The organism is Rhodococcus mengyinensis (assembly GCF_048381435.1).
GTDB lineage: Bacteria > Actinomycetota > Actinomycetes > Mycobacteriales > Mycobacteriaceae > Rhodococcus_F > Rhodococcus_F opacus_D.
The window spans coordinates 1-230686 of record NZ_JBLWIT010000161.1 but is presented as its reverse complement, the minus strand read 5'-3'; the positions used below and the strand labels follow the sequence as shown (position 1 = coordinate 230686).

At 67.9% G+C, this 230686-nt stretch carries 193 protein-coding genes and 2 pseudogenes (1 of these 195 cut by a window edge); 139 read left to right on the top strand and 56 right to left on the bottom strand.

Going from position 1 to position 230686, the window contains the following annotated elements; translation table 11 throughout:
• The 3 genes in view from ACNJ7E_RS43430 to ACNJ7E_RS43420 are tightly spaced (at most 50 nt apart) and all read right to left on the bottom strand, a layout consistent with a single transcriptional unit that may run on beyond the window.
• On the bottom strand, window positions 1-3082 hold the 5' portion of the coding sequence (locus tag ACNJ7E_RS43430; protein WP_418342672.1) for an ABC transporter ATP-binding protein. It extends 800 nt beyond the left edge of the window; 3082 of the gene's 3882 nt are visible here — the first part of the coding sequence; it begins with the start codon at window positions 3080-3082; the stop codon falls past the left edge of the window.
• A gap of 50 nt (window positions 3083-3132) precedes the next feature.
• Window positions 3133-3912: an ABC transporter permease gene (locus ACNJ7E_RS43425; protein ID WP_280783525.1), complete on the bottom strand. Its 780-nt coding sequence runs from the start codon at window positions 3910-3912 to the stop codon at window positions 3133-3135.
• Window positions 3909-5021 carry an ABC transporter ATP-binding protein gene (locus ACNJ7E_RS43420; RefSeq protein ID WP_280783526.1) on the bottom strand — a complete coding sequence of 371 codons (1113 nt, stop codon included), beginning with the start codon at window positions 5019-5021 and terminating at the stop codon, window positions 3909-3911. The genes ACNJ7E_RS43425 and ACNJ7E_RS43420 overlap by 4 nt, the downstream gene beginning before the upstream one ends.
• A 128-nt stretch (window positions 5022-5149) precedes the next feature.
• Between ACNJ7E_RS43420 and gad the strand changes: the two genes are divergently transcribed.
• Complete coding sequence (gene gad / locus ACNJ7E_RS43415) at window positions 5150-6532, top strand: glutamate decarboxylase (RefSeq protein ID WP_418342671.1); 1383 nt, start codon at window positions 5150-5152, stop codon at window positions 6530-6532.
• Window positions 6533-6548: 16 nt separating this feature from the next.
• On the opposite strand, the gene ACNJ7E_RS43410 is transcribed toward gad, so the two are convergent.
• The gene (locus ACNJ7E_RS43410) at window positions 6549-7235 is read right to left on the bottom strand and encodes a hypothetical protein (protein WP_280783528.1); all 687 of its coding nucleotides are present in this window, start codon (window positions 7233-7235) and stop codon (window positions 6549-6551) included.
• A 98-nt stretch (window positions 7236-7333) separates the two neighbouring features.
• Here ACNJ7E_RS43410 and ACNJ7E_RS43405 point away from each other — a divergent pair, with 98 nt between their 5' ends.
• Together ACNJ7E_RS43405 and ACNJ7E_RS43400 are read left to right on the top strand one after the other, a co-directional pair.
• On the top strand, window positions 7334-8188 hold the full coding sequence (locus tag ACNJ7E_RS43405; RefSeq protein WP_280783529.1) for an AraC family transcriptional regulator: 855 nt from the start codon (window positions 7334-7336) through the stop codon (window positions 8186-8188).
• 4 nt (window positions 8189-8192) lie between these two features.
• Window positions 8193-8588: a VOC family protein gene (locus ACNJ7E_RS43400; protein WP_280783531.1), complete on the top strand. Its 396-nt coding sequence runs from the start codon at window positions 8193-8195 to the stop codon at window positions 8586-8588.
• 10 nt (window positions 8589-8598) lie between these two features.
• Here ACNJ7E_RS43400 and ACNJ7E_RS43395 read toward each other — a convergent pair whose 3' ends face one another.
• Both ACNJ7E_RS43395 and ACNJ7E_RS43390 read right to left on the bottom strand, forming a co-directional pair.
• A complete protein-coding gene (locus tag ACNJ7E_RS43395; RefSeq protein WP_317567996.1) occupies window positions 8599-9636 on the bottom strand; it encodes a glutathione S-transferase family protein in 1038 nt (345 codons plus the stop codon).
• 30 nt (window positions 9637-9666) lie between these two features.
• Window positions 9667-10389, bottom strand: a complete 723-nt coding sequence (locus ACNJ7E_RS43390; RefSeq protein ID WP_418342670.1) for a GNAT family N-acetyltransferase — start codon at window positions 10387-10389, stop codon at window positions 9667-9669.
• 80 nt (window positions 10390-10469) lie between these two features.
• On the opposite strand from ACNJ7E_RS43390, the gene ACNJ7E_RS43385 reads away from it, so the two are divergent.
• Both ACNJ7E_RS43385 and ACNJ7E_RS43380 read left to right on the top strand, forming a co-directional pair.
• Window positions 10470-11084, top strand: coding sequence for a PadR family transcriptional regulator (locus ACNJ7E_RS43385; RefSeq protein ID WP_280783535.1), 615 nt, complete (start codon window positions 10470-10472; stop codon window positions 11082-11084).
• Between the two features lie 2 nt (window positions 11085-11086).
• Complete coding sequence (locus ACNJ7E_RS43380) at window positions 11087-12598, top strand: MFS transporter (protein ID WP_418342678.1); 1512 nt, start codon at window positions 11087-11089, stop codon at window positions 12596-12598.
• Here ACNJ7E_RS43380 and ACNJ7E_RS43375 read toward each other — a convergent pair.
• Window positions 12552-13916, bottom strand: a complete 1365-nt coding sequence (locus ACNJ7E_RS43375; protein WP_418342669.1) for an FAD-binding oxidoreductase — start codon at window positions 13914-13916, stop codon at window positions 12552-12554. The genes ACNJ7E_RS43380 and ACNJ7E_RS43375 overlap by 47 nt on opposite strands.
• 40 nt (window positions 13917-13956) lie before the next feature.
• Between ACNJ7E_RS43375 and ACNJ7E_RS43370 the strand changes: the two genes are divergently transcribed.
• The 3 genes from ACNJ7E_RS43370 to ACNJ7E_RS43360 all read left to right on the top strand — a co-directional run bounded on the left by ACNJ7E_RS43370 (window position 13957) and on the right by ACNJ7E_RS43360 (window position 17041).
• Entirely contained in the window at window positions 13957-14760 is an 804-nt protein-coding gene (locus tag ACNJ7E_RS43370) for an enoyl-CoA hydratase/isomerase family protein (protein ID WP_280783539.1), read from the top strand.
• Between the two features lie 92 nt (window positions 14761-14852).
• Entirely contained in the window at window positions 14853-16049 is a 1197-nt protein-coding gene (locus tag ACNJ7E_RS43365; RefSeq protein ID WP_280783540.1) for a class I adenylate-forming enzyme family protein, read from the top strand.
• A 26-nt stretch (window positions 16050-16075) separates the two neighbouring features.
• Window positions 16076-17041, top strand: a complete 966-nt coding sequence (locus tag ACNJ7E_RS43360) for an adenosine deaminase (protein ID WP_378471522.1) — start codon at window positions 16076-16078, stop codon at window positions 17039-17041.
• Between the two features lie 12 nt (window positions 17042-17053).
• Here the strand turns inward: ACNJ7E_RS43360 and ACNJ7E_RS43355 are convergent, their stop codons facing one another.
• Together ACNJ7E_RS43355 and ACNJ7E_RS43350 are read right to left on the bottom strand one after the other, a co-directional pair.
• A complete protein-coding gene (locus tag ACNJ7E_RS43355) occupies window positions 17054-18418 on the bottom strand; it encodes an amidase family protein (RefSeq protein ID WP_418342668.1) in 1365 nt (454 codons plus the stop codon).
• A 10-nt stretch (window positions 18419-18428) separates the two neighbouring features.
• A complete protein-coding gene (locus ACNJ7E_RS43350; protein WP_283354785.1) occupies window positions 18429-19745 on the bottom strand; it encodes a D-arabinono-1,4-lactone oxidase in 1317 nt (438 codons plus the stop codon).
• Window positions 19746-19846: 101 nt separating this feature from the next.
• Between ACNJ7E_RS43350 and ACNJ7E_RS43345 the strand changes: the two genes are divergently transcribed.
• Together ACNJ7E_RS43345 and ACNJ7E_RS43340 are read left to right on the top strand one after the other, a co-directional pair.
• Entirely contained in the window at window positions 19847-20491 is a 645-nt protein-coding gene (locus ACNJ7E_RS43345) for a TetR/AcrR family transcriptional regulator (RefSeq protein ID WP_105412733.1), read from the top strand.
• A gap of 61 nt (window positions 20492-20552) precedes the next feature.
• On the top strand, window positions 20553-21752 hold the full coding sequence (locus tag ACNJ7E_RS43340) for an amino acid deaminase/aldolase (protein ID WP_418342667.1): 1200 nt from the start codon (window positions 20553-20555) through the stop codon (window positions 21750-21752).
• Here ACNJ7E_RS43340 and ACNJ7E_RS43335 read toward each other — a convergent pair.
• On the bottom strand, window positions 21737-25204 hold the full coding sequence (locus ACNJ7E_RS43335; RefSeq protein ID WP_418342666.1) for a TM0106 family RecB-like putative nuclease: 3468 nt from the start codon (window positions 25202-25204) through the stop codon (window positions 21737-21739). The genes ACNJ7E_RS43340 and ACNJ7E_RS43335 overlap by 16 nt on opposite strands.
• Before the next feature lie 78 nt (window positions 25205-25282).
• Between ACNJ7E_RS43335 and ACNJ7E_RS43330 the strand changes: the two genes are divergently transcribed.
• Window positions 25283-25906 carry an alpha/beta hydrolase gene (locus ACNJ7E_RS43330; protein WP_280783548.1) on the top strand — a complete coding sequence of 208 codons (624 nt, stop codon included), beginning with the start codon at window positions 25283-25285 and terminating at the stop codon, window positions 25904-25906.
• Between the two features lie 51 nt (window positions 25907-25957).
• On the opposite strand, the gene ACNJ7E_RS43325 is transcribed toward ACNJ7E_RS43330, so the two are convergent.
• The 4 genes from ACNJ7E_RS43325 to ACNJ7E_RS43310 form a co-directional block, all read right to left on the bottom strand.
• Window positions 25958-27745, bottom strand: coding sequence for an AMP-dependent synthetase/ligase (locus tag ACNJ7E_RS43325; RefSeq protein WP_280783549.1), 1788 nt, complete (start codon window positions 27743-27745; stop codon window positions 25958-25960).
• Between the two features lie 140 nt (window positions 27746-27885).
• Window positions 27886-28590 (bottom strand): DUF8548 family protein, encoded by a 705-nt coding sequence (locus ACNJ7E_RS43320; protein ID WP_280783550.1) that lies wholly within the window; start codon window positions 28588-28590, stop codon window positions 27886-27888.
• 99 nt (window positions 28591-28689) lie between these two features.
• Window positions 28690-29319, bottom strand: coding sequence for a phosphoribosyltransferase (locus ACNJ7E_RS43315; RefSeq protein ID WP_418342665.1), 630 nt, complete (start codon window positions 29317-29319; stop codon window positions 28690-28692).
• 59 nt (window positions 29320-29378) lie between these two features.
• Window positions 29379-30176 carry a carbon-nitrogen hydrolase family protein gene (locus tag ACNJ7E_RS43310; protein ID WP_418342664.1) on the bottom strand — a complete coding sequence of 266 codons (798 nt, stop codon included), beginning with the start codon at window positions 30174-30176 and terminating at the stop codon, window positions 29379-29381.
• A 108-nt stretch (window positions 30177-30284) separates the two neighbouring features.
• Between ACNJ7E_RS43310 and ACNJ7E_RS43305 the strand changes: the two genes are divergently transcribed.
• A complete protein-coding gene (locus tag ACNJ7E_RS43305) occupies window positions 30285-32045 on the top strand; it encodes a DEAD/DEAH box helicase (RefSeq protein WP_025432210.1) in 1761 nt (586 codons plus the stop codon).
• 36 nt (window positions 32046-32081) lie between these two features.
• On the opposite strand, the gene ACNJ7E_RS43300 is transcribed toward ACNJ7E_RS43305, so the two are convergent.
• The 3 genes from ACNJ7E_RS43300 to ACNJ7E_RS43290 form a co-directional block, all read right to left on the bottom strand.
• Entirely contained in the window at window positions 32082-32714 is a 633-nt protein-coding gene (locus tag ACNJ7E_RS43300) for a hypothetical protein (protein ID WP_280783554.1), read from the bottom strand.
• An 87-nt stretch (window positions 32715-32801) separates the two neighbouring features.
• Window positions 32802-33353, bottom strand: a complete 552-nt coding sequence (locus ACNJ7E_RS43295) for a mycothiol transferase (protein WP_280783555.1) — start codon at window positions 33351-33353, stop codon at window positions 32802-32804.
• A gap of 59 nt (window positions 33354-33412) precedes the next feature.
• Complete coding sequence (locus ACNJ7E_RS43290) at window positions 33413-35779, bottom strand: arylsulfatase (RefSeq protein WP_418342663.1); 2367 nt, start codon at window positions 35777-35779, stop codon at window positions 33413-33415.
• Between the two features lie 240 nt (window positions 35780-36019).
• On the opposite strand from ACNJ7E_RS43290, the gene treS reads away from it, so the two are divergent.
• Window positions 36020-37876, top strand: coding sequence for a maltose alpha-D-glucosyltransferase (gene treS, locus ACNJ7E_RS43285; RefSeq protein ID WP_418342662.1), 1857 nt, complete (start codon window positions 36020-36022; stop codon window positions 37874-37876).
• The gene (locus tag ACNJ7E_RS43280) at window positions 37873-39276 is read left to right on the top strand and encodes a maltokinase N-terminal cap-like domain-containing protein (RefSeq protein WP_283332924.1); all 1404 of its coding nucleotides are present in this window, start codon (window positions 37873-37875) and stop codon (window positions 39274-39276) included. Before treS ends, ACNJ7E_RS43280 begins: the two co-directional genes overlap by 4 nt.
• Here the strand turns inward: ACNJ7E_RS43280 and ACNJ7E_RS43275 are convergent.
• The 5 genes from ACNJ7E_RS43275 to ACNJ7E_RS43255 all read right to left on the bottom strand — a co-directional run bounded on the left by ACNJ7E_RS43275 (window position 39257) and on the right by ACNJ7E_RS43255 (window position 44861).
• The gene (locus ACNJ7E_RS43275; RefSeq protein WP_283332925.1) at window positions 39257-41155 is read right to left on the bottom strand and encodes an ABC transporter ATP-binding protein; all 1899 of its coding nucleotides are present in this window, start codon (window positions 41153-41155) and stop codon (window positions 39257-39259) included. The two genes, ACNJ7E_RS43280 and ACNJ7E_RS43275, sit on opposite strands and share 20 nt — an antisense overlap.
• Window positions 41156-41256: 101 nt before the next feature.
• Window positions 41257-41859, bottom strand: coding sequence for an AMIN-like domain-containing (lipo)protein (locus ACNJ7E_RS43270; protein WP_280783560.1), 603 nt, complete (start codon window positions 41857-41859; stop codon window positions 41257-41259).
• A 24-nt stretch (window positions 41860-41883) separates the two neighbouring features.
• On the bottom strand, window positions 41884-42312 hold the full coding sequence (locus ACNJ7E_RS43265; RefSeq protein ID WP_280783561.1) for a YchJ family protein: 429 nt from the start codon (window positions 42310-42312) through the stop codon (window positions 41884-41886).
• Window positions 42309-43871 carry a long-chain-fatty-acid--CoA ligase gene (locus ACNJ7E_RS43260; protein ID WP_283332927.1) on the bottom strand — a complete coding sequence of 521 codons (1563 nt, stop codon included), beginning with the start codon at window positions 43869-43871 and terminating at the stop codon, window positions 42309-42311. The genes ACNJ7E_RS43265 and ACNJ7E_RS43260 overlap by 4 nt, the downstream gene beginning before the upstream one ends.
• Window positions 43872-43943: 72 nt before the next feature.
• Window positions 43944-44861 (bottom strand): DUF3159 domain-containing protein, encoded by a 918-nt coding sequence (locus ACNJ7E_RS43255; protein WP_418342661.1) that lies wholly within the window; start codon window positions 44859-44861, stop codon window positions 43944-43946.
• 143 nt (window positions 44862-45004) lie between these two features.
• Here ACNJ7E_RS43255 and ACNJ7E_RS43250 point away from each other — a divergent pair, with 143 nt between their 5' ends.
• From ACNJ7E_RS43250 to ACNJ7E_RS43235, 4 genes are all read left to right on the top strand, one after another.
• Window positions 45005-45778, top strand: coding sequence for an ABC transporter ATP-binding protein (locus ACNJ7E_RS43250; protein WP_280783564.1), 774 nt, complete (start codon window positions 45005-45007; stop codon window positions 45776-45778).
• A gap of 4 nt (window positions 45779-45782) precedes the next feature.
• Window positions 45783-48314, top strand: coding sequence for an ABC transporter permease (locus ACNJ7E_RS43245; protein WP_418342660.1), 2532 nt, complete (start codon window positions 45783-45785; stop codon window positions 48312-48314).
• Window positions 48315-48398: 84 nt separating this feature from the next.
• Window positions 48399-49628: an NAD(P)/FAD-dependent oxidoreductase gene (locus tag ACNJ7E_RS43240; protein ID WP_280783604.1), complete on the top strand. Its 1230-nt coding sequence runs from the start codon at window positions 48399-48401 to the stop codon at window positions 49626-49628.
• 32 nt (window positions 49629-49660) lie between these two features.
• A complete protein-coding gene (locus tag ACNJ7E_RS43235; protein ID WP_283332930.1) occupies window positions 49661-50434 on the top strand; it encodes a glutamate racemase in 774 nt (257 codons plus the stop codon).
• Here ACNJ7E_RS43235 and ACNJ7E_RS43230 read toward each other — a convergent pair.
• Together ACNJ7E_RS43230 and ACNJ7E_RS43225 are read right to left on the bottom strand one after the other, a co-directional pair.
• Entirely contained in the window at window positions 50422-51075 is a 654-nt protein-coding gene (locus ACNJ7E_RS43230; protein ID WP_418342659.1) for a TetR/AcrR family transcriptional regulator, read from the bottom strand. The genes ACNJ7E_RS43235 and ACNJ7E_RS43230 overlap by 13 nt on opposite strands.
• Before the next feature lie 86 nt (window positions 51076-51161).
• Window positions 51162-51527, bottom strand: coding sequence for an SPW repeat domain-containing protein (locus tag ACNJ7E_RS43225; protein WP_025432213.1), 366 nt, complete (start codon window positions 51525-51527; stop codon window positions 51162-51164).
• Between the two features lie 174 nt (window positions 51528-51701).
• Here ACNJ7E_RS43225 and ACNJ7E_RS43220 point away from each other — a divergent pair, with 174 nt between their 5' ends.
• Window positions 51702-52430 carry a DNA alkylation repair protein gene (locus ACNJ7E_RS43220; protein WP_418342658.1) on the top strand — a complete coding sequence of 243 codons (729 nt, stop codon included), beginning with the start codon at window positions 51702-51704 and terminating at the stop codon, window positions 52428-52430.
• A gap of 25 nt (window positions 52431-52455) precedes the next feature.
• Window positions 52456-53052: a CHAP domain-containing protein gene (locus tag ACNJ7E_RS43215; protein ID WP_418342657.1), complete on the top strand. Its 597-nt coding sequence runs from the start codon at window positions 52456-52458 to the stop codon at window positions 53050-53052.
• Window positions 53053-53058: 6 nt separating this feature from the next.
• Here ACNJ7E_RS43215 and ACNJ7E_RS43210 read toward each other — a convergent pair whose 3' ends face one another.
• The gene (locus tag ACNJ7E_RS43210; protein WP_105412712.1) at window positions 53059-54114 is read right to left on the bottom strand and encodes a ferredoxin--NADP reductase; all 1056 of its coding nucleotides are present in this window, start codon (window positions 54112-54114) and stop codon (window positions 53059-53061) included.
• A gap of 322 nt (window positions 54115-54436) precedes the next feature.
• On the opposite strand from ACNJ7E_RS43210, the gene mdo reads away from it, so the two are divergent.
• From mdo to ACNJ7E_RS43170, 8 genes are all read left to right on the top strand, one after another.
• Complete coding sequence (mdo, locus tag ACNJ7E_RS43205; protein ID WP_005239439.1) at window positions 54437-55708, top strand: NDMA-dependent methanol dehydrogenase; 1272 nt, start codon at window positions 54437-54439, stop codon at window positions 55706-55708.
• Window positions 55709-55815: 107 nt separating this feature from the next.
• Window positions 55816-56922 (top strand): MadB family AAA-type ATPase, encoded by a 1107-nt coding sequence (locus tag ACNJ7E_RS43200; protein ID WP_280783572.1) that lies wholly within the window; start codon window positions 55816-55818, stop codon window positions 56920-56922.
• 2 nt (window positions 56923-56924) lie between these two features.
• Complete coding sequence (gene madC / locus ACNJ7E_RS43195; protein WP_418342656.1) at window positions 56925-58463, top strand: MadC family VWA domain-containing protein; 1539 nt, start codon at window positions 56925-56927, stop codon at window positions 58461-58463.
• A gap of 139 nt (window positions 58464-58602) precedes the next feature.
• Window positions 58603-59790: an iron-containing alcohol dehydrogenase gene (locus tag ACNJ7E_RS43190; protein ID WP_348539663.1), complete on the top strand. Its 1188-nt coding sequence runs from the start codon at window positions 58603-58605 to the stop codon at window positions 59788-59790.
• A gap of 4 nt (window positions 59791-59794) precedes the next feature.
• Window positions 59795-61135, top strand: coding sequence for a MadS family sensor histidine kinase (locus tag ACNJ7E_RS43185; RefSeq protein WP_418342655.1), 1341 nt, complete (start codon window positions 59795-59797; stop codon window positions 61133-61135).
• Window positions 61132-61818, top strand: coding sequence for a MadR family response regulator transcription factor (locus ACNJ7E_RS43180; protein ID WP_105412707.1), 687 nt, complete (start codon window positions 61132-61134; stop codon window positions 61816-61818). The genes ACNJ7E_RS43185 and ACNJ7E_RS43180 overlap by 4 nt, the downstream gene beginning before the upstream one ends.
• 70 nt (window positions 61819-61888) lie before the next feature.
• The gene (locus tag ACNJ7E_RS43175; protein ID WP_280783576.1) at window positions 61889-62824 is read left to right on the top strand and encodes an ABC transporter ATP-binding protein; all 936 of its coding nucleotides are present in this window, start codon (window positions 61889-61891) and stop codon (window positions 62822-62824) included.
• Window positions 62821-64485: an ABC transporter permease gene (locus ACNJ7E_RS43170; protein ID WP_418342654.1), complete on the top strand. Its 1665-nt coding sequence runs from the start codon at window positions 62821-62823 to the stop codon at window positions 64483-64485. Before ACNJ7E_RS43175 ends, ACNJ7E_RS43170 begins: the two co-directional genes overlap by 4 nt.
• On the opposite strand, the gene ACNJ7E_RS43165 is transcribed toward ACNJ7E_RS43170, so the two are convergent.
• Window positions 64472-65044 carry a putative immunity protein gene (locus ACNJ7E_RS43165; protein WP_418342653.1) on the bottom strand — a complete coding sequence of 191 codons (573 nt, stop codon included), beginning with the start codon at window positions 65042-65044 and terminating at the stop codon, window positions 64472-64474. The two genes, ACNJ7E_RS43170 and ACNJ7E_RS43165, sit on opposite strands and share 14 nt — an antisense overlap.
• Window positions 65045-65086: 42 nt before the next feature.
• A complete protein-coding gene (locus ACNJ7E_RS43160; RefSeq protein WP_280783579.1) occupies window positions 65087-65389 on the bottom strand; it encodes a putative quinol monooxygenase in 303 nt (100 codons plus the stop codon).
• A 189-nt stretch (window positions 65390-65578) separates the two neighbouring features.
• Here ACNJ7E_RS43160 and ACNJ7E_RS43155 point away from each other — a divergent pair, with 189 nt between their 5' ends.
• Window positions 65579-66049, top strand: a complete 471-nt coding sequence (locus tag ACNJ7E_RS43155; protein WP_418342652.1) for a DinB family protein — start codon at window positions 65579-65581, stop codon at window positions 66047-66049.
• Between the two features lie 20 nt (window positions 66050-66069).
• On the opposite strand, the gene ACNJ7E_RS43150 is transcribed toward ACNJ7E_RS43155, so the two are convergent.
• Window positions 66070-66525 carry a hypothetical protein gene (locus ACNJ7E_RS43150; RefSeq protein WP_317569188.1) on the bottom strand — a complete coding sequence of 152 codons (456 nt, stop codon included), beginning with the start codon at window positions 66523-66525 and terminating at the stop codon, window positions 66070-66072.
• A 115-nt stretch (window positions 66526-66640) separates the two neighbouring features.
• Between ACNJ7E_RS43150 and ACNJ7E_RS43145 the strand changes: the two genes are divergently transcribed.
• Window positions 66641-67030, top strand: a complete 390-nt coding sequence (locus tag ACNJ7E_RS43145; protein ID WP_418342651.1) for a DUF6226 family protein — start codon at window positions 66641-66643, stop codon at window positions 67028-67030.
• A gap of 93 nt (window positions 67031-67123) precedes the next feature.
• The gene (locus ACNJ7E_RS43140; RefSeq protein WP_418342650.1) at window positions 67124-68413 is read left to right on the top strand and encodes an HNH endonuclease; all 1290 of its coding nucleotides are present in this window, start codon (window positions 67124-67126) and stop codon (window positions 68411-68413) included.
• Between the two features lie 5 nt (window positions 68414-68418).
• Here ACNJ7E_RS43140 and mftM read toward each other — a convergent pair whose 3' ends face one another.
• Window positions 68419-69243 (bottom strand): mycofactocin oligosaccharide methyltransferase MftM, encoded by an 825-nt coding sequence (gene mftM, locus ACNJ7E_RS43135; RefSeq protein ID WP_280783583.1) that lies wholly within the window; start codon window positions 69241-69243, stop codon window positions 68419-68421.
• A gap of 38 nt (window positions 69244-69281) precedes the next feature.
• Entirely contained in the window at window positions 69282-69905 is a 624-nt protein-coding gene (gene mftR / locus ACNJ7E_RS43130; RefSeq protein WP_005239471.1) for a mycofactocin system transcriptional regulator MftR, read from the bottom strand.
• A 133-nt stretch (window positions 69906-70038) separates the two neighbouring features.
• Between mftR and mftA the strand changes: the two genes are divergently transcribed.
• From mftA to ACNJ7E_RS43035, 19 genes are all read left to right on the top strand, one after another.
• The gene (mftA, locus tag ACNJ7E_RS43125) at window positions 70039-70134 is read left to right on the top strand and encodes a mycofactocin precursor MftA (RefSeq protein ID WP_005573048.1); all 96 of its coding nucleotides are present in this window, start codon (window positions 70039-70041) and stop codon (window positions 70132-70134) included.
• 2 nt (window positions 70135-70136) lie between these two features.
• The gene (gene mftB / locus ACNJ7E_RS43120) at window positions 70137-70439 is read left to right on the top strand and encodes a mycofactocin biosynthesis chaperone MftB (protein WP_080578158.1); all 303 of its coding nucleotides are present in this window, start codon (window positions 70137-70139) and stop codon (window positions 70437-70439) included.
• A gap of 35 nt (window positions 70440-70474) precedes the next feature.
• Entirely contained in the window at window positions 70475-71692 is a 1218-nt protein-coding gene (gene mftC, locus ACNJ7E_RS43115; RefSeq protein ID WP_418342649.1) for a mycofactocin radical SAM maturase, read from the top strand.
• Between the two features lie 29 nt (window positions 71693-71721).
• Window positions 71722-72903, top strand: a complete 1182-nt coding sequence (gene mftD / locus ACNJ7E_RS43110; RefSeq protein ID WP_418342648.1) for a pre-mycofactocin synthase MftD — start codon at window positions 71722-71724, stop codon at window positions 72901-72903.
• A 16-nt stretch (window positions 72904-72919) separates the two neighbouring features.
• Complete coding sequence (locus tag ACNJ7E_RS43105) at window positions 72920-74884, top strand: mycofactocin system FadH/OYE family oxidoreductase 1 (protein ID WP_418342647.1); 1965 nt, start codon at window positions 72920-72922, stop codon at window positions 74882-74884.
• Between the two features lie 8 nt (window positions 74885-74892).
• Window positions 74893-75705 carry a mycofactocin-coupled SDR family oxidoreductase gene (locus tag ACNJ7E_RS43100; protein WP_105412697.1) on the top strand — a complete coding sequence of 271 codons (813 nt, stop codon included), beginning with the start codon at window positions 74893-74895 and terminating at the stop codon, window positions 75703-75705.
• Window positions 75702-77663: a mycofactocin system FadH/OYE family oxidoreductase 2 gene (locus ACNJ7E_RS43095; protein ID WP_418342646.1), complete on the top strand. Its 1962-nt coding sequence runs from the start codon at window positions 75702-75704 to the stop codon at window positions 77661-77663. Before ACNJ7E_RS43100 ends, ACNJ7E_RS43095 begins: the two co-directional genes overlap by 4 nt.
• A 40-nt stretch (window positions 77664-77703) precedes the next feature.
• The gene (mftE, locus tag ACNJ7E_RS43090; protein ID WP_418342645.1) at window positions 77704-78426 is read left to right on the top strand and encodes a mycofactocin biosynthesis peptidyl-dipeptidase MftE; all 723 of its coding nucleotides are present in this window, start codon (window positions 77704-77706) and stop codon (window positions 78424-78426) included.
• A 106-nt stretch (window positions 78427-78532) separates the two neighbouring features.
• Window positions 78533-79933: a mycofactocin biosynthesis glycosyltransferase MftF gene (gene mftF / locus ACNJ7E_RS43085; protein WP_280783591.1), complete on the top strand. Its 1401-nt coding sequence runs from the start codon at window positions 78533-78535 to the stop codon at window positions 79931-79933.
• A complete protein-coding gene (mftG, locus tag ACNJ7E_RS43080; protein WP_418342644.1) occupies window positions 79933-81405 on the top strand; it encodes a mycofactocin dehydrogenase MftG in 1473 nt (490 codons plus the stop codon). Before mftF ends, mftG begins: the two co-directional genes overlap by 1 nt.
• A 66-nt stretch (window positions 81406-81471) precedes the next feature.
• On the top strand, window positions 81472-82788 hold the full coding sequence (locus tag ACNJ7E_RS43075) for a helix-turn-helix domain-containing protein (RefSeq protein ID WP_280783593.1): 1317 nt from the start codon (window positions 81472-81474) through the stop codon (window positions 82786-82788).
• 75 nt (window positions 82789-82863) lie between these two features.
• A complete protein-coding gene (gene adh / locus ACNJ7E_RS43070) occupies window positions 82864-84387 on the top strand; it encodes an aldehyde dehydrogenase (protein WP_009479319.1) in 1524 nt (507 codons plus the stop codon).
• Window positions 84387-84929 carry a DUF779 domain-containing protein gene (locus tag ACNJ7E_RS43065; RefSeq protein WP_280783594.1) on the top strand — a complete coding sequence of 181 codons (543 nt, stop codon included), beginning with the start codon at window positions 84387-84389 and terminating at the stop codon, window positions 84927-84929. The genes adh and ACNJ7E_RS43065 overlap by 1 nt, the downstream gene beginning before the upstream one ends.
• 154 nt (window positions 84930-85083) lie before the next feature.
• On the top strand, window positions 85084-86538 hold the full coding sequence (eat, locus tag ACNJ7E_RS43060; protein ID WP_005572051.1) for an ethanolamine permease: 1455 nt from the start codon (window positions 85084-85086) through the stop codon (window positions 86536-86538).
• Entirely contained in the window at window positions 86535-87947 is a 1413-nt protein-coding gene (locus tag ACNJ7E_RS43055; protein WP_280783595.1) for an ethanolamine ammonia-lyase subunit EutB, read from the top strand. The genes eat and ACNJ7E_RS43055 overlap by 4 nt, the downstream gene beginning before the upstream one ends.
• Entirely contained in the window at window positions 87944-88711 is a 768-nt protein-coding gene (gene eutC / locus ACNJ7E_RS43050) for an ethanolamine ammonia-lyase subunit EutC (protein ID WP_054245398.1), read from the top strand. Before ACNJ7E_RS43055 ends, eutC begins: the two co-directional genes overlap by 4 nt.
• A 78-nt stretch (window positions 88712-88789) precedes the next feature.
• Window positions 88790-89335 (top strand): hypothetical protein, encoded by a 546-nt coding sequence (locus ACNJ7E_RS43045; protein WP_105412686.1) that lies wholly within the window; start codon window positions 88790-88792, stop codon window positions 89333-89335.
• Between the two features lie 121 nt (window positions 89336-89456).
• Window positions 89457-90797 (top strand): MFS transporter, encoded by a 1341-nt coding sequence (locus ACNJ7E_RS43040; RefSeq protein ID WP_418342643.1) that lies wholly within the window; start codon window positions 89457-89459, stop codon window positions 90795-90797.
• Window positions 90798-90958: 161 nt separating this feature from the next.
• Window positions 90959-92596: an AMP-binding protein gene (locus tag ACNJ7E_RS43035; RefSeq protein WP_280783598.1), complete on the top strand. Its 1638-nt coding sequence runs from the start codon at window positions 90959-90961 to the stop codon at window positions 92594-92596.
• An 85-nt stretch (window positions 92597-92681) separates the two neighbouring features.
• Here the strand turns inward: ACNJ7E_RS43035 and ACNJ7E_RS43030 are convergent, their stop codons facing one another.
• A complete protein-coding gene (locus ACNJ7E_RS43030; RefSeq protein WP_280783599.1) occupies window positions 92682-93266 on the bottom strand; it encodes a GlcG/HbpS family heme-binding protein in 585 nt (194 codons plus the stop codon).
• A 163-nt stretch (window positions 93267-93429) separates the two neighbouring features.
• On the opposite strand from ACNJ7E_RS43030, the gene ACNJ7E_RS43025 reads away from it, so the two are divergent.
• From ACNJ7E_RS43025 to ACNJ7E_RS43015, 3 genes are all read left to right on the top strand, one after another.
• On the top strand, window positions 93430-94632 hold the full coding sequence (locus ACNJ7E_RS43025; protein WP_418342642.1) for a sensor histidine kinase: 1203 nt from the start codon (window positions 93430-93432) through the stop codon (window positions 94630-94632).
• Entirely contained in the window at window positions 94629-95255 is a 627-nt protein-coding gene (locus ACNJ7E_RS43020) for a response regulator (protein ID WP_418342641.1), read from the top strand. Before ACNJ7E_RS43025 ends, ACNJ7E_RS43020 begins: the two co-directional genes overlap by 4 nt.
• Window positions 95256-95403: 148 nt before the next feature.
• Entirely contained in the window at window positions 95404-95673 is a 270-nt protein-coding gene (locus ACNJ7E_RS43015; protein ID WP_105412681.1) for a GlsB/YeaQ/YmgE family stress response membrane protein, read from the top strand.
• A gap of 109 nt (window positions 95674-95782) precedes the next feature.
• Here ACNJ7E_RS43015 and ACNJ7E_RS43010 read toward each other — a convergent pair whose 3' ends face one another.
• A complete protein-coding gene (locus tag ACNJ7E_RS43010; protein ID WP_029539478.1) occupies window positions 95783-96388 on the bottom strand; it encodes an SACE_7040 family transcriptional regulator in 606 nt (201 codons plus the stop codon).
• 116 nt (window positions 96389-96504) lie between these two features.
• On the opposite strand from ACNJ7E_RS43010, the gene ACNJ7E_RS43005 reads away from it, so the two are divergent.
• The 7 genes from ACNJ7E_RS43005 to ACNJ7E_RS42975 all read left to right on the top strand — a co-directional run bounded on the left by ACNJ7E_RS43005 (window position 96505) and on the right by ACNJ7E_RS42975 (window position 139644).
• Entirely contained in the window at window positions 96505-98094 is a 1590-nt protein-coding gene (locus ACNJ7E_RS43005; protein WP_280783602.1) for a carboxyl transferase domain-containing protein, read from the top strand.
• A 14-nt stretch (window positions 98095-98108) separates the two neighbouring features.
• Window positions 98109-100118: an acetyl/propionyl/methylcrotonyl-CoA carboxylase subunit alpha gene (locus ACNJ7E_RS43000; RefSeq protein ID WP_418342677.1), complete on the top strand. Its 2010-nt coding sequence runs from the start codon at window positions 98109-98111 to the stop codon at window positions 100116-100118.
• On the top strand, window positions 100115-101275 hold the full coding sequence (locus ACNJ7E_RS42995) for an acyl-CoA dehydrogenase family protein (RefSeq protein ID WP_105412678.1): 1161 nt from the start codon (window positions 100115-100117) through the stop codon (window positions 101273-101275). Before ACNJ7E_RS43000 ends, ACNJ7E_RS42995 begins: the two co-directional genes overlap by 4 nt.
• Entirely contained in the window at window positions 101272-101757 is a 486-nt protein-coding gene (locus ACNJ7E_RS42990; protein WP_105412677.1) for a MaoC family dehydratase, read from the top strand. The genes ACNJ7E_RS42995 and ACNJ7E_RS42990 overlap by 4 nt, the downstream gene beginning before the upstream one ends.
• Window positions 101754-102599, top strand: coding sequence for an HpcH/HpaI aldolase/citrate lyase family protein (locus ACNJ7E_RS42985; protein WP_418342640.1), 846 nt, complete (start codon window positions 101754-101756; stop codon window positions 102597-102599). Before ACNJ7E_RS42990 ends, ACNJ7E_RS42985 begins: the two co-directional genes overlap by 4 nt.
• A 48-nt stretch (window positions 102600-102647) precedes the next feature.
• Entirely contained in the window at window positions 102648-104591 is a 1944-nt protein-coding gene (locus ACNJ7E_RS42980; protein WP_418342639.1) for an acetoacetate--CoA ligase, read from the top strand.
• A 1324-nt stretch (window positions 104592-105915) separates the two neighbouring features.
• Window positions 105916-139644, top strand: coding sequence for a non-ribosomal peptide synthase/polyketide synthase (locus ACNJ7E_RS42975; RefSeq protein ID WP_418342638.1), 33729 nt, complete (start codon window positions 105916-105918; stop codon window positions 139642-139644).
• Between the two features lie 73 nt (window positions 139645-139717).
• On the opposite strand, the gene ACNJ7E_RS42970 is transcribed toward ACNJ7E_RS42975, so the two are convergent.
• Genes ACNJ7E_RS42970 through ACNJ7E_RS42955 form a run of 4 tightly spaced genes read right to left on the bottom strand, consistent with a single transcriptional unit; the run spans window position 139718 to window position 144112 of the window.
• Window positions 139718-140677: an AurF N-oxygenase family protein gene (locus tag ACNJ7E_RS42970; RefSeq protein WP_283332961.1), complete on the bottom strand. Its 960-nt coding sequence runs from the start codon at window positions 140675-140677 to the stop codon at window positions 139718-139720.
• Window positions 140674-141606, bottom strand: a complete 933-nt coding sequence (locus ACNJ7E_RS42965) for a prephenate dehydrogenase/arogenate dehydrogenase family protein (RefSeq protein ID WP_418342637.1) — start codon at window positions 141604-141606, stop codon at window positions 140674-140676. The genes ACNJ7E_RS42970 and ACNJ7E_RS42965 overlap by 4 nt, the downstream gene beginning before the upstream one ends.
• Entirely contained in the window at window positions 141603-143675 is a 2073-nt protein-coding gene (gene pabB / locus ACNJ7E_RS42960; protein WP_418342636.1) for an aminodeoxychorismate synthase component I, read from the bottom strand. The genes ACNJ7E_RS42965 and pabB overlap by 4 nt, the downstream gene beginning before the upstream one ends.
• Window positions 143675-144112 carry a chorismate mutase family protein gene (locus ACNJ7E_RS42955; RefSeq protein WP_317569268.1) on the bottom strand — a complete coding sequence of 146 codons (438 nt, stop codon included), beginning with the start codon at window positions 144110-144112 and terminating at the stop codon, window positions 143675-143677. Before ACNJ7E_RS42955 ends, pabB begins: the two co-directional genes overlap by 1 nt.
• A 230-nt stretch (window positions 144113-144342) precedes the next feature.
• Between ACNJ7E_RS42955 and ACNJ7E_RS42950 the strand changes: the two genes are divergently transcribed.
• Window positions 144343-145278, top strand: a complete 936-nt coding sequence (locus ACNJ7E_RS42950) for an esterase/lipase family protein (RefSeq protein ID WP_418342634.1) — start codon at window positions 144343-144345, stop codon at window positions 145276-145278.
• A gap of 27 nt (window positions 145279-145305) precedes the next feature.
• Here ACNJ7E_RS42950 and ACNJ7E_RS42945 read toward each other — a convergent pair whose 3' ends face one another.
• On the bottom strand, window positions 145306-146001 hold the full coding sequence (locus ACNJ7E_RS42945) for a GntR family transcriptional regulator (RefSeq protein WP_418342633.1): 696 nt from the start codon (window positions 145999-146001) through the stop codon (window positions 145306-145308).
• Between the two features lie 47 nt (window positions 146002-146048).
• Window positions 146049-147191, bottom strand: coding sequence for an acyl-CoA dehydrogenase family protein (locus ACNJ7E_RS42940; protein ID WP_054245384.1), 1143 nt, complete (start codon window positions 147189-147191; stop codon window positions 146049-146051).
• 156 nt (window positions 147192-147347) lie between these two features.
• On the opposite strand from ACNJ7E_RS42940, the gene ACNJ7E_RS42935 reads away from it, so the two are divergent.
• Both ACNJ7E_RS42935 and ACNJ7E_RS42930 read left to right on the top strand, forming a co-directional pair.
• A complete protein-coding gene (locus tag ACNJ7E_RS42935) occupies window positions 147348-148880 on the top strand; it encodes an aldehyde dehydrogenase family protein (protein ID WP_418342632.1) in 1533 nt (510 codons plus the stop codon).
• A gap of 23 nt (window positions 148881-148903) precedes the next feature.
• The gene (locus ACNJ7E_RS42930) at window positions 148904-149836 is read left to right on the top strand and encodes an oxygenase MpaB family protein (protein ID WP_283332969.1); all 933 of its coding nucleotides are present in this window, start codon (window positions 148904-148906) and stop codon (window positions 149834-149836) included.
• A 38-nt stretch (window positions 149837-149874) separates the two neighbouring features.
• On the opposite strand, the gene ACNJ7E_RS42925 is transcribed toward ACNJ7E_RS42930, so the two are convergent.
• Window positions 149875-151113, bottom strand: coding sequence for a TetR/AcrR family transcriptional regulator (locus ACNJ7E_RS42925; protein WP_283332970.1), 1239 nt, complete (start codon window positions 151111-151113; stop codon window positions 149875-149877).
• 439 nt (window positions 151114-151552) lie between these two features.
• Between ACNJ7E_RS42925 and ACNJ7E_RS42920 the strand changes: the two are divergent.
• From ACNJ7E_RS42920 to ACNJ7E_RS42860, 13 genes and pseudogenes are all read left to right on the top strand, one after another.
• Window positions 151553-151978, top strand: a pseudogene (locus ACNJ7E_RS42920) (3-hydroxyacyl-CoA dehydrogenase); the annotation flags it as partial.
• 1 nt (window position 151979) lies between these two features.
• Complete coding sequence (locus ACNJ7E_RS42915) at window positions 151980-152969, top strand: NAD(P)H-dependent flavin oxidoreductase (RefSeq protein ID WP_317569209.1); 990 nt, start codon at window positions 151980-151982, stop codon at window positions 152967-152969.
• On the top strand, window positions 152966-153757 hold the full coding sequence (locus tag ACNJ7E_RS42910) for an enoyl-CoA hydratase (RefSeq protein WP_283332972.1): 792 nt from the start codon (window positions 152966-152968) through the stop codon (window positions 153755-153757). Before ACNJ7E_RS42915 ends, ACNJ7E_RS42910 begins: the two co-directional genes overlap by 4 nt.
• Window positions 153758-153883: 126 nt before the next feature.
• Window positions 153884-155476 (top strand): fatty-acid--CoA ligase FadD5, encoded by a 1593-nt coding sequence (gene fadD5, locus ACNJ7E_RS42905; RefSeq protein WP_280782624.1) that lies wholly within the window; start codon window positions 153884-153886, stop codon window positions 155474-155476.
• Window positions 155477-155540: 64 nt separating this feature from the next.
• The gene (locus tag ACNJ7E_RS42900) at window positions 155541-156350 is read left to right on the top strand and encodes an MlaE family ABC transporter permease (RefSeq protein WP_105412661.1); all 810 of its coding nucleotides are present in this window, start codon (window positions 155541-155543) and stop codon (window positions 156348-156350) included.
• A complete protein-coding gene (locus ACNJ7E_RS42895; RefSeq protein WP_009479359.1) occupies window positions 156350-157210 on the top strand; it encodes an MlaE family ABC transporter permease in 861 nt (286 codons plus the stop codon). Before ACNJ7E_RS42900 ends, ACNJ7E_RS42895 begins: the two co-directional genes overlap by 1 nt.
• The gene (locus tag ACNJ7E_RS42890) at window positions 157210-158262 is read left to right on the top strand and encodes an MCE family protein (RefSeq protein ID WP_418342631.1); all 1053 of its coding nucleotides are present in this window, start codon (window positions 157210-157212) and stop codon (window positions 158260-158262) included. The genes ACNJ7E_RS42895 and ACNJ7E_RS42890 overlap by 1 nt, the downstream gene beginning before the upstream one ends.
• Complete coding sequence (locus ACNJ7E_RS42885) at window positions 158259-159275, top strand: MCE family protein (protein ID WP_280782626.1); 1017 nt, start codon at window positions 158259-158261, stop codon at window positions 159273-159275. Before ACNJ7E_RS42890 ends, ACNJ7E_RS42885 begins: the two co-directional genes overlap by 4 nt.
• Window positions 159272-160312 (top strand): MCE family protein, encoded by a 1041-nt coding sequence (locus ACNJ7E_RS42880; protein ID WP_418342630.1) that lies wholly within the window; start codon window positions 159272-159274, stop codon window positions 160310-160312. Before ACNJ7E_RS42885 ends, ACNJ7E_RS42880 begins: the two co-directional genes overlap by 4 nt.
• Window positions 160309-161400, top strand: coding sequence for an MCE family protein (locus ACNJ7E_RS42875; protein ID WP_317569216.1), 1092 nt, complete (start codon window positions 160309-160311; stop codon window positions 161398-161400). Before ACNJ7E_RS42880 ends, ACNJ7E_RS42875 begins: the two co-directional genes overlap by 4 nt.
• Entirely contained in the window at window positions 161397-162446 is a 1050-nt protein-coding gene (locus ACNJ7E_RS42870; protein ID WP_280782629.1) for an MCE family protein, read from the top strand. The genes ACNJ7E_RS42875 and ACNJ7E_RS42870 overlap by 4 nt, the downstream gene beginning before the upstream one ends.
• Entirely contained in the window at window positions 162443-163630 is a 1188-nt protein-coding gene (locus tag ACNJ7E_RS42865; RefSeq protein ID WP_418342629.1) for an MlaD family protein, read from the top strand. Before ACNJ7E_RS42870 ends, ACNJ7E_RS42865 begins: the two co-directional genes overlap by 4 nt.
• A gap of 30 nt (window positions 163631-163660) precedes the next feature.
• On the top strand, window positions 163661-164035 hold the full coding sequence (locus ACNJ7E_RS42860; RefSeq protein WP_283332979.1) for a hypothetical protein: 375 nt from the start codon (window positions 163661-163663) through the stop codon (window positions 164033-164035).
• Window positions 164036-164053: 18 nt separating this feature from the next.
• On the opposite strand, the gene ACNJ7E_RS42855 is transcribed toward ACNJ7E_RS42860, so the two are convergent.
• From ACNJ7E_RS42855 to ACNJ7E_RS42840, 4 genes are all read right to left on the bottom strand, one after another.
• Window positions 164054-164902 carry an ABC transporter permease gene (locus ACNJ7E_RS42855; RefSeq protein WP_105412652.1) on the bottom strand — a complete coding sequence of 283 codons (849 nt, stop codon included), beginning with the start codon at window positions 164900-164902 and terminating at the stop codon, window positions 164054-164056.
• Window positions 164899-165714, bottom strand: coding sequence for an ABC transporter permease (locus tag ACNJ7E_RS42850; protein ID WP_105412651.1), 816 nt, complete (start codon window positions 165712-165714; stop codon window positions 164899-164901). The genes ACNJ7E_RS42855 and ACNJ7E_RS42850 overlap by 4 nt, the downstream gene beginning before the upstream one ends.
• Window positions 165711-166679: an ATP-binding cassette domain-containing protein gene (locus tag ACNJ7E_RS42845; protein ID WP_105412650.1), complete on the bottom strand. Its 969-nt coding sequence runs from the start codon at window positions 166677-166679 to the stop codon at window positions 165711-165713. The genes ACNJ7E_RS42850 and ACNJ7E_RS42845 overlap by 4 nt, the downstream gene beginning before the upstream one ends.
• Window positions 166680-166966: 287 nt before the next feature.
• A complete protein-coding gene (locus tag ACNJ7E_RS42840; protein ID WP_418342628.1) occupies window positions 166967-167443 on the bottom strand; it encodes a hotdog fold domain-containing protein in 477 nt (158 codons plus the stop codon).
• A gap of 466 nt (window positions 167444-167909) precedes the next feature.
• Between ACNJ7E_RS42840 and rpsJ the strand changes: the two genes are divergently transcribed.
• The 24 genes from rpsJ to map all read left to right on the top strand — a co-directional run bounded on the left by rpsJ (window position 167910) and on the right by map (window position 180478).
• On the top strand, window positions 167910-168215 hold the full coding sequence (rpsJ, locus tag ACNJ7E_RS42835; protein WP_003938093.1) for a 30S ribosomal protein S10: 306 nt from the start codon (window positions 167910-167912) through the stop codon (window positions 168213-168215).
• 20 nt (window positions 168216-168235) lie between these two features.
• The gene (gene rplC / locus ACNJ7E_RS42830) at window positions 168236-168892 is read left to right on the top strand and encodes a 50S ribosomal protein L3 (protein ID WP_005239628.1); all 657 of its coding nucleotides are present in this window, start codon (window positions 168236-168238) and stop codon (window positions 168890-168892) included.
• A complete protein-coding gene (gene rplD, locus ACNJ7E_RS42825) occupies window positions 168889-169578 on the top strand; it encodes a 50S ribosomal protein L4 (RefSeq protein WP_105412648.1) in 690 nt (229 codons plus the stop codon). Before rplC ends, rplD begins: the two co-directional genes overlap by 4 nt.
• Complete coding sequence (gene rplW, locus ACNJ7E_RS42820) at window positions 169575-169880, top strand: 50S ribosomal protein L23 (protein WP_005239632.1); 306 nt, start codon at window positions 169575-169577, stop codon at window positions 169878-169880. The genes rplD and rplW overlap by 4 nt, the downstream gene beginning before the upstream one ends.
• Before the next feature lie 40 nt (window positions 169881-169920).
• On the top strand, window positions 169921-170757 hold the full coding sequence (gene rplB, locus ACNJ7E_RS42815; RefSeq protein WP_280782635.1) for a 50S ribosomal protein L2: 837 nt from the start codon (window positions 169921-169923) through the stop codon (window positions 170755-170757).
• Between the two features lie 13 nt (window positions 170758-170770).
• The gene (gene rpsS, locus ACNJ7E_RS42810) at window positions 170771-171052 is read left to right on the top strand and encodes a 30S ribosomal protein S19 (protein WP_003940820.1); all 282 of its coding nucleotides are present in this window, start codon (window positions 170771-170773) and stop codon (window positions 171050-171052) included.
• Complete coding sequence (gene rplV / locus ACNJ7E_RS42805) at window positions 171049-171453, top strand: 50S ribosomal protein L22 (RefSeq protein WP_005239634.1); 405 nt, start codon at window positions 171049-171051, stop codon at window positions 171451-171453. Before rpsS ends, rplV begins: the two co-directional genes overlap by 4 nt.
• A complete protein-coding gene (gene rpsC, locus ACNJ7E_RS42800) occupies window positions 171453-172259 on the top strand; it encodes a 30S ribosomal protein S3 (RefSeq protein WP_005239635.1) in 807 nt (268 codons plus the stop codon). The genes rplV and rpsC overlap by 1 nt, the downstream gene beginning before the upstream one ends.
• Window positions 172260-172262: 3 nt before the next feature.
• Window positions 172263-172679 carry a 50S ribosomal protein L16 gene (rplP, locus tag ACNJ7E_RS42795; protein WP_005239636.1) on the top strand — a complete coding sequence of 139 codons (417 nt, stop codon included), beginning with the start codon at window positions 172263-172265 and terminating at the stop codon, window positions 172677-172679.
• Window positions 172679-172915 (top strand): 50S ribosomal protein L29, encoded by a 237-nt coding sequence (gene rpmC, locus ACNJ7E_RS42790; protein ID WP_005239637.1) that lies wholly within the window; start codon window positions 172679-172681, stop codon window positions 172913-172915. The genes rplP and rpmC overlap by 1 nt, the downstream gene beginning before the upstream one ends.
• On the top strand, window positions 172912-173193 hold the full coding sequence (gene rpsQ / locus ACNJ7E_RS42785) for a 30S ribosomal protein S17 (protein WP_005239638.1): 282 nt from the start codon (window positions 172912-172914) through the stop codon (window positions 173191-173193). The genes rpmC and rpsQ overlap by 4 nt, the downstream gene beginning before the upstream one ends.
• Before the next feature lie 170 nt (window positions 173194-173363).
• Window positions 173364-173732, top strand: a complete 369-nt coding sequence (gene rplN / locus ACNJ7E_RS42780) for a 50S ribosomal protein L14 (protein ID WP_005239639.1) — start codon at window positions 173364-173366, stop codon at window positions 173730-173732.
• A complete protein-coding gene (rplX, locus tag ACNJ7E_RS42775; RefSeq protein ID WP_005239640.1) occupies window positions 173732-174049 on the top strand; it encodes a 50S ribosomal protein L24 in 318 nt (105 codons plus the stop codon). Before rplN ends, rplX begins: the two co-directional genes overlap by 1 nt.
• A gap of 1 nt (window position 174050) precedes the next feature.
• The gene (gene rplE / locus ACNJ7E_RS42770) at window positions 174051-174617 is read left to right on the top strand and encodes a 50S ribosomal protein L5 (RefSeq protein WP_005239642.1); all 567 of its coding nucleotides are present in this window, start codon (window positions 174051-174053) and stop codon (window positions 174615-174617) included.
• 4 nt (window positions 174618-174621) lie between these two features.
• On the top strand, window positions 174622-174807 hold the full coding sequence (locus ACNJ7E_RS42765) for a type Z 30S ribosomal protein S14 (protein WP_005239644.1): 186 nt from the start codon (window positions 174622-174624) through the stop codon (window positions 174805-174807).
• 148 nt (window positions 174808-174955) lie between these two features.
• A complete protein-coding gene (gene rpsH / locus ACNJ7E_RS42760; RefSeq protein WP_005239657.1) occupies window positions 174956-175354 on the top strand; it encodes a 30S ribosomal protein S8 in 399 nt (132 codons plus the stop codon).
• 14 nt (window positions 175355-175368) lie between these two features.
• Window positions 175369-175908, top strand: coding sequence for a 50S ribosomal protein L6 (gene rplF / locus ACNJ7E_RS42755; protein WP_005239658.1), 540 nt, complete (start codon window positions 175369-175371; stop codon window positions 175906-175908).
• A 1-nt stretch (window position 175909) separates the two neighbouring features.
• On the top strand, window positions 175910-176317 hold the full coding sequence (rplR, locus tag ACNJ7E_RS42750) for a 50S ribosomal protein L18 (RefSeq protein WP_005239660.1): 408 nt from the start codon (window positions 175910-175912) through the stop codon (window positions 176315-176317).
• A 37-nt stretch (window positions 176318-176354) separates the two neighbouring features.
• Window positions 176355-177011 (top strand): 30S ribosomal protein S5, encoded by a 657-nt coding sequence (rpsE, locus tag ACNJ7E_RS42745; protein ID WP_280782636.1) that lies wholly within the window; start codon window positions 176355-176357, stop codon window positions 177009-177011.
• Window positions 177011-177190 carry a 50S ribosomal protein L30 gene (gene rpmD / locus ACNJ7E_RS42740; protein WP_005239665.1) on the top strand — a complete coding sequence of 60 codons (180 nt, stop codon included), beginning with the start codon at window positions 177011-177013 and terminating at the stop codon, window positions 177188-177190. Before rpsE ends, rpmD begins: the two co-directional genes overlap by 1 nt.
• A 2-nt stretch (window positions 177191-177192) precedes the next feature.
• Window positions 177193-177636, top strand: coding sequence for a 50S ribosomal protein L15 (gene rplO, locus ACNJ7E_RS42735; protein WP_280782637.1), 444 nt, complete (start codon window positions 177193-177195; stop codon window positions 177634-177636).
• A gap of 189 nt (window positions 177637-177825) precedes the next feature.
• A complete protein-coding gene (gene secY, locus ACNJ7E_RS42730; RefSeq protein ID WP_005239668.1) occupies window positions 177826-179139 on the top strand; it encodes a preprotein translocase subunit SecY in 1314 nt (437 codons plus the stop codon).
• Window positions 179136-179681, top strand: a complete 546-nt coding sequence (locus ACNJ7E_RS42725; RefSeq protein ID WP_009479373.1) for an adenylate kinase — start codon at window positions 179136-179138, stop codon at window positions 179679-179681. The genes secY and ACNJ7E_RS42725 overlap by 4 nt, the downstream gene beginning before the upstream one ends.
• Window positions 179681-180478: a type I methionyl aminopeptidase gene (gene map / locus ACNJ7E_RS42720; protein ID WP_280782638.1), complete on the top strand. Its 798-nt coding sequence runs from the start codon at window positions 179681-179683 to the stop codon at window positions 180476-180478. Before ACNJ7E_RS42725 ends, map begins: the two co-directional genes overlap by 1 nt.
• A 21-nt stretch (window positions 180479-180499) precedes the next feature.
• On the opposite strand, the gene dtd is transcribed toward map, so the two are convergent.
• Window positions 180500-180937, bottom strand: a complete 438-nt coding sequence (gene dtd / locus ACNJ7E_RS42715) for a D-aminoacyl-tRNA deacylase (protein ID WP_280782639.1) — start codon at window positions 180935-180937, stop codon at window positions 180500-180502.
• Between the two features lie 264 nt (window positions 180938-181201).
• On the opposite strand from dtd, the gene infA reads away from it, so the two are divergent.
• The 9 genes from infA to ACNJ7E_RS42670 all read left to right on the top strand — a co-directional run bounded on the left by infA (window position 181202) and on the right by ACNJ7E_RS42670 (window position 186583).
• On the top strand, window positions 181202-181423 hold the full coding sequence (gene infA / locus ACNJ7E_RS42710) for a translation initiation factor IF-1 (protein ID WP_003418601.1): 222 nt from the start codon (window positions 181202-181204) through the stop codon (window positions 181421-181423).
• An 86-nt stretch (window positions 181424-181509) separates the two neighbouring features.
• On the top strand, window positions 181510-181623 hold the full coding sequence (gene rpmJ, locus ACNJ7E_RS42705; RefSeq protein WP_003938068.1) for a 50S ribosomal protein L36: 114 nt from the start codon (window positions 181510-181512) through the stop codon (window positions 181621-181623).
• Between the two features lie 221 nt (window positions 181624-181844).
• Complete coding sequence (gene rpsM / locus ACNJ7E_RS42700) at window positions 181845-182219, top strand: 30S ribosomal protein S13 (protein ID WP_005239677.1); 375 nt, start codon at window positions 181845-181847, stop codon at window positions 182217-182219.
• Window positions 182219-182632 (top strand): 30S ribosomal protein S11, encoded by a 414-nt coding sequence (gene rpsK / locus ACNJ7E_RS42695; protein WP_005239680.1) that lies wholly within the window; start codon window positions 182219-182221, stop codon window positions 182630-182632. The genes rpsM and rpsK overlap by 1 nt, the downstream gene beginning before the upstream one ends.
• A 22-nt stretch (window positions 182633-182654) precedes the next feature.
• Window positions 182655-183260, top strand: coding sequence for a 30S ribosomal protein S4 (gene rpsD / locus ACNJ7E_RS42690; protein WP_005239683.1), 606 nt, complete (start codon window positions 182655-182657; stop codon window positions 183258-183260).
• A 116-nt stretch (window positions 183261-183376) separates the two neighbouring features.
• Window positions 183377-184438: a DNA-directed RNA polymerase subunit alpha gene (locus tag ACNJ7E_RS42685; protein WP_005239684.1), complete on the top strand. Its 1062-nt coding sequence runs from the start codon at window positions 183377-183379 to the stop codon at window positions 184436-184438.
• A 27-nt stretch (window positions 184439-184465) separates the two neighbouring features.
• Entirely contained in the window at window positions 184466-185035 is a 570-nt protein-coding gene (rplQ, locus tag ACNJ7E_RS42680; RefSeq protein ID WP_418342627.1) for a 50S ribosomal protein L17, read from the top strand.
• 86 nt (window positions 185036-185121) lie between these two features.
• The gene (gene truA / locus ACNJ7E_RS42675; RefSeq protein WP_280782640.1) at window positions 185122-185934 is read left to right on the top strand and encodes a tRNA pseudouridine(38-40) synthase TruA; all 813 of its coding nucleotides are present in this window, start codon (window positions 185122-185124) and stop codon (window positions 185932-185934) included.
• Window positions 185935-186016: 82 nt separating this feature from the next.
• On the top strand, window positions 186017-186583 hold the full coding sequence (locus ACNJ7E_RS42670) for an NADPH-dependent FMN reductase (protein ID WP_418342626.1): 567 nt from the start codon (window positions 186017-186019) through the stop codon (window positions 186581-186583).
• A 216-nt stretch (window positions 186584-186799) separates the two neighbouring features.
• Here the strand turns inward: ACNJ7E_RS42670 and ACNJ7E_RS42665 are convergent, their stop codons facing one another.
• Window positions 186800-187972 carry an epoxide hydrolase family protein gene (locus ACNJ7E_RS42665; protein WP_283332980.1) on the bottom strand — a complete coding sequence of 391 codons (1173 nt, stop codon included), beginning with the start codon at window positions 187970-187972 and terminating at the stop codon, window positions 186800-186802.
• A gap of 102 nt (window positions 187973-188074) precedes the next feature.
• On the opposite strand from ACNJ7E_RS42665, the gene ACNJ7E_RS42660 reads away from it, so the two are divergent.
• Window positions 188075-188662: a CGNR zinc finger domain-containing protein gene (locus tag ACNJ7E_RS42660; protein ID WP_418342625.1), complete on the top strand. Its 588-nt coding sequence runs from the start codon at window positions 188075-188077 to the stop codon at window positions 188660-188662.
• Window positions 188663-188714: 52 nt separating this feature from the next.
• Here the strand turns inward: ACNJ7E_RS42660 and eccE are convergent, their stop codons facing one another.
• Window positions 188715-190364 (bottom strand): type VII secretion protein EccE, encoded by a 1650-nt coding sequence (gene eccE / locus ACNJ7E_RS42655; protein WP_418342624.1) that lies wholly within the window; start codon window positions 190362-190364, stop codon window positions 188715-188717.
• 112 nt (window positions 190365-190476) lie between these two features.
• Here eccE and eccB point away from each other — a divergent pair, with 112 nt between their 5' ends.
• Window positions 190477-191955, top strand: a complete 1479-nt coding sequence (eccB, locus tag ACNJ7E_RS42650) for a type VII secretion protein EccB (protein WP_418342623.1) — start codon at window positions 190477-190479, stop codon at window positions 191953-191955.
• A 10-nt stretch (window positions 191956-191965) separates the two neighbouring features.
• Here the strand turns inward: eccB and mycP are convergent, their stop codons facing one another.
• Window positions 191966-193357, bottom strand: a complete 1392-nt coding sequence (mycP, locus tag ACNJ7E_RS42645) for a type VII secretion-associated serine protease mycosin (protein WP_418342622.1) — start codon at window positions 193355-193357, stop codon at window positions 191966-191968.
• A complete protein-coding gene (gene eccD / locus ACNJ7E_RS42640; RefSeq protein WP_418342621.1) occupies window positions 193354-194826 on the bottom strand; it encodes a type VII secretion integral membrane protein EccD in 1473 nt (490 codons plus the stop codon). Before eccD ends, mycP begins: the two co-directional genes overlap by 4 nt.
• A gap of 283 nt (window positions 194827-195109) precedes the next feature.
• On the opposite strand from eccD, the gene eccCa reads away from it, so the two are divergent.
• The 4 genes from eccCa (at window position 195110) to ACNJ7E_RS42620 (ending at window position 201285) form a co-directional block, all read left to right on the top strand.
• Window positions 195110-199111: a type VII secretion protein EccCa gene (gene eccCa, locus ACNJ7E_RS42635; RefSeq protein ID WP_418342620.1), complete on the top strand. Its 4002-nt coding sequence runs from the start codon at window positions 195110-195112 to the stop codon at window positions 199109-199111.
• A gap of 56 nt (window positions 199112-199167) precedes the next feature.
• Window positions 199168-200505, top strand: coding sequence for a type VII secretion-associated protein (locus tag ACNJ7E_RS42630; RefSeq protein ID WP_418342619.1), 1338 nt, complete (start codon window positions 199168-199170; stop codon window positions 200503-200505).
• A gap of 131 nt (window positions 200506-200636) precedes the next feature.
• On the top strand, window positions 200637-200954 hold the full coding sequence (locus ACNJ7E_RS42625; RefSeq protein WP_144286073.1) for a WXG100 family type VII secretion target: 318 nt from the start codon (window positions 200637-200639) through the stop codon (window positions 200952-200954).
• Between the two features lie 43 nt (window positions 200955-200997).
• Window positions 200998-201285 carry a WXG100 family type VII secretion target gene (locus ACNJ7E_RS42620; protein ID WP_283332988.1) on the top strand — a complete coding sequence of 96 codons (288 nt, stop codon included), beginning with the start codon at window positions 200998-201000 and terminating at the stop codon, window positions 201283-201285.
• 69 nt (window positions 201286-201354) lie between these two features.
• Here the strand turns inward: ACNJ7E_RS42620 and ACNJ7E_RS42615 are convergent, their stop codons facing one another.
• Window positions 201355-201807, bottom strand: a complete 453-nt coding sequence (locus tag ACNJ7E_RS42615) for an Lrp/AsnC family transcriptional regulator (protein ID WP_005239716.1) — start codon at window positions 201805-201807, stop codon at window positions 201355-201357.
• Between the two features lie 81 nt (window positions 201808-201888).
• On the opposite strand from ACNJ7E_RS42615, the gene ddaH reads away from it, so the two are divergent.
• The 8 genes from ddaH (at window position 201889) to ACNJ7E_RS42575 (ending at window position 209387) form a co-directional block, all read left to right on the top strand.
• Window positions 201889-202806, top strand: coding sequence for a dimethylargininase (ddaH, locus tag ACNJ7E_RS42610; RefSeq protein ID WP_418342618.1), 918 nt, complete (start codon window positions 201889-201891; stop codon window positions 202804-202806).
• A gap of 6 nt (window positions 202807-202812) precedes the next feature.
• Window positions 202813-204039 (top strand): ornithine--oxo-acid transaminase, encoded by a 1227-nt coding sequence (gene rocD / locus ACNJ7E_RS42605; protein WP_418342617.1) that lies wholly within the window; start codon window positions 202813-202815, stop codon window positions 204037-204039.
• 168 nt (window positions 204040-204207) lie between these two features.
• Entirely contained in the window at window positions 204208-204651 is a 444-nt protein-coding gene (gene rplM, locus ACNJ7E_RS42600) for a 50S ribosomal protein L13 (protein WP_005239728.1), read from the top strand.
• Entirely contained in the window at window positions 204648-205184 is a 537-nt protein-coding gene (gene rpsI, locus ACNJ7E_RS42595; RefSeq protein WP_005239729.1) for a 30S ribosomal protein S9, read from the top strand. The genes rplM and rpsI overlap by 4 nt, the downstream gene beginning before the upstream one ends.
• A gap of 138 nt (window positions 205185-205322) precedes the next feature.
• Window positions 205323-206660 carry a phosphoglucosamine mutase gene (glmM, locus tag ACNJ7E_RS42590; protein ID WP_283353384.1) on the top strand — a complete coding sequence of 446 codons (1338 nt, stop codon included), beginning with the start codon at window positions 205323-205325 and terminating at the stop codon, window positions 206658-206660.
• Window positions 206661-206746: 86 nt separating this feature from the next.
• Window positions 206747-207055 (top strand): hypothetical protein, encoded by a 309-nt coding sequence (locus ACNJ7E_RS42585; RefSeq protein WP_280782651.1) that lies wholly within the window; start codon window positions 206747-206749, stop codon window positions 207053-207055.
• Window positions 207052-209166, top strand: a complete 2115-nt coding sequence (locus tag ACNJ7E_RS42580; protein ID WP_418342616.1) for an ICP22 family protein — start codon at window positions 207052-207054, stop codon at window positions 209164-209166. The genes ACNJ7E_RS42585 and ACNJ7E_RS42580 overlap by 4 nt, the downstream gene beginning before the upstream one ends.
• Window positions 209163-209387 (top strand): hypothetical protein, encoded by a 225-nt coding sequence (locus tag ACNJ7E_RS42575; protein ID WP_418342615.1) that lies wholly within the window; start codon window positions 209163-209165, stop codon window positions 209385-209387. The genes ACNJ7E_RS42580 and ACNJ7E_RS42575 overlap by 4 nt, the downstream gene beginning before the upstream one ends.
• Before the next feature lie 9 nt (window positions 209388-209396).
• On the opposite strand, the gene ACNJ7E_RS42570 is transcribed toward ACNJ7E_RS42575, so the two are convergent.
• Window positions 209397-210233 carry a dienelactone hydrolase family protein gene (locus ACNJ7E_RS42570; RefSeq protein WP_037245016.1) on the bottom strand — a complete coding sequence of 279 codons (837 nt, stop codon included), beginning with the start codon at window positions 210231-210233 and terminating at the stop codon, window positions 209397-209399.
• 97 nt (window positions 210234-210330) lie between these two features.
• Between ACNJ7E_RS42570 and glmS the strand changes: the two genes are divergently transcribed.
• The gene (gene glmS / locus ACNJ7E_RS42565; RefSeq protein WP_105412631.1) at window positions 210331-212193 is read left to right on the top strand and encodes a glutamine--fructose-6-phosphate transaminase (isomerizing); all 1863 of its coding nucleotides are present in this window, start codon (window positions 210331-210333) and stop codon (window positions 212191-212193) included.
• Window positions 212194-212229: 36 nt separating this feature from the next.
• On the opposite strand, the gene ACNJ7E_RS42560 is transcribed toward glmS, so the two are convergent.
• On the bottom strand, window positions 212230-212604 hold the full coding sequence (locus ACNJ7E_RS42560; RefSeq protein WP_280782654.1) for a cupredoxin domain-containing protein: 375 nt from the start codon (window positions 212602-212604) through the stop codon (window positions 212230-212232).
• A gap of 52 nt (window positions 212605-212656) precedes the next feature.
• Between ACNJ7E_RS42560 and ACNJ7E_RS42555 the strand changes: the two genes are divergently transcribed.
• Genes ACNJ7E_RS42555 through tsaD form a run of 7 tightly spaced genes read left to right on the top strand, consistent with a single transcriptional unit; the run spans window position 212657 to window position 219124 of the window.
• On the top strand, window positions 212657-214138 hold the full coding sequence (locus tag ACNJ7E_RS42555; protein WP_418342614.1) for an NAD(P)H-hydrate dehydratase: 1482 nt from the start codon (window positions 212657-212659) through the stop codon (window positions 214136-214138).
• 17 nt (window positions 214139-214155) lie between these two features.
• Entirely contained in the window at window positions 214156-215358 is a 1203-nt protein-coding gene (gene alr / locus ACNJ7E_RS42550; RefSeq protein WP_418342613.1) for an alanine racemase, read from the top strand.
• A gap of 3 nt (window positions 215359-215361) precedes the next feature.
• Complete coding sequence (locus ACNJ7E_RS42545) at window positions 215362-216426, top strand: alpha/beta fold hydrolase (protein ID WP_418342612.1); 1065 nt, start codon at window positions 215362-215364, stop codon at window positions 216424-216426.
• On the top strand, window positions 216416-216904 hold the full coding sequence (gene tsaE / locus ACNJ7E_RS42540) for a tRNA (adenosine(37)-N6)-threonylcarbamoyltransferase complex ATPase subunit type 1 TsaE (protein ID WP_011598171.1): 489 nt from the start codon (window positions 216416-216418) through the stop codon (window positions 216902-216904). Before ACNJ7E_RS42545 ends, tsaE begins: the two co-directional genes overlap by 11 nt.
• A gap of 50 nt (window positions 216905-216954) precedes the next feature.
• Complete coding sequence (gene tsaB / locus ACNJ7E_RS42535) at window positions 216955-217614, top strand: tRNA (adenosine(37)-N6)-threonylcarbamoyltransferase complex dimerization subunit type 1 TsaB (protein WP_418342611.1); 660 nt, start codon at window positions 216955-216957, stop codon at window positions 217612-217614.
• Window positions 217611-218090, top strand: a complete 480-nt coding sequence (rimI, locus tag ACNJ7E_RS42530) for a ribosomal protein S18-alanine N-acetyltransferase (protein WP_283353389.1) — start codon at window positions 217611-217613, stop codon at window positions 218088-218090. The genes tsaB and rimI overlap by 4 nt, the downstream gene beginning before the upstream one ends.
• Window positions 218087-219124 carry a tRNA (adenosine(37)-N6)-threonylcarbamoyltransferase complex transferase subunit TsaD gene (gene tsaD / locus ACNJ7E_RS42525; protein ID WP_418342610.1) on the top strand — a complete coding sequence of 346 codons (1038 nt, stop codon included), beginning with the start codon at window positions 218087-218089 and terminating at the stop codon, window positions 219122-219124. Before rimI ends, tsaD begins: the two co-directional genes overlap by 4 nt.
• Here tsaD and ACNJ7E_RS42520 read toward each other — a convergent pair.
• Window positions 219117-220739, bottom strand: coding sequence for a DUF7159 family protein (locus tag ACNJ7E_RS42520; RefSeq protein WP_418342609.1), 1623 nt, complete (start codon window positions 220737-220739; stop codon window positions 219117-219119). The genes tsaD and ACNJ7E_RS42520 overlap by 8 nt on opposite strands.
• A 205-nt stretch (window positions 220740-220944) precedes the next feature.
• Between ACNJ7E_RS42520 and ACNJ7E_RS42515 the strand changes: the two genes are divergently transcribed.
• Complete coding sequence (locus tag ACNJ7E_RS42515) at window positions 220945-221481, top strand: potassium channel family protein (RefSeq protein ID WP_418342608.1); 537 nt, start codon at window positions 220945-220947, stop codon at window positions 221479-221481.
• Here the strand turns inward: ACNJ7E_RS42515 and ACNJ7E_RS42510 are convergent.
• Window positions 221478-223196 (bottom strand): TIGR03767 family metallophosphoesterase, encoded by a 1719-nt coding sequence (locus ACNJ7E_RS42510; protein WP_418342607.1) that lies wholly within the window; start codon window positions 223194-223196, stop codon window positions 221478-221480. The genes ACNJ7E_RS42515 and ACNJ7E_RS42510 overlap by 4 nt on opposite strands.
• Window positions 223197-223424: 228 nt before the next feature.
• Here ACNJ7E_RS42510 and groES point away from each other — a divergent pair, with 228 nt between their 5' ends.
• Window positions 223425-223724: a co-chaperone GroES gene (gene groES / locus ACNJ7E_RS42505; protein WP_003940763.1), complete on the top strand. Its 300-nt coding sequence runs from the start codon at window positions 223425-223427 to the stop codon at window positions 223722-223724.
• 92 nt (window positions 223725-223816) lie between these two features.
• Window positions 223817-225430, top strand: coding sequence for a chaperonin GroEL (gene groL / locus ACNJ7E_RS42500; RefSeq protein WP_418342606.1), 1614 nt, complete (start codon window positions 223817-223819; stop codon window positions 225428-225430).
• A 96-nt stretch (window positions 225431-225526) separates the two neighbouring features.
• On the opposite strand, the gene ACNJ7E_RS42495 is transcribed toward groL, so the two are convergent.
• From ACNJ7E_RS42495 to ACNJ7E_RS42485, 3 genes are all read right to left on the bottom strand, one after another.
• Window positions 225527-226246 carry an anti-sigma factor gene (locus ACNJ7E_RS42495; RefSeq protein ID WP_283333003.1) on the bottom strand — a complete coding sequence of 240 codons (720 nt, stop codon included), beginning with the start codon at window positions 226244-226246 and terminating at the stop codon, window positions 225527-225529.
• A gap of 1 nt (window position 226247) precedes the next feature.
• Window positions 226248-226922, bottom strand: a complete 675-nt coding sequence (locus tag ACNJ7E_RS42490) for a sigma-70 family RNA polymerase sigma factor (RefSeq protein WP_280782666.1) — start codon at window positions 226920-226922, stop codon at window positions 226248-226250.
• A gap of 115 nt (window positions 226923-227037) precedes the next feature.
• The gene (locus tag ACNJ7E_RS42485) at window positions 227038-227331 is read right to left on the bottom strand and encodes a WhiB family transcriptional regulator (RefSeq protein WP_005239766.1); all 294 of its coding nucleotides are present in this window, start codon (window positions 227329-227331) and stop codon (window positions 227038-227040) included.
• 196 nt (window positions 227332-227527) lie between these two features.
• On the opposite strand from ACNJ7E_RS42485, the pseudogene ACNJ7E_RS42480 reads away from it, so the two are divergent.
• From ACNJ7E_RS42480 to ACNJ7E_RS42460, 5 genes and pseudogenes are all read left to right on the top strand, one after another.
• Window positions 227528-227827: pseudogene (locus tag ACNJ7E_RS42480) on the top strand (MerR family transcriptional regulator); the annotation flags it as partial.
• Window positions 227828-228025: 198 nt separating this feature from the next.
• Window positions 228026-228595, top strand: coding sequence for a transcriptional regulator (locus tag ACNJ7E_RS42475; RefSeq protein WP_418342676.1), 570 nt, complete (start codon window positions 228026-228028; stop codon window positions 228593-228595).
• A 34-nt stretch (window positions 228596-228629) separates the two neighbouring features.
• On the top strand, window positions 228630-229463 hold the full coding sequence (locus ACNJ7E_RS42470) for a hypothetical protein (protein ID WP_418342605.1): 834 nt from the start codon (window positions 228630-228632) through the stop codon (window positions 229461-229463).
• Window positions 229464-229623: 160 nt separating this feature from the next.
• Window positions 229624-230202 carry a sigma-70 family RNA polymerase sigma factor gene (locus tag ACNJ7E_RS42465; protein WP_005239770.1) on the top strand — a complete coding sequence of 193 codons (579 nt, stop codon included), beginning with the start codon at window positions 229624-229626 and terminating at the stop codon, window positions 230200-230202.
• The coding region (locus ACNJ7E_RS42460; protein ID WP_418339527.1) for an anti-sigma-D factor RsdA at window positions 230186-230686 on the top strand (501 nt) is incomplete at its 3' end. The genes ACNJ7E_RS42465 and ACNJ7E_RS42460, both read left to right, overlap by 17 nt.

The following is a 230686-nucleotide window of genomic DNA, read 5'->3' as shown; positions in this document are numbered from 1 at the left end:
CGATCGGCTGGAGGTTCTCCCGTGACGTCGCCCGCTCGATGGAACTGGGAGTGCGGAGCAGGTCCCCGATCCGGAGCAGACCGACACTGGCCTGCTGGTACCCGTCGAACACCTGTGACAGCTGCTGGATGGGCCCGAACAGCAGCCCGAGGTACAGCACGAAGGCGACGAGTGTTCCGGTCGTCGTGTCGCCTGCCGCGACCTGCCGCGCGCCGACGAACACCACGGCGGCCATGGCGAGATCCGAGAGGAACGCGATGAACGGGAAGTACAGCGAGATCGCCCGCTGCGACCGCATCCGGCTGCGCCGGTAACTGTCGGCCCGCTCCGCGAACCGGCGGGCGGCGAACCCTTCGCGGCGGTACGCCTGGGCCGCGCGGAGCCCGGCGATGTTCTCCTGGAAGTCGGCGTTGACGAGCGAGATCCGCTCACGCGAGACCGTGTACGCCACCGAGGAGATCCGGCGGAAGATCAGCGTCGCGACGACGAGCGGCGGGATGACGGCGAGCGCCACCAGCGCGAGCGTGACGTCGGTGGCGACGAGGGCGACGGAGATGCCGAGGACGGTCAGGACGCTCACCACGGCGGTGGACATCCCGGTCTGGATGAACGACGACAGCGCGTCGACGTCGGTGGTCATCCGGGTCATGATGCGGCCGGACAGTTCGCGCTCGTAGTAGTCGAGCCCGAGCCGCTGCAGGTGGGCGTAGCTGCGCACCCGCAGCCCGAACAGCACACGTTCCCCCGCCCGGGCGGTGAGGACCGTCATCAGCGCGACGACGAGCCAGCCGGCGACCACGAGGGCGACGCCCACCCCGGCCGCCGTCCAGAGGGTCGCGGAGTCCTGCGGGACGACACCGCGGTCGATCGCGAACCGGACGATCGACGGGAACGCGATCCCCGCGAGCGAGTCGAGCGCGAGGCAGACGACGACGGCGACGAGCAGGGCACGGACCGGCCGCAGGATCCGCGACAGCCGGAAGTCGGGCTCGGGCAGGCGCAGGTTCCGGGTGTCGATGCCCGGGCTCTCGACGGCGGGCGGAAGCGCGTTCACGGCCTGCCGAAGTTCCGGGGTCGCGGCCACGTTGCCCAGCGCTCCCGCCATCGGTCCGCCGGCGGTGCGGCCGCCGCCGGGGCCCGCGCCAGACGCCGGGGTGCGGCCGGACGAGGCGGACGAGCCGGGCACGTCCCACTCCTCGACGTCCTCCGGCCACAACTCGGTCTCGGACGGCATGCGCTGATACGGCATCGGCTCGCTCGGGGCGGGGAGGCTGACGTCGATGGGGCCCGCGTTGTCGGGGGAGGCGAACAGTGCGCGGAAGAGCGGGCACCGTTCGTCGAGTTCGGCCACCGTGCCGGAATCGATGATCCGTCCGCCGTCGAGCACGGCGACGCGGTCGGCGAGCGACAGGGTCGAACGGCGATGCGCCAGGATCAGCGCTGTCCGCCCGCGATTCGCCCGCAGCGCCGCGAAGATCGACGCCTCGGTGGTGGCGTCGACGGCGGAGGTCGCGTCGTCGAGGATCAGCACCCTCGGGTCGGTGAGGAGGGCGCGTGCCAGCGCGATCCGCTGCCGCTGCCCGCCGGAGAGGGTGAGACCGCGTTCGCCGACCACGGTGTCGTACCCGTCCGGCAACGCGGAGACGAACTCGTCGGCGGCGGCCATGTCGGCGGCGGCGCGGATCTCCTCGGCGCTGGCGTCGGGCCTGCCGAGGGCGATGTTGGCCGCGATGGTGTCGGAGAAGAGGAACGGCTCGTCGAACACGAGGCCGACGGCTTCGCGCAACTGCTCGGCGCTCAGCTGCGAGACGTCGAACGACTCGCCCGCCGACGTGAGGGACACGGAACCCGCGGATGGTGCGTAGTAGCGGGGGAGCAGCAGCGACAGGGCGGTCTTGCCGGAGCCGGCCATACCGACCACCGCGACCGTCTCGCCGGGCGCGATGCGCAGGTCGAGTCCGCGGAGGATGTGCCGATCCGGTTCGAATCCGAACGTGACCGCCCGCAGGTCCACACCCAGCGGTCCGCCGGGCAGTGCGGTGGGGTGCGGCGGATCCGCGACCTCCGGTTCGGCGTCGATCACCTCGTATACGCGCTCGACGGCGGCCCGGGACAGCTGGGCCATGATCACGACCGACGACAGCGTGCGGGTGACGGCGGTCATCGTGGCGACGTATGTGGCGAAGGCGAGGAACGTGCCGATCGTGATGGAACCGTGCAGGGCGAGGTAGCCGCCGACCGCGATGACGCCGACGAGACCGAGCTGGGGCAGTGCCGCCATCGTCGGAGCGAAGCGCGCATTGATCCGGGCGGCTCGCAGGCGTTCGGCGTACAGCGTCCGGCTGTGGTCTTCGAGTTGGTCGACGGCCCGGCGCTCCTGGCCGAACCCCTTGACGACGCGGACGCCGGTGACGGTCTCCTCGACGTGCTGCGCGAGGTCGGCTGCCCGTTGCTGCGCCGACCAGGTGGCCGCGAACAGTTTCGGGCGCATTACGTAGACGACGAGGCACACGGCGGGGACGATCACCAGCGCGACGACGGTCAGCAGCGGTGACAGCCAGGCCATGATGCCGAGCGCGAGGACGAATTGGAGCAACGCGCCCGCCGACAACGGGACCATGGCGAGCAGGCCCTGCACCAGCTGGAGGTCGGTGATGGACCGCGAGACCACCTGTCCGGTGCGGATCTGATCCTGCCCCCGCCCGTCGAGGCGTTGCAGCGCGCCCAGCAGGCCCAGCCGCAGATCGTGCTGGACGTCGAGCGACAGCTTGCCTGCGAGCATCCGGCGGCCGTACTGGCAGCCGAAGCGGACGCACGCGAGCAGTGCGATGAGCAGGGCGGCGATGCCGATCACCTGAGTGGCGCTACCCGAGCCCGCGGCATCGACCGCGTACTTGGTGAGGAGGGGGAACGAGATGTCGATCCCGGCGGCGACGACCGTCACGGACAGGGCGCCGAGTGCGACACGGCGGTGCGCCCAGCACTCACCGCTCAGCCGTCGAATCCAACCCGGCCGTGCCTGATCCTGCTCCAGCGTCTGCTCCCGTTCGATCACCGAACCGGACGCACTCTCACTTGCCACTGGATCCACGTTAGCGCCGGGTACCGACAGGGGCGGCACCCGGTGCGGCGTCAGGTGATGTCGCGCTGCCGGGTGAGCGCCCAACCGCCGCCGACGAAGACCGCGGTCCACACGAGCAGGGCGAGGGGCGCGGTGGGCCAGAGCGTCAGCCAGTCGATCTCGTTGCCGGCGGCCGCGTTCGCGACCGTTCCGAGGGTGGCCGACACGGGGAGGACACTTCCGGCGGATCCGATGCCGATCCCGCTGAGGATCGACCGGAGGATCATCTCGCCGAGGGTGTACCAGACCACGAGGGCGATGCAGCTGCCGACGGACGAGCCGGTGAGCATCGACACGCCGCCGCCGATGAGCGCCCACAACGCCCCGCAGATCAAGGCCGCCCCGAGCATGGCGAACAGGGATCCGCGCAGTTCGAAGGTGTCCCCGCCGAACGTCAGCAGCAGGGCGACGCTGACCACCTCCACCACGAGGCAGTAGAAGAAGCCGAAGGCCGCGGTGACGGCGAGCTTGGTGCCGATCACCCCGTCCCGGCCGCGGGCGGTGAGGAACGTGGTGGTGAGCGTCTTGTACCGGAATTCCGTGCCCACGTTCACCGCCCCGAAGACCGCGGCGAACAGGACGACGAGGGCGACGGCGACCGCCAGGCCGAACAGGGTGGCGGCGAGGTTGGCCTCGTTCGGATCGGCCTCGAACGCGTCGGTGAACGCGCGCATCACGGGCAGGGTGATCGCGCTCGAGAACATCCCGACGATCAGTGGTGCCAGACCGAGCATCCACCAGAACCGCAGTGTGGTGACCTTGCGGAATTCCGCGGTGAGCAGCGCTGTCATCGCGGACCTCCGGACATCGGACCGTGCTGGGGGTGTGCGGGTGGCGGACCGTAGCCCGGTTGCGGGCCGTACCCGGGTGGCGGACCGTAACCCGGTTGCGGGGCGTACCCGGGAGGTGCGTACCCGGGCTGGGGCGCGTACGTCGGCGGCTGGCCGTACCCCGAGGGCGCGGCGGCACTCGCTCCGGCCACGTACTGGCCTGCGGTCATCGACAGGAAGAGTTGCTCCAGGTCGATGTGATCGCCGACGGCGCCGAAGATCGTCACCCCGGCGTCCGCGGCGACGGACTCGACGAGTTCGAGGGCCGCGCCGACGACGGCGAGGCGTCCGTCGGCGAGCGAGCGGGCATCGACGATGCCCCTGGCGGCGAGGGCGGTGGCCAGGGCGGGCGGGCTCGAGGACGCGACCAGCAGCCTGCTCTGTTGCGACTTGCGCAGCTCCTCCATGCGTCCCTGATAGACGAGGGCGCCGCGGCTGACGATCACCAGATTGTCGACGGTCTGTTCCACTTCGCGGAGGATGTGGCTCGAGATCAGCACGGTCCGGCCGGATGCGGCGAAGCCCTTGAGGAACTCGCGCAGCCAGGCGATGCCCTCGGGGTCGAGTCCGTTGGCCGGTTCGTCGAGGATCAGGATTCGCGGATCACCCAGCAGCGCCGTCGCCAGCGACAGCCGCTGGCGCATGCCGAGGGAGAAGCCGCCCGCCTTGCGCCCGGCGACGTCCTCCAGTCCGACGAGCGCGAGCACCTGCAGTGCGCGTCCGTCCGGTACCCCGATCGCGGACGCGTACACCTTCAGGTGGTCGAGCGCCGTGCGGTTGGGGTGCAGGCTCTGCGAGTCCAGGACGGCGCCGACCGTGCGCGCGGGGTCGACGAGCGATTTGATCGGCACACCGGCGACCGTGGAGGCGCCCGACGTCGGCTTCACGAGACCGAGGATCATCCTCAGTGTCGTGGTCTTGCCGGACCCGTTGGGCCCGAGGAATCCGGTGATCGATCCCTGCGGCACGGTGAAGCTGAGGTCCGTGACGGCGTCGACGTTCTTGAAGCGCTTGGACAGCCCCCGCACCTCGATCGGCGCCGCGAAACTTCCCGGGATTGCTGTGGTCAACCCGTCCTCCCCTGCCACAATCGAATGGAACTGTTTCGACCCTACTGGGCTGCCGTGCCGAGATTCACCAACTGACGTACAGGGCGTCTGCGACGGCGCATGCTGAAACCAATCGATTGGGGACGTACATGAGCAAGCACCACCATCACCATCGCGACGTCATTTCTCCCGCCTACACGGGGCGCCTCTCGATCGATCCGTTTCCGGCGCTGCGGCTGCCGGACGAGGAAACCGATCCCGAGGCCGCGTACCGGTTCATCCACGACGAGTTGATGCTCGACGGCAGTTCGCGGCTGAACCTCGCCACGTTCGTCACCACATGGATGGATCCCGAGGCCGACAAGCTGATGGCCGAGACGTTCGACAAGAACATGATCGACAAGGACGAGTACCCCGCGACCGCGGCGATCGAGTCCCGGTGCGTGTCGATGGTGGCCGATCTGTTCCACGCTCCCGACCTGTCGACCACCGACCCGGCCAGCGCCACCGGCGTCTCGACGATCGGTTCGAGCGAGGCGGTCATGCTCGGTGGTCTCGCGCTCAAGTGGCTGTGGCGGGCGAAGCGGGAGGCGGCCGGGAAGGACACTGCGCGCCCGAATCTGGTGCTCGGCAGCAACGTGCAGGTGGTGTGGGAGAAGTTCTGCCGGTACTTCGACGTCGAGCCGAAGTACCTGCCGATGGAGAAGGGCCGCTACGTCATCACGCCGGAGCAGGTTCGGGACGCGGTCGACGAGAACACGATCGGAGCGGTCGTGATCGTGGGCACCACCTATACGGGGGAGCTCGAGCCGGTGGCCGCGATCGCGGACGCTCTCGACGAACTTGCTGCGTCCGGTGGCCCGGACGTCCCGATCCACGTGGACGCGGCGAGCGGTGGCTTCGTCGTTCCCTTCCTGCAACCGAATTTGTTGTGGGACTTCCGGGTTCCGCGCGTGGCCTCGATCAACGTGAGTGGCCACAAGTACGGTCTGACGTATCCGGGGATCGGGTTCGTGGTGTGGCGCGACAAAGAACACCTTCCCGAGGGGCTGGTGTTCCGGGTCAACTACCTGGGCGGCGACATGCCGACGTTCACCCTGAACTTCTCGCGGCCCGGCAATCAGGTGGTGGGGCAGTACTACAACTTCCTGCGACTGGGCCGGGCCGGCTACCGGTCGATCATGCAGACGTTGCGCGACACCGCAGTTCGCGTGGGCAAACGCATCGCCGAGATCGACGGCTTCACCCTGATCACGGACGGCACCGACATTCCGGTGGTGGCGTTCGAACTCGTCGGTGACCCCGGGTTCACGGTCTTCGACGTGTCACACGAGTTACGGGCGCGGGGGTGGCAGGTGCCCGCCTACACGATGCCCGCCGACGCGGAGGACGTGGCAGTCCTGCGCATCGTCGTGCGCGAGGGCTTCAGCGCCGACCTCGGATCCCTCGTCGCCGAGGCGATCGAGGAAGTGTGCGCCGAACTCCGCGAGAAGGGTGGCGGGCGTTCGACGGAACAGCACTTCGCCCACTAACGGCTCGCCCGGCGGTTCACGCTTGGATTGCGCGGAGTTCGTCCGGCCAGCGGGTCGGGGCGGGCCCGAACGCTTCACGCGCGTTCTTGACGACACCCTTGCCGATGGCCCGGTTGCCCGCGCCGCCGATGGCCGCGCCGATGCCTGCGGGCACGAGCTTGCCGAGGACCAGCGCGCTGCGGCGGGCGGCGTACTTGGTGATGAACTTGCGCACCAGCCTGCTGTTCATCCCCTTCATGGTGGGGCCGGGTATGCGGCTGGTGATGGCGCTCGCCCAGTTCTTCGCCGTCACGCCCGTCGCCTTCTGGACGATTTCCATGCCCGATTCGCCGAGCGCCACCGACAGGACGAGTGCGCGCCGCTGCTGGTGGTCGGCGGCGGAGATGCCGTGCACCGATGCGACCGCGAGAGTGAGCAGCGCCGCCGCTTCGAGGAAGAACGCCGATTCGGCGCCCACCGCCGCGATGGACGCGATGGTGCCGACCCCGGGAATCGCGGCGGTGGCGCCGACTGCGCTGCCGCTGCCCGTCACGGCCAGCAGGAACATCTTCTCCATCCGCTCGACGATCTGCGCGGGCGACTCACCGGGGTGCGAGCGCCGGACCCATTCGACGTACTTCGCCACCGCGGGAGCCTGGAGACGGCTTCCGTTGTCGAGGACCGAGACCAGTACCTTCTCCACCGGTCCACCATTGCCAGCCATCGGGGCTCCCGTCTCGCCTGTGCTTCGAGTGTGCTGGCACCGACTGTAGGTGAGTTGACGCTGTGGCCGGTGTCGGCACCGTTGCCTAGGCTGGTTTCGTGAGCGTCGCCGACAGCGATACCGCGGTGTCGTCCGGGGCCTTCCGGCGCCCGGCGGAACCGTTGCGCGCGCTGGTCACGGGGTACGACGGGTATCGGCTGGCCGGTTTCGAGCCCGGCATCCACCTCGGTCTGCCGTCGCCCTGCCTCACGGTGATCGTGACGATCGACGAGCCGCTCGACATCGCCGCCCAGGCGACGCCCGAGCAGGCGCCCGGTCGTTTCGACACTCTGGCCAGCGGCATCGCCACGGCACCGGTGACGATCCGGCACGACGGCAACCAGCACGGCGTCCAGTTGGCCCTCAGTCCTCTCGGCGCCCGGGCGCTGCTGGGGGTCCCCACGGCAGCGCTCGGCGCCTGGGTCGTCGGGCTCGAGGACCTGCTCGGTCCCGACGCGGGGGAACTGACCGAACGGCTGTCGCTCGAAACCGGCTGGGACGAGCGGTTCGCGATCCTCGACGAGGTCCTGACGCGCCGCGCGGCGCCGGCAGAGATCGACCCGCACCTCACCCGCGCCTGGCAGCTGCTCGTCGCCGGCGACGGCGCCCGGGTCGGTGACGTCGCGCACGACGTCGGCTGGAGCCGAAGACATCTGGTGAACAAGTTCGTCGCGGAATACGGCGTGACACCCAAGGACGTGGTGCGGTTGTCCCGTTTCCACCGTTCGCACCGGATGCTCAAGGGTGCCGCCGGGGCGACACTCGCGGACGTGTCCGCGTCGTGCGGGTATTACGACCAGGCGCACATGGCGCGGGACTGGCGCGACCTCGCGGGCGTCGCGCCGTCGCGGTGGCGCGAGATCGACCCGTTCTCATTCGTCCAAGACCCCTACCACGACGACGGCGCAGAGTGATGACATGACTACTTCGACGCACACCACATATGTGTGGCCCACCCTCGTCTACCGCGACGCGCGGGCCGCGATCCGCTTCCTCGTCGACGCCTTCGGGTTCGCCGAGAACGCGGTGTACGGCGAGGGCGACCGGGTCGATCACGCCGAACTCGGCTGGCCCAAGGGCGGCGGGATCATGCTCGGCTCGCCCAGTGAGGACTCGGTCATCAGCGACCTGCCGCCGGGGACGGGCTCGGTGTACCTCGTCGTCGACGACCCCGACGCGCTCCACGAGCGCGCCGTGGCCGCCGGCGCCACGATCGTCCGCGGACTGCGGGACGAGGACTACGGATCGCGCGGCTTCACCTGCCGCGACCCCGAGGGCGTGTTCTGGAGTTTCGGCACCTACACCGGCTCGTAGATCCGTCCGATCACGCCCGGTGCCCGGCCGGGACCTCCTCGCCGGGCTTCGGCGGAGGTGGCGGCGTGCCGTCCCCGAACGGCCTGCCGCCGAGTTGTTCACGCCCGTGTGGCTCGAGCCAGCCGGACAGGTCTGGCCCCTTCGGCACGATCCGGGTGGGATTGATGTCGGTGTGCACGATGTAGTAGTGCTGCTTGATCTGGGTGAAGTCGATGGTGTCGCCGAACCCGGGTGTCTGGAAGAGATCGCGGGCATAACTCCACAGCACGGGCATCTCGTCGAGTTTGTTCCGATTGCACTTGAAATGGCCGTGATAGACCGCGTCGAACCGGGCCAGGGTGGTGAACAGGCGCACGTCGGCCTCGGTGATCGTGTCGCCGACGAGGAACCTGCGGTCGGTCAGACGGTCCTCGAGCCAGTCGAGGCGGGCGAACAGGCGGTCGTACGCGGATTCGTACGCCTCCTGGGAGCCGGCGAAACCGCACCGGTACACCCCGTTGTTGACGTCGCGGAACACGAGATCGGCGACCTCGTCGATCTCGTCGCGCAGCGGCTCGGGGTACAGGTCGGGCGCGCCCTCGCGGTGGTACTGCGTCCATTCCGAGGACAGATCCAGGGTGATCTGCGGGTAGTCGTTGGTGACCACCTGCCCGGTGGGGACGTCGACGATCGCGGGCACGGTGATGCCGCGGGGGTAGTCCGGGAAACGTGCGAAGTACGCGTCCTGCAGGCGCGGGATCTTCAGCACGGGGTCGAGCCCGTCCGGATCGAGATCGAAAGTCCAGCTGCGCTTGTCGTGGGTGGGGCCGCACAGTCCCATGGACAACGCGTCCTCGAGTCCGAGAAGTCGCCGGACGATGATCGCGCGGTTGGCCCACGGGCACGCCCGAGCGGCGACGAGGCGGTAGCGGCCCGGTTCGACCGGATAGCCGTCGCGGCCGTCGGCCGTGATGCGGGTGGGGATGTAGTGGGTGTCGCGCGTGAACTCGGCGCCGGATTCGACGTAGGCGCCTTCCGTGCTGTGCGGTTCTGCCGTTCGTTCTGTCATGGTCGACTCGTCCCCGTCCTTCGATGTCTCTCAGAGCGTACTTCGGGAGATCGTGACCGCGGCATACGTTCCCAGTTCCCGGTACCCGGCGCGAGCGGCGAGCGCGCGCGCGGCCAGATTGTCGCGGGGTGAACGACATTGGGCGATCAGGCCGCTGTCGAGCGCGTCGTCGGTGGCGATCCCGGCGACCGTGGCGCCCAGTCCCCGCCGCCGGAACGCCGGCGCCGTCAGCACACCGACATCGGCGAGGAAACCCTGGAACTCGGCGTACCCGGCGGAACTGACCGGTTGCTGCGCGTCGTCGAGAATCGTGAACCATCGGTCGCGGTCACCCAGGCGGGCCTCGGTGACGTCGTCCGGGGGACACGCCTCCTCGACCTGCCGGACGTGGTCGTGTTCGTGGGAGACGAGCGGTGGCCGCCCGGTCGCCGGGTCCTGGTAGTCGGTGCCGAACGCGAGCGCCACGGGACCGGCGCACCGTCCGGACCGATCCTGGGTGAGGGCGAGCAGGGTTGCGGATTCGGTCAGTTCCTCCGACGTGTGCCCGTCGGCGCGCTCGATCGCCCACCGCGGTCCGACGAGCGCGCACGTCTCGCCCAGGCGCAGGAAGCGGATCGTGTCCGTGTCGTCGTCGACCCGGACCGCGCGGTCGTCGGCGCCCGGCCGGGTGGACAGAGCGTCATCGGGTAATCCCAGTTCGCGTGTCCAGGCGAGTCGAATGATGTCGAGGTGATGGGAGTCCACCGGACCCACGGTAACCGCTTGTTCCCCATCCGCCCGGACGGTATATTCCACGTGGAGTAATTCGCCGTGGAGTAGTGGAGGTGGTGACAATGGCACTCACGCCGCTCGGTGTCACCATCCTCGGTCTGCTGTGTGAGCGGACGATGCATCCGTACGAGATGTACCAACTCGCCGCCGCCCGGCGTGGACGCGTCGTGAAGATCCGGCCGGGGTCGCTGTATCACACCGTGAGCAGGCTCGAAGGCGAAGGGCTGGTGCGCACCACCGGTACCGACCGGGCGGGAAACCGGCCCGAACGCACCATGTACGAGGTCACCGAGGCGGGCCGGGAAGCGCTCGTCCACCGGGTCAGCGACATGCTCGCCACCCCGGTGCACGAGTACCCGCAGTTCCCGCTCGCACTGGCGGAGGCGCACAACGTCGCCGCCCCCACCGTGGTGGAACTGCTCCGGGAACGGCTCGATCACCTCACCCGCGAAATCGACGAACTCGAGACCGCTGCCGCGCTCGCCTGTTCCACCGAGACTCCCAGGATCTTCCTCCTCGGCAACGAATTTCTCGTCACCGTTGCCCGCGCGGAGCACGAATGGCTCAGCGCCCTGGTGGCCGACATCGACTCCGGAGCCCTCCCGTGGCTTTCGCCGGAACTTCTCGAACGACTGACACACTCACGCCGGATCCCATCCGGTTCAGTAAAGGATTGATGATGGACACCGAGCGCACCGCACCACCCACGTCGCCACCCGAGCATCGAAATCCGTGGCCGGCCCTGTGGGCCCTCGTCATCGGCTTCTTCATGATCCTCGTCGACAGCACCATCGTCGCGGTGGCCAACCCGGCGATCATGAACGACCTGCACACCGACATCAACAAGGTCGTCTGGGTCACCAGCGCGTACCTGCTGGCGTATGCGGTGCCGCTGCTGGTCACCGGTCGACTCGGTGATCGGTTCGGTCCCAAGAACATCTACCTGAACGGGCTCGTCCTGTTCACCGGTGCGTCGCTGTGGTGCGGCCTCTCCGGCACCATCACCATGCTCATCGTCGCCCGGGTCTTCCAGGGACTGGGCGCGGCACTGATGACGCCGCAGACGATGGCCGTCATCACCCGCACGTTCCCGCCGGACCGCCGCGGCACCGCGATGGGTCTGTGGGGCGCCGTCGCGGGTGTCGCCACCCTGGTGGGACCGCTGGCGGGCGGCGTCCTCGTGGACAACCTCGGCTGGGAGTGGATCTTCATCGTCAACGTGCCCGTGGGCGTGATCGCGTTCGTGCTGGCCTGGCGACTGGTGCCGTCGCTCGAGACCCATGAGCACAAGTTCGACATCCCCGGTGTCGTGCTCAGCGCGCTCGGCATGTTCTTCCTCGTGTTCGGAATCCAGGAAGGCAGCTCCTACGACTGGTCGGCGACCGTGCTGGCGTCGATCGGCGCCGGCCTCGTCCTCCTCGGCGTCTTCGTCTGGTACCAGTCCTGGAACAAGAACGAGCCGCTCCTGCCCCTGGGCCTGTTCAAGGACCGCAACTTCTCGCTCGCCAACGTGGCGATCACCTCGATGGGATTCGCGATCACCGCGATGGTCCTGCCGCTGATGTTCTACACGCAGGCGGTGCGGGGTCTGTCGCCCACACGGTCGGCCCTGCTGCTCGTGCCCATGGCCGTCCTCACCGGCGTGTTCGCCCCGTTCATCGGCAAGCTCGTGGACCGCACCCACCCGCGGTACATCGCGGGCGCCGGATTCCTGCTGTTCTCGATCGCACTCGCCTGGCTGTCCATGGTCATGTCACCCGACGTGGCGATCTGGGAACTGCTGCTGCCCATCGGACTGATCGGCCTCGCCAACGCGTGTATCTGGTCGCCGCTCGCCGCCACGGCCACGCACAACCTTCCGCCCCATCAGGCGGGCGCCGGAGCAGGCGTGTACAACACGACCCGCCAGGTCGGCGCCGTCCTCGGCAGCGCCGCGATCGGCGCACTCATCACGGCCCGCCTGTCCGCTCAGGGGCTGAACGCCGACAGCCAGGAGGCCGGCGTGGGGGAGATGCCGGAATTCGTGAAGGAACCGTTCGCGACGGCGATGTCGCAGTCGATCTGGTTGCCCGCGGCCGTCCTGCTGATCGGTTTCCTCGCCTCGGTGTGCTTCGCGCGACCGTTGCGCGAGAAGATGCCCGGAGTCAGTGCGGGCGACGCAGCCAGTCGGGAAACATCACTGCAGGGTTGAGGTAGTCCGCGGGATCGAACGCCTGCTTGATCGTCCACATCGCGGTGATGTCCTCGCGGCTGAGGGAGAGGTCCAGGTAGTTGCGCTTGTGTGCGCCGACGCCGTGCTCGGACGCGATGTTGCCGCCGTGATCGCGGATCAGTTCCGTGACCGGCAGGTACAGCACGGACTCGTCGGGGCAGCGCAGCACGTTGAGGTGGACGTTGCCGTCGGCGACGTGCCCGAAGAGCACCGGGATCGCGTCAGGTGCCCGGCTCGTCACCATTGCGACCGCGTCGGCGACGAACGCGGCGAGGGTGTCCAGTGGGAGGGCGGCGTCGAACTTGAGCGGGGGCCCGAACAGTCCGACCACGTCCGCGAACGCATCCCGCGCCGCCCACACGCGGGCGCGGCCTGCGGGATCGATCCCGACAGCGGGTTCGTCGTCGGGATCGCACTGCTCCAGGGCCTCGGCCAGGTCGTCGGTGAGGTCGCGCCCGCCGGCCAGTTCCACGAGGAGGTACCACGGCAGAACCGTGGGGACCGCGAAACCCAGCCGCGAGGAGGCCAATTCGAGCCCACGGCCGTCGAGCATCTCCACGGCGTCCACCCCCTCGAGCCGCCGGACGACGCGAGCGGCGTCGATCAAGCTGGATAGTTGCGCGAAGCCCGCGAGGGCGGTCACACGGAACTCGGGCACGGGGTGGAGTGCGAGATCGACGGTCGTGACCACACCGAGCGTGCCCTCGCTGCCGACCCACAGCGCGGGCAGGTCGTATCCGCAGTTCTCGGCGCCCACCCGCATGCTGCGCCGCACGATCGCCCCGTCGGGCAGCACCACTTCCAGGCCCAGCACCTGGGCCGACATATGGCCGTACCGCACGGTGTGCAGCCCACCGGCATTCGTCGACACCATGCCGCCGATCGTCGCGGAATCGCGGGACGCGATGTCGACGCCGAACAGCAGTCCGGCGTCGGACGCGGTGTGCCGGAGTGTCGAGAGGGTGACCCCGGCGCCGACGGTGACGCGCAGGTTCTCGCGGTCGACGGCGCCGACCGCGGTCAGCCGTTCCGTCGACAGCAGTACGTCATCGTGCTCGGGAACCGTTCCTGCTTCGAGGCCGGTGCGGCCACCCTGCACGGTGACCTTCACCCCGGCTCGGCGGCAGATGTCCAGCACGGCCGAGACTTCCGCGGCATCTGCGGGCCGGACGAGTGCGCTCGCCCGCCCGCTGTAGCGCCCCGTGTGGTCGGTGGCGCGGGCGGCGAGCACGTCCGCGTCCACGGTCACGAACCGTTCACCGACGGCGTCGGCCAGCGCCGCGCGCAGCGAGTCCACACCCCGATCGTAGGCGGAACACGTGTGGCAGTCTGGCGGCATGACTGAGCCTGCAGCCGCGCATCCCACCCGACTCGAGCGTGTCCGTACCGACGCCGGCGCCGAGATCGCGATCCTGACGTTCGCCCACGGCGCACTGAACCTCTTCGATCAGGCGATGTTCGACGCCGTGCAGGCCGACGTCGCGGCGCTCGCCGAGGATCCGCCGCGCGCGGTGCTGCTGCGCGCCGAGGGCAAGGTGGTCTCCGCAGGGGTGGACGTCCACGTGTTCGACGGGCTCACCGCGGAACAGGGCGCGGACCTGTGGCAGGAGTTGTTCGCCGAGATCTGCCATCCGCTCGAGGCGCTGCCGTGCCCCGTCGTGTATTCGGCGCACGGACTGACGCTGACCGCGGCCTTCGAGATCGCGCTCGCCTGCGACATCATCCTCGCCGCACCGAAGGCGAAGTTCGGACTGGTCGAGACGGTGGTGGGGCTGACTCCGTCGATGGGCGGTCCGCAGCGGCTGGCCGAGCGGGCGGGGTCCGGCCGCGCCCGGGAACTGGTGATGACCGGTGACCTGTACGACGCCGCGACACTGCGCGACTGGGGTGTGGTCAACGCCGTCCACGAGGACGTCGACGCGGAGGCCCGCGCCCTCGTCGCACGCCTGGCGGACGGGCCGACGCGCGCACACGACGCCACGAAGCAGATCATCTCCGCGTGGCGGTCGGGTGGAGTCGCGCACGCCGACTCGATCACACCCGACGTGTCGGGTGCCCTGTTCGAGACCGACGACCTCGAGGGTGCGGTACGCAGCTTCCTCGACGTCGGACCGGGCAAGGCGACGTACCGCGGACGGTAGGCGTCGGCGATCCGCTCCCCGCAACTGTGACGGGCGTCATATAGTCGTGGCAACGTCCCGGTCGCGCAGCAGTGTCGTCAGCGGAGGTGCAGATGCCGTCGTCCCTCGTCGAGTACCCGAGTAGTGGTCCCTTCTTCCACGACGACCGGGTGGTCCGTGGCCGCGACGGCCTGCTCCGGTACGGCGGGCTCAACCCGTCGCTCACCGAGCTGCTCGACATCTCCGTGCACCGCTACGCGGGCCGGGTCGCCGTCGAGGAGGACGGTGGCCGGTCTCTCACGTTCTCGCAACTGTGGACGTCCGCGGCGCGGGTGGCCGGCGGGCTGAAGTCGAAGGGCGTCGAGATCGGCGACCGCGTCGCCGTCCGGCAGCCCGTGGGGGTTCGCTGGGTCGAGGCGTTCCTCGGGGTGTTGCTCGCCGGCGGCGTGCCGGTCGGGGTGAGCCCGGCACTCGACGACGCGCAGACCGGTGAGGTGCTCGCCGACAGCGAGTCGGTGCTGATCCTCGACGGCGAACTGCCGGAGGGCATCTCGTTCATCGACGACGGCGCGAGCCCCGACGAGCTGGTGCTGCTGTCGTACACGCCCGGCCCGTCGGAGTCCCCGACGGGTGTGGAGCTGAGCAACGAGAACGTCCTCTCGACCATCGAATCCGTGCTCCATGCGCGCGGGTTCAGCTCCGAGGGACTCCGGAATCTCCTCGTCGAACCCGAACTGCACACCGTCGGATCGCTCGTCGAACTTCTCTCGACGCTGGTGGTGGGCGGAACGGTCCTGCTGACCGGGAGCACCGACGCCGCGTCGTGGCGCGGCACCGGCGCCGACGTGCTCACCGCGGCGCCCGCCGTCCTCCTGCGGGCCGTGGAGAACTCGCGGGTGACGAGTTTCGGCCGCCGCGCGGTGCGCTGGATCGACTACAGCGGCTCCGGCCTGTCCCTGGAGCAGTCGCAGCTGCTCCGGCGGACGTTCCCTGCGGCCAGGCACTTCCTCGGATGGGGAATGACCGAGACGTGCGGCGCCGGGCTGGCGCTGCCCGACGAGTGCGCTCTGACACATGCGGGCAGCGTCGGTGTAGCGTTCGGCGGGATGGAGGTGGCCCTCCTCGGACCCGACGCCGGCCGCGGTGTCGGCGAATTGCTCTGCCGCGGTCCGGGAGTCAGCCGCGGCTACTGGAACCGGCCCGAGGTCACCGCGAGAACCTTTACGGGTGGCTGGTTTCACACCGGCGACACCGCGAATATCGACGGCGACGGCTTCGTCCGTATCGTCGACCGCGACACCGCTGCCTAGGTGGTGCGAAAGGCAGGTATCCACCCGTGAGCTCTCCCGTCGCCGAGCTGCACATGCACATCGAGGGTTCCCTCGAACCCGAGCTGATCTTCGCGCTGGCCGAACGGAATTCCGTGCAGCTGCCGTACACGGACCTCGACGATCTCCGGTCGCGGTACGAGTTCACCGATCTGCAGTCGTTCCTCGACCTGTACTTCGCCAACATGCAGGTGCTGCGGACGGCGCAGGACTTCGCGGACCTCACCCGCGCCTATTTCGCGCGGGCGTCGGCGGGCGGCGTCGCGCACGTGGAGTTCTTCTTCAACCCGCAGGCCCACGTCAATCGTGGTGTGCCGCTGCACGAGGTGCTCGACGGAATCATGGACGCGGTGGGCACCAGCGAGCGGGAGTTCGGCCTCAGCAGCGCTGCGATCGCCGCGATCCTGCGGGACCGTCCCGTGCACGAGGCGGAGGAAGTGTTCTCGGAGATCATCCGGTTGCAGACACCGATCGTCGGGCTCGGGCTGGACTCGGCCGAGGTGGGAAACCCGCCGTCGCTGTTCGAGGACGTGTTCGCCCGCGCCCGGTCGGAGGGGCTGCACGTGGTCGCCCACGCAGGCGAGGAAGGCCCGCCGGAGTACATCTGGCAGGCGCTCGACCTCCTCGGCGCCGAGCGCATCGACCACGGGGTGCGGGCGCTCGAGGACCCGGCGCTCGTGGCGCGTCTGGTGGACGAGGAGGTGCCGCTGACCGTGTGCCCGCTGTCGAACGTGCGACTGTGCGTCGTCGACTCGCTGTCCGAGCACCCGTTGCGGACCATGCTGGAGGCGGGTCTGCTCGTCACCGTGAACTCCGACGACCCCGCGTACTTCGGCGGGTACGTCGACGACAACTTCGCCCAGCTGCGGGATCAGCTCGGCCTCACCGATGCCGAGCGGGAAACTTTGGCGCGCAACTCGATCAAAGCGTCGTTCGCGAGCGACGCGCGCAAGGCGCAACTGCTCCGCGGCTGACGGTCCCCGCCGTCAGTCGATCAGCCCCGAGCCGCCGAGACCGGCGACGACGGCCAGGACGTCCCGGTCGCGACCGTGCGGGCCGACCAGGCAGAGGCCGACGGGAACTCCGTCGTCGGTGCGCAACGGCACGGTCGCGTTGGGCAGTCCGGAGATGGTCGCGAGGCACGTGAGCATGCCGGTGGCGCGCATCGTGTTCCGGAACCGGTCACCGCTGGGGTAGCTCGTCCGCTCGGGGGCCGTGGAGGAGGTCGCCGGCAGCAGGAGCAGGCTGTCGCCCACATACGCGGTGATCGTCTGCGACGCCTCGCCGAGCTTGATCAGCTTCCGGCCGTACGTGGATTCCCAGATGCGGCTCGCATCGGCGAAATTACGGCCGGGTTCGTCGCCGAGCGACGTCATCGCCCCGCTCACCCAGTCGCCGTGCAGCCGCCACGCCTCGTAGCCCTGCACGGCGACGACGGCGTCGTACCAGTCGGGAAGCCGGCCGATGTCCGTGTCGGTCCACGTCAGCCGGGGGAGGGAACTCTTTTCCCACGCGGTGAGGGCGCACCGCACCGCACCGAGCGCCCCCGCCTCGGCGACGGCGTTGATGCCGTCCGAGGTGAGCGCGCTACGGAACGGGGACTCCGCCGTGAGCGGGAGAAGCGCGCCGGAGACCGCGACGAGGGTGTCGAGGTCGCCACAGACCCACGCCGGGGTATCGAAGGTGGGGGACAGCGGAAACAGCCCGTCGGTGGAGACGGCGCCCCGGGACGGTGCGAAGCCGTACAGGCCCTGATACGAGGCGGGGATGCGGACGGAACCGGTGGTGTCGATACCCAATCCGATGTCGGCGGCGCCCTGCGCGACCGCACTCGCGGCGCCCGACGTCGCACCGCCGGGCAGGCGGTCCTCGGCGCGGGCGTTGGGCGGCGTGCCGAATTGCTGGTTGATGCCCGAATGCCCGTAACCGAGGTCGTCGGTCTGCGCCAGACCGACGACCCGGGCGCCCTGACCGAGGAGGCGCGCCACCACTGCGGCGGTACCCGTCTCGACAGGAGCCTCGGCGAGCCGCCGTCCGCTGCCCGCGCCGATCTGCTGTCCCGCAACGGCGTACAGGTCGGTGACCGCGAGTCGCATGCCGGCGAGGGGCCCGTCACCAGTTGGCGCGACCAGCGGATCGCCCTGCACGCGCCACGTCGCCTTGTCGACCGGCGCGAACTCGGACACCGCTCCGCCGCCCGGAACGGACAAGCCGTCGGGAAGCGGCGGAACCTCCGGGTCGTGCAGGCGTTCCCCGCACGCGCCGAGCATCACGGCGCCGATCGCCGCTGCACCGGACGCACCCGCGACGCGAAGGAAGTCGCGACGGTCGAAAGCTCGACTGGGGGTCACCTAGCTCACGTTAGCGACCCAGGACCTGCTGGAGGTACGCGTTGCCGAACATTCGCTCGGGGTCGTACTTGTCGCGCACGGCGACGAACTCGTCGAAGTTCGGATACGCGGGCCGCAAGTCGTCGGCGGTGCGGCCGTGCATCTTGCCCCAGTGCGGTCGCCCGTCCACTTCCCGGGCGATGGCCTCGACCGCGGCGAAGTACGGCTCGTGATCTCGGCGATGGTACTGGTGCACCGCGATGTACGCCGTGTCCCGGCCGTTCGCCGTCGACAGCCACACGTCGTCGCCCGCGGCGAACCGGACCTCGACGGGGAACGCGACCGTGAAACCGGACTTCTCCATCCACGCATCGATCGCCGCGAGAGTGTCGGGGAGGGCCTCGGTGGGAACCGCGTATTCCATCTCCCGGAACTTGACCCGGCGCTCCGACGCGAAGACGCGGTAACTGCGGTCGGTGAACTCGCGCGCGCTCAGCATGCGCGACGACAGCCGGTTGATCTTCGGGATCGTCGTCGGGGCAAGGCCTGCGACCCTGTTGATGCCCTCGAACAGGACATTCGCGAGCAGTTCGTCGTCGACGTAGGCCCGGACCGGGTGGAGGGGAGAAACCGGGGTGTCACCGGGTAGCCGGGTGTTGCGTTTCGTCAGCACGCGGCGGGTGTGGGGAAACCAGTAGAACTCGAAGTGGTCGATCGTGGTGCGGTCATGGTCGAGCCGGTCGAGGATGGCGTCCAACGACTCGGGCTTCTCGACGGCGTGCATCACGTAGTGCGGCACGCACTGGATCGTGACCTTCGAGATGATGCCCACGGCGCCGAGTCCCAGCCGTGCCGCCTCGAACAGTTCGGGATTGTCGGTGGGGGAGCAGTCGGCCACCGAGCCGTCCGCCAGCACCACCTGCAGGGCGCGGACCTGGGTGGCGAGACCTCCGAAACGCGCGCCGGTGCCGTGGGTTCCGGTGGACAGCGCACCTGCGACGGACTGCACGTCGATGTCGCCCAGGTTGATCATCGCCAGGCCACGGTGCCAGAGTTGCTCGCTCAGGTCGTGCAGCCGCGTGCCGGCGAGGACGGTGACGAGGGCGCCCGCCGGTTCGTCGAGGGTGACGGATTCGATCCCGGTGAGGGCGTCGAGGCTGACGAGGATCCCGTCGGTGACGGCGACCCCGGTGAAGGAGTGACCCGACCCGACGGCCTTGACCCGCTCTCCGTGCTCCGCGGCACCGGAGACGAGCGCGCTGAGTTCCTCCACCGAGCGCGGAGTCGCGAAGCGCAGCGGGTTCGCCGTCTCGGTGCCCGCCCAGTTGCGCCATGTGTCCTGTGCCATTCGCCCATCATGAACCTGGACGCTCGTCCAGGCAAATGGCGGGTTGGTCGGGCGTCCGTGTTGGTCGCGGGCGGGCCCCCCGCAGGTTCTACGATCAGAGGATGCTGAACAGGCTCCCTGCGGACGAACGTCGTGCCCAACTCGTCGAGTCGGCGCTGGCCATCGCGGAGCAGCGCGGCGTCGCGTCGGTCACGGTGCGTGCCGTGGCGGAGGAGGCGGGCGTCTCGCTCGGTGTGGTGCACTACTGCTTCGAGAGCAAGGAGGAGCTCCTCGCGGCGATGGGTGAGAGCCTGATTCTGCAGCTCAGCGCGTCGATGCGACTGGCGTTCGGTCAGGTGCGGCACGCGCCGGACCTGCGCGGGATCGACGGTCTGCGCGAACTCCTCCACATCGGGATCAGCGGAATGTGGCCGATCATCGAGGCCACCCCGGACCGTCAATTGCTGACGTACGAGATCACCGCGCAGGCCCTGCGGCACCGCGCGTCCGGGAGTGAGCGTGCCGGCGACATCGCCGGTCAGCAGTATCGGACCATGGACGAGGAGGCGATCGAGTTCCTCGCCGAGTGCGCCCGCATCGCCGAAGTCGGCTGGGCCACCCCGGTCGAGGCGATCGCGCGGTTCGGTCTGGCCATCCTGGACGGGCTCGTGCTGCGGTGGCTCGTGGACCGCGACAGCGAGGCGATGATCGCGGCGCTGGACGACATGGTGCACGTGATCGCGTCGAAGGCGGTCGAGCGGGCCTGAGCGGGTCCGATGTCGATCTGGACAATCGTCCAACTCGGTGGTTGACTGGCGTCGCAGACCGATGGACAAGATTGGACGAACTGTGACGCCCACGCTCGACCGTCTCATCGCCTCGACCACCGAGGTCGACCCGCCGCTGGCCGCGCTCGACCTGACCACGCTGCGCGCCAACGCCGCCGACCTGGTGCTGCGCGCGGGCGGCACCCCCGTCCGCGTCGCCAGCAAATCCGTTCGCTGCCGCGCGGTACTCCAGGTCGCACTGGGGGAGAAGCTCACCGGGGCCGGCGGGTTCCGCGGGATCATGGCGTATTCACTGCGCGAGGCGATCTGGCTCGCCCGCCGCGGCGCGGACGACATCCTCATGGGCTACCCGACGGCCGACCGCGGCGCCCTCGCCGAACTCGCAGCCGACCCCGAACTGCTGAACCGGATCACGTTGATGGTCGACAGCGACGACCACCTCGACTTCGTTCTCGCCGCGGCCGGCGCCACCTCCCTCCGGGCCCGGCTGTGCATCGACGTGGACGCCTCGCTGCGGCTCGGCCCCCTCCACATCGGGGTCCGCCGTTCCCCGCTCCGCGAACCGTCCGCCGTCGCCGCCTTCGCGAAGCGCGCCGCGGGGCGGGGGTTCGCCGTCGTCGGCGTCATGTTCTACGAAGCGCAGATCGCGGGTCTGCCCGATTCCAGTCCACCGATCGGCTGGATGAAGCGGGCGTCCGCGAACGAACTCGCGACCCGGCGCGGTGCCGTGGTGAACGCCGTGCAGTCGGAGGTCGGGGTGCTCGAAATCGTCAACAGCGGGGGCACCGGCTCGCTCGAGGTGAGCTCCGCGGACCAGGTCGTGACGGAGGTGACGGCCGGTTCCGGCCTGTACGTCCCGACGCTCTTCGACAGGTACCGCGCGTTCCGTCCGCACCCGTCGCTGTACTTCGCCCTGTCGGCGGTCCGGCGGCCGACCCCCGGCATCGCGACGCTGTTCGGCGGCGGCTACATCGCCTCCGGTCCCGCCGGGGGCAGTCGCGTGCCCACGCCGGTGTGGCCGCCGCGGCTGAAGCTACTGCGCAACGAGGGCGCCGGCGAGGTCCAGACCCCGGTGACCGGAAAGGCGGCAGCGGATCTCGCCATCGGCGACCGGGTGTGGTTCCGGCACGCGAAGGCCGGCGAGCTGTGCGAGCGGTTCACCGAGGTGCACCTCGTCGAGTCGGACGGCTCCCGCACCGTGGTGCCCACCTACCGCGGCGAAGGTCAGTGCTTCGGCTGACCGGTGAGCCGCATGAAGGCACCCAGCTCGGTCAGACCTTCCGGGGTGCTCGGCATGTACTGCGTCAACGATTCCGACCGGATGATGATCGCCGCCCACTTGCCGCGGGACACCGCCACGTTCATCCGGTTCCGCGACAGCAGGAACGACATGCCGCGCGGCACGTCCTCGATCGCCGACGCGGTCATCGACACGATGGCGACGGCAGCCTCCCGCCCCTGGAACTTGTCGACCGTGCCCACCTCGACCTTGTCGAGACCGACCGCGGCCAGATCACGTTCGATCAACCCGACCTGCGCGTTGTACGGCGCCACCACCAGGATGTCGGACTCGTCGAGTGGGCGGGTGCCCTCGAACTCGCTGGGATCGGTCCACCCGGAACCGAGCAGCTTCGTGATCCGGTTGACCACCTCCCGCGATTCCTCCGGGGATTGGGTGGCGTTGCCCTGGTGGTCGACGAAGACGGTGTGCACACCCGGCTCCAAGCCGTCGAGTCGCCGTGCGGCACCGGCCGATTCCTGCGAACGCAGCTTGCCATCGTAGGACAGCGTCGACACGGGTGCGCACAGTTCCGGGTGCATCCGCCACGTGCGTTCGAGGAAATAGCCCCGACTCGCGGGCAGAGCCCCGTGCCCCTCGGCGAGCCACCCCAGGGCCGACGCGTCCACCGGTTCCGGATGGGTGCCCTGGCTGACCTGCGGAAGTTGCTGGGGGTCGCCGAGAAGCAGGAGGTTGCGGGCCGCGCCGCCGACCGCGATTGTGTTGGCGAGAGCGAACTGCCCGGCCTCGTCGATGACCAGCAGATCGAGGCTGCCGGGCGGAACGCGGTCGGTGTTCGCGAAATCCCAGGCGGTCCCGCCGATCACGCAGCCCGTTTCCTCGGCCTGGTCGATGAAACCGGGGTAGTCGTTGGAGCTGATGTCGGTCCACGTCGCGGCGCGATGCCGCCCGTCCTTCTTCGCGACGAGTTCGGCGGGGAGCCCGGCCTTCACGACGCCGCCGAGCATGTTCTCGATCACCGAATGCGACTGTGCGACCACGCCGATCCGCCAGTGGTGCTGCTCGACGAGCGCCTTGATCACCCGGGCCCCGGTGTACGTCTTGCCGGTGCCGGGAGGCCCCTGCACCGCGACGTACGAGTCTTCGAGGTCGAGTAGTGCCGCGGTGATCGCGCCCGCGTAGTCCGTGCCGTCGACGGGCGGGAGCGGGTTCCCGCTCCGGGTGCGCGGGTCGGACCGCCGCAGAATGTCCACCGGCGCGCACAGCGGAAGCTCCGGCAGCGGGGAGCACATGTCGTCCGCGGCCACCGCAATGGACGATTCGATGCGGTCGGTCGTGATCGGGGGACCGGGGGTGATCGCCGTCGGAAGTTGCACGTACTCCTCGCCGTTCAGGAGTTCCTCGACGATCACCACGTCGCGGCGCCTGCCGTCCTTCCCGACGTCGAGTACGTTGACCGTGCACGTTCCCCGCTGCTGCGGATTGTCGCCCGCGACCGCCTCGGGTGCGGGAATGTCGTACAGCGCGTACATCGTGGTCTTGGGCCCCACCGTGCTCCCGGTCCCGAAACGGCCGGTGAGCTGCAGGCGCCGGCGCAGCTTGCGCTGCCGCGGACTGCTCTTGTGCCAGTTCTCCTCGACGACCGCGGACGACACCACCAGAACGTCCCGGATGTCCGACAGTTCGTCGTGCGGCACGACCAGCCGGTCGAAGTGCGCCCACCAGAACGGTTTCCGCTCGCGGCGGTGGTAGCCGACCGCAGCAGCCATGAGCGCGGCCGCCTGCTGGTCGTGCCCCCGATGCTCGCTCGGTCCGTGCCCGGCGAACTCGCGCAACGCCGCCTCCGCGGGGGTGCAGTCCTCGGTCACCGGGGTGGGCCCGTCGCCGGGCGGCCGGAGAGCCACGCCGTGCGTCTCCGCCTGCCCGATCAGCCAGTCGCGCAGCCGCAGCGTGGAATCGCAGTCGTACTCGTTGTAGTCGGCGATGCCCTGCAGCAGCGCGCGTGCCTCGTCCTCCCGGCCGTTGTCGCGGTGATCGCAGTAGTCGGCGTACGCGACCACCGACGCGGCGGCATTGGTGACGTCGCCGTCGCGCGGCTGCTCCGGCATGTACAGCGGTTCGAGTTTCTTGATGCTGTAGGACCGTTCACCGATGCGCAGGCACCCGCGCACCACCGGATACAGGTCGACGAGGACGTTGTCGCGCAGCAGGGTGTCGACGGTCTCCTCGCCGACGCCGTGCCGTCCCGCCAGCCGCAGCAGCGCCGACTTCTCGTACGCGGCGTAGTGGTAGATGTGCATGTTCGGGTACTGCTGACGGCGCGCGGTGACGTAGTCGAGGAAGTCGACGAGCGCCTGCCGCTCCTCGGCGCGGTCGTGTGCCCAGAACGGCCGGAACACGGCGGCGTCGGCGGGACCCTCAACCACGCCGAAGAGGTATTCGAGACCCCAGTCCGTGGATCCGTTCTCGGCCCAGAGCGGGTCTCCCTCGAAGTCGAAGAAGATGTCGCCGTCGTCCGGTTCGGGTAGCCCGCCCAGAGCCTGCGGGGCGTACACCTGGAACTCGGGGGTGCCCGAGGACTCCTGCCGCAACTGCAGGGCCGCCTGCGCGCGCAGCGATTCGAGGGTGCGCTCGGGGAGGCCCTCGACGCTGCCCGCATGCGCGGCGAGGGCGTCGAGTGTGCCGATCCCGGCCGCGATCAGCCGGCTCCGCTGCGTCGTGCGCATTCCGGCCACCAGCAGGAGGTCGCGGTGCTGCTCCACCTCCGGGGTGCACGTGTCGCACCGGCCGCACGCCGTGTACCGGGGGTCGCCCCACTCCGCGAGCGACTGCTCGTCGCGGTGCTCGTCGAGAATTCGTTCGAGCGAGGACCGTCGCGCGGAGTACACGGGAACGATGTCGCCGAGCGAGTGCGCCGAGTCGCTGTCGTCGCCGAGCAGCAGGTGGACGTCGGGGGACGTCGGGATCCCGTTGTCGGCCAGCGCTTCCGCGTACGCGGCGAGCTGCAGCAGGGCCGACACTTTCGCGTGTCGTGACAGTTTGGTGTCGTAGACGGCATACGTGTCGCCGTCGCGGACGAGGAAATCGCAGAAACCCAGGAAGCGGCCGTCGAAGAACGTCCCCTGGTACACGACATCGGCGCCGCCGCGGATCGCCTCCACGGTGGCCAGGTTCGCGTCGAACAGACCCAGCGCGGTGTATTCGGGACGGTCCATCGCGACCACCCCGTCGCCGTACTCGGCGCGGAACTGCTCGAGCCGGCGATGTTCGTGCGCATCGCCGAGGCTCGACGTCCGTCGCAGCATCGGATCGTCGTCGACGGACGGGGCGGCGGAACCGGCGCCGGCGAGCCCGAGCGTGGCGTCCAACCGGCGCAGCAACGCGAACTCGCAGGTGGCGGCCGCGGAGAGGTCGCTGGCGCTGTAGACGATGGTGTCGTCGAGGAGGAACACAGCTACGTCCCCAGTTCTGCCGGTGAGTTCACCCGGCCGATTGTGCCATCGGGGTGCGACAGGCCCAGAATGGCAGCCATGCCCTTCTTCGACGGCCACTCCGGACGAGTCCACTACCGGCACTGGAGCGCGGTGGGAGGACCTGTCGCCCAGTTGGTGTTTCTCCACGGCATGGGGCAGCACACGGGTCACTACCACCGGTTCGCGCGCGGACTGACGCCTGCCGGAATCGGGGTGTGGGGAATCGACCAGGCCGGTCACGGATTGTCCGAAGGCGACCATCCGGGATCGGTGGCGGACCTGGCGGAGGACGCCGCGCTTCTCACCGGCCTCGCCGGCAGGCACGCGCCGGATGTTCCGCTCGTGCTCATGGGGCATTCGCTCGGTGCCGCGGTCTCGATGGAACTTCTCGCGTCCGGTGACTCCGGTTTCCGGGGCGCGATTCTGTGCGGGACACCGAAGACCGCCGCCGTGCAGCAGACGGCGGACGCGCTCGGGTCACTCGGGATACCGCTGCTCGCGGTGCACGGCGTGGACGACCGCATCGCACCGATCGACCCCGTCCGGGACTGGGCGGCGGGGATCGCATGCCTCGAATTCCGGGAGTTCGACGACGCCGGCCACGACCTGCTTCACGAGAAGGTCCACACATCCGTGACCGCGGTGGTCCGCGACTTCATTCTCGGCGCTGCGCACCCGTGAGTGCGCGAGGAGTCTCTGCACTCCTCGAGCACTCACGGGCGGCGGAGCCGCCTACGCGTAGATGGCCTCGATGGCCGCGCCGTGCTCCTTGTGGATGACGTTCCGCTTGAGCTTCAGCGTGGGCGTGAGCTCACCGGTCTCCTGCGTGAAGTCGACCTCGAGGATGCGGTACTTCTTGATCCGCTCCGGGTTGGACACCTTCTTGTTGCCCTCGGCCACGGCCTCGTCGATCTCGGCGACCAGGTCGGGGTTCTTCACCAGTTCGGACACCAGGGTGTCGGCGGCCAGCCCGTGGCGTTCCTTCCAGCCCGGGAGGGTTTCGGAATCGAGGGTGATCAGCGCGCCGATGAACGGCTTGCCGTCGCCGACGACGAGGCACTGGCTGATCAGCGGGTGCGCGCGGAGCGCGTCCTCGAGGACCGCGGGCGCGACGTTCTTGCCGCCCGCGGTGACGATGATTTCCTTCTTACGGCCGGTGATCGAGATGTAGCCCTCTTCGTCGATCGAGCCGAGGTCGCCGGTGTGGAACCAGCCGTCCCGGATCGAATCCGCGGTGGCCTGCTCGTTGTGCCAGTACCCGCCGAAGACGACGGGACCCTTCAGGAGCAGTTCGCCGTCCTCGCCGATCTTCGCGGCGTGACCGTCGATCGGCTTGCCGACGGTGCCGACCTTCTGCGCGCGGGTGGTGTTCACGGAGATGGCGGCGCTCGTCTCCGTGAGGCCGTAGCCCTCGTATACGGGGACGCCGATGCCGCGGAAGAAGTGACCGAGGCGTGCACCGAGCGCGGCGCCACCGGAGACGGCGCGGTCGCACTCGCCGCCGAGGGCGGTGCGCAGCTTCGAGTAGACGAGCTTGTCGAACAGGGCGTGCTTGAGCTTGAGACCGAGCCCGGCGCCGCCGTTGTCCTGCGCCTCGCTGTACGCGATGGCGGTGGCGGACGCCTTCTCGAAGATGCTGCCCTTGCCGCCGTCGTACGCCTTCTGCTTGGCGGAGTTGTAGACCTTCTCGAACACGCGCGGCACCGACAGGATGAAGTGCGGCTTGAACGCGGCGAACTGGTCGAGCAGCGTGGTGAGGTCGGCGGTGTGCGCGACCGTGACCTTGGCGTCGAACGCACCGAAGGAGATGGCGCGAGCGAAGACGTGCGCGAGGGGCAGGAACATCAGGGTGCGCCTGCCGGCGTACATCGCGTCGCTGAGCGCCAGCTTCACGGCAGCGGACTCCGCGTAGAAGTTGGAGTGGGTCAACTGCACGCCCTTGGGGCGGCCCGTGGTGCCCGACGTGTAGATGAGGGTCGCGGGGGAGGACGCGCGCACCTGGTGACGACGCTCGTGCAGCTGCTCGTCGGTGACGACTTCGCCGCGCTTCGACAGCTCGTCGATCGCGCCGCCCTCGATCTGCAGGACCTCACGCAGGTCCGGCGCTGCGTCGGTGACGACCTTCAGCGCGTCGGCCTGCTTGGCGTTCTCGACGACCAGCAGCGATGTGCCGGAGTCTTCGAGGATCCACTTCGCCTGATCGGGTGCGGACGTTTCGTAGATGGCGACGGTGCACCCGCCTGCCGTCCAGATCGCGTAGTCGATGACGACCCACTCGTACCGGGTCGCCGACAGGATCGCGACGCGGTCGCCGAGCTCGACGCCGGAAGCGATGAGGCCCTTCGCGACGGCGGACACCTGCTCCGCGAACTCGGCGGCGGTGACGTCTACCCACCCGCCGTTGCCGGGGCGCTTGAACGGAACGAACTTCGGGTCTTCCTCGGCATGACGGAAGACCGTGTCCGCCATGGAGGCGTCCTCCGGAATTGAGAACGACTGCGGTACCGAGAATTCACGCACTATGACCCCTCCACTGAAACGACATGACGGATGTGCATTCGATCACATTTGTCCCAGTTTCGCACCAGGGTCGATGTCCGTTATGTGTATTTCTTACCTGGACCAGCGGAGATAAGTGTAACTCGGCGTAAACTGATAACTCAGGCGGCCTCTTCGAGACGCCGCGAGTTCGCCGACAGCCAGCGCCGGATCGCATAGTTCAACTGGTCCGGATCGACACCGAGTTCGGTCGCCGTCGCGTCGAGGATCTCCTCGGCCAGGCCGTCGTCGGTGGCTTCCGAAATTCCGAGCGCGCCGCTGATGAACACATCCGCCACCCGATTCGGCCGGACACCCGGGATCCCGGCGAGCATCAGGAAGTGCGCCCACGTGACGTCGCTGCTCTCCCCGCACACCTCGATCCACGCGTCGTGGATCTGCTCCAGGGCGGCTTCGTCCCGGGCGGCTTCGAGGAGGTCGTCGATGCTGTTGATCCGGAGCTGGTGTAGTCGCTCCGCCGCCAGCTGGATGTGACGCGCCTCGATCGGCACACCGGTCGCGGAGTACCGCCGTTTGTACGAGCCGACCTTGCCCGCCCACTGATCCGAGCTGCCCGCCTCCTCGAACGTGCGGAGAAGGTCGCGGGCGCCGTCGGTGAGGGGCTGATCGGGGTGCGCCCGCCGGTACGCCAGGTAGCGGTCGACGACGGCGACCTCGCTGTGCCCGGCGCTCGACTGCACCGATTCGATGATGCAGAGGGCGAGGCTGTGCCGGTAGGCATCGGAGGTGACCCAGCCGGACGGGTCGCCCAATCGGTCGCGGCAGGCGGTGACGACGGTTTCGACGGTATCGGCAGAGACGGTCACGAGATCCTCCAAAGGCAGTCTGTTCTGTGCTCTGTCCGGTGTATCGACAGGGCCTCCGGGAACGTTGCACTGGCGCTGAAGATTCCTCGAGAACCACCGTCAGTGGTGGGTCAGCAGGTCTGTGACCTCGGTGTCCGAGAGTTGATGGAAATCGTCGTACGCGTTGCCGACGCCGCCGAGATCGGCCGGAACGTACGGGCAGACCACCTCGTCGGCGGTCACGCGCAGACGTCCGACGGCCTCGGGCGCCGCCACCGGAACCGCGACGATCACGCGCGCCGCGCCCAGTTTCCTCACCGATTGGCAGGCCACCGCCGCGGTCGCGCCCGTGGCCATGCCGTCGTCGACGAGGACGGCCGTGCGGCCCTTCAGTGATGCTCGCGGCTTGCCGCCGCGCAGCACCCGCGCCCGCCGTTCGAGTTCGCGGCGCTCCTTCGCCTCGACCATGGCGAGTGCGGTCTTGCTGATCCGGGCGATGCGGAGGACGTCGTCGTTGATCACCCGGGATTCGCCCTCGCCGATGGCACCCATGGCGAGTTCCGGCTGCCACGGGACACCCAGTTTGCGGACGAGGACCACGTCGAGGGGCGCCGACAGGGCGGCAGCGATTTCGAACGCGACGGGGACGCCGCCGCGCGGCAGGCCGAGCACCACCAGATCGGTGCCGCGCAGGTGCTCCAGTCCGGCGGCCAGTCTGCGGCCGGCGTCGGCGCGACTGGTGTACAACATCGAACGCTCCGTGATCGGGGAGAACTGTTCGTCTCCGACGCTACTCCCGATCCCGCCGTTCAGATCTCGCTGACGGTGAATCGGCGCAGCGCGAGGGCGGGGTTTTTCTCCCGCACCTCGGTGATCCGCTCCGCGCTGACCTCCGCGACCGCGGTGCCCACCCGCTCACCGAGTGACGCGAGGGTCACGCCCATCGGATCGACGATCATGCTGTTCCCGGCCCCGGTGCGCGCGCTCTGGTCGGCGGCGGCGACGTACACGGTGTTCTCGATGGCGCGCGCCCGCACGAGGGTGGACCAGTGGTCCTCCTTCAACGGCCCGGGCACCCACTGCGCGGGCAGCAGCAGCACGTCGGCTCCCGCGTCGACGATGCGGCGGGTGACCTCGGGGAACCGGAGGTCGTAGCAGGTCTGCATGCCGAACGTGAGGCCGTCGACGGCGAACGTCTCCGGGGCGCCGATCTCCCCGGCGCGGATGACGTCGGACTCCTTGTAGCCGAACGCGTCGTACAGGTGGAGTTTGCGGTAGGTGGCGACGATGTCGCCGCCCGGTCCGAGCGCGACGAGGGTGTTGGAGATGTGATCGTCCCCGGGCAACTGCTCGTTGACCCCCGCCACCAGGTGGACGTCGAGTTCCTTCGCGGTCGCGGCCAGCCCGCTGACGAACTCGCCGTCCAGGCCCTCGGCCGACTCGACGATCCGCTCGTCGGTTCTCGGCGCCGTGAACATCGCGTACTCCGGCGCCACCACCACCTTCGCGCCGCGGCCCGCGGCCTCGGCGGCGAGCGTGCGGAGGGTGCGCAGGTTCTCCTGCTTGTCCTGACTGGGAGCGAACTGAATGACAGCGACATCGACCATGCCGTCCACGCTAGGCGACGAGGTGCGGCAGGTGTCTCCCGTCCCGGTCGCCGCGTATTTCCGCGGCGTGGCGATGCACTGTGGACTCGTGCACTAAACTGCTGGTCAATGAGTGATATCGAGCGTGACCCCGAACCCCCCACTTTTGCCGACCTCGACATCGATGATCGGGTCTTGAAGGCACTGTCCGATGTGGGCTACGAGTCGCCCTCGCCGATCCAGGCAGCCACCATTCCGCCCCTCCTCGCCGGCAACGACGTCGTCGGCCTGGCGCAGACCGGCACCGGCAAGACCGCTGCGTTCGCGGTACCGATCCTCTCGAAGATCGACCTGACGCAGAAGTCGCCGCAGGCGTTGGTCCTCGCTCCGACGAGGGAACTGGCGCTGCAGGTCGCGGAGGCGTTCGGCAAGTACTCCGCCCATATTCCGGGCCTGCACGTCCTGCCCATCTACGGTGGTCAGAGTTACGGCGTCCAGTTGTCGGGGCTGCGGCGCGGCGCACACGTCGTGGTGGGCACGCCCGGTCGAGTGATCGACCACCTGGAGAAGGGCACGCTCGACCTGTCCAAGCTCTCCTACCTCGTCCTGGACGAGGCCGACGAGATGCTGAAGATGGGTTTCCAGGAGGACGTCGAGCGCATCCTCGCCGACACTCCGGAGTACAAGCAGGTGGCGCTGTTCTCGGCGACGATGCCGGGGGCCATCCGCAAGATCTCGAAGCAGTACATGCACGATCCCGTCGAGATCACGATGAAGTCGAAGACGTCGACGGCCTCCAACATCTCGCAGCGGTACGTCCAGGTGGCGCACCAGCGCAAGCTCGACGCCCTGACGCGTGTCCTCGAGGTCGAGGACTTCGAGGCGATGATCATCTTCGTGCGCACCAAGCAGGCCACCGAAGACCTCGCGGAACGACTGCGCTCGCGCGGATTCTCCGCGTCGGCGATCAACGGCGACATCGTGCAGGCGCAGCGTGAACGGACCATCGGCCAGCTCAAGAGCGGCGCCCTCGACATCCTCGTGGCCACCGATGTGGCCGCGCGTGGCCTGGACGTGGACCGCATCTCCCACGTCGTCAACTACGACATCCCGCACGACACGGAGTCGTACGTCCACCGGATCGGACGTACCGGTCGCGCCGGGCGCGCCGGCGAGGCGTTGCTGTTCGTGGCACCGCGCGAGCGGCACCTGCTCAAGGCCATCGAGAAGGCGACCCGTCAGCCGCTGGCCGAGATGCAGCTGCCCAGCGTCGACGACGTCAACGCGCAACGTGTGTCCAAGTTCGGCGACTCGATCACCGAGAGCCTCACGTCCGACAATCTGGCGTTGTTCCGCAAGATGATCGAGGACTACGAGCAGGAACACGACGTGCCGCTCGCCGACATCGCCGCCGCGCTCGCGGTGCAGTCGCGCGACGGTGAGGCGTTCCTCATGGCGCCCGAACCGCCGCCCGCGCCCCGCCGTGAGCGCGAGCCCCGCGAACGCCCGGCGCGCCGGTTCGACGACGGCCCCCCGACGCGGTCGCGTGGACCGGAGGGCCAGGAGCTCGCGACGTACCGCATCGCGGTCGGCAAGCGGCACCGTGTGGTGCCGGGTGCGATCGTCGGTGCCATCGCGAACGAGGGTGGGCTGCGGCGCAGCGACTTCGGGCACATCAGCATCCGCCCGGACCACAGCCTGGTGGAGTTGCCCGCCGACCTGTCCAGCGAGACCCTCGAGGCTTTGCGTCGTACCCGGATCTCCGGAGTGCTGATTCAGCTGCAGCCCGATTCGGGTCCGCCGTCGGGCCGACCGCGCGGTGGCCGCGACGATCGGGCAGGCGGAAAGTTCCAGCGCGACCGGGACAGCCGGAAAAGGCCGCGCGAGTAGTTCTCACGCGGCCCTCCCGAAGGGGATCCCCGGCGGTTACGCCGGGGGAGCGGGAGCCGGGGCGGGCTGTGCCGCCTCGGCGGGCAGCGGGCCCTCCTCTGGAACGAAGAACGAACCGACGGTCGGCAGCACGTAGCAGGTCGCGTTGGTGTAGCCGACGGTGCCGAAGATCGATGCCACGACGGTGCCCGCGCCCGTCGCCACGACTTTGTTCAGCGCCGGGTAGCCGCCTTCGGTGACGCCGTCGAGGGGCAGGATTCCGCTGGCGCCGGTCTTGGTGTTGATCCACGCGACGTTGAGTCCCGAGGACTTCACGACACCGGGGTACGCGGAGAGGGCCTGGAAGCTGATCTCGTTGGCCTTCACCTCGGCGGTGGGCCCGGTGGTGCCCGACGCCAGCGTCAGGGTGACCGGTGCGACGGTGCCGCAACCCACGGTCGGTGCGGTGTAGAGGAACGGGGTGTACGCGCCCGCGACGTCATGCAGCACCGTCGACGTGGCCAGCGCCTCGACCGCGGCCTTCGCCTCGGGCTTGTCGGCCTGGGTGCGCAGTTCGGCGATGCCGGGGACGTCGGGGGTGGCCGGTTCGGCCGCTGCCGTGCCCGACAGGCCGAAAGTCGCCGCGATACCGACCGTTGCCGCCGCGATCGTGCGTCGCATCACGCTCATACCGTCCACCTGAACTCCTCGTTGTCTCGTCCGGGCGGCTCTGCAGCGCCGCCCGAGCGGAGAATTTACCCGAGAGAGCGGAAACAGTCAGGACCAGCTGCCACCGCCGGCCAGCGTATCGGCGCGCGCGCCGTCGAGGGATTGCCGGATGATGTCGGCGTGACCGGCGTGCCGGGCGAGTTCCTCGATCTGGTGCAGCAGCATGTACCGGACCGTGAAGACGACTCCCGACGCCATCCACTGCGCCACGTCGGCGGGCAGGTCGACGTCGCGATCCAGATCGGTTTCGGCGGCGACGGCGGCCTCGGTAGCGCGCTGGGCGTCGTCGAAGCGGGCGAGCAGGGCGTCGACGGTCTCGTCCTCGGTGACGTTCCATGCGGCCATCCACGCTGCCACCGGGTCGTCGCCGACATCGCGCGGAGCCCCGGTGATGCGGGAGGTCATCGCCTCTTCGCCGTCGATCACGTGCTTGAGGAGGGACGCCAGGCTCATCTCGCTGGCGCTGGGCACACTGCGGGCCTGCTCCTCCGTCAGCCCGGACATCGCGTTGCGGAAGGCGGTGCGCTGGTTGTCCAGCATGAGGAGAAGGAGTCCGCGCTCGTCGGAGATGGGATTCTGGGTGCTGGGTGTCTCGGTCATGCATTCAGTGTTGCGCGGATAGCGGACACCTATCGTCCTCGATCAGCGTCCTTTCGAGCTCATTGGCGGGACGTCGCGACCCTCGCCACCTCCGCCGGGTCGATCAGATGGGAGTGGTCGTCGTCGCCGACGTCGATCTGCACTACGTCGATTCGCCCGTTGAACTTCGTTTCTCCCACGTAGTGGGCGCTGACCGGCATCCCGTAGTCGTCGCCGATGTCGGTCGTCTCGTCCGCGGAGAAGATCATCGGCTGCGTCTGTTCGACGCGCCCGGAGCCGACGCTGCGGCCGTCGTAATAGAGGGTGACGTCGCCGCCCTTCGCGAGACCGCCGCCGTCGTAGGCGAACTCCGCTCGAATCTGACGACCGCCTGCGGGCAGGTCTTCGGTGGCCTCGGTCGTGAACTCCTTCATGCCGAGGAGGTTGTAGACGAACGCGGCCCGCCCCTCCTTGACGTAGAGGGCCCATCCGCCGAAGCGGCCGCCCTGCGCGATGACGACACCGTTGGTGGTGGCGTTCTTCGCCGTCTCCACGGCCGCGGTCACCGAGAACGACCGGTTCTTGATGTCGATGACGCTGTGCTCGCTGAGCCGCTTCATCCCGGGAAACAGCACCTGCCTGCTGCCGGACACCAGTTGGGGACGGCCGGCGATCGTCGGGTTGAGGCGTTCGAACCGGCGGTCGTCGATGGGCAGCACGTTGTATTTCACTGCTTCGATCAGCCACAGGCGCTGCAACGCCGCGAGTTTCTCGGGCATCTCCGCGGCCAGGTCGTGGGCCTGCGTCCAGTCGGTGGTTCCGTCGTAGAGTTCCCACACGTCGTCGTCGAGCGCGGGCAGCACCTCGTTCGGTAGCCACGGGGTGCTGTGCCGGGTGACGGCGCTCCAGCCCTTGAAATAGATGCCGCGGTTGCCTGCCATCTCGAAGTACTGCAGGTCGTGGCGTTCCGGGGCGTCCGCCTCGTCGAAGCTGTACACCATGCTGGTGCCCTCGATCGGTGCCTGTTGCACCCCGTTCACGAACGTGGGCTCCGGCAGTCCGGCGGCCTCGAGCACCGTCGCCGCGACGTCGATGACGTGGGTGAACTGGGACCGGGTCTCGCCTCTACTGCTGATGCCGGCGGGCCAGTGCACGATCGTGCCGTTGCGGGTGCCGCCCCAGTGCGAGGCAACCTGCTTGGTCCACTGGAACGGCGCGCACATCGCCCACGCCCAGCCCACCGAGTAGTGGTTGTAGGCGTCCGTGGTCCCGAGTTTGTCCTTCACCTCCGCCATGAACTCCGGCGTCTCGATCGCGGCGAGGCCGTTGAAGTTCGCCATTTCGTTGAATGCACCGTTGAGCGTTCCTTCGGCGGAGGCACCGTTGTCGCCGATGATGTAATAGACGAGCGTGTTGTCGAGAGCGTCGATCGCGTCGATCGCATCGATCACGCGGCCGACGTGGAAATCGGTGTGCTCGAGGAAACCCGCATACACCTCCATCTGACGTTCCAGCACCGGCTTCAGCGCATCGTCCATCTCGTCCCACGCCGGGATCGCATCCGGGCGCGCGGTCAGCTCGGCGTCGGCGGGCACCACCCCGCGCTGCTTCTGCTGTTCGAGGATCGACTCACGCTGCGCGTCCCAGCCGCCTGCGAACCGGCCGGCGTACTTGTCCGCCCACTCCGGCGGCACGTGGTGCGGTGCGTGAGTGGCGCCGGGGGCGAAGTAGACGAAGAACGGCTTGTCCGGTGCGAGCGCCTTCTGGGTGCGCACCCAGTCGACGGCGTGGTCGGCGAGGTCCTCGGTGAGGTGGTAGCCCTCCTCGGGTGTCTTGTCGGGCTCGACTGGGGCGAAGCCCTCGTAGAGCGCCGGGTAGTACTGGTTGTTCTCGCCCCCGATGAACCCGTAGAAGTACTCGAACCCGCCGCCGCCGGACGGCCACGCGTCGAACGGTCCGACCGGCGAGGTCTGCCACGGTGGCACCTCGTGGCACTTGCCGAACTGGGCCGTCGAATAGCCGTTGAGTTTCAATGTCATCGGCAACGCAGCCTTGGTGTTCGGACGGAGCCCGGACGAACCGGGCGCCGACGTCGCCGTCTCGGTGATCATGCCCATTCCGACCGAGTGATGATTGCGGCCACTGAGCAGAGCCGCACGGGTCGGTGCGCACAAGGCGGTGGTGTGGAACCGGGTGTACGTGAGCCCCCCGCCCTGCAGTCGCTCGGCGGTCGGTGTCTGCGCGGGCCCGCCGAACGCGCTGCTGGCGCCGAATCCCACGTCGTCCAGGAGGACCACGAGCACATTCGGGGCGCCCTCGGGTGGCAGCAGCGGCTCGATGGGCGGGAACGAGGTGTCCGGATCCTTCGCGTCGTAGGTAGTCAGACCGAGATGCTGCCGATCGGGAATCGGAAGAACCTCGCGACGCTCGCCCGTTCGATCCACCATGGCTACTCATTCCGTTGTCTCACATCGGAACGCCCGACGGCGCCTGCCGAAATTCAGAATAGTCGCAGGCTGCAGCGCCCCGAGTGCGTTTGGACCGGACGGACATGACTTGGCCCTGCTCACCGGAACCGGGGGAGGCTGCGCGCGTCCCCAGCGGTTCGGGCAGGACCGACCTACGATCGAGGCACGTGTCCGGGGAACGCCCCTGTTCCTGTGATCGAGTCGCGAACCGAGGTGCTTATGGCCCTGGAAGATTCGTCGTCGGCCTTCGCCGACCCGTCCCGGGAGGGCGCGGCCTCACCGGAGCACGACCTCGAAGGCCACATCATCGAGGCCCGGTCCGAAGACTTCTTCCACGCCAGAGAACTGCAAGTGGACAACGAGTGGTTCAAGACCGCGGTGTTCTACGAGGTGCTGGTCCGCGCGTTCGTCGATTCCTCCGGCGACGGAACGGGCGATCTCCAGGGGCTGACGTCCAAGCTCGACTACCTGTCCTGGCTCGGCGTCGACTGCCTGTGGCTGCCGCCGTTCTACGACTCACCGCTACGCGACGGCGGTTACGACATTCGCGACTTCCGCGCCGTGCTCCCGGAGTTCGGGACGGTCGAGGATTTCGTCCAGCTCTTCGATCAGGCGCACCGCCGCGGGATCAGAGTCATCACGGACCTGGTGATGAACCACACGTCCGACACGCACGCATGGTTCCAGGAGTCGCGCACCGACCCCGAGGGCCCGTACGGCGACTTCTACGTGTGGTCGGACCGTGACGAAGGGTATCCGGACGCGCGCATCATCTTCGTCGACACCGAGACGTCCAATTGGACGTGGGATCCGGTGCGCAAGCAGTACTACTGGCATCGCTTCTTCTCCCATCAGCCGGACCTGAACTACGACAATCCCGACGTCCAGGACGCGATGATCGACGTGCTGCGATTCTGGCTGGACCTCGGAATCGACGGCTTCCGGCTGGACGCCGTGCCCTATCTGTTCGAGCGGGAGGGCACCAACTGCGAGAACCTCCCCGAGACGCATGCGTTTCTCAAGAAGTGCCGGGCCGTCATGGACGCCGAGTACCCGGGGCGGGCGCTGCTCGCCGAAGCCAACCAGTGGCCGTCGGACGTCGTGGAGTACTTCGGGGAGCCGGACGTGGGCGACGAGTGCCACATGGCGTTCCACTTCCCGTTGATGCCCCGCATCTTCATGGCCGTGCGCCGGCAGAACCGGTTCCCGATCTCCGAGATCCTCGCGCAGACCCCGCCGATTCCGAGTTCGTGCCAATGGGGAATCTTTCTCCGGAACCACGACGAGCTGACCCTCGAAATGGTGTCGGACGAGGAGCGTGACTACATGTATTCCGAATACGCGCAAGATCCGCGGATGAAGGCGAACATCGGCATCCGGCGACGTCTCGCGCCGTTGCTCGAGAACGACCGCAACCAGCTCGAGCTGTTCACCGCGCTGCTGCTGAGCCTGCCGGGTTCGCCCGTCCTCTACTACGGCGACGAGATCGGCATGGGCGACAACATCTGGCTCGGCGATCGGGACTCGGTGCGGACTCCCATGCAGTGGACGCCCGACCGCAACGCCGGATTCTCCCGTGCCGACCCGGCTCGAATGTATTTGCCGGTCATCATGGATCCCACGTACGGCTACCAGTCGGTGAACGTCGAGGCGCAGATGAACTCGACCAACTCGTTGCTGCACTGGACCCGCCGCCTGATCCAGGTTCGCAAACAGCATCCGGCGTTCGGAACGGCGTCGTTCACCGAACTCGGCAGCGCGAACCCGGCCGTCCTGTCGTATGTGCGGGAGACGCCGCCGAGTCGGGACCGCCCGTACAGCGACGTCATTCTGTGCGTCAACAACCTGTCCAGGTTCCCGCAGGCAGTGATCCTGGACCTCACCCAGTTCGCCGGCCGAATCCCCGTGGAGCTCACCGGTTCCGTTCCCTTCCCCGCGATCGGGGACGACGGATACATGATCACCCTTCCCGGTCACGGATTCTTCTGGTTTGCGCTGCAACCGGATCCGAAGTCCGGCGGCGCGGTGAGCGGACACCCGGTCAGCAGCGAAGCGGAACAGGCGGTGCAGCAGTGAACGAACCCACCAGTGAACGCATTCCCGACGAGACCCTCGAGCGGCAACTCGTGCGGTGGTTGCCGGACCGGCGGTGGTTCGCCGCCAAGGGCACCACCATCGCGGCGGTGCGGATCCTGCTGCGGCACGAACTGACATCGGCGTTCGGGTTCTCCGCCGAGCATCTCCTGGTGTCGGTGGAGTTCGAGGCGGGGCCGCCGCAGGTGTACCAGATACCGCTGGGGTTCCGCAGTCATCTGCCCGAGGACCTCGAGCCGTGGGCGCTGCCGGACGGCGACGGGAACGTCATGATCGCGTACGACGGCCTGCACGATGCCGAGATCATCACCCTGTACGCCGACCTGCTGTCGGAAGCGGAGGGATCCGGGCCGGTGCAGTTGAAAACGGTGCCGGGCACGGTGATCGAACCGGGGCTCCGTGGGCGGACACTCGGCGCGGAGCAGTCGAACACGTCGGTGGTGCTGGGGGAGAAGCTCCTGATGAAGATCTTCCGTCTGGTCACGCCGGGCGTGAACCCGGACGTCGAACTCCACCTCGCGCTCGCCGAAGCGGGCAGCGAATACGTGGCGACGCTGCGAGCGTGGATGGAGACGGACGTGGCCGGGATTCTGACGACCCTCGCGATGGTCCAGGATTTCGAGGCCAACTCGGCGGACGGGTGGAGCATGGCGCTCGGCAGCGTCCGCGACCTCCTGATCGAAGCGGATCTCCACGCCGCGGAGTTGGGGACGGACTTCGCCGGTGAGTCCTACCGGATGGGCGCCGCCGTCGCCGAGGTGCACGCCACCCTGGCGCGTGCGCTCGGTGCGGAGGAACGACAGGTGGCGTCGACGACCGTGGAGGCGATGACGCGCAGGCTGGACGCCGCCACCTCGATCGTTCCCGAACTGGGGGAGGTGGCGGCGGCGGTGCGGGGCAAGTTCGCCGAGGCGGAAGCTCTGGGCGCTACCACCGTCCAGCGGATCCACGGCGACCTCCACCTCGGTCAGGTGCTGCGGACACCGGAGCGCTGGCTGCTCATCGACTTCGAGGGGGAGCCCGCCAAGACGCTCGACGAGCGCCGGGAACGGGACAGCCCGTTGCGGGATGTCGCGGGAATGCTGCGGTCGTTCGACTACGCCGCTCACCACCTGCTGGCAGATTCGGTGCCGATGGGAGCGATGGGGGCGGCGTCGCAGCGGGACTTCCGCGCGAGGGAGTGGGCGCAGCGCAACGCCGACGCCTTCTGTGAGGGCTATGCCTCTGTGTCGGGCACCGACCCGCGTGAGGCGGCGGCGTTGCTGCGGGCCTACGAACTCGACAAGGCGGTGTACGAGACCGTGTACGAGGCGAGGAACCGTCCCAATTGGATCGGCCTGCCCCTCTCCGCCATTCGTAGACTCACCTCAGCACCTCGGTGAGCGTCGGGGACGACACCGTGCCCGGGTCGAACTGAGTGCGGTACAGCTCCTCGTATCGGCCGCCCGCGGCGAGCAGCTCGGAGTGGGTGCCGCGTTCGACGATGCGCCCGGCCTCGACCACGAGGATCAGATCAGCCGCGCGGACGGTCGACAGCCGGTGCGCGATCACCACCGCGGTCCGTCCGGCGAGGGCCTCGCCCAGCGCCTCCTGGACGGCGGCCTCGGACGTGGAGTCGAGGTGCGCCGTCGCCTCGTCGAGGATGACCACCCGCGGATGCGCGAGCAGCAGGCGCGCGATGGTCAGCCGCTGGCGTTCGCCTCCCGACAGCCGGTAGCCGCGTTCGCCGACCACCGTGTCGAGGCCGTCGGGCAGGGCCGCGACGAGGTCGGTGAGCCGCGCCCGTTCGAGCACCTCCGCGAGTTCGGCCGGCGTGGCACCCGGCCGGGCGAGCAGGAGATTGGCCCGCACGCTGTCGTGGAAGAGGTGCCCGTCCTGAGTCACCATGCCGACGGTGGCCCGCACGGAGTCGGCGGTCAGGTCGCGCACGTCCACCCCGCCGAGTTTCACCGAGCCCGCGTCCGCGTCGTAGAGCCGGGGAACCAGTTGGGCGATGGTGGACTTGCCGGCTCCGGACGATCCCACCAGCGCGACCATCTGCCCGGGTTCGGCGCGGAACGACAGCCGGTGCAGCACCTCGACGCCGCCGCGGGTGTCGAGGGTCGCGACCTCCTCGAGCGATGCCAGCGACACCTTGTCGGCCGAGGGATACGCGAATTCCACGGAGTCGAACTCCACCGACACCGGGCCGTCGGGCACCGCGACCGCGTCGGGCTTCTCCGCGATCAACGGCTTCAGGTCGAGGACCTCGAAGACGCGCTCGAAGCTCACCAGCGCGCTCATCACGTCCATGCGTGCGCTGGCCAGTGCGGTGAGGGGCGAGTACAACCGGGTCAGCAGCATCGCCATCGCGACGACGGCTCCCGCGTCGAGTTGTCCGCGCAGCGCGTAGAACCCGCCCAGTCCGTAGACGAGCGCCAGCGCGAGAGCGGACACGAGCGTGAGCGCGGTGACGAACACCGACTGCAGCATCGCCGTGCGGACACCGATGTTCCGTACCCGCCGGGCACGGACCGCGAACTCGGCGGACTCCTCCGACGGACGGCCGAACAGCTTCACGAGGGTGGCACCCGGCGCCGAGAACCGCTCCGTCATCTGAGTGCTCATCACCGAATTGTGGTTGGCTGCCTCACGATTGAGTTGAGCCAGCCGCGCGCCCATCCTGCGGGCGGGCAGGACGAAGATCGGCAACAGCAGCAGTGCGCACAGCGTGATCTGCCAGGAGATCCCGATCATCACGATGAGCGTGATGCCGAGCGTGACGAGGTTGGACACCACGCCCGACAGCGTGTCGCTGAACGCGCGCTGCGCACCGATCACGTCGTTGTTGAGGCGGCTGACCAGCGCGCCGGTGCGAGTGCGGGTGAAGAAGGCGATCGGCATCCGCTGCACGTGGTCGAACACGGCGGTCCGCAGGTCGAGGATCAGGTTCTCGCCGATGCTCGCGGACAGCCACCGCGTCCACAGGGCGAGAGCGGATTCGAGTACGGCGATGACCGCGATGAGCGCCGCGAGGCGCACGATCACGGACACCGCGTCGCCGCCGACAATGGCGTTGACGACCCGGCCCGCCAGCACCGGGGTGGCCACCGCCAGCGCGGCCGTGACGACGCTGAGCAGTAGATACCACCCGAGGCTGCGACGGTGGGGCAGAGCGAACCGGGCTATCCGCCGCAGCGTCGTGCGGGAGAAGGGTCGACGATCCTCTTGGGCGTGCATCGCGTTGTACATCGCGTTCCACGCCGTGACTTCCATGCTCATGCCAGCGGCCTCCTGTCGCTATCCCCCCACGGTAGAGCCGGGGTATGACACGACGGTAGAACCTCAACGTTACTCGAGGTCAAGCGGCGAGCGCGGAAGCGCTACTTCGCGACGTCCACGACCACCCGCGTCGGGTCGGACAGAGTCGACACCGTGAAGGGCCGGCCCGGTTGCGTCACGCCGATGAACGACTGCGTGACGCCTTCGAACACGAGCGCACCGTTGACCTCCGTCACCGTGCCGCCGGGAACACCGGGCACCGGGTTGGGGCCCGAGTATCCCTCCACATCACTGTCGAACGGGTACGCCGAGCCGTCGATCTGCACCTGCAGGATGCCGTTGCCCGACACCGGAATCGTCTTGCCGCTTCCGTCCTGCACCGCCTCGTCCACATACGCGACCCGCCAGCCCGGTGTGCCCTTGCCGCCGAGTTCGTACACCACACGGTCGAATCCCTCGTGCTCGCCGACGCGGACGTCGGTGACCGTGAGCTTCGCTGACCCGGACGCCGCGGACGATTTCGGCGACGCATCGGTCGGGATCGGCGCCGACTCGGATTCGAGGGCGCTGCTGGTGGTGGCGGCCGCGGCCGGTGACGTCGCCGCCACACTGCTGGGGGAGTTCGACTCCGAGCATCCGGTGAGCGTCAGGGCCAGGGCGCAGGCGGCGAACGCGGCGAAGGGACCGATCCGGTGGTTGATCATGATCCGATCGTAAGCCGGGGCCGATCAGAGAAGGGGAAGCCCCTGGCGTGGCGTCGCGATCGCGTCCAGATACAGCCAATTGCCGTTCTCACGGACGAATCGGCTGTTCTCGTGCAGCGATTCGCGGCGGCCGTCCAGCACGTAGTGCGCGCGGAACTCTACGGTGCCGGTGGTGTCGAGCAGTCCGCCGCCGCTCGTGCCCAGGATGTCGAGGCGGGTCCAGCGCTGCTCCGGATCGAGGTCCAGGGTCCCGGGCCGCGTGCTCGGATGCCACGTCGCGAGGAGGTAGTCGACATCCAGGACGGCGAACGCGCTGAACCGTGATCGCATGAGGCGCTCGGCCGTGGGCGCCGTCGCCTCGCCGCGGTGATACCTCCCGCAGCACTCGTCGTACGGTTCACCGAGCAGGCAGGGGCATCGAACGGTCACCGTCCCAGTATGGACGGCGGTCACACGAGCTTGTGGGTGCGGTCCTTCCAGTACGGCGCGCGCAGTTCCCGCTTGAGGATCTTGCCGGTGGGGTTGCGGGGCAGCAGGTCGACGACGTCGACCGTCGTCGGGCACTTGAACTTCGCCAGACGCTGGCGGGTGTAATGGATCAGCTCGTCCGGTTCGATACTGGTTCCGGTCACCGGCACGACGACGGCCTTGACCGTCTCACCCCAGTGGTCGTCGGGCACGCCGATCACCGCCACCTCCGCCACCGCCGGGTGTTCGACGAGCACCCGTTCGATCTCGGGGGAGTACACGTTCTCACCACCGGTGATGATCATGTCCTTCAGCCGGTCCTCGATGAACACGAAGCCGTCGGCGTCCGCCCGCCCCATGTCGCCGCTGCGCAACCACCCGTCGGCGGTGATCGCCTCCGCGGTCGCCTCGGGCTTGCCGAGATAGCCCGGCGTGCGTTGTTCCGAACGCCACCACAGTTCCCCGGTCTCGCCGGAGGCGACGTCCTCGGCGGTGGCCGGGTCCACGATGCGCATCTCCACACCGGGAATGGGCTGTCCTGCCGACGCCATCCTCGCCTCCTGTGCCGCATCGCGATGCACCTCGGGCAGCAGAGCGGTGACGACACCCGCGCACTCGGTCATTCCGTAGACCTGGACGAACTCCGCCTCCGGCCAGGCGGCGAGCGCGCTGCGCAGCAACGGCAGCGGCATCGGCGCCGCGCCGTACGTGATGCGATGCAGCGCACCGAACGCGGCCACGGCCTGCTCGCCTGCGGCGAGCACTCCGGCGATCACGGGCGGCACCAGGAACGCGATGTTTGCACCCGCAGCGAGCGCGCCGAACAGGGACGGGGCGTCGGCCTCCCGGGTGAAGTGGCACCGGGCGCCGGCGTGCACGCCCATGATCGCGTAACAACTTCCGCCGACGTGGAACAGCGGCATGGCGACGAGCAGGCAGTCGTCGTGCCGCGCGGGCAGGATCTCGAGCACCGCGGCGCTGTGGGCGATCAGATTGCGGTGGGTCAGCTGAACGCCCTTCGGCCTGCCGGTGGTTCCCGAGCTGTACAGGATCAGCGCGGTGGCATCCGCTCCCACCTCCGGCCTCGACGACAGCACCGACGCCTCGGCCAGCCACGGCTCGAACTCGTCGTGCTCCCCGCCGACGGTGATGATCTGCTCGATGCCGGTCAACCGGTCGCGCAGTGCCATGACCTGTTGGAGGAACTCGTTGCCCACGAACAGGATCCGCGCCCCGGAATCGTTGATCACGTAGTCGAGTTCCTCGCCGGCCAGCCGCCAGTTGGGAACCGCGGCGGCCGCGCCGAGGAGCGACGCGGCGTAGGTGACCTCGAGGCAGGACAGATGGTTCTTGTCGACGAACGCGACCGTGTCACCGGCCCGGATTCCGCCCTCCGCCAAGGCTCCCGCGATGTGCAGGATCCGGTCGTGCCAACCGGACCACGTGTATTCGGTGCCCTGGAACTGCACGGCGACGTCGTCCGGTCGGACCTGCGCCCAGTGCGCGAGGCGGTCGAAGATGATCTCGTTGTCGGCGTCCGACATGCGCCCACCTCTCGTCTGTGACGTCAGTCACATCAGGCTAGTAGCCGGTGATCCGATCAGTGACGTTTTGCCTCACGCGGCCGAACTGCTTCGGCTCTGTGCGTCCGCGCGTCGCAGCGCGGCGGTGCCGATGGCGCCGACCACGATCAGGGTGATGCCCAGCCAGTCGGGGTCGTTGTCGGTGACGAGCATCGCGATCCCCACGCCGATCACGAACGGCGGCAGGAAGTCGAACAGTTTGACGAGGGGTGGTGCCACCTCTTCCTGTTCCCCGGGCTCCCGCGGCGCCTGCGCGCTCGCCACGTCCGGATACCACTCGGTGAAGGACAGTGCGAACAGCAACGCCCCGATCGGGATGATCCAGCCCGTCCAGAAATTGTCCGGTTGGTCGAGGACGAGGTCGCCATACAGTCCGGCCGCCGCCGACACCGTGAAGGACAGCCCCCACACCAGCGTGATGAGCTGATTGACCTTGAGGAACAGCGGCGAGTTCCAATACTCCTCGGGTGTGGTTTCTTTCGCGTACGGCAGGGTGAACGGATTGCGCAGTAGCAGCGAGCCGAACGCGAACGCGACCAGCGCCAGGCTCGACATCTCGCCCGACCACTTCTCCAGCCAGGTGATCAGGTCGTCGGACGCGAACAGTCCGATCGCGGCGAGGCACCCGAAGTAGAGGATGTCGAACACTTCGAGGGGTTTGAGGGTTCCGTCGCGGCGGTGGCTGAGGAACAGGAACAGGATCGACAACCCGAGTGCGGTGGCGACCGATTCCTCGAACCGCCCGGGGCCGGACAGCAGCGACATCACGATCCACGGCGCCAGGCCGGCGAACGGTGATTGCAGGAACGCGTCGAGGAACCGCGATCCGGCCCGAGGTTTGGGGGATTCGATGGCCATGAGGCTCTCCTTCGCACCGGCGATACCGGAATTCTCCCAGGTCGGTACTTCCGTTGTGGGCTTTTCCGCGGGGGTCTCCGTGTCCGAGATCACGGCCGCGGCGACCGAAGATCAGGGTGGTCCCTGATGGCGGGCCGCAGCGGGTGTCGACAAGATGGAGGAGTGCGCCGCGCGTGCACCGTCCCGGCCCGTCACCACGGGGCCGGACCGCCACAAGAGGAATACGAAAGGCGATCATGAGCACGCATGCCCCCGCTGTCGCTGCCCGTGCTGTCGAGCTGTCCAAGACGTACGGCACCGGCGACACCCAGGTCCACGCGCTCAGCGCGGTATCCGCGGAGTTCGCCCGTGGTGAGTTCACCGCGATCATGGGACCGTCCGGTTCCGGTAAGTCGACGCTGATGCACTGCCTGGCCGGTCTCGACGCGGCCAGTTCGGGTTCGGTCCTCATCGGCGACACCGAGTTGACGACGCTGACGGACAAGCAGATGACGCAGCTGCGACGCGACCGGATCGGCTTCGTGTTCCAGGCGTTCAACCTGGTGCCGACGCTGACGGCACTGGAGAACATCACCCTTCCGCTGGACATCGCGGGCCGCAAGCCGGACGCCGCATGGCTCGAGAACGTGCTCACCAAGCTCGGACTGCGGGACCGTCTCGAGCACCGCCCGGGCGAGTTGTCCGGTGGTCAGCAGCAGCGCGTCGCGTGCGCGCGCGCTTTGGCCGGGCAGCCGGAGATCATCTTCGGCGACGAGCCCACCGGCAACCTCGACTCCAAGTCCTCCGGCGAGGTGCTGTCGATCCTGCGGGCCGCGGTGGACGAGTTCCACCAGACCGTCGTCATCGTCACGCACGATCCCCGGGCGGCGGCCTACGCCGACCGGGTGGTCTTCCTCGCCGACGGCAAGATCGTCGACGAACTGCGTGACCCGACGGCCGATTCGGTCCTCGACACCATGAAGCGACTCGACGAGCCCGCTCACGCCCTCGCGTCCGACGCGGCGGTCTGACCGCATGGCGTCCACATCCAGCGCCCCGATGCGCAAGGTGTCGCTGCGCAACCTGGCGGCACATAAGGTCCGGCTGGCGCTGACGGTGCTGTCCGTGGTGCTCGGCACCGCGTTCGTCGCCGGCTCCTTCGTCTTCACCGACACACTCCAGAAGACGTTCGACTCGATCTTCGAGAACACCGCGCAAGGGGTCGACGTCCGGGTGTCGAGCGAGGAGCGCAACTCCAGCGGGGTGCCCCTCGCCGACCTCGACACCATCACCGCGCTGGACGGAGTGCGCGCGGTGGCACCTGCCGTCAGCGGGCAGATCGTCCTTATCGACTCCGACGGCGCCGCCGTCCAGACGGGTGGTGCGCCGAGCATCGGCGAGTCGTACCTGCCGCCGGGCCAGGCGCTCGGTGAACCCGACGAGTACGTCCAGGGCGGCCCGCCGGCTCAGGTGGGCCAGATGGCCGTCAACGCCAGCGCCGCCGAACGCGCGCAACTGGCGGTCGGCGACACCACCAAGGTTCTCGTGCCCGCTCGCGGCATGGTCGACGTCACCGTCTCCGGCATCTATGACACCGGCAACGAGACCGGTGGATTCATCGGCGCGACGTTCGTCGACTCGCAGGCCCGCGAACTGTTCACCGACGGCAAGCACGTCGAGTACATCGACGTCGCCGGGACGGGTGTGTCCCAGACCGAACTGCGCGACGAGATCGCCGCGGCCCTTCCCGACGCGAAGGTCCAGACCGGCGACGAGGTGCGCGAGGAGACCAAGGCGCAGGTGACCGAGGCGCTGAGCTTCATCAACTACTTCCTCCTCGCATTCGGTGCGATCGCCCTGCTCGTCGGCACGTTCATCATCTACAACACGTTCTCGATGATCGTGGCCCAGCGTCTGCGCGAACTGGCGCTGCTCCGCGCGATCGGCGCCAGCCGCAAGCAGGTGGGTCGTTCCGTGGTCTTCGAGGCCCTCGTGGTCGGCGTGATCGGCAGCGCGATCGGGATCGCCGCCGGCGTCGGCCTGGCCTACGGTCTGCGGGCACTGCTGAACGCGTTCGACGTCGGTTTGCCCGAAGGTCCCCTGCAGGTGGGGCCGCGCACGATTCTCATCGCCCTCGTGGTCGGGGTGCTCGTGACGACCGTCAGCGCGTACGCACCCGCCCGGCGCGCGTCCAAGGTGCCGCCGGTCGCGGCGATGCGGGAGGAATTCGCGTCCACCGGTGACTCACTGCACGCGCGCACCATCGCCGGTGCCGTCCTCGGTGTCCTCGGTGTCGTGGGACTCGTGATCGGTTCGCGGGGCACGGGTGGTGGCGCGGCCGCCGTCGTCGGTGCCGGAGCGCTCGGTCTGATCCTCGCCGTGCTGTTCGCCGCCCCGGCGTTGTCCCGCCCGATCGTCGGGGCCCTCGGAGCGGTGCTGGCCAAGCCGTTCGGCCCGGTCGGGCGCCTGGCCCGCACCAACGCCGTGCGGAATCCGCGCCGCACGGCCGCCACCGCGTTCGCGCTGACACTGGGTCTGATGCTCGTGTCCGTCATCGGCGTGTTCGGCGCGTCCGCGAAGGCCAGCGTCAACCAGCTTGTCGACTCGGGGGTGTCCGCCGACTACGTACTCACCGGACCCAACCAGATCGGTGTGCCCAGCGGCGCGGCGAGGGCCGTGCGCAACCTCGACGACGTCCAGAGTGCCGCCGCCCTGCATCCGGTGTCCGTGAAGGTCGACGACGAGCAGGAGCAGGGCGCGTCGCTGGACGGCCCGCTCGAGGGCGTCCTCGACTACAAGCTCGTCGAGGGCGGCGCCGATCTGACGGGCAACCACCTCGTCGTGTCCCAGACGACGGCCGCGCAGAAGGGCTGGACGCTGGGGACGACCGTCCCGATGACGAGCGCCGACGGGAAGGTCGTCGACGCCGAGGTGACAGGCGTCTTCGAGGACAACCAGCTGGTCGGCGACTGGCTCGTCTCGGACGACGTGTACCGCCAGGTGATGCCCGCCGCGACCATTCCCGATCTGGCTGTCCTCATCGACGCGAAACCGGGTGCGGATCTGACGCAGCTGCGCGCCGACCTCGAATCCGCGACCAAGCAGTTCGTCGTGGTTCAGGTGCAGGACCGGGAACAGTTCAAGGGAACCCAGGGGCAGCAGATCGACACTCTTCTCGCGATCCTCTACGGACTCCTCGCACTCGCCGTCGTGATCGCGATCCTCGGCATCATCAACACGCTCGCGCTGTCGGTGGTCGAGCGCAGGCGGGAGATCGGCATGCTCCGCGCGGTCGGAATGCAGCGGTCGCAGATGCGTCGCACGATCTACCTGGAGTCGATGCTCATCGCGGTGTTCGGTGCGGCCGTCGGCGTGCTGCTCGGCATCGCATTCGGGTGGGGCTTCGTGAGCACCCTGAAGGACCAGGGTCTCGACCAGGTGACGGTGCCGTGGGGACAGGTGATCGCGATGCTCCTCGGATCCGGTGTGGTCGGTGTGCTCGCAGCGCTGTGGCCGGCGAGCCGCGCCGCCCGCACCCGGCCCCTCGAGGCCATCGCCGACCTCTGACCCGTGAGTACTTATTAACCGCCCGCGGTTGACAAGTACTCACGGGCGCGGAGCGCGTTTGATATGACTTGTGCCAGAGATGTGATGGCGGTCATGTCCGTCGCAGGGGCAGATTGGGCGGGTACGGGGACAGTGCAGAGAATTGTGATCGTCGGAGCGGGCCTGGCAGGTCTGCGCACCGCCGAGGAGCTCCGGCGGGCCGGATACGAGGGTGACCTGGTTCTTCTCGGCGGTGAACCGCACCTTCCCTACGACCGTCCACCGCTGTCGAAGGAAGTGATGCGCGGGGAGACGAGCGACACCACGCTCAAGCCGCGCGAGTTCTTCGACGAGAAGAACATCCAGTTGCGTCTGGGTGTCGAGGCGGTCGCGGTGGACACCGGATCCCGCATCCTGAGACTCGCCGACGGCAGCGAACTCGGCTACGACGAACTGGTGATCGCCACCGGCCTCGTACCCCGGCGGATACCGGGTCTCCCGGACCTCGCGGGCGTCCACGTTCTCCGTTCCATCGACGAGAGCCTGGCGTTGCGCGCGGACCTCGCCGAGGGCAAGCGCGCACTGATCGTCGGGGCGGGGTTCATAGGCTGCGAGCTGGCGGCGAGCATGCGGGCCGGTGGTCTCGACGTGGTGCTGGTGGAGCCGCAGCCGACGCCGCTCGCGTCCGTGCTCGGCGAGAAGATCGGCGGACTCGTCGCCCGGCTGCACACCGGCGAGGGGGTCGACCTGCGGGCCGGTGTCGGGCTCACGTCGCTGGTGGGCACCGACCGGGTCACCGGAGCCGTCCTCGGCGACGGAACCGAGGTGGAGGTCGACGTCGTGGCGATCGGTGTCGGTTCGGTGCCGGTCACCGCGTGGCTCGACGGCTCCGGCGTCGAACTGGACAACGGTGTGGTGTGCGACGGCGTCGGACGCACGGCGGTCCCGCACGTGTGGGCGGTCGGCGACGTGGCCGCGTGGCAGCTGCGGGTGGGCGGTCGCAAACGCGTCGAGCACTGGAGCAATGCCGGTGAGCAGGCCAAGATCCTCGCCGGGGCGATGACCGGGACCGGCGACGAGAACGCCGCCGCTCAGGTGCCGTACTTCTGGAGCGACCAGTACGACATCAAGATCCAGGCACTGGGCACGGTGGCGGCCACCGACGAGGTGCACGTGATCAAGGACGACGGCCGCAAGTTCCTCGCCTACTACGAGCGGGACGGCATCCTGGCCGGTGTCGTCGGCGGTGGAATGGCGGGGGGCGTCATGAAGATGCGGGGCAAGATCGCGGCGGGAACTCCGATCGGCGAGGTCCTCGAGGCCGCGTCGGCGTAGGCGGCCGGGCGGGGGCGCGATAGATTCTCCGGGTGATTGTTGCGCTCATCGACTCGGGTCTCGGCATGCTGCCGACGTCGGCGTGGCTGCGCAAGTTGCGACCCGACCTGGATCTGATCCTCGCTCTGGATCCGGACGGGGCTCCGTGGGGTCCCAAGCCGGAGCAGTGGGTGATCGACCGCGTTCTCGCGACCGCGCAGCGCTGCCTCGACCGCGGAGCCGAGGTGATCGTGCTGCCGTGCAACACGGCGAGCGTCACCGCGCTCGACCACGTCCGGGAGTTCGTCGGACCGGCAGTTCCTGTCGTCGGCACGGTTCCGGCGATCAAACCGGCGGCTGCCGCGTGTGAGTCGGTGGCCGTCTGGGCGACCGCGGCAACGACGGCGAGCCGGTATCAGGCGGATCTGATCGCGAAGTTCGGAAACGGCAGTTCCGTCGTGGGTGTCGCGTGCCACGGCCTCGCCGAGGCGATCGACCGCGGCGAGCGGGACGCGGCCTTCGCTGCCATCGCCTCGGCCGTGGAGCGCACACCCGACGATGTGGGCGGGGTGGTGCTGGGCTGCACGCACTATCCGTTGATGGCCGACGAGATCGCGGCGCAGCTCCCCGCCGGGGTGCGGTTGTTCGACAGCGCAGAGGCGGTGGCGACGCAGACTCTCCGTCGCATCGATGCGTTGAACCGCCCGAGCGCGGGGGAGGGCACCGTCGAGGTCTTCCTCAGCGGCAGGCCCGGGCGGCTGCCCGCGAGCGCCGAGGCGTTCCCCGCCGGTCAGCTGTTGGCGGCGGGGCGTTCTCAGCCGAGCTGAACCATCCCGGCCGCCACGACGCGTGCGACGTTGCCGAGTTCCTCGCCGTGCCGTCGCGGCAGGTCGTCGAGGTCGTGGAGGCGGTCGCTGCCGGCCACGGAGAACATCGCGGCCACCCACGCCGTCGCGCAGGCCCGGAGAGTTCCGGGTTGCACGGGGTAGGGCGAACTGGCCTGCAGGAGACGCTCGGTGATGTCGCTGAGGTAGTCGCGGAACCGTCGCAGGTGCGCACGGACGTCCGGGTGGGTCTCGGCCTCGCGCCAGATGATCACGCGCATCACCGATGAGTGGTGGTCGCGCAGATTCAGCGCGTTGTCGAGGTTGACGAGGCTGGCGGCGGGGTCACCCGGGGTCACCAGGGGGCCCACGTCGCCGAAGGGTTCGGTCGGCAGCCTTTCGGACAGCAGCGCCAGAAGGATGTCGGTCTTGGAGGGGAAGTAGTAGAACACCAGTCCTTTCGGGACGTGCGCGGCAGCGGCGATCGATGCGGTGGACGTGGCATCGAATCCGTGTACGGCGATGAGGGATTCGGCAGCGTCGAGAATCAGTTCCCGGGCGTCGCCGTCGATCTTCGCGCTGCGCCGCCGCCGGCCTTTCCGCGGTTGGGGGCCACCGTGCTTACCGAGATGGGGTGTTGGCATGGGCCTTTCCGGACGTGAACGGCGGGGCACAGGCCGTAAGCCTGTGCCCCGCCCCAATCGATGTTCTCGGTGCTGTGGTCGACGGATCAGTGATGTGTCGCCAGCCCTCCGTGTCCGTGCATCCGGGAACTCATCATCGGCAACCCGGTGACAGCCACGACGACTGCCAGGACACCGACGACCCATGCGGTCCACGACGCGCCCGTGAATGCGTCGAAGTTCATCACCCACGGGGAGAGGAACAACAGCACTCCGAAGACGGCCATCGCGTACTCGGCCACAGTCATCTCCGGGCGGCTCATATGGACGAGACCGGAGAGGGCCACGAGTACACCGAGCACGATGAGTGACCACATCGCGGCGTTGTTGGTGTCGAGCCACAACGGCGAGAGCGCCGCGAAGGCTCCGATCACGATCGCCACCACATCTTGCATACGACTCCACGATCTCATGTCCAGCCTCCTCGAAAATGGATTGTGTCCACCTCGAGTACACGCCTGATTGACCGACCGATCAATACCTGGATCATTGCAGTCGGATAACGCAAACCGCAGGTCAGAGTATGTTTCGTGATCTTCGCCCGCACTGTCGCGGCGACTGTCGGTCACCTGTGGGACAGTGCCTTCGTGACTTCCACCGCGGACGACGTGAAGCGCGCACTCGACGAGTTGTCGGACGAGGCAGACGCCGTCAATCTGGCACGGTTCTTCAAGACCGGTCCGGGGGAATACGGGGAGGGCGACGTCTTCATCGGTGTGCGGGTTCCCGGGACGCGCAGCGTGGTTCGTGCTCACGCCGATCTGGACCTTCCGGAGGTGACGGTGCTCCTCGACAGTCCGGTGCACGAGCATCGACTGGCGGGGCTGCTGGTGCTCGCGACGCAGTTCGACCGGGCGGCGAAGGCAGGCGACGACGCCCTGCGCGAGAAGATCGCGTCCTTCTACGTCGACCTGGTGCTGCGGGGGCGGGTGAACAACTGGGATCTGGTGGATTCGTCCGCCGACCGGATCCTGGGCGCGTGGCTGTACGACCGGCCGCGGGACCCGGTGTTCGCGCTGGCCGCGGACGACGACCTCTGGCGGCGCCGCGTGGCGCTGCTCAGTACGTTCGGTTTCATCCGCCGGGGTGACGCCTCCACGACGCTGGAGGTCGCAGAGCGTGTTCTCGGTGATCGCCGCGACCTCACGCAGAAGGCGACGGGCTGGATGCTGCGCGAGGTCGGTAAGCGGGTCGACCGCGACCTGCTCACCGGTTTCCTCGACCGGCACGCCGCGGCGATGGGCCGCACCGCGCTGACGTACGCGTGCGAGCATCTGACCGCCGAGGAGCGCGCGGGCTACCGCGCGATACGGTGACCGGGCACCCGCTACATTCGGTGGCATGACTGCTCCCGCGCCCACTCGCCGCCGCCGACGTGCCGGGGTGATTCTCGGCGCCGTCGTCGCTGCGATGGTCGTCGTGGCGGGAGGCGTGTTGTGGCTGGCGCCGGACCGCTACCTGCCCTGGGACACCGCGCAATTCCCGGCCGTCGACACGACCGCGTTGTCGCCGCAGCAGGCACGGATCGTCGGGTTGCTCGAGGCCGAACACGACAGGCAGCGGCCGGGCACCTTCTACTCCGAAGGGGTCGAAGAGCCCTGGTGCGCGGACTTCGTCAGCTGGATCATGCGGGAAGCCGGCCGGCCACTGTCGAATCCGAATTCCGGGCACTGGCGGATTCCCGGGGTCTACACGTTGCAGGAGTACTACGAGTCGCAGTCGCGGTTCGAGGACGTCGGTGGCGGATATCGCCCGACCGTCGGGGACGTGGTGCTCTACGACAACAGCAGCTGGGTCGGCCAGCACACCAACGTCGTCGTCGCCGTCGACGGGGACACCGCTACGACGGTCGGCGGCAACGAGTTCGGCCGTATCCGCGTCCACACCGTGGACTGGACGAGCGACTCCGCCGTCGTCGGCTTCGGCCGGCTCGGGTGAGCGGCGTCAGAATTCGATCTTGAGGTGATCGGTGACCGGCCGGGCCTGGCAACCCAGGATGTAGCCGCTCTCGATGTCCTCGGGGTCGAGGATTTCGCTGTTCTCCATCTCGACCTTGCCCTCGAGCACGGTGCACGCACAGGACCCGCACTCGCCCTCCTGGCAGGAGTAGGGCACGTCGATTCCCTTGGCCAGCATGATGTCGACGAGGGTCTGCTTGCGGGGCCAGCTGAGGTTGTGGATCTCGCCGTCGAGTTCCACCTCCACGGTGGCGGCGTCGGCGGCCTCGTCCTCGGTGACCTCCACGACGTCGGCGTCACGGAACGGGTCGCCGGCCAGGGAGTTGAACACTTCGGCGTGCACCTGGCTGCGCGGCATCCCGGCGTCGGCAAGGGCCTTGTGGATGGTGTCCATGAACGGCGCCGGTCCGCACATGAACGCTTCGTGCCCGAGGTAGGGCGCGACGGCGGAGGCGAGCTGATCGACGCCGGGCAGTCCCTGGACCGTCTCTAGCCAGTGGATGGACACGAGCCGTGACGGGTACCGGCTCGCGAGTGTGCGGAGTTCCTCGGCGAAGATGACCGACTTCTCGTCGCGGTTGGCGTAGAAGAGCACGACCTTGCCGGAACCCTCGGTGAGCGCGGACTTGAGGATCGAGATCACCGGGGTGATGCCGCTGCCTGCCGCGAACAGCAGGAAGTCGTGGTCCAGTGACTTGGGGGTGAACACACCCGACGGGGGGAGGACCTCGAGGGTGTCGCCGACGGCGACGTTGTCGCAGAGCCAGTTGGACCCGTAGCCCTCGGCGGTCCGCTTGACGGTCACCTTGGGGGCGTCGTCGGTGAACGGTGAGCTGGCCAGCGAGTAGCACCGGGCGACCGATCCCGTGCGGTCGCTGGGGATGCGCAGGGTGAGGAACTGGCCCGGCTTGTAGGCGAACTTGTCGGCGAGATCTGCCGGAACGTCGAAGACCAGTGACAGGGAGTCGGGGGTTTCCTCGACCACGCCCGACACGGTGAGCACCACCGATCGTGAGCTGTGCGGCACCTCGACAGTCGTCATCGTGTGTGCAGTCCTTCCGTACTCCGCAGCGCCGGAACGCTCGCTTGCCTGCTCCAAATATAGAACAGGTTCTAGTTTTTGCCTAGCGGGTGGACTCCGCATGAAGGGAACAGCCTATCGAGTGCCGCCCCCTCCGGCTCGGCCCGGCCGTACCTGCCCGTTCGGGCAGTTTGTGCGCCGCGGTCGGACGGTTCCGCCCCGCAGGCCTGTAACCGGGGCCCGAACTAGGTCACTGTGGGTTCCAGGTGAGACGCCGATCACATCAATTGCGTCCCCTTCCACAACGCTTCAGATCCGACATCGACTAATCGAGGAGACGGCCATGGCCATCGAGCTCAACCAGATCTGGGACTTCCCCATCAAGGAATTCCACCCGTTCCCGCGGGCACTGATGGGAGTGGGCGCCCACGACATCATCGGCGTCGAGGCGAAGAACCTCGGATTCAAGCGGACCCTGCTCATGACCACGGGCCTGCGCGGCTCGGGCATCATCGAGGAACTGGTCGGCAAGATCGAGTACCAGGGCGTCGAGGTCGTGCTCTACGACAAGGTCGAGTCCAACCCCAAGGACTACAACGTCATGGAGGCAGCCGCGCTCTACCAGAAGGAGAAGTGCGACTCGATCATCTCCGTCGGCGGCGGCTCGAGCCACGACGCCGCCAAGGGCGCCCGTGTGGTGGTCGCGCACGACGGCCGCAACATCAACGAGTTCGAGGGATTCGCGAAGTCCACCAACAAGGAGAACCCGCCCCACATCGCCGTATCCACCACGGCCGGTACGGGTTCGGAGACGTCGTGGGCGTACGTCATCACCGACACGTCGGACATGAACAACCCGCACAAGTGGGTGGGATTCGACGAGGCGACCATCGTGACCCTCGCCATCGACGACCCGCTGCTGTACTACACCTGCCCCCAGCACTTCACGGCGTACTGCGGATTCGACGTCCTCGCGCACGGCAGTGAGCCGTACGTGTCGCGTCTCGACTTCGCGCCGTCGCTCGGCAACGCGCTGTACTCGGTGGAACTGGTCGCGAAGAACCTGCGGGAGGCCGTGTTCGAGCCGCGCAACCTGAAGGCCCGCGAGGGAATGATGAACGCGCAGTACATCGCCGGCCAGGCATTCAACTCCGGTGGCCTCGGCATCGTGCACTCCATCTCGCACGCGGTCAGCGCGTTCTTCGACAGCCACCACGGCCTGAACAACGCCATCGCCCTGCCCCGCGTCTGGGAGTACAACCTGCCGTCGCGGTACGAGCGCTACGCCCAGCTGGCCGGAGCGCTGGGGGTCGACACCCGCAACCTCACCACGGTGCAGGCCGCGGACGCGGCGGTCGAGGCGGCCATCCGCCTGGCGAAGGACGTCGGCATTCCGGACAACTTCGGTCAGGTGCGCACCGACTCGTACGACAAGAACCAGATGAACACCAAGAAGTACGAGGGTCGCGGTGACACCATCCGGGGCGACGAGAAGACCGTGCGGGCCATCTCCGAGCACATCCAGGGCGACTGGTGCACACCGGGCAACCCGCGCGAGGTGACGGTCGAGTCGATGCTCCCCGTGGTCGATCACGCGATCAACAGCGCGTACTGACCGACCCACCGAAACTCGCGTCCGGGGCGGGAGCCACACCCCAGCCCGGCCCCGCCCCGGATGCGTTCCCACCACCACACCGCTGACGAAGGACGGACGCCCCGATCATGACTGCACCGCACACAGCCCCCGAACCGGTGGACATCCGCTTCGCCGACGGCGCGGAACTGAAGGAGGCGTTGCGCGAGGTCGACTACATCGCCGACGACGAGTTCGCGGTGGTCGTCCACCTGGCGACCGCCCTCGAACGTCCGCTGTTGCTGGAGGGGCCTGCCGGTGTCGGCAAGACGGAGCTGGCGAAGTCGCTGGCCGAGGCCTCGGGACGGAAGCTCGTTCGGCTGCAGTGCTACGAAGGTCTCGACGACAACCGGGCCCTGTACGAGTGGGACTACGCGAAACAGCTTCTGCACGTGCAGATGTTGCGCGACCGCATCGGCGAGAAGATGGCCGCGTTCGACGACGTCGCCGAGGCGTCGCAGTTCCTGGCCGCGCAGGATTTCGGGTTGTACTCCGAGAAGTTCCTGTCGGTCCGTCCGCTGCTCGAGGCGATCCTGTCGCCGGAACCGGTGGTGCTGCTCGTCGACGAGGTGGACCGCACCGAGGAGTCGATGGAGGCGTTGCTCCTCGAAGTTCTCGCGGAGGGGCAAGTCACCATCCCCGAAGTGGGGACGTTCACCGCGCGGTCGGCGCCGTGGGTGATCCTGACGTCCAACGACACTCGCGAACTGTCACCCGCACTCAAGCGTCGTTGCCTGCACTACCACCTCGGCTACCCGACACCACAGCGTGAGCGCGACATCGTGACGGCCAAGGCCCCCGAGGTCGAGGAGGCCGTCGCGGCGGACGTGGTGGATCTGGCTCGCACGTTGCGGCAGTTGCCGCTCCGCAAGAGTCCGTCCATCGCGGAGGTCATCGACGCGGCCCGTGCGGCGGTGGTCCTGAAATCGACGGGGGTGGCCGTGAGTTCGCAGGCCGCGGTCCGTGACATCCTGCTCACCGCCCTGCTCAAATACACCAGCGACGTCGAACTGGTCCGCACCCGGCTCTCCGGCGAACAGCCGTTCCCGGCGGACGACGGCGAAACCGCTCCGGCCGGGCCTGTGGAGCGGGTGACGGTCGCATCGCGGCCGGCCAACACCACCACCGCGGTGTTCCGCGGGCACGGTGGTCGCGACCGCGGCGGCATCGGCGCGGGTCGGCAGGGCAGGCGCTGACGATGCTCCGCCCGCAGCCCGACCCCTCCCCGTCCCTGCCCGCGCAACTCCTCGACGTGCTCGCGGCGACCTTCGGAAAGCTGTTGCGCCGCTACGGCGTCGCCGCGTCCCCGGCCGAGGTCATCGAGGTCCGCCGGGTGTTCGGCCTGATCGGCGGCCGCGACCTGCCCACACTGAGGGCGTCGCTGCGTGCGGTGTGCGCGAAGTACACGTACGAGCAGGCGGGTTTCGACCACGCCTTCGACGTGTTCTTCGCATCGATCGCCGTCGCGGCACCCGACGACGCGCGTGCACCGTCCCGGACCGAGTTCGCGGAAGGCCTGCCCACCGCGCTGGAGGTCGCGGACAACGCGGAGACGGCACGGTACGCCGAATACAACGAGCGCGCCGCCGAAGTGGGCGACCACTTCGACACCCCCGAGGCGCAGAAGGGTTTCAACCCCCACAAGGACGACGACGATGTCAGCATGACGTCGAGCGACGCGGATCTGTCCGTCGATTCGGAAGCCGAATCCGGACGACGCGGTGTCACCTACACGGTGGAGGTCGAGCGGGCGGCGAGCACCGCCGTCGGTGACCTGGCGTCGTCGACGAGCGGTGCCGTCGTCGGATCGTTGTCCTGGGACGACCCGGAATCGATCCTCGCGTGGCTCGACGCCTACGACCCGAGCACGGTCTACGCCGATTCCGATGGGGCCGAACCACTCACCGCGGCCCAGTTGAACCGGCTGGCGGAGGCGGTCGAGGCCTTCGTCGGCGCGCTGGCGGACGCCCGGGACCTGACCGCCGGACCCGAAAAAGGACCGAAGACCACGAGCGGCACGGTGGCGGCCACGACCCGCGCCGAAGTGAATCAGGCGTGCTACGAGGTGCTTCGGCGGATGCGCGGGCCTTCGCGCCCCCGGCCGCGCGAACTCGCGCGGGGCCGGCTGGACATGCGACGGACCGTGCGCGCGAGCCTTCGGACCGAGGGCATACCCTTCCACCTCATGGTGAAGGCGCCCCGCCCGGACCGGGTGCGGGTGCTGATCCTCGCGGACGTGTCGCTGTCGGTACGACCCGTCACCGCCTTCACCCTCCGGCTGGCGCAGGCCATGCACCGTCGAGCGAGCCGCTGCCAGGTCCTGGCGTTCGTGGACCGGCCCGTCGACGTCACGGACACCCTCCTCGCCGGGACCGACGACGACGCGCTCGCGTCGGTGCTCGCCGACCCGCGCATCGACCTGGAGGCGAGCAGCGACTACGGCCGGGTGTTCGCCGACGTGCTGACCGAGTTCGGCACCGATGTGAACTCCCGGACCTCGGTGGTCGTCGTCGGCGACGGGCGGTGCAACGGCTTGCCGCCAGGTGTCGACGAGTTCGCCGAACTGCGTCGCAAGGTGCACCGGCTGGCGTGGATCACCCCGGAACCCGAGCGGTACTGGAACCAGGCGTCCTGCGCGATGCCGGAGTACGCGGACATCTGCGACCGTGTCGTCGTCGCGCGGGACGCCGCGCAGCTGATGTCCCGCGCCGCCGAACTGGGGCACGCGTTGCGGTGAGATCCCTGCTACCTACCCGATCGGGTAGGTACCGCACCTGTCCTTCGGCGGGTGTGGGGGCTCGTCCCGGACCGTAGGGTCTAGATCAGAGTCTTGTAATCTGGATCACATGCACGCAGGTGTCGGGAGGAGTGTCGACTTGTCCGTGTCCTATCCGTCCACCCGCACCACCGCCCCGGGCAGGCTGGTGAAATTCCATGCACCCGAGATCGTGTTCGGTATCGGGTCCATGGTCGAGGCCGCGCACGCGGTACTCCGCCTCGGCGGATCGAGGCCGATGCTCGTCACCGATCCGGGTCTGATCGACGCCGGCTGGGCGGCCGAACTTCAGGATCAGCTGCGCGAGCAGGGCCTCACCCCCGTCGTGTGGAGCGCGTTGACGCCCAACCCCAAGGACCACGAGATCGCGGCCGGGCACGACGCGTACCGCGAGGGCGAGTGCGATGTCCTCGTCGCCCTGGGCGGAGGCTCCGTCATCGACGCGACGAAGGGCATCGCGGTGCTCGCCGCGAACGGGGGCAACATCCTCGACTACGAGGGAGTCGACCAGGCGACCAGTCCGATCCCGCCGCTGGTGATGGTGCCGTCCACGTCGGGGACGGGCGCCGACGTGTCGCAGTTCTGCATCGTCACGGACACGCGGCGGGGCACCAAGATCACCATCATCGGCCGCGCGCTCGTGCCGGACGTGACCGTGATCGATCCCCGGCTGCTGACCACCATGCCGGATTGGCTCAATGCCGCGACCGGCCTGGACGCCCTCACTCACGGCATCGAGGCGTTCGTGTCGCTGGCGCACAACCCGCTCACCGACCACCATGCGCTCCGCGCGGTCGGGCTGGTCACCGACACCCTGGTCCGCACCATCGAGGAGCCGATGGAGATGGAGTCGCGCGCCGTCATGGCGCAGGCGAGTCTCGAAGCCGGCCTCGCGTTCACCAATGCGATCCTCGGTGCCGCGCATGCGATGAGCCATCAGGTCGGGGGACTGCTCGACCTGCCGCACGGTGTCATCAACGGCATCCTGCTCCCGCACGTCATCCGATTCAACGCCACCGACGACGCCACCCCGTTCGTCGCCATCGCCGCGGCGCTCGGTCTCGAGGAGCGTCGCGGAACACCCGAGGAGGCCGCTCTCGCGGTCGCGGACCGGGTGGAACGCCTCGCCCTCGAGGTCGGAGTGCCGAAAGGTCTGGGGCAGCTGGGAGTTCGCGAAGCCGACCTGACACGGCTGGCCGAGTTCGCGCTCCGCGACGCCTGCATGTCCACCAACCCGCGCACGGCCACCCAGGAGCAGATGGTGGCGCTGTTCCGGACTGCGCTGTGAGCGCATGAACGCCCCGGACCTGTCGACGCTCACCGGACTGCGGTCCGGCAAGCCGACGTTCTACCCCCAATATCGCGGCGCCGCAGAACGTCTCGAACGTGTCGTCCACGCGTTGGAACTCATTTCGCGGGCCCTCGTCCGCACCGTGGAGGGCCCCGAAACCCTCATCTGCGCGGTCGCCGAGGCGGCCCGGGCGCATCTGGACGCGCGATGGATCGCGTTCGCCCTCGCCGACGGCATGCTGCCCGACGCCGGCCCGCGCCGCCTGGTCCTGGGGCCGGACGCGACGCCGTTCCTCGTCGACAACGTCGAGGGCCCGCCGCTGCCGGACGAGGTCGTGACGTGTCTGGCCGACATCCGGTCCGCGCGCACCGGGGGCGCCCCCGTCATCGACGCGCACCACGCTTTCGTGCCGATCGTCCTCGAAGGTGGCGTCGTGGGGGCCTTCGCGGCCTGGACGACCGAGCACCGCACACTCGACACCACCGACGGCGCGGTCCTCAGCATCCTCGCGAGTCAGACCGCCGTGGCCCTGCAGAATTCGGCGCTCTACCAGCGGGGCCAGCTGCTGCTCGAGCGGGCCGAGCACGCGTACTCGGAGGCGCGTCGTAACGCCTCCGATCTCGCGGTGCGCAACGCCGAACTCGAATCCACCCAGCGTCAACTCGGGGCGGCGCACCGGCACCAGGTGCTCGACGAGGAACGGCACCGGATCGCCCGCGAACTCCACGACAGTGTCACGCAGGCGGTGCTGTCGGCGGGCATGCAGATCGAGGTGTGCCGGAGCGGTGTCCCGGATGACGAGCGCAGCGAGAGGCTCGACCTTGCCAAGGAGTTGACGCGCCGCGCCGTGGAGCAGTTGCGCTCGGCCATCTACGCGCTCAACCACTCCGGGGGTTCCGACCGGACGTCCCTGCCCGAGATGCTCGAACAACTCGGGGTCGTGCACATGCCTGACGAGCTCGCGGTCACCGTCCGCGTCGGCGGCACCCCCGCCGAGCTGTCCAGCGACCGGGAACACGCGCTGCTGAGGATCGCCGGCGAGGCGCTGTTCAACGCGGCCGTCCACGCCCACGCGACGCGCGCCGTCCTCCGACTCACGTATTCGGCCGATTCGGTGCTGCTCTCCGTCGCCGACGACGGAGACGGAGACCCCAAGCGGATGCGACTGATGCTGCGGATGGCGGCGAACAACGACCTCGACGGGCACCACCGCGGGTTGGCGAACATGCAGGCCCGGGCAGCCGAATTGGGCGGCACCCTCGAAGTGGCGCGGGCCAGGATCGGCGGAGTCCGGGTTGCTGCCCGGATCCCGTTACATTCCGACAGTGAGGTGGACCGATGACCATACGAACCGCGGTGCGTGACCAGACCGGGTCCGCTCGCCCCACCTCGGTGGTGAAGCTCGTGCTCGTCGACGACCACGCGATTCTCCGTCAGGGACTGCGATCGGTCCTCGAACGGGAGCCGGATCTCGAGGTCGTCGGGGAGGCGTCCTCCATGCAGGAGGCGCTGGCCGTCGTCGGAGACGTCGCGCCGGACGTCGTGCTGATGGACCTGAAGCTGTCGGCGGCCTCCGATTACGAGGGGCTGGCACTGTGCGCCCAGCTGTCCGCCGCGGACGGCACGATGGGGCTGCTCGTGCTCACGACGTTCCTCGACGAGCAACTCGTTGTCCGCGCCATCCACGCCGGCGCCCGCGGATACGTGGTCAAGGACGTCGACACCACCGAACTGGTACGCGCCATCCGCGCGGTGTCCCGCGGCGAGAGCGCATTCGATTCACGCAGCGCGTCGGCGGTGATCCGCTCGCTCAACGGGCAGACGACGCCGCGGGACGGGCTCACCGAGCGTGAACTCGAGGTCCTGCAGCTCCTCGCCAAGGGTCTGTCGAATGCGAAAATCGGCGAGCGGCTGTTCATCTCGGCTACGACGGTGAAATTTCACGTCAGCAACATCATGCGCAAACTGGACGTCGGCCGCCGTGCGGAGGCCGTGTACGAGGCGGGCAAACTCGGTCTGATCTGATCCGGCCTGGTCGCGGCGGTGGCAGCGGAACCCGTCGTGACCACCCGCGAACCGGCGTAGCGTCCCCATCATGGCTGCGATCTCGGTGGAGAATCTCGTCAAGACGTTCGGGCCGACCCGCGCACTCGACGGCCTCGACCTCGAGGTGGGGACGGGGGAGGTGCACGGATTCCTCGGCCCCAACGGGTCCGGCAAGTCGACAACCATCCGGGTGCTGCTCGGCCTGCTGCGCGCGGACTCGGGCAATGCCACTCTCCTGGGCGGCGACCCGTGGCGCGACTCCGTGTCGTTGCACCGGCGGCTCGCCTACGTTCCCGGTGACGTGAACCTGTGGCCCAACCTCACCGGCGGAGAGGCGATCGACCTCCTCGCGGGGTTGCGCGGCGGGCTGGACGAGCCGCGGCGCGCGGAACTCCTCGAGCGATTCGAACTCGATCCGACGAAGAAGGCGCGCACGTACTCGAAGGGCAACCGGCAGAAGGTCGCGCTGGTGGCCGCGTTCGCATCGGACGTCGAACTGTACGTGCTCGACGAACCCACGTCGGGGCTGGATCCGTTGATGGAGTCGGTGTTCCAGGACTGCGTCGAGGAAATGTCCGACGCGGGGAAGACGGTCCTGCTGTCGAGTCACATCCTCGCGGAGGTCGAGGCGCTGTGCGATCGGGTGAGCATCATCCGCGAGGGCCGAACCGTGGAGACCGGCACCCTCGCGGAACTGCGTCACCTCACGCGCACGTCGATCACCGCCGACACGCAGCGGCCGGTGACCGGGCTCGAGGCCGTCGACGGGGTGTACGACGTGCGAGTCGACGGCCTGCACACCCGGTGCGAGGTGGACACCAGCGCGATCGACGGGGTGCTGCGCCACCTGCTGACGTTCGGGATCACGTCGCTGACGTCGACACCCCCGACGCTGGAAGAGTTGTTCCTCCGGCACTACGGGGACGAACTGGCCAGAGAGGGCGAGAACCATCGGCGGGCCGAGTCGGGGACGCGGACGCCGTGAGCACGGTGACGGCGCCGGCGCCGGCGGGCCGCGGCCAGTGTGCAGGAACCGCCCGGCTCGTGCGGCTCGCCCTGCGCCGCGACCGCATCCAGTTGCCGGTGTGGCTGCTCGCTCTCGCCGCGCTGCAGGCGTTCTCGGCGTCGAGCGTGCTCGGCCTGTATCCCACGGAGCCCGACCTGCGCAGTTTCGCGATGGCCACTGCGGCGTCGCCGGTCGCGCTGGCCACCAACGGTCTCGTGTCGGGGTACAGCGCCGGCGCCGTGCTCGCCTGTCAGATCGTCATGCCTCTGTCGCTGGCCGCCGGCCTGATGACCACCCTGCTGGTCGTGCGGCACACCCGCCAGAACGAGGAGACCGGCCGCGCCGAACTCGTCGAGGCCGCCGTGGTGGGCCGGAAGGCACTGCTCACCGCTGCCCTGGCGGTGGCGGTCGGTGCGAACCTCGCTCTCGGACTGCTCAACGTCGTCGTGCTGGTGGCGGCGGGTCTGCCACTGGACGGGTCGGTGGCGCTCGGCGCGGCCGTCGCCGGTGCCGGTATCGCGTTCGCGGCGATCGCCGCGGTGACGGCGCAGGTGACGGACAGTGCCCGCACCGCCAACGGACTGGCCGGGGCCGCCCTGGGCGTGGCATTCCTGTTGCGTGCGGTGGGAGACATGACGGGCACGGTGACGAACAACGGCACGCGGGTGGTGAGCGGCTGGCCGACGTGGGTGTCGCCGATCGGCTGGGCCGAGCAGGTCCGTCCGTACGACGACAACGCCTGGTGGGTTCTGGCGCTGCCCGCGGTGTTCGCACTCGCGGTCGGCTCGGTCGCCTTCGCTCTTACCGAGCACCGCGATATCGGCTCGGGGCTCGTGCCGACCCGACCGGGCCCCGCCCGCGCCTCCCCGTCGCTGCCGACGGCGGTCGGATCGGCGTGGCGGATACAACGGACGATCCTGTTCTGGTGGGCATTCGGAATCGCCGTCCTCGCCGTGGTGTACGGCGCGATCGCAGACCAGATCGACGACTTCCTCGGCGAGGGCGAGCAGGTGGCCGACATGATGGAACAGCTCGGCGGCGGCACGACGAACATGGTCGACGCCTACTTCGCCGCCATCTTCGGCATGATGGCGATCGCGGTCGCAGGCTACGCCGTGCAGGCATTGCTGCGGATGCGCGGTGAGGAGTCGGCCGGGCGACTCGAACCCGTTCTCGCGACAGCGGTCTCGCGTCCGCGGTGGATGCTGGCGCACGTCGGCCTGGTCACCGTCGGCATCGTGGTCCTGCAGACGCTGACCGGGGCGGCGACCGGGCTCGCGTACGGTCTGGTGACCGAGGACGCGCCGGGGAAGGTCGTGCACCTCACGGGGGCCGCCCTCGTCTTCGTACCGGCGATCAGTGTGGTCGCGGCATTGGCGGTGTTGGCGTTCGGCGGCATCCCCGCCTGGTCGGCCGGGCTCTCCTGGGGTGCGCTCGCGGTCTGCCTGATCTTCGGTTTCCTCGGATCACTGCTCGGGCTGCCTCAGGCGGTCCGCGATCTGTCGCCGTTCACACACGTCCCGCCTGTTCCCGCCGTGGACGTGACGGCCACTCCGCTGGCCTGGCTCGCGGTGATCGCCGTCGTCGTCGGTGCCATCGGAGTGGTGCTGTTCCGTCGGCGCGACCTCACGAATTCGTAGCGGCAGAGGGCGGCTGGGTCGACGGACGGCGCCGCAGGTCGGTGTCCAGCATGCGGATCAACTCACCGACCCGTCCACCGCCACCCGGTGCCGGTGGAAAGCGTTCGAGCACATCGACGACGACCGGTGTCGCACGAAGCACCGCTCGCTCGACGTGCCCGGCACCGACGGTCCGATCGTCACCGGCGACGAGCTCGGCGGCTCTGGCCGCGTGGGCGCCTGCTCCGAGAATATGTTTCACCTGGGTGGCCTTGGCCAACGGATGCAGATAGGCGGCGCCTGCCGCAGACATCGCTGCCCACGCTGCCTCGCGCGCAGCCGCAGTGTTCGTTCCCTTGGCTGCCGCGAGCGCCGCCCACGCCGTGTCGCGCAGAGACTTCCCGCGTTCTCCACCCCGCGCGAATTCCCACGCAGCTGTGATCGCGTCTCGGGGCCGCGAGTCGTGCGGCTGATCGTCCTCGAATATCTCGAGGACCACCTCCGCACACCGCGCAGCAAACGCGGTGACCTCACGAAGTTCCTGCTTGCTCAGAACGATCTCGTTCGCGTCCCCTGCCATGGCTACATTTTCGACCACCGGGGGCCGTGCCGTACCGCGCATTCACGCTGTGTCTTCCCCGAACAGGGCCCGCACGCCGGCGACGTCGTACTCGGCTACCGACGCCGACAGCATGTCCGCGCCTTGCTCGTCGCTCGGGCCGCTGCCGCGGAAAGTGTCGACCGCCGCTTGCGACTCCCAGCGCTCGAAGACGTTGATGCGACCGGGGTCGACCAGGTCGGCGGAGATGGCGAAGTCGAGACACCCCGCGGCGCCGCGTGCCTGTTCGACGACCCTCACGCAGCCTGCGAGATAGGACTCGCGCTGCTGCGGTGCGACGGTGATGTGTCCTGCGACGATGATCATGGGTGCGCTCCTCTTCCAGGCGTCTTCCTGTCGAGCCGGGCGGGTGAAATTCGAGCCGGGACTGTCTTCGCCACAGCACCTCTCATCCAGTACAGACAGCATGCGGGCGCGAAACTCATCGCGGTCGTCGTCTCCCCACCACAGCAGATGTGATATGTCGGCCGCGTGGGGGCGATTACCATGCCGGGCATGGGGTGGACTGACGATCTCCGTGGCCGGTTGGACGAACTACTCGACGAGTACCGGGCCGCTCTGCGCGGCAGTCTCGACGGTCTGGACGACGAGCAGGCGCGCCTGCGTCTGGTGCGCTCGAAGACGACGCTGCTCGGATTGGTCAAACACGTCACCTACGTCGAGGGCGTGTGGTTCGACCAGGCGGTGACCGGTCGCTCGTACCGGGAGATCGGCATCGCGAGGACCCCCGACCAGTCGTTCACCCTCACCCGTTCCGACACCATCGCATCCGTGCTCGACGCCCACGCCGAACGCTGTGACGCATCCCGGCGGACGATGGCCGGTCTGGCTCTCGACGACAAGGTCGACGGCCGGGGCGAGCGCACCGTGTGGGCCCTGTACCTGCAGGTACTGCGTGAACTCGCCCAGCATGCCGGTCACGCCGACGTACTGCGCGAGCAGATCCTCGCCGACCGCATTCCGTGATCGCTGACGGCCCGTGTGCCCTACTGGGGACGGATCGGATTGCAGCCGACGCTGACGTAGGTGACGATCCCCTCCTGCAGTCCGCACGTAGTGAAGGCGCCCGTCGAGACGCCGACCTCCCACCACGGGGCGCCGATTCCGCCGACGCACGATCCGGTCGACGGTGTCCCCGTCGGCACCCACAGGCCATCGCGGCGATAGCCCTGAATCCACGGAATGTGCGAGACACCCCCGGGTCCCGGAATCGCTCGAGGCGTCAGGCCGAAGCACTCGACGGTCCCGATGTGGACCGCAGTCATGCCATCGGGCACGCCCTGAGCCGTGCAGTGCGAGGTGCCCGATGTGGGCGTGGTGCCGGCGTGACAGTCGGCCGAAGGTTCGGCCTGCGCGGGAGCGGCGGCAACCGCGACCACCGCGGCGGCAAGGGCGGACGACGCGGCCGCTCCGGCGAGGAACCTGCGGATCCTGTGGGTCATCGGATACTCCTTCGGGTCCGGCGGCCCGCTCCTGACGATCGGGTCCGCATGGTGATTTTGTCGCTGCGTCCTCAGATTTCGTTAGCCGTGCGGTGTGCCGTCGAGGTCGCGGACGGTGGTGACCTTCGAATTGGTGACGATCACTCCGGCACAGCGGGATCAGGCCCCGCTGACGATCACCTTCACCTCGTTCCCCGGCCTGTACCTGAGGGCGGGAGCATGGCAGGACTTCGCGCTACCGGCATGTGGCTGCGACGCCTGCGAGGAGGACGCGGAGTACGTCCTGCGCGAGTTGGCCGAGTACGCGGAGGCGCTCACCGCCGGACTGGAGTCGCCACGGAACGACGACGCTGTCGGTGGCGGACGTGACGGAATTGCGCGCTCGGCCGGTGCAACCGCCGGCCGATGGCCATTGGCGGCCGTGGTCACCACGCCGCTGACTTCATCCAGGCCGCGTGACAAACAGTCGGCTCCAGTGTCGGGGGAGCTGGTCGAACGCGTGTAATCGCGACGGACCTGTCGGAGCTTTCTATTGCTGTGGTCGCGTTCGGTTGCTAGAATCGAACAAAGTTTCGAACGACCTTGGGGGAGGTTGGTTGTGGGGGCTCCGATTGCAGCGGATCTGGATGAGTTGCGTGCGTTCACGGCGCGGCTGAGGTGTGCCGAGGCGGGTGGGGACGCGGGGTTGGGGATCGAGTGGCTCGATGCGATCGAGACGTTGAAGTCGGTCGGGTGTGCGGTGCAGGCGGTGATCGCCGACGGCGTCGCCACGAGTATTCGTGCGGACCGCAGGGCTCGGGGGTTGCCGCGGGCGGAGTGGGACCGCGGCATCGCCTCGCAGATTGCGTTGGCGCGCAGGGAATCCCCGAACCGTGGCGGTCGGCATCTCGGATTCGCTCAGGCGTTGGTGCACGAGATGCCGCACACCCTGGCGATGTTGCGGTCGGGCCGGTTGAACGAATGGCGCGCCACGTTGTTGGTGCGGGAAACAGCGTGCCTGTCAGCCACGGATCGGGCGATCGTGGACCGCCGGTTGTGTTCGGACCCGGCCACTCTCGTCGGCGTCGGCGACCGCGGGCTGATCGCGCGGGCGAAGGCGTTGGCGGTGGAACTCGATGCCGCGTCCGTGGTGCGGCGGCATCGCAAGGCGGTGTCCGAGCGTCGGGTGACGACGCGGCCGGCGCCGGACTCGATGGCCTATTTGAGCGTGTTGATGCCGGTCGAGCAGGCGGTGTGTCTGCAGGCCACGTTGGGGCGGGATGCGGACAGTCTGATTGCCACCGGGAACAGTGGCGGCCGGACCCGCAATCAGTTGATGGTGGATCTGTTGTTCGACCGCGGCACCGGAGCATCGGTGGCGTCGGGTGTGCCGGTGGCGGTGAATCTGGTGCTCTCGGACGAGACCTTGCTGGCCGGTGGGCACGAGACCGCGCAGTTGCAGGGCTTCGGGCCGGTGCCGGCGGGGATTGCCCGGCAGCTGGTGGCCGAGGCCGTCGATCGTGGCACCGAGACGTCGCTGCGGCGGGTGTATTCGTGCCCGCAGTCGGGGGCGTTGACGGCGATGGAGTCGCAGTCGCGCACGTTCCCGAAGGGCCTGCGGAAGCTGATCGACCTCCGGGACCGCACGTGCCGCACCCCGTGGTGCGATGCGCCGATCCGGCACCACGACCACATCCGCTCACGTCGAGAATCCGGTGCCACGACGGCGGACAACGGGTCCGGCCTCTGCGAAGCCTGCAACTATGCGAAGGAAGGCGACGGATGGTCCGCCCGCCCCGTGCACAACCCCGGCGGCACCCACCTCATCGACCTCGGCACCCCGACCGGGCACCACTACCGATCAACCGCGCCGCCGCTCCCGACCCCGGCGCATCTGTGGGCGTCATGAGGTGGTCAGCAGTCGATGACGAGCCATCCGCCGTGGTGTTCGAACACCACGAAGGGGCGTCCCGTCGATTCACCGAGCTTCGTGAGCGACGGGGTGTCGAAGGTGCGGATGTGTCCATGGCAGGCCGTTGCCTCGTCCTCGTAGGGGACGGCGACGACAACCCTGTCGCGGGCAACGCGGAGGGCCTCGGATATCACTGCGGCCCCGATGCTTTCGTCCACGTGTTCGAGGAGGTGGATGGCGGTGACGGTGTCGGCGCTGTTGTCGGGAACCGGTACGTGCGCGGCGTCGCACACGAGGGTGCGCAGATCGAGTCCGAGTTCCGGTGCCACGGCGTCGAGGAGGGTCATGGTGCCGGGCAGGATGTCGGTTGCCGTGACGGACCGACCGGCGCGGGCGAGTCGGAGCGGAAGGAATCCGAAGCACGACCCGAGGTCGAGAACCGAACCGCGGACCAGTTGTTCCGCCTTCTCGTGGATCGGTGCGAAGTCGGCGGTGCCGTCCAGCAGTTCGTTCAGGGAGTTGCGGTAGTAGACGGTCCACGCTTCGAGCGCGCCGTCGACGGTGGAGCGGACCAGTCCGACCATGGTCGATTCGAATTCGTCCTGACCGAAGTCGGCGTCCTCGATGGACGCGGTGACGGAGGCGACGAGTCGTTCGCTCAGATCTTCGGGTGTCAGGGCGTGCGTCACCCGCAACTGGTCGCCGTCACGGGTGAGTGTGAGCGGCCCGGCTGCGACCCGCTCGACCGTGACGTGACCATGTGACCACAGCCCGGATTCGCACGGTGCTAGGGAGTCGAAAGGGGGCGTGTCGAGAGTGGAAGTCATTCGAGGCAACCTTGCCGAGAGGTGATGGCGGGAGTGAGTCAGGTTCGGGTGTCGGGCTCGCCGAGGGAACTCAGCCCATCGTAGAGCGATTGCATTCCGCTGGCGAGTAGTTCGTTCAGTTCGAGCGAATCGTCGTCGAGCCACTGCTCGTACGCCGACATCGCAACGCCGAGTAGGAGATAGCCGACTGTCCGGGGAACGTGGTCGGTCGGTGAGGTTCCGAGCCGGCTCGCGACGTACTCGGCTATGACGTTGCGCCACCCTTCGTACATCACCACCGAGTACGCCTGCAGGGCGGGGACTCGCAGGATCAGCCCCATGCGTTTGCGGTGGTTGATTTCCTCGCTCGCGGGAAACGCGTTGAACTGCAGGAGTGCTGCGGTGAGTCCGTCGACGATCGGGATGTCGTCGGGTTGCGCTGCGAGCTGGGCCCGCATTTCGGCGAGGTGTGCGTCGAAGTCTCCCCACGGGATCGCGTTCTTGGACGGGAAGTAGCGGAAGAGGGTGCGCCGGGCGATGCCGGACGCTTCGGCGACTTCGTCGACGCTGGTGGCGTCGAACCCCTGTTCCGTGAACAGTTCGATCCCGACGGTGCTGATCCGATCCTGCGTTGTGGACGGGCGTCGCCCTATCCGACTGGATGGTTTTCGACGACTTCTCAATTTTCGTCCCCTCCCGATCTGTCATTCTGCACTCGATGCCATTACAGTGGTGAGGCGAGTCACAGGAACGGTCTCCTATGACGGGGAACATCCCTCCGGCTCGCGCCGTATCACCGAACAGTAGGAGGAAATCATGTCGGATCGCGACAACAACGTGCTGGAAAACGACTTGGTCGAGGAATCCCTGGTGGAAGAGGTCTCGATCGACGGCATGTGCGGCGTGTACTGATCATGTCCGCTCCAGCTTCTGCTTCAGTGGCCGGCAACGCCGGCATCGATCTCGATGTGGGCTGGAAGCTTCATCCGCAGGTGGCGCTGCGTCCCGAACCTTTCGGGGCGCTGCTCTACCACTTCGGGACGCGCAAGCTGTCGTTCCTGAAGAACCGCACGATCGTCGCGGTGGTCGAAGCCCTTCCCTCACACGCCGACGCCCGGTCCGCACTGCGGGCGCAGGGTATCGGGGACGACACTGCCGCGCAGTATGCGCGAGCGCTCGGCACGTTGGCCGAGTCGCACATGATCGTCCCCGCCTGACCAGCTCTCTCCACCCGTACCAGAGGACACAGCCCATGACCTCCATGCTCGAAAGGCCTTCCGCCCCGGTCGGCCGCCTCGTCGACCAGTTCGAACTCGGTCTCGACGCTCCGATCTGCCTCACCTGGGAGTTGACCTACGCGTGCAACCTGTCGTGTGTGCACTGTCTGTCCTCCTCCGGCCGGCGTGACCCGCGGGAGTTGAGCACCGAGCAGTGCAAGTCGATCATCGACGAACTGCAGCGTATGCAGGTCTTCTACGTGAACATCGGCGGCGGTGAGCCGACGGTTCGCTCGGACTTCTGGGAGCTGGTCGACTATGCGACGGCTCACCAGGTGGGGGTGAAGTTCTCCACGAACGGGGTGAAGATCGACAAGAAGGTCGCCGCCCGGCTCGCGGCCAGCGACTACGTCGACGTGCAGATCTCCCTCGACGGCGCGACGGCCGAGGTCAACGACGCCGTTCGTGGTCCGGGTTCGTTCGCGATGGCGGTCCGGGCACTCGAGAATCTGTCCGAGGCGGGTTTCAAGGACGCCAAGATCTCCGTGGTGGTCACCCGGCACAACGTGTCCCAGCTCGACGACTTCAAGGCCCTCGCCGACAAGTACGGCGCCACCCTGCGCATCACCCGGCTGCGACCGTCGGGGCGCGGCGCGGACGTGTGGGACGAACTGCATCCCACGCAGGCGCAGCAGCGCGAGCTGTACAACTGGCTGGTCGCCAACGGTGAGGGCGTGCTCACCGGCGACTCCTTCTTCCACCTGTCCGCGTACGGCGATGCGTTGCCCGGTCTGAACCTGTGCGGCGCCGGACGGGTGGTGTGCCTGATCGACCCGATCGGCGACGTCTACGCCTGCCCGTTCGCGATCCACGAGCAGTTCCTCGCGGGAAACATCGTGGTGGACGGTGGTTTCCAGCAGGTGTGGCAGACGTCGGAGCTGTTCCAGGAGCTGCGGTCCCCGCAGACCGGCGGCGCGTGCAGCAAGTGCAACCACTACGACTCCTGCCGCGGCGGATGCATGGCCGCGAAGTTCTTCACCGGGCTGCCGATGGACGGCCCGGACCCCGAATGTGTGATCGGCAACGGCGAATTGGCGTTGGCTGCCGCGGGGGAGATCCCGAAATCCAGTGTCGACCATTCCCGCACCGGCGAGCGCCGGACTCCGCGGGCGCCGGTTCCGTTGACGCTGATGGTGCGTCCGCCGGCCAAGATTTGTGACGAGAACCCGCTTGCGGGCATGGACCAGACGTAAGTCGTCTGCCAGGTACGAGAGGTATTGCCATGGGTAAGAATCCGTTCTTCGAGACGGTGGCCGAGGCTCAGCGTCGCGCGAAGAAGCGCCTGCCGAAGTCGGTGTATGCAGCGTTGATCGCCGGTTCCGAGCGGGGCGTGACGGTCGACGACAACATCGCGGCCTTCGCCGAGTTGGGGTTCGCCCCCCACGTCGTCGGTTTGTCCGACAAGCGTGAGCTGTCGACGACCGTGATGGGTCAGCCGATTTCGCTGCCCGTCGTGATGTCCCCGACCGGTGTGCAGGCGGTGCACCCCGACGGCGAGGTCGCGGTCGCGCGTGCGGCGGCGGCACGGGGAACGGCGATCGGTCTGAGTTCGTTCGCGAGCAAGTCGATCGAGGAGGTCACGGCGGCCAATCCTCAGACGTTCTTCCAGATGTACTGGGTCGGCACCCGGGACGTGTTGATCCAGCGGATGGAACGCGCCCGCGCCGCGGGGGCGACCGGACTGATCATCACCACCGACTGGTCGTTCTCGTACGGACGCGACTGGGGTAGCCCGGCCATCCCCGAGAAGATGGACCTCAAGGCGATGCTCCAGTTCGCCCCCGAGGGCATTACTCGTCCGAAGTGGTTGTACGAGTTCGCGAAGACCCGCAAGATCCCGGATCTGACCACCCCGAACCTGGCGCAGCCCGGTCAGGAACCGCCCACGTTCTTCGGTGCCTACGGCGAGTGGATGCAGACGCCGTTGCCGACGTGGGACGACATCGCGTGGCTGCGCGAGCAGTGGGGCGGGCCGTTCATGCTCAAGGGCGTCATGCGTGTCGACGACGCGAAGCGCGCCGTCGACGCCGGCGTCACCGCGATCTCCGTGTCGAATCACGGCGGCAACAACCTCGACGGCACCCCGGCGCCGATCCGCGCGCTGCCCGCCATCGCGGAGGCCGTCGGCGACCAGGTCGAGGTGCTTCTCGACGGTGGTATCCGCCGCGGCAGCGACGTCGTGAAGGCCGTCGCGCTCGGCGCGAGGGCGGTCATGATCGGCCGCGCGTACCTGTGGGGCCTCTCGGCGAACGGTCAGGCCGGTGTCGAGAACGTCCTCGACGTCCTCCGCGGCGGCATCGACTCGGCGCTGCTCGGGCTGGGTCATTCGTCCATCCACGACCTCACGCCGTCCGACGTCGTGATCCCGCCCGGATTCGCCCGTGTGCTCGGCGCCGAATCCTGACCGACGAACAGCGTAGATGTCTGCGCAACTGACGGACCCGATCACCCTGGCCGGACGCCACGCCCCGGCCAGGGTGCTTCTGGGTCCGCACCCCACCAATCTCGGTGCGGGAAGAGCGCTTTCCCCGCGGCACGTCGCGTATTACGAGCGTCGGGCGCGTGGCGGCGCCGGGATCGTCGTCACCGAGGTGGCGTCGGTCCATGCGTCCGACTGGCCGTACGAGCGGGCTCCGCTGGCGTCTGACTGCGTCGGTGGCTGGCGGGACGTGGTCGCTGCGTGTCGCCCGCACGGCACGCTGGTGCTGGCCGGGCTGGGGCACACCGGACTGCAGGGGTCGAGTGCGTACTCGCAGGCGGTGCTGTGGGGACCGTCGGGCATTGCCGACGTGATCTCCCGTGAGATGCCGATGCAGATGGAGCAGGCGGAGATCGACGGCCTCGTCGAGGGTTTCCGTGCCGCGGCCGCCGCGGCCGTGTCCGCGGACGTGGACGGTGTCGAGCTCGACGCCGGACCGAGAGGGCTACTGCGGCAGTTCCATTCGAACCTCACCAATGTTCGCGCAGACGAGTACGGCGCCGACCCGCTGCGCCTCACCCGGGAGGTCCTCGCCGCCGTCCGCGACGAGCTGGGCCCCGACCGGGTCCTGTCCCTGCGCCTGAGCTGCGACGAGGCGACGTCCTGGGCGGGGATCACGCCGTCGATCGCCGCCGGACACGCACGGGAACTTGCCGAGGCACTCGACCTGCTCGTGGTGGTCCGGGGCGGGCCGATGACACCGAACGCGTACCGCCCCGACTTCCACCAGTCACCCGCGTTCAACACCGAACTCTGCCGGAACATCCGCTCGGCCGTCGCAGGCATGGTCCCGGTCGTTCTCCAGGGCAGCGTCGTCGATCCGGCCGATGCCCGGCGGGCGCTCGACGAGGGTGTCGCCGACGTCGTCGAGATGACGCGCGCCCAGATCGCCGACCCCGACCTCGTCGTCAAGATCCGGCGCCGTGCGGCGCCGCGGCCGTGCGTCCTGTGCAATCAGACGTGCCAGGTGCTCGACCCCCGCAATCCGGTCGTGACCTGCGTCGGTAATCCGACGGCCGGACACGAGACCGTCGATCCCGTCGAGGGCATCGCTGATGTTGCTACCGGCGAGGTGCTGGTGGTCGGGGGCGGTCCGGCCGGTCTCGAGGCGGCGCGAGTGCTGGCCCTGCGCGGTCACCGCGTCACCGTGGCGGACGCGTCGGCCCGGGTCGGCGGGATGGTGCGGGCAGCCGTAGGTGCGCCGCACCTCAGAGCGCTCACCGACTGGCTCGAGAACGAATGCCGCAGCCTCGGGGTCGAATTCCGTCTCGGCACCACTGTCTCGGACGCCGACATCGACGCCGCGGAACGCGAGGGCGCGACGGTGGTCCTCGCAACCGGCAGCAGGCCCCGCCCGCTGCCGTTCCCCGTCGAGGGGAGCGTCCGGTGTGTCGGTGCCGCGGACCTGCTGGACGGCGGCGCGCCGGCGGAAGGGCCCCACGTCGTCTTCGATCCGGTCGGCGGACCGGTCGGCGTGGCGGTCGCCGAATGGCTCGCGGCGCAGGGACGCGACGTGAGCATCGTGACCCAGGATTCCGTGGCCGGTTCGCGACTCGGCATGACCGGAGATCTCGCCGATGCCAACTCCCGGTTGCAACGAGCCGGGGTGACGCGCCACCTCGACAGTCGCATCGTCTCGATCGGCGACGACGGCATGCGGATCCGCAACCGGTACACCGCCGAAGAGTCGGTGGTGCCGTGCACCGTGCTGATCGACTGCTCGCATCGCCTCCCCGAGGACACCCTCGGCTCGTCGCACACGGATGCGGTGCGGGTCGGCGACTGCGTGGCTCCCCGGACACTCCTCGAGGCGGTCCGTGAGGGTCGCACCGCGGCGCTGACCGTGTCCGCACACAGGCAGAACGAGTTCGACCACCATCCGTTCACCCTCGTCAACGAGAGATAGGACATTTCATGGGACAGTTCGACGACAAGGTCGCGTTCATCACCGGGGCTGCCCGTGGGCAGGGGCGGACGCACGCGGTGCGGTTGGCGCGCGAAGGTGCGGCGATCATCGCCGTGGACATCTGCGGGCCGGTGTCGGAGTACAACAGCTACGAGCCGGCGACGCCGGACGACCTAGCCGAGACGGTGCGGCTCGTGGAATCCGAGGGCGGAAAGATTCTCGCCGAGCAGGCGGACGTGCGTGACAGTGCGCAACTGAAGTCTGTGGTGGACCGGGGAGTCGAACAGTTCGGCCGGCTCGACATCGTGATCGCGAACGCCGGGATCTGCAATTGGAATCGCTTCTGGGAGATGCCCGACGAGCAGTGGGAGACGCTGATCGACGTGAACCTCACCGGGGCGTGGAAGACGCTGAAGGCTGCGGTGCCTGCGCTGATCGAGGGAGGTCGCGGGGGTTCGATCATCGTGATCAGCTCCGTTGCGGGCATCAAGCCGTTGCCGGGGCAGGCGAATTACGCCGCCTCCAAGTTCGGGCTCGTCGGACTGACCCAGACCGCGGCAAAGGAACTGGGTGAATACGGGATTCGGGTCAACTCCGTTCACCCGTACGGGGTGAAGACTCCGATGGGCACCGATCCGGGCAGCCTCGTGATACTCGAGAAGCACCCGCACTACCTGTCGAGCTTCGGCACCATCCTCACCGAGCATCCGCTGGCCGACACCGACGACATCACCGATGCGGTGCTGTGGCTGGCCGGTGACGGTTCGCGGAGGGTCACGGGCAGTCAGGTCGCCGTCGACATGGGCAACACCAAGGTGTGAGCACCTCCGCGTACCGCCACCTGTTCACCCGATTGCGCGTGGGGCCGCTGACTCTGCGCAATCGGGTGGTCTTCTCCGCGCACCTCACGGGGTACGCCGTCGACGGCCTGCCCACCGCGCAGCACGCCGCCTACTATGCGGCGCGCGCGAAGGGCGGTGCGGGCCTGATCATCTCCGAGGAGCACGCGACCCATCCGGGGGACTGGCCGTACGAGAAGGTGATCGCCGGCTACCGGCCGGAGGTCGTCCCTGGGTACCGGCGGATCACCGACGCGGTCCACCACCACGGTGTCCCGATTCTGGCTCAGATCAACCACAACGGCGGCCAGGGGTCGAGCATGTACTCGCGGCGGCCGCTGTGGGCGCCGAGCGCCGTCCCCGATCCACTGTTCCGCGAAGTTCCCAAGGAGGTCGATCAGCGGGAGATCCGGACCCTCGTCGACGGGTACGCGCGCGTGGCCGAGCACTGTGTCCGAGGCGGATTCGACGGGATCGAACTGCAGTGTTCCCATTCGTCGCTGGTGCGGAGCTTCCTCGCCCCTGCTACGAACCAGCGCACGGACCATTACGGGGGATCGTTGGAGAACCGGGCCCGGTTCCTCCTCGAGGTCGTCGAGGCCGTGCGTGCCGCGATCGGTCCGGATCGCGCACTCGGGGTGAGGCTCGCGGGGGAGGATCTGTTCGATGGTGGAGTCCGCCTCGACGAGGCGGTGGCGGTGGCCGCTCTGGTGGAGGCGGACGGCCGTGTCGACTACATCAACACGTCCATCGGGATGGCCACCGAGACGCTCCACATGATCGAGGCCTCCATGGCCGTCCCTCGCGGGTACGCGCTATTCGTCCCGAACGCCATCCGGCAACGGGTCGGTCTTCCCGTGGTCGGCGTCGGCCGATTCTCCGATCCGCACCAGGCCGACCAGGCTTTGGACGAGGGGCACTGCGACCTGATCGGGGTGGTGCGCGGCCAGATCGCAGACCCGGACTTCGCGGCGAAGGCCCTGGCAGGCGAAGAAGAAAACATCCGAACGTGCCTGGCGTGCAATCAGGAATGCATCGGACGTATGGGGCTGGGCCGGTGGCTCGGGTGCGTCGTCAACCCGCGCGCGGGCAGGGAATCGGTCCTGCTGCCCGCACCGACCGTTCCCGGCAGACGGGTCTTCGTGGTCGGCGGTGGCCCGGCCGGGCTCAAGGCCGCGGCGACCGCGGCGCAGCGGGGGCACGACGTGACGCTGTTCGAACGCGCGACGGTTCTCGGCGGCCAGGTCCGGACGGCTGCCGTCGTCCCGGGCCGCCGCGAGTTCCTCGACCTCGTCGTCGATCTGGAATCGGAATGCGTTCGGCGCGGTGTGGACGTGCGGAGCGGCACCGACGCGACCGCCGGGGCACTGGTGCAGGGACGTCCCGACGTGGTGGTGCTCGCGACCGGGGCGCGTCCGCGCCGACCGCGCTGGGCGGGCGCGTCGGACCGGGTGGTGGACGTGCGGGACGTGCTGGAGGACCGCGCGCGTCCGGCCGGGACGGTGCTGGTGGTCGACGAATTGGGATTCCATCAGGGCACGTCCGTCGCGGAGTTCGTCGCCGACGCCGGGTGTGCCGTCACGATCTGCACACCGGGGATGATCGTCGGCCAGGACCTCGGCATCACGCTGGACCTCGAGGGATGGAACCGGCGGGCGCACGGCAAGGGCATCACGCAGGTGACGGACGTGGTGCCGACCGGGTGCGAAGCCGCAGACGGTGGGCGGCTCGCGGTCACGCTCCTGCACCACCCGACCGGTGAGTTGCGACAGCTCACCGTCGACTGGGTGGTGTCCTCGGCGCATCAGCAGCCGGAGGACGATCTGTGGAAAGAGCTGGCCGACAGCGGTATCGAGGTTCATCGCGTCGGCGACGCCCTGGCTCCGCGGCGCGCGCATTCCGCCGTCATCGAGGGGGAGCGGGTTGCGCTCGCGCTCTAGCGCGCGCAGCGGCCGGTTCCGCATCGCCTAGCATCGGTGGATGCCCCATTCCGGACACCTCGACGACGCGGTGTGGCCCGAACTCGTGTCCCGCGTGTCGACGGTCGTGGTCCCGGTCGGCTCTCTCGAGCAGCACGGACCGCATCTGCCGCTCGACACCGACACCGCCATCGCCGACGCCGTGTCCCGCGCGCTGCCGCACGTGCTGGTGGCGCCCCCGATCGCCTACGGCGCCAGTGGCGAGCACGAGGGGTTTCCCGGGACGATCTCGCTCGGGGCGGAGGCGCTGGAGACCGTGTTGGTCGAGTACGGCAGGTCCGCGTGCCGGTGGGCGGACCGTGTGCTGTTCGTCAATGGGCACGGCGGAAACGGGCCCGCGCTGGTCAAGGCTGTCGCCTTGCTTCAGTACGAGGCCCGCGATGTGGCGTGGGTGCCGTGTGCGGTACCCGGGGCGGACGCCCATGCCGGGCGTACGGAAACGTCCTTGTTGCTACACCTTTCACCCGGTCGGGTGAGGTTGTCCAGGGCTGAAGCCGGTAATACGGAACCTATTGCGAGGTTGATGCCAAGACTGCGCGAAGGCGGTATGGTCGCCGTGTCGGCCAACGGCGTGCTCGGTGACCCGACGGGCGCTACGGCCGCGGAGGGGGCGCAGATCTTCGGCGTACTCGTCCACGCAGTCACCAAGGCACTGGCCCGGTGGGAACCGGGCCCCGATGGAAGGCTCCGGTCGGAACCGGGCGCCGATGGGAGGCTCCAATGACCCGCACGGGCGTCCTCGAGTTGCCGAGGGCGGATTTCCGGCATGCCGACGCGACTAATTTCCGGCATGCCCTGCCAGCGCTCTCCGATCCGCCTACGATCGACTGATGCGCCAAGCTCGACTTCCCGACGGATTCGGGATCCGAATCGACCCCAAGGTACGCGCATATTCCGGAGGTCGAGTGCTCATCGGCGGTTCGCCGACTCGGATGCTGAAGCTGGCACCCACCGCGGCGGCCATGATCGGAGACGGCTACCTCGAGGTCGTCGATCCGCAGTCCGCGGTCGTTGCACGCCGCCTCCTCGATTCGGGGGTCGCCAACCCGCGCCCCATGAGTACTCCGTCGCCCCGGGATGTCACCGTTGTCATTCCGGTGAAGAACAACGCGTCGGGGCTGCACCGGGTGCTGGCCTCGCTCCGCGGACTCGAGGTGGTCGTCGTCGACGACGGATCCGACGTCCCGATCGTCGCCCCCGTGCTGCAGAACGGGTGCGGTGGCCGCGTCACCGTTCTGCGCCACGAGACGGCCAAGGGACCGGCCGCGGCACGGAACACCGGTCTGCGTTACGCCGCAACTCCGTTCGTGGCGTTCCTCGACTCCGACGTCCTGCCGCGCACCGGCTGGATCGAGGTCATGCTCGGCCACTTCAGCGATCCCGCGGTCGCACTCGTCGCCCCGAGAATCGTGGCGCTCGAACCCGAGGCGAGCACACTCGCGCGGTACGAGCACGCCCGCTCCTCCCTGGACCTCGGACGTAAGGAGTCCGCGGTCCAGTCCGGTGGCCCGGTGTCGTACGTCCCGAGCGCCGCGATGATCGCCCGCCGCGAGGTGCTCGATGAATTCGGCGGCTTCGACGAGTCCATGCACGTGGCGGAGGACGTCGACCTGTGCTGGCGACTCCAGGAGTCCGGCTGGCGACTGCGGTACGAGCCGGTGGCTCACGTTGCGCACGATCACCGCGTGACGTTCGGAAAGTGGTTCGACCGCAAGCTGTTCTACGGCACCGGTGCGGCGCCGCTGGCGGCAAGGCATTCGGGGATGGTTCCCCCGCTGTCGATGTCGCCGTGGACGTTCTTCGCGTGCCTCGCCGCCGCCACCTGCACCCGGCTCGGCCTGCTCGGCGCCGTCGCCACACTCGCGATGATGCTGCTGCGCCTGCGCCGCATGTTCACCGGCCTCGACCAGCCGACCCGCATCGCCGCGATACTCGCGGCCCAGGGCTTCGCCGGCGGTGCCTGGCAACTGGCGTCCGCGATGTGTCGCCACTATTGGCCGATCACTCTGCTGGCGGTGCTGCTGTCGAAACGGATTCGCCGTATCGCGCTCGCGATCGCCGTCGCCGAGGGCGTCGCCGACTGGGCGACCCACCGGGAGCCCGGAGGGCTGGGACCGGTGCGGCACACGGTGTTCAAGCGGATCGACGACGTCGCGTACGGCGCCGGGCTCTGGAAGGGCGCCATCACGGCCCGCGACCTCGACGCATTGAAGCCCCGGTTGAAGTCGTAGTGGCCGATCCGATTCGCGCCGCCGACGTCGTGGTCGTCGGCGGCGGTTCGAGTGGATGCGTCGTGGCCGCCCGACTCAGCGAGAATCCCGGACGATCGGTCCTCCTCCTCGAGTCAGGACCCGGTTACCGGTCGGTGTCCGACTGTCCCGTGCTCGACTACCGGACGCTGCCGGTCGGTCCGGGCAGCGCGTTCGCCGAGACGTACGGCGTGGAGCTGGCACGAAGCGTTCCCTCGGCCATGGTGCGTGGGCACGTCCTCGGCGGTTCGGGCGCCGTCAACGGCGCCTACTTCGTCCGTGGGACGGAAGCGGATTTCCGGCACTGGCCCGCGTCGTGGTCGTACGAGAACGTGCTGCCCGCCTTCCGGGCACTCGAGCGTGACGCCGACTTCGACGACTCCCGGCACGGCACGACCGGGCCGATGCCCGTTCGCAGGCAGCCCGCGGAGCGGCTGAGCGAGATCAGCGCGGCATTCCGCGCCGCGGCGCTCGGCGCAGGACATCCCGAGGAACCGGACAAGAACGGCGCAGGCGTCGGCGGGGTCGGTCCGGTGCCCCTGAATGTCGACGGCGGCCGCCGTGTCAGCACGGCAGTGGCGTACCTGCTGCCGGGATGGGAGCGTCCCAATCTGACGGTCGAAGCGAATTCCGATGTCGTCCGAATTCTGTTCTCCGGTAACGAGACCATCGGGGTGGAAGTGGAGTCGGACGGTGTGCGGCGCACGGTCCGCACCGGTCGCGTCGTGCTGGCGGCGGGTCCCGTCGAAACCCCGGTGCTGCTGATGCTTTCGGGAATCGGATCGGCAGAACACCTGAAGGACAACGACATTCCCGTCGTCCTCGACGCGCCCGGTGTCGGCAGCGACTTCAGTGATCACCCCGAAGTGGCTCTGCCGTACCGTATCCGGGACTCGCTCCGCCGCAGCGACACCAGTCCGGTCGTCGAAACGGTGCTGAATGTCGGCGACCTCGAGATCCGTCCGTACACGGCGCCGTTCGACGTGCTCGTCCCCGGATCCGGGCAGCCCGACCCGATCCTCGGGATCGGGCTCATGGTGACGGACAGCCGGGGCGACATCCGGCTCACGTCGCGGCACCGCCGGGACCGTCCCCGAATCGAATACCGCTACGCGCAATCCGCCGCCGACCGCCGGGCGCTGCGCGAGGGACAAGCCATCGGACTGGAACTGCTCCGCTCACCGGAACTCGGTTCGCTGCTCGAACCGCTGTCCGAGGAGGTGTCCGACCGCGCGGTGCTCGCCCACCTGGGGACGTCGCTGCACCTGTGCGGCAGTTGCCGGATGGGCGGACGGGACGACGCGGGCGCGGTGGTGGACGAGTGGTGCAACGTCCGCGGAATGGAAGGGCTGACGATCGCCGACACCTCGGTGTTCCCGGTGGTCCCGAGCCGTGGGCCGCACGCCACGGCGGTGATGGTCGCCGAGCGCGTCAGTACCTTCCTGCGGGAGTGACCGAGGGGGCGACACGGGCCCGTGTGATGCGGGTTACAGTAGGCAGAGACGCCGTGGAGGAGTTCGATGCAAAGTCAACCGCCCACAGGGGGCAATCCGTGGGTCGCTGTGCGCCCGGGAGACGACGTCGCGATGCTGGCGCGCAGGGTGTCGTCGGCGCATCAGTTGTTCGTCGAGCGTCACGCACCCGCCGGTCGTGCCCCGGACGGTGACGGGAATTCCGTCCGTTCCGTCATCCTCGACTCGTGGATGCGCAGCACCAGCAAGGGAGTGAACCCGGACGGGTCGGCCCGCGCCGTCGATCTGGCGTCCGCGGATCTCGCCACGTACCGGGCGTCCCACCCGATGTCGATCATCCGCCCGGTGGTCCGCAAGCTTCTCGTCGAGGACGCCGCCGACACCGGGCTGCTCGTGGCCATCACGGACGAGAAGGGTCAGCTGCTGTGGGTGGAGGGCGATTCGTCCGCCAAGGACCGCGCACTGGAGATGAACTTCGTCGAGGGCGCCGACTGGAGTGAGGACACCGTCGGCACCAATGCCCCGGGTACCGCGCTGGCCCTCGACCATTGCGTGCAGATCTTCGGTGCCGAGCATTTCAGCCGCTCGGTGCACGACTGGAGTTGTTCGGCGGCGCCCGTCCACGACCCCGCGACCGGACTGATCGTCGGGGCCATCGACATCACCGGTGGTCCGCGGGTGGCGGTGCCCGAGGTGCTCTCGCTGATCAGGGCGACCGTCGCGGCCGCCGAGGCGGAGCTGCGACTGCACCAGCTGCGTTCACCGCACCCGCTCGTCGAGACGGTACTGCGGTTGGAGGTCCTGGGATCGGGACGGCCGACACTGGTCCGTGGGCCCGAACGCATCCCGCTGTCGCAGCGGCACGCGGAGATCCTCCTGCTCCTGGCGGAGCACCCCGAAGGCCTGAGTTCCGACCGCCTCGCGGTCCTGCTCGACGAGAACGAACTCGACGCCGTCACCATTCGTGCCGAGATGTCGCGCCTGCGTAAGGTTTTCGGCCCGGCAAACCTCGGTTCGCGGCCCTATCGGCTGCTCGCCGAATTGACCTCGGACGTCCGGCAGGTCCGCGGAGCCCTGGACCGTGGCGAGCTCACCGCCGCCCTCGACGTCTACTCGGGCCCGGTCCTTCCCGGGTCGGAGGCGCCCGGGGTCGAGGATCTTCGCGACGAGTTGCGGGCACGCGTCCAGGCGGCGCTGCTGCGGGAAGGTGATCAACGGTTGCTCGCCAAATGGACCACGTCCGTCCACGGCCGTGAGGACGTCGCCGCATGGGAGGCGTATCTGGCGGGCCTCGACCCGCGTTCACCCCTGTATTCCCAGGTCAAGTCCAGGATCGATCTGTTCGATCAGCAGTACGCAACGTAGTTGCAACGGTACGGTCCCTAGTGTTGTGAGTCACACCCAGTTCCACCCGAGTTTCACGACACCAGGGAGTTATCGATGACCGTGTATGCCCGCCCGGGTTCGCCGGACGCCGTCATGTCCTTCCAATCGCGTTACGACAACTGGATCGGCGGCCAGTGGGTTGCGCCCGTCAAGGGCCAGTACTTCGAGAATCCGACACCCGTCACCGGACAGCCGTTCTGCGAGGTCGCGCGTTCGACGTCCGAGGACATCGAACTTGCGCTCGACGCCGCACACGCTGCGGCTCCGGCCTGGGGCAAGACATCGGTGGCGGAGCGCGCCATCATCCTGAACAAGATCGCGGACCGCATCGAGGAGAACCTCGAGTCCATCGCGCTCGCCGAGTCCTGGGACAACGGCAAGCCGATCCGCGAGACCCTGAACGCCGACATTCCGCTAGCCGTCGACCACTTCCGCTACTTCGCCGGTGCGATCCGGGCGCAGGAAGGCGCACTGTCGGAGATCGACTCCGACACCGTCGCCTACCACTTCCACGAGCCGCTCGGCGTCGTCGGCCAGATCATCCCCTGGAACTTCCCGATCCTCATGGCCGTGTGGAAGCTCGCTCCCGCACTCGCCGCGGGCAACGCAGTCGTTCTCAAGCCGGCCGAGCAGACCCCGGCGTCGATCCTGCACCTGATCTCCGTCATCGGCGACCTGCTGCCCGCCGGTGTGGTGAACATCGTCAACGGCTTCGGTGTGGAGGCGGGCAAGCCGCTCGCCTCGAGCCCGCGGATCCGGAAGATCGCGTTCACCGGTGAGACCACCACGGGTCGGCTCATCATGCAGTACGCGTCGCAGAACCTGATCCCGGTCACCCTCGAACTCGGTGGCAAGAGCCCCAACATCTTCTTCTCCGACGTTCTGTCCTCCAACGACGACTACCAGGACAAGGCGCTCGAGGGCTTCACGATGTTCGCCCTCAACCAGGGCGAGGTGTGCACCTGCCCGTCGCGTTCGCTGATCCAGGAGGACATCTTCGACGAGTTCCTCGCGATGGCGGCCATCCGCACCAAGGCCGTCCGCCAGGGCGACCCGCTCGACACCGACACGATGATCGGCGCACAGGCCTCGAACGATCAGCTCGAGAAGATCCTGTCGTACATCGAGATCGGCAAGGGCGAAGGCGCCAAGGTCGTCACCGGCGGTGAGCGCGCCGAACTCGGCGGCGACCTGTCCGGCGGCTACTACGTGCAGCCGACGATCTTCACCGGTCAGAACAAGATGCGGATCTTCCAGGAGGAGATCTTCGGTCCCGTCGTCTCCGTCACGTCGTTCAAGGACTACGACCAGGCCATCGAGATCGCCAACGACACGCTGTACGGCCTCGGCGCCGGCGTGTGGTCGCGGGACGGTGGCGTCGCCTACCGGGCCGGACGTGACATCCAGGCCGGCCGCGTGTGGACCAACACGTACCACCAGTATCCCGCGCATGCCGCGTTCGGTGGCTACAAGCAGTCCGGCATCGGCCGCGAGAACCACCTGATGATGCTCGAGCACTACCAGCAGACGAAGAACCTGCTGGTCAGCTACGCCCAGAAGGCTCAGGGCTTCTTCTGATGGACGCAGCCCGGGCGCCTGCGCGCCTGAAGGCAACCGCCGGGGCGGTGGAGCTTCTCCGCCGCCTCGGCGGTACCCACGGGGCGCTGATGATGCATCAGTCCGGCGGGTGCTGCGACGGCTCCGCGCCGATGTGTTACCCCGACGGTGAATTCATCGTCGGCGACCGCGACGTGCTGCTCGGCGTCCTCGACCTGCGTCTCGGTGTCGGGGAGATCCCGTCCACCCGGGCCGAGGGTGCCGATGCCGTGCCCGTGTGGATCTCCGGTTCGCAGTTCGAGGCGTGGAAGCACACTCAGCTGGTGCTCGACGTGGTGCCCGGCCGCGGATCGGGATTCAGCCTGGAAAGTCCCGAAGGCATGCGCTTTCTCAGTCGTGCACGGGCCTTCACCCCGGAGGAGAACACCAGCCTCGCCGCGGAGGAGGTCATCGTGGGCCAGCGGTGGGAGCAGGGCTGGAGGCCCGCCCCGTCCCTCGAACCACAAGTGGTCGCCGAAGCCGTCGACGCATGTCCCGTGCCCGCCCGCCGCCCGGTCCCATAGCACCCGAAGCGCGCTACGACCCAGGTTTTTACGTCGCGGTCACGTTCTGCTGACACGACGTGTACACAACTCGTTCACCATTGGCCTCGGCCGTTCGATTCCGCTCCCCGAGCGGTGCGGACGAGGCACCATTCGGATCGACGTAGGGGACGGAATGTCACTCGTAGAACCATCCAAGAATTCCGGAACCGGTCAACATCACGATGCTGCCGATTTCCACTCGGAAGACAGCAGCTACCTGGAAAAACGCACGCTCCGTAAGGGTTCGGCGGGCTGGGTGCTGCTCGCCGGCCTCGGTGTCAGCTACGTGATCTCCGGCGACTACGCCGGATGGAACAACGGACTGGCCGAGGGTGGATTCGGCGGCCTGCTGATCGCCGGTGTCGTCATCGCGGGCATGTACCTGGCCATGGTGCTGGGCATGGCCGAGATGTCGTCCGCCCTGCCCGCCGCCGGCGGCGGTTACACGTTCGCGCGGCGCGCACTCGGGCCGTGGGGCGGATTCGCCACCGGCACGGCCATTCTCATCGAATACGCGATCGCGCCCGCCGCCATCGCCACGTTCATCGGCAGCTACGTCGAGTCGCTGAACCTGTTCGGTATCACCGACGGGTGGTGGGTGTACCTGGCGGTCTACGCCATCTTCATCGGAATCCATCTGACCGGCGCCGGCGAGGCACTAAAGGCCATGTTCGTCATCACGGCGATCGCACTGGTCGGTCTCGTGATCTTCGCGGTCTCCGCGATCGGCCTGTTCGACGCGGGCAACCTCACCGACATCGCCGCGACCGATGCGGTGGGCGCGTCGAGTTTCCTGCCGTTCGGCGCATTCGGAATCTGGGCGGCCGTCCCATTCGCCATCTGGTTCTTCCTCGCCGTCGAAGGCGTGCCGCTGGCCGCGGAGGAAGCCCGCGAGCCGGAGAAGAACGTGCCGCGCGGCATCATCATCAGCATGCTCATCCTCATCGTCACGGGGGCAACTGTCCTGTTCCTCGCTACCGGAGCGCTGGGTGCCGAGAGCCTGTCCACGTCCGGCAATCCGCTGGTCGAGGCGCTCGGTGACGGAACCGCGGCCAAGGTCGTCAACTACATCGGACTGGCCGGCCTCGTCGCCAGCTTCTTCTCGATCATGTACGCCTACTCGCGGCAGACGTTCGCGCTGTCCCGCGCCGGCTACCTGCCGACGAGTCTGTCGATCACCAACTCGCGGAAGGCGCCCACGCTCGCCCTCATCGTGCCGGGTGTCATCGGGTTCGTGCTGTCGCTCACCGGTGAAGGCGCGATGCTGCTGAACATGGCGGTGTTCGGCGCGGCCGTCAGCTACGTGCTGATGATGGTCAGCCACATCGTCCTCCGCAGGCGTGAGCCGGAGATGAAGCGGCCGTACCGCACCCCGGGCGGCATCGTCACCACGTCGTTCGCGCTCGTCATCGCCGCCGCCGCGGTGATCGCCACCTTCCTCGTCGATCCGGTCGCCGCACTCTGGACGCTGATCGCATTCGCGGCCTTCATGGCGTACTTCGGCCTGTACAGCCGCCATCACCTCGTTGCCAATTCGCCCGACGAGGAGTTTGCTGTTCTTGCGAAGGCAGAGGAAGAATTGGAATGACCACCTACAGTCACGGAATCGCGGGAACCGGGTACACGTTCGACGGTCTCGTCGACCTCATGGCCAAGGCGACTCCGCTCCGCAGCGGCGACGAACTGGCCGGGTGCGCGGCGTCCTCCGACGCCGAACGCGCCGCCGCGCAGTGGGCGCTGGCCGACGTCCCGCTCGGCACGTTCCTGAACGAACTCGTCGTTCCCTACGAGGACGACGAGGTCACGAGGCTCATCATCGACTCGCACGACAGGGTCGCGTTCGGCGAGATCTCCCATCTCACCGTCGGCGGCCTGCGCGACTGGCTGCTGGACGTCGCGGCGCGAGACGGTGCGGCCGAGACCTTCCGTCGCGTCGCCCCGGGGCTGACACCGGAGATGGTCGCGGCGGTCAGCAAGATCATGCGCAACCAGGACCTCATCGCGGTCGCGCGGGCCGTCACCGTCACCGCGGGGTTCCGGACGACGCTCGGCGTACCGGGACACCTGGCAACCCGGCTGCAGCCCAACCATCCCACCGACGACCCGCGTGGAATCGCGGCCGCCACGCTCGACGGCCTGCTGCTCGGCTGCGGTGACGCCGTGATCGGAATCAACCCGGCCACCGATTCGCCGCACGCCACCGCGGAACTGCTCCACCTGCTCGACGACATCCGTCAGCGCTTCGACATTCCGGCGCAGTCGTGCGTGCTGTCGCACGTGACCACCACGATGGGCCTGATCGAGGAAGGCGTTCCCGTCGACCTCGTGTTCCAGTCCATCGCCGGAACACAGGGCGCCAATTCCAGTTTCGGTGTGGACATTTCGCTGCTCCGTGAGGCCAACGCGGCCGGCCGGTCCCTGAAACGCGGCACCGTCGGCGACAACGTCATGTATCTCGAAACCGGTCAGGGCTCGGCGCTCAGTGCGGGCGCCCACCTCGGCACGGGTGGCAGGCCCGTCGACCAGCAGACCCTCGAGACCAGGGCGTACGCGGTGGCCCGTGATCTCGAACCACTGCTTATCAACACGGTGGTCGGGTTCATCGGTCCGGAGTACCTGTACGACGGCAAGCAGATCATCAGGGCCGGGCTCGAGGATCACTTCTGCGGAAAGCTCCTGGGCCTGCCGATGGGTGTCGACGTCTGCTACACCAATCACGCCGAAGCCGACCAGGACGACATGGACACGCTGCTCACCCTGCTCGGGGTGGCAGGCGCGGCCTTCGTCATCGCGGTACCCGGCGCGGACGACGTCATGCTCGGGTACCAGAGTCTGTCGTTCCACGACGCGTTGTACGCACGTCAGGTGCTCGGACTCAGGCCGGCACCGGAATTCGAGGATTGGATGCGCCGTCTCGGCATGGTCGACGACGCGGGACGGGTCCTGCCGGTCGACGCTGCGGCGTCGCCGCTGCGGGCGCTGACGGTGGCACGATGAGCGATCCTGTGGTGCAAGACTTCTGGGCGGAACTGCGGGCCACGACGCAGGCGCGTATCGGTCTCGGCCGCACCGGTGACGCCCTGCCCACGCAGCGCGTCCTCGAGTTCCGGTCGGCGCACGCCGCCGCACGTGACGCCGTCCACCAGCCGCTCGACGCGGAGGCGCTGGCCGAGCAGGTCGAGGCCGTGGGCCTGGGCAGGCCCGTGGTCGTCACGAGTCAGGCATCGGACCGCAGCGAATACCTGCGCCGGCCCGACCTGGGCCGCACACCGGCCGACCTGTCCGCGGTACCCGCGGGAACGGCCGAGGTGGGATTCGTCCTCGCCGACGGGTTGTCGCCCCGGGCGCTCACCGATCACGGGGTGTCCCTGCTGTCCGCTCTGGTCGACGAGTTCGGCGGGACGTACTCGCTGGCGCCGCCGGTGATCGCGACCCAGGCCCGGGTGGCGCTCGGAGACCACATCGCGCAGGCACTGGGCGTGCAGACGCTCGTCCTGCTGATCGGGGAGCGGCCCGGACTGTCGGTGGCCGACAGTGTCGGCGTTTACCTCACGCACCTCCCGCGTCCCGGACGCACCGACGCGGACCGGAACTGCGTGTCCAACATCCACCCACCCGAAGGGCTCGGCTACGAACTCGCGGCCCGCGTCGTGGCGGGTCTCGTGTCCGGTGCCAGGAAACTGGGCCGGTCCGGAGTGGAGTTGAAGGACACGTCCCGCGCGGATGCGCTCGCAGCCCCCTCGGAGATCCTCGAACTGTAGTCGTGTTATCTAAAGGGCGGCAGGTCCGGCCGGGCCTGCGGAGAACCGCCCTGGACGGGGTGTGACGAGGAGAGATCTATGGCCTTCGCTGGCAATGTGGACGAGTTGGCCCTGCTGCAGGCGGTCCGGTTGAAAGAGCAGGTCAGCGCGGCTGTTCTGGCCGAGCATCTCGGCGTGAGCGCTGCGTCCGCGCAGGCCGCCTACGACGCGCTGCTGACCCAGGGAAAGGCGCAGGAAGTCTCCGACGGCCGGATCGGGCTCACCGAGGCCGGACTGTCGGAGCTCGAGGATCAGCTCGACGCCGAGCGGGTATCCATCGACGAGGACTCCATCGCGGAGGTGTACGAGAGCTTCGTGCCGTTCCACGAGGAGTTCGTCGGACTCATCGATTCGGCCGACGCCGATCAGCTGGCCGACCTGGACCGCCGTGCGTCGGTCGTGTTCGACGACCTGTCGGCGTTCGTGCCCCGGTTGTCCCGCTACCAGGACCTGTTCGCCGACGCCCTCGCGAAAGTCGCTGCGGGGGAGACGAAGTGGATCTCGGAACCCGTGATCGACTCGTACGCCACCGTGTGGACCGAACTCCGCAAGGAGCTGCTCGGCGCGTCCGGCACCGCCGAGTGACGTGACACGCGTCACCACCCCCCCTATTCGGGGGTGGTGACGCAGTGAGCCGCATCACTACTTTTCCTCTCATCCGGGATACGCCCACCAGGGTGTTCCCCACGGACCACGGAGGAATCGAGTGACCACAGTCTCCAACTCGGGTGCGGGCGCCCCCCACGCCCCCACACCGGTGCGCCAGGGCGGTACCAGCGTCCGCAAGGTGGCCATCGCCAGCGGCATCGGTACGACCATCGAGTTCTACGACTTCTTCATCTACGGCACCGCCGCAGCCCTGGTGTTCCCCACGGTGTTCTTTCCCGCCCTCGGCTCCACCGCCGGCACCGTCGCCTCCTTCGCGACCTTCGCCGTCGCGTTCGTCGCCAGGCCCGTGGGTGCGATGCTGTTCGGCCACTACGGTGACCGGATCGGACGTAAGAAGACGCTGATCTCCACGCTCATCCTGATGGGTGTCTCGACGTTCCTGATCGGCCTGCTGCCCGGTGCCGCGACGATCGGGGTCGCGGCACCGATCCTGCTGGTGCTGCTGCGTTTCGGTCAGGGATTCGCCGTCGGCGGCGAGTGGGCGGGCGCCACACTGCTGACGGCGGAGTACGCACCCCCGGGCAAGCGCGGCCTCTACGCGATGTTCCCGCAACTCGGCCCCGCGGTGGCCTTCATCCTCTCCAGCGCCACGTTCCTCGTCACCGGCACCCTGCTCGGCGACACCAACGAGGTCTTCCTCGAGTACGGGTGGCGGATTCCCTTCCTGTTCAGCGCCGTCCTGGTCGGCATCGGCCTCTACATGCGGCTGGCGATCGAGGAGACACCGGTGTTCCGCGCGGCCCAGCTGGCCGACCGTGCCGATGCGACCCCGCGGAGCCTCCCGCTGATGGACGCCTGGCGGTACCAGACCAAGGAGATCCTCCTCTCGGCCGGCGCGCTCGCCACACTGTTCGCGTTCTTCTACATGGGCACAGCGTTTCTCACCAGCTACGGCACCAAGACCCTCGGGTTCAGCCGCCCGTTCGTGCTGACGGTCGGGATCGCCTCGGCCGTGGTCTTCGGATTCACGATCGTCGTCTCCGCTCTGTACTCGGACCGGATCGGGCGTCGACGGGTCATCATGATCTCCTGCGGACTGGCCGTCGTGTGGGCGCTCGCACTGTTCCCGCTGCTCGACACCGGTTCACCCCTCGCGTTCACGATCGGCGTGGTGGTCACGCTCGCCATCTTCGGAATCGCGTACGGCCCCTGCGGCGCCCTGCTTCCGGAAATGTTCCAGACGCGCTACCGCTACACCGGCGCCGGACTCGGCTACAACCTCGCCGGCGTGCTCGGCGGCGCCGTGCCGCCGCTGATCGCCGCACCGCTGGCGTCCGCGTACGGCAGCGCCGCGATCGGTGTGATGCTCGCCGTCCTCGGCGTGGTGAGCCTGCTGTGCACGAAGGCCCTGGTGGAAACGAAAGACGACGCGCTCTGACAGGGCCGGCGAGGGGTGTCCGGACTTCGCACAGATACCGGCGCCCCTCGCCGTGCAGTATGCCCTGGATCACATCAACCAAGAGTAAGTTCGACCGCGGAAGGGCCTTCGGGTCTGCCCGTCCCGTAGGCGCCCGAACGGGCTCCTAGAGAGGAAGAGTGATGACAACCCCGCTTCCCAGCTACACCAACGGCGTGTGGGACGCCCCGATGCTCGGCGACACCATCGGAGACAACTTCGACCGGACCGTGGCGGCCCACGGTGATCGTGACGCCCTGGTCGACCGGCCCTCGGGGCGGCGGTGGACGTACGCGGAGCTGAGGCGGGACGTCGACGCCGTGGCGGCGGGGTTGCTGAAGCGGGGTATCGGGAAGGGCGACCGGGTGGGGATCTGGGCGCCGAACTGCCCGGAGTGGACGCTGATCCAGTTCGCGACGGCCAAGATCGGCGCAGTGCTCGTCAACATCAACCCCGCCTACCGGGCGCACGAGTTGAAGTATGTGCTCGATCAGGCCGGTATCCGTCTGCTGGTGTCGGCGCCCGAGTTCAAGTCCTCCGACTACGCGGCCATGATCGAGGAGGTCCGGCCCCAGTGCCCCGACCTCGAGATGGTGGTGCTCCTCGGCAGTGCCGAGTGGAGCCGGCTGGCGTCGGACGGCATGGCTGCGCACGCCGCCGACCCGTCCCTGCTGCCTGCCGCGCAGGCGGCCCTGTCCTCGGACGATCCGATCAATATCCAATACACCTCGGGGACAACCGGATTCCCCAAGGGTGCGACGCTCAGCCACCACAACATCCTGAACAACGGGTACTTCGTCGGCGAGTTGTGCCACTACACGGAGAACGACCGCGTCTGCATCCCGGTGCCGTTCTACCACTGCTTCGGCATGGTGATGGGCAACCTGGCCTGCACGAGTCACGGCGCGACCATGGTCATTCCGGGGCCGTCCTTCGACCCGAAAGCCACGCTGCAGGCCGTCGAAGCGGAGAAGTGCACGTCGCTGTACGGGGTGCCGACGATGTTCATCGCCGAACTCGCCGAACCGGACTTCGCATCGTTCGACCTGTCGAGCCTGCGGACCGGAATCATGGCCGGATCACCCTGCCCGGTGGAGGTGATGAAGCAGGTCATCGAACAGATGGGGATGGCCGAGGTCTCCATCTGTTACGGCATGACCGAGACGTCGCCGGTGTCGTTGCAGACCCGGTCGGACGACACGATCGATCAGCGCGTGTCGACGGTCGGCCGGGTCGGCCCGCATCTCGAGGTCAAGATCGTCGATCCGGCAACGGGGTTGACCGTTCCGCGGGGCACGCCGGGCGAGCTCTGCACCCGGGGTTACTCGGTGATGCTCGGGTACTGGAACAACCCGGAGAAGACCGCCGAAGCGATCGACGCCGGACGATGGATGCACACCGGCGACATCGGTGTGATGGATTCCGACGGCTACGTCGCGATCACCGGGCGGATCAAGGACATGGTCATCCGCGGCGGCGAGAACGTCTATCCCCGCGAGATCGAGGAGTTCCTGTACACGCATCCGGACATCCTCGACGCCCAGGTCATCGGGGTGCCGGACGCGAAGTACGGCGAGGAACTGATGGTGTGGGTGCGGATGAAGGACGGTACCGAACCCCTGGACGCGGCGAAGGTGCGCGAGTTCTGCACCGGCAAGCTCGCCCACTACAAGATCCCGAAATACGTGCACGTCGTCGACGACTTCCCGATGACGGTGACGGGCAAGGTGCGCAAGGTCGAGATGCGCGAGCAGTCCCTCGACCTGATCGGGCGCACCTGACCCGCCTCGTCACCTGGTCCGCAGCAACGTCGCGACGGCGTCGAACAGCGTGTTCCAGTTCGGGCGTCGACACGGGGGCAGCTCTTCACCCCAGCGTCCCGGCGATCGCGTCGAGCCCGGCGGCCGCACACGCCTGATCCCGCATTCCGTCGGGAGCGCCGCCGACGCCGATTCCCGCGATCGACCCGCCGGCCGACTTCACGCTCACCCCGCCGGCGAGGAACAACGTGCCGGGAAGGTCGGCGACCGTCGCGCCGTCGCCCTTGGCCCGTTCGCTCAGATCGCTGGTGTTCGCGCCGAACGCGGCAGCGGTGTACGCCTTCTGACGCGCCGCCTCCACGGTGTGCTGAGCGGCATTGTCCCCGCGCAACATCGCCTGCACGTTGCCGGCGCGATCGACCACCGACACGGTGACGAACCCGAGCCCGTCGGCCTGGCACTTCGCGAGCGCCGCCTGCGCTGCGGCCTGCGCAGTGCCGATACCGAGACGGTTCTGGCTCACCACGCCGTCCGCACCGTCGATCGCGGCCGGCGCGGCGGCGGTCGCCACCGGAGTGGACGTCGGACTCGCCTCGTCGGACGCGGACGTGCCGCACGCCGAGGTGGCGACGATCGCGGCAAGCGGGACGGTGATCGCCAGAATGCGGGGCAGGCGGTGGAAGGTGCGCATCGGAGGGCCTTTCGGGAAGTGACGAGCTGATGTGACCAGCCTGGCCCGGCGGTGCCGGTGACCGCATCGGGCCGACGGCGCTCCCGAACTCATCCGTCCGGCCCCGGCAGATCATCCGAACGGTGGATCCGCCACCCACGGCACATCCGTAGGATCAGTCGACGTGACGACACCCGTGGACGGAGTGGACAGGCCGGACGGCGCGGGTCTGCGCGGCCCGCTAACTACCGCCATCCATGTGTCGTTCTACGTCCTCCTCGCGACGTCGACGGCGCGGTACCTTACGTACCACGGCGTGAGCGGACGGTTCGTCGTGGTGGTCGCGTTGATCGCCGTGCTTGCCGCGTTGTACACGGTCACCGCCGTGGTCGCGCGGCGGGAAGGCGTGTGGGAACCGTGGGTATGGCCGGTCCTGACGACGTGGGCGGTGCTCGTCTGGCTCGCGCCGAGTTTCGCCTGGTGTGCATTTCCCATGTTCTTCCTGTGCACGCGGGCGTACCCGAGCCGGATCGCGTACCCGGTCGTCGGGGTTCTCGCCGTCCTCACCTCGGTGGCGTTCTTCACCTTCTCCGGCCGCACCGAGTGGGCCGTGCTGGTGGGACCGCTGTGCACCGGGGCGCTGATCGTCATGGCGTACAGCCAGATCGAGCGGGACGGCCGGGAACGGGTGCGACTGCTCCGCCAGGTGGCGGAGACCCGGTCCCGGCTCGCGGAGACCGAGCGGGAGGCGGGGGTGCTCGCCGAACGCGAACGACTGGCCCGCGAGATCCACGACACCGTGACGCAGGGACTGACCAGCAGCCTGCTCCGCCTCGAGGCGGCCGAGCAGATCTGGGCGCAGGCAGATCCGCGGACGGAGGAACGGGCACGTGAGGACGTCCGCGTGGCGACCGGAACGTTGCGCGAGAACCTGGCGGAAACCCGCAGTCTCGTGCACCATCTCGCGGCGCCCAAACTGGAATCCCAGCCACTCGACGCGGCACTGCTCGCCGCCGCGCGCACGCACCACCCGCGGGCGGAGCTCCGGATCGTGGGCACTCCGATCGCGATTCCGGCGGAGGTGACGCACGCTCTGCTGCGGATCACCCAGAGCGCGGTGTCCAACATCGCCCGGCACGCCCACGCCGAGACCGTGGGCGTCACGTTGACATACCTTCCGGAGGCCGTCGCCCTCGACATCTTCGACGACGGCACCGGTTTCGACCCCGCGCCCACCGGATCTCCCTCGACGCGCGGCGGATACGGCCTGCGCGCGATGCGCAGCCGCGTCGAGCAACTGGGCGGCACGTTCACCGTCGAGAGCGCGCCGGGCGAGGGCACCGTGGTGGCCGCCCAGATACCGTGTGCGAGAGGAACCGCGGCATGACGCGAGTGACCGTGCTGTTGGTCGACGATCACGTGGTCGTTCGTGCCGGGCTGCGAGCGCTTCTCGACTCGCAGCCGGACATCGAGGTGATCGCCGAGGCGGGCACGGGGGAGGAGGCGGTCGACGCCGTGAGCACCTGCCGGCCGCAACTCGTGACGATGGACCTCGCCCTGGGCGCCGGTATCGACGGGGTCGAGGCCATTCGCCGCATCCGGCAGGTCGATCGGGCCCTGCCGGTGCTGGTGTTCACGACCTACGACACGGATGCCGACGTGGTGCGCGCCATCGACGCCGGTGCCATCGGATACCTCCTGAAGGATTCGACACCCCAGGAGATCTTCGCCGCCGTGCGCGGCGCGGCCGCCGGCCAGAGTGTGCTGTCGCCGCCCGTCGCATCGCGACTCCTGCAGCAGATGCAGCGCCCCGAGGAAGCTCTCACGCCGCGGGAGGCCGAACTGCTGACCCTGCTGGCCGAGGGCATGACCAACAAGGAACTCGGAAAAGCCCTCTTCATCAGCGAGGCGACGGTCAAGACCCATCTCGCCCACATCTACGCGAAACTCGGTGTCGACACCCGCGCCGCGGCGGTGTCCGTTGCCCTGCGACGGCAGGGCATTCGCTGAACCGAGGGGGTTCACAGCGGTACGCCGCGTGAACCTTTTGGCAACGATTTGCCGAAGCCCTGTCGAACGGGTGTCCAGGTGGCTATGTTCGAAATGAGCGGTGACCTTCCGCTCGCACCATGAATTGCGTGTTGAGAGGACAAGGGCCATGGTCATGGACATCATCGGCACCATCATCTTCGGTGCGGTCATCGGCGTTCTGGCGCGTCTCGTGATTCCGGGTAAGCAGGCGATGGGGTGGGTCATCACCGTCGTGCTCGGCATCATCGGTGCGCTGATCGGGTACTGGGTGTGGGAGGGGCTCCTCGACAAGGGGGACACCGGCGGAATCGACTGGATCCGGTGGATCATCAGCATCGCCGTAGCGGCCGTGCTGACCCTCGGATACACCTCGATGACGAGCAAGAACAGGGTGTAGGCGCGCCACATCGCACCGTCACGAGAAGGGCCCCGTCCGGTCAGGGCGGGGCCTTTCTGCGGCTTCGCCGCCCGTGCGTACTTGTCAACCGCCGGACGTTAACGAGTACTCACGGGCGCAGGCAGAGAAGCGTCATGTCGCGCAGTACTTTCCGGGTGCGCGAGGGGGTCGTGGGATCGGCGCTGTGCGGGGTCGAGTTGATGAGCCCGAACGTGGCGTGTGCCTTGGTGCGGGCATCCGTCTCGTCCAGTGACGTGTCCACCTGCAGCAGCACCTTCACCCAGATCTCCACGTAGCGCCGCTGCGTCTGCCGGACCTCCCGGCGGGCCTCGGCGGGCAGGCTCTCCAGGTCCCGGTCCTGGATGCGAATGAGGTCGGGTTCGCCGAGCGCGAAGTCCAGATGGAAGTCGATCAGACCCTCCAGGGCCGCTTCCGGGGAGGCGGCCTCCGCCACGACGAGCGACCCGCCCTCGAGCAGGCGCGTGCTGATCCCGACGAGCAGTTCGACGAGGACGGCGTCCTTGTTGGGGAAGTGCCGGTACACGGCGGGGCCGCTGATTCCCGCCGCGGAACCGAGGTCCTCGAGGCGGACACCGAGGAAGCCCCGTTCGGCGATGAGGCGGGCGGCGGCGTCGAGCAGTTGGCGGCGACGATCCGCCTTCATCTGTTCCCGGCGCGTGATCGGCGCTTCGGTGCCGTCGACGTCTGTGGTCATCGCCTTAGCTCTTTCTCGGATGTGGTCTGGACAACTCAGTTAATCACAGTTATCTTAGATTCAGTTATCGAGTATTAACTCACTCGGCACGGGCGTCAAGACGAGAAGGCGGCAGGATGGCACTGAGCGGAACCACTGCACGGGAGGGCTACCGGGCAGAGCACACGAAATTGGTGGACGAGCTGAAGTCGAGGCTGGCCGTGGCCGCGCTCGGCGGCAGCGAGAAGTCGCGCGAGCGGCACGTCAGCCGAGGCAAGCTCCTGCCCCGCGAGCGAGTGGACACCCTGCTCGACCCCGGAAGCCCGTTCCTCGAGATATCCCCGCTCGCGGCGAACGGCCTGTACGACGACGAATGCCCCGGAGCGGGCGTCATCGCCGGCATCGGCCGGGTGTCCGGGCGGGAATGCGTGATCGTCGCCAACGACGCGACCGTCAAGGGCGGCACCTACTACCCGATGACGGTGAAGAAGCACCTGCGGGCGCAGGAGATCGCGCTGCAGAACCAGCTGCCGTGCATCTACCTCGTCGACTCCGGCGGCGCTTTCCTGCCCAGGCAGGACGAGGTGTTCCCGGACCGCGAGCACTTCGGCCGCATCTTCTACAACCAGGCCACGATGAGCGCGCAGGGCATCCCGCAGATCGCGGCGGTCCTCGGCTCGTGCACCGCCGGCGGCGCCTACGTGCCCGCGATGAGCGACGAGGCCGTCATCGTCCGCAACCAGGGCACCATCTTCCTCGGCGGTCCGCCGCTGGTGAAGGCCGCCACCGGTGAGGTCGTGACAGCGGAGGAGCTCGGCGGCGGCGACCTGCACTCGAAGGTCTCCGGCGTCACCGACCACCTCGCGGAAGACGACCAGGACGCGCTGCGGATCGTGCGGAACATAGTCGCGACCCTCGGCCCGCGCGCCGAGCGTCCGTGGGACGTGATCAGCGCCGTCCCCGCGTCGGCATCGCAGACCGACCTCTACGACGTGGTCCCCACCGACCCGCGCACCCCGTACGACGTCCACGAGGTCATCGACCGCATCGTGGACGGCAGCGAATTCCAGGAGTTCAAGGCGGAGTACGGCAAGACCCTGGTCACCGGTTTCGCGCACATCGAGGGCCACCCGGTCGGCATCGTCGCCAACAACGGCGTGCTGTTCGCCGAGTCCGCGATGAAGGGCGCTCATTTCATCGAGCTGTGCGACAAGCGCAAGATTCCACTTCTGTTCCTGCAGAACATCGCAGGCTTCATGGTCGGTCGCGACTACGAAGCGGGCGGCATCGCCAAGCACGGCGCCAAGATGGTGACCGCGGTGGCGTGCGCCCGGGTTCCCAAGCTGACCGTCGTGATCGGCGGCTCCTACGGGGCGGGCAACTACTCGATGTGCGGGCGGGCCTACTCGCCGCGGTTCCTGTGGATGTGGCCGAACGCCCGGATCTCCGTGATGGGCGGCGAGCAGGCGGCGTCGGTGCTCTCGACGGTGCGCAGCGAGCAACTCGACAGCGCGGGCAACCCGTGGTCGGCCGAGGACGAAGAAGCGTTCAAGGCGCCGATCCGTGAGCAGTACGAGGCGCAGGGCAATCCGTACTACTCGACGGCCAGGCTGTGGGACGACGGCATCATCGACCCCGCCGACACCAGAACTGTTCTCGGACTGGCGCTCTCGGTGTGTGCGAACGCACCGATCGAACCGGTCTCCTACGGCGTTTTCCGGATGTGAGTGGAATGACTGAAATGACTCGGATAGATACCGTCCTGGTAGCAAACCGCGGCGAGATCGCGGTGCGCGTGATCCGCACGTTGCGGGCCATGGGAATCCGTTCCGTCGCCGTGTTCAGCGAGGCGGACCGGGACGCGCGGCACGTCCGTGAGGCCGACACCGCGGTGCTGCTCGGTCCGGCCGCGGCCCGGGAGAGTTACCTCGTCATCGAGAAGGTGATCGCGGCGGCCCGCGCCACCGGTGCGCAGGCCATCCATCCCGGTTACGGGTTCCTGTCGGAGAACTCCAAGTTCGCCGGGGCCTGCGCGGACGCGGGAATCGCGTTCCTCGGTCCGTCCGCTCACGCCATCGAGGTGATGGGCGACAAGATCACTGCCAAGAACGCGGTGGCGAAGTTCGACGTGCCCGTCGTCCCCGGCATCGCCCGTCCCGGCCTGTCCGACGACGAACTGATCGCGGCCGCAGGCGACATCGGATACCCCGTCCTCGTCAAGCCGTCGGCAGGTGGCGGCGGCAAGGGCATGCGACTGGTGGAGGAGCCGGGCGCACTCGCCGAGGCACTACGCAGCGCGCGGCGGGAGGCGGCGTCGGCGTTCGGCGACGACACCCTCTTCCTCGAGCGATTCGTGCTGCGGCCCCGGCACATCGAGGTGCAGATTCTCGCGGACGGGCACGGGAACGTCGTCCATCTCGGTGAGCGCGAATGCAGTCTGCAGCGTCGCCACCAGAAGGTCATCGAGGAGGCGCCGTCGCCGCTGCTGGACGAGGCGACCCGCGCCCGGATCGGCGAGGCCGCCTGCAATACGGCGCGCAGCGTCGACTACTCCGGAGCGGGAACGGTCGAGTTCATCGTCTCCGCCGACAAGCCCGACGAGTTCTTCTTCATGGAGATGAACACCCGGCTGCAGGTCGAGCACCCGGTCACCGAACTCGTCACGGGCCTGGACCTCGTCGAGTGGCAGGTGCGAGTGGCCGCCGGTGAGCCGCTCGGCTTCACCCAGGACGACATCACCCTCACCGGTCATGCCATCGAAGCCCGCGTCTACGCCGAGGATCCGAGTCGCGGATTCCTCCCCACCGGCGGACTCGTGGCCGACGTCGTCGAACCCGCCGGTCCCGGTGTCCGGGTCGACTCCGGACTGCAGCCCGGCACGGTGGTCGGCAGCGATTACGACCCGATGCTGGCGAAGGTCATCGCCCACGCCGACGACCGCGCCGGTGCGCTGCGCAAGCTGGACCGGGCGCTGGCCGGCACCGGTGTGCTGGGAGTGGTCACCAACATCGAGTTCGCGCGCTTCCTGCTCGCCGATCCCGACGTGGTGGCCGGCAACCTCGACACCGGTCTGCTCGACCGACGGCTCGAGGACTTCGTCGCCGCGGAGGCCACCGACGCCGCCCTGATCGCCGCTGCGGCTTTCCGCTGGTTGCAGCGCTGGCCCGAGCGGGCACAGGCCGATCCGTGGGACGTTCCCAGCGGCTGGCGGGTCGGCGTTCCCGCGCCCACCAGCATCCGGTTGTCGTCTGCCACCCGCACCGACCACGTGCGCATCACGGGCAGTCCGTCCGAGGCCACCGCGCAGGTCGAGGACGGCGACACCCTCTCCCTGACGGCGGCGCTCGACGGGGCCACGCTCTCCGTGGTGATCGACGGCAGGCGCGAAACCTACCGGGTCGCCCAGACCGACGGGCACATCTGGCTCGCCGGTTCCGACGGCACGACGATGCTGCGTGAGGTTCGCGAACTCAGTGTCCGCACCGGCGACGTCCACGCCGGCGAGGCCGAGATCACCAGCCCCATGCCCGGATCCGTCATCGCCGTCGGCGCCGAAGCGGGTGCCCACGTCACCACAGGCCAGACACTCGTCGTGGTCGAGGCGATGAAGATGGAGCACTCGCTCACCGCCCCCGTCGACGGCGTCGTCGACATCCTCGTCGCACCCGGTGACCAGGTGATGGTCGACCAGCTGCTCGCGCGAGTCACCCCGCACACCGACACCACCGACACGAAAGAAGACGCGTCATGACCGAATTCCTTGCCACCGGCCAGCTTCCCGACGAGTACCAGCAGTTGGCGAAGACCGTCGCCGATTTCGCCAAGAACGTGGTGGCACCGGTCGCGGCGGAACACGACGCCAACCACACGTTCCCCTACGAGGTGGTGGCGGGAATGGCCGACATGGGCCTGTTCGGCCTGCCGTTCCCCGAGGAGTACGGCGGAATGGGCGGCGACTACTTCGCACTCTGCCTGGCACTCGAAGAACTGGGCAAGGTCGACCAGAGTGTCGCGATCACCCTGGAAGCCGGCGTGTCGCTGGGCGCGATGCCGATCTACCGGTTCGGCAACGAGGAGCAGAAGCAGGAGTGGCTGCCGCAGCTGACGAGCGGCAAGAGCCTGGCCGCGTTCGGGCTCACCGAGCCGGGTGCCGGAAGCGACGCCGGCGGGACGAAGACCACCGCGAAGTTCGACAGCGGTGAGTGGATCATCAACGGCAACAAGCAGTTCATCACCAACTCCGGCACCGACATCACCAAGCTCGTCACCGTCACCGCGGTGACCGGAACGAAGGAAGGCAAGAAGGAGATCTCCACCATCCTCGTGCCGACGTCGACGCCGGGCTTCACCGCCGAGCCGGCGTACAACAAGGTCGGCTGGAACGCCTCCGACACCCACCCGCTCACGTTCTCGGACGTGCGCGTTCCCGAGGAGAATCTGCTCGGCGAGCGTGGCCGCGGGTACGCGAACTTCCTGCGGATCCTCGACGAGGGCCGCATCGCCATCGCCGCGCTGAGCGTCGGCGCCGCCCAGGGATGCGTCGACGAGTCGGTCAAGTACGCCAAGGAACGCGAGGCGTTCGGACGGCCCATCGGCCACAACCAGGCCATCGCCTTCAAGATCGCCCGCATGGAGGCGCGCGCCCACACCGCGCGCACCGCGTACTACGACGCCGCTGCCCGGATGTTGTCCGGCAAGCCGTTCAAGAAGCAGGCCGCCATCGCCAAGCTCGTCGCCTCCGAGGCCGCGATGGACAACGCCCGGGACGCCACCCAGATCCACGGCGGCTACGGATTCATGAACGAGTACACCGTGGCCCGGCACTACCGTGACAGCAAGATCCTGGAGATCGGCGAGGGCACCACCGAGGTGCAGCTGATGCTGATCGCGCGGGAGGCCGGCCTGTGACCGCGACGACCGAACCGAAGCGAATCGTTCAGCGGGGCCTGTGGTTCGAGGAGTTCGAGCTGGGTGCGGTGTACGAGCACCGTCCCGGCCGGACCGTCACGGAGGCCGACAACGTCCTCTTCACGACGCAGACGATGAACACCCAGGCACTGCACCTGGACGCCGCGTACAGCGAGAACACCCAGTTCGGTGAGCGCCTCGTCAACTCGATGTTCACCCTCTCGACCGTGGTCGGATTGTCGGTGGCACAACTGACGCAGGGGACGATCGTCGCGAATCTGGGGTTCTCGGAGATCAGTTTCCCGAAACCGCTGTTCCACGGCGACACGCTCTACGCGGAGACGAAGATCGTGGACAAGCGCGAGTCGAAGAGCAGGCCCGGCGAGGGCATCGTCACGCTCGAGCACACCGGCCGCAACCAGAACGGCGACGTGGTGGCGATCGCGGTCCGCAAGACCCTCGTCCAGAAGAAGCCGTCGTGAGCTGGGAACTGCCCGGGCCCGCCTGGTTGTTCTGCCCGGCAGACCGGCCCGAACGGTATGCGAAAGCGGCTGCGGCAGCCGACGTCGTGATCCTCGACCTCGAGGACGGGGTGGCGCCCGCGGACAAGGAAGCGGCGCGGGTCGCCCTGATCGACACCCCGTTGGATCCGGATCGCACGGTGGTGCGGGTCAATCCGGTCGGAACCGAGGATCACGAGCGCGACCTTCTGGCACTAGACGGCACCCGCTACACGAGGCTGATGCTGGCGAAGTGCGAGTCCGCCGACCAGGTGCTGTCGTTGGCGCCGCGTGAGGTGATCGCCCTCGTCGAGTCGCCTCTCGGTGCGCTCGCGGTGAGCGAGATCGCGCTGGCGGCGAGCACGATCGGCGTGATGTGGGGCGCCGAAGATCTCGTGGCGGCGATGGGCGGCAACTCCAGTCGCCGCGAGGGCGGCAGCTATCGTGACGTCGCCAATCACGTGCGGTCGTCGACACTGCTGGCGGCCAAGGCGTATCACCGGCTCGCCCTGGATTCCGTCTATCTCGACATCAAGGACCTCGACGGGTTGCGCGCGGAGGCGGTCGACGCCGTCGCCGTCGGATTCGACATCAAGGTCGGCATCCATCCCAGCCAGATCGCGGTGATCCGGGAGGCGTACGCGCCGTCCGACAGGGACGTCGACTGGGCGACGCGGGTTCTCGCCGCCGTCGCCGACGAACGGGGAGTCTTCGCGTTCGAGGGAAAGATGGTGGACGCGCCGGTCCTGCGTCACGCCGAGGCGATCCTGCGCCGCTCCCAGGTCGGTTCGAAGGGGAAGAGCACGTCCGAGTCCCCGCAGTAGGCGGCGAAAGAGCGCGGAACGGTCGCGCTCTCGGGGAAGATGGTGCCCATGACTGCCGATCCGCAATGGGTGCCCACCGAATCCGACGTGCGCGACGCGGTCGTCACCGATTTCGCCCGGTTCGTCGCACGGCGTCACAGCGTCCGAGTCGACGACTACCGGGCGCTGTGGCGCTGGTCGGTCGCCGACCCGGCGGCGTTCTGGCAGGACGTGTGGGACTACTTCGAGATCCGGTCCGCCACCGACCCCGGACCGGCCCTCGCGGACGACGCGATGCCGGGGGCCGTCTGGTTCCCCGGGGCGACCCTCAACTACGTCGACCACGTCTTCCGGAACGCCCGCCCCGGCACACCGGCAATCCTGTACGCGGGTGAGGGCGCCACCGACATCTCCGTCGGGTGGGACGAGTTGCGGTCCGCGGTGGCGGGCCTCGCCGCGACTCTCCGCGAGCACGGAGTCGGGGTCGGTGACCGGGTCGTCGGTTACCTCCCGAACATTCCCGAGGCCGTCGTCGCGTTCCTCGCCACGGCGTCGCTCGGTGCCGTGTGGGCCGCGTGCGGACAGGACTACTCCGCGCCGGCCGCGCTCGATCGACTGGGTCAACTGGAACCGAAAGCGCTGATCACCGCGGACGGCTACCGGTTCGGGGGCAAGGAACACGATCGGCTCGCCGCGTCGGCCGACCTGCGCGGCGGATTGCCGTCGCTGGCCCTCACAGTGGTCGTGCCGCGTCTCGATCCGGACGCCGCCGTCGACGGCACCCTCACCTGGGCGGAGGCCACCGGCCGGGACGCCGCACTCGAGTCCGTCGCCGTCCCGTTCGACCACCCGCTGTGGGTGGTGTTCTCCTCGGGGACCACGGGCCTGCCGAAGGGCATCGTGCACGGTCACGGCGGCGTTCTCCTCGAGCACGTGAAGTCGCTCGCGCTCCAACTCGACATCGGCCGCGACGACACCCTCTTCTGGTACACCAGTCCCAGTTGGATGATGTGGAACTTCCAGACGGCGGGCCTGCTGGTGGGGGCCACCATCGTCTGCTACGACGGAAGTCCGTCCTATCCGACGCCGGATGCGTTGTGGTCCTTGGTGTCACGGCTGGGTGTGACCGTGGTCGGAACCAGTCCCGGTTATGTTCTCGCGTGCGACAAGGCGGGTGTGGTCCCCGTGCGCGAGCACGATCTGAGCGCACTCCGGGCGGTGGGGGTGACCGGGTCCACGCTGCCGGCGGCGTCGTCACTGTGGTTGTCCGAGAACGTCGGTCGCCGCGTTCCCGTCGTGTCGATCACCGGTGGGACCGACGTGGTGTCGGCGTTCGTCGGGGGAGCGCGGAACGTCCCGGTCTGGCCGGGGGAGCTGTCCGCCCCGTGCCTGGGTGTCGCCGTCGACGCGTTCGACGAGTCGGGGCAACCGGTGCGAGGTGAGGTCGGTGAACTGGTCGTGACGGCGCCGATGCCGTCCATGCCGGTGTCGTTCTGGAACGATCCGGACGGAAAGCGTTACCGCGAAGCATATTTCGATGTGTTTCCGGGAGTGTGGCGGCACGGCGACTGGATCACGATCACCGATCGCGGGACCGTCCTGATGCACGGAAGGTCCGATTCCACCTTGAATCGCAACGGGATTCGGATGGGTAGCGCCGACATCTACCAGGTGGTGGAGAAGCTCCCCGAGGTCGCCGAGGCACTTGTCGTCGGTGTCGATCTGGCGGACGGCGGATACTGGATGCCGCTGTTCGTGGTCCTGTCGGAGGGGGCGGAACTCGACGACGCGCTGAGGCGGCGTATCCGCGCAGCGATTCGTGAGCAGGCCTCTCCGCGGCATGTGCCCGACGACATCATCGAGGCGCCCGGCATCCCGCACACCCGGACCGGCAAGAAACTCGAGGTGCCCCTCAAGCGCATTTTTCAGGGTGCGGATGCTCGGCGCACGGTGGACCGCAGCGCCGTGGACGACCCCGATCTGCTCGACTGGTTCGCGAGCCACGGACGGTGAGCGGCGAGTCGGTCGATGTCAGTGTCGTTGGGCGACAACGGTTAGGTTAGACTTACTTTAGTTACTCGTTGGTAGAAGCGTTCTTCCTGATGTCGGCGCGTCCCTGAATGTGAGAAATCTCCCGTCTGCCCGCGATCGGTCGCGCGGCGGCGATCGCGACTAATCGGACATCGACAGTGCCGAGCGTCGGGAGGGTGTTCCAGATGCTGGGATACAACCGGGGTGTCGCCGGTGCACATCCCGTCGCCGGGGACGCGTGTCTGCGTCCTCGTGGCAGGTCAGCGGGCGATCTGCCGGCACCCGAGCGCTCACGTGAACGTCCAAGTTTTCGTTCGATGCGGCTATGCGACGAACCTGCTCGGTTATTCCCGGTATGCAACTTCGGGTGCTCTTCGTTTTGAGACCTGCGCGGGGCTTTGGTAGACACGGTGGTTGGCAAAACTGCGGTCACGGGGGGCAGTGAGTGTTCAACGCCGCGGCCGGACATCAGATCGGCTGCACCGTGCACGGATAACAGTCGGGAGGCGGAACATGAAACTGGATACGACAGTTGTACACCTAGTGAAATTCCGACTCTCGGTACGGTATCCGTGTTCTGGTTGTACACAGTGCCCGGAATGTGGTCCGGCCTGTTGAATATGTGCGCGTCGAAGATCGAATCTAGGCCTGGTTCTGGAAGTATCGAGGGTTGGGTACGTCACACCGGCGCCGGTAACGGCAGTGGATCCGACACCGATGTAATTCCCGGCGCTACCGCAGAACCGTACGAACCGAGATTGTCACCACCGAGCGAGAGGAGGCCGAAGCAATGATCGCGACGATGTTTCGCTCCTCCACCAGCGCCGTAGACTCGGCTCTCGACTCGGAGGATGACGAGCACCGATTGGGTGGCCGCTTGTTGGATCGATGAGAGAACGGAGCCACGTATGAACCCGCTCACCGCAAGTAGTTCGGGATGTAAGGGCCTTGGAGTGTTCAGCGTCGCAGGCAATCGGGTTTCGGACGATCGTCTGACATCGACTCCGAGTGTGGTGGAACTCTTCGATCAGCGCAGGGCGTCCCATGCCCGGCACGTCCCCGCTCCGCGAGATGCTTCGAACCGGCAAGGCCTGTTCATGTGATGGCGTTCATCGGAAGACCGGCTCACGACGCAGTCCGTGGGACCGAGAGCTACGAATCACCAAAGACACAGGCGGCAGTCGCCACGCGTTCGAGAACGGAGTAACCCTTGGGGTCGGGACAAGCAGCGGGTAGTAGCGGTGCTCCGGAAGGGGCGTTTCCGCTGTCGGCTGCGCAGCGAGGCATCTGGTTCGCGCAACACGCGATGGGCGAGGTTCCTCTCACCATCGCCCAGTACATCGAGCTTCGCGGTGACATCGACCTCGACCTGCTGACCGAGGCCACGGTTCGTACCGGCCGGGAGTTCGGCTCCGGCTTCCTCCGCCTCGTCGAGATCGAGGGGATGCCCTACCAGTACGTCGACAAGTCCCTCGACGACGCCATCACCTACGTCGACCTCCGCGGCGAGGGCGATTCCGTCGACGCCGCCGAGAAGTGGATGCGGGCCAACTACAGCGCCCCCGTCGACCTCCTCGAAGACCGCCTCGTCGTGGTCTACCTGCTCCACGTCGGGGAGAATCACTACTTCTGGTTCTGCCGCATCCATCACATCGCGCTCGACGGATTCGGCGCGATGGCGCTGATCGCACGCATCGCCGAGATCTACACGGCGCTGGTCGAGGGCACCGAGCCGCCGGCCTGCCGCGCCGAGGACCTGGTCCGGATCGTCGAGGACGAGCAGCGGTACCGCAACTCCGAGCGGTTCGCGAAGGATCGCGAATACTGGGCCGAACGCACCGCGCACCTGCCCGAGGCCCCGAGCCTCGCCGGTCGTGCGGCCATGGTGGGCAAGTTCGCGCGGCTCTCCTCCGAGGCACTGCCCGAGTCCACCGCCACCCTGCTCGACGAGGCCCTCGGCGGCAGCAACGCCAGCTCCGCGCCCATCGTGGTGGCCGCATTCGCCGCGTACCTGGCCCACATGACCGACCGGACGGACGTCGTCCTCAGCCTCCCGGTCTCGGCGCGCACCACCGCCACGCTGCGCCGTTCCGGCGGAATGGTGTCGAACATCGTTCCGCTCCGGCTCCAGATCACCCCGGAGATGACCGTCCCCGAGCTGGTCAAGAGCGTTCAGATCGAGCTGACCGGCGCCCTGCGCCGCCAGCGGTACCGCCACGAGGACATCCGCCGGGACGCGGGAGCGCCCCAGGGGCAGCGTGGCTTCTTCGGTCCCTCGATCAACATCATGATGTTCCACAGCGAGATCAAGCTGGGGACGGTCACCGGACACCAGAACGTCCTCACCACCGGACCGGTCGAAGACCTCTCCCTGAACATCTACCAGGGTGTGGCAGGCAGCAAGATCCACATCGACTTCGAGGCCAACCCCAACCTGTACTCCGCGGACGAGCTGGACCGTCACCACAGCCGCTTCTTCGACTTCTTCGAGCGCTTCCTCGGCGCCGGCGACGACGCCTCGGTGTCGGACCTGGCCGCGATGAGCGACGAGGAACGCGGACAGGTCGTGACCGGGTGGAACGGCGACGTCGTGTCGCCGCCGGCGGGGACCGTCGTCGACCTGTTCGACGCCCAGGTCGGGCGCACCCCCGACGCGACGGCACTCGTCTTCGATGGCGAGGAGCTCACGTACGCCGAGTTCGACGCGCGGGTGAACCGTCTCGCCCGGACGCTGATCGGCAGGGGAGTGGGTCCGGAGACGAAGGTCGCCCTCGCGATCCGCCGCTCGCTCGACTCCATGGTCGCGATGTACGCCGTCGTCAAGGCGGGCGGCGCGTACGTGCCACTCGACCCCGACCACCCCGCCGAGCGCACGGCGTACGTACTCGAGAGTGCCCGCCCGCTGTGCATCCTCACGGTCGCGCGCGACGGCCTCGTCTTTCCCGCCGATCAGGACGTCCTGGAGATCGACGCCCTGGATCTGAGCGGCGTCCCGGCCGGCCCGATCCGCGACGACGAACGGGCAGCCGATCTGCGGCCGGCGAACCCGGCCTACGTCATCTACACGTCCGGGTCCACCGGACGTCCGAAGGGCGTGGCGGTGAGCCACGCTTCGGTCCTGAACCAGGTCACGTGGATCGCGTCGCGCTACGAGCTCGATGCGAACGATGTCGTGCTGCAGAAGACCCCGACGACGTTCGACGTGTCGGTGTGGGAACTGTTCGCCGCACTCGCCTCCGGGTCGCGCCTGGTGATCGCCGCACCCGAGGGGCATCGCGATCCCGCCTACCTCGCCGACGTGATCGCGCGCGAGAAGGTCACGGCGACATCGTTCGTCCCGTCGATGCTGTCGGTGTTCGTCGCCGAAGCGGACCGCGAACAACTCGTCAGCCTGCGCGTCGTTCTCGTTGCGGGAGAGGCGTTTCCGCCTGCCGTCGCCGCGGCGTTCCGCGCGAAGTCCGACGCCGGGTTGCACAACCTGTACGGCCCCACCGAGTTCACCGTGCACGCCACCGCAGGCGAGGTGGATCGGGAGACCCTCCACACGATTCCCATCGGCACCCCGGTGTGGAACACCGAGGCGTACGTGCTCGACGGCCACCTCCGGCCCGCTCCCATCGGATCCGCGGGAGAGCTCTATCTCGCGGGCGCCCAGGTCGCGCGCGGCTACGAGGGCAGGCCGGAGCTCACGGCAGAACGCTTCGTGGCCAATCCTTTCGGCGCCGCGGGAACCCGTCTGTACCGCACCGGCGACCTCGTCAAGTGGCGTGTCGACGGCAGCATCGAGTACCTCGGCCGCACCGACTTCCAGGTGAAGGTGCGCGGCCTGCGCATCGAACTGGGCGAGATCGAGGCCGCGATGTCCTCGTATCCGCATGTGGCGCAATCGGTTGCGGTCGTGCACGACAGCTCCCTGGGACAGCGGCTCGTCGGGTACGTCGTCCCCGAACCCGGTTCGGCGGTGGACGTCGAGGATCTGACGGTCCACGTCGGCCGCGCGGTGCCCTCGTACATGGTTCCCGACGCCGTCGTGGTGATCGCCGAGATGCCGGTCGGCGCGAGCGGCAAACTCGACCGGAAGGCCTTGCCCGAACCCACGTTCGCGGCGGAGTCCAGTGAGTACGTGGCCCCTCGCAGCACCATGGAGGAGTCGATCGCCGGACTGTTCGCCGAAGTTCTCGGTCTGCCGCGGGTCAGTGTCGGCGACTCGTTCTTCGCGCTCGGTGGCGACAGCATCGTCTCGATCCAGCTGGTGTCCCGCGCGAAGGAAGCCGGTGTCCTGTTCACGGCCCGCGACGTCTTCGAGCGCAAGACCGTGGCCTCGCTCGCCGAGGTCGCGAAGTCGGCATCCGAGTCGGCGACGGTGCACGTCCTCGAGGAACTTCCCGGCGCCGGTATCGGCACGATGCCGCTGACACCGGTCGTGCACTGGATGACGGAGCTGGGCGGCGACTTCCACCGCTTCTCCCAGTCCATTCTCCTGGCCCTGCCGCCGAAGGTGGAGCGGGACCGCCTGGTGCGCACGCTGGCGGCCGTCGTCGATCGCCACGACGCTCTGCGTTCGTCGTTGCGCCGCACCGACTCTCCGGCCGGATGGTCGCTGGAGGTCGCACCGATCGGCTCCGTCGACGTCGACCGGCTCGTCGATCGCGTCGAGTTCAGCGAGGGACCCGGCACCGACTCGTTCGAGGCGCTCGCCGCGCACGCCCTCGACCGCACGGTGGACAAGCTGGACCCGGCGACCGGCAGCGTGGTGCGTTTCGTCTGGTTCGCGCCCGCAGAGGACTCCGGCGATCTTGCACCGCGGGACGGCGAGGACGGCGTCAGCGGGGAGGACGAGAGCACCCCGCAGACGGGACGACTGCTCGTCGTGATCCATCACCTCGCCGTGGACGGGGTGTCCTGGCGAGTGCTGGTGCCCGACTTCGCATCCGCGTGGGCGCAGATTGCCGCCGGTGCCGACCCGCTGCTCCCGGCGGTCGGCACGTCGGTGCGCCGCTGGGCGCACGGCCTCGCCGACAACGCCCGGAGCGCCCGCCGCGTGGCCGAACTCGACCACTGGCGCACCACTCTCGACGGTGCGGACCCGCTGATCGGTTCGCGCGCCCTCGACGGCCGCGACACGGTCTCGACCACCGGCCGGGTCCGCCTGGAGGTCCCGGCCGACGTCACCGACGGTCTGCTGACCGACGTGCCGCGCGCGTTCCACGGCGGCGTCAACGACGGCCTCCTCACCGCCCTCGCCCTCGCCGTCGCGGCGTGGCGCGCGGAACGCGGCGTCACCGAGTCCTCGACCCTCGTGCACCTCGAAGGCCACGGCCGCGAGGAGACGGTGCTGCCCGGCGCCGATCTCTCCCGCACGGTCGGCTGGTTCACCAGCATGTTCCCGGTCCGGTTGTCGGCGCCCGGCGTCGACGTGCGCGACGCCCTCGCCGGCGGCGCGGCCGCAGGTCGGGCCGTCAAGTCGGTGAAGGAACAACTCGCCCGGGTACCCGAGCACGGCATCGGCTACGGAATGCTGCGATTCCTCAACGCCGAGACCCGCGCGGTTCTCGCGGCGTTGCCGAGCCCGCAGATCAGTTTCAACTACCTCGGCCGCGTATCGGTGGGCGAGATCCCCGACGCGTTCCGGGCGGTGGGCTGGGTGCCCGACACCGACACGATGGAGCTGACCGGTACCCGCAACAGCGAGATGCCGGTGCACTTCGCCCTCGACATCAACGCGATGATCGTGGATGTCGAAGGAGAACAGCGACTTTCGGCCACCGTCGACTTCCCCCAGGGCGTCCTCACCGACGCCGAGGTGGGCGAGCTCACCGGCCTGTGGACGCGCGCGCTCGAAGGGCTCGTCGAACACACGAAGCGGCCCGGAGCCGGTGGCCGGACGCCGTCGGACCTCGACCTCGTCTCCCTGAGTCAGAGCCGGATCGACACCCTCGAGAGCGACTACCCCGCACTCGCCGACGTCTGGTCGCTGGCCCCGCTGCAGGTGGGCTTGCTGTTCCACGCGTCGCTGGCCGGTACCGCCACCGACGTGTACACCACCCAGCTGGTGATGGACCTGGGCGGGTCCGTCGACACCGACCGCCTCCGCCGCGCCGCGGAATCACTCGTCGCGAGGCACCCCAACCTGCGCACCGCGTTCGTCGCGGGCGACGACGGCACCGGCATGCAGGTGGTCGTCGACCGGGTGGACGTGCCGTGGACGCACGTCGACCTCTCGGCCGCGTCCGAGTCCGACCGTGCTGCGGAACTCGAGGCGCTGATGCTCGCGAACCGGACCGACCGGTTCGACATGACCGCGCCGCCTCTCGTGCGATTCCTGCTGGTCGAGACGGGCGAGGACCGCTACCGGTTCGCCGTCACCAACCACCACATCCTCCTCGACGGCTGGTCGCTGCCGATCCTCATCCAGGATCTGCTGACCCTGTACGCGGTGGACGGCGACGCGCTGGCACTGCCGCAGCCGCGTCCGTACCGCAGCTACCTCGAGTGGCTGTCCGCGCAGGACCCGCAGGTGCCCGTGGCCGCGTGGACGAAGGCCCTGAGCGGCATCGAGGAGCCCACCCTCCTCGCACCCGCGCACGCGGAGACCGCCCCGACGCTCACCCCCGGTGAGCTGGTGATCGACCTGCCGGACGACCTGCTCGCCGACATGACCGCGCGCTCGCGCGAACTCGGCGTCACCATGAACACCCTCGTTCAGGCCGCGTGGGGAATCGTGCTGGGCAGGCTGACCGGACGGGACGACGTGGTGTTCGGCACCACCGTCTCGGGTCGTCCGCCGCAGGTGCCCGGCATCGAGTCCATGCTCGGGCTCTTCATCAACACCCTGCCGGTGCGGGTGCGCGTCCGGGCCGGCGACGCCGTCCGCACCCTGCTCGACCGCATCCAGCACGAGCAGACCGAGTTGCTCGATCACCATCACGTCGGGCTCACCGACATCCAGCAGGGACTCGGCCTCGGCGCGCTGTTCGACACGCTGATGGTCTACGAGTCCTACCCGCTCGACCGCGAGGCGCTCACGAAGAGCAGCGACATCGAGGGTCTCCGCGTTCTCGACGTGACGTCCAACGACGCCACCCACTACCCGCTGGCGATCGTCGCGATGACCGACCCGCGGCTGCACTTGACGGCCAAGTTCCTTCCCGAGATCTTCGAGGCCGCCGAGGTCGAGGAGATCATGGAGCGGGTCGTCCGTGTGCTCGGTGCGCTGTCCGGGGACGTCGACACGCTCGTCGCGGACATCGACATCCTCGCTCCCGGCGAGCGTGCGTCCCTGCTGGCGGCGCACGGCACCGACGCCGCCGCACCGCTGTCGCTGCCGCAGATCCTCGCCGCGACCGCAGCCGAGAACGGTGAGCGCATCGCGCTGGTCGCGGACGGCGAATCGCTGACCTACGCGGAACTCGACGCGCGCTCGAACCGGCTCGCCCGGGTTCTCGTCGATCGCGGTGTGGGACCGGAAACGTCTGTGGCGCTCGGGATGACGCGCTCACTGCACTCGGTGATCGGAACGTGGGCCGTCGCCAAGGCCGGCGGCACCTTCGTGCCCGTCGACCCCCGCTACCCGTCCGAGCGCATCGCACACATGGTCGTCGACTCCGGTGCGATTCTCGGCCTGACCGTGGCCGCTCAGCGCGACACCCTTCCCTCGGACGTCGAATGGCTCGCCCTCGACTCGTCCGAGTGCGACGCGCTGTGCGCCGCGAAGTCGGCGGAGCCGGTCACGGATTCCGAGCGGACCGCGTCGGTTCAGCTCGAGCACCCGGCGTACATGATCTACACGTCCGGTACCACCGGTCTGCCCAAGGGCGTCGTCGTCACCCACACCGGTCTGGCCAACTTCTCCGCCGAGCAGCGCACCCACTACGGGGTGAGCCCGTCGGCGCGGACTCTGCACTTCGCGTCCCCGAGCTTCGACGCGTCCGTCCTCGAACTGCTGCTCGCCTTCGGCTGCGGCGCGACGATGATCGTCGCGCCCGCCGACCTGTACGGCGGTGAGGAACTGCGAAACTTCCTCGCGGACAACGAAATCACCCACGCCTTCGTCACGCCGGCCGCGCTCGCGTCGGTGGAGCCGGCCGGACTCGACCGGCTCGAGGTCGTCGTGGTCGGCGGCGAGGCGTGCCCGCCGGAACTGGTGGAACGCTGGGCGACGGGTCGTCGGATGTACAACGGCTACGGACCCACCGAGGCCACCATCATGAGCAACGTCAGCAACCTGCTGGTGCCCGGGAGCCGGATCGAGATCGGCGGTCCCGTCTGCGGTGTCACCGTCTACGTTCTCGACGAATTGCTACGCCCGGTACCTGTCGGCGTGGCGGGGGAGTTGTACATCGCAGGCCCAGGCCTCGCCCGCGGCTACCACGACCGTCTCGGCCTCACCGCCGAACGATTCGTCGCGAACCCGTTCGGCGACAGCGGGAGCCGGATGTACCGCACGGGCGACATCGTCCGGTTCGTCGTCGACCACGGGCACCGCGCCGGCTACGGCGTGGAGTACGTCGGCCGCAGTGACTTCCAGGTGAAGGTCCGTGGTTTCCGGATCGAGCTCGGCGAGATCGACGCCGCTCTGGTCAAGCACCCGGACCTCGAATTCGCGGCCACCCTCGGCACGTCGATGCCGTCGGGTTCGACCGCCCTCGTGTCGTACGTGCTGCCCACCGCGGGCGCCGCGGTGGACGTGGCCGAGGTGACGCATTTCGTCGGCGACATGCTTCCGGCGCACATGGTGCCGAGCGCCGTCCTCGTCATCGACGAGATCCCGCTCACCACCGCAGGCAAACTCGACCGGAGGGCTCTGCCCGAGCCCGACTTCGACGCCCTGCAGGGCGAGATGATCGAGCCGCGCACGCCCACCGAGGAACTGGTCGCCGGTGTGCTCGCCGACGTGCTCGGCCTCGCGAAGATCAGTGTCGCCGAGTCGTTCTTCGACCTCGGCGGCAACTCGCTCGTGGCGACGAAGGCTGTCGCCCGGCTCAACGCTGCCGCGGGTACCCGTCTGGGTGTGCGCGAGTTGTTCGAGGCGCCGACCGTGGAACGGCTCGCCGTGAAGGTAGCCGAGCAGGCCGGCACCGGCTCCGACCGGCCGGTTCTCGTCGCGCGGCCGCGCCCCGAGCGGGTTCCGCTGTCGATGGCGCAGCAGAGCATGTGGCTGATGAACCGGTTCGACACGGCGTCCTCGGCGTACAACATTCCGCTCGCCGTGCGTCTGTCCGGTTCGCTCGACATCGACGCGATGTCGTCGGCCGTGTCGGATGTACTCGCGCGGCACGAGTCGCTGCGGACCGTGTTCCCCGACTCCGGTGACGGCCCGTACCAGCAGGTCGTCGACACCGCGCAGGTTCCGTTCGACCTGACGCCCGTCCCGGTGACCGAGGCCGAACTCCACACGGCGCTCACCGAATTCGCCACCGAAGGATTCGACGTCACGGTCGCGCCCCCGCTGCGTATCCGGCTGTTCGCCACCAGTGAGAGCGAGTTCCTGCTCGTCCTCGTCGTACACCACATCTGCGCCGACGGCGCGTCGATGTCGCCGCTCGCGCGCGACGTCATGGTCGCGTACAGCGCGCGCACCGCCGGTGCGGCTCCGCTGTGGCAGCCGCTGCCGGTGCAGTACCCCGACTTCGCGCTGTGGCAGCGCGAGGTCCTCGGCGACCCCGCCGACACCCGGTCGCTCGCGGGCAAGCAGATCGCGCACTGGGCCGACACCCTCTCCGGGGCACCCGAGCTGATCGACCTCCCGCTGGACCACGCACGCCCGGCCAGGCAGTCGATGCGAGGCGATTCGATCGACTTCGCGATCACCCCCGAACTGCGGCGCGGCCTCGAAGCGGTCGGCAGGGAACGCGGCGCCTCGCTCTTCATGGTGACGCACGCGGCGTTGACGACGCTGCTGTCGCGGCTGAGCACGAGCGACGACATCACCGTCGGCACCCCGCTCGCCGCACGCAGCGATCAGGCGCTCGACGACCTGGTGGGCATGTTCGTCAACACCCTCGTCCTGCGCACCCGCGTGCGGCCGGGGGATTCGTTCGCCGATCTCGTCGAACGGGTCCGCGAAGGCGACCTGGCGGCGTTCGGCAATTCCGACGTGCCGTTCGAGAAGATCGTGGAGGCACTGCGGATCCGGCGCTCGGCGGCGTACTCGCCGCTGTTCCAGGTGATGTTGTCGTTCCAGAACAACCGGATGGACGCGCTCGAACTGCCCGGGCTGGCCGTGCGCGTGATCGAGGACATGGCGCAGGGCGCCAAGTACGACCTCACGTTGACGATCACCGAGAAGGCCGACGAGTCGGGTGAACCGGCAGGCCTCGGCGGCAGGTTCACGTTCGCCACCGACCTGTTCGAGCGGAGCACCGCGGAACGGATCTCCGAGCGGTTCGTCCGGATCCTCGAGGCCGTCGTCACCGATCCCGGTGTCGCTGTAGGCGACATCGACATTCTCACCGAACACGAGAGAGCAAAGTTGAGCCCTGTCAGGCCCGCACGCACGATGACCGTTCGCGAGCTGCCGCAGCTTCTGGCCGCTGCGGTCGAGGTCGCTCCCGACGCCGTCGCCGTCGCTCACGACGGCATGCAGGTGACGTACCGCGAGTTCGACGAGCGGCTCCGCTTGATGTCCGCGCCGCTGTCGGAGCGGGGGATGGGTCCGGACGCGATCGTCTCCGTGGTGCTGTCCGGTCTGGTTCCCACGATCATGATGGCTCCGCCGTCCGAGGACGGGAAGGACGGCTTCGGCACGATCCTCGACCAGGTCATCGCGGACGCGCACGCCCTCGTCGGTGACATCGAGATCGCCGCGCCCGCACCGGAGATCGTTGCGACGCCGGAGGCGGAGGTCACCGAAACGTCGGGATGGCCCCTCGAACTCTTCGTCACGCGCTGGCAGGAGTGGGTCGAGCGCGACCCGGAGGCTCGCGCCGTCGTGGCGGGCGGCGTCGAGACCAGCCGCGGCGAATTGAACCGCCGGGCCAACCAGCTCGCACGCGAACTGCTGTCCCGTGGTGTCCGCCCCGACGACGTCGTCGCACTGCTCACCCCCCGTTCGGTCGAATGGGTGATCGGGATGCTCGCCACCTGGAAGGTCGGCGCGGCGTACTCCCCGTTCGACCAGAAGTGGGGAATGGAGCGGATCACGGGCCTCGTCGAGGACAGCGGCACGCGGACCGTGGTGGCCACCCGGTCCTGGAGCGGGCTCACCGAGGCACCCACGGGGAACGCGGCGCTCGACGACCCGATCGTGCTCGACGACCCCGAGACGGCGCGCCACCTCGAATCGCTCGACGACACCGACTTCCCGCACGACCCGTGGTCGGACGAGCACGCAGGCACGCGCCTCGGGCACGTCATCTCGACGTCGGGCTCGACCGGGCGGCCCAAGCCCACGATGGTGCCGATGCTGGGCCTGTCCAACAACTATCAGTCGTACCAGTGCGACCTCCGGGTGAAGGACGGCACCGGACTGCTGATCGCGAACTCCCCGCTGTTCGACCAGACCCAGAAGAACATCTGGGTGGGTCTCGCGTACGGCGGTGTGCTCCACCTCGCCGACGACGGCTTCGATCCGGGACCGATTCTCCGCATGATCGGCACGGGCGAGGTCCAGATCACGAACCTCGCGCCCAGTGCGTTCGAGGTCCTCACCGAACTGGACACCGAGGGCGTCCTGCCCAATCTGAAGGTCGTCCTCCTCGGCGGTGAGATGCTGCGGCCTGCAGCCTGCACGGCGTTGATCGGCACGGACTCGCGCCTGCTCAACAACTACGGCCCGACCGAGGCATCGGTCACCTGCTCCTCGTACGAACTGGACCTGTCCACCGAGGATGCCGAGTCGTGGCCGGTCCCGTTCGGCGCCGCGTTCCGCGGTGTCCGGTACCACGTGCTCGACGGCCGGATGCGCCCCGTGCCGCCGGGAGTGACCGGTGACCTCTACATCGGCGGCCAGGTCCTGGCCCGCGGGTACGGCAACATGTTCGGCACCACCGCGTCACGATTCGTGGCGAATCCGTTCGAGGGGCCCGGCGCCCGCATGTACCGGACCGGTGACCTCGTCCGCGAGCGTGCCGACGGCGGGCTCGTGTTCGTGGGCCGCAGCGACTTCCAGGTGAAGATCCGCGGTCTCCGAATCGAACTCGGCGAAATCGAATCCGCACTCAACGCGACCGACGCGGTGCAGAAGTCGGTGGTGGTCGTCCACGACAGCGAGCAGGGTCCCCGGCTCGTCGCATACGTCACCGCGACCGCAGGCGCCGAACTCGACGTCGATGCGACGCTCGACGCACTGCGGCACGTGCTGCCGTCGCACATGATCCCGGACACGGTGATGGTGCTCGACGAGATGCCGCTCAACGCGAATCTCAAAGTCGACCGCAAGGCCCTCCCGGAGCCGGTCTTCGCCACGAGCACGGTCGAATTCGTCGCGCCGCGCACCCCGCTCGAGGAGGTCGTCGCCGGCATCTTCGGTGACATCCTCTCCGCGACGCGAGTGAGTGTCGACGAGTCGTTCTTCGACCTGGGCGGCAACTCGCTCAGCGCCACCCGCGTCGCTGCCCGCGTCACGTCCGCGACCGGCACCGAGGTCGGGATCCGTGATCTGTTCGAGGCCCCCACGATCGCGACCCTCGCGAAGCTCGTCGAGGACCGGGCTCACCACGGCTCCACCCGGCCGGCACTCGTCGCGGGCGAGCGCCCCCGGGAGTTGCCGCTGTCGCTCGCGCAGCAGCGGATGTGGTTCCTCAACCGTTTCGACCCGTCGTCGCCGGCGTACAACGTTCCGCTCACCGTGCGACTGCGCGGCGAGCTGGACGTCGCCGCGCTGGCCGCGGCGCTGTCCGACGTCGTCGCGCGGCACGAGGTGCTGCGGACCGTGTTCCCGGACTCCGATTCCGGCGCGCACCAGGTGATCCTGCCCGCCGCCGGCATCGACCTCGCTCTCGAGCCGGTCGACGTCCGCGAGGAGGACCTGCGGGACCGGATGTTCGAGTTCGGTTCCACCGGCTTCGACGTCACCGACACGATCCCGGTCCGGGCCCGCCTGTTCCGGCTCGGCGCGACCGACCACGTCCTGGTGCTGGTCATGCACCACATCGCGTCCGACGGCGCGTCCACGTTGCCGCTGGCCCGCGACGTCATGACGGCCTACGCGGCCCGTCAGGACGGGACGCAGCCCGCCTGGCCGGCGCTGCCCGTCCAGTACGCCGACTACGCGCTGTGGCAGCGGGACGTGCTCGGTTCCGAGGACGACCCCGACTCCCTGGCCGCGGCGCAGATCGACTTCTGGTCGAAGACCCTCGCGGGTGTGCCCGACGTCCTGGCACTCCCCACCGACCGGCCCCGCCCGACGGTGCGGTCGATGGCAGGCGCCTCCGTGGGCTTCTCCGTCGACGAGGACATCCACCGTCGTCTCGGTGAGGTCGCGCGCGCACACAACGTGTCGCTGTTCATGGTGCTGCACGCGTCGCTGTCCGTTCTGCTGGCACGGCTCAGTTCGAGCACCGACATCGCCATCGGCACCGCCGTGGCCGGTCGCGGTGGCGAGGCGCTCGAGAACCTCGTCGGCATGTTCGTCAACACACTGGTGCTGCGGACCGAGGTCGAGCCCGGAACGTCCTTCGCCGAACTGCTCGAGCAGGTCCGCACCCAGGACCTTGCCGCGTTCAGTAATCAGGACGTCCCGTTCGAGCAGTTGGTGGACGCCCTGAAGCCGACCCGGTCCACGGCGTACTCGCCGCTGTTCCAGGTCGTGCTGACCCATCAGGTCAACGGCATTCCGTCGCTCGAATTTGCCGGACTCGAGGCGACACCCGGCGCCGTGGACGTCGAGTTCAGCAAGTTCGACCTCACCGTCGACCTGCGCGAACTGTGGTCGGACGAGGGTGCGCCCACCGGGATCACCGGCGTTCTCGGGTTCGCCACCGAGATCTTCGACGCGGAGACCGTGCAGGGCTTCGCGGACCGTTTCGTGCGGATCCTCTCCGCCGTCGCAGGCGGCGGAACCGACATCGCGGTAGGGGACATCCCCATCCTCGACGCCGAGGAGACAGCGGAACTGATACCGGTCCGCGGTATCGAGGGCACCCCGCCCACGACTCTCGTCGAACTGCTGTCCGCGGCGGTCGCCGCGAACCCCGACGGGGTCGCGATCGTCTCGGGCGGCGAGAGCATCACCTACCGCGAGCTGGACGAGCGCTCGAACCGTGTGGCGCGCATCCTGATCGAGCGCGGAGTCGGCGCGGAGACGTTCGTCGGACTCGGCATCACCCGCTCGATCGCGTCGATCGCCGGCATCTGGGCGGTCGCCAAGAGCGGCGGCGCGTACGTGCCGATCGACCCCCGGTACCCGGACGAGCGCATCGCGCACATGGTCACCGATTCCGGTGTGGCGCTCGGGCTTTCCGTGAGCTCCGAGGTCGGCCGGCTTCCGGCGGGCGTGGACTGGCTGGTCCTCGACAGCGAAGACTTCGAGAATGCCGCCGCGCGGTACTCCACCGCTCCCGTCGCGGCGGCGGAGCGTCGCACGGCGGTGACACCGGCCAACAGCGCCTACGTGATCTACACGTCCGGCACCACCGGGCAACCCAAGGGCGTCGTCGTGACGCACCGGGGTCTCGCCAACTTCGCGGCCGAACAGCGTGAGCGTTACCAGGTGACGACGGACTCGCGGACGCTGCACTTCGCGTCGCCGAGCTTCGACGCGTCCGTTCTCGAACTGCTGCTCGCGGTCGGCGCCGGTGCCACCATGGTGATCGCTCCCACCGATGTGTACGGCGGACCCGAGTTCGCGAAGTTCCTGCGCGAGCACCGCGTCACGCACGGCTTCGTCACGCCTTCGGCGCTGGCGTCCGTGGATCCGTCCGGGCTCGACGACTTCCAGTTCGTCGTCGCCGGCGGCGAGGCCGTCCCGGCGGAACTCGCGGCGCGCTGGGCATCCGGACGTTCGCTGTTCAACGGATACGGTCCCACCGAGACCACGATCATGACCAACATCAGCGACCCGATGGCCGCCGACGGCCCGGTCACGATCGGTGGTCCGATTCGCGGCACCAGCGCGCTGGTCCTCGACGATCGGCTCCGCCCCGTTCCGGTCGGTATCGCAGGTGACCTCTATCTGTCGGGTCTCGGACTCGCCCGTGGCTACCACCGGCGCACGCCGCTGACCGCGGGACGCTTCGTCGCGAACCCGTACGGTGAGCCGGGCGACCGGATGTACCGCACCGGCGACGTCGTGCGCTGGACGAAGGACGCGGACGGTGCGCTGACCGTCGACTACGTCGGCCGCTCGGACCAGCAGGTGAAGGTCCGCGGGTTCCGCATCGAACTCGGCGAGATCGACGCGGTGCTCGCCAAGCACCCCGCCGTCGACTTCGCCACGACGTCCGTGCTGCCGGGACCGTCCGGGGATTCGGTCCTCGTGTCGTACGTGCTTCCGGTGCCGGGCGCCGAGGTGGACGTCACCCGGATGCTGGACTTCGTGGGCGAGTTCGTGCCCACGTACATGGTGCCGTCGACGATTGTGACCCTCGACGCCATCCCGCTCACCCCGGTGGGCAAGCTCGACCGCCGCGCCCTGCCCGAGCCCGAGTTCCTGGCGGAGGACCGTGAGTTCCGTGCCGCGGGAACCGCTCTCGAGCAGCGGGTGGCCGCAGTGTTCGCGGAGGTGCTCGGTGTCGACGTGGTCGGTGCCGACGACTCCTTCTTCACGCTCGGCGGAAACTCGCTCGCCGCTACCCGCGTGATGGCGCGGATCAACGAGGCCGTCGGCATCGACGCTCCGGTGCGCGAGATCTTCGAGGCTCCCACGGTGGCGCAGCTGGCGCGCAGGCTGGAAGAGCTCGGTGTGGACGGCGGCGCCCGACCGCCCGTCACCGCCGGACCGCGTCCGGACCGGCTGCCGCTGTCGCTGGCCCAGCAGCGGATGTGGTACGCCAACCGGTTCGATCCCGAATCGGCCGAGTACAACATCCCGTTGGCGTTGCGGCTCACCGGCGCACTGGACGCCGACGCGCTGCGTTCGGCGATCGCCGACGTCGTCGCCCGGCACGAATCGCTGCGCACGGTGTACCCGGATTCCGTCGACGGCCCCTACCAGGTCGTCCTGTCCGCATCCGACACGAAGTCCGGGCTCGACGTCGTCCGCGTGGCCGACGAGCAGGAACTGCGGGAGCGGGTCGTCGCGCTGGCATCGGCCGGCTTCGACGTCACCGCCGACGTCCCGGTGCGCGCCGCCCTGTTCGAACTCGGGGAACGCGACCACGTCCTCGTCGTCGTCGTCCACCACATCTCGGCGGACGGCTCGTCGATGGCCCCGCTCGCACGGGACCTGTTCGGCGCCTACGGCGCTCGCGTGCAGGGGGAGGAGCCCAGCTTCTCGCCGCTGCCCGTGCAGTACCCGGACTTCGCCCTGTGGCAGCGGAATCTCCTCGGCTCCGAGGACGACCCGGAGTCGCTCGCGGGCAAGCAGATCGCGTACTGGACGCACGCGCTCGGCGATGCACCGGAGGTTCTCGACCTCCCCGCCGACCGGCCGCGCCCGGCCGTCCGCAACCCGCAGGGCGGTCTGATCGAGTTCGAGATCGGGCAGGACGTGCACCGGTCGCTGAACGAACTCGCACAGACCCACCAGGCGTCGCTGTTCATGGTGGTGCACACCGCACTCGCCGTGCTGTTGGGGCGACTGAGCAACACCAGCGACATCTCCGTCAGCACCCCTGTCGCGGGCCGCGGTGACCGCGCGCTCGACGATCTCGTCGGTATGTTCGTCAACACGCTCGTGCTGCGCACCGATGTGGACCAGAACGCCCGTTTCAGCACGCTGCTCACGCAGGCACGTGAGGTCGATCTGAATGCATTCGGCAACGCCGACGTGCCGTTCGAGCAGATCGTCGAGGTGCTCCGTCCGTCGCGCACCGCCGCGTACGCGCCTCTCGCGCAGGTGATGCTGAGCTTCCAGAACCTGGAACGGCCGAAGCTCGAGCTCGCCGGGCTGACCGTCGAGGTCCTCGAGAGCGGACTCACCACGAGCAAGACCGATCTCGGTGTCGCCGTCGAGGAGCGGTTCGACGCGGGATCCGTCGCGAACGGCATGCGAGGCTGGTTCTCCTATGCCACCGATCTGTTCGACGAGTCGACGGTCCGCGGTTTCGCCGATCGCTTCGTTCGCGTGCTCGAGGCCGTCACGGCCGACGCGGACGCCGTCGTCGGTGACATCGACATCCTGACCGAGGACGAGAAGGCCGGTCTGGCCGTGCCGGACGAGGGGGCGCAGTCCCTGATGTCGCACTCGATCTCGGAGGAGTTGACGGCCACCAAGTCGCTGCCCGAACTCCTCGACGGCGCGGCGTCGATCAACCCGGACGGAATCGCGCTGTCGCACAACGGCACCGATGTCACGTACGCGCAGTTGCGGGACAAGTCCGCGGAACTCGCGCGCACGCTCGCCGGTGTGGGCGTGGGCCCGGAGGCCGCGGTGACGGTGGCCCTGTCCACCCTGCTGCCCGGACTGCTCGACGGCTCGTCGGGCGAAGGATTCGCGGACACGTTCGCCGGTGTCCTCGCCGGCGTGATCGCGGACGCCACCGCAGCCGGTACCGCGGCAGGCACGGACGAAAGCCGCACCCTCGTCGACCTGTTCGACGAGCAGGTGGCGCGGACGCCGGACGCGGTGGCCCTGGTGTCCGGCGACGAGACGCTGACCTATGCCGAGTTCGACGATCGCGTCAATCGACTCGCGCGAAGCCTGATCGAGATGGGTGTCGGGCCGGAGGTGAGGGTCGCTCTCGCGATTCGGCGATCGATCGACTCGATGGTCGCGATGTACGCCATCGTGAAGGCGGGTGGCGCCTATGTTCCGCTCGACCCCGACCATCCGGCCGACCGCACGTCCTACGTTCTGGACAGCGCCTCGCCGCTCTGTGTCCTGACGGTTGCGCGAGATGCTCTCACCCTGCCCGCCGGATACCGCGTGGTGGAGATCGACCAGCTTCCTGTCGACGCTTCGGCCGCGCCGGTGCGCGACGAGGAGCGCCGGGGGGCCCTTCGGCCGTCGAACCCTGCCTACGTCATCTACACGTCCGGTTCGACGGGACGGCCGAAGGGCGTCGCGGTCAGCCACGCGGCGGTCCTGAACCAGATCTCGTGGATCGTCGACGAGTACGGGCTCGGCGCACACGATGTCGTGCTGCAGAAGACTCCGGCGACATTCGATGTGTCGGTCTGGGAGTTGTTCGCGACGCTCGTCTCGGGTGCTCGTCTGGTGATTGCGTCACCCGACGGTCACGGTGATCCCGAGTATCTCGCGGCGTTGATTGCGCGTGAGGGCGTCACCGCAACGTCGTTCGTGCCGTCGATGCTGTCGGTGTTCGTCGGCGAAGCCGATCGACACGACCTGCTCAGCCTTCGAGTGGTGCTCGTCGCGGGCGAGGCATTTCCGCCGGCGACCGCCGAGGCGTTCCGCGGATTGTCGGATGCCGAATTGCACAACCTGTACGGTCCGACGGAATTCACCGTGCACGCGACCGCCGGGCACGTCGACCCGGACGTTCGCGGCACCGTGCCCATCGGAAGTGCGGTGTGGAACACCGATCTCCACGTCTTGGATTCGCGTCTTCGTCCGGTGCCGGTCGGGGTCCCCGGCGAGCTGTATCTCGCGGGCACCCAGTTGGCGCGCGGCTACGTCGGACGTAGCGATCTGACCTCCGACCGGTTCGTCGCCAACCCGTTCGGCGGCGCCGGGCAGAGAATGTACCGAACGGGCGACGTCGTTCGACGTCGCGCCGACGGGAACCTCGAGTACCTCGGACGCAGCGACTTCCAGGTCAAGTTGCGTGGCCTGCGGATCGAGCTCGGCGAGGTCGAGGCTGCGTTGTTGTCGCATCCGTCGTTGGCGCAGGCCGCGGTCACGATCCATCGAAGCGACGCGACCGGCGAAAATCTCGTGGGTTACGTGGTTCCGCGGTCCGGCGCCCAGATCGACACGAAGTCGGTGCAGGACGCAGCGGCGCAGCTCCTGCCCGCGTACATGGTGCCCGCCCGCATCGTCGTCCTGGACAGCTTCCCTCTCGGTGCCAGCGGGAAGCTGGATCGAAAGGCATTGCCCGAGCCCGAGTTCACCACCGTCGCGGTGGAGTACGTACCCCCTCGTACGCCGGTCGAGACGATCGTGGCGAGGGTCTTCGAAGAGGTGCTCGGCGCCGATCGAGTCGGGTCCACCGACTCGTTCTTCGACCTCGGTGGCAACTCCATCAGCGCGACGAGGCTCACGGCCCGGCTCAGGGTCGCGCTCGGTGCGCACCTGTCGGTACGGGAGTGCTTCGAAAATCCGACGGTCGCGGAACTCGCGGAGCTGCTCGAGGCGACCGCGAGTACCGGCGAACAGCATCCCGCGCTCGTCGCCCGTTCGCGGCCCGACCGCATCCCGCTGTCGCTGGCTCAGCAGCGGATGTGGTTCGTCAACCAGTTCGATCCGTCCTCCCCGGCGTACAACCTGCCGCTGGCGGTGCGGTTGACCGGCTCGATCGACCCGGCGGCGCTGAATGCGGCGTGGGCGGACGTCGTCGAGCGGCACGAGTCGCTGCGGACGGTCTTCCCGGTCGGCGACGAGGACGCGCACCAGCTCGTGCTGCCCGCAGCCGACGTGGTGTCCGATCTGACCCCGACCCCGGTCGCCGACGAGCAGGACCTGTACGCGCGGTTGCGTGAACTCGGCGCCACCGGATTCGACGTCACCGAGACGGTGCCGGTGCGGGTCGCCTGCTTCGAGGTGAACCCCACCGACCACATCCTGATGATGGTCGTGCACCACATCTCGGCCGACGGTGCGTCGCTGGCGCCCCTCTCCACCGACATCATGACCGCCTACGCGGCGCGTTCCGCCGGCAGCGCTCCCGGGTGGGAACCGCTGCCCGTCCAGTACGCCGATTACGCGTTGTGGCAGCGTGAGTCGCTCGGTGACGAGTCCGACCCCGAATCGCTGGTCTCCCGCCAGCTCGGCTACTGGCAGCAGGCGCTCGGCGGGCTCCCCGAGGTGCTCGAGTTGCCGACCGACCGGCCCCGGCCGCCGGTGCAGTCGCTGCGCGGCGCGTCGGCACGGTTCACGATCGACGCGCAGACCCACCGTGGGCTGCTCGCGATCGCCCAGGAAACGAACTCGACCCTCTTCATGGTCGTGCACGCCGCGCTCGCGGTCCTGCTCGAGCGGCTGTCTTCGCAGACGGACGTCGCGATCGGCACGCCGGTCGCCGGCCGCGGCGAGCAGGAACTGGACAGGCTCGTGGGCATGTTCGTCAACACCCTCGTGCTCCGCGCGTCGGTGCGTCCCGACGACACCTTCGCCGACCTGCTGGCACAGGTGCGCGCCACCGATCTGAATGCGTTCAGCCACAGCGACGTTCCGTTCGAGCGTCTCGTCGAGGTACTCGACGTCCCACGGTCGACGGCGCACCAGCCGCTGTTCCAGGTGGCGTTGTCGTTCGACAACAACGAATCGGTTCGGATGGAATTCCCGGGTCTCGAGATCTCGGCGCTCGACGCCCCGCTCGAGGTCGCCAAATTCGACCTCCAGCTCAGCGTCGGCGAGCGCTACGTCGACGGGGCCGCCGCGGGTATCGCCGCGACGTTCAACTACTCGACCGACATCTTCGACGAGCAGACCGTTCTGAGCTTCGCGGACCGGTTCGGCCGGATTCTCCATGCCGTGTCGGCCGACCGTGACGTGGTCCTCGGCGACATCGAGATCCTCGACGCCGCGGAGAAGGCCGCGATCGCCCCGGTCCGCGGACCGCAGTCGATCGAGCCGCGCACACTGCCCGAACTGCTGCGTTCGGGTGTCGAGATCGGCCCGGAGTCGGTCGCGGTGACCTTCGAGGGACGCGAGGTCACGTACCGGGAACTCGACGAGCGGTCGAATCAGCTGGCGCGCGTCCTGATCGATCGGGGCGTGGGGCCGGAGACCTATGTCGCACTGGCGATCACGCGTTCCGTCGAATCCATCCTCGGGATCTGGTCGATCGCCAAGGCCGGCGGCGCATACCTGCCCGTCGACCCGAAGCTGCCGTTCGAGCGGATCGGCGAGATGCTGTCCGATTCGGAGGCGGTCCTCGGACTGACGGTCGCCCGCCATCACGACGACCTTCCCGGCACGGTGCCGTGGATCGTCCTCGACGAGACCGCGGCTGCCGAGGAGATCGGTGCCCGCAGTGCGGACGCGGTGGAGGACGCGGATCTGCGCCGCGCGCTGACGGTCGACCACCCGGCGTATCTCATCTACACCTCGGGTTCGACGGGTAAGCCGAAGGGCGTCGTGGTCACCCACCGCGGTCTGGCGAACCTCACCCGCGAGGTGCGCGAGCACTACGTCGTGTCACCGGACTCCCGTTTCCTGCACGTGGCGTCACCGAGCTTCGACACGTCGGTCGGGGAGATGCTCGCCGCGTTCAGCGCGGGCGCCACCCTGGTGATCTCGCCCGCGGACGTCTACGGCGGCGACGAACTCGCCGACCTGATCCGCCGCGAACGGGTCAACAACGTGGTCATGACACCGACGGCGCTGATGACCGTCGACCCCGACGGCCTCGACTCCGTCACGTCCGTCGTGGTCGGCGGCGACACCTGCACACCGGAACTCGTGGCGCGGTGGGCTCCCGGCCGCGAGATGCGCAACGCGTACGGACCCACCGAGACCACGGTCATCGTCACCATCACCGAACCGATGGTGGCGGGCGAGCGCGTGACGATCGGTTCGCCGCTGCGTGGCGTCGAATCCCTCATCCTCGACTCGCGGTTGCGTCCGGTGCCGGAGGGCGTTCCCGGCGAGCTCTACATCTGCGGCCCGTCGGTGACCCGCGGCTACCACAACCGTCCGTCGGTCACGGCGGAGCGGTTCGTCGCCAACCCGTTCGGTGAACCCGGCGCGCGCATGTACCGCACCGGCGACGTCGTGCGCTGGGCGGACGGACACCGGGTGGAGTACGTCGGCCGGTCCGACTTCCAGGTGAAGGTCCGCGGGTTCCGCGTCGAACTCGGGGAGATCGACGCCGCACTCGCCGCGCAGTCGAACGTCGAGTTCGCGGTGACCGTGGGTCGCGAGAACCCGGCCGGGCTGACGACCCTCGTGTCGTACGTCCTGCCCGCCGACGGCGCGACGGTCGATCCGGAATCGCTGAAGTCGGTTGTAGGCGAGACGCTTCCGCCGTACATGGTGCCGTCCGTCGTGATCCTCCTCGACGAGATCCCGCTGACAGGCATCGGCAAGCTGGATCGCGCGCGGCTGCCCGAGCCGGAGTTCGTCACCGCGGGCGCGGAGTTCCGTGCCCCGACGACGCCGGCGGAAGAGGCGATCGCAGGCATCTTCGCCGACGTGCTCGGACTCGAGCAGGTCAGCGTGGACGACAGCTTCTTCGACCTCGGCGGAAACTCGCTGAGCGCCACCCGTGTCGTGTCGCGGGCCGGACAGGTCTTCGGTCGTCGCATCGGAGTGCGGGAACTGTTCGAGGCGCCGACGGTCGCGGGCCTCGCCGCCCGCATCGGCACCTCCGACGAGAACGTCCGACCGCGGCCCGTCCTCGCGCCGCGGGAGAGGTCTGCCTTCGTCCCGTTGTCGCTGGCACAGTCCCGGATGTGGTTCATCAACCGCTTCGACCCGGACTCGCCCGCCTACAACATTCCGCTCGCGGTCCGATTGACCGGTGCGCTGGACGTGGACGCGCTGCAGTCCGCGGTGCTCGACGTGCTCGACCGGCACGAGTCGCTGCGCACGATCTACCCGGACTCGCCGGAGGGCCCGCATCAGGTGATCCTCCCCGCCGACCAGGTCCGGCTGGACCTGACGCCCGCTGCGGTGTCGGACGACGAACTGCGCGAGCAGTTGGTGGAGATGGTCACCGCCGGATTCGACGTCACCGCTGACGTTCCGCCGATCCGGACGCGACTGTTCGAGGTCGGCCCGCAGGACTACGTGCTGGCACTCGTCGTGCACCACGTGTCCACCGACGGCGAATCCACTGCGCCGTTCGTGCGCGACGTCATGGTCGCGTACGCGTCGCGGGCGGCAGGCCGGGAACCCGGCTTCGCGCCGCTCCCGGTGCAGTACGCGGATTACGCGATCTGGCAGCGTGAACTCCTCGGCAGTGAGGACGACCCCGACAGCCTGATCGCCGCCCAGCTGGCCTTCTGGAAGAAGACGCTGGCCGGCGTGCCCGACCTCCTCGAGCTGCCGGTGGACCGGCCGCGACCGCCCGTGCAGTCCCTGCGCGGGTCGCGGATCGACTTCACCATCGACGCCGAGGTGCACCGCGGTCTGGCAGCGCTGGCCCGCAGGCACAACGCCAGCGTGTTCATGGCCGTGCACGCCGCGTTCGCGGTGCTGCTCAGCCGGTTGTCCGGCGCCGAGGACATCTCGGTGGGCACCCCGATCGCAGGCCGCGGCGAGCGCGAACTCGACGACGTCGTCGGCATGTTCGTCAACACCCTCGCACTGCGGGTGCAGGTCGACGGGCAGCAGACGTTCGACGAGATCCTCGATCGTGCCCGGGAGGCCGACCTCGAGGCGTTCTCGCACGCCGACGTCCCGTTCGAGCGCCTGGTCGAGGTCCTGAACCCGGCACGCTCGATGGCCCACCATCCGATCTTCCAGGTGGGCTACTCGTTCCAGAACACGACGAAGGCCGAGCTGGAACTGCCCGACCTCACCGTCACACCGCTCGAGGTCGAGGGCGACACCGCGCAGTTCGACCTCCATCTGATCCTGGGCGACAGCCCCGAGGGTGAGCAGATGTCGGGTGTGTTCACGTTCGCCACCGACCTGTTCGACGCCGCCACCGTCAAGCGTTTCGCGGACATGTTCCGCCGCGTCCTGGCCGCCGCGGTGGATTCGCCGCGGACCGCGGTCGGCGACCTGCCGCTCGCAAGCAGCGACGAGCGCGCGCTCGTGGTGTCCGGATGGAACGACACCGAGCGGGCCCTGCCGGAGACGACGCTCGCGGACATGTTCGCGTCCGCCGCCGCGGAGAACCCGGACGTCACCGCTCTCGTGTTCGAGGGCGAGTCGCTGACGTACGCCGACTTCTCGGCGAGGGTCAACCGGTTGGCCCGGCATCTCGTCGGCCGCGGGGTCGGCCCGGAAACCGTGGTCGGCCTGGCGATTCCGCGTTCGGTGGAACTGCTGGTCGGCATGTACGCGATCGCCGCGGCCGGCGGTGCGTACCTGCCGATCGACCCGGACCATCCGGCCGAGCGCACCGCGTACGTGCTCGAGAGTGCGCAACCCGTCTGCGTCCTGGCGACCCGCGCCGTCGTCGGGGGACTGCCGGGCGAGGTCGACTACCTCCTTCTCGACGAACTGGATCTGGGCGGAATCGACCCGTCCCCGCTCACCGACTCGGAGCGGATCGCGCCGCTGCGGCCGGAGAACGCCGCGTACGTGATCTACACGTCCGGCTCGACCGGCCGCCCGAAGGGTGTGGCGATCGCGCACCGAGCGATCGCCAACCAGTTGCGGTGGAAGCAGTCGGAATACCCGCTCACCGCAGAAGACTCGGTGCTGCTCAAGACGGCGGCGACGTTCGACCTGTCGGTGTGGGAGTTCTGGTGGGCGCTGACCGCGGGCGCACGTCTGGTCGTCGCCACACCGGACGGCCACCGCGACCCGTCGTACCTGGCCGCACTCGTTGCGGAGCAGCAGGTCTCGACCGTCCACTTCGTGCCTTCGCTGCTGTCGGCGTTCGTCGCGGTGGCAGAACCGGCCCAGCTGGTGTCGTTGACACGTGTGCTCTGCATCGGTGAGGCACTGCCTGCCGACACGATGCTCCGCTTCCGCGACGTCTCCGACGCGGAGATCTTCAACCTGTACGGCCCCACCGAGGCCGCCGTCAGCGTCACCCACTACCGGTGCGGCGACGAGCGCGACGGTTCGGTGCCGATCGGCAGGCCCGAATGGAACACGCAGACGTACGTTCTCGATTCGCGTCTGCACCCCGTTCCCGCCGGCGTCACGGGTGAGCTCTATCTCGCGGGCGAGCAATTGGCGCGCGGCTACTTCGGCCGCCACGACCTCACTGCGGAACGGTTCGTCGCCAATCCGTTCGGCGACGCCGGACAGCGCATGTACCGCACCGGTGACCTGGTGCGGTGGAACCGCGACGGTAATCTCGACTACGTCGGCCGGAGCGACTTCCAGGTCAAGGTCCGCGGTTTCCGGATCGAACTCGGCGAGATCGAGCGGGCGCTCGTGGCGCACCCGTCGGTGGCGCAGGCCGTCGTCGTGGTCCACCACGACCGTCACACCGGGGACCGGCTCGTCGGCTACGTGGTGCCGGAGCAGGGCGTCTCCGTCGACGACGCGGACGTTCTCACGTTCGCCGGCCGGTCGGTGCCGGGATACATGGTGCCGTCCGCGCTGATCGCCCTCGATGCGCTGCCGCTGAACATCAACGGCAAGCTCGATCGCAAGGCGCTCCCCGAACCCGAGTTCGGTGGCGCCGTGGACCACTACAAGGCTCCGCGTACGCCCGTCGAGGAGATTGTCGCGGGAGTCTTCGCGGACGTGCTCGGTCACGAGCGGGTCAGCGTGGACACGAGCTTCTTCGACCTCGGCGGCAACTCGCTGGTCGCGACACGCGTGGTCGCCCGCGTCAACGCCGCGCTCGACACGTCGATCGGTGTGCGCGAACTGTTCGAGGCTCCGACGGTGATCGCGCTGTCGGCTCGCGCCGAGCAGTCCGATTCGGCGGGCGCGAGCCGTCCGGCCCTGGTGCCGCAACCGCGTCCGGCCCGGATTCCGCTGTCCCCGGCGCAGTCCCGCATGTGGTTCATCAACCAGTTCGACACGGCGTCGGCGGCTTACAACATTCCGCTGGCGATCAGGCTGACCGGCCACCTCGACGTCTCGGCGCTCGAGCAGGCACTCGGCGACGTCGTCGAACGGCACGAGACGCTGCGCACGACGTATCCCGACACCGGAGACGGTCCGGGCCAGGTCGTGTTGTCGCGGACCCGGAGCTTCACCTCGCTGGACGTGGAGAACGTCGCCGACGAGACAGCTCTGCGTGAGCGCGTGCTCTCCCTCGTCACCGCCGGTTTCGACGTCGCGAAGGCCGTCCCGGTCCGCGCGCGTCTCCTGCGGATCGACGCCGAGCAGCATGTGCTGGTCATCGTCGTCCACCACATCTCGTCCGACGGGGCCTCGACGGCACCGCTGGCGCGCGACGTGGTGATCGCCTACAGCGCCCGCGCCGCCGGGTCCGAACCTGCCTGGGCTCCGCTCGACGTCCAGTACGCGGACTTCTCGCTCTGGCAGCACGAGTTGCTCGGCGACGAGAACGCGTCGGATTCGCTGGCCACCAAGCAGATCGACTACTGGCGGACCACGCTCAGCGGTCTGCCGGACGTGCTGCCGTTGCCGACGGACCGGCCGCGGCCGCCCGCGCAGTCGATGCGCGGCGCAAACTTCGACTTCGAGATCGACGCGGAACTGCGCGACCGGCTCGGGGCGCTGGCGCGCGAGCACAACGCGTCGCTGTTCATGGTCGCGCACGCGGCCCTGTCGGTGCTGCTCGCTCGGTTGAGCGCCACGGACGACATCGCGGTGGGTACTGCCATCGAGGGCCGCGGCGAGGCCGCGCTCGACGATCTCGTGGGCATGTTCGTCAACACGCTGGTGTTGCGCGCGCAGGTCGACGTCGACGCGACGTTCGCCGACCTCCTCGCGCAGGTGCGTCAGCACGACCTCGGTGCGTTCACGCACACCGACGTGCCGTTCGAGCGGCTGGTCGAGATCCTCCAGCCGGAACGCTCCACGGCGTTCTCGCCGCTCTTCCAGGTGGCACTCGCTTTCCAGAACATCGAGCAGGCGCACCTGGAGCTGCCCGGCCTGACGGTCGAGGGACTCGACGGTGGAATCAGCGCCGCGAAGTTCGATCTGCAGCTCACACTCGCGGACGCAGCCGACGCGGCCGGGGCCGCGCCGATGCGGGGCGTCTTCACCTACGCGACGGATCTGTTCGACGAACGCACCATCGCGTCGTTCGCGTTCCGTTTCCAGCGCATCCTCGAGGCGATCACTACCGACGCCTCCGTGCTGATCGGGGACATCGACGTCCTGAGCGAGAACGAGCACGCGGTGCTGGCACCCGTGCGCGGCGCCGACAGCGCCGCACCGGAGCTCCTGTCGAGCATCCTGGCCACCGCCGCGGCGGTGGACCCCGACGCCGTCGCCGTCGTGTGCGGCGACGAACAGGTCACCTACCGTGAACTGGACGAGCGCTCGAACCGTCTCGCCCGCGTCCTGATCGGCAGGGGCATCGGGGCCGACGACTTCGTCGCGCTGGCGCTGACGCGTTCCGTCGAATCGATCCTCTCCATCTGGGCGGTCGCGAAGACCGGCGCCGCATTCGTGCCCGTCGATCCGAGCTACCCGTTCGACCGGATCCTGCACATGGTCACGGACTCCCGCGTGGAGGTCGGTCTCACCACCGGCGCCCACGTCGGCGAGCTGCCCGACACCGTGCGGTGGCTGGTGCTCGGTGAGGACGAGATGGACGGCGACTGTGCGTCCGTGTCGTGCGAGGCCGTCACCGACGCCGACCGCATCCGTCCGACCCGGGTCGACGACGCGGCGTACGTCATCTACACGTCGGGGTCGACGGGTCTGCCCAAGGGCGTCGTCGTCACCCACACCGGGCTGGCGAACGTCACGACCGAGCAGGTCGAGCGACTCCGCCTCACTCCGCAGTCGCGGGTGCTGCACTTCGCCTCGCCGAGCTTCGACGCGTCCGTGTTCGAACTGCTGCACGCCGTGGCCGCCGCGTCGACGATGGTCATCGCGTCCGGCGTCGTCTACGGCGGCGACGAACTCGCCCGGTTGCTGAAGAAGCAGAAGGTCACGCACGCGTTCATCACGCCCGCGGCTCTGACCACGGTCGACCCGGCCGGGTTGGACGGCATCGAGGTGCTGTCGGTGGCCGGCGAGGCCTGCCCGCCGGAACTCATGCAGAAGTGGGCGCCGGGCCGGCGCATGTTCAACCTGTACGGGCCGTCCGAGGCGACGATCTGGAGCACGTCGAGCAACCCGATGAAGGCGGATCTGCCCGTCACCATCGGTGGTCCCACCCGGGGCGTCGACGTGGTCGTGCTCGACTCCCGGCTCACGCCCGTCCCGGTGGGGGTCGCGGGTGAGCTGTACGTGGCGGGTCCGAGCGTGGCACGCGGCTATCACAACCGGTTCGCCCTGACGGCGGAGCGTTTCGTCGCGAACCCGTTCGGCGGTCCCGGTGAGCGGCTCTACCGCACCGGCGACGTCGTCCGCTGGGTGCACGACGGGGAGACCGGCGACCTCGTCCTCGACTATGTCGGCAGGTCCGACTTCCAGGTGAAGGTCCGTGGGTTCCGCATCGAACTCGGTGAGATCGACGCCGAACTCGGCAGCCACCCGAGCGTGGACTTCGCGGTCACGCTGGGCCATCACCGCGAGCAGACCGGTCAGACCGTGCTGGTGTCGTACGTGATGCCCGCTGCCGGCGCGTCGATCGACGTCGCGGAACTGTCGGCGTTCGTGTCCGAGACCCTGCCCGGGTACATGGTGCCGTCGTCGATCATGGCGATCGACTCGGTGCCGCTGACGCCCGCCGGAAAGCTCGACCGCAAGGCGCTTCCCGAGCCGCAGTTCGTGTCGGCTGCCAGTGAGTACTGCGCGCCGTCGACGCCGATGGAGAAGGCCATCGCCGACGTCTTCGCGCAGGTGCTCGGTGTGGACCGCGTCAGCGTCGACGACTCGTTCTTCGCCCTCGGCGGCGACAGCATCGTGTCCATTCAGCTGACGACCCGCGCGAAGAACGCCGGGGTGCTGTTCACGGCTCGGGACGTTTTCGAGCGCAAGACCGTCTCGGCGCTGGCCGACGTGGCCGCGTGGGCCACCGACGTCGAGTCGGTGAAGCTCGAGGAGCTGCCGGGCGGCGGCGTCGGATCGATTCCGCTCACGCCCATCGCGCACTGGTTGGTGGAGACGGCAGGGACCTTCGAGAAGTTCTCGCAGGCGGTTCTGCTGACCACCCCGCCCGCGGTCACGCGGGATCAGCTGGTGGCCACGGTGGATGCTGTCCTGGAACGCCACGACATTCTCCGATCCCGGCTCACCCGGACCGGGGACGACTGGGCGTTCGAGGCTCTCCCCACCGAAGAGGCGTTCGGTGCGGACGACCTGATCGAGCAGATCGAGTTCACCGACAAGCCGGGAACGGACGGATTCGAGAGACTGGCACGCGCGGCTCTCGACCGTGCGGCGGAGCGGCTGGATCCGGCGTCGGGCCGGATGACGCAGTTCGTGTGGTTCGCTCCCGCGGCGTCGTTGCCGGGGCAGAGCGGCCGCCTGCTGGTGCTCGCGCATCACCTCGTCGTCGACGGTGTGTCCTGGCGAGTGCTGTTGCCGGACTTCGCGACCGCGGGTTCGCAGATCACGGCGGGACAGCCGGCGCAGCTCGAACCGGTCGGCTCCTCGGTCCGTGCGTGGGCGCACGGTCTGGTCGAGGAGGCGAAGTCGCCGCACCGCGTGGCGGAACTCGACTTCTGGCGCGGGATGCTCGCGGGCACGGATCCGCTGATCGGAAAGCGTGCATTCGATCCCGCACGCGACGTGATCGCCCGGACCGACCGCCTGAGCATGACGTTCTCCACGCAGGTGACGCAGGCGCTGCTCACCACGATCCCGCAGTCCGTGAACGGCGGTGTCAACGACGGCCTCCTCGCGGCTCTCGCTCTCGCGGTCGCGCGCTGGCGTGGACTCCGCAACGGGACCGAGGATCGCTCGGTGCTGATCAACCTCGAGGGACACGGCCGGGAAGAGGCGACCGTGCCCGGTGCCGACCTCTCCCGCACGGTGGGCTGGTTCACGAGCCTGTACCCGGTGCGGCTGGACGTCTCCCGGGCCGATCTCGACGACGCGTTCGACGGCGGGACGTCGACAGGCGCGGCACTGAAGGCGGTCAAGGAACAGCTGCTTGCCGTGCCCGACAAGGGCATCGGCTACGGCCTGCTTCGCTACCTGAACGAGGAGACCGTTGCGGCTCTGGCATCGTTGCCGACTCCGCAGATCGGGTTCAACTACCTCGGTCGCGCGGGCTCGGTGGATCTGCCCGCCGAGATCCGGGATCTCGGCTGGATCCCCGACAGCGATTCGGGTGAGTTCGGCGGTGCCATGGACGACGACATGGTGGCGCCCGCGGTGCTCAGCATCAACGCGGTGACGTCGGAGACGGCGTCCGGTCCCCAGATCGAAGCCAAGATCTCGTTCGCCACCGAGATTCTCGACGAGGCGGACGTGTGGGAGCTCGCCGAACTGTGGCACGCCGCGGCGACCGCGCTGGCCGAGCACGCCTCCGGGCCGAACGGCGGCGGTCTGACACCGTCCGACGTTCCGCTGGTGTCCGTGACGCAGGACGACCTCGAGGCGCTCGAGCGGCGCTACCCCGACGCCACCGACGTGTGGTCGCTCGCCCCGCTGCAGTCCGGAATGTTCTTCCATTCCGTTCTCGCCGAGGACGCGGTCGACGTCTACACCGCTCAGGTGGTGCTGGACTTCCAGGGCATCGTCGACACCGGCCGGCTCCGCGGCGCGGCGGAGGCGTTGATCGCACGTCACGCGAACCTGCGCACGGCGTTCGTCCCCGACGATTCGGGGACCGCGGTCCAGGTGGTCGTCGACCGCGTCGCACTGCCCTGGGAAGAGCTCGACCTCTCCGGTCTGTCCGGGACCGAACGCGAGGAGCGGATGAGTTCCGTTCTGAGCGAACATCGTTCGGCACGGTTCGACATGAGTCGTCCGCCCCTGATGCGGTTCCTGCTGATCCGCACGGGTGAGAACAGCTACCGGTTCTCCATCAGCAACCACCACATCCTGCTCGACGGATGGTCGATGCCGTTGCTGATGAAGGACCTGCTGGTGCTGTACGCGACCCGCGGAGACGGTTCGGTGCTGCCGCGTGTGCGCAGCTACCGCGACTTCCTCGGCTGGCTGTCCGAACGCGACACCGACGCATCGCGCAGCGCGTGGGCGCACGCACTGGCGGGACTGGACGGTCCGACCGTGCTGGCCCCGGCGCCGAGCAGCGAGGACCGACCCGAGCCGGCCGAGTTCGCGCTGCACCTCGGTGAGGTGGTCAGCGAGAACCTGGCGCGCATCGCCCGGGACCGCGGCCTGACGATGAACACGATCGTCCAGGCGGCATGGGGTCTGCTACTGGCCCGCATGACGGCTTCGGACGACGTCGTCTTCGGCGCCACCGTCTCGGGTCGCCCGCCGGAGGTCGCCGGCATCGAGTCGATGGTGGGCCTGTTCATCAACACCATCCCGATTCGCGTGCGCATCGATCCCCGTGAGTCGCTCCTCGGACTGCTCGAGCGACTGCAGGCGGAACAGTCGACGCTGTTCGACCACCATCACATCGGTCTTCCCGAGATCCAGCAGATCGCCGGAATCGGTGGGCTGTTCGACACGTTGACGGTGTTCGAGTCGTACCCGGTGGACCGCGCAGGTCTCACCGAGGACAGCGACATCGACGGGCTCCGGGTCGCCGGAGTGCAGATCAGCGACGCCTCGCACTACCCGCTGAGCCTGCTGGCCCAGTCGGACAGCGAGGTGCAACTGGTCCTGAAGTACCTCCCGGACGTGTTCGGCGCCGACACCGTCGAGCGGCTCGGGTCCCGGCTGAACCGGATCCTGCAGACCGTCGCGGCAGGCAGTTCCACGCTGGTGGGCGATCTCGATCTGCTGACCGGCGACGAACGCGAACTCGTCCTGTCCGGGTGGAACGACTCGGGGCACGACGTCACCGACGAATCCGTGGTGTCGATGTTCGGCGCCCAGGTCGCCCGCACACCGAATCGAACGGCGGTGGTGGCGGACCATGTGCGCCTCACCTACGCGGAGTTCGACGCGCGGGTGAATCGTCTGGCGCGGCACCTGATGTCGATCGGGGTGGGGCCGGACTCGGTGGTGGGCATCGCGATGCGACGCTCGCTCGACATGGTGATCAGCCTCTACGCCGTCCACGCGGCGGGCGGCGCGTACGTGCCGATCGACCCGGAGCACCCGGCGGACCGCACCTCGTACGTGGTGGACAGTGCCATGCCGACGTGTGTGCTGAGCCTGGCCGACGACATCGCGAATCTCGACGTGGACGTGCCGGTGTACCTGGTCGAGGACTTCGACCTGTCCGAGTACGCGGACGGCCCGGTCGACGATTCCGAGCGGCTCGCCGAGTTGCGCCCGGACAACCTGGCCTACGCGCTGTACACGTCGGGTTCGACGGGACGTCCGAAGGGCGTGGCGATTCCGCATTCGGCGCTGGCCAACCAGCTGGCGTGGATGCGGGACGTCTACGGCATCGGCGCGCAGGACGTGGTGCTGCAGAAGACACCGTTCACGTTCGACGCCTCGGTGTGGGAGCTGTTCCTGCCGTTGGTGGTCGGTGGCACTCTCGTGATCGCGTCGCCGGACGGTCACCGCGACCCCGACTACATGGCAGCGACCGTGGGCACGGAAGCGGTGACGGTGATCCAGTTCGTCCCGTCGGTGCTGACCATGTTCCTCGACGCCGCGACGGCCGACCGGTGCGGTTCGCTGCGCCTGGTCTTCGCGGGCGGTGAGCCGCTGCCGCAGTCGGCGGCCGAGCGGGTCGCCGGTCTCGGTTCCGCGGAATTGGTGAACCTGTACGGCCCGACCGAGGTGACCATCAACTCGACGGCCCACGTGGTGGAGCCGTCGGGAACGGCGACGATCGCACCGATCGGTTCGCCGGCCTGGAACACGCGGGCCTACGTGCTCGACGCTCATCTGAACCCGGCGCCGGTCGGTGTTCCCGGTGAGCTGTACCTCGACGGCGCGCAACTCGCTCGCGGATACGTCAACAGTTCCGCGTTGAGCGCGGAACGGTTCGTCGCGAACCCGTTCGGCGATTCGGGTGCGCGAATGTACCGCACCGGCGACCTCGTCCGGTGGAACGAGAACGGCGTCCTCGAGTTCGTGGGCCGTACCGACTTCCAGGTGAAGGTGCGCGGGTTGCGTATCGAGCTCGGCGAGGTCGAGGAGGCGTTCGTCCGGTATCGCGACGTGGCGCAGGCCGCCGTGATCGTCCACAACAGCGAGGTGGGTGCGCGGCTCGTCGCCTACGTCGTGCCGAAGCCGGACGCGGTTCTCGCCCCGGCGGCACTGAACGGGTTCGTCGCGGAATCGCTGCCCGAGTACATGATTCCGGATTCCGTGATGATTCTCGCCGAACTTCCGCTGGGAACCAGCGGCAAGCTCGACCGGCGCGCGCTGCCGGTGCCGGACTTCGCGTCGGCGGCCGACTTCCGGGCGCCGCGCACCGACACCGAGCGTGCACTCGCGACCGTGTTCGGCGAATTGCTCGGCCGGGAGGGCGTCGGAATCGACGATTCCTTCTTCGAGCTCGGCGGCGACAGCATCGTGTCCATCCAGCTGGTGGCGCGGGCACGTTCGGCCGGTATCCATTTCACCGCGCGAGATGTGTTCGAGCGGCGCACCGTTGCCGAGCTGGCCGCGGTGGCCGATTCGGGCGAGTCCGCGGCGGCCGCACTGCAGGAGTACGAGGGTGGTGGCGTCGGAACTGTGCCGCTCACCCCGGTCGCCCGCAAGATGGTGGAGCGCGGCGGCGACTTCGACCGGTTCGTCATGCCCTTGATGCTGACGTTGCCCGCCGGGATCGAACGCGAGCAGGTGACCGCGACGATCGCCGCCGTGGTCGACAAGCACGACGTGCTGCGGTCGACTCTGGTCACGTCCGGTGTAGAGGACGCGCTCGAGATCGCACCCGCGGGCAGCGTCGATATCGACGCCACCGTGCAGCGGGTGGAAATCGCGGCCGGCGACGAGCCCGGTTCGCCGGAGTTCGACGCGGTGGCGAGTGCGGCCTTCGACGCGGCGCTGGATCGCCTCGATCCGCGCACCGGGTCGATGCTCCAGTTCGTCTGGCTCGACCCCGCCGAGTCGGATCGGCGCGGACGGCTCCTCGTGGTGCCGCACCACCTCGTCATCGACTCCGTGTCGTGGCGGATCCTGGTGCCGGACTTCGCGACCGCGGGCGCGCAGATCGCCGCCGGCACGTCGCCGTCACTCGAGCCGGTCGGAACGTCGCTGCGGCGCTGGACCGACGGTCTGCTCGAGGCGGCGGTCAAGCCGGAGCGGGTGGCCGAACTCGAGGTGTGGGAACACATGCTGACCGGCCCGGATCCGCTGCTCGGATCGCGTGAGCTGGACCTGGGAACCGATCTGGTCAGCACGCTGGAACGAACCCGGGTGGATGTTCCGGCACCGGTCACCGAGGCATTGCTGGGTGGCACGCCGGGTGCGCTCGACGGTGAGATCGGCGACGTCCTCGCGGCAGCGCTCGCGTTGGCGGTGGCCGCATGGCGGCGCGACCGCGGAGTCGAGGCTTCGTCGACGGTCGTCACCCTCGAGGGCCACGGACGTGAAGAGTCCACGGTGCCGGGTGCGGATCTGTCGCGGACGGTCGGCTGGTTCACCACGATGTACCCGGCACGTCTCGACCTCGCCGGGGTCGACATCGCCGATGCCCTTCAGGGTGGCGCGAGCGCGGCGGACGCCGTACACGCGGTACGGGATCAGCTGAGCGCGATCCCGGACCGGGGAATCGGGTACGGCCTGCTCCGGTACCTGAACCCCGACACGTCGGCGGTCATGAGGAACTGGTCGGAACCGCAGATCGTGTTCAACTACATCGGACGCGTCAGCGCGGCCGAGGTTCCCGAGGCGGTACGCGGACTCGACTGGCTGCCCGATTTCGAATCGCCCGTCACGGGTGGATTCGAGAAGAGCGCGATGCCCGCCCAGGCCGTTCTCGACATCCAGTCGGTGATCTCGGAAACCGCGGAGGGCCTGCAGTTGTCGGCGTTCATGTCCTTCCCGCCCGGCGTCCTCTCGACGCCGGAGGTGGACCGTTTCGGGGAGTTCTGGGTGGCCGCGCTCGCCGCGCTCGTGGCTCAGGCCGAGGAGCGATCCGGGCGCTGATCTCCGCGACACGTGGTGGGAAGGCTCCGAGCCTTCCCACCACGTGGCCCCGTCGGTTCCCGTCGCCGCGGAGTCAGGCCCACTCGAAGGACATCTCGCCCGCGACGCCGAGGTGCTTGCACAGCTTGTGGATGCCACCGAAATCCTGGACCAGTGCGGATCGGCGGGTGTCGTGTTCGGCATCGTCGATCATCGCCTGTCCGCCGCCCAGCTCCAGGATGTCGACGATGGTGTGCCACGTCGAGTAGTCGTTGCTGCTGAATGCCGTCATCGCGTCGACGAGCCCGTCCAGGAAGTGGTGGCGGTCGTCGGGGCTCAGCGTGTCGTAGACGACGACCGCGATGTCGTCGGCGATCGAGGCGTGACAGTACTCGTCGCGGTTGTGGAGGCGGACCGTCGCCCGGTTGACCGGCTGGATGACGTCGTTCTCGGAGATCAGGTCGAGGTAGGAGCTGATCGAGATCTCCGCCACCGTCATGAAGGCGAACGTGGTGATCGCCCGCTTCCTCGGGTCGGCGGCATCGGCAGTCGCCGCGCGTTGACGGCGCAACGTCAGGACGTCGGGAAGGGCGTTGTTCGGCATCGCCCAACCGCGTTGCCTGCGCGTGACCGCGCTCGCGTTCAGGTGCATGAGGGTGTGGTACTGCTCGTCGACCATCGCCTGGTGGACGGCCACGGCGAACGTGTCCCCGAGCCCGGTGTCCAGGGCATCGTGCGCGACGAGGTCGAACCCGGGATTGACCACGTACTGCTCGATGTCCATGACGTTCTTGTTGAAAGCGATCCAGGCCCAGGCCCGAAGCTGGTTCCGTTGCTCCTCGCGCATGCCGAGGAACCGATCGTGATCGGCGAAGGGCAGCAACTCGTTCGGGTAGTCCTGCTTGTCGAGATCGAACAGCGCGTCGAGGTCCGGTTCCGGCTTCTTCACGGTCGCCCGCTGTCCCCAGTTCCGGGCGAGCCGGGACACGACGGCGCTCTCCACCGGATCCGCCGGGTCGTACTCCGGGAGCGAGGGAGTCTTCTGGGGCGTCATGACGAATCTCCGTTCCTGTCCCACGACTGCGGCTGCCTGCGAACGAGATCGGTGAAGAGGTCGGCGCACAGCCGGGCGAGGGGTTCGCTCCGGTCGCCGAGCGTCGACGTCGAGCGGGACATGAGCGAGGCGAAATCGTCCTCCGAGCCCCGCTCGACGGTTTCCGTGAGAGTGGTCAGTGCGGCGGCGAGCGCGCGGCGGGCCTCGCCCGCAAACGGATTGCCCGCCTGGATGTCCCGGTAGACCTCCGGGACACCTCCGCCGACCCGCGCGAGGAGTGCGAGCGACACGAGATGGGGAGGGGTCCCCACCGCGGTGAGTTCGGCGCCGTCGACACCGAGGTCCGCGAGCGCGAGGCCGAACGCGAGGACGCCGGCGTGGGTCAGTGCCTGGGTCGCTGCCGTGAGCCGGTCGTGGTGTTCGGCGTCCAGGCGGACCACCGACGACCCCCAGCCGGACAGCACCGACAGGAACCATTCGACCTCATCGCTGTCCCGGTAGGTCACCGCCGCGACGGGGCGGCCCTCCGGTCCGAGGGAAGGCGCGAACATCGGGTTGATGCCCACCGCGCCGTTGCGCAACGCGCTGTCACGCAGGGCGGCGACGAATCGGGACTTCACGGACAGTGTGTCGACCAGCAGGGCGTGTTCGGGTAGCTCCGCGACGACGAACGGAATCGCCTCCAGCGCGACGCTTTCGGGGATCGCGAGGATCACCGCATCGGCGGCGTGCACCACCGCCCGCAGCTCCGGCGACGGTTCGGTGACGTCCGCCTTCACCTGATCCGGGTCGGACCGGTCGGTGAAGCGGATGTCGATGGTGCGCACCGTGTTTCCGTCGGCACGCAGCCGAGCCGCCATCATCCGGCCGACATCGCCGGAGCCGCCGATCAGCGCGACGGTCCGGGTGGATGCGGCCGGGACGTTCACGGCCCGATCTCGTTCGGCCGGTCTGCCGTCACGGTCAGTGCTCGCAACATGGTGGCGGCCTTGACCATCGCCTCGTCGAATTCCTCCTCCGGGTCGGAGAGGGCGGTGATCGCGCCGCCGATGCCGAACGTCACCTCGGTGTCCGTGGCGACGATGGTGCGGATGACGATCGACAGGTCGGCCGTCCCCGTCAGTGAGAAGTAGCCGATCGACCCGGAATACACACCGCGCGGCCCGGACTCGAGCCGGTCGATGATCTCCATGGTCCGGATCTTCGGGGCGCCCGTCATCGATCCGCCCGGGAAGGCGGCGCGAACGCACTCGACGACGGAGGCATCCGCGCTGAGGGTCCCGCGCACGGTCGACACGAGTTGATGCACGGCCGCGTACGTCTCGACGTCGAAGAGCTTGGGAACGTGCACGGATCCGGGAACGCACACCCGGGCCAGATCGTTGCGGGTCAGATCGACGATCATGAGGTTCTCGGCGCGGTCCTTCTCGCTGTCGAGCAGGTCCTGCCGCAGCGCCGCGTCCTTGGCGGGGGTCGCGCCGCGTGGCCGCGTCCCCTTGATGGGTTTGGACTCCACCACCCGGTCCGCGCCGATCCTGAGGAACCGTTCGGGGGAGGCGCTGAGGACGGACAGTCCGGCGAACTGGAGGTACGCGCTGTACGGGGTGGGGCTGATGGAGCGCAGCAACTCGAACGTGTGCAGGGGATCGATCGACTGGTCCACCGTCGCCATGTTGGTCAGGCACACCTCGTAGGACTCGCCGGTCCGGATCTCGCCGAGCGAGGTCGCGATGTGTTCGAGGTACTTGTCGTGCTCGTGGCGCAGGGCGAGCTCGGCGGACTCCGGCTTCCGGATCGGCGACACTGCGGTCGGCGGGTTGTCCGGCTCGGCCAGCCGATGCAGCGCCACCTCCATCTCGTCGAGCCAGCGGCGCAACTCCGGATCGTCCTGGTGATCACTCAGGCACAGCGCGTAGGTGCGCTCGCCGGAATGGTCGATGACGACGGCGCGGTCCGCGAACACCAGCGCGGCGTCCGGGGTGGGCGACTTGTGGGCCGCCGTGCCGCCGGTCTCGGCCTTCAGTTCGTAGCCGAGGTACCCCACGTAGCCGAGGCCGAACGGCACACCCGGGAGGTCGGGCACCGACCGGGCCTGCAGTTGCCGCTCGAGGTAGTCGAAGAACGGTGCATGTACCTGTTCGACCGGCAACCCCTCGCGAGTGATCCGGACGATCGCTTCGCTGACGTCGTACGTGATGTATTCGGCGCGTGGGCCGGAGCAATTGCCCATGATGGTGAACCGCGAATTCGGTTCCGATGCCGACGTCCCGTCCAGCCAGAACGCGTTGGGCCCGGACGCGAAGAGATCCTCGAATGTGGTGCGGGGATCGACTTCGTGGTCGACGCGCACCTGCTGGACCACGTACGGCGCGTGGGGAATCGGGATTCTGAGCATGGAACCGTGCGTGGGTGTCCCGGAATGCGTCTGCGTGAGATCGCGGAAGTTCGCGAGCAGTTCGTGACCGAAGGCGGTGCTGATCGACTCGGGGTGGAACTGGACGCCCCACAGCGGACGAGTGCGGTGACGGACACCCATCAGCAGGCCGTCGGCGGTCCAGGCGGTGGCCTCGAGGTCGTCGGGGAGATCCTCGACGATCAGCGAGTGGTAGCGGACCGTCGGAAACGGTGACGGAATGCCCGCGAAGAGTTCGGAACCGTTGTGTTCGACGAGGGACACCCGGCCGTGCATCGGTTCGGGTGCGAGAACCACACTGCCCCCGAACAGCTGGCACAACCCCTGATGGCCGAGGCACACGCCGAGGACGGGGAGTGCGGTCTCCGTGATGACGCGCGCACTGATGCCGAAGTCCCGTTGCCGCTCCGGGCGTCCGGGGCCGGGGGAGATGACGATGTTGTCGAAGTCGGACCAGGGGATCGAATCCCACTCCACATCGTTGTGCACGACCGTGGGGGGTTCACCGTTCACCTCGGCCAGGAGGGTGAACAGGTTGTAGGTGAAGGAATCGTAGTTGTCGACCAGGAGCGTCCGGGTACTCATCACGACTCGACATTCGCAGAGGGCACGGAACTGTGACGAACGTGGTGGTTGTCACGGTGGTCGTGGTGTCCGTTGTGGTAGAGCCCCTCGTCGGCGGGCTCCGCGTTGATCACGAGGTCCTCGAGCCTGCAGGTCTCGGCGATGAGAAGGTCGTAGAGCGAGTCGAAGAACTCCGGGGACAGTGAGTGGCTGTCCGCGTACTGTCGCGCCCGTTCGTGGACGATGTGGATCCGGCCGGGCTGCATCATGGCGATGTGCTCGCGTCGCTTCAGTTCGCCGATGCGCAGGCACACCTCCAAGCGCTGCCGGACCGCGTCGAGAAGGGTCGCGTCGACTGCGTCGAGTTCCGCGCGCAGACCGTCGAGTGCCTGCTGCGCCGAGGCGTCAGAATGCTCTCCGGAATCGTCGCCGTTCCGCTGTCCTACGGAGAAGTACATAATCGCCCCACTCACTCGATCGGCAGTAGCTTTCTCTTCCCGACTATCGTGTGTCGTTGGTGGTTCGTTTCCATGAGCCTCCCGGATGGCCGGGAGGACCGTGTTCGATCGGCCGAATACGAACCAGGTGGGTTATCACCCCCAGAGTCTCGATCTCGAGTTGAGACTTTGATGGACGGTTGGCTAACGTAACCTGAAGTCTATTTCCGCTCACTCAGGATACGAGGAATATGCGTATATCGTCGGCCAGTAGGGCTCTGATGTTCGTGCTGGCAGGCATTGTGATGCTGGGCGGCGCGGCACCAGCGGCAGCGGATCCCGTGGAAGCGGAACCCGCGCCCGTGGTCGATCCGTCCGTGCTTCCAGGGGCGAACGACTGGAGCTGTAAGCCATCCGCGGCACATCCGCGTCCCGTCGTGCTGGTGCACGGCACCTGGACGGGCATGGTGGGAACGTGGAAGGACCTCGCTCTGGCGCTCCACGCGGAGGGCTACTGCGTCTTCGCCCTCAACTACGGACAGGCCGCCGGTCTGACCGAGGGCAACATGATGCGCATGTTCGGCGGCGCCGACATCGCGGAGTCCGCTCAGCAGCTCGCCGGCTTCGTCGATCAGGTCCGCACCACCACCGGCGCTTCGCAGGTCGACATGATCGGGCATTCGCTCGGTGGCACGGTGTCCCGCCAGTACCTGCGGTTCGACGGCGGCGCGGACCGCACGAACCCGGCGCTGAACAAGGTGCACTCGCTCGTCACGCTCGGCGCCACCAACCACGGCACCAGCTTCGGGGACGTCCAATCGCTCGGCGCGATCGCGCAGGCACTGGGTGTGCCGGTCACGACGCTCGCCGGTGTCGCGGTCGGACCGTCCTACATCCAGCAGATGGTGGGCTCGCCCTTCCTTCAGCTCCTCAACGCGGGCGGCGACACCGACCCGGGCATCGAGTACACGGTGGTCGCGAGTCGCAGCGATACCGTGTCGACCCCGCCGGAGAACACGTTCCTGACGGCCGGTCCGGGGGCCGTCGTGCACAACATCTGGCTCCAGGACGGCTGCGACGCGAACACGGCCGAACACAATCAGCTGACCACCGATCCGCGGGCCGTGTACATCATCCAGCGGGCGCTGGACCCCACGTACGGAGATCGCAACCCCGCACCGTGCTGACCCGGCGCCGGGGACCGGTGGTGCCGGTCAGTCCCAGATGCCGACCTCGTCGAGATGCGCGACCAGCCGCTGGGCGCCGTCGATGAAGTGGGCCTTGTTCTCGGCACCCACCACGTCGGTCTTCCCGTCGGCGAGGGCGGCGATGAGACGGCGATGGCTGTCGACCGCCGACTCGCCCCAGGCCGGATCGGACGAATAGAACTGCACCGGGGTGTATCGGGTGGCGCTGAGCAGGAACCACGACAGCTTGCTCGCGTCGGCAAGCCGGTTGATGACCCGGTGGAACGAGAACTCGAGGTCCTCGATGCGGTCGGCGTCGCCGTCCTCGACGGCGCGCCGCAGTTTCTCGTTGATCGCGGTCAGCTCTTCCACGGCCTCCGGGGTGGCCGACCGTGTCGCGCGGACCGCGAGTTCCTCGGCGATCTGCCCCTGCAGCCAGAAGAGGTCGTGGATGTCGTCCCGGCTGAGCGGGGCGACGACGTACCCGCGGTGGGGAACCAGTTCGACGAGTCCCTCGCCCCGCAGGGTCAGGAGCGCCTCACGGACAGGTGTGACGCTGACCCCCAGGTCCGCCGCGGTCTCGTCGAGGCGGATGAAGTCACCCGGGCGAACGCCCCCGGACATGATCAGGTTACGGACGTGCACGGCGACGTCGTCCGACAGCTGGGGTCGACGGCGCAGGGTGCGGCCCGCTGGGGATCGTGACACGGAGGGCGATGCCATGGAGAACTCCTTCGATGCGGCAAACCAGCATAAACCGCAGGGGATGATTACAAGCCGTAGGTCTTGCCGATGATGTCGCGCTGAATCTCGTTGGTACCGCCGTAGATGGTCGACACGATGGTGGAGCGGACGTGCTTCTCCATGTCGAACTCGGTGGCGTAGCCGTACCCGCCCATCATCTGCATGCCCTCGAGCGCGACCTTCTTCGCCGTCTCCGTGACCTTCAGTTTGGCCATCGACGCCTCGCGGGCCAGCATCTTGTCCGGGTTCGCGTCGACGTCCTTGGCGACGCTGTAGACGAGCAGCTTGCAGCACTCGATCTCGGTCGCGAGATCGGCGATGCGGTGGCGCAGCGCCTGGAACGATCCGACGGGCCGCCCGAACTGCTTGCGCTGGGTGACGAAGTCGAGGGTGTCGGCGAACGCGCGCTGCGCGGTGCCGAGCATCATGGCGGCGAGGATCAGGCGTTCGAAGTTCAGGCCGGTCATCAGCTGGCGCCAGCCGTTGCCGACCTCGCCCACCACCGCGTCCTCGGGCAGGACGCAATCGGTGAAGTAGAGATCGTTGACCTCCTTGCCGCCCATCGTGTCGATGCCGCTGATCTTCAGCCCGGCGGTATCCGCGGGGACGTGGAACATCGTGAGGCCTTCGTGCTTGCCGTCGCCGCGCCCGGTGCGGGCCACGAGCAGGATGTTGTCGGCGAAGTGTGCGTTGGAGCACCACGTCTTCTGACCGTTGATCACCCAGCCGTCGGCGGTCTTCTCCGCGCGGGTGCTGAGGTTGCCGACGTCGGAACCGGCTTCCGGCTCGGACATCGAGATGGACTGTGATCGGCCGGCCACGATGCCGCGCAGCACGATGTCCTTCTGTGCGTCGGTCCCGAACTTCGCGTAGGCGCCGCCCGTGATCAGGGTGGGACCGATGCCGCCGATGGGGGCCATGCCCTTGGCGGCCTCCTCGAGCAGGATGCACATGTCGACGTGGCTGGCGGCCGATCCGTCGTACTCCTCGGGAATGGTGATGCCCAGCCAGCCCAGCTTGGCCATCTTCTCGTAGACGTCCTGATTGTGGTTGTGCTCGCCGTGATTCGTCAGCCTGTCGCGCTGCTCGCGGGTGCCGCTCTCGCGCTTGCAGAAATCGGCGATCGCCGACGCGAAGTCCTTTTGTTCACTGGTGAATTCGACGCTCATGTCCGGGGGACTCCTCGAGGTTGATTCGGCCGGCGAATCGGTCGGCCGGAGGTGACTGTGTGGGGCTTGCCGCGATGGGGTCTGCCGCATACTGTGATGTCCACTACATTACATCACATCACATATATTTGATGTGATCTCGAGGGAGGACAGACCATGCCACAGCAGGCGGAGACGACCGAGACGACGGCCGGCGCGCAGCCCGCGGCCTCGACGGAGCAGGCGCCGAAGACGTTCGCGTCCCTGGACCCGCGCAACGGCAACGTCCTGGCCGAGTACCCGATCCAGGGGGAGCAGGAGGTGCGCGAGGCCGTCGACGCGGCCCGAGCGGCCGCTCAGTGGTGGAACGCTCTCGGATTCGACGGCCGCAAGCAATGGCTCCTCGACTGGAAGAAGTCCGTCGCGCGAGACGGTGAGCAGCTCGCCGCACTCGTCGCCGCCGAAACCGGTAAGCCGTACGACGACGCGCTCCTCGAAGTGATGCTCGCCGTCGAACACCTCGACTGGGCCGCGAAGAACGCGGGCAAGGTCCTGAAGCGGCGCAAGGTGCCGTCGGGCCTGGTCAGCGCGAACCAGGCCAGCAGTGTCGGATACGAGCCGATGGGTGTGGTCGGTGTCATCGGGCCGTGGAACTACCCCGTGTACACGCCGATGGGGTCGATCTCCTATGCGCTGGCGGCGGGCAACACTGTCGTCTTCAAACCCAGCGAGCTGACCCCCGGGGTCGCGGTGTGGCTCGCCGACAAGTGGAAGACGCTCGTTCCCAACCAACCCGTGCTGCAGGTGGTCACCGGAGACGGGTCGACCGGCGCGGCTCTCGTCTCGGCCGGGGTCGACAAGATCGCCTTCACCGGATCTGCCGCCACCGGCAAGCGCGTCATGGCCGCGTGCGCCGAAACGCTCACCCCCCTCGTCGTCGAGGCGGGCGGCAAGGACGCCATGCTCGTCGACGCCGACGCGAATCTCGACGAGGCGGCCGGCTTCGCGGTGTTCGGCGCGATGGGCAACGCCGGACAGACGTGCGCCGGCGTCGAGCGCATCTACGTCGTCGACTCGGTGTACGACGAGTTCGTCCGACTGGTCGCCGAGAAGTCGAAGGTCCTGCACCCCGGCCCCCGGGACGCCGCCTACGGTCCGATGACGATGGCCGGCCAGTCCGACGTCGTCCGCGGCCACGTCCAGGACGCACTCGACAAGGGCGGATCCGCGGTGGTCGGCGGACTGGACTCCATCAAGGACGGCTACGTCGGGCCGATCGTGCTGACCGGCGTTCCCGAGGACAGCGCCGCGATCCGCGAGGAGACGTTCGGACCCACGGTCGTCATCAACAAGGTCGCCAGCCTCGACGAAGCGGTCACGAAGGCCAACGGCACCACGTTCGGGCTCGGCGCATCCATCTTCACCAAGGATGCGACGAAGGCGATGCAGGCTGCCGAGAAGCTCAGGACCGGAGTCGTGACGATCGGTTCGGTGCTCGGGTTCGCCGGTGTGGCGGCGCTGCCGTTCGGGGGTGTCGGAGATTCGGGCTTCGGCCGCATCCACGGCGCCGACGGTCTGCGTGAATTCAGCCGGGTCAAATCCATCGCCAGGCAGAAGTTCGCGGCTCCGCTGAACCTGCTCACCATGCAGCGCAAGTCGCGGGACATGAAGATCTCGGCCTGGATGTTGAAGAACCGGCACGGACGCTGATCACACGGCAGGAGGGTATTCACATGCTGATGAAGACCAAGCGTGCCGACACCGGCGCGCCGGGCGAGGTTCCGCGGGGCAGGCACGGCTGGCGGCGCCGCATCGAGGAACTCGACCCGATTCGGGATCACCAGGAAATCCATCGCATCACGGCCGGCTACGAATTTCCGTGGGACTACCAGCGATCCCTCGAGTTCGCGCTGTTCCGGACGTACTGCGTCCCCACCATTTCGGAACTGCTGCAACGCACCGGTGAGTTCGAGAAACGGCCACAGAAGCGGTACGACGACACCGCGCTGCTGATGGCCGAACTCGTCGAACACGGCTACGACTCCGAGCGCGGCGTCGAATCGCTGCGCGTCGTGAACCGCATGCACGGCAAGTACGACATCGACAACGACGACATGCTGTACGTGCTGACCACCTTCATCTACGAGCCGATCGACTGGATCGACCGCTTCGGGTGGCGGCGGCTGACCCCGAACGAGCGTCTCGCGTGTTTCCATTTCTACCGCCAGGTGGGAATCCGAATGGGAATCAAGAACATTCCCGAGCATTTCGAGGACTTCTACCGGTTCAAGGTGGACTACGAGCGGAAGCATTTCCGGTACACCGACGACAACCATCGCGTCGGCACCTACACGCTGAAGCTGTTCTGTTCCTGGTTTCCGGCGCCTCTCCGGCCGCTCGTCGCTCAGGGGGTCTACGCCCTCCTCGACCCGATGATGCTGTCGGCGTTCGGGTTTCCCGCCGCCCCGATCTGGCTGCAGAACGCGTCCCGCCGTGCGCTGCGGATCCGTGCGAGGTTCGTGCGCTTCCTGCCGCCGCGGCGGGAGTCCAAGGCCGCCCGGGATCGGCACAACCGGAGCTATCCCGGATACCCGGTCGGCTACCGTCCCCGGGATCTGGGCGCGGACAGCGACAATCACCGTGGAGCCCGTCGACAGGTCGCATGACGGCTGTGCCCCTGGGCGACTCGTCCAGGGACACGGCCTCAGTGGCCCAGTAGTACCGCCGTCATCAGGGTGTGGAGACGCGCACGCGACTCCTCGCGGGTGTCGAAGTGGACCAGTCGGCCGATATCGAGAACCAAACCCAGCGCCGCGTGAACCAGGAACCGTGCCTCCGGAGCCGAGAGTTCGGAGCGCACGGTGGTCACCAGGTGGACCCACTCCTCGACGTGCAGGCGCTGCACGTTGCGGAGATTGGTCCGCTCGTTCTTCGGGAGATTCCCGATCTCCGCGAAGTACACCGACAGCACTTCCGGGTTCCGGAAGGCGAGTTCCAGATAGGACTCCGCGAGTGTGCGGAGTGCATCCTCGGGGCCGGTGGCGGTGGACAGCGCTGCCGAGGTAGCCACAGCCAGCCGGTCGGACGCGCGGTAGAACACCGCCGCGAGAAGGTCGGCCTTGCTGGGGAAGTGGCGGTACACGCTCGACGCGTTGATGCCGGCCGCGGCGCCGATTTCTTCGATGCTCGAGTCGTGATAGCCGTGCCGGTCGAATATCTTCACGGCCTCGTTGATCAGCAACTCGCGCTTGGACGTCACCGCCAGGCCGCGTACCGCACCTGTGCCCGCATTCCTTCCGTCGGCCGGGACGGCGGGAGGCAGTGTCGCGTGCAGGATCGATTCGCACGCCGACTCGAGTAGCGCGCCGAGCCGGCGCGTCGCGAGGGTGGTGCGGTGTGCGCTGATGCTCCCCATCACGCTCAGTGTCGACGCCCCCAGTGTCGTGGCGTCGACGGACGTGAGTTCGGGGCGCAGTTCCCGCAGGGGGCCCGCCACGCACTGGGTGACGTGAACGAAGACGTCGCGGATTCGCGTGCGATCCTCGGCCTCGAGGTACCGGCCCTCCCAGCGGTAGAGCCCGGCGACCTTGCGGTTCTCGATGGTATTCGCGACGAGCGCGGAGATCAGATGGTCGAGGCGGTCTCCGGGCTCGCGTTCGGCCATCCCCTCGAGCGCGCCGTCCGCGGCTGCCTGCAGAGCGTCGGCCGTCGTGGTGGCGGCGTGTACGAGCAGGGCGTACTTGTTGGGGTAGTGCCGGTAGAGGGCGGGGCCGGAGATCCCGATGGTGGCCGCGATCTCGTCGACGCCGACCGCGTGGTAGCCGCGCTCGCTGAAGGCCTCGGCAGCGACGTTCGCGATCTGGGCCTTGCGGTTCTTCGGGCGACGGCGGATCGGCCGCTCGGTGGCGGCACCGGCCGTCGTGCTGGTCCGAGCCACGGTCACCTCCAGTAATCGGCAGTCATCTGCCAGTTTAACTGTCGATCATCTTAACCGAGACTTTCGCATCGTCTGGTCGGCTGAGGGTTGCGTTCGGAGAAATCGTCACGCCGCATTCTCGGAAAATGCCGGTGAATCCGGCCGCCAAGGTGTCGTGGGGGTATTGACACGTGAGGAACAGGCGGAATAAGTTAACCGAAATTCGCATATGTCCGCGGTCTCTCCTGACGGTCGTGCGCTCCTGGATCTCACATTTCGAACTATCGGAGGTAGCTGGAACATGAGTGCAACCCGGCAGAGCGGGCAGGCATTGATCTTCGACGCGATCAGAACCCCTCGTGGACGGGGCAAGAGCAACGGTGCCCTGCACGGCACCAAGCCCATCGACCTGGCGGTCGGGTTGATCGAGGAGATCCAGGTCCGGAATCCGAATCTGGACCCGGCGCTGATCGACGAGTTCGGCCGCAAGGGTCGCTCCACAGGCGCCGGCTTCTACGAGTACGCGGACGGTAAGCGCGTCGGATTGTGGTCCGGGCTCGAGATGTTCCGGCGCGATGGTGCGCACACCGAGATCCCGTTCGAGGACATCAAGGAGCGGATGCTCTTCATCGAGGCCGTCGAGACGGTCCGATGCCTGGAAGAGGGGGTGCTCGAGTCGACCACCGACGCCAATGTCGGTTCCATTCTCGGCATCGGGTACCCCGGCTGGACCGGTGGCGTGGCCCGCTACATCGACCAATACGCGGGCGGGATCCAGGGGTTCGTCTCCCGGGCGCAGCTGCTGGCCGCGCGGTACGGCGACCGATTCCTTCCACCCCAACTACTGCTGGACAAGGCTGCCGCAGGCGGCACGTTCGAAGAGGTGAACTGAGATGAGGACGAAATTCACCGAGGCCTTCGGTGTCGAGCATCCGATCGTCCAGGGCGGCATGATGTGGGTCGGCCGTGCCGAACTCGTAGCGGCCGTGGCCGATTCGGGGGCGCTCGGATTTCTCACCGCGCTCACCCAGCCGACTCCCGAAGATCTCGTTGCGGAGATCGCCCGCACACGGGAGCTCACCGACAAGCCCTTCGGTGTGAATCTGACGATCCTCCCGTCGATCAACCCGCCGCCGTACGCCGAGTACCGCCAGGCGATCATCGATTCCGGAATCGGGATCGTCGAGACCGCCGGCTCCAATCCGGTGGACCACCTCCCGCACCTCAAGGACGCGGGGATCAAGGTGATCCACAAGTGCACGAGCGTGCGGCACGCGGTGAAGGCGGAACAGGTGGGTGTCGACGCGGTCAGCATCGACGGCTTCGAATGCGCAGGGCACCCGGGTGAGGACGACGTCGCGGGCCTGATCCTGATCCCGGCGGCCGCCCGAAAGCTCACGATCCCCCTGATCGCGTCCGGTGGTATCGCGGACGCGCGTGGTCTCGTCGCAGCACTCGCACTCGGCGCCGACGGCGTGAACATGGGCACCCGATTCATGTGCACGGTCGAATCCCCGGTGGCACACGCCGTCAAGGAACAGATCGTCGCCAACACCGAACGCGACACCGAACTCATCTTCCGCTCCCTTCGCAACACCGCCCGCGTCGCGACCAACGCGGTCAGCACCGAGGTGGTCGACATCGAATCCCGTGGCTGCGAATTCGCCGACATCCAGCATCTCGTCGCCGGAGCCCGGGGACGCACGGTGTTCGAAAGGGGCGATCTCGACGCCGGAATCTGGACCGCTGGACAGAGCCAGGGCCTGATCGACGACATTCCGACCGTGCGCGAACTCGTGACCCGGATGGTCACGGAGGCGGAATCGATCATTACCGGACGGCTCGCGAGCACGGTCGACTCGCGCATCGGAGCGGTGTCGTGACCGCCCCGGCGGTCGACGGGCTGCGCGTCGTCAACGAGGCCGGGATCCTCCGGATCACGATCGACCGCCCCGACCGGATGAATGCCCTCGACCTGGCACACATGACGGCACTGGGCGACGTGCTCACCGCAGCCGCCACGGACTCCTCGGTTCGCGTCGTGATCATCGCGGGGGCGGGCAAGGCCTTCAGCACGGGCGCGGACCTCGCGGCGGCCGCCGCGGCCGGGGGCCGGGAAGCGCCCGCGGAGGTGGTGATGGACTCCGCCAACCGGGTGGTTCGTGCCATCGTCGAGTTGCCGGTCCCGGTCATCGCGCAGGTGAACGGGGCGGCCGCGGGTGTCGGGGCGTCCATCGCGCTGACGGCCGACCTGACGTATGCCTCCGAGAACGCCTATCTACTTCTTGCGTTCGTCAACATCGGGTTGATGCCAGACGGCGGTTCCAGCGCGCTGATCGCGGCGTCCGTCGGCCGGGCACGGGCTACCCGGATGGCACTCCTCGGAGAGCGCCTGCCCGCCGCGCAGGCGGAGCGGGACGGCCTGATCGCGGGCGTCCTCCCTCCGGACGAACTCGCCGCGCACGTCGATGCCGTGGCGGCCCGGCTCGCTCGTGGTCCGAGGCGGGCCATCGAACTCACCAAGCGGGCACTCACCGCAGCGACGCTCACAGCTCTGGACGCATCACTCGACCGCGAGAAGGCGGGTCAGGCGGAACTGCTGCAGGCCCCCGACTTCGTCGAAGGCGTCACCGCGATGCTCGCGAAACGCGCTCCGAACTTCCGGAGCTGATGCGAATTGCGGTTAACAAGACTGTTCCGATAGACGTCGAGATCTGTAATACTCGTCACAGCTCGGTGCGGGTCCGAACAGGCAGACGGGCGCCGGACACGAGTACAGCGAAGGGACCACCACCACATGTCGTCACGTAGCGAGCTGCTGGAGCAGCCACTGCAATCCCGCCGCAACCACTGGAACAACTGGGTTGCGTCGCACGCGGAGATGAAGCCCGATCAGGCCGCGTTCCGCTTTCTCGGCCACAGTACGACCTGGCGCGAATTGCACGACCGATCGGAGGCGCTCGCCGGCGCACTGTCCCGGCGAGGCGTGAAGTTCGGCGACCGTGTTCTGCTGATCACCCTCAACCGCACCGAATTCTTCGAAGCGGTTCTCGCGATCAATGCCCTCGGCGCCATCGCGGTCCCCGTCAACTTCCGGCTCACCCCGCCCGAGGTCGCGTTCATCGCCCGTGACTCCGGGGCTCGTGCGGTGTTCACCGAGCCCGCGCTCGCACCGCTGGTCGCGGCGGTGCGGCAGGACGTTCCCGAACTGAGCCTGGTCGTGAACATCGGCGCCGACACGGAAGCCGACATGCTCGGCTACGAAGAACTCGTGTCGGAGTCCGGCCCGGCCCATGCCCCCGTCGATCTGCCGGAGGACACACCGTCGCTGATTCTCTACACGTCCGGAACGACGGGTACGCCCAAGGGGGCGGTGCTGTCGCACTCGAACATGGTCGGACAGTCCATCACCTGTATCCGCGCGATGCGTTACGACCGCGGCGACGACATCGGGTTCCTCGCGTCCCCCGTGTTCCACGTGGCCGCGCTCGGTTCCGTCGCCCCGATGCTGATGCTCGGCGGTACCACGGTGATTCACCCGCTCAAGGCGTTCAACCCCACCGAGATGCTCGACGTGTGGGAGCAGGAGCGGATCACGACGGTGTTCCTCGTGCCGGTGCAGTGGCAGGCCGTCTGCGCCGACCCGACCGTCCGGGGTCGCGATCTCGCCCTCCGCGTCATCAGCTGGGGGGCGGCGCCCGCATCGGATACTGTGCTGCGGGCCATGGCGGACACGTTCCCGCGGGCGCTCATCGTCGCCGTGTTCGGGCAGACCGAGATGTCGCCCATCACCTGTGTCCTCGACGGGGACGACGCGATCCGCAAACTGGGTTCGGTGGGCAAACCGATCCCGACGATCCAGACACGCGTCGTCGACGACGACATGAACGTCGTCGCACCCGGGACCGTCGGCGAAATCGTCTACCGCGGACCGACGATGATGCTCGAGTACTGGCAGAACCCGGCCGCCACGGCGGACGCGTTCGCCGGCGGGTGGTTCCACTCCGGAGATCTGGTGCGGCAGGACGACGAAGGATTCGTCTACGTCGTCGACAGGAAGAAGGACATGATCATCTCCGGCGGAGAGAACATCTACTGCGCCGAGGTGGAGAACGTCCTGTTCGGACATCCGCGGATCCGGGAGGCCGCCGTCGTCGGCCGGCCCGATCCCAAGTGGACCGAGGTGCCCGTCGCCGTCGTCGCACTCGACGACGAGGGATCCGACCTCACCGTGGACGAACTCGCGGCATGGCTCGACGACAAGCTCGCCCGGTACAAACACCCGAAAGACGTCGTGATCGTCGACGCGCTGCCCCGCAACGCCAGCGGCAAGGTCGTCAAAGGCGAGCTCCGAAAGGCCCACGGCGCATCCGGCGTCGCGGTCGTCTGACCCCGTATCGAACATCTCGAGGCCGGTCCCCGCTCTGCGGTGACCGGCAACGGGGGAGGACCGCGTGACATTCGAGTTGCCACCCGCCAAAGGGCCCGTGAGTCACTTCGCCAACGAAGTCGGCGCACTCATCGGATTCTCTATCGCGACCACGGTGGCCGCGGTGCGAGTTCTGGTGCGGCGCAAGTTGGCCTGGCGGGAACTGCTGGATCAGGCCTGGCGGATCGCGTCGGTCACATCGGCACCCGCCCTGCTGTTGATGATCCCCATCGGAGTCCTCATCGCTGTCACGATCGGTAGCCTCGCCGGTCAGCTCGGCGCCGAGGGGTACACCGGGGCGGTCGTGGGGTTCGTGATCGTCGGGCAGGCGTCCGCCCTGGTGTGCGCGCTGATGCTGGCCGGGGTCGGAGGGTCCGCGATCTGCGCCGACCTCGGCTCGCGGACGATCCGCGAAGAGGTCGAGGCCATGGAGGTGCTCGGGCTCAATGTGATCGAGCGGCTCGTGGTCCCGCGCGTGCTCGCAGCGGTGATCGTCGGCATCGCACTCTGCGCGATGGTCACCGCCGTCGGAGTGTCGGCCTGCTTCCTCTTCCAGGTGATCGTCCAGAACAGTTCGGCGGGAAGCTTTCTCACCGCACTGTCGCAGTACACGCGGCTGTCGGATTTTGTGGTCGCCCTCGTCAAATCGACGGCGTTCGCGGTGACGTCGGCGCTCGTCGCCAGTTTCAAGGGGCTGCACGCCAAGGGCGGGCCCAGCGGTGTCGCCGACGCCGTCAACGAGGCCGTCGTTCTGGCCTTCATCCTGGTCTTCATCGTCAACACCGTGCTCAGTCAGCTCTATTCCGTTCTCGTCGTCCCGGTAGGTGGTTACTGATGGTCGTGAGCACCAGATGGCCCGCAGTGCACTGGGTGCGGGCCCGGGCTCGTCAGCCCCTCGACCTGATGACGGGGCTGGGGCGGGAATTCACGTTCTACGGCAGCGTGATCGCCGGAGTTCCCCTCGCCATCGTGAAGTACTGGCGGCACATCATGCGTCAGATCGGCGACATCAGCTTCGGCGGTGCCACGCTGCTCGCCGGCGGCGGCGCGATCGGTGTCGTCTTTGCGATGTCCGCCGTCGCTGCGACGCAGGTGGGCATCGAGGGGCTGCGCGGACTGGACCTGCTCGGCATGGGATCGCTGTCCGGACTCCTGTCGGCGATCCTCAACACCCGCGAACTGGCGCCCGTGATCGCCAGCATCGCGCTCGCGGCGAAGGTCGGAACCGGGTTCACCGCGCAGCTCGGCGCCATGCGCATCTCGGAGGAGATCAGTGCGCTGGACGCGATGGCGATCCGGTCGCTGCCGTTCCTCGCGAGCACACGACTCGTCTCGTGCCTGATCTGTGTGGTGCCGTTGTACGTCGTCGGCCTGCTGTCGTCGTACCTGGCATCGCGGCTCGTGATCGTCACGTTCGGCGGGCAGTCGGCCGGAACCTACGACTACTACTTCCATCTCATGCTCACCCCCACCGACGTCGTGTACTCGTTCGTCAAGGCCGTCGTGTTCGCGACGATCATCGCGCTCGTCCACTGCTCGTACGGATACCACGCGCACGGCGGCCCCGAGGGCGTCGGCCGTGCGGCCGGACGTGCGTTGCGGACCAGCATCCTCGCCATCGGTATCGTCGATCTGCTGCTGACGCTCTCGCTGTGGGGTCTCGTCCCGTCCGCCCCCGCCCTGGGGTTGCCGTGATGCGCGGCCGCCCGGGTGGTCCGGGCACCGGCGCACTCGCCGTGCGGGGGGTGATCGGAGTGGCGGTCCTGATTCTGGGATCGGCATTGCTGGTCGGTTTCGGCACCGGAACGATCGTCACCGATCCCGTGGTGACAGCGACACTTCCGGCCGACGCCGGTGCCGTGAAGTCGCACACCACGGTGTCCTACAAGGGGGCGACCGTCGGAACCGTGTCGAGTGTCGACGCCGGAATGAACGAGACGGGCATGGACATCAGTCTCCGCCCCGAGCAGATGCGTCACATCCCGGCTTCCGTCCAGGTGCGGGTCGTTCCCCGCACGCTGTTCGGCGACCAGACCCTCGAGCTGGTGTCGACCGCCGGAACCGGCGGCGCCCGACTCGAGGCCGGGGCGCGGCTGCAACCCGACACCTCGGCCGAGACCGTCCAGATGTACGACCTGTACTCGAAGGTCTACGACATGCTGTCGCGGGTGAAACCCGAACAGATGCAGGCCGCACTCAGCGCCGTCGCCGACGCGTTGCGGGGTCGCGGCGAGCAGTTGGGGCACACCATCGACAGCCTCCACGCTGTGGCGACATCCACCTCGCCACTCCTTGAGTCGGTCGCAGAGCGGACGCCACAGATCGCCCGGATCAGTGAGCAACTGGCCGCGGCCGCGCCGGACGTCCTCGCCGCCATGGACGCCGCGGTGTCGCTGTCGAACACACTCGTCGAGAACACCGACAGCTTCACCGGTTTCCTCGCCGCTTCGCTCGTCGTCTCGAGGAATTCCGGCGACGTCCTGGAACAGAACGCGGACAACATGATCGCGGTGGCCCTGAACGTCTCGCCGACCCTGGGCACCATGGCCAGCAAGTCCGATCTGCTGCGGGCCACCCTCGACGAGGCAGGCCCGTTCGGCGAGGCCGGCGCCGCCGTCTTCGCCACCGGCAAGTTCGCGGTCCGGGTCGCCGCGGACCTGTCCAACCCGCGGCCCTACACGTCGGCCGACTGCCCGCAGTATCCCGGCATGGACGGACCGAACTGCGGGGGAGGTGGCGGAGGATGAGCGTCCGGAACTCGGCAATCAAACTGGCGATCTTCGGCGTCCTCGGCATCCTCTCGGCAGTGCTCGTCGTGAACACGCTGCGGGTCCCGGTCGAGGGGCAGACCGTCACGTACAAGGCGTTGTTCACCGACGCCCAGGGTGTCACTCCCGGCAGCGACGTCACCATCGCCGGTGTGCGGGTGGGACGTGTCGATTCGATCGACATCGTCGACGGCGACGCCGGAAGTGCCACCGCCCTGGTGGACTTCGAGGTGCAGCGCGATCAGAAACTTCCCGCCGACACCACCGTCGCCATCCGGTACGGCGACCTCCTGGGGGTCCGGTATCTCGATCTCGCGGCCGGGCCGTCGGGCGAGGGCACCCTCGAGGAGGGCGACACGATTCCGCTCGACCGAACGTCGCCCGCACTCGACCTCACCAGTCTCTTCAACGGATTCAAGCCACTGTTCGACGCCATCGACCCGAAACAGGTCAACGCACTCGCCACCGAAGTCGTCGCGGTGTTCGACGGCAGAAAGGCGAGCATGGAAACTCTGCTGCGCAGGGTGGCGGACGTCACCGGCAACCTGGCGAATCACGATCAGCTGATCGGTGATCTCATCCGGAACCTCGAGGTGGTGGTGGGAACGGCGGCGGCACGGGGTCCCGAGCTGTCCCACCTCGTCGACAGCCTCACCCAGTTCACCGGGATGCTGGCCGAGAACAACGAGGTTCTCATGGACACCCTCGATCAGAGTGCGGCGGTGAGTCGCTCGGCGCTGCAGATCGTGGACGGGCGCGTCCCGGAGCTCGGCCGCACCGTGGAACAACTTCACTCGCTGACGGGGGCGATGCTGGGCGCCAACCCGGAATTCGATCACCTCATGGTGGCCATGCCGGAGTTCTTCTCCTCCGTCGACCGCTCGGGCTCGTACGGCTCGTGGCTCAACATCTACCTGTGCACCTTCATCGTCAACGTCGACGGTCGCGAAGGCGCCCTCGGTCCCGACCTGCATTCGAGGTACTGCCAATGAGTGTCACCGAGAACGTGCGCGACGTCTGGGACTCGCTGGCGGGAAATCAGCGAGTGCGGCCCGTCAACCCGCTGATCGTCGGAATCGTGGGAATTCTCGCGGCAACGCTGGCGCTGGCGCTGGTTCTGGTGATCCCGCGGGTGAGCTTCGCCGTGCGGACCGACGGATACACGGCCGAACTCGCGAACGCTGCGGGCCTGACCGATTCGGACTACGTGTACGTGGCGGGGGTCCCCGCCGGCCGGGTCACCGGAGTGGACCTGGCGGGCGATCACGTGGTCGTGCACTTCCGGCTCGACGGTGAACGTCACCTCGGATCGACGACGTCCGCGGGGGTGAAGCTGTCGACCATCCTCGGCAAGCGCTATCTGGACGTCGCGCCGTCGGGGCCGGGAGACCTGGGGGACGACGGGGTGATCCCACTCCGCCGCACCAGCGTTCCGTATTCGCTCGACGACATCGGATCGTCCGCGATCGAGACGGCGGACGAACTCGACCTCGGGGGACTGCAGAAGATGCTTGCGGTGGTGACGGAGACATTGCCGCAGGACGCGAACGTCAACCGGGAGGCACTGGCGGGTGTGAGCGCGGCGTCCACGATCCTGGCGAAGAACGCCGACCAGGTCACGCAATTGCTGGACAGCTCGCGGACCCTCACGGACGTGCTGGTCGGTCAGCAGGGTCAGCTCACCACCCTGCTCGGTAACGCGGACGTCGTGATGAACACACTCGCCACCCGGCGTGCAGCCATCCGCCAGATGGTCGACGATCTCCAGGCGCTCGTCGCACAGGCATCCCAGTTCCTCGGCGAGAACACCGCCGAGCTGGATTCACTCCTCGCGAACGCGAGGCAGGTGACGGACCGGTTGCAGGCGAACCTCGCCAACCTCGACTCGCTCCTGACCACGGGTGCACCGGCCGCGAGGGCCCTCGTGAACGCGACCGGAACCGGCGACTGGGCCGACGTCTCCGCGCCGTCGGCCGTCATCGCCGACAACCTGCTGTGCGTCGTCGGACTGATCACGGGGTGCTCGTGAACGCGGGCATCGCACGCCGGGTCGCCGGGATCGGCGGCGTGCTCGCGCTCGTGGTGGCGATCGTCGTGGCAGGCTGGCTGCTGATCTTCCGCACGTCGTCCACCGTCGTGCATTCCGAATTCGCCTACGTCAACGGCGTGTTCCCCGGCACCAAGGTCTCGGTGCTCGGGGTTCCGGTCGGCACGGTCGAGGCGGTCGAGCCGAGAGGCGCGACCGTAATGGTCACGATGTCCGTCGCGTCGGACATCGTGCTGCCCGCGGACGCGAATGCGTACGTGCTGGTGACGTCCGCGATCGGTGAGCGATTCGTCGAACTCGGCCCCGCGTACACCGGCGGCCCGGTGTTCGAGAGCGGGCAGACCATTGCACCCGAGCGCAGTCATTCGCCGATCACCTGGGACCAGTTGATGGACAGCGTCGACACCGTCGTCAAGGCGCTCGGTCCGGACGGAGGCGATGCCGGCGCCGCGATCTCCGCTGCCGCCGCGTCCTCGGACGGCCTCGGTCCCGCGATGAACGACGCCATCCGCACACTGTCGCAGGCGAGTTCGGTGATCGCAGGCAACAGCGCGGATGTCGGCGCGCTCGTCGACAACCTCGAGGTGCTCGTGAACGCGATCTCGTCGCGTCAGGCGCAGGTCGATTCACTCGCCGGTTCGCTCACTGCGATCGGCGACGAGTTCGCCGGCCAGCAGTTCGCGATCGGCGACACGGTGAACCAGTTGTCCGCGCTCCTGAACCAGATCGACCAACTCGTGTCCGCCCGGGGCGGCGACGTCGCCGCCGGCATCGACAACCTCGCGGGAGTGAGCGAGGTGCTGCAGAGGCACGACACCGACCTCGCCGAGATCATGGACCTGGTGCCCTTGCTGATCGACAACATCCAGCGTGCGGTCACTCCTGACCAGCGTGCCCGCATCCGGCTGAACATCTCCACCAACCTGGCGCAGGCCGAGCCGACGTCCCCGCTCTGCGCGGTGGTCGATCCGATCCTCTGCCGCGGAGCGGGAATCACCAACCCGATTCAGTTTCCGCCCAGCATGTCCGACCCGTTCGGGCTGCGCGAACTCATGGTCGGAGGACGATGACGATCCGGACGAGAACGAAATCGCTGACGGCGGCGCTGATCGTCGGTATGGCGCTGCCGGTCGCGGGGTGTTCGCTGAGCCTGCAGGATCTGTCGGTGGGCCGTTCGCCGGACGGTCCGTCGTATCAGATCTCCGCGCAGTTCGACGGTGTCGATCGTGTCGTCCCGGGCGCCGAGGTCCGGGTGGGTCAAGAGGTGGTGGGCCGAGTCTCGGACGTGTCGACCCGGGACTTCACCGCTCGGATCGAGATGCGGATCCGCGACGACGTTCCGATACCGCAGGATGCGACGGCCCGGATCGAATTGCCCACGGCCCTCGGCAATCCCTTCGTCCGACTCGACGTCGGGGACGCGGCAGGCGCGCCGATGAGCGAGGGTGACACCATCCCACTGGACCGGACGTCGCGCGGTCCCGACATCGAGAGTGGCCTGGCCGCGCTGGCCACCGTGCTGAACGGCAGCGGCATAGACCAGATGCACGCCATCATGAACGAATTGACCGTCGCCTTCGCGGGCCGCTCGGACAAGGTCCGGGAACTGGTGGACATGTTGAACGACACACTGGGCGTCGTCGACGACCATCGGGACGAACTCGACCGGGCGATGGTGGCGTCCAATGCCTTCGCGGCGGAACTCGCCGCCGGGCAACCGACTCTCGATCGGGCGATGACCGGCCTGGCGCCTGCGGTGGATCTCCTGGTGTCGCAACGAGATCAGATCGTCGCGTTGATGGGGGAGGCGTCGCGTCTCAGCCGCGAGGCGCAACATGTCCTCGGCAGTGCCGGATCCGAACTGTCGGCCGAGATCAGCGACGCGGGGGCCGTGCTCACGGCACTCGACGGGTTCGAGTCACAACTCGCGCCGACGTTGAATTCGGTGGCGACGTTCCTCGGTGGATTCGCCGCGGCCACACCCGGCGATTACACGACGTTCGACGGAACGTTCGACGTCACCGCCGTCATCGCCAAGTTGCTCACCGGATCGGCTCCGCTCGAGGTGCCGGAAGCCCGCACGCTGCCCGAGGTACTCGCCGGAGGCGTCCGATGATGACACGTCACGTGGTCGCGCAGTTGGTCCTGTTCCTCGTGATCTCGATCGCCGCGATGCTGTTCGGGCTGCGGTACGTCGCAGGCCCGGACACGTTCGGAAGTCCCATTCACCTGAGTGCGCGGCTCGACCACGCCGCGGGCCTCGCCCAGGGAGCGTCCGTCAATTATCGCGGCGTCGGAGTGGGCACTATCAGCTCCGTCGACGTGAACCCCGAAGGGACGGGCGTCGTCCTCGGCATCGAACTGCATCCCGGTACCCAGGTGCCGGCCGGATCGACGGCGAAGATCACCACCGAGAACGCGATCGGCATCCAGGCGCTCGACATCATGCCCGACAGTGCGGACCCGCCGTACCTCGCGGACGGAGACGTCGTCGAGGTTCCGGAGGAGGGAATCCCGCGCTCGCTCGACGCGACCCTCGTCGAGACCACGGACCTCGTGAACTCGATGGACGTCACCGCTCTGTCGTCGCTGGCCGACACGTTCGGCACCGCCTTCGGGGGCACGGGGCCCGACCTCCAGAACCTGCTCGACGGTTCCGCCGAGATCGCCCGGACACTCGAAACCCGCACCGACGCATTGTCGACCATCGTGAACAAGGGCATGCCGCTCCTGGACACCGCGGACGGCCTCACCGCCGCTCTGCCGGAATCGGCGAGCACCGCCCGGAGCGTCCTCGAGCAGTTGCGGGCCAACGATTCCGCGCTCGTCGACCTGCTCGGGCGCTCGCCGCAGACGATGTCGAGTCTGGACTCGTTGCTGTCGGGAAATCGGGACTCACTGGGCGCCCTGATGGCGAATCTGGTTCTCCCCACCCGGATCGTCGGTGACCGCACACCCTCCCTCGACTACGGCCTGACGATCATGCCCGGCGCGCTGCCGAAGATCGCGTCGATCGAGAAGGGCGGACTCGCGGACCTTTTCCTGGTCGGAACGCAGGGGCCGATGTGCGTGTACGACGCCCCTCGCCGTCTGGTGACCGACGCGGAACCGAGTGCGCCCGCCCTGGACTGGACGTGCCAGTCGCAGCAGTACCTGGAGCAGCGGGGTGCCGTGAACGTTCCACGACCGGACGACCTGGGTCAGGAGAACGCGACGAGGAACGGCGGCGTCTACGGACCACCGGCCGCGGACGATCCGTTGGTGATCGAGCCGCCACTCACGGGGCACACCCCGCGCTAGGTCCGTGCACGAGCCGAGGAGAGAACATCGATGAGCAAACCGACGGGTGCGGCGGACGGTGTCGACACGGCCGGCCGTATCAGGAGACTCACCCAGGCCGCACTCAATGCCGACGTCACGATCGGCCGCGTCGACGGGGTGGCCCACGAGATCGGGACGTCCCTCGACGAATTCGCCCGCGTGCTGGGCAGGTTCGACGCGTTGCTGGACAAGTTCGCCGACGGGCTCGACACCTTCGCGGGCACGGTCCGGTCGGTGGACGGAGTCGTCGGGTCGCTGACGGCCCCCGAACAGGACCTCGACGAGCTGCTGCTGCGCGTCGGCCGGATCGTCGAGACGGTCGACTGGCTGCTGACCCCCGCGACCGCGGTGCGTCACCGGTTGGCCGGGATCAGATTCTTCTGAGCTCCGGTATGCGAGGGGCTATGCCGGGTTGCCCGCGGCCCGGCGATAGCCGCGCACCGCGGGGTAGGTGAAGATCAGCAGCCCGGCGAGCGACCACGCGATGGTCTTGAGCAGAGGCTCCGCGACGGGACCGCCCATCGACAGTCCCTTCATCGCGTCGATCGCGCACGACATCGGCTGGTTCTCCACGAACGGCTGGAGCCACGTGGGGTAGGCGCCGGTGGGTACGAATCCCGAGTTGAAGAACAGCAGGAGAGTGCACAGCAGGGAGAGGAGTTCGACGAGCGGTGCCTTCGCCGCGTTGACGGCGAGGGCGGTCACCATCGTCGCGAAACTCACCCCGAACAGCAGCGGCAGGAGCATCAGCGCGACACCGGCGAGGATGCCCTGATCGAACCGGAACCCGATGGCGAAACCGACGGCGATGATCAGCACCGTCGTGAGCATGATCCGCACCGATTCGGCCATCAGGCGACTGAGCAGGCCCGACGCGCGGTGCACGGGCAGCACCCAGAACCGGCTCAGGAGCCCGTCCGCCCATTCCTTCTTCAGCGACAGGCCGCCCGCGATGGATCCGAACATCGCGCCGACGAGCGTGATCATCGGAACGGTCCCGAAGACGCTGTTGACCCCGGTGGCCTTGGTGATCGAGATCCCGAGCACGGCCCAGAACATCAGCAACATCAACGACGGGTACACGATCGCCTGCAGCATGGTGTACGGGTCGCGCGCCCAGCGGAGTAGAAGTCGTCTGGTCTGCAGCAGGCTGTGCGAGAAGAGTGCGGCGAAGGAATTCTCCGGGTGGGGTTCGAGCACCTCGGGGAAGGTCACCGTCGCTGGTGTGTCGGATCGGTATTCGGTGGTCATCCGCGCCTCACATTCGACCAGATCGACAACGGAATGAAGACCAGCGCCAGCCCTCCGCACCACAACAGGGTGGGTGTCAGCTGGTGGAACGTGATCGTGCCTTCCGTCATGGCACGCATGGACGAGGAGAACTGCGAGATGGGCTGATTTCGCACGAAACCCTGCGCCCACTCCGGGAACTGCGTCACCGGAACGAAACCGGACGAGAACATGCCGAGGATCAGCTGGGGGAGCGTCAGCGCCTGACTGGTGACCTCGGGGCTCCGGGTCAGAGTGCCGAGGGCGTCGGCACCCGTCGTGAGCGTGAACCCGATGAGCATCGCCAGCCCGCAGAACGCCGCGGTCAGCCCGAAGCCGCCGTCGAACCTGAAGCCGATCGCGTATCCGTAGCCGATCGCGGCGACGAGGGAGATCGTCGAGTGCACGAGGGAGGCTGTCATTCGCGCGGCAAGCGGGACCGCCGCCCCGACCGGCATCGTCTGGAATCGCGAATTCATGCCGTTCGACGCCTCGGTGGCCGCGCGGTGCGCCGCCGAGATGGCGGTGAACGCCATGGCCTGCAGGACGATGATCGGCATGACGAACTGCGCGTAGTCGATGCCCTGGAACTTCATCACCAGACGCAGCGGCAGATAGAAACCGACAGTGAAGATCAGCGGGGCGAACACCGCGATGAAGAACTGACCGAACACCCACATCGTGTGCAGGTTCCGCTGGGACAGCGCAATCCACTGCTGGATGATCGACGGTTGCGGCCGCCGGTGCCTGCCTTCGAGGGCACTGTCGAATCCGAGCTGGGCGGGCGCCGTCACGACGGCAGGCTCTCGTCGACGCGGACGTGACCGGTGAGGGAGAGGAAGACGTCGTCGAGGGACGGGCGCCGCAGGGCGATGTCGGCGAGCGTGACCCCGGCGAGGTCGAGGCGGCGCAGAACCTCGGCGAGGGTCTGGGCGCCGTGTTCGGCGGGAATCGACAGCCGGTCGGTGCCTTCCTCGATGGCCCGGCCGGGTGGGCAGAGGCTCGAAAGGATTTCGCGGACGCGCGGCAGGTCGTCGAGACTCACCGGGACGACCTCGCAGTAGCTTCCGCCGGTCCGGGCCTTCAGTTCGTCGGCCGTGCCCTCGGCGATCACGGTGCCCTTGTCGATGACGACGATGTTGTCGCTCAGCAGGTCGGCTTCTTCGAGGTACTGCGTCGTCAGCAGGATCGTGATCCCTTGCTCCTTCAGCGCGGACACGAGGGACCACACGCCCTGGCGGCTGCGGGGGTCGAGGCCGGTGGTGGGCTCGTCGAGGAACACCACCTCGGGACGGATCACGAGGCCACAGGCGATGTCGACGCGCCGGCGCATACCGCCGGAGTACCCGGACACCTTCCGGTCACCCGCTTCGAGCAGATCGAACTGTGTCAGGAGGTCCTGGGCGCGCGATTTCGCGGACGCCTTGGGCAGGCCCATCAGGCGGCCGAACAGCACCAGATTCTCGCGGCCGGTCAGTGACTCGTCGAGGGCGGCGTACTGGCCCGTCATCATGATGCTGCGCCGGACGTTCGCCGACTCCTCGACGACGTCGTGTCCGGCGACGAACGCGCGGCCCGCATCGGGGCGCAGCAGAGTGGACAGCACGTTGACGGTGGTGGTCTTCCCTGCGCCGTTGGGGCCCAGGATGCCCAGGACCGTGCCGCGGGGCACCTCGAAGCTCACACCCCGCAACGCTGCTACGTCACCGAAGGATTTCTCGATTCCCTCGACAAGAACGGCGGAGTCAGGTGCTGGCATGTCCCGAGTATGTCACGCGAAGAGGGTGATCAAGGCAGACCGGGGAACACCTTCGCGCCCGACGAAGGGGTGGGAAAAACTTCTGTAACGCGTAAAGACAGGTACACGATAAATGCCGGACGTCTGTACCACTTCGGCATCGGCGACCACGGCGGAAACCGACCCGTCCGGCCGGAAGGTCGTGCTGTGCCGCGACGTTCCGGCTCCGGGGAAGTGCCACACGGCAATTCGGGTCACTCCCGCGAACTTCGGGACGAATGTGAGCTTCGACATGCGCCTTTCGCGCTCTACCGCGGCGTGACCCACGTCGTGATGTCGGCGTGAACCACCTCTGCTCCCTGTCGGTCGAAGATGCGCACGGGCACGACCACGTCGGTGCCCTCGGTGATCGCGGCAAAATCCGGCAGCTCCGGCAGTTCCGCGACGGCGCGCAGCGTTCCGTTCGCCTTGGCGAGGTAGTCGACCGTCATCGACTTCGGGATCCACCGGTGGGTCGACGGCACGGTCGCCTCGGACAACATGCCCATGGCGGCCTCGGCGAGGTTGCACGCCGCGATCGCGTGGAACGTACCCAGGTGGTTGCGGACGCCCCACCATTTCGGTGCGCGGACTTCGCAGCGGCCCGGGCGCATCTCGACGACGCGGGGGAGTACCGAGCCGAAGTAGGGGACGCGCAGACACATACCGATAGAGAAGAGGACGTGTCCGAGCGTGTTGTCGGGGAGCTTCTGCCACGCGGCGAACGTGGGACTCGAGGTAGTCACTCCCGTATCTTACTTCAGGGTAAGTTCGGTCGAGTACGAGAGGAATCGAGCCCGGTTTGAAGTCTCCCGCCCGGTACGGCATACTGGTCGGGTTGCCTTGTCTGGGACGCGATCGTTTGCGGCCCGAAACAGGTGGGGTGAAACGTCGCGGTGTAGATCACATGACCTGCTCGCGGCCACATGCAAGACGGAAGCAGTACCTACTGGCACTCGAATTCGAGTGCATCCGGTGCGCGTTCCCGGCCCGAAAAGCTGAAAAGTTCCGGGTCGGAGAATGAGTGGGAGGGCGACACGCCCGACCGCGTGTACCGGAGAACCATGACAGATGAACAGCGGCAGCGGATCGGGTGTGTCCCGGTCGCCTAGCGTTCGGACAGTTGCGGCCCAGGTAAGGGACTGTGCAGACGAGGTAGTTCGGCCCGACTCGGGTGGGACTACGAAACGCGGCAAGAAAAGGACACTAAGCGTGGCGGGACAGAAGATCCGCATCAGGCTCAAGGCCTACGACCATGAGGCGATCGACGCGTCAGCGCGCAAGATCGTCGAGACGGTGACCCGTACCGGGGCCCGCGTCGTTGGACCCGTGCCGTTGCCGACCGAAAAGAACGTGTACTGCGTCATCCGCTCGCCGCACAAGTACAAGGACTCGCGCGAGCACTTCGAGATGCGTACTCACAAGCGGCTTATCGACATCCTCGACCCGACGCCCAAGACGGTTGACGCGCTCATGCGCATCGACCTTCCGGCCAGCGTCGACGTCAACATTCAGTGAGCGCGGCGGAGACAAAAACAATGACTGATACCAAGATCAAGGGAATCCTGGGCACCAAGCTCGGCATGACCCAGGTCTTCGACGAGAACAACCGGGTCGTTCCGGTCACCGTCGTGAAGGCCGGACCGAACGTCGTGACCCAGATTCGTACCGAAGAGCGTGACGGCTACAGCGCCGTGCAGCTCGCGTTCGGCGCCATCGACCCGCGCAAGGTGAACAAGCCGACTTCCGGCCAGTTCACCAAGGCCGGCGTCACCCCGCGCCGCCACGTTGTGGAGCTCCGCGTTGCCGACACCTCGGAGTACGAGGTCGGCCAGGAACTTACCGCCGAGGTTTTCGAGGACGGCGCCTACGTCGACGTCACCGGAACCAGCAAGGGTAAGGGCTTCGCCGGAACCATGAAGCGCCACGGCTTCGCCGGTCAGGGTGCATCGCACGGTGCGCAGGCCGTTCACCGTCGCCCCGGTTCCATCGGTGGTTGCGCCACTCCGGGCCGCGTGTTCAAGGGCATGCGCATGTCCGGCCGCATGGGTAGCGACCGCATCACGACGCAGAACCTCTCCGTTCACAAGGTGGACGCCGAGAACGGCCTGCTGCTGATCAAGGGTGCGATCCCCGGCCGCAAGGGTGGCCTCGTGATCGTCAAGAGTGCAGTGAAGGGTGGTGCACGAGCATGACCAGCACCGAGACATCGACGACCAAGCTGACGCTGGACGTCAAGGTCGCCGGCGGCAAGACCAACGGCACCGTCGAGCTCCCCGCGGAGATCTTCGACGCGCCTGCCAACATCGCGCTTCTCCACCAGGTTGTCGTCGCGCAGCTCGCCGCTGCACGTCAGGGCACCCACGCCACCAAGACCCGCGGCGAGGTTCGCGGCGGTGGCAAGAAGCCGTACCGCCAGAAGGGCACCGGCCGCGCACGTCAGGGCTCGACCCGTGCACCGCAGTTCGCCGGCGGTGGCACCGTCCACGGCCCGCAGCCGCGCGACTACAGCCAGCGGACCCCCAAGAAGATGAAGGCCGCCGCCCTGCGCGGAGCCCTCTCCGACCGGGCCCGCAACGAGCGCATCCACGTGATCACCGAACTGGTTGCCGGTCAGACTCCGTCCACGAAGTCCGCCCGCACCTTCCTCGGCGAGATCTCGGACCGCAAGAAGGTCCTGCTCGTCGTCGGACGCGAGGACATCGCGGCCTGGAAGAGCGTGCAGAACCTGGACGGCGTGCACCCCATTGCACCCGACCAGCTCAACACCTACGACGTGCTCAACAGCGATGACGTCGTGTTCAGCGTCGAGGCGCTGAACTCGTTCATCCACGGGCCCGCCGAGACCGCCCAGGAAGAGAACAAGGAGGAGGGCAAGTGAGCACCATCGCCGATCCCCGCGACATCCTGCTCGCCCCGGTCATCTCCGAGAAGTCCTACGGACTGATCGAGGAAGGCACCTACACCTTCCTGGTGCACCCGGACTCGAACAAGACGCAGATCAAGATTGCCGTCGAGAAGATCTTCGGCGTCACCGTGACCAGCGTCAACACCGCCAACCGTCAGGGCAAGCGCAAGCGGACCCGGTTCGGTTACGGCAAGCGCAAGGACACCAAGCGCGCGCTCGTGACCCTCTCGGCCGACAGCAAGCCCATCGAGATCTTCGGAGGACCGGTCGCGTAAGCGCCCGGGACTTGACGAGACATAGAGGACGAGAAGACTCATGGCAATCCGTAAGTACAAGCCGACTACCCCGGGCCGTCGTGGCTCGAGCGTCTCGGACTTCGCCGAGATCACTCGGTCGACCCCCGAGAAGTCGCTGGTTCGCCCGCTCCACGGACGCGGTGGACGTAACGCACACGGTCGTATCACCACCCGGCACAAGGGTGGCGGACACAAGCGCGCCTACCGGCTGATCGATTTCCGTCGCAACGACAAGGACGGCGTGCCGGCCAAGGTCGCTCACATCGAGTACGACCCCAACCGCACCGCGCGTATCGCCCTGCTGCACTACGCGGACGGCGAGAAGCGCTACATCATCGCCCCCAAGGGCCTGATCCAGGGTGCTCCGGTCGAGTCCGGCGCAGGCGCCGACATCAAGCCCGGCAACAACCTGCCCCTGCGCAACATCCCGACGGGTACCACCATCCACGCGGTGGAACTCCGCCCGGGTGGCGGCGCCAAGATGGCCCGCTCGGCCGGATCCAGCATCCAGCTGCTCGGTAAGGAAGGCACCTACGCCACGCTGCGTATGCCGTCCGGCGAAATCCGTCGTGTCGACGTTCGCTGCCGCGCCTCGATCGGTGAGGTCGGCAACGCCGAACAGTCGAACATCAACTGGGGCAAGGCCGGCCGTATGCGCTGGAAGGGCAAGCGCCCGACCGTCCGTGGTGTCGTGATGAACCCGGTCGACCACCCGCACGGTGGTGGTGAGGGTAAGACCTCCGGTGGTCGCCACCCGGTCAGCCCGTGGGGCAAGCCCGAGGGCCGCACCCGCAAGAACAAGGCGAGCGACAAGCTCATTGTCCGTCGTCGCCGTACCGGCAAGAACAAGCGCTAGGAGGGAGTGAAGGATGCCACGCAGCCTCAAGAAGGGCCCGTTCGTCGATGACCACCTCCTCGCGAAGGTGGACGTGCAGAACGAAAAGGGAACCAAGCAGGTCATCAAGACCTGGTCCCGTCGTTCCACGATCATCCCGGACTTCATCGGCCACACGTTTGCGGTTCACGACGGCCGCAAGCACGTCCCCGTGTTCGTTTCCGACTCGATGGTCGGACACAAGCTCGGAGAGTTTGCACCGACCCGCACGTTCAAGGGTCACATCAAGGATGATCGGAAGGCGAAGAGGCGATGAGCAACACCGAAACCGCCAACCCGACCGCCAAGGCAGTAGCGCGCCACGTGCGCGTCACGCCGATGAAGGCGCGTCGTGTTGTGGACCTGGTCCGCGGGCGTTCGGTTGAAGACGCCCTGAACATCCTGAAGTTCGCGCCGCAGGCAGCGAGCGAGCCGGTCGCCAAGGTGATCGCCTCTGCAGCAGCCAACGCCGAGAACAACCTCGACCTCGACCCGAGCACGCTTGTCGTCGCCACGGCGTTTGTGGACGAGGGCGCGACCCTCAAGCGGTTCCAGCCGCGTGCACAGGGACGTGCGTTCCGTATCCGCAAGCGCACCAGTCACATCACCGTGATCGTGGAGAGCCTGCCGAAGACCGGAACATCGACCCGTAATCGCCGGAAGGGAAGTGCTCAGTAGTGGGCCAGAAAATCAACCCGCACGGCTTCCGCCTCGGCATCACCACCGACTGGAAGTCTCGCTGGTACGCAGACAAGCAGTACGCGGAGTACGTCAAGGAAGACGTCGCGATCCGTAAGCTCCTCGCCACCGGCATGGAGCGTGCGGGCATCGCGAAGGTCGAGATCGAGCGCACCCGTGACCGTGTGCGTGTGGACATCCACACCGCTCGCCCGGGCATCGTCATCGGCCGCCGCGGCGCCGAAGCCGATCGCATCCGTTCCGAGCTCGAGAAGCTGACCGGCAAGCAGGTCCAGCTGAACATCCTCGAGGTCAAGAACGCCGAGGCCGAGGCTCAGCTCGTCGCACAGGGTGTGGCCGAGCAGCTCTCGAACCGTGTCGCCTTCCGTCGCGCCATGCGCAAGGCCATCCAGTCGGCCATGCGTCAGCCCAACGTCAAGGGCATCCGCGTTCAGTGCTCCGGTCGTCTCGGCGGCGCCGAGATGTCCCGGTCGGAGTTCTACCGCGAAGGCCGTGTGCCGCTGCACACGCTTCGTGCGGACATCGACTACGGCCTCTACGAGGCCAAGACCACCTTCGGCCGCATCGGCGTGAAGGTCTGGATCTACAAGGGCGACATCGTCGGTGGCAAGCGTGAGCTCGCCGCCAACGTGGCTGCTCCCGCAGGCGACCGCCCGCGCCGTGAGCGTCCGAGCCGTCCCCGTCGTTCCGGTGCCACCGGCACCACCGCGACCAGCACCGAGGCCGGCCGCGCAGCGACCGCCACTGCCGATGCACCCGCTACGACTGAACAGAAGGAGGGCTGACGCATGTTGATCCCACGGCGGGTCAAGCACCGCAAGCAGCACCATCCGAGCCGTTCGGGTGCCGCCAAGGGTGGAACCCAGGTGACCTTCGGTGACTACGGCATCCAGGCTCTCGAGCCGGCCTACATCACCAACCGGCAGATCGAGTCCGCTCGTATCGCCATGACCCGGCACATCAAGCGTGGCGGCAAGATCTGGATCAACATCTTCCCGGATCGCCCCCTCACCAAGAAGCCGGCCGAAACCCGCATGGGTTCCGGTAAGGGTTCGCCCGAGTGGTGGATCGCGAACGTCAAGCCCGGTCGCGTGATGTTCGAGATGAGCTACCCCAATGAGGAGATCGCTCGTGAGGCCCTGCGCCGCGCGATGCACAAGCTTCCGTGCAAGTGCCGGATCGTGACAAGGGAGGAGCAGTTCTGATGGCTACTGGAACCCCAGCCGCAGAGCTCCGCGAGCTCACCGAAGAAGAGCTGGTCACCCGGCTTCGTGAGTCGAAGGAAGAGCTGTTCAACCTTCGTTTCCAGATGGCCACGGGTCAGATGGACAACAACCGTCGACTTCGTACCGTTCGTCACGAGATCGCGCGTATCTACACCGTTCTGCGTGAGCGTGAGCTCGGGCTGGCCGTTGGTCCGGACGCAGGTGACGCGGCATGAGTGAGGAAAAAGCAGTGAGCACTGAAGAGCGCGGCAGCCGCAAGGTCCGCACCGGATACGTCGTCTCCGACAAGATGGAGAAGACGATCGTGGTCGAGCTCGAAGATCGGGTCAAGCACCCGCTCTACGGCAAGATCATCCGGCGCACCAGCAAGGTGAAGGCGCACGACGAGAACGGCGTCGCAGGCATCGGTGACCGCGTGCAGCTGATGGAGACCCGTCCGCTGTCCGCGACCAAGCACTGGCGTCTCGTCGAGGTCCTCGAGAAGGCCAAGTAAGAAACCGAATAATGTATCCAGTACGATGGTGGGGTTGCCTTGCGGCAGACGCACGGCAACCCCACCGTTGTGCCGCCCACCCGGGCGGCCCCTCTCGCAGGGCACGGGTACAGACCGCGCACGTCGGGTCGGAAATCTGCCGTGCAACAGTCCAGGTCAAGGAGAAGTAAGTGATTCAGCAGGAGTCGCGGCTGCGCGTCGCCGACAACACGGGTGCCAAGGAGATTCTCTGCATCCGCGTTCTCGGTGGTTCGTCTCGCCGCTACGCCGGGATCGGTGACATCATCGTCGCCACCGTCAAGGACGCCATCCCGGGTGGAAACATCAAGAAGGGCGAGGTCGTCAAGGCCGTCATCGTCCGTACCACCAAGGAACGTCGCCGTCCGGACGGGTCGTACATCAAGTTCGACGAGAACGCCGCCGTCCTCATCAAGCCGGACAACGATCCCCGTGGCACCCGCATCTTCGGCCCCGTCGGCCGTGAGCTGCGTGAGAAGAAGTTCATGAAGATCGTCTCGCTCGCCCCGGAGGTGCTGTGATGAAGGTGCACAAGGGTGACACCGTGCTGGTCATCGCCGGCAAGGACAAGGGCGCGAAGGGCAAGGTCATCCAGGCCTACCCCGCGACCAACAAGGTCCTCGTCGAAGGCGTGAACCGCATCAAGAAGCACACCGCGGTTTCCGCGAACGAGCGCGGAGCCTCCTCCGGCGGCATCGTCACGCAGGAAGCCCCGATCCACGTTTCCAACGTCGCGGTCGTCGACTCGGACGGCAACCCCACTCGCGTGGGCTACCGGACCGACGAAGAGTCCGGCAAGCGCGTTCGGATTTCCCGGAAGAACGGGAAGGACATCTGACATGACCTCCACTGAGAACAAGATCCAGCCGCGCCTGAAGACTCGCTACCGCGAGGAGATCAAGGCTGCGCTGAACACCGAGTTCGACTACGCCAACGTGATGCAGATCCCCGGCGTCGTCAAGGTCGTCGTCAACATGGGTGTCGGTGACGCCGCGCGCGACGCCAAGCTGATCAACGGTGCCGTCAACGATCTCGCTCTGATCACCGGTCAGAAGCCCGAGATCCGCAAGGCACGCAAGTCCATCGCGCAGTTCAAGCTCCGCGAGGGAATGCCGATCGGTGCCCGCGTCACGCTGCGTGGCGACCGCATGTGGGAGTTCCTGGACCGTCTCGTGTCCGTTGCGCTTCCCCGCATCAGGGACTTCCGCGGCCTGTCGGGCAACCAGTTCGACGGCAACGGCAACTACACGTTCGGCCTGAACGAGCAGTCGATGTTCCACGAGATCGACGTGGACAAGATCGACCGCCCGCGCGGCATGGACATCACCGTGGTGACCACCGCGACCAACAACGAAGAAGGCCGTGCCCTGCTGAAGCACCTCGGCTTCCCGTTCAAGGAGAACTGAGCTAATGGCTAAGAAGGCATTGGTCAACAAGGCCAACAAGAAGCCCAAGTTCGCGGTGCGCGCCTACACCCGCTGCCAGCGCTGCGGCCGTCCGCACTCGGTGTTCCGCAAGTTCGGCCTGTGCCGAATCTGCGTCCGTGAGATGGCGCACGCCGGCGAGCTGCCCGGCGTTCACAAGAGCTCCTGGTGAGCCGGTGACGCCGTCGCCTCGGCGGCGGCGTCACCCCACAGACTTCCGGTTCGTAACCTCGGACCGGGAAACGTAAGACCTACTTCGCGATAGGCCTGCGCCGGAAACGGCAGAGGGAACCGTTGTGAGAAAGGTAGAGGTCAACCTCATGACCATGACCGACCCCATCGCAGACTTCTTGACGCGTCTGCGCAACGCCAACACGGCGTACCACGATGAGGTGAAGTTGCCCCACTCGAAGATCAAGGCGAACATCGCCGAGATCCTCAAGCGCGAGGGTTACATCGCCGACTACCGCACCGAAGACGCCGAGGTGGGCAAGACCCTCATCGTCGACCTGAAGTACGGGCCGAGCCGTGAGCGCAGCCTTGCCGGCGTGCGCCGCGTCTCCAAGCCCGGTCTGCGTGTGTACGCGAAGTCCACCAACCTGCCCAAGGTTCTGGGCGGCCTCGGCGTGGCGATCATTTCCACGTCCACCGGCCTGCTCACCGATCGCCAGGCGGCCAATCAAGGAGTGGGCGGGGAAGTCCTCGCCTACGTCTGGTAAGGGAGGCCACCACAATGTCGCGTATTGGAAAGATTCCCGTCACCGTCCCCGGCGGCGTCGACGTCTCGATCGACGGCCAGGACGTCACGGTCAAGGGTCCCAAGGGCACGCTGGCCCTGACGATCTCCGAGCCGATTGCCATTGCGAAGAACGACGACGGCACGCTCAGCGTGACTCGTCCGGACGACGAGCGTCGCAGCCGCGCGCTGCACGGTCTGTCTCGCACCCTGGTGCAGAACCTCATCACCGGTGTCACCGACGGTTACACCACCAAGATGGAGATTCACGGCGTCGGTTACCGCGTCGCTCTCAAGGGCAAGGACCTCGAGTTCGCACTCGGCTACAGCCACCCGGTCCCGATCGAGGCTCCGGAAGGCATCACCTTCGCGGTCGAGTCGCCCACCAAGTTCTCGGTGTCGGGCATCGACAAGCAGAAGGTCGGGCAGATCTCGGCCAACATCCGTCGTCTCCGTCGTCCGGACCCGTACAAGGGCAAGGGCGTGCGTTACGAGGGTGAGCAGATCCGCCGCAAGGTCGGAAAGACGGGTAAGTGATATGAGCCAGACTGCAAACCAGAAAGCCAAGCGGATTCCGCTCGGCAAGGATGCGTCCACGAAGCGTCGCCTGTCGAAGGTGCGTCGTCACTTCCGTCTCCGCAAGAAGGTCTCCGGCACGCCCGAGCGTCCCCGCCTGGTCGTCAACCGGTCCTCGCGCCACATCCACGTCCAGCTCGTGGACGACCTCGCAGGCCACACCCTGGCTGCGGCGTCGACCACCGAAGCCGACGTGCGTGCAGCGGACGGCGACAAGAAGGCCCTCAGTGCGAAGGTCGGTCAGCTGATCGCCGAGCGCGCGAAGGCAGCCGGTGTCGAGGCCGTCGTGTTCGACCACGGTGGACACGGCTACCACGGTCGCATCGCGGCCCTTGCGGACGCAGCTCGCGAAGGCGGGTTGAAGTTCTGATGACCAAGACCGAGTACATGAACGGAAGGACAGCCTGATGCCGGGACGTCAGAGGCGTGACGGCGGAAGCGGACCCGCCGGACAGAATGGCCCCAACACGGGGGACAACCGCGGCGGCGGCGACCGTCGTGGTGGCGGTCGCGACGATCGTCGCGGCGGACAGTCGGCCGAGAAGTCGAACCACATCGAGCGCGTCGTCACGATCAACCGCGTGTCGAAGGTCGTCAAGGGTGGTCGTCGCTTCAGCTTCACCGCTCTGGTGATCGTCGGCGACGGTAATGGACTGGTCGGCGTCGGCTACGGCAAGGCCAAGGAAGTTCCTGCGGCCATTCAGAAGGGTGTCGAGGAGGCTCGCAAGAGCTTCTTCCGCGTTCCGATGATCGGTGGCACCATCACGCACCCGATTCAGGGTGAGGCCGCAGCGGGCGTCGTCATGCTGCGTCCGGCCAGCGCGGGTACCGGTGTCATTGCCGGCGGCGCGGTGCGTGCCGTGCTGGAGTGCGCCGGTATCCACGACATCCTGTCGAAGTCGCTCGGTAGCGACAACGCCATCAATGTCGTGCATGCGACCGTTGCTGCGCTCAAGGGCCTGCAGCGTCCCGAGGAAGTTGCGGCTCGCCGCGGTCTCGCCCTCGAAGACGTGGCTCCCGCCGGCATGCTGCGTGCACGCGCACAGGCTGGGAGCGTGAAGTAATGGCCGAACTCAAGGTCACTCAGATCAAGAGCACCATCGGTACCAAGCAGAACCAGAAGAACTCTCTGCGCACGCTGGGCCTGAAGGGCATCCGTCAGACCGTTGTTCGTGAGGACAACGCGCAGAACCGCGGTCTGATCAACGTGGTGCGCCACCTCGTCACAGTTGAGGAGGTCTAACCATGACCATCAAACTGCATCACCTGCGCCCCGCACCCGGAGCCAAGTCCAACAAGATTCGTGTTGGTCGTGGTGAAGGCGGCAAGCGCGGCAAGACCGCCGGTCGCGGCACGAAGGGCACCAAGGCCCGCAAGAACGTGCCCGCAGCCTTCGAGGGTGGACAGATGCCGCTGCACATGCGTCTGCCCAAGCTCAAGGGCTTCACCAACCCGTTCCGCACCGAGTACCAGGTCGTCAACGTCGGCGACATCGCCCGTCTGTTCCCCGAGGGTGGACAGGTCACGGTCGAGGACCTCGTTGCCAAGGGTGCCGTTCGCAAGAACCAGCTCGTCAAGGTTCTCGGCGACGGCGACCTGACTGTCGCCGTCCAGGTGACGGTCGACAAGTTCACCGGCTCCGCCAAGGAGAAGATCGCTGCTGCCGGTGGTACCGCCACCGAGCTGTGAGCTATCACCGCTAGCCAGTAGATGGCCGCAGTACAGCCTCGCGCTGTACTGCGGCCATTTGCGGCTGTACGGGCAGCCTGCCGCAGGTCTCCCAACTGTGCGTTCAGTTGCCACTGTTAGAGTTCTAGAGTTCATTCACGGACAAGTCTGCTTTCGACTCGTCTCCCCACCGTCGTGCCAGGAGGATCTTTGCTTTCCGCCTTCGTCTCGGCCCTCAGGACCCCAGACCTGAGGCGGAAGATCCTCATCGCGCTCGGTCTCGTTGCGCTCTATCGCATCGGTGCCGTGATTCCGTCGCCGGGCGTCGACTACGGGAACGTCCGAGCCTGTGTCGATCAGCTGTCGGGCGGTGACTCCGCGGGTATCTACTCGCTGATCAACCTGTTCTCCGGCGGCGCGCTACTCCAGCTGTCCATTTTCGCGATCGGCATCATGCCGTACATCACGGCCAGCATCATCGTCCAGCTGTTGACGGTCGTCATCCCGAAGTTCGAGGAACTCCGGAAGGAAGGCCAGTCCGGCCAGGCGAAGATGACGCAGTACACGCGTTATCTGTCGATCGCCCTCGCGATCCTGCAGGCCACCGGCATCGTGGCGCTCGCGTCGCGCGGCCAGCTGCTGCAGGGATGCCAGGAAGAGATCATCGCCGACAAGAGCATCTTCGGCCTCGTGATCATCGTGCTGGTCATGACCGCGGGCGCAGCGCTCGTCATGTGGTTCGGTGAGGTCATCACCGAGCGCGGTGTCGGTAACGGCATGTCCCTGCTGATCTTCTCGGGTATCGCGTCCCGCCTGCCGTCCGAGGGCAAGGCCATCCTGGACAGCCGCGGGGGACTGATCTTCGCGATCATCTGCGTCGCGGCCCTCGCCATCATCGCCGGCGTCGTGTTCGTCGAGCAGGGCCAGCGGCGGATCCCGGTCCAGTACGCCAAGCGCATGGTCGGCCGCAAGATGTACGGCGGCTCGTCCACGTACCTGCCGCTCAAGGTCAACCAGGCCGGCATCATCCCGGTCATCTTCGCGTCGTCGCTGCTGTATCTGCCGAACCTCATCGCGCAGCTCACCGGCGCCACGTCGTCCGCCGATCCCAGCTGGTGGCAGCGGATCATCAACGAGTACCTGGTGAATCCGAACAACCCGGTGTACATCGTCATCTATTTCGCGCTGATCGTGTTCTTCGTGTTCTTCTACGTCGCGATCACGTTCAATCCGGAAGAGCGCGCGGACGAGATGAAGAAGTTCGGCGGTTTCATTCCCGGTATCCGCCCCGGTCGCCCCACCGCGGACTACCTGAATTACGTGCTCAACCGCATCACCGTTCCCGGCTCGATCTACCTCGGCCTGATCGCGGTGCTGCCCCACTTCTTCCTGTCCGGAAGCCAGACCTCCAGCAGCATCTTCGGTGGTGCGGCCGTGCTGATTCTCGTCAGCGTCGCCCTGGACACGGTCAAGCAGATCGAAAGTCAATTGATGCAACGTAACTACGAAGGGTTCCTCAAGTGAGACTTGTCCTCCTTGGTCCTCCCGGTGCAGGCAAGGGCACCCAGGCCGCGATTCTGTCCGAGAAGCTCGGCGTCCCGCACATCTCCACGGGCGACCTGTTCCGCGCGAACATCGGCCAGGCCACCCCCCTCGGCCTCGAGGCGAAGAAGTACCTGGACGCCGGGGACCTGGTTCCCAGCGAGATCACCAACAACATGGTGAAGGCCCGTGTCGGCGAGCCGGACGCGGCCAACGGATTCCTCCTGGACGGCTTCCCCCGGACCGTCGACCAGGCTCAGGCACTCGAGGCGATCCTCGCCGAGCTGAACACCAAGCTCGACGCAGTGCTGTCCTTCATCGTCGACGAGGACGTCGTGGTCGAGCGGATGCTCGCCCGTGGCCGCGCCGACGACAAGGAAGACGTCATCCGCAACCGGCTCCGGGTGTACCGCGAGGAGACCGCGCCGCTGCTGGACTACTACAAGGACCAGCTGGTGACCGTCGACGCCCTGGGCGAGGTCGACGAGGTCAACGCGCGCGCACTGGCAGCGTTGGGTAAGTAATGGGCTTCGGGCGTAAGCGCAAGGTCGTCCCGTTCCGGACCGCAGGCGAGCTCGACGCAATGGCGGCCGCCGGTGCCATCGTCGGTGCGGCTCTGGTGGCGGTCCGCGAAGCGGCGAAGCCGGGTGTGAGCACGCTCGAACTCGACGAGGTGGCCGAGTCGGTCATCCGCGGCGCAGGCGCCGTGCCCTCGTTCAAGGGCTACCACGGGTTCAGCGGATCGATCTGTTCGTCCGTCAACGATCGTGTGGTGCACGGGATTCCCTCGGCGGAAGACATTCTCGCCGAGGGAGACCTCGTCTCCATCGACTGCGGCGCCATTCTCGACGGCTGGCACGGCGACTCTGCGTGGACCTTCGGTGTCGGAGACATCATCGAAGCGGACCAGCAGCTCAGCGACGCCACTCGGCTGTCCATGGAGGCGGGGATCGCGGCGATGCTTCCCGGCAACCGCCTCACCGATATCTCCCACGCCATCGAACTCGGCACCCGCGCCGCCGAGGTGGCGCACGACCGTAAGTACGGCATCGTCGACGGCTACGGCGGTCACGGCATCGGCCGGGAAATGCACATGGAGCCGTTCCTCGCCAACGAGGGCGCTCCGGGCAAGGGGCCGCAACTGGTGGTCGGTTCCGTTCTGGCGATCGAACCGATGTTGACCCTCGGCACCACCGATACCGTTGTCCTCGAGGATGATTGGACCGTCGTGACCTCCGACGGCACCCGTGCCGCACACTGGGAGCACACGGTCGCGGTCACCGAGGACGGGCCGCGCATCCTGACCCTGCGTCCGGAGTAGCGGCCGCCCGCGGGTGCGGGCCTACACGTCGATGAGCAGCGTCACCGGACCGTCGTTGACGAGGCTGATCTCCATGTGTTCGCCGAATACGCCGGTCTCGACGGTCGCGCCCAGCGCGCGCAGGGCGCCGGTGAACTCGTCAACCAGTGGTTCCGCCACCGGCCTCGGCGCCGCGGCGGACCAGGACGGGCGCCGGCCCCGGCGGGTGTCCGCCATGAGCGTGAACTGACTGGCGACGAGCACCGGGGCGTCGAGGTCGGACGCGGACCGTTCGTCCTCCAGGATGCGCATGGTCCACACCTTCTTCGCGAGCAGGGCCGCCTTCGCCTCGTCGTCGGTATGGGTGACGCCGACCAGGACGAGCAGCCCGTGGCCGCCGGCCGGGGGAGTGATTCGGCCGACCTCCTCGCCGTCGACGCGGACCGACGCGGACGTCACTCGCTGTACCAGGGCGCGCACGCACACCATCCTTCGCATCGTGGCCGTGGGTATCGGAAGTCGAATTCTCGCCGGGCTTGCGAGTCCGTCAGGGACCGCATTTGGCCTGGTGAGCAATTTCCCGTAACATGGATCAACGGTGCGCTATGCGTGCCGGTTGTCTGCGTGCCCAGTGCCGGATTCGATCCGGATTGTTCATGTTTCGGCCGGTGAAGATCCCATTGGGCGCCACGGTAACGGAAACAGATGCAATAAGCACGCCAAACCACATGGATCGCGGAGGATATGGCTAAGAAAGACGGGGCCATCGAGGTCGAGGGACGAGTAGTCGAGCCGCTGCCCAATGCGATGTTCCGCATTGAGCTCGAGAACGGCCACAAGGTTCTCGCCCACATCAGCGGAAAGATGCGTCAGCACTACATTCGCATCCTCCCGGAAGATCGCGTTGTCGTAGAGCTCTCGCCCTACGACTTGTCGCGCGGACGCATCGTTTACCGGTACAAGTAAAGCTTCCCCGCCCGACCAGGTCGGGGAGAAGTACGTCCGCTGCGGCTCTGCGTAGTGGGCTGCCACAAAACAGGAGATCAGAAGACGTGAAGGTTCAGCCGAGCGTCAAGAAGATCTGCGAAAAGTGCAAGGTGATCCGTCGTAACGGCCGGGTCATGGTGATCTGCGAGAACCTGCGCCACAAGCAGCGTCAGGGCTAGATCTCCGCTTTTCGAGGATCTGCTTGGCAACAAGCAAAGATGACCTCCCAGCACCAGCCAGTACTCACGGCTTTCGAGCAGGTACTGGTTCACCCCCGGCACGGAGGCCGGGGCCCCACTGAGTTAGTTGAAGCATTGTCGGTCGCGAGACCGCCGACGTTTGAAGAGGCACAGGGGATGGACTGGGAGCAGACCTCCGCACACCGATAGGAAATGCCGACATGGCACGTCTCGCAGGTGTCGATCTTCCCCGTGAAAAGCGGATGGAGATCGCACTTACTTACATCTACGGCATCGGCCGTACCCGCTCCAAGGAGATCCTGGACGCCACCGGCGTCAGCCCGGATCTTCGGAGCAAGGATCTCTCGGACGAGGATCTGGCCAAGCTCCGCGAGTACATCGAGGAGTCGCTGAAGGTCGAGGGTGACCTTCGCCGCGAGGTCCAGGCCGACATCCGACGCAAGATCGAGATCGGCTGCTACCAGGGCCTGCGCCACCGTCGTGGTCTGCCCGTGCGTGGTCAGCGCACCAAGACCAACGCCCGCACCCGTAAGGGTCCGAAGCGCACCATTGCAGGCAAGAAGAAGGCGAAGTAATGCCCCCCAAGTCACGTAGCACCGGTCCGAAGAAGACCCAGAAGGCGCGTCGCAGGGACAAGAAGAACGTCCCGCACGGCGCCGCTCACATCAAGAGCACGTTCAACAACACCATCGTGTCCATCACGGACCCCGCCGGAAACGTGATTTCCTGGGCGTCCTCGGGACACGTCGGCTTCAAGGGTTCGCGTAAGTCGACCCCGTTCGCCGCTCAGCTGGCCGCCGAGAACGCAGCCCGCAAGGCGCAGGAGCACGGTGTCAAGAAGGTCGACGTCTTCGTCAAGGGCCCCGGCTCCGGCCGTGAGACCGCGATCCGCTCGCTTCAGGCCGCTGGCCTCGAGGTCGGCACCATCTCCGATGTCACCCCCCAGCCGCACAACGGCTGCCGTCCGCCCAAGCGGCGTCGGGTCTAGCGGGAAGGATAGGTAGAAGAAAATGGCACGTTATACCGGACCCATCACCCGCAAGTCGCGTCGTCTGCGCGTCGACCTCGTTGGAGGCGACCAGGCGTTCGAGCGTCGTCCCTACCCGCCGGGCCAGCACGGCCGCGCGCGGATCAAGGAGAGCGAGTACCTGCTCCAGCTGCAGGAGAAGCAGAAGGCTCGCTTCACCTACGGCGTCATGGAGAAGCAGTTCCGCCTGTACTACAAGGAGGCGAACAACCGCCCCGGTAAGACCGGTGAGAACCTGCTCCGCATCCTGGAGTCGCGTCTCGACAACGTCGTGTACCGCGCTGGACTGGCTCGCACCCGCCGCCAGGCCCGTCAGCTGGTCACCCACGGCCACCTCCTTGTGAACAACAAGAAGGTCGACATCCCCAGCTACCGCGTCTCCCAGTACGACATCATCGATGTCAAGGACAAGTCGCTGTCCACGCTTCCCTTCCAGGTTGCGCGCGAGACCCAGGGCGATCGCCCGATCCCGGGTTGGCTGCAGGTTGTCGGTGGACGTCTCCGGGTTCTGGTTCACCAGCTTCCCGAGCGTGCGCAGATCGACGTTCCTCTGCAGGAACAGCTCATCGTCGAGTACTACTCGAAGTAGGCCTGACGGCTCGTGCGCCTTTCCGGTAGTTCCGACTACCGGAAAGGCGCACGGGCACGAAGTGCCTTTCCCATCGTGGGCGTCAAATAGCGGACGCCCGTACAGGAGGAAATCCAATGCTCATTTCTCAGCGACCCACGCTGACCGAAGAGGTCATCGCTGACAACCGCTCGAAGTTCGTCATCGAGCCCCTCGAGCCAGGCTTCGGGTACACCCTCGGCAACTCGCTCCGCCGCACGCTGCTCTCGTCGATTCCCGGCGCTGCTGTCACCAGCATCCGCATCGACGGCGTTCTGCACGAGTTCACCACAGTTCCCGGTGTGAAGGAAGATGTCACCGACATCATCCTGAACCTCAAGGGCCTCGTCGTGAGCTCCGAAGAGGACGAGCCGGTCACCATGTACGTCCGCAAGCAGGGCCCCGGCGCTGTGACCGCAGGCGACATCGTGCCCCCGGCCGGCGTCACCGTGAACAACCCGGATCTGCACATCGCCACCCTGAATGACAAGGGAAAGCTGGAGATCGAGCTCGTCGTCGAGCGCGGTCGCGGCTACGTCCCCGCCGTCCAGAACAAGGCGTCCGGCGCCGAGATCGGCCGTATCCCGGTCGACTCGATCTACTCGCCGGTGCTCAAGGTCACCTACAAGGTGGAGGCCACCCGCGTCGAGCAGCGCACCGACTTCGATCGGCTCGTGCTCGATGTGGAAACCAAGAACTCCATCACCGCTCGGGACGCGCTCGCTTCGGCGGGCAAGACCCTGGTTGAGCTCTTCGGCCTGGCCCGTGAGCTGAACGTCGAAGCAGAAGGCATCGAGATCGGCCCCTCGCCCGCCGAGGCCGATCACATTGCTTCGTTCGGACTGCCCATCGAGGACCTGGACCTGACGGTCCGTTCCTACAACTGCCTCAAGCGCGAAGGTGTTCACACCGTCGGTGAGCTTGTCGGCCGTACCGAGTCCGATCTGCTCGACATCCGCAACTTCGGACAGAAGTCCATCGACGAGGTGAAGGTCAAGCTGCATTCGCTCGGCCTGGCCCTCAAGGACAGCCCCGCGTCCTTCGATCCCACCACCGTTGCCGGCTACGACGCCGCCACCGGGACGTGGAGCGACACGGACGCCGGTTCCTTCGGTGATGCCGAGGGCACCGAGGACTACGCCGAGACCGAACAGCTGTAGCTCACGGTCCTTTACTAGGAGATCATCATGCCCAAGCCCAAGAAGGGTGCCCGCTTCGGCGGGTCGGCTTCGCACCAGAAGGCGATCTTCGCCAATCTGGCTACCGCGCTCTTCGAGCACGGCCGCATCACCACCACGGAGTCCAAGGCCAAGGCCCTGCGCCCGTACGCCGAGAAGCTCGTCACGCACGCCAAGGCCGGAACCCTGGCACACCGTCGCGAGGTTCTGAAGGTCATCCGCAACAAGGATGTCGTGCACACCCTGTTCGCGGAGATCGGCCCGTTCTACGCCGATCGTGACGGCGGCTACACCCGCATCATCAAGACGGTCCCCCGCAAGGGCGACAACGCGCCGATGGCGATCATCGAGCTCGTCAAGGAGAAGACCGTCACCTCCGAGGCCGACCGCGCTCGTCGCGTGAAGGCATCGAAGGATGCGCCGGCTGCTGCTCCCGCCGAGGAGAACGTCGTCGAGGCCGTCGAGACCGAGGCAACCGACGCCGAGGTCGAGAACGCTGACGCCGTTGTCGAGGCCATCGAGGACGAGACCGCCACCGCGGCCGACGCCCCCGAGGCCGAAGAGGCCAAGAAGGACTAGTCCACTTGGTTTCGGCACACGCTGAATCGAACGGGCCCGTCGTCCCCCCGAGGGACGGCGGGCCCGTTTCGTATGGGACCCGTCGCTTGCGCCTGGACATCGCGTACGACGGAACCGATTTCTCCGGGTGGGCCCGCCAGAACGGGCTGCGCACGGTGTGCGGGGAGATCGAGGAGAAGCTCGGCGCCGTCCTGCGTACACCGTTGCAACTCACGGTGGCGGGGCGCACCGACGCCGGGGTCCACGCCACCGGACAGGTGGCGCACGTCGATGTTCCGGTCGACGCCCTCCCTGACGACCCATCCCGGCTGGTCCGCAGGCTCGCGCGGTTCCTGCCGAAGGACGTGCGGATCAAGCGGATCGCCTTCGCGCCCGAACACTTCGATGCGCGGTTCTCCGCGATGCGCAGGCACTACGAATACCGGCTGACGTCGGCGGCCTACGGCGCCGATCCGCTCCGAGCCCGGGACACCGTGTCGTATCCGAAGGTTCTCGACCTCGAACTCATGCGCTCGGCGTCCGCGACACTGCTGGGTCTGCACGACTTCGCGGCGTTCTGCAAACGCCGGGAAGGCGCCACGACCGTCCGCGATCTCCAACGTTTCGACTGGGAGCGCGACGGCGACGTGTTCACGGCCTTCGTCAGCGCCGACGCCTTCTGCTGGTCGATGGTGCGCAGTCTCGTCGGTGCGGTTCTCGCCGTGGGGGAGGGGCGCCGCGACCTCGGCTGGATCGAAGGACTCCTCCAGGAGAAGTCGCGGTCGAGTTCGATCCTGGTGGCCCCGGCGCACGGACTGACCCTGGTGCGCGTCGACTACCCGGACGACGCGGATCTGGCGGCACGCAACAAGATCACCCGGGACGTCAGGACCGTGCCGGGCGGCTGCTGCGGCGACTGACCGGAACCTGCGGAGTCGATCACCACCGCGGTAGCCGAGGCGCCAGCACCTACGATGGCTCCGGAAGAGAAGGAGCCTGTTCATGACCGCAGTCGCACCCGTCCGGATCGAGATCATCATCGGATCCGTCAGAGTGGGCCGGATCGCTCCCGTCGTCGCCGGCTGGTTCGCCGAACGTGCTCGCGCCTACCCGGGGCTGGACGTGGGCATCATCGATCTCGCGGACACGCCGTTGCCGCAGGATCTCGGCGCATCGCCCGCGACGGACGAATTCCGGGAGCGAGTGGGCAGAGCCGACGGGTTCGTGGCCGTCACCTCCGAGTACAACCATGGTTACCCTGCAGCGCTGAAGACCGCGTTCGACAGCGTCAAACACGAATGGCGCTCGAAGCCCATCGGTTTCGTGTCGTACGGCGGGTTGGCCGGCGGGCTCCGGGCAACCGAACAGCTGCGCCAGGTGGTGGCCGAATTGCACATGGTGTCGGTGCGGCAGAGCGTGAGTTTCCACCAGGTGCGCAAGCGATTCGACGACCAGGGGCAGACGACCGACGGCGCCGCCATCGACTCGGCGGACCGCATGCTGGCGCAGCTGGCATGGTGGGCCGACGCGGTCCGCGTACAGCGCGGAACCACCCCGTACCCCGGCTAGTAGGCCCAGGAAGAGTCGTTGCCCGGCAAACGAATTCCGCGCGGACAGCGGTCACATGCACGGGTGGATGCGATCAACCCGGGCACACAACGATTGGGAAGAAACCCAGGAACGCTACCGCAAAGGTCTTCAACCGAGACTCCTCGCCGCGCAGAGCATTCGGCGCGTAGCTCAGATCCCCGGACCAATTCCGAGTTCCGGCACCCAGCGCCGCGTTCACCGATGAGCGGCCAGCACTGCCGCCAGGCCTTCTTGCAGGTCCTTGACGAAATACTCGGGAACCTCCAGCGACGGGAAATGTCCCCCGATCTCGGGCGACCTCCATCGGACGATTTGTCGGTACCGCTCCTGTGCCCAGGGACGCGGACACTTCTCGATGTCGCGGGGATACATACTGATTGCTGACGGGACGTCGACCCGAAGTTCGGGGTCCAGCGAGTTGTGGCTTTCGTAATAGATGCGGGCCGACGATGCGCCGGTCCGCGTCAGCCAATACAGGGTGACGTTGTCGAGAACGCGGTCTCTGGAAATCGTCTCGAACGGGCTGTCTTCGGTATCTGTCCACTCGGCGAACTTGTCCAGGATCCAGGCAAGAAGCCCGACCGGTGAGTCGACGAGCGAGTAGCCGATGGTCTGCGGTCGGGTCGCCTGCTGCTTCGCGTACGCCGCGTGGTGGCGCCAGAAATCGCGGGTTTCCTCGGTCCATTTGCGCTCGGCCGCCGTCAGCCCGTCCGTTGTCAACCCGGGCGGTGCCTCCGCGAACGTTGTGTGGATGCCGAGAACGTGCGCCGGGAACCTGCCGCCGAGGACCGTGGTGATATTGCCTCCCCAGTCGCCGCCGTGGGCTGCGAACTTGCTGTAGCCGAGCCTTCCCATCAGTTCCACCCATGCGGCTGCGATCTTTTCGGTTCCCCACCCGGTGGTGGCCGGCTTGTCGCTGTATCCAAAGCCCGGCAGCGATGGGACCACGACGTGGAACGCCGGCGCGTCTGCATCTTGCGGATCTGCCAGCTCGTCTACGACATCGACGAACTCGGCAATGCTGCCTGGCCAGCCGTGCGTCACGATCAGAGGAGTGGCATCTGCGCGCGCGGATCGGCGGTGCAGGAAGTGGATTCCCAGATCATCAATGGTCGTGCGGAACTGGCCGATACGGTTGAGGCGCTCTTCGAACGACCGCCAGTTGTACCCGGTGCGCCAGTAGTTCACGACATCGACGAGGTCGGCGAGCGGAACGCCCTGTTCCCATCGGCGAGGGTCGGGCGCGGCGTGATGGACCGTCTCGGCCTCCGGTAGCCGCGCCGCGGCTAATCGCGTGCGCAGATCGTCGAGTTCAGCGTCTGTTGCGTGGGCTTCAAATGCTTGCACGTCGCTGGTTGGACGGGGCATGAGACCTCCTGGCAATCGTGGAACCGGATACAACCTTTCGCGAACCGTCTAAGACGGTTCTAGCATGTCCGATCACAGGGTGCAACCTGCTAAGGTGGTTCCATGCGAGCCGAGTTTCCTGACTTTCGCCTCGGAAACGTGCTAGCGACCAGCTTCACGGCGACTCTGACGGAGCGGCGCGGCAACGCTCTAGAGCGCATTCCCACGCCGCAGCGACTCGTCGACTGGCTGGCAGTGAACGGCCTCGCCGTGGAGTCCTGCACCACCGCCCAGCTCGAACTCGCTCGGGAACTGAGGGAATCAATTCACGCCGCCGCGACAGCGGCCGCGATCCAGGACTCTCTCCCTGCGTCTGCTGTCCAAGTCATCAATGACTGCAGCGCTCAGGGTCGGGCCGCGGCTATCCTGACGCCGGAAGGTAAGCGGCGATGGCGACTCAGCTCGGCTTCCTGCGTGGAAGATGCCCTCAGCGTGATCGCCGCCGACGCGATCAGCATCATCGCAGGCGAACGAGACGGAAAATTGGCCCTGTGCGCATCGCCAACGTGCCAAGCCGCCTTCTTCGATACCAGTCAAAGTCGCACCCGCAAATGGTGTGACATGAACACGTGCGGGAATCGTCAGAAGAAGGCGCGCTTCCATGCCAACCAGCGCAAGAACGGGACTGCCGCACGGACGGGTGGCACCTGATCTGGATTGCCCGGGAGGGCGGGCCTGGAGGGAGGGAATCGGATTCCGGGGCCTAGTACTGGTGGACCGGCACGTACTCGTCCACCGCGCGAGGCCGGCCGATGAACGCCGTCTCGGACGAGATCGTGACCAGCATCAGTTCGATGCTCGTCCCTCCGGTCGACAGAAGAATGCGATCGCCCAGCGCATTCGGCTGGACTATCGACAAGTCCGGTTCGGCACCGGGCCACTGGCTCGGTTCTCCGTAAAGATAGATCGCGGTGACCCCGGCGCGGGGCGGCAGCGCGTTGACGCCGTCGAACACGACCGTGTTGAACCTGTTGTCGGACTGCGGATTGTGGCCGGCGATCCGCAACCGGTCGGGTGTGGCGATGGAGTCGATCAACGACGACCACGCGTCGGGCCGATCGGTGTGGATGAGCACCCGGGCGCCGGTCGCGACGGCGCGGAACACCAGTTGCTGGGCGAGATACAACTCGCCCGCCACGTAGACCATGCCGACGCCGGGACCTGCGATGCGGGCGGTGATTCCGTGCCCGTGGTCGTCGGAGCCGATGAGCTGGCCGCACCCCGCAGGCGGCAACTGCAGCGCACGCAGGTCCTCGACGGACATGTCGGTGCACGGCATCACGTCGTCGAGATCCGGCATCGCGACGGGGAGATTGGACAGCAGTCCGTCCCGGTGCCTGCCCCGCATCGAGACGAGCCCGGGAATCGTGAGCGACTCGGGCATCGTCCGGGTGGTGACCCGGCAGGCCGCGCCGACCTTCACCTGACCGTCGTGTCCGCTGGGGCGCAGCCGGATCGTCACGGTCGTGCCGAGGCTCGACGGAACCCAGAGCTTCGCGAGCAGGTCTCGTGTCAGGTAGCGCGGATCGACACCGTAGCCGGTGTTGCACACTCCGGGCAGCGGTGCATGCTTCCACGTCTCCGTGAAGGTCTTCGGATCGACGCCCCGACTGATCTGCAGCGCTGCGGATTCGATTTCCGGTGCGGTGAGAATGCGCGCGCGGCAGCCGGAATCGGCCAGTGCACGCACGACGCGGCTTGCCGCGATCGTGATCGCGCGCGACGCGCCTTCTTCGCCGCCGCCGCGCCGCGCCGCGGCGACAACACTCTGGGTGGCGTCGAATCGCAGGGCGACCCAGACCATCCGGGTCGCGGTCGCCGGGAGCGGACCGACCAGCCTGTCGTACACATCGGTGGCGGGGGAGCCGGCCGCGGCACGATAACCGTGGCTGACGATGTCGATCCCGCTCAGCGAGATGTCGTGCTGCACGAGACACGCGGCGAGCGCGTCGGTGGGAAGTTCGTGCGTCGTCTGGAATCCGTCCCGGGTGATCTGCGTGAGGCTCCCCGCAGGAGGAAGGACCTCGACGACGGCGACCACGCCGCCGCCGTCCCAGCGGAGCCCGACGGATTGGCCTGTCGGTGCCTGGAAGCTGACGGTGCGAGACTGCGTCCGACCGGGTTTGGTGCAATATCGCCAGCACGTCAGGGCCCAATCCACGCTCGACCAGCCGCCCACGCGGACGAGCGCAGCAAGAACGAGGACGACCGCGACGACGACGGCGCCCCACCACACCAGCCCGCACAGCGAGGCCGCGACCCCGCCGGCCACCCCCAGAAGTTGCGCCACGATCATCTCGGTCGCCGAGAACCGAAGAGACGACGGCCGGCGTGTGACGTGCGAACGGTCCATGGTTCCTCCCCCGAATACCTGAACCCAGCAGACCCGTACCCATCCGCCGTGAAGATTGTCGATGGAACTGTACTGTGTCACCCCGAGCGCTGTGCAGCACGGGGGAGGAACAATGGCTGTAACACCCACCACGCGGTGGCAGGTCAACGGGTATCGCTTTCTGGTCAGACGGATGGAGCACGCCCTGGTGCGTCGCGACGTCCGAATGTTGCACGACCCCATGCGGTCGCAGTCGCGCGCACTCGCGGTGGGGGTCGTGATTGCGTCGCTCGGACTCGCCGGCTGCGCCGCGCTGGCACTGTTCCGTCCGCAGGACAAGATCGGCGACGCGTCGATCGTCGTCGGTAAGGATTCGGGCGCGATGTTCGTCGTCATGGGCGACACCCTCCGTCCCGTGCTGAATCTCGCGTCTGCCCGGCTCATCGTCGGAAAGCCCGAGAATCCGGTGATCGTCAAGGAATCCGAACTCGACACCCGTCCCCGCGGTGCCCTCGTCGGGATCCCCGGCGCGCCCTCTGCGCTGCCGGCGGGAGACCCCGCCGCGATGACGCCGTGGACGGTGTGCGACTCGATCGCAGCGGACGGAAATCGCTCCGTCACAACATCGGTCATCGTCGGCGAGACCGAGAGCTCCGAGGGTGGCGGGACCCTCACTGGAGATCAGGCGCTGCTCGCGTCGACCCCTGATGCGTCGTACCTGATCTATGACGGCAAGCGGGCCAGGATCGACCTCGACGATCCGGCGGTCACCCGCGCGCTGGGCCTCGAAGGCGCCCGGCCACGCCCGGTGAGCAAGGGTTTCGTCAACGCCGTCCCCGAAGTGCCGCCGCTCGCCGCGCCCGTCGTCCCGGGGGCCGGGAGCAGCCCACGGTATCCGTTGCAGGACAAGGTCGTGGGATCCGTCTTCCAGGTGCTGATCGGCTCCGAGACCACGCATTACGTCGTCCTCCGCGACGGAATCCAGAAGATCAGCTCGGCTGTCGCGAACCTGATCTTCCTGTCGGACTCGCACGGCGACACCGAGATGTCCAGCATCACGCCCGACGCGATGAATCGGATCCCCTCCGTGGAGCGGATTGCGGTGGACAGCTTTCCGGAGTCGGCGCCGAAAATCGTCGATGCGTCGGAAAGCCCCGTGAGCTGCCTGTCGTGGCAGCCACTCCGTGCACCGGACGAGTCGAGCGCGAGCGGTCCGGCGGCCGAGCTGTCCTTGGTAGCGGGTCGCACCCTTCCGATTCCCGGCGACGCTCGCGCGGTCGAGTTGGCCCAGGCGGACGACGCGGGCGACAACGCGGATTCGGTGTACGCGCAGCCGGGTACGAGCGGTTTCGTGCAGTCGACCGGCATCGAGCCTACGAGCACGCGACGCGACAGCAGCTTCTTCGTCGCGGACACGGGAGTCCGGTTCGGTATCCCGGATGGCGACTCCGCCAAGGCGTTGGGTGTCGACGGCGCTCGCCCTCTCGCACCGTGGCAGATTCTCGGCCTCCTGGCGCAGGGCCCGGCGCTCGGGAAGTCGTCGGCGCTCGTCGCGCACGACGGAATCGCCCCGGACGCAGCCCCGGCCGCTGTCGCGTCGGGGTCCAACTGAGCAGGTTCGGTCAGCGCCGACCGGTCGCCGACTGGAACCGGCGGCGGAGGGGGAACGACGCCAGGACGCCGAGCACGAGCAGCGCGCCCAGCGTCGCTGTTGCCGCGACAGCGACGTTGCGCGGTCGATGATCCGGGGGAGCAGCCGCCGGGAGCGCCTCGACCGCGACGGAAGTCGACTGATCGACGGTGGCACCGTCGAGGGGAACGTCAGCGGTGACTGCGGCCAGCGGATCGATGATCCCGTGCCCGACAGACGTATTCCACCCCTCCGCCGGCGCATGCGCTGTGGCCTCGATCCGGGCCATGACCTGTTGTGCGGACAGTTGCGGGAACCGTGAGCGGACCAGCGCGACGGTCGCCGAGACGTACGGCGCTGCGAAACTCGTGCCCTTTACCGGCTCCGCGTTGCCTTGCACGCCGTACGTCGTATTCGTCAGGTCGCTGTTAGTCGGATGCAGCGAGGTCAGACCGGACCCCGGAGCTGCCACGTCGACCCACGGGCCGGCCAGGCTGAACTCGCTCGGTGATCCGTTCGCCTCGACGGAGCCGACGGTCAGCACGTAGTCGTCGTACCAGGCAGGACTGGCGATGGTGCTGACGGAGTCCCACAGATCGGCGCCGGGACGGAGGGGATCGTGTGCCGGATTCTGAAGCGTGCATTCTCCCGAACCGAAGTTCCCTGCCGCCGCGACCACCACGGCGTTGTGCACCGTGACGGCGTATTTCACGGCCGACCCCAGATACCGGTCGCCATCGCCGATTCCCTCGGCGGCGGTCTTGCACGCGACCTCGGAGATGTTGATGACCGTGGCGCCCGAGTCGGCTGCACGCCGGATCGCCGTCGCCATCGTGGCAACGTTCCCGTATCCGCCGACCGAGTTGCCCGCGTTGTCGACCTGATCGGCCTGGCCTGCGGCGCTGTACGCGCTACTCGTCTGCCGGATGGACAGGATCCGGGAATCCGGTGCACCACCGGCGAAACCGGAACCGGGAACCTGCGCGGCGCCGATCAGCCCGGCGACGAGCGTGCCGTGCGCGTCGCAGTCGACCGTGCCGGTCTCCGTCCCCACGAGGTCACCGCCGTCCATGAGGCCGGGAAGTCGCGGATGCGGGGAGACGCCGGTGTCGATCACCGCGACGATCTGACCGGCACCCCGGGTGATCGGCCAGACCGATTGAAAGTCGAGATCGCGCTGGGCAACCGGAATGTCGGGGCCGTCCGGCACGCGCACAGCGTCTTTGCACGGCCGGCGTTTCTCGACCTTCGTGCTGTCCTTCGGTGGAATGAGCCCGGCGTCCACGGGAGCGGGCACGACAGCAGAGGCGCCGCCCTGACCCACGGCGGCGGTGACCGCCACGACCGCGGTGGCCAGGACGACGCGGATGAGCCGGCGCCTCACAGTCCACGCATCAGCGAGTAGAGACCGGTCACCCAGCACACCAGCGGAACGATCGACGCGATCACCGCCAGATCGATGAGCTCGGCCACCCGTCGCATCACGGGGGAGAACGTCTGGCGAGGGGCGAGGATTCCCAGTACCAGCCCACCGACGGCGAACAGGATCGCGACGGCGAACGACGCGATCGCGAAGTCGGGCACGGCAACGGCTGCGGCGGTGAGCAGCAGAACCAGTATCGTCACCCCGCCCGCGATCAGCGGTACCGCCTGCTCGGCGCTGCTGTACGTGCGTCCCCGGAACATCAGCACGGCGGCGGTGGCGACGGCGAGAGAGAGCCCGGGCCAGAAGATTCCATCGGACACACCGGGTTGCGCCGCGATGAGGGCGCCGATCACGGCGAGTGCTGTCATCGCGCCGACCAGACCGGTGAGGTACTTGCGGGCGCGTGCCGCACGCTGTGCCAGAGAGTCGAACGACGGCATCGTCACCTCGTCGTCCGGGTCGTCCTCGGACGGATCGACCGAGGTGCCCGGCGCCGGGACGGGAGGCAGTGGAAGTTTCGCCAGGAGTATCGCCACCCGGGCCGAGAAGGCGAGTCCGATCAGCGCCGCCGCCACGACACCCGCGCCGACAGCGGAAACCGGATTGCCGAACAGAGTCGCCACGAGGGCGGCGAGCGAACCGAACAGGGACGACACCGACAGGGCCGTGAACAGTCGTGATCCGACACCGCCCAGTCGCAGCGCAAGAACGGCGGTGGTGCCCGCCAGCACGAGTCCGAGGAGCAGGTGCGGAGCGCCGAGATCGCCGGGCACGAACAGCATCCCGGCCGCGAACGAGAGGGGAACGGCGCATCCGCTGAGGACGACAGAGCTTGCCGCGTCGCCGTAGAGGCGACCGGTGACCGCGCCGGCGATCAGGAAGAGTAAGGCCGTCGCGAGTGCACACCCCGCCCCCAGGAATCCTCCGGACCCCGCCCCGGACCACAGCAGCGCGAATGATCCGACGACGGTGCCGAGCACCGCGGCGACGGAGCCCACGACCCGTGCGGAACCCCGGGTCCACTCACGGTCGCCTTCCGCGTCGGCGACCGCCACGTTGTACATGATGTCGTCGAACAGCGGCGGCGGCGCACTGGCGTGCACGCTCTGCAGTACGAGGAGATCGCCGTCGCGGATTCCGTGCTCGTGCAACGTCAACGTGGTCGAGAGCGGCGAGTGCCCGATCTTCGCGAGCACCCACTCGCTGGGTTCGTACTGTTCGAGCGAGTCGTCGAAGTCGTTGGCACTGCGATGGGTGCGGATGGTGTCGACGATGCCCGGAACGAGGATGGCCAGCGGCACACCGAACGGCACGGCCATGTCGACCTGCGAATGCGTCGACAGGACGGTGATCCGGCAGAGATCTGCTGCGGCACCGGGACGGGTGGACGAGGCGGATCCCCGCGATTCGTCATGCGTGATGGACACTGCGATTTCCCCCAACTCTGCGACGCACAACCCCATCTGCGCCGTTACGACACCGATCGACGACCGGTCACAGATCGTCATCCGATTTGATCACCGGTGACCTTACGACACGGCGGACGCCGCCTCCAGTGTCCGGCAGGGCGCGGACCTTCCCTATGCCCGCTCGCCCCTCATGGGTTAGTGTCTGACTTCGCGGATCGAGCCCAGGGGGGCGACCCGGAGTTCCGGGATCGGATCGGCTGCACGGTTTTTTCGGGGCGGTTGTAGTCATGGGGGGCGAGTAGTGAGCACTATTCGGTTCGTGCGCAAGGCGCGACGGGAAGTCCCGCGCATTCCGGGCGGCGAAGTGAGCCTGCAGGCTCCGCCCGAGATTCCACGCCTGGTACCGGGAAACCTTCTGACCAAGCTCCTTCCCGTGGTCATGGTCGTCGCCATGGTCGGGATGATGGCCCTGATGTTCTCGTCGGGCATGGCTCGCAATCCGATGTCGATGCTCTTTCCCGTCATGATGATGGTGTCGATGCTCGGCATGCTGGCCGGTGGCGGCCGCGGCGGCCCGAAAGCGGCGGAGGCAAACGAAGACCGCAAGGACTACCTGCGCTACCTCGATCAGTTGCGCCGCGACGTCGACGAGACCGCCGAGCAGCAGCGAAAGGCGCTCGACTGGAGCCACCCCGAGCCCGGCCTGCTGTGGACCATCGCAGGCACGGCACGTATGTGGGAGCGCCGCGTCACCGACCCCGATTACTGCCACGTGCGCGTCGGCCGGGGCAGCCAGCGCCTCGCAACCCGCCTGATCGCGCCGGAGACCGGACCGGTGGAGGATCTGGAACCGGTTGCCGCGGTGTCCCTTCGTCGCTTCGTCCGCGCGCACTCCGTCGTTCAGGATCTGCCGACCGCGGTGTCGCTACGCGGCTTCGCGGCCATCTCCGTGGAAGGGGAACGCGGTACTGCACGGTCCCTGGTGCGGTCGATGCTCATGCAGTTGTGCGCATTCCACGGCCCGGACAATCTTCTGGTCGCCGTCGTGTGTGGCCCCGACACCGAGCACGAGTGGGACTGGGCCAAGTGGCTGCCGCACGCGCAGCATCCCGATTCGTCGGACGGTGTCGGTACTTCCCGCATGATCTATGGCTCGATCCTCGAACTCGAATCTTCGCTCGGCCCGCAGCTGTCGATGCGTAACCGATTCTCGCGCAACGCTCCCGCCGCCCCCGGTGTCCCACAGTTCGTCATCGTCGTCGACGGGGGAATTCTCGAGGGCGAATCGGGGATGATCACCGACGGCGGGGTCGACTCGGTCTCCGTTCTCGACATCAGCGGCTTCTGCCCGCGACTGACGGCCACGCGAGGACTCCAGTTGGTGGCGCAGGACGGATCCCTCGGCGCCCGCAGCGGAGCCGGCGTGGAGATATTCGCGACAGCCGACCTCGTCAGCGCTCATCAGGCCGAGACGCTGGCCCGGCGACTCGCGCCGTACCGGACGGCGTCGCAGACTGCGGTGGACGCGGGCGACGACGATCAGCCGGTGCAGACGTGGAGCCAGATGCTGGGAATCGGCGACGTCGGCCGTCTCAACCCGGATCACGCATGGCTGCCCCGCCAGGGCCGCGATCGGCTGCGGGTCCCGATCGGTGTCGGAGTGGACGGTCACCCGGTCGAGATCGACCTCAAGGAGTCGGCCGAGAACGGTATGGGGCCACACGGTCTGTGCATCGGAGCCACCGGTTCGGGGAAGTCGGAGTTCCTGCGGACACTGGTGCTCGGCCTGATCGCGACGCATTCGCCCGACGTGCTCAACCTCGTCCTCGTCGATTTCAAGGGCGGCGCCACGTTCCTCGGCCTCGAGGACGCGCCGCACGTCGCCGCGGTGATCACCAACCTGGCCGAGGAACTCGCAATGGTCGACCGGATGCGGGACGCACTAGCCGGTGAGATGAACCGACGTCAGGAACTTCTGCGTTCCTCCGGGAACTTCGCGAACGTCACCGAATACGAGAAGGCTCGCCAGGCGGGCGCCGACCTCGACCCGCTGCCCGCACTGTTCATCGTCGTCGACGAATTCTCCGAACTACTCAGTCAGCAGCCCGAGTTCGCGGACCTCTTCGTCGCCATCGGCAGGCTCGGCCGATCGCTGCACATCCACCTGCTGTTGGCGAGTCAGAGGCTCGAGGAGGGCAAACTGCGGGGGCTCGACAGTCACCTGTCGTACCGCATCGGTCTCAAGACGTTCTCGGCCAACGAATCGCGCACAGTGCTCGGCGTTCCGGACGCCTACCACCTGCCCGCTACCCCGGGCGCCGGATACCTCAAATGCGATTCCGCGGAGATCGTCCGTTTCCAGGCCTCCTACGTGTCCGGTACCTACGAGGGTGGACGGGAAGACAGTGTCCGACGGCCGGGTGAGGCGGCTGTCGAGCTGCGGCCCAAGATCTTCACGGCCGCACCGGTCGCGCTCGATGTCGTCGAGATCCTCGACGAACCACAGTCGCTCCACCTGGCCGAGGAGCCGACGGAGATCCGCACCACCATGGAGGTGGTGGTCGAACGGATCACGGGTCGCGGACCGCGAGCTCACGAGGTGTGGCTCCGGCCGCTCGACGCCGCGCCGAGCCTCGACCAGATGCTGCCGGGGTCTGTTCTCACCGAACCGGTTCCCGCGCTGAGCTCGCTGCGTACACCGATCGGAATCATCGACAGGCCCTACGACCAGAGGCGCGACCCCCTGATCGTGGATCTGTCCGGGTCTACCGGCAACATGGCGGTGGTGGGTGGGCCGCAGTCGGGCAAGTCGACTGCGATTCGCACGCTCATCACGTCGTTGGCTGCCACCCACTCCGCGGAGCAGGTGCAGTTCTACTGCCTCGACTTCGGTGGCGGCACGCTCGCCGGACTGTCGGGGCTGCCGCACGTCGGTTCGGTCGCCAACCGCCTCGACGTCGATCGGGTGCGTCGCACCGTCGCTGAGATGAACACCATCGTCCGTCAGCGCGAGGAGCGTTTCCGCGAACTCGGGGTCGAGTCGATGGCCGAGTTCCGGCGACTGCGCGCCACCGATCCCGGCAGCCGCGGCGCGGCGGCCGGGGTCGCGCAGGATCCGTTCGGGGACGTCTTCCTGGTGATCGACGGTTTCGGCAGCATTCGTCAGGACTTCGAGGCTCTCGAACAGCAGATCACCAACCTTGCATCCCAGGGGTTGTCGTACGGGGTGCACGTCGTGCTCACCGCCTCACGGTGGGGCGAGGTCCGGCCGGCGCTCAAGGATCAGCTCGGCACGCGGATCGAGCTGCGCCTCGGTGATCCCTCGGATTCCGACCTCGGTCGAAAGACCGCGGCACTCGTTCCCGAAGGCCGACCGGGACGCGGCATGACCCGCGACAGCCTGCATCTGCTCGTCGGGTTGCCGAGGATCGACGGGAGCTCGGATACGACCGACCTGGCATCCGGTGTGGCGCACGCGGTGTCGTCCATCGCCGCCGCGACACACGGCCGGCCCGCCCCGGCGGTGCGAATGCTGCCCGCACAGATCGCCCGCGACGACGTGCTCCACGCGGCCGGGGGGTGGCCGTCCTACCTCGATCCGGCGCAGGCATGTCTGCAGATTCCGATCGGTCTCGACGAGGCCGAGTTGGCTCCCACGTTCCTGAACTTCGCCGAGCAGCCCCACTTCCTGGTGTTCGGTGACACCGAATGCGGCAAGACGACGCTCCTGCGCAACATCTGCGAGGGCATCATGGCGTCGAACACGAGCAAACAGGCGAAGATCATTGTCGGCGACTACCGGCGCACGATGCTCGGCGTCGTCGAGACGGAGCACCTGGCGTCGTACGCGCCGTCCGAGGACGTGCTGACGACGAACATGAGGGACCTCGCGATCCTGCTGAAGGGGCGCATGCCGGGCCCCGGGTTCAATCGCCAGCAGCAGCGCGACCGATCCTGGTGGTCGGGACCCGAAGTCTTCGTCGTCATCGACGACTACGACCTCGTCGTGACCTCGAGCGGTAACCCGGTCGCCGCGATCGTCGAATTCCTGCCGCACGCCCGTGACATCGGTTTCCACCTGATCATCGCGCGCCGCTCCGGCGGTGCGGCACGCGCAATGTACGAGCCGGTCATCGCGCGTTTGCGTGATCTGCAGTCGACTGGCCTCGTGATGAGTGGCAACCGGGAGGAGGGCAATCTCATCGGCACCGTTCGTCCGAGTGCGATGCCTCCCGGGCGCGGAACGCTGGTCAACCGTGCGGGTACCGGCCTGATCCAGCTCGCGTGGATGCCCCCGCTGTGATGTCGGCGGTCGCGATTCATCTCACTGAATCCGGCATGTGGTCCTGCGCTCGAGGCGTGACGACGGCAGCTCACGAGATGACGCCGCTCTGGTTCGTCGACGACGAGTACGTCGACGTCGACGGCGGAGTTCTCGCGGTATCCGACGCCCTGGCAGGGGTGTTCCGGTCTGCGATCCATAGTGCGGGGGAAGTTGTGCCGATCGCGACGGCCGTACTTTCACACCCGACGGAGTGGGGTTCCGAGAGGCGGAACGTGCTGTCCGCCGCGGGGTCGCGCGTTGCCGCCGACACGGTGCTGGTTCCCGTTGCCGTGGCGGCGGCCGAGGGTGCTGCGGTGTCAGGTGGCCGATGGATGGTGCTCGAAGGCCGGACCGTGGGGGCAACGGCCAGTTACGTGGTCGGCGAGGTCGGCGGATACCGGGTCGTCGAATGCGAGCACGACCCGTCGCTCTGCGCCGACGAGGGGATCGACGAGTGGGCGACAGCGATCGTGGAACTCGGTGCGCGAGCCCGCGGTGATCGGCCGGTCGACGGAATACTCCTGACGGGCGTCGGAGAGTCGCAGGAGCGCACATCGATGCGTGACGCGGTGGTCGCCCACGCGTCCCCGAATGCCGACGTCCGGATCGTCACCGGTGAAGAGATCGCGCGCGCACTCGCGTCCAGCGTGGTCGAGGCTGCAGACGAGCCGGCGGCGATGACTGTGCCGCAGGCGAACTGGCTCGAACCGGCGTTGCAGGGATCGGAGCGCGGTGACCGACGGAGCACGCGGCCGACGTTCTTCGCAGTGACCGCGGTGCTGGCCGTCGTCGTCGGAGCTGTTCTCGTCTTCACTCTTCGCGAGCCTGACACCGGCACCGAATCCGTCCGCGCGCTCGACGCGAGTGCGACACCGGCGGCTCAGACCACGACGCGCAGTCGCGCGTCCGCCCCGACCACCACCACTACCGCCACTGCGGCAGGACTGGAGGTGGGCGGAATTCGCGTGACACTGCCGAGCGGATGGAAGGAGCGCACTCCCACCGCGTCGTCGTCTTCCGGCGCCCGGGTGGAGCTGGTGCCTGCAGGCGGCGCCGACCGGCGAATCATCATCACGCAGAGCGCGGTTCGAGAGGGAGCCGGATACGACGAGGTTGCGGCGACGCTCGCGGCGAAGATTGCGCAGCGCGGCCGTCCCGAGCTGTTCGGAGAACTCGAGCGCGACGTCGTGTTCGGCGGTCGACCCGGCATCGCGTACAGCGAATTTCCCGACGAGAGCTCCGTGGTGCGTTGGCACGTACTTGTCGAGCGTGACCTCCAGGTGAGCGTCGGCTGTCAGTTCCTGGCGGAGGAGTGGGAGTCGATCGAGAGCGTGTGCGAAGAGGTCGTGCGGTCGCTGGTGATCGTTCGGTGACCCCGTTCCTTTCGCCGAAGAATCTTCCACCGCGGTGGAACCGATTGGGCGGCTGATGCGTCCAATCTTATGTAGGGGTGAATGCGGGCAGTCCAGAGGGGGCCGCCGCACCGAGAACAGAAGGAGTCACAATGGCGGGAGTTGTTACCGATGTCGGCCAGATGGAGGTCGCGGCCAATCACGTGCAGACGGTGAACAGCCAGCTGCAGGGCACGATCAACAGTCTCAAGGGCCGCTGCGAGGAGTCGTCTTCGGCCTGGCAGGGTGGGGCTCAGGCGGCGTTCATGGAGCTGATGGCTCGGTACGGAGATGCTGCGCGCCGTATGCAGGACTCGCTGGACGAGATTGCGGTGAAGATCCGCGAGAACGGCAAGGGATACGACGCCGCCGAGCAGGCCAACCAGGATGCGATCCATGCGGCCGGAGCTTCGGGATCGCTCGACATCTGACGCCGGCGCCGAGAACAATTACCACGCTCGAGGGGAGCACCGAATGTCTTCATTGAAGTACGGATTTGCCGAGTTGCAGGCGCTGGCGAGCGACATCAAGTCGAACGAAGCGAAGCTGCGCGAGACGCATGACGAGCTCCGGGGCTACGTCAACGGGCTCGTGGCGCAGTGGGAGAGCGGTGCGCGGGAGAACTACCAAGCTGTGCAGGCGAAGTGGGACAACGCCCACGAGGATCTGCTCCAGGTTCTGCAGACGATCTCGAAGGTCGTCCAGGACGGCGCCGTCGACATGCAGACTGCAGAAGACCGGAACGCCACGGCGTGGCTCTGATCTTCGCGTGACACGTCGCGTGCCCCAGCAATCCACGATTGCTGGGGCACAGTGGTCTCCGGCAGTGGGTCAGTCGGCAGGTGGTATCAGCCGGCTGAGGACGACGCTGCTCTTGGTCTGAAGTACGGCCGGCTCCGACCGCAGATTCTCCAACGTGCGTTCGAGGTGTGCCGTGTCGGTGGTGCGGACGCGGAGGAGGGCGTTGGCATCGCCGGTGACGGTGTAGGCCTCCTGAACCTCGGTGTGACGGGACACGATCCGTGCGATCTCGACAGCCGAGGTGCGACCGCTGCAATATAACTCGACGAAGACCTCGACGCCGTGGCCGAGAGCACGCGGATCGAGCGCCGCATGGAATCCGGTGATCACTCCGGACTCGACCAGTCGATCGACCCGACGCTTCACGGCGGGTGCGGAGAGCCCGACCTCGGCGCCGATGGTGGCGAAGCTGGACCGTGCGTTGCGCTCGAGCCGCGCAACGATCCGCCGATCGAGCCCGTCCAGACGCAACGAATCATCCATGTGATGGAACGCTAGCGCATTGATCAGGCCTTTTGGTGGGTGGATACTGATTTCACCGACACCGATCGAGGGGGAGTGGAGATGGCGCCCACTGCTGGTATCGAGTCCGAGAATCCGTACGAGGAGACCGCGGAGGTGCCGGGCGACGCCGCCCGCGTCCCGCGGCATGCTCACTCGCGGAGCTACCTGATGTGCCCGCCCACGTATTTCGACGTCGTCTATGCCATCAACGACTGGATGCGGCCCGAGGAACCCGTGGACCGGGAGCGTGCGATGTCGCAGTGGTCGGCGCTCGCGGACACCTACCGGCGACTCGGGCACGAGGTCCTCACCATCGACCCGGTCGAGGGACTTCCGGACATGGTGTTCGTCACCGACAGCGGACTCGTCGTCGACGGGGTGGCGCTCGGCGCCCGCTACCGGTCCGCCGAGCGGCGGGCCGAGGCTGAGCACGTGTTCCGGTGGTTCCGGGACAACGGGCTGATCAGGCCCACCCTGCCGCGGTACGTCAACGAGGGGGAGGGCGACTTCCTCGTCGTCGGCGACGTGATCCTCGCCGGAACCGGGTTCCGCTCCGACCCGCGGTCACACGCCGAGGCCTCGGCGCACCTCGGCCGCCCGGTGATCACGTTGAACCTGGTGAATCCCCGCTACTACCACCTCAACACCGCCCTGGGTGTGCTCGACGACTCGACCATCGCCTACCTGCCCGCGGCGTTCTCGTCGGACAGTCGCGCTCTGCTCGAGCAGATGTATCCCGACGCGGTGATCGCGGCCGAGACGGACACCGACTGGCTCGGGCTGAACCTGGTCAGCGACGGTGCCAATGTGGTGCTACCCGTCCAGGCTTCGCGCCTTGCCGGCCAGTTGTCCGCCCGCGGGTACGAGCCCGTGCCGGTCGACTACTCGGAATTCCTCAAATCCGGTGGTGGAATCAAATGCAGCACTTTGGAGCTCCGCGGCTTCCGCAGGCTCCGGGTGGCGGAAGATCAGGGGTGACCAGCAATGTCGGACGGTGTCGTTTCCGTGTCGGATGCCACGCGTGAGCAGCTGAGCAGGGCCGACGAGCACAGCGCACACAACTACTCGCCGCTGCCGGTCGTGATCGAGTCGGGCGCGGGCTCGTGGGTGAAGGGAATCGACGGCGTCGACTACCTGGACGTCCTCGCCGGATACTCGGCGCTCAACTTCGGCCACGCACACCCCACCCTCGTCCGGGTGGCGAGCGAACAACTCGGCCGGCTCACCCTGACCAGCCGCGCCTTCCAGCACGATCGGTTCGCGTCCTTCTGCGAGGACCTGAGCCGGCTGTGCCGGAAAGAAGCCGTACTGCCGATGAACACGGGCGCCGAAGCCGTGGAGACCGCGCTGAAACTGGCCCGCAAATGGGGCTACGACGCCAAGGGAGTGCCACCGGGACGTGCCGAGGTGATCACGTGCGCCGGGAACTTCCACGGTCGCACCATCTCGATCGTCGGGTTCTCGTCCGATCCGGACGCGTACACCGGATTCGGTCCGTTCCCGGCGGGCTTCGCGTCCGTCGAATACGGGAACGCGAACGCGCTCGAGGCCGCGATAACCGAGAACACCGTGGCGGTGCTCCTCGAACCGATCCAGGGGGAGGCCGGAGTGCTGGTGCCACCGCCCGGCTACCTCGCGGCGGTCCGGGACATCTGCACTCGTCGCGGGGTCCTGATGGTCGCCGACGAGATCCAGAGCGGGCTCGGGCGGACCGGCGACACGTTCGCGTGCGACCACGAGAACGTCATCCCCGACGTGTACGTCCTGGGCAAGGCACTCGGGGGTGGTCTGATGCCGGTTTCCGCCGTCATCGCCGACTGGCCGGTGATGGCGGTGATCGGCCCCGGACAACATGGAAGCACGTTCGGGGGCAACCCCCTCGCCTGCGCGGTCGGGAGCGCCGTCGTGGACCTGCTCGAGACCGGCGAGTATCAGCAGCGAAGCCGTGACCTGGGCGCCTACCTGCACAGCATGCTGTCGCAACTGCCCCCCGACCACGTCTCGGAGGTGCGTGGGCGCGGACTGTGGGCCGGTGTGCAGCTGGCCGACGGTATGCCGTCCGCTCGAACGATCTGTGAAAGACTTCTGGCACGCAGGGTCCTCGCGAAGGACGCGCACGAGGGAACGATCCGCATCGCCCCGCCGCTGGTGATCGAACGGGACGAGCTGACGTGGGCGGTCGAACAGCTCGCCGATGCGCTCGCCGAGTGAGTTTTGACCCTGGGCCTCACCGACCGGTATTGTTCTCCGTTGGCGTGCCGTGCGCCGCTGTGTCCTCGTGTCGCAGTGGCTGGCGGTTCTCGGGTCTCAACTGGCCGCCGGGAATCGCTCGACGATACGCAATGGCCAGCAGCGGATTGAACAAGACGAGGAAGTTCTGTGTCTACGTACACCCCGAAGGCCGGAGATGTGACCCGCACGTGGCACGTCATCGACGCCACTGACGTGGTGCTCGGCCGCCTTGCCGTCCAGGCAGCCAACTTGCTGCGCGGCAAGCACAAGCCCACCTTTGCACCGCACGTTGACGGCGGCGACTTCGTCGTCATCATCAACGCCGAGAAGGTTGCCATCAGCGGCAACAAGCGTGAGGGCAAGTTCCTCTACCACCACTCCGGACACCCCGGTGGTCTGAAGTCCCGCTCCGTCGGTGAGGTTCTCGACAAGAACCCCGACCGCCTCGTGGAGAAGGCCATCGTCGGCATGCTCCCCAAGAACAAGCTGGGTCGCGCCATCAGCAGCAAGCTGAAGGTCTACGCGGGCCCGAACCACCCCCACGCCGCGCAGCAGCCGGTGCCATTCGAGATCAAGCAGGTGGCCCAGTGACGGCGCCGGAGGAGCAGAACGTGTCCAACCCCGAAGAGATCACCGAGGCTGTCGAGGTCGCGGCGGACGAGTACGTGTCCGTCGAGGAGCCCGAGGTCGCCGAGGACATCGAGGCCGCTGCTGCGCCGCAGGCCCCGATCGTGATCGATCGCCCCATCCAGACCGTCGGTCGTCGTAAGGAAGCGGTTGTCCGCGTCCGTCTGACCCCCGGTTCGGGCGACTTCAAGCTCAACGGCCGCACCATCGAGGACTACTTCCCGAACAAGGTGCACCAGCAGCTGATCAAGGCTCCGCTGGTCACGGTCGAGCGTGCCGAGTCCTTCGACATCGTGGCGCTGCTGCACGGTGGCGGACCGTCCGGACAGGCCGGCGCACTGCGTCTCGCCATCGCCCGCGCGCTCATCGAGGTCACCCCCGAGGACCGTCCGGCTCTCAAGAGCGCCGGCTTCCTCACGCGTGACGCCCGCGCCGTCGAGCGCAAGAAGTACGGCCTGAAGAAGGCCCGCAAGGCATCTCAGTACTCGAAGCGCTGATGTGTCGCCGAAGCCGCCCTGCGGGGTCGGCTTCGGCACCTGTTCTTCCCGAGAGCAGGCGTCCATCGTTACCGGACGCCTGCTCTCGTGCTTTATCCGAGATGTAGTGGGTTTTCCTAATTGCGAGGGGTCTGGTCTATGGGTCGATTGTTCGGGACGGATGGGGTTCGTGGTCTCGCGAATACCGAGCTGACCGCCGAGTTGGCGTTGCAGGTGGCCTCCGCCGCCGCGACGGTGCTGGCGTCGCCGGGGTCGGGGGGACGCAAGACGGCTGTGGTCGGCCGTGACCCGAGAGCCAGCGGTGAAATGCTCGAGGCGGCGGTCGTCGCGGGCCTGACGTCGGCGGGTGTCGACGTTCTGAACGTCGGGGTGCTGCCGACACCCGCGGTGGCCTACCTGACCGCGGAGCTGGACGCAGCTCTCGGTGTCATGATCTCCGCCTCGCACAATCCCATGCCCGACAACGGCATCAAGATCTTCGCGGCCGGCGGACACAAACTCGACGACGAGGTGGAAGACCGGATCGAGTCCGTCGCCGCCGGAACCACGACACGGCGGGCGCCGACCGGTGCGGGGATCGGACGTGTTCGCACGGTGCCGGACGCCGCGGAACGGTATCTGCAGCACCTGGCCACCGCACTCCCGAACAGCCTCGACGGGCTGACCGTGGTGGTGGACTGTGCGCACGGCGCGGCATCGGGCGTCGCTCCCGCCGCCTACCGGGCCGCAGGCGCCACCGTCGTCGCGATCAACGCCGAACCCGACGGACTCAACATCAACGAGAACTGCGGGTCGACGCACCTCGAAAGCCTGCAGAAGGCGGTCGTCGAGCACAGCGCCGATCTGGGGCTGGCGCACGACGGGGATGCGGATCGGTGCCTCGCCGTCGATGCCGCCGGTTCCCTCATCGACGGCGACGCCATCATGACCGTGCTCGCCCTCGGCATGCGCGACGCGGGTGAACTGGTGGACAACACCCTCGTCGCGACGGTCATGAGCAATCTCGGTTTGCACATCGCGATGCGAGAGGCCGGGATCACACTGGTCACCACTGCCGTCGGTGATCGCTACGTCCTCGAAGGACTCCGGTCCGGTGGCTTCAGTCTGGGCGGCGAACAGTCCGGACACGTCGTGTTCCCCGCCTTCGGCACCACCGGCGACGGAGTGCTGACAGGACTGCGGCTGATGGGCCGGATGGCGGAGACCGGACAAGCGATCGCAGATCTGGCGTCGGCGATGACGACGCTCCCGCAGGTTCTGGTCAATGTGAGGGTCGCCGACAAGCGCGCCGTCGCCGCGTCCCCGGTCGTGCTGGACGCGGTCGTGGCCGCCGAGCGCAGCCTGGGCGACAACGGCCGGGTGCTGCTGCGGCCGTCGGGAACCGAACAACTCGTCCGCGTGATGGTCGAGGCGTCGGACATCGAAGTAGCCCGGAAACTCGCCGACGAACTGGCGGGCACCGTCGCCTCCGTGTGAGCGGACACAACGCACCAATCGGCCGGGGGAACCGATCGGTGCGCTGTCGCGTCTAATGCAGTAGGTCGCGAAGAGAGGGTGGGGCAATGAGCGATGGGCTCGAGGTGGACGTCGCGGTGGTGACGGACGCGGGTACGAGACTGCTGCGGTCGGCGGAGGTCCTGAGACAGCAGGCCGCCGAGACCGCCCGGCTGGAATTCAGTGGAATACACGCGGGCCGCGACTACGCCGCGAAGGGTGACGCGGTGCGTGACGCCCTCGGCGTCGTCGGGGTCGCGCTCGGGCAGTGGGCCGCGGACGTGGAATCGTTCGGGCACGCGTTCCAGGCCGCCGCGGCGCGCTACTCGGGAACGGACGCGAACGTCACCGCCGACGTGAACGGGGTGCAGTGGTGACCGCGGATCCGAGAGCGCTGATCGACGACCCGAACCTGAGCCGCGAATACAAGGAGCAACTCCTCCAGTCCTGGGCGGCCTCCCGCGAGGAGGACGAGTCATCCTGGCAGCCGTACTTCGACGAGTACGGGCTCGACAAGCGTGACCGGACTCCCTCCGCCGACCAGCGGTACGCCGCATTGCTGGAGCAGGGCAGCGACTGCCAGACCGCGAACGCATCCCGGATCGCGCTGGGGGAGCACCTTCGCCCGAATGCCCTCAACGTTCCCGACGACATGCTCGATCTCGGCGCGCGGGGCCTCGAGTTCTTCGAGTTGTTCCTCCCCGCCGCGACACGACTGGGGTACGAATCCCGCGAACTCGCCGACTACTACGCGAGGTTCGACGCGGAACGGGGGATGCGCCTGCACACACTCGCCCACGACGTCGACACCCTCGGGCGCAGCCTCGACACGGCCCGCACCGAACTCGACGAGAACGAGAGATGCGTCGCCGCAGTGCGAACCGGGTGGAGCGGAGTCGCCGCCGCGGCAGCGATCGACGCCGCCGACCGACAGAACGTCCAGGCGGACGCCACCATCGGTCGGCTCCACGATCTCGCCGAGGTGCTGTTCGAGGCGAACCTCACGCTGAGCGCCGCGGTGACGAACAAGGCGTACAAGGTGGTGTCTCTGCATCAGCCGACAGTGGGCGGGTACAGCGCGGCCCAGATCGACGTTCTCGCGCGGATCTACGCCGAGGGCAAGGACGGCGACAACTCCGCCGCGAAGGACTGCATGGAAGATGCGTCGTACTGGTTCCCCGAACTCGCCGACGACGACTACCGGCACGTCAACGGCCTGTACAAGGACGGGGGCGGCGGTGCGCTCCGCCGACTCGACCGGGACGACGTGGTGCGGCGGGCCGCCGGAATCACCAAGGACTGGCTCGACGCGAACTTCCGGCACGTGTACGAGGAGAAGCAGCAGGAGTTCACCGCCGCGTGTGTGGACTGCGCCGAAGCGGTGCACGCCGCCTATGACGCCGTCGTCGCCGAGGCGCGGTCGATCGAGGTGCAGCCCGGTTTTCGTCCCGAGGACACTCCCGATCCGGCACCCGCGCCGAGGGCGCCCGAGGTGCACGACGCCGACACCGTCCCCGCCGCTGCGCCCGCTCCCGCACCCGCTGCGCCGACGGCGCCCGCCACCTCACACGCGACGAACGGACCGGCGTATGTCCCGCCTCGATCCGGTGGTGGAGACGCGGCAACCATTCCGACGGCCGCCGCACCACCGCCAACCGCACCACCGACAACCGCACCACCGCCGATGGCTGCGGCGCCTCCGATGACCGCTGCGCCGCCGATGGCCGCCGTGCCTCCGATGACTACCGCCCCGGGCCTCGGGAGCATTCCCGGTCCGGGTGATCTGGTACGTCAAGGTCTCGCGGGAGGTCTGGCGGATCTCGGTTCGATCCTTCGCCCGTTGATCGAGGACACCGTCTCGGCCCTCACCCACAGGGACGACGAAGAACGGAACACCGAGGACCTCGGCGACGGACACGCCGATCCGCGGGAGGACGGCGGCGAGCCGGCCGACGGCGTCCCACACGACAAGAGCCTCGAACTGAACCTCGACGGACAGTCGTGGACCCTCGCCGTCGATGCGGACGGTCAGGGAATTCATCTCGAGCTGACCGACGGACAGGGCGGGACGGCCAGGTTCGGAGTCGAGATCGGCCCGAATGGTCTGCCGCAGATCACAGCGGAAACCGGTGCGGGCGAAGGAGACTCTGCAGATGCCGACTGCGCACCCGCCTCGCCGACCCCGGAATCACAGGTCAGCGATGATGCCGAGGCCGCCCCGGATGCGACATCCGAAGAACATCCGGCGCCCGGCCGACCGGCCGTGGACGCCGTGCCGGACAACGAGAACACACCGGCCCTTGCGCCGGCCGGAGACGCCGCAGCCGACCCGCAACCACAGGTGGTGTCAGTGCAGCAGCAGCCGGCTCCCGAGACGCCCGCCGAGGCCCCGCCACTGGGCGAACCGCGATCCGCGCCCGAACTGGCGACAGGTCCCGTGGGCGGATTCGACAGCGGCGCCGAGTTGGCCGAGGCCGGGCCGCTGTGAGCCACCGAGCCGCACAGTTGCGTGCGCAACGGGCACAGATGCGGGCCGACCTCGAAATGTTCCGGGAACGGATCGACGAGCGCAGAGCCCGAGACGAGGAAGCCGCGGCGAACCGGTCCGGCCGCAGCCGGACCGAGCCTGCAGCGGCATCACCCGCGGCTGCGCCACCGGAAACACTCGACGACGACGAGTTCTATCGTCCGCGCAGCTGGCTGGTGTGACCGGAGAACTCAGATGTGCGGGAGCACACCCTCGAAGCCGGCGTCGGTGTGCTCCTCGTGCGGATCGACGAGCGTGGTGTGGGGAAGTTCGGCGTCCGCCTTCGCGAACACCTCGTACTTCTTGTCCTCGGTGAGGTGATAGAGCAGGAAGCCGGTGAGCAGCGCGCGTGTGATCTGCTGGGTCTTCCGCTCGGAACCGCCGATGCCGAGTGCACCCAGGAGGCGGCGTCCCTCGGTGAGCCCGGACTCCTTGGCGCCGTTGACGGCGCGCAGGACGTGTTCCCCGCCCCACGCCTCGGCCAGCGCCTTGGCGTTGCTGTTCATGGTGTCGATGTCGGCACCGGCGACGACGAGCCCCGGCGCTGTGATCTTGGACGCATACTTCTCGGCCTTCGGCGCGGTCGGTGCCGGGAACAAGGCGGCGACCGCCGATACGTCCCGTTGCGCGGCGGCGAGCACCGCCACACCCGCACCCATCCCGTGTCCTGCGAACGCGACGCGATCGGGCTGCACGCTGATCTGGCCGGGACCGAGACGCACACCCACACAGATGTCGAGGGTGGCCCGCAGGTCGGTGGCGAGGCCCAGGTGGGAAGGCACGGGACCGCGTTCACTGTTGGGAGCGGCCACGACGATTCCCCACGACGCCAGATGCTCGAGCGTCTTCCGGTAGTGGTCGGCACCTGCCATCCAACTGTGCGCGAACGCGACGGCGGGCAGGTTGAAGCCTGATTCGGGCGTGTATACGACGCCCGGCTGTCCGGCGAGTGCGAGGTCACCCCGCAGCACGCGGTGCGGTCCTCGCTTGGACAGTTCACGGGCCAGGGTCTTCGGTTTCGGCGCCACGGGGAGAACGTTATCCGATTCGCGGGCCGGCGAGAGAGCCGATGCGGCCCACACTCCGACTTCGCCGCGTCGCCCGGTCCAAGTACCCTGATGAACCATGTGCGGAATCGTGGGATACGTCGGCCACCGGCAGGCTCTGACTGTTGTGGTGGAGGCCTTGCGGCGAATGGAATACCGCGGATACGACTCCGCCGGTATCGCCGTGCTCGACGGCCACGGCGGCATGGCGGTCGAGCGGAAGGCGGGTCGTCTCGCGAATCTCGAGGCCGAACTCGACGAGGTCGGGGCCGAGCACTTCACCGGGAGCACCGGGATCGGTCACACGCGGTGGGCCACGCACGGCAGGCCGACCGACCGCAACGCGCACCCGCACCGTGATGCGGGTAACACGGTTGCCGTCGTGCACAACGGCATCATCGAGAACTTCGCCCCGCTGCGGGCCGAACTCGAGCACGACGGAGTCGACTTCGCCAGCGACACCGACACCGAGGTCGCGGTGCACCTCGTCGCGCGGGCCTACGCCTCGGGCGAGACGGCCGGTGACTTCGTCGCGAGTGCGCTGAGCGTGCTGCGCAGGCTCGAGGGCGCGTTCACGCTCGTCTTCACGCATTCGGACCACCCGGACACCATCGTCGCGGCGCGTCGCTCGACGCCCCTCGTCATCGGTGTCGGCGAGGGAGAGACGTTCCTCGGATCCGATGTCGCGGCGTTCATCGAGCACACCCGTGATGCGGTCGAGCTGGGGCAGGACCAGGTGGTGGTGATCACCGCGGACGGGTACTCGATTCTGAACTTCGACGGATCCGAGGCGCAGGGCCGCCCGTTCCGCATCGACTGGGACCTCGCCGCCGCCGAGAAGGGCGGCCACGACTACTTCATGCTCAAGGAGATCGAGGAGCAGCCGGCCGCGGTCGCGGACACTCTCCTGGGGCATTTCCAGGACGGGAAGATCGTTCTCGACGAGCAGCGACTGTCGGATCAGGAACTGCGCGACGTCGACAAGGTCTTCGTCGTCGCCTGCGGCAGCGCCTACCACTCGGGGCTGCTCGCGAAGTACGCCATCGAGCACTGGACCCGGCTGCCCGTCGAGGTCGAGCTCGCCAGCGAGTTCCGCTACCGCGACCCGGTCCTGGACCGGTCGACGCTGGTCGTGGCCATCTCGCAGTCCGGTGAGACGGCCGACACCCTCGAGGCCGTGCGCCACGCCAAGGACCAGAAGGCGCGGGTGCTGGCGGTGTGCAACACGAACGGCGCCCAGATTCCGCGAGAGGCGGACGCCGTCCTTTACACCCGGGCAGGTCCGGAGATCGGTGTCGCGTCGACCAAGGCGTTCCTCGCGCAGGTCACGGCGAACTACCTGGTCGGTCTGGCCCTCGCCCAGGCCCGCGGCACCAAGTACCCGGACGAGGTCGCACGCGAGTACGCCGATCTCGAGGCGATGCCCGACCTGGTGAGCCGGGTACTCGAGACGGTCGAGCCGGTGCGGGCGCTGGCGCGGGAGCTGGCGTCGTCGTCGACGGTGCTGTTCCTGGGCCGCCACGTGGGCTACCCCGTGGCGCTCGAGGGTGCGCTCAAGCTCAAGGAGCTCGCGTACATGCACGCCGAGGGCTTCGCGGCCGGCGAGCTCAAGCACGGGCCGATCGCGTTGATCGAGGACGGGTTGCCGGTGATCATCGTGATGCCGTCGCCGAAGGGGCGCGCGGTGCTGCACTCGAAGCTGCTGAGCAACATCCGGGAGATCCAGGCCCGCGGTGCGCGGACCGTGGTGATCGCGGAGGAGGGCGACGAGGCCGTGCGCCCGTTCGCCGATCACCTGATCGAGATCCCGGCGGCGCCGACGCTCCTGCAGCCGCTGCTGTCGACGGTGCCGTTGCAGGTGTTCGCGGCGGAGGTCGCGCAGACGCGCGGCTACGACGTCGACAAGCCGCGTAACCTCGCGAAGTCCGTCACCGTCGAATAACAACCACCGTAGGGGCGTGGCCGGGCCGGCTGCGCCCTACGGGGTGACGACGACGGTGCCCGTCATCTCGGGGTGCAGCGAACACGTGTATTCGTAGGTCCCCGGTTCGGTGAACGTGTACGTGAACGTGCCGGTCTGCATCAGACGGCTTCGCAGCACACTTTTCGCGGCGCCGACACCCACCACGTCGTGGGTGACACCCCGGTCGTCGAAATTCCAGGTGACGGTGTCGCCCGCCTTGACGGTGAGTGTCGCGGGCGCATACGCCATGTTCGCGACCTGCACGACGGGTCCGGTCGGCGCCTCGGGCGCCGTGCTGTCGGGCGAACCGCACCCGGACACGACGCCCGCCATCGAAATGCTTGCGGCGAGAGCCACTCCGGCGATCCACGAGCTTCCACGTCCACGCATGACGTCGAGCGTAGTCTGACCCGGTACCGACCCTTCTCGACGAGGAGTTCCCATGCGGGGCTACTACACCGCTGACGAGGTTCGAGCCGCAGAGGCGCCGTTGCTGGCTTCTCTTCCCGACGGCGCGCTGATGCGACGCGCAGCGCATGGGCTCGCCACGGTGGTGGCGGCGGAGCTGCGAGCGCGGACCGGGGGCGTCGCGGGTCGAACGATCACGGTGCTGGTGGGGTCCGGTGACAACGGCGGGGACGCGTTGTGGGCGGCGTCGATGCTGCGGGGGCGTGGTGTTGCGGCCACCGCGGTCCTGCTGAAACCGGAGAAGGCGCACGAGGCGGGGCTGGCGGCGTTCACTGCGGCCGGCGGCCGAGTGGCCGCCCCGTCCGACGAGCTGGGCATGCCCGATCTGGTGATCGACGGGATCGTCGGAATCTCCGGCAGGGGGTCGCTGCGGCCCGATGCTGCCGCGCTGGTCGACCGGATCGAGGCTCCGATCGTGTCGGCCGACCTGCCGAGCGGTGTGGACCCGGACACGGGAGCGGTCGACGGCCCCGCCGTGCGCGCCGCCGTCACCGTCGCATTCGGCGCCCTCAAACCGGTCCACGCGCTCGGTGCGGCGCACTGCGGCCGGGTCGAGCTCGTGGACATCGGACTGTCGCTCGGCGACCCGGGGATCACCGCCCTCGACGCCGCCGACGTCGGTGCTGCGTGGCCGGTGCCGGGGGCGGACGACGACAAGTACTCGCAGGGCGTGGTGGGGGTTGTCGCAGGCAGCGACGGTTACCCGGGTGCCGGTGTGCTGTGCACGGGCGCCGCGGTCACGGCCACGTCGGGGCTCGTCCGCTACGCCGGACCGTGCACCCACGAGGTGCTCGAGCACGCGCCGGAGGTGATCGCGACCACCGATCTCGCCAAGGCGGGACGCGTCCAGTCGTGGGTGGTCGGGCCGGGCATGGGAACCGACGACGCCGCCCGTCGCACGCTGCGGACGGTGCTCGACTCCGACGTGCCCGTGCTGGTCGACGCGGACGGTCTGACCCTGCTCGCCGAGGACCCGGACCTGGTGCGGTCTCGGACCGCAGCGACACTACTGACCCCCCACGCCGGGGAGTTCGCCCGGCTGACGGGGACGGATCCGGGTCCGGACCGGGTGTCGTCGGCACGCGCTCTCGCTGCCGACTGGAACGTTCACCTGCTGCTCAAGGGGCGGGCCACGGTGATCGCGGAACCCGGTGGCCGGATCTACGTCAACGAGGCGGGCGGGTCGTGGTCCGCCACCGCGGGGGCCGGGGACGTGCTCGCCGGGATCATCGGCTCACTCATGGCCGCGGGTATCGGCCCGGCCCGGGCCGCGGCGGTGGGTGCGCGAGCGCACTCGCTGGCCGCGAACCTGGCTGCCCGAGGCGGTGGCGCGGACCTCTCCGCAGGCCGCGGAACAGCACCGATCTCCGCCGGGACGCTGCTCGCGCACCTCCGGGAGTCGATCAGAGTTCTCCGTGCGGGGGTGTCACCCGAAGAAATGCCGGCCTCATCGTGAATGGCAGGATCGAGCATATGACGCTTGCTGAAGCAGTACCGGCCGACGACCACGGACACCGCGAACCCGCAGCGCCCACGGAGGCGCCGGCACCGCAGGCCGAGGCCGTCGTCGATCTGGACGCGATTGCGCACAACGTCCGCATCCTGCGCGACAGCGCCCGGGACGCGGCGATGATGGCCGTCGTAAAGGCGGACGGCTACAACCACGGCGCCGTACCCGTGGCACGCGCGGCGCTGGCCGCCGGAGCGTCGGAACTGGGCGTGACGACGGTGTCGGAGGCGCTGACTCTGCGCCGCGCGGGCATCGACGCCCCCGTCCTCGCCTGGCTGCACACCGTCGACGCCGACTTCGCCCCCGCGATCGCGGCCGGTGTCGAACTCGGCGTCTCCTCGCCCCGTCACCTCGCCGCGGTGGTCGCTGCCGCCCGGAGCGTCGGCACCACGGCGATCGTCACGATCAAGGTCGACACCGGACTGAACCGCAACGGGGTGGCACCCGACGAGCTGGCGCAGGTCCTCGTCGATCTGGCGCGCGCACAGGCCGAGGGCTCGGTGCGGCTGCGCGGCATCTTCTCGCATCTCGCCCACGCCGACGAGCCGCATCACGCCTGGATCGATTCCCAGCGCGATCGGCTGATCAGCGCGATCGCGGATGCCAAGCGGCAGGGCCTGGTCCCCGAAGTGGTGCACCTGTCCAATTCCGCGGCCACCCTGACCCGTCCCGACCTGCGGTTTGACATGGTTCGCCCGGGAATCGCGATATATGGGTTGTCGCCCGTACCCGAACTCGGTCAGTTCGGGTTGCGCCCGGCGATGACACTGCGATCGAGGGTGGCTCTGGTGAAGAAGGTAGCGGCAGGTGAAGGCGTGTCCTACGGGCACCAGTGGGTGGCCCCACGGGATACGACGGTGGCGCTGCTGCCGTTCGGCTACGCCGACGGGCTGCCGCGCTCGCTCAGCGGCCGTTTCGAGGTCCAGCTGGGCGCGCAGCGACGGCCGGGCATCGGACGCGTCTGCATGGACCAGGTGGTCGTCGATCTCGGACCGGACGGCGGCGGAGTCCGGGAGGGGGACACCGCCGTGTTCTTCGGCAACGGAGACCTCGGCGAGCCCAACGCGCAAGCGTGGGCCGATGAACTCGACACCATTCACTACGAGGTGGTGACAGGGGTACGCGGACGCACGGTGCGCAGTTACGTCGGCGGAACGGGCACCTAGATCATGGGGTTGTCGAAGCGTCTGGGGCTCGTCGGCGGCCTGCTGAGCGCGCTGGCGCTCGGTTCGGTCGCCGGTGTCAACGCGCTACGCAGCGCGACCCGGCCGGGCCGCGAGATCTACGGTGACGAGGACTTCACGCTGATGTCGCGGGACCGGCGCAGCGTCGTGGTCACCGAGGACGGCGTCGCGCTCGCGGTCCGCGAGGTCGGTCCCGAGGACGCGCCGGTGACGGCGGTGTTCGTGCACGGCTACTGCCTGGACATGACGTCGTGGCATTTCCAGCGCCGCCAGCTCGCCGAGCGGTGGGGCGACGACGTGCGGATGGTGTTCTACGACCAACGCGGGCACGGCGATTCGGGTGTGCCGTCCACGGCGACCTGCACCATCGCTCAACTGGGCTCCGATCTCGCGACCGTGATCGAGGCGAAGGCCCCCACCGGACCGGTTGTGCTCGTGGGGCATTCGATGGGCGGAATGACGGTCCTGGCCTTCGCCGGGCAGCGGCCCGAACTGGTGGCGTCGCGGGTGGTCGGTGTGGGCCTGGTGGCCACGGCCGCCGCCGGTCTCAGCGAGACCGGATTGACGCGGAACCTGCAGAACCCGGTCATCGACGGCTTCCGGATGGCAGTCCGGACCTCACCCGAACTCGTCCAGCACGCGCGCGGCGCGGCCCGCGTGCTGATCACCCCGATTCTGCGGGCGGCGTCGTACGGCACGGACGTGAGTCCGCGGCTGCACAAGTTCTCCGACTCCATGCTGGACCGGACGTCGGTGGTGACCATCGTGAACTTTCTGCGCACACTCGAATTGCACGACGAGTCCGCGTCACTCGAGGCGATCGAGCGCACCCCGTCCGTCGTGGTGTGCGGCGACAGCGACATGATCATCCCGTTCGGCAGCTCACGGAAACTGGCAGCGGACCTTCCGGAGTCCGAACTGCTACGGGTGCGCGGTGCCGGCCATCTGGTGCAGCTCGAATTCCCGTCCGTGGTGTCGGACGCCGTCGACCGGGTCCTGCATCGTGGCCTGGCGACGTACGAGTCGCGTGAGCAGTCCGATGTCGGCTGAAGAGGGAGTGTTGCCCGTGAGCGGGACCGTGGTGTTGCCGACGGCGGAGGACACCGAGCAGTTCGGCCGAGATCTCGCCCGGGGCCTCGTCGCCGGGGATCTCGTGGTCCTCGACGGACCCCTCGGTGCGGGGAAGACCGCACTGACGAAGGGGATCGGAGCCGGGCTCGGCGTGCAGGGGCGGGTGACTTCGCCCACATTCGTGATCGCGCGGGAGCACCGGGCGGGCACGCGGCCCGACGGGGGCACCCCGGTCGGGATGGTGCACGTGGACGCGTACCGACTGGGCGGAAGCGGCCCGCACGCGCTGGACGAACTCGACGCGCTCGACCTCGACACCGACCTGGCTGCAGCGGTTGTCGTCGTCGAATGGGGCGAGGGCATCGCGGAGCAGCTGGCCGATCGTCATCTGCGGGTACGCCTGCGCCGCGAACCGGAGACGGACGTCCGCACCGCCCACTGGGAGTGGATTTCCTGACGGGGTCGGGTGTCGGGAGCGGTTCTGACGTGCGAGTACCCTCAGTTACCGTGCTTGTTCTCGCCATCGACACGTCCACGCCCGCCGTGACCGCCGGAGTCGTCCGGGTTTCGGCCGATTCCGCATCGGTGGAGGCGGTGGACACCCTCGCGGTGCGCGTGACGGTCAACCCGCGCGCCCACGCGGAAGTGCTCACCCCGCACATCCTCGAATGCCTCACCGAGTCGGGGCACGTCGCCGCGGACCTCGACGCGGTGGTGGTCGGCGCCGGACCCGGGCCGTTCACCGGACTGCGCGTGGGGATGGCTACCGCCGCCGCGTTCGCCGACGCCCTCGGCATTCCGGCCCACGGCGTGTGCAGCCTCGACGCCATCGCCGCACAGGTGGACGGCGACCGGAATCTGCTCGTCGTCACGGATGCACGGCGGCGTGAGGTGTACTGGGCGCGCTATTCGGCAGGGGTGCGGGTGGAAGGTCCCGCGGTGGTGAAACCGCGCGAACTCGAGCCGATGCCGTCCGAGGTGGTGGCGGGATCGCCGTCACACGTCGACTTCTTCGATCTCCCGGTCGAGCCCGTGGAAACACCGTCGCCCGCAGGACTGGTCGCGGTGGCCGCGGAGGCCCTGTTCAGTGATGCCGCTCCGGCGGCGCTCGTACCGCTCTACCTGCGGCGCCCGGACGCGGTCGAACTGGCGGACCGGAAGAAATGACTTTCCGCATCGAACCGATGGCGGCCGCCGACGCCGAACGGTGCGCGGAGCTCGAGACACTCCTTTTCGCCGGTGACGGACCCTGGAGCGCACGCGCATTCAGGGCGGAACTGGCCGCCCCGCACGTGCACTACACCGTGGCGCGGGACGACACCGGCCACGTCGTCGGGTACGCCGGAATCGCCCTGCTGGGTGACGGTTCACATCCCGAATCCGAGATACACACGATCGGAACGGATCCGGCGTGTCAGCGGCGGGGGATCGGCGGGGCCCTCCTCGACGAGCTCCTCCGAGTGGCCGACACCCGGGGTGGCCCGGTGTTTCTCGAAGTACGCACCGACAACGACGCGGCGATCGCCCTCTACCGACGTGAAGGATTCGAGATCGTGGGAACCCGTAAGAAGTACTACCAACCGAGCGGTGCGGACGCCTTCACGATGCGTCGCCCCGGATCGGGTGAGGAGCCGGTGCAATGATCGTCATGGGGATCGAAAGCTCTTGTGACGAGACCGGAGTCGGCATCGTCCGGTGGAACGGTGACGGAACGTGCGAACTCCTCGCGGACGAGGTCGCATCCAGCGTCGAAGAGCATGCACGGTACGGCGGGGTGGTGCCGGAGGTCGCGTCCCGTGCGCACCTCGAGGCGATCGTCCCGACGATGCGGCGGGCCCTCGCCGCCGCCGGGATCGCGAAGCCGGACGCTCTCGCCGTCACCATCGGACCCGGTCTGGCCGGCGCCCTGCTCGTCGGTGTCGCGGCCGCGAAAGCCTATGCGGCGGCGTGGGACGTCCCGTTCTACGCGGTGAACCACCTCGGCGGTCACGTCTCGGTCGACACCCTCGAACACGGACCGATGCCGCCGTGCGTGGCGCTGCTCGTGTCCGGTGGGCACACCCACCTCCTCCACGTCGAGGATCTTGCGAAGCCCATCGTCGAACTCGGCACCACCGTGGACGACGCCGCCGGCGAAGCCTTCGACAAGGTGGCCCGCCTCCTCGGCCTCGGATTCCCCGGTGGCCCCGCTCTCGACGCCGCGGCGCAGGACGGCGACCGCAACGCCATCCCCTTCCCGCGCGGAATGACCGGGCCCCGGGACGCCCGGCACGACTTCTCGTTCTCCGGGCTGAAAACGGCTGTCGCACGGTACGTGGAGTCCAAGGAGCGGGCAGGGGAGGTGTGCTCGGTGCCGGATATCGCCGCGAGCTTCCAGGAGGCCGTGGCGGACGTGCTGACGATGAAAGCGGTGCGGGCAGCCCGCGACGTCGGTGTGGACACACTGGTTCTCGGTGGCGGCGCCACGGCCAACTCCCGCATCCGCGCACTCGCCGAGGAACGTTGCGCCGGCGCCGGACTGACCCTGCGGGTACCGAAACCGCGCCTGTGCACCGACAACGGAGTGATGATCGCCTCGCTCGGCGCGCATCTGGTCGCCGGCGGCGCCGCGCCGTCCCTGCTGACCGTGGCCAGCGACCCCGGACTGTCGGTGGCGACCAGTCAGGTGTTCAGCTGACGGGAATCGTGACGGTCTGCGTGGCCGGGGGAGTGAGCGCCTCACCGGGCTGAGCACCACTCGGTTGCGACGCATCGGGACTCGGAGCGACCGTGCCCGGCGCCGGGACCATCGGGAAGAGCCCTTCGGGCGTCGCGGGTGCAGTAGGCGCAGCGGGCGCAGTAGGTTCCGCGGGCGCGGCCGGCGTCTCCGCGGGCGGCGGTGCCACCTCGGGAACGTCGGGTGCGGGCGCGACGGGGCTCGGTTCGTTCGGCGTGGTTTCCCCCGGAACCTGCGGCCACAGCGGCGGAATCGCGGGCCATTCGATGTGTGGCCATGAGGGCTGCGACGGGTTCGTTCCCGGCAGCGTCGGACGCGGCGGTGCCGTGGGTGTCGGCACCGGGGTGGTGGTGCGCGGTGTCGTGGTCTCGCTCGTCGAATCGGGCGTCTGCTCGGAGGTCCGGTCCGTTTGCGGTTCGGACGTGGGCGGCGCAACCTGATTCGGGTAGAACTCCGACGTCGGCGTCGGATCATACGACGGAATCCGCGTGGCGGGAGGTTCGTCCGTTGTCGTTGTCGTGACCTGCTCGGTGGTCTGGAACATGTCGGTCCCCGCGGGGGAGACATTGGGATCCGGCGCGGGCGCGAGTTCCTTGACGCCGTAACCGAGAACGAGACCTCCGACCACGAGGGCGCCGACGAGTGCCCCCGACACCTTGGCAGCCGAACCGGGGCGGTTCGACTCGGTGGCCGGGTAGTCGCGGATGGCCGAGGAGACGGCGAGCAACGCCGCACCTTTCGCGGTCGCCGTGTCGGGTTCGGGCATCACGACGACCCGTGCGGCGAACGCGTCGGCGACGGCGGAAGTGATCGCGGGAATGTTCGCGCCACCGCCGACGAGGGCAAAGGCATCCGGTTGACGTGGGGAGTCGGCGACGGTGGCGCGGATGAACTCCACCGCGACCCGGACAGTGGGTGCGGCGATCTCGTCGAACCTGGTGCGGCTGATCTCGATCGGGCGGATGCCCTGCAGGTCGATGTCGACGTGGGCGTTCGGCTCCGAGGACAACTGCTCTTTGGCGACGCGGCACCGCGCCGAGAGCAGGTCGCGGTCCAGGTGCCGAAGGGGATGCGGGGTCGAGAGGCTGCCGACGACGTGGTGGAAGACGAGGTCGTCGATTCCGGTGCCGCTCACACGGCTCGTGCGATCGGTGTGCAGGACGGTGCCGTCGACCTGATCGACGACGGCGACGGACAGTCCGGACTCGCCGAAGTCGACGATCGCGACCGTGGCATGCTGGGCGACCTCGCCGGTGTGCCGCAGGTAGGTGAGCGTGGCGGCGGTCTCGGGCACGAGATGCACGCGGTGCCGCTGCCTGCTGACGGCGCTGCGGATCGAATGCGCCTGTTCCGCCGTGCGGTACGCGACGGCGAACGCGTCGGGAGTGGTGGGGTCGGCAGGGACCTGGGTGGTCATCAGCGAGATCGACGAGCGGACCAGGTCACCGAGGTCGGTGTGCGCCTGATCGGCGGACAGGTAACGGAACTCGACGTTCTGCGAACCGTTCGAGGCCGTGGTGACGAGGGCGGAACCCACACCGGACGCACCGGTGGACATCCCCAAGGACATCCCCATTACACACCCCCTCACGTTTTCGACGCGTGACCTGCCATCTCTGTCGGAACGCCCTGTTCAGCGGGGAATCCCTGCCCGTTGAATCGGCGACTGTTATCTGAACGTTACAGAAAACAAACGGATTTCGCTCCCGACTTTCGGCCGCAGCAGACGAGGATGGCGCTCGATAGCCGGTCTCACCTGCACAGTTGTCCAAAGGAATCTCATGCGACGCGCCAGCGATTTTCGCAACCTCACGAGACGCGAGCGCCGACGGCTTCTGCTGCGCGCACTTCTGCGCCCATTGGTCACTGTCGTCCTGTGCCTCGTGGTCTACTTCGCCCTGCCGTGGACCTCGTTCGGGGACATGTCGGGCGTGTTCTTCCTGGCCGGCGGTTTGCTCGCGGTGGCGGCGGTCGCGGTCTGGCAGATCCGCCGGATCGTCCAGTCCGACATACCGGCGCTCCAGGCGATCGAAGCCGTGGCCCTCATCCTGCCGATCTACCTGCTCGGGTTCGCGGCCGGCTACTGCCTGATGTCCAAAAGTGATCCGGGTTACTTCTCCGAACCCCTCACGCGCATGGGTGCGCTGTACTTCTCGCTCACCGTCTTCTCGACCGTCGGGTTCGGTGACATCGCAGCGACGACCGATCCGTCACGAGCCGTCGTGAGTGTGCAGATCATCGGCAACCTGATCCTTCTCGGCGTCGGCATCCGCGCGGTCGTCGCGGCCGTCGGCTGGTCCCGCAGGCGCCGGACCTAGCGACCCGACGCCAGCACCAGTTCGACGTTCCTGTCGGGTGTCCCGCCGAGCAGGTCGGGGTCGGCGTGAATGTCGTTGAACGACAACTCCCGGTACAGCGACGCCAACCCGAGCGGTGAGAGATCGGTGTGGTCGACTGCGTAGGGACTGTCGGCCTCGAACAGCGTCGTGAGCAGAGACACGGTTCCGTCGACGTTGTCGACCACCTCGATGATCCGCCCGTGCTGGGGGAAGTCGATGTGCGAGGCCGTGTTGATCTCCCAGAACGACTGCTCCGGAGTTGATCCGGGCCACGGGGTGATCCGGTTCTCGTGGGTGTGTCCGTTGACCCAGGCGAGAACGTTCGGGAATCGGTGCAGCAGATCCACCAGTCGCGAACCCCGGATCCGGGGTTCCGCCGGGGCGGAGGGGTCGGGGACGACGTTGTCCATGCTGCCGCTGGTGTGGTGGCTGAACAGCACGAACCAGGTGTCGCTGCGTCCCTGCGTCACCGGATTGCCGGCCGTGTCGAAGTACCGGCTGCTGCCGGCCACCAGAGTGTCCTCGATCCACCGGAACTGCGCCGCACCGAGCGAGCCGTCGACGAACCCCGCCCGGTTGGTGGAATCCATGCTGATGCCGACCACGTCGGGTGCGATCTCGAACGAGTAGTAGCCGATCCCGGTCTCGCCGGCGTCCGGAGCGAAACCGTGGCCGACCGGTCCGGGGCCGGTGTTGGCCGGGTCCAGGTGGGCGGCGATGAACTGGCGGGGCGTGAACGGGGCGCGTGCGGGGTCGGGTGTGACGACCCGCGCTGGGGTCGTGATCGCGGACAGGGCAGCGGGAATCGCGCCGGGGTCGAACCTGGTCGCGATGTCGACCGCCTTCGCCTCTTCCGGCGATCCCGGGACCTCGAACTTCAGCGAACCGGTGTACATCGCTTCGAGCGGTGGGATACCGCTCGGGACTGTGCCCTGCACCGAGTCGTCGTGATTGCCGAAGACGCAGTACCAGGGGGTGCGCAGGCCGGGGCTCGTGACGGGGGCGATCGCCGCGCCGAGCAGACCGGGTATCTCGGGGAACCCGGCCTTCTTGTACATGTCCTGTAGGGAGGACTCCGGGTTCCAGTACAGATCCGCACCCGAGTTCTGCACGCCTTCGTAGCGGTCGGGTGCGCCCGTGTTGGGGACGATGGTGCCGCCGTTGAGTGCGGTGAGGAACCAGCCGAGTTCGGCGAACTCCTTGTTGTCGGTGTTGTCGCCGGTACTCACGACCGCGTCGAACGGGCGCTGGGTGTGCGGGCCGGACGCGAGCGCGTTGACGCGTGCGACCAGGGCGACGAGGCCCTGTGCGGTGAGTGTCTCGTGCGGGCGGAACGCGGAACCGGTGAAGGGGTGGACGTATTCGAAACGCATCGGGGACTGGGCGTCGACCAGGTGGACGTCCGTGAGCTGGACGAGGGACGCGAGGGCGGTGCGCCGGTCCTCGCGCCCGCTGCGCGCCTCGGCGAGTTCGGTGCGGACGATCGTCGGCCACCCCGGTCCCGCGCCGAGCCTGCGGTAGCCGGAGCTGCCGAGGGGGACGGCCACCGCTTCGAGGGTGGTGCCGGCCCCGGACGTGGGGAGAGGCGCCGCGCCCGCGTACTGCAACCCCCACGGGCGTGCTCCGAATCCCACTGCCCCGATCGCTCCGAGTCCGGCAAATGTCAGGAATTTACGCCGATTGATGTCAGACACCAGACGAACCTTAGGTGACGACCCGTGAGACAGGCCGACATTCGGTCGGCGCGGTTTACCACCCCTTCTCCTTGAGCGTTGGCACTCTCACGTATAGAGTGCCAAGTGGCGCCGATCGAGCTCCGGCACCCGCGACGACGGGGCTGTGTGAAGTGCCGTAAACGGAACACTCAAACAGGAGTCCGGAGAAGTCTCCGGATCCGCATACCCCAAAGTGGAGGGCTCATCGTGGCGAGCGTCAACATCAAGCCGCTCGAGGACAAGATCCTCGTCCAGGCCAACGAGGCTGAGACGACGACTGCCTCCGGCCTGGTCATTCCCGACACGGCCAAGGAGAAGCCCCAGGAGGGCACCGTCGTCGCAGTCGGCGAAGGCCGCGTCAACGAGCAGGGCAACCGCATCCCGGTCGACGTCAAGGAGGGTGACACGGTCATCTACTCCAAGTACGGCGGAACCGAGATCAAGTACGCCGGCCAGGAGTACCTGATCCTGTCGGCACGCGACGTGCTGGCTGTCGTCTCCAAGTAAGCCATACGTGATCCGCCCCGGAGTCCCAACAGGATCCCGGGGCGGAGTGCGTTCACGCGCGTAACCCTGAGATCCAGGAGAAGACAGAACACATGTCCAAGCAGATTGAGTTCAACGAGGTCGCACGCCGGTCTCTCGAGCGTGGAGTCGACAAGCTTGCCGACGCGGTCAAGGTGACCTTGGGTCCGCGTGGCCGCCACGTAGTGCTGGCGAAGGCCTTCGGCGGCCCGACCGTCACCAACGACGGCGTCAGCATCGCCCGGGAAATCGAGCTCGAGGACCCGTTCGAGAACCTCGGCGCGCAGCTCGTCAAGAGCGTCGCCACCAAGACCAACGACGTCGCAGGCGACGGAACCACCACCGCGACCGTGCTGGCTCAGGCCATCGTGCGGGGTGGTCTGAAGAACATCGCCGCGGGTGCGAACCCGATGGCGCTCGGCATCGGCATCAACGCCGCGGCCGACAAGGTCGTCGAGGCACTCCTCGCCGCCGCGAAGCCGGTCGAGGGCAAGACGTCCATCGCCCAGGTCGCGACCGTGTCCTCGCGTGACGAGGAGATCGGCGAAATGGTCGGCGAGGCGCTCACCCGCGTCGGCACCGACGGCGTCGTGACGGTCGAGGAATCCTCGACCCTGGCGACCGAGCTCGTGATCACCGAGGGTGTCCAGTTCGACAAGGGATACCTGTCGCCGTACTTCGTCACGGACCTCGATGCACAGAAGGCCGTGTACGAGGACGCTCTCGTGCTGCTGTACCGCGAGAAGATCACGTCCCTGCCCGATTTCCTGCCGCTGCTGGAGAAGGTTGCCGAGAGCGGCAAGCCCCTCCTCATCATCGCGGAGGACGTCGAGGGCGAGGTGCTCTCGACGCTCGTGGTCAACTCCATCCGGAAGACCATCAAGGCCGTCGCCGTCAAGGCGCCGTTCTTCGGTGACCGCCGGAAGGCGTTCCTCGACGACCTCGCCGTCGTCACCGGTGGCACGGTCATCAACTCCGACGTCGGCCTCACGCTGAAGGACGCCGGGCTGGACCTGCTCGGCAGCGCACGCCGCGTCGTGGTCAGCAAGGACGAGACCACGATCGTCGACGGCGCCGGAACCGACGACGACATCAAGGGTCGCGTCGCGCAGCTGCGCCGCGAGATCGAGAACACCGACTCCGACTGGGATCGCGAGAAGCTCGAAGAGCGTCTGGCGAAGCTGGCCGGTGGCGTCGCCGTCATCAAGGTCGGCGCGGCCACGGAGACGGACCTCAAGGAGCGCAAGTTCCGCGTCGAGGACGCCGTCAACGCCGCGAAGGCTGCTGTCGCCGAGGGCATCGTCCCCGGTGGCGGTTCCGCCCTCGTCCAGGCGAGCACCGAGCTGGCCGACAACCTCGGTCTGACCGGTGACGAGGCCACGGGCGTCAAGGTCGTGCGCGAAGCACTGCAGGCGCCGCTGTACTGGATCGCCAACAATGCCGGTCTCGACGGTTCCGTCGTCACCAGCAAGGTTGCCGAGCAGCCCAAGGGCCACGGTTTCAACGCCGCGACTCTGACCTACGGCGACCTGCTCGCCGACGGTGTCGTCGACCCCGTGAAGGTCACCCGCTCCGCGGTCGTCAACGCGGCCTCGGTCGCGCGGATGATCCTCACCACGGAGAGCGCCGTGGTCGAGAAGCCGGCGGAAGAGGACGATCAGCAGACCGGTCACGGGCACAGCCACTAGGCTCTGCCGTCGCGACCGATCGGCTCCGATCGTTCGAGCGAAGAAACCCCCGTGCGGATCACCGCGCGGGGGTTTCTTCTGCCGGCAGGCGCCGGCTCAGCTCAGTTGCAGCACCGCGAACGGTTCCGACGTCGGCTGGGGTGATCCTCCGGGCGGTTCGACGGTGACGGCCAGCTTCGACATCGACCCCACGTCGTCGAGGACGATCGTCGTGGTCGGCTGCACCTCTCCGGGAGAGAGGGTTCCCGCGGGCACGGGCGCGTCCCCGGACGCCGGCATCAGCCACAGCTGGTACACGGTGTCGGCGCTGGGCGGGGCGACACCGTCCAGCACGAACACCACCGCGTCCTGCGACTTCGAGTAGTTGGCGGTCGCGGACCCGCCGGCCGCGATCGCACTCGTCGACGAGTGCACGTCGGAGGCGTCGAGAACCTGCTCCGCCACGGTCGGCGCCGGACCTTCCGTGAGCTGCCGGACGATCACCGTTCCGCCGGCGAGCACCCCGACGGCGGCGGCGGCGGCGACGGCGACCTGCCAGCGGCGCCGGCGGGTGCGGCGTTCGGTGAGCGATGTCGGCCCGGACGCGGATTGCCTGACTTCGTCGAGGACTCGCGTCCGCACCCGGGGCGGTGGGTCGACGGCTCCCACTGCGCTCACCACCGCGAACGCTTCGCGGATCCGCCGGACCTCGTCGGTGAACGTGGAGCGGGTGTCCTCGTCGGTGGTGGCGAGATCGGTGTCGAGTTCGCGGCGCTCACTGTCGTCCAGTGCATCGAGTGCGTACGGGTAGGCCATGCCCACGAGTTCGTCGTTCATGTCACAGACCTCCCAGGCACCCGCGAAGACGCGTCAGTCCGTCACGGATGCGCGTCTTCACCGTGGACAGGGCGACACCCAGCTGGGAGGCGACCTCCCGGTAGGTGCGGCCGTCGTAGTACGCCATCGCGACGGACTCACGTTGCGTGTCCGTGAGCGAGTCCAGGCAGGCGAGCACCGATTGATGCTCGAGCCGGCGGGTCACCTCCTCGGTGACGTGGTCGAACGGCCCGGCGATGTTGGTGGTCTCGTAGAGCGCCTCGCGGTCGGTGCCCGCCTGCTCCGACCGCACGCGGTCGACCGCCCGGCGGTGCGCGAGCGTCATCAGCCAGGACAGTACGGAGCCGCGGGCCGGATCGAAGTTCGATGCGGTGCGCCACGCCTGGAGGAAGACCTCCTGTGTCGTCTCCTCCGCGTACCCGGGGTCGCGCAGGACCCGCAGAACCATGCCGTGTACCCGGGCGCTCGTCCGGTCGTAGAGTTCGGCGAACGCGTCGGCGTCCCCGTTCGCGACGCGGGCCATGGTGTCGTGGAGCTCGGTGGATTCGGTGGTTCGGGCCCGGTGTGCCCCGGCTGCGTCTGCCGAGCACACGTCGGCCGCTGGAGTGTTGCCCTCGGGGTTCGTCACCGGAAGTCGTCTCGCTTCATCGAGAACCACGGTAGCGTGCACATCCACTCATCTCCTCCAGCCGGTAGGCATTCGGAGACCGCGTCGCGGTGGATGGGTGTCGATGTGACGCGGGGAACCCCCGCGCGGCGACGAGGGTTCCCCGGTGAGTGTGGTGAAGCGGTCAGACGGCTATCCGGCCGCGTCTGTGCCGCGCGTGCATCTCGCGTTCCGTTTCGGACATTCCGCCCCAGATCCCGTACGGCTCGGACACGCTCAGCGCGTGATTGCGGCACTGGGCGAGGACCGGGCAGCGTCTGCACATCTCCTTGGCGCGGGTCTCCCGCTGCGCGCGCGCCCGGCCACGCTCTCCGTCGGGATGGAAGAACATCGAGGAGTCGACCCCGCGGCACAGTCCGTGCATCTGCCAATCCCAGATATCGGCGTTCGGGCCGGGCAGGTGGTTGGGTGCAGGCATGTGGACTCCTTAGCTGCAAGCTCGCCTCGGGCGACGAGCGGACCGTGGGCTCGTAGGTACGTTCAAGCCACTAATCATTCACGTCGCTAACCGTAGAGTCGGTTGTGAAATCGCGTCAATAGTTGTTCACAGTGGCGATTTACATATCCCACGAGCTGAAAGTTAACCTGGAGAATATTTACTTTCCCGCGGTTCCGTGATTCCGTTTCGGGTTGAAAGACCCCCGGTCACGGGTGACGATGTGCGGGTGCCCCAGCCCGCGGAGCCTCACACCCAGCCCCCTTCCGGACCCCCGGACGAGGGACCGACGATCTCGGTATCCGCCCTGGCCAGAAAGCTCGGGGTCGCTCCGTCGACGCTCCGCACCTGGGACCGCAGATACGGCATCGGACCCTCCGTGCACGCGCAGGGAAGTCACCGGCGATACACGCCGCGCGACGTTGCCCGGCTCGAATGCATGCAACACGCTCTGGACGGTGGTGCAAACTCCGCGGAGGCCGCGAGATATGCGATTAACGCAATGGCTACATATTCGTCAGAAAGCGACCACCGACCGGGTGTGAAAAATCTGGGTGACAACTCGGTGAACAGGACGGAAACAGACCCGTCGAACCTTTTGTCATCCTTTTCCGGCCTCGGCGGCGCCGAGGCGTCCGTCCGGAATTTATCGGGTGCGTTGCTGGCGCGAGACGTCGTGACAATCCGGCGGATCGTCGTGCGGGCCGTCGCGGAGCGGGGATTCAGCTCCATGTGGACGACCCTGGTCGTTCCGGTGCTCGAATGGGCGGACGAGGGCAGGAATTCGGAGGCTGCGGCTGCGAGTGTCCGCGTATTCGCCGAGTGCGTCGCAGGAATCCTGTCCACGATGACGCTGGACGCGCCGATCGGCGGTGGTGGCCGTGTCCTGCTCGTGCACGTGCCGGCGGATCTATCGGACTCAGTTCCCGCCGACCCGTACAGCCTCGAATTCCGGGCCCTGGGCGCCGCCCTGGCCACGGCCGCGGTGGACACCCGGATCGCGCTGCCCCTGTGCCGGTCGGCGCTTCTCGCTGCCGTGACCAACACCGAGCCGGACGCGATCGTCCTGTGGTTTCCCGCCGCCGGATGCCACCTCCCGTCTCTCCTGCGGGCGATCCGCCGCAGGCGCACCGGGCTGACGATGCTCGCGGGCGGCCCTGGATGCCGGACGCAGTCGCTGCCCCGATCGATCGCGGTGCTGGGCACGCTGGACGAGGCCGTGGACGCCGTCACCGCGGTCACCTGACCGCGGGGCGGCCGGACGATGCGATGATCTCGGCGTGCCCGACTCCAGTCTCCGTTCCGACGCCACGAATTCGTTGATCCGCGCGGCTTTCGGCGCCGACCCGGGCGCGTGCCCGCTGCCGGCGTCCGACGTTCCCGTCGAGCGCTGGATGCGAGCGGTGGCGTGGGGTGCCCGGGGGCACTACGCCCGATCCCGCGCAGAGCTGGACGCACTGACGCGGGCCGGGGTGGCCGAGCCTGCGGTCGTCTCGCTCGCCTGGAGCACGCAGGCGTCGTTGCTGAGGCAGCTCGGCTGGCACGGTGTGGCGTCCGGGTTCGACGGCCGGGCTCTCGCCGCCGTCGGGACGCGTCCGGGCGACGAGGACGGCGTCCTGGCTCGCGAAGCGCGGTGCGACGCGCTGACGGGGCTGGCCGCCGACGCGCTGGGGTGCGGCCGGCTGGCACTGGGCCGGCGGCTTCTCGGCAGGTGCTCCGAGCATCTGGACGAGCGTGCTCCCGACGAGCTGTGGCGCCAGCGCGTCCGCAGGCACTGGGTGAGTGCGGAGTTGTTTCTCGCGGGCGGAGACTTCGCCTCGGCGCGCCGCCACGCCGAGACCGCTGCGGAAATTTCGGAGGCCGCCGGATCTGCGCGACACCGCGTCAAATCGGATCTGCTGCGGAGCGCGTCCATGACGGGGGAGCCCGATTCGGGTCCGGCGGCGCGGCTTGCCGCGGATGTGCTCGACCGGTGCGATCGGTACGGCTTGATACCTCTGAAGTGGGCAGCTGCGATGTTGCTGAGTGGTGTGACATCCGACTCACCTGCGGAGGCCGTGCGTACGGAGTGCGAAGCCGTCATCAGGGCGCGAGGTGGGCGCTTCCGAATCTGACTCCGCTGGTCGAGCCCCGTGCGGCCCGGTTGCGCGCGAATCGCTGCGAATCCGGGCGAATACCGTTCGGTCCGCACCGTTACTCTTGGAGTGTTCCGCTGAGAGCGGGAGCACACCCATCGGGGGAGGTGCCACTGTAACGCCAGGATATTCAGCAACGATGACTAATACGAGCGAGGAGTTGGACTCCGCAGTCGCCGCTGCAACGCAGGGTGACCGGGCCGCTTTAGCTCTGGTCCTGGAAAACATTCGGCCCTTGGTTGTGCGTTACTGCAGAGCCAGGGTCGGTGCTGCGGAGAGGGGACAACTCTCCGCGGACGACGTGGCACAAGAAGTGTGCCTCGCCGTGATGACGGCCTTGCCTCGTTACGAGGATCAAGGCCGGCCGTTCATGGCATTCGTCTACGGGATCGCCGCGCACAAGGTCGCCGACGCGCATCGGAACTCCGCCCGTAACAAGTCGGAGCCCGTCGCCGAAGTACCGGATGTCGTAGCCAACGATGACGGACCCGAACAGAGGGCGCTGGACTCGGAAGCAAGCAGGCAGATGAACGAACTGCTGAGCACGCTGCCGGAGAAGCACCGGGAGATCTTGATCCTCCGCCTCGTGGTCGGTATGTCAGCCGAGGAGACGGCCGCGGCCGTGGGTAGTACTGCGGGAGCTGTCCGCGTGGCTCAACACCGAGCCATCGCGAAACTGAAAAAAGAAGTGACGAGGGCAGGTGAGAGGTTTGGCTAGGGGCATCAAGCGCAACGGCAATCCCGATGCCGATCTCCCAGGAGACGACGCACCGGTGGACGTCGCGGCAGTGCGCCGCGACGACGCTTTGATCGACGCGATCGCCGGCGGCGGTCCCGTCGCAACGGATTCGCCGGAGCAGTACGAGCTCGCGCTTCTGCTGACCAATTGGCGCGCCGACATCGTGGCGACGCCGATGCCGACCGGGCCGCTGCTGGACGACGTGATCGCGGCGATCGACGCCTCGGACGCCCGTTCCGCACGCAGCGCTGCCCGCAGCAAGCTCCGCTTGTTGCGACCCATCGCAGGCGCTGCCGCCGCGATCGCGGTCGTCATGGGTGGCGCCACCATCTTCTCGTACAACGCCGCACCCGGCGATCCGCTGTGGAGCGTCAAGTCGGTCGTGTTCAGCCAGCAGGCCGATTCGACCGTCGCGCAGATCGACACCACGTCGCAGCTGCAGGAGGCCGAGCGGCTGATCGCC

Coding starts and splice junctions, on each gene's coding strand:
- ACNJ7E_RS43425 (WP_280783525.1), bottom strand. CDS start 3,912: ATGACAGCGCTGCTCACCGCGGAATTCCGCAAGGTCACCACACTGCGG.
- gad (WP_418342671.1), top strand. CDS start 5,150: ATGAGCAAGCACCACCATCACCATCGCGACGTCATTTCTCCCGCCTAC.
- ACNJ7E_RS43410 (WP_280783528.1), bottom strand. CDS start 7,235: ATGGCTGGCAATGGTGGACCGGTGGAGAAGGTACTGGTCTCGGTCCTC.
- ACNJ7E_RS43400 (WP_280783531.1), top strand. CDS start 8,193: ATGACTACTTCGACGCACACCACATATGTGTGGCCCACCCTCGTCTAC.
- ACNJ7E_RS43395 (WP_317567996.1), bottom strand. CDS start 9,636: ATGACAGAACGAACGGCAGAACCGCACAGCACGGAAGGCGCCTACGTC.
- ACNJ7E_RS43385 (WP_280783535.1), top strand. CDS start 10,470: ATGGCACTCACGCCGCTCGGTGTCACCATCCTCGGTCTGCTGTGTGAG.
- ACNJ7E_RS43380 (WP_418342678.1), top strand. CDS start 11,087: ATGGACACCGAGCGCACCGCACCACCCACGTCGCCACCCGAGCATCGA.
- ACNJ7E_RS43370 (WP_280783539.1), top strand. CDS start 13,957: ATGACTGAGCCTGCAGCCGCGCATCCCACCCGACTCGAGCGTGTCCGT.
- ACNJ7E_RS43365 (WP_280783540.1), top strand. CDS start 14,853: ATGCCGTCGTCCCTCGTCGAGTACCCGAGTAGTGGTCCCTTCTTCCAC.
- ACNJ7E_RS43350 (WP_283354785.1), bottom strand. CDS start 19,745: ATGGCACAGGACACATGGCGCAACTGGGCGGGCACCGAGACGGCGAAC.
- ACNJ7E_RS43345 (WP_105412733.1), top strand. CDS start 19,847: ATGCTGAACAGGCTCCCTGCGGACGAACGTCGTGCCCAACTCGTCGAG.
- ACNJ7E_RS43340 (WP_418342667.1), top strand. CDS start 20,553: ATGGACAAGATTGGACGAACTGTGACGCCCACGCTCGACCGTCTCATC.
- ACNJ7E_RS43330 (WP_280783548.1), top strand. CDS start 25,283: ATGCCCTTCTTCGACGGCCACTCCGGACGAGTCCACTACCGGCACTGG.
- ACNJ7E_RS43315 (WP_418342665.1), bottom strand. CDS start 29,319: ATGTTGTACACCAGTCGCGCCGACGCCGGCCGCAGACTGGCCGCCGGA.
- ACNJ7E_RS43310 (WP_418342664.1), bottom strand. CDS start 30,176: ATGGTCGATGTCGCTGTCATTCAGTTCGCTCCCAGTCAGGACAAGCAG.
- ACNJ7E_RS43305 (WP_025432210.1), top strand. CDS start 30,285: ATGAGTGATATCGAGCGTGACCCCGAACCCCCCACTTTTGCCGACCTC.
- ACNJ7E_RS43300 (WP_280783554.1), bottom strand. CDS start 32,714: ATGAGCGTGATGCGACGCACGATCGCGGCGGCAACGGTCGGTATCGCG.
- ACNJ7E_RS43295 (WP_280783555.1), bottom strand. CDS start 33,353: ATGACCGAGACACCCAGCACCCAGAATCCCATCTCCGACGAGCGCGGA.
- ACNJ7E_RS43290 (WP_418342663.1), bottom strand. CDS start 35,779: ATGGTGGATCGAACGGGCGAGCGTCGCGAGGTTCTTCCGATTCCCGAT.
- treS (WP_418342662.1), top strand. CDS start 36,020: ATGGCCCTGGAAGATTCGTCGTCGGCCTTCGCCGACCCGTCCCGGGAG.
- ACNJ7E_RS43275 (WP_283332925.1), bottom strand. CDS start 41,155: ATGAGCATGGAAGTCACGGCGTGGAACGCGATGTACAACGCGATGCAC.
- ACNJ7E_RS43270 (WP_280783560.1), bottom strand. CDS start 41,859: ATGATCAACCACCGGATCGGTCCCTTCGCCGCGTTCGCCGCCTGCGCC.
- ACNJ7E_RS43260 (WP_283332927.1), bottom strand. CDS start 43,871: ATGTCGGACGCCGACAACGAGATCATCTTCGACCGCCTCGCGCACTGG.
- ACNJ7E_RS43250 (WP_280783564.1), top strand. CDS start 45,005: ATGAGCACGCATGCCCCCGCTGTCGCTGCCCGTGCTGTCGAGCTGTCC.
- ACNJ7E_RS43245 (WP_418342660.1), top strand. CDS start 45,783: ATGGCGTCCACATCCAGCGCCCCGATGCGCAAGGTGTCGCTGCGCAAC.
- ACNJ7E_RS43240 (WP_280783604.1), top strand. CDS start 48,399: ATGGCGGTCATGTCCGTCGCAGGGGCAGATTGGGCGGGTACGGGGACA.
- ACNJ7E_RS43230 (WP_418342659.1), bottom strand. CDS start 51,075: ATGCCAACACCCCATCTCGGTAAGCACGGTGGCCCCCAACCGCGGAAA.
- ACNJ7E_RS43225 (WP_025432213.1), bottom strand. CDS start 51,527: ATGAGATCGTGGAGTCGTATGCAAGATGTGGTGGCGATCGTGATCGGA.
- ACNJ7E_RS43215 (WP_418342657.1), top strand. CDS start 52,456: ATGACTGCTCCCGCGCCCACTCGCCGCCGCCGACGTGCCGGGGTGATT.
- ACNJ7E_RS43210 (WP_105412712.1), bottom strand. CDS start 54,114: ATGACGACTGTCGAGGTGCCGCACAGCTCACGATCGGTGGTGCTCACC.
- mdo (WP_005239439.1), top strand. CDS start 54,437: ATGGCCATCGAGCTCAACCAGATCTGGGACTTCCCCATCAAGGAATTC.
- ACNJ7E_RS43200 (WP_280783572.1), top strand. CDS start 55,816: ATGACTGCACCGCACACAGCCCCCGAACCGGTGGACATCCGCTTCGCC.
- madC (WP_418342656.1), top strand. CDS start 56,925: ATGCTCCGCCCGCAGCCCGACCCCTCCCCGTCCCTGCCCGCGCAACTC.
- ACNJ7E_RS43185 (WP_418342655.1), top strand. CDS start 59,795: ATGAACGCCCCGGACCTGTCGACGCTCACCGGACTGCGGTCCGGCAAG.
- ACNJ7E_RS43180 (WP_105412707.1), top strand. CDS start 61,132: ATGACCATACGAACCGCGGTGCGTGACCAGACCGGGTCCGCTCGCCCC.
- ACNJ7E_RS43175 (WP_280783576.1), top strand. CDS start 61,889: ATGGCTGCGATCTCGGTGGAGAATCTCGTCAAGACGTTCGGGCCGACC.
- ACNJ7E_RS43165 (WP_418342653.1), bottom strand. CDS start 65,044: ATGGCAGGGGACGCGAACGAGATCGTTCTGAGCAAGCAGGAACTTCGT.
- ACNJ7E_RS43160 (WP_280783579.1), bottom strand. CDS start 65,389: ATGATCATCGTCGCAGGACACATCACCGTCGCACCGCAGCAGCGCGAG.
- ACNJ7E_RS43155 (WP_418342652.1), top strand. CDS start 65,579: ATGGGGTGGACTGACGATCTCCGTGGCCGGTTGGACGAACTACTCGAC.
- ACNJ7E_RS43150 (WP_317569188.1), bottom strand. CDS start 66,525: ATGACCCACAGGATCCGCAGGTTCCTCGCCGGAGCGGCCGCGTCGTCC.
- mftM (WP_280783583.1), bottom strand. CDS start 69,243: ATGACTTCCACTCTCGACACGCCCCCTTTCGACTCCCTAGCACCGTGC.
- mftA (WP_005573048.1), top strand. CDS start 70,039: ATGTCGGATCGCGACAACAACGTGCTGGAAAACGACTTGGTCGAGGAA.
- mftB (WP_080578158.1), top strand. CDS start 70,137: ATGTCCGCTCCAGCTTCTGCTTCAGTGGCCGGCAACGCCGGCATCGAT.
- mftC (WP_418342649.1), top strand. CDS start 70,475: ATGACCTCCATGCTCGAAAGGCCTTCCGCCCCGGTCGGCCGCCTCGTC.
- mftD (WP_418342648.1), top strand. CDS start 71,722: ATGGGTAAGAATCCGTTCTTCGAGACGGTGGCCGAGGCTCAGCGTCGC.
- ACNJ7E_RS43105 (WP_418342647.1), top strand. CDS start 72,920: ATGTCTGCGCAACTGACGGACCCGATCACCCTGGCCGGACGCCACGCC.
- ACNJ7E_RS43100 (WP_105412697.1), top strand. CDS start 74,893: ATGGGACAGTTCGACGACAAGGTCGCGTTCATCACCGGGGCTGCCCGT.
- mftE (WP_418342645.1), top strand. CDS start 77,704: ATGCCCCATTCCGGACACCTCGACGACGCGGTGTGGCCCGAACTCGTG.
- mftF (WP_280783591.1), top strand. CDS start 78,533: ATGCGCCAAGCTCGACTTCCCGACGGATTCGGGATCCGAATCGACCCC.
- ACNJ7E_RS43075 (WP_280783593.1), top strand. CDS start 81,472: ATGCAAAGTCAACCGCCCACAGGGGGCAATCCGTGGGTCGCTGTGCGC.
- adh (WP_009479319.1), top strand. CDS start 82,864: ATGACCGTGTATGCCCGCCCGGGTTCGCCGGACGCCGTCATGTCCTTC.
- ACNJ7E_RS43065 (WP_280783594.1), top strand. CDS start 84,387: ATGGACGCAGCCCGGGCGCCTGCGCGCCTGAAGGCAACCGCCGGGGCG.
- eat (WP_005572051.1), top strand. CDS start 85,084: ATGTCACTCGTAGAACCATCCAAGAATTCCGGAACCGGTCAACATCAC.
- ACNJ7E_RS43055 (WP_280783595.1), top strand. CDS start 86,535: ATGACCACCTACAGTCACGGAATCGCGGGAACCGGGTACACGTTCGAC.
- eutC (WP_054245398.1), top strand. CDS start 87,944: ATGAGCGATCCTGTGGTGCAAGACTTCTGGGCGGAACTGCGGGCCACG.
- ACNJ7E_RS43045 (WP_105412686.1), top strand. CDS start 88,790: ATGGCCTTCGCTGGCAATGTGGACGAGTTGGCCCTGCTGCAGGCGGTC.
- ACNJ7E_RS43035 (WP_280783598.1), top strand. CDS start 90,959: ATGACAACCCCGCTTCCCAGCTACACCAACGGCGTGTGGGACGCCCCG.
- ACNJ7E_RS43030 (WP_280783599.1), bottom strand. CDS start 93,266: ATGCGCACCTTCCACCGCCTGCCCCGCATTCTGGCGATCACCGTCCCG.
- ACNJ7E_RS43020 (WP_418342641.1), top strand. CDS start 94,629: ATGACGCGAGTGACCGTGCTGTTGGTCGACGATCACGTGGTCGTTCGT.
- ACNJ7E_RS43015 (WP_105412681.1), top strand. CDS start 95,404: ATGGTCATGGACATCATCGGCACCATCATCTTCGGTGCGGTCATCGGC.
- ACNJ7E_RS43010 (WP_029539478.1), bottom strand. CDS start 96,388: ATGACCACAGACGTCGACGGCACCGAAGCGCCGATCACGCGCCGGGAA.
- ACNJ7E_RS43005 (WP_280783602.1), top strand. CDS start 96,505: ATGGCACTGAGCGGAACCACTGCACGGGAGGGCTACCGGGCAGAGCAC.
- ACNJ7E_RS43000 (WP_418342677.1), top strand. CDS start 98,109: ATGACTCGGATAGATACCGTCCTGGTAGCAAACCGCGGCGAGATCGCG.
- ACNJ7E_RS42995 (WP_105412678.1), top strand. CDS start 100,115: ATGACCGAATTCCTTGCCACCGGCCAGCTTCCCGACGAGTACCAGCAG.
- ACNJ7E_RS42980 (WP_418342639.1), top strand. CDS start 102,648: ATGACTGCCGATCCGCAATGGGTGCCCACCGAATCCGACGTGCGCGAC.
- ACNJ7E_RS42975 (WP_418342638.1), top strand. CDS start 105,916: ATGGGCGAGGTTCCTCTCACCATCGCCCAGTACATCGAGCTTCGCGGT.
- ACNJ7E_RS42970 (WP_283332961.1), bottom strand. CDS start 140,677: ATGACGCCCCAGAAGACTCCCTCGCTCCCGGAGTACGACCCGGCGGAT.
- pabB (WP_418342636.1), bottom strand. CDS start 143,675: ATGAGTACCCGGACGCTCCTGGTCGACAACTACGATTCCTTCACCTAC.
- ACNJ7E_RS42955 (WP_317569268.1), bottom strand. CDS start 144,112: ATGTACTTCTCCGTAGGACAGCGGAACGGCGACGATTCCGGAGAGCAT.
- ACNJ7E_RS42950 (WP_418342634.1), top strand. CDS start 144,343: ATGCGTATATCGTCGGCCAGTAGGGCTCTGATGTTCGTGCTGGCAGGC.
- ACNJ7E_RS42945 (WP_418342633.1), bottom strand. CDS start 146,001: ATGGCATCGCCCTCCGTGTCACGATCCCCAGCGGGCCGCACCCTGCGC.
- ACNJ7E_RS42940 (WP_054245384.1), bottom strand. CDS start 147,191: ATGAGCGTCGAATTCACCAGTGAACAAAAGGACTTCGCGTCGGCGATC.
- ACNJ7E_RS42935 (WP_418342632.1), top strand. CDS start 147,348: ATGCCACAGCAGGCGGAGACGACCGAGACGACGGCCGGCGCGCAGCCC.
- ACNJ7E_RS42930 (WP_283332969.1), top strand. CDS start 148,904: ATGCTGATGAAGACCAAGCGTGCCGACACCGGCGCGCCGGGCGAGGTT.
- ACNJ7E_RS42915 (WP_317569209.1), top strand. CDS start 151,980: ATGAGGACGAAATTCACCGAGGCCTTCGGTGTCGAGCATCCGATCGTC.
- fadD5 (WP_280782624.1), top strand. CDS start 153,884: ATGTCGTCACGTAGCGAGCTGCTGGAGCAGCCACTGCAATCCCGCCGC.
- ACNJ7E_RS42895 (WP_009479359.1), top strand. CDS start 156,350: ATGGTCGTGAGCACCAGATGGCCCGCAGTGCACTGGGTGCGGGCCCGG.
- ACNJ7E_RS42890 (WP_418342631.1), top strand. CDS start 157,210: ATGCGCGGCCGCCCGGGTGGTCCGGGCACCGGCGCACTCGCCGTGCGG.
- ACNJ7E_RS42885 (WP_280782626.1), top strand. CDS start 158,259: ATGAGCGTCCGGAACTCGGCAATCAAACTGGCGATCTTCGGCGTCCTC.
- ACNJ7E_RS42880 (WP_418342630.1), top strand. CDS start 159,272: ATGAGTGTCACCGAGAACGTGCGCGACGTCTGGGACTCGCTGGCGGGA.
- ACNJ7E_RS42870 (WP_280782629.1), top strand. CDS start 161,397: ATGACGATCCGGACGAGAACGAAATCGCTGACGGCGGCGCTGATCGTC.
- ACNJ7E_RS42865 (WP_418342629.1), top strand. CDS start 162,443: ATGATGACACGTCACGTGGTCGCGCAGTTGGTCCTGTTCCTCGTGATC.
- ACNJ7E_RS42860 (WP_283332979.1), top strand. CDS start 163,661: ATGAGCAAACCGACGGGTGCGGCGGACGGTGTCGACACGGCCGGCCGT.
- ACNJ7E_RS42855 (WP_105412652.1), bottom strand. CDS start 164,902: ATGACCACCGAATACCGATCCGACACACCAGCGACGGTGACCTTCCCC.
- ACNJ7E_RS42845 (WP_105412650.1), bottom strand. CDS start 166,679: ATGCCAGCACCTGACTCCGCCGTTCTTGTCGAGGGAATCGAGAAATCC.
- rplC (WP_005239628.1), top strand. CDS start 168,236: ATGACTGATACCAAGATCAAGGGAATCCTGGGCACCAAGCTCGGCATG.
- rplD (WP_105412648.1), top strand. CDS start 168,889: ATGACCAGCACCGAGACATCGACGACCAAGCTGACGCTGGACGTCAAG.
- rplB (WP_280782635.1), top strand. CDS start 169,921: ATGGCAATCCGTAAGTACAAGCCGACTACCCCGGGCCGTCGTGGCTCG.
- rpsS (WP_003940820.1), top strand. CDS start 170,771: ATGCCACGCAGCCTCAAGAAGGGCCCGTTCGTCGATGACCACCTCCTC.
- rplV (WP_005239634.1), top strand. CDS start 171,049: ATGAGCAACACCGAAACCGCCAACCCGACCGCCAAGGCAGTAGCGCGC.
- rplP (WP_005239636.1), top strand. CDS start 172,263: ATGTTGATCCCACGGCGGGTCAAGCACCGCAAGCAGCACCATCCGAGC.
- rpmC (WP_005239637.1), top strand. CDS start 172,679: ATGGCTACTGGAACCCCAGCCGCAGAGCTCCGCGAGCTCACCGAAGAA.
- rpsQ (WP_005239638.1), top strand. CDS start 172,912: ATGAGTGAGGAAAAAGCAGTGAGCACTGAAGAGCGCGGCAGCCGCAAG.
- rplX (WP_005239640.1), top strand. CDS start 173,732: ATGAAGGTGCACAAGGGTGACACCGTGCTGGTCATCGCCGGCAAGGAC.
- rplE (WP_005239642.1), top strand. CDS start 174,051: ATGACCTCCACTGAGAACAAGATCCAGCCGCGCCTGAAGACTCGCTAC.
- ACNJ7E_RS42765 (WP_005239644.1), top strand. CDS start 174,622: ATGGCTAAGAAGGCATTGGTCAACAAGGCCAACAAGAAGCCCAAGTTC.
- rpsH (WP_005239657.1), top strand. CDS start 174,956: ATGACCATGACCGACCCCATCGCAGACTTCTTGACGCGTCTGCGCAAC.
- rplF (WP_005239658.1), top strand. CDS start 175,369: ATGTCGCGTATTGGAAAGATTCCCGTCACCGTCCCCGGCGGCGTCGAC.
- rplR (WP_005239660.1), top strand. CDS start 175,910: ATGAGCCAGACTGCAAACCAGAAAGCCAAGCGGATTCCGCTCGGCAAG.
- rpsE (WP_280782636.1), top strand. CDS start 176,355: ATGCCGGGACGTCAGAGGCGTGACGGCGGAAGCGGACCCGCCGGACAG.
- rpmD (WP_005239665.1), top strand. CDS start 177,011: ATGGCCGAACTCAAGGTCACTCAGATCAAGAGCACCATCGGTACCAAG.
- rplO (WP_280782637.1), top strand. CDS start 177,193: ATGACCATCAAACTGCATCACCTGCGCCCCGCACCCGGAGCCAAGTCC.
- map (WP_280782638.1), top strand. CDS start 179,681: ATGGGCTTCGGGCGTAAGCGCAAGGTCGTCCCGTTCCGGACCGCAGGC.
- infA (WP_003418601.1), top strand. CDS start 181,202: ATGGCTAAGAAAGACGGGGCCATCGAGGTCGAGGGACGAGTAGTCGAG.
- rpsM (WP_005239677.1), top strand. CDS start 181,845: ATGGCACGTCTCGCAGGTGTCGATCTTCCCCGTGAAAAGCGGATGGAG.
- rpsK (WP_005239680.1), top strand. CDS start 182,219: ATGCCCCCCAAGTCACGTAGCACCGGTCCGAAGAAGACCCAGAAGGCG.
- rpsD (WP_005239683.1), top strand. CDS start 182,655: ATGGCACGTTATACCGGACCCATCACCCGCAAGTCGCGTCGTCTGCGC.
- ACNJ7E_RS42685 (WP_005239684.1), top strand. CDS start 183,377: ATGCTCATTTCTCAGCGACCCACGCTGACCGAAGAGGTCATCGCTGAC.
- rplQ (WP_418342627.1), top strand. CDS start 184,466: ATGCCCAAGCCCAAGAAGGGTGCCCGCTTCGGCGGGTCGGCTTCGCAC.
- ACNJ7E_RS42670 (WP_418342626.1), top strand. CDS start 186,017: ATGACCGCAGTCGCACCCGTCCGGATCGAGATCATCATCGGATCCGTC.
- ACNJ7E_RS42665 (WP_283332980.1), bottom strand. CDS start 187,972: ATGCCCCGTCCAACCAGCGACGTGCAAGCATTTGAAGCCCACGCAACA.
- ACNJ7E_RS42660 (WP_418342625.1), top strand. CDS start 188,075: ATGCGAGCCGAGTTTCCTGACTTTCGCCTCGGAAACGTGCTAGCGACC.
- eccE (WP_418342624.1), bottom strand. CDS start 190,364: ATGGACCGTTCGCACGTCACACGCCGGCCGTCGTCTCTTCGGTTCTCG.
- eccB (WP_418342623.1), top strand. CDS start 190,477: ATGGCTGTAACACCCACCACGCGGTGGCAGGTCAACGGGTATCGCTTT.
- ACNJ7E_RS42625 (WP_144286073.1), top strand. CDS start 200,637: ATGGCGGGAGTTGTTACCGATGTCGGCCAGATGGAGGTCGCGGCCAAT.
- ACNJ7E_RS42620 (WP_283332988.1), top strand. CDS start 200,998: ATGTCTTCATTGAAGTACGGATTTGCCGAGTTGCAGGCGCTGGCGAGC.
- ACNJ7E_RS42615 (WP_005239716.1), bottom strand. CDS start 201,807: ATGGATGATTCGTTGCGTCTGGACGGGCTCGATCGGCGGATCGTTGCG.
- ddaH (WP_418342618.1), top strand. CDS start 201,889: ATGGCGCCCACTGCTGGTATCGAGTCCGAGAATCCGTACGAGGAGACC.
- rocD (WP_418342617.1), top strand. CDS start 202,813: ATGTCGGACGGTGTCGTTTCCGTGTCGGATGCCACGCGTGAGCAGCTG.
- glmM (WP_283353384.1), top strand. CDS start 205,323: ATGGGTCGATTGTTCGGGACGGATGGGGTTCGTGGTCTCGCGAATACC.
- ACNJ7E_RS42585 (WP_280782651.1), top strand. CDS start 206,747: ATGAGCGATGGGCTCGAGGTGGACGTCGCGGTGGTGACGGACGCGGGT.
- glmS (WP_105412631.1), top strand. CDS start 210,331: ATGTGCGGAATCGTGGGATACGTCGGCCACCGGCAGGCTCTGACTGTT.
- ACNJ7E_RS42560 (WP_280782654.1), bottom strand. CDS start 212,604: ATGCGTGGACGTGGAAGCTCGTGGATCGCCGGAGTGGCTCTCGCCGCA.
- ACNJ7E_RS42555 (WP_418342614.1), top strand. CDS start 212,657: ATGCGGGGCTACTACACCGCTGACGAGGTTCGAGCCGCAGAGGCGCCG.
- alr (WP_418342613.1), top strand. CDS start 214,156: ATGACGCTTGCTGAAGCAGTACCGGCCGACGACCACGGACACCGCGAA.
- ACNJ7E_RS42545 (WP_418342612.1), top strand. CDS start 215,362: ATGGGGTTGTCGAAGCGTCTGGGGCTCGTCGGCGGCCTGCTGAGCGCG.
- tsaE (WP_011598171.1), top strand. CDS start 216,416: ATGTCGGCTGAAGAGGGAGTGTTGCCCGTGAGCGGGACCGTGGTGTTG.
- rimI (WP_283353389.1), top strand. CDS start 217,611: ATGACTTTCCGCATCGAACCGATGGCGGCCGCCGACGCCGAACGGTGC.
- tsaD (WP_418342610.1), top strand. CDS start 218,087: ATGATCGTCATGGGGATCGAAAGCTCTTGTGACGAGACCGGAGTCGGC.
- ACNJ7E_RS42520 (WP_418342609.1), bottom strand. CDS start 220,739: ATGGGGATGTCCTTGGGGATGTCCACCGGTGCGTCCGGTGTGGGTTCC.
- ACNJ7E_RS42515 (WP_418342608.1), top strand. CDS start 220,945: ATGCGACGCGCCAGCGATTTTCGCAACCTCACGAGACGCGAGCGCCGA.
- groL (WP_418342606.1), top strand. CDS start 223,817: ATGTCCAAGCAGATTGAGTTCAACGAGGTCGCACGCCGGTCTCTCGAG.
- ACNJ7E_RS42495 (WP_283333003.1), bottom strand. CDS start 226,246: ATGAACGACGAACTCGTGGGCATGGCCTACCCGTACGCACTCGATGCA.
- ACNJ7E_RS42485 (WP_005239766.1), bottom strand. CDS start 227,331: ATGCCTGCACCCAACCACCTGCCCGGCCCGAACGCCGATATCTGGGAT.
- ACNJ7E_RS42465 (WP_005239770.1), top strand. CDS start 229,624: ATGACTAATACGAGCGAGGAGTTGGACTCCGCAGTCGCCGCTGCAACG.